Genomic DNA, 230,686 nt, shown 5'->3' with positions numbered 1-230,686 from the left:
GCGACCTCGAAGAGTTCCGGGGCGGTCGCGGCCAGACGGGCGGCGAAGGCGACGTCCTCGGCCCGTTCCTCAGGCGTGCGGGCGGCCATCCAGTGGAAGATGGACGTGCCCCGCACGGTCAGGGCCCGCGGGGTCAGCGCGAGCGACTCCAGCGGCGTGCTGCCGGAACCGAGCTGTCCGTAGGTGATCAGCGTGCCGCCGTCGGTGAGCAGCCCGGCCAGTTCACCGGTCAGGGATCCGCCCACCGCGTCCAGTACGACCTGGGCACCCCGGCCGCCGGTCGCGTCCTGGACCTGAGTGCGCCAGTCCGCGTCGGCCGTCGAGATGGTCGGCAGTCCGGGGAAGCGCTGCCGCAAGGTCTGCGCCCCCGTGGCGCTGCGTACCAGGTTGACCAGCGGAATGCCGTGCTTGAGTGCTGCGGCGCTGACCAGCTTTCCCACCGACGAACCGGCGGCCGTCTGCACCACCGGACCGGCCTGGCCGTGCTGGGCGTCCTCGACCGCGCGCAGCAAGGAGAGCAGGGTCAGCGGGTTGACCAGCATCAAAGCCGCGGTCTCGTCGCTGAGATCCTCGGGCACCGGCACCACAAGATCGGTCGGCGCCGTGACGAGTTCGCTCCACGCGCCCGGCACCGGGAAGAACGCCACCCGCTGGCCGGGCCGCAGATCCTGCACACCCTCGCCGACGGTCTCGATGACGCCCATTCCCTCCACGCCGGGAATCCGTGGCGTGGCGAACCGCTGCCGCGACCCACCCGGAAGGCCCTCCACTCCCGCCAGGTCGCCGGGGTGGACCGGCCGGGACAGCACCCGCACCCGCACCTGCCCGGCCGCGGGCGCAGCCGGGGTCGGCTGCTCGCTCAGGCGTAGTACCTGCCCGGCTTCTCCGTGCTGGTCGTAGGCGATGGCGCGCATGATGCTCTCCTTCCACGAACTATTGATGATGGGCATCATTGCAACTCCTGTTATGATGAGAGGCATCATTAAAGATGTCAAATCGAGAGCGACGCGAGAGGACGGCCATGCCGCGGATCACCAAGCAGGACAAGGCCCGCAACCGGCAGAACATCCTCGAAGCGGCGAGCCGCATGTTTCGCTCGCAGGGCATCGACGCGGTCGGCATCGCCGAGTTGATGAAGGAAGCCGGACTCACCCACGGCGGCTTCTACAACCACTTCGCCTCCAAGAACGACCTGGTCGTGGAGGTGTGCGGCGCCTCCTACGCCGCCTCGCTCGGGGTCCTGGCCCAGACGATCGAGGACGGTCCGGGCCAGGCCGGCTCTCCGCTCGAGCGGGTCGTGGCCGGGTATCTGTCCACCGCGCACCGTGACGCCCCGGACGGCGGCTGTCCCTCCGCCTCCCTGGTCACCGACGCCGGACGGCACAGCGAAGCCGTGCAGAGCGCGTACGCCGAAGGCGTCGAGGGTTACCTCACCGGCTTCGCCGCCGAGTTCCTGCGCGAAGCCGAGGAGAAGGGCCACGAGCTCGACCCGGCCGAGGCCCGCCACAGGGCCATCCGCCTGCTCAGCGAAATGGTCGGCGCGCTGATGCTCGCCCGCGCCGTATGCCACGTCGAGCCCGAGCTCTCCGACGAGATCCTGCAGACCGGCCGCAGCCACGCCCTCGACTGATGCGACTCAGGGCCGCTGCGGGACGTGGAGCTGAGGCGTTCGCGATAGACGGCCCGGCCCCGACAGGCGCAGGAATGGACACGCTCCCTACAAGGCTGATCGGCCTGACCTGGTTGAGGGCTCTACTCCTCCGCGCCGTCTTCGTCGAGCTCGATCGCGTCCGGGTCACGCAGCGGACGTAGGCCCTCGCACGGCACGGAGGCGTTGAAGCGGGCGTTGTCAACTTGATGGGGTGATCCCGGGCCGGGGCAAGTCGAGGCCGGGTGGGGGTGGTGGTGCTGCGGTCAGGCTGCTGTGGGCAGGCCGGTGACGTCGTTCCAGGTGGTGAAGCGGCGGGTCATCTCAGCCCGGTAGTCAGGGGCGGTGAGGCGGTGACGGCGGGGGCGGAAGTGCGGTGAGATCGCGCTGAAGGCCGACAGGAAGCGCTGGGCTCCGCCCGCGGAGCGGAAGCCCTTCATGGCGCGTTCGCGTTGCCGCGTCGGTTGGTGGGAGTTCTCCGCCCGGTTGTTGAGGTACTTCGACTTCCGGTGCTCGACCGACTTCATGAGTTCGCGGTGGGCCGTGCCGTAACTACGGAGCTTGTCGGTGACCAGCACCCGCGGCACCCGGCACTGCTTCTTCATCCGTTTGGCCAGGAACCGTTTGGCCGCCTTCGCGTCCCGCTTGCTCTGGACGAGGATGTCCAGGACATTGCCGTCCTGGTCGACCGCTCGCCACAGGTACCGGCGCTCACCGTTGACCTTGATGAAGGCCTCGTCCAGGTGCCACTTGTCCCCAGCCCGCCGCCGGCGGCGCCGCAGCTCACGGGCATAAGCCGGACCGAACTTCGCACACCACTGCCGGACCGTCTCGTACGAGACGACCACGCCGCGCGCAAGCGTCAGCTCCTCGACCTCGCGGAAACTCAGCGTGAAACGGTGGTAGAGCCACACGCAGTGGGCGATGACCTCCGCCGGGAACCGGTAGCCCTTGTACAACGGCGCCACGATGTCCCCTCCCATGCCCAACCACTCGAAGCTCGTCCCAGGGCCCATGCATGCCAGCCAAGTTGACAATGCCGCAGGTCCGTCTCGTGGCAGCGACTCCAACAGGGCGATGGCCTGGTGCACCGGGCTGACGACGACCCAGGGACGGGCTGGCGGCCGCCGCGTCTCCGCCGCGTTCCCATGGCGGCGGCCCGTCGCGGTCAGCTGAGGGGGGAGGAGGCCGGCAGGTCCTGGTCGGCGGCCCAGGAGGCGAGGATGCGCAGTCGTTCGTGGGTGGGGGAGCCGGGTTCGGCGGTCCAGACGGTGAGGTTCTGGTCGGGGTCGGTGTTGGCGGTGAGGGTGTCCCAGTCCAGGACGAGTTCGCCGACGACCGGGTGGTTGAGGGTCTTGGTGCCGACGGTGCGGGCGGCGACGTGGTGATCGCCCCACCAGCGGGCGAACTGCTTGTCCCGCATGGAAAGTTCACCGACCAGCTCGATCAGGCGGGGGTCCTCGGGATACTTGGCGGCCTCCATGCGCAGCTGAGCGACGGAGATCTGCGCGGAGGTCTCCCAGTCGGCGTACAGGGTGCGCATGGCCGGATCGGTGAACTGGATCCGCGGATAATTACGGTGCTTTTCCGGGATTCGGGAGAAGTCGGTGACCAGGGCGGCGGCCAGCGCGTTCCAGGCCAGGATGTCCCCGCGCCGGCCCTGCACGATGGCCGGCGTGGCGGTGAGGTCGTCCAGGACCCGCTGCAGCTGCGGCTGGACCTTCTGCCGGCCGCGGCGCCGGGTGCGGGTGGTGGTCTTGCCGGCGAGCTGGAAGAGGTAGCCGCGTTCGTCGTCGTCCAGATGGAGTACCCGGGCCAGGACGTCCAGCACGGGCGCCGATGCCTGCATGCGGCCCTGTTCGAGACGGGTGTAGTAATCGGTGCTGATGCTGGCGAGCTGGGCGACTTCTTCACGGCGCAGCCCGTCCACCCGGCGGGGCCTGTCGCTTTCGGGCAGTCCGACCGCGCGCGGGCTCAGCTCGGAGCGGCGCTTCTTGAGGAATTCTCCCAGCTCATTGAGGGGGACGTTGGCGGTCATGCTTCCCAGCATGACACCGATTCCACTCGCGAAAGGGGGGAGAATTTACTCCCAGGATGTTCCCCTCCCAGCACGGCCCCGGCGTAGTTGATCTTTGATGGGTTTTGGGTCGTTTGCCCAGGGGGAGGGGTGTGAGTTGCCAGACGAGCGCGGCCTCTGATGATCTTTCAGGTTCCTACGCCAGAAGATCGTCTCAGGAGCCGCGCTCGTGTCCGCATCCTCCCTGATCAGCCCTGTCCTTGGCCAGCTCACCGATCTCGCGCTGTGGGAGGCCGAGCTCGCCGCCGACCCTGTGGCAGTGGAATCCGCGCTGGTCAGCAGGTTGCGGCAGGTCCCTGACCGGCGTGCGGAGCGTGGGCGGCGGCATCCCCTGGTGGTGATCCTGGTGCTGGCCGCGTGCGCGACGCTGGTGGTCGGTGGTGACTCCATGACCGCGATCTGGCAGTGGTCCGCCCGCGCCCCGCAGGTCAAACTGGCCCGCCTCGGCGCCCGGTACGACCCGCTGGCCGGCCAGTACCTTGTGCCCAGCGAGCGCACCTTCCGCCGCGTGCTCGCCGACCTGGATGCCGACGTGCTGGACGCGGCGACCTGCGCATACGTCACCGACGTCGCGACCGGAAAGGCACCGACGCCCGAGGTCCCGGACACCCCGGGGCCCATCGAGCGCGAACAGCGCCGCGCCGCCCAGCGGGCCGTGGAACACCCGGCGCCGGCCGGGCTGCTGCCCGCTGCGGCTCTCGACGGCAAGGCCCTGACCGGCGCCCGCACCGAATCGGGGCGGGTCTTCCTGGTCGGGGCGGTCGACCACGCCAGCGGCGCGGTCCTCGGCCAGAGGCAGGTTCCGGACAAGCGCGGCGAGGGCGAGGCGGCCCGCATGCTGCTGGCCCAACTCGCCTTGTCCGGCCGGGTGTTCACCCTGGACGCCCTGCACACCACGAAGAAGACCGCCCACCTGATCACGGACCGGCTCGACGCCCACTACGTCCTGATCCTGAAGGGGAACCAGCCGCTGGCCCGCGCCGCCGCCCAGGCGCTGCTGGCCGGTACCGACGCCGAGTGGACCGAGACCACCGAGGCCGAGGACGACCGTGGGCACGGGCGCACCGAGCGTCGCACGATCCGCACCGCCCAAGCCGACGACGCCCTCTTCCCCGGCGCGGGACAGGTCTTCCGCCTGCGCCGTGACACCGGCGGCCTCGACGGAACCTGGACCGGGAAGGAGATCGTCTTCGGCGTCACCAGCCTGCCCGCCCACCTCGCAGGCCCCGCTCACCTCAACCACTACGAGAGGGTCCACTGGTCCATAGAAAACAAGATCCACTGGGTGCGGGACGTCACCTTCCATGAGGACAACTCCCAGGTCAGGACCGGCACCGCACCCCGAGCACTGGCCAGCTTCCGCAACCTGGGCATCAGCACGCTCCGCCTGGCCGGACGAGCCAACATCGCCCACGCCCGCCGCGATCTCCTCAACCACAACGACGCCTTCGCCGTCTACGGCATCTGATCAACTACCACGAAGCCGGACACAACCGAACAACGCCGGGGCCGTGCCCCTCCCAGGATGAATTTCTCCGCTTTTGGCGCCTGCCCTCGCGTGTGAGGCTCGATGTCGAGCAGCCGATTGCGATCACCGGCTGCGGCTCACCGACCCTCGCACCGAAGGAAGCACCCCCATGCGCGGAGCAGTCATCTACGCCCCCGGCGACGTGCGCTTCGAGACCCTCGACGACCCGAAGATCCTCCGACCGACCGACGCGATCATCCGCACGGTCGCCACCTGTGTGTGCGGCTCGGACCTGTGGCCCTACCGGGGCGCGGAACCCATCGCGACCCGCACCCGATGGGGCACGAGTACGTCGGCATCGTCGAGGAGGTGGGCAGCGAGGTCGCCAACGTCAGGCCGGGCCAGTTCGTGGTCGGTTCCTTCGCCACCTCGGACAACACCTGCGCCAACTGCCGCAACGGCTGGCAGTCCAACTGCCTGCACCGCGAGTTCATGAGCACCTGTCAGGCCGACTACGTGCGCATCCCCAACGCCCACGGCACCCTGGTCGCCACCGACGAGCACCCGGACGCCGAGATGGTGCCCGGCCTGCTGGCCGTCTCCGACGTGATGGGCACCGGCTGGTACGCCGCCCTCGCCGCCGAGGTCAAGCCTGGCTCCACCGCCGTGATCGTCGGAGACGGAGCGGTCGGCCTGTGCGGTGTCATCGCCGCGAAGGAACTCGGCGCGGAGCGGATCATCGCCGTGAGCCGCCACGAATCACGGCAGAAGCTCGCCCTCGAATTCGGCGCCACCGACATCGTCAGCGAACGCGGCGATGAAGGCATCGCCCGCGTCAAGGACCTCACCGGCGGCATCGGCGCGGACTCCGTGCTGGAGTGCGTGGGCACCGCCGAGTCGATGCGGCAGGCCCTGCACTCCGCCCGGCCCGGCGGCAACGTCGGCTTCGTCGGCGTCCCTCACGACGTGGCCGTCGACGGCCAAGAGCTGTTCTTCTCCCACGTCGGCCTGCGCGGCGGCCCCGCCCCCGTGCGCCGCTACCTGCCCGATCTGATCGACCGGGTCCTCTCCGGCCGCATCAACCCGGGCAAGGTCTTCGACCTCACCCTGCCCCTGGAGCAGGGCGCCGAGGGCTACAAGGCGATGGACGAGCGCCGCGCCATCAAGGCACTCCTCAAGCCTTGACCCCCAGCCCGGTGACCGGCTGTCCCTGTCGAGCACCACAGAAGTGAGACAAGAAATGCCTGCAGTGGACAACTACATCTTCGGCCTGGACGAGAACGTCACCCGGAAGCCGGTGTCGTACGAGAACAGGTACGGGATCTCCATCTCCGCAGACCTCTACCAGCCGAAGGACTTCGACGCCTCCCAGGAACACCCCGCGATCATCGTCGGCGCGCCGTACGGCGGCGTGAAGGAGCAGGGGCCGGGCATCTACGCCCAGAACCTGGCCCTGCGTGGCTTCGTGGCGCTCGCCTTCGACCCCTCCTACAACGGCTACAGCGGCGGCGACCCGCGACACGTCTCCTCCGCCGACGTCTTCACCGAGGACTTCGGCGCGGCCGTCGACTACCTGGGCACACGTGACTTCGTGAACCGGGACCGCATCGGAGTCGTCGGTATGTGCGGCAGCGGCGGCTTCGCACTCAGCGCGGCCCAGGTCGACCGGCGCATCAAGGCGATCGCCACGGTCGTCATGTACGACATCGCCCGGATCTCCGCCGAGGGCTGGCAGGGCTCCCTCACCTCGGAGGAGCGAGGCGCCATGCTCGACGCGATCGCCGAGCAGCGGTACGCGGACTTCGAGGCCCACACCCCCGCCCTGACCCCGCGCGGCGCGCCCATCGGGTTCGACGAGAACACCAACCCGATCGGCCGTGAGTTCGGCGAGTTCTACTCCACTCCTCGTGGCTACCACCCGAACTCCATCACCCAGTTCACGCTGACGAGCGGCATGTCGCTGATGAACTTCCCGCTGCTGTCGAAGATCGAGTGGATCTCGCCGCGGCCCATCCTGTTCGTCGTCGGCGAGAACGCCCACTCGCGGTACTTCAGCGAGGACGCCTACGAACTCGCGTCCGAGCCGAAGGAGTTCCACGTCGTCCCGAACGCCGGCCACGTCGATCTTTACGACAAGACGGACCTGATCCCGTTCGACAAGCTGGAGGAGTTCTTCAGCAAGAACCTGGCCTGATCGCACGCCGCGCACCGCGTACGGCCGCACCGGACGGCGCCTGGCGCACATCGTCACCGGCCCTCAGCCCCCTCCCGCCGTGCACCCACACCGTCGGGCCGCATCACCGGCAGCGCGGATGCGGGCGGGAGCCACCGCCTCACACAAGGAACGACAAATCCCATGACGACCTTCGCGCTCATCGGCGCCGGCCCCGGTCTCGGGCTGGCCACCGCCCGCCGCTTCGGCGTCGCCGGCCACGCCGTCGCCCTCATCGCCCGCAACGCCGAGCGCCTGGAGGAGATGACCGCCGAGCTGGCCCGTGACGGCATCCAGGCTCGCGGCTTCACCGCCGATGTCCTCGACATCGAGTCCCTGACCACGGCCCTGCACGCGGCTGCGGCCGATCTGGGCCCCATCGAGATCCTCCAGTACAGCCCGGTGCCGCGCGCCGACTTCATGAAGCCGGTCCTCGACAGCAGCGCCGACGACCTCGACGCCCCGCTCGCCTTCTCCGTCAAGGGCTCCGTCACCGCCGTGAACGCGGTCCTGCCCGGCATGCGTGCCCTCGGCCGCGGCACCGTGCTGTTCGTCAACGGCTCCAGCGCCGCACGCCCCAACCCGAACGTCGCCGGTACCTCGATCGCGTTCGCCGCCGAAAGCGCCTACGCCAGCATGCTGCATGACACGCTCGCCGGGGAGAACATCCACGCCGCGCAGCTGATCATCCCCGGAGCCATCCGGCCCGACGCCGAGCACAGCAGCCCCGATGTGCTGGCACAGCGGCTGTACGACATCCACCAGCAGCGGGACGGATTCCGCCACTACGCCGAGCCCCTGCCCGACTAGCCACTGGACGACGCCCATGAACTCGGCCGCCCTCCGTGTCCTCGCCCGTGCCGTCACGGCCACCGCTCTCGTGCTGACCGCGGCGGCCTGCACCAACACCTCCCCAGCCTCCCCGTCTGCGACCACCACCACCTGGCAGCAGACGCCGACATCCGAGGCACACACGGCATCATCCGACAGGAACACCGCCATGGACATCCGGGTCACCCTCGACGGCCGCCCCGTCGACGCCACCTTGAACGACAGTCCTGCCGCCCGTGACTTCGCCGAGCTGCTCCCGCTCACTCTGGACTTGGAGGACTTCCACCAGACGGAGCGGATCGCCGACCTGCCGCGCAGGCTGACCACCTCCGGCGCTCCCGAGCCCGGCGCGCCCAAGGCCGGCGACCTGACCTACTACGCGCCCTGGGGCAACCTGGCCCTCTTCTACCGCGACGGGGACTCCGCCTCCGACGACCTGCTGATCCTCGGCAGTATCGACGCCGATGCCGACAGGCTTGCCGGGGCCGACCGCATCACCATCGAAGCCGCGCCCTGACCCACCCCACCGCTCGCCCCGCACGAGACGCCACGCAAGAAGGGGGGAGAAGACCCTCCCCTTTTCGCCCGGTTCGATCCATGGAACCGTCGAAGACGTGGCCGCGCCGTCCGCTGTCCGCCGCGACACCTTCAACCGCCACCACGCCCCCCGATTACCACGCAAGGAGAGACCACACGTATGCCTTCCGCATCCGGGACCACCTCCGGCAAGCTTCCCTTCGTCGTCTGGGTGCTCGCCGCCGGCACGTTCCTGATGGGGACCACCGAGTTCGTCGTCGCCGGCCTGCTGCCGGAGCTGGCCGATGACCTCGGAGTCAGCGTCTCCCACGCCGGCCTGCTGATCACCGCCTTCGCCATCGGAATGATCGTCGGCGCGCCTTCCATGGCCATGGCTACCCTGCGCCTTCCGCAGCGCCAGACGCTGGTCCTGGCCCTGTCCGTGTTCTGCCTCGGACATCTGGTCGCCGCGCTCAACACGTCCTTCTCGGTCGTTCTCATCGCCCGCGTCGTCACGGCTCTGGCCACCGGAGCGTTCTGGTCCGTCGGTTTCGTCGTCGCCACCACCGCCGCGGGCCCGCGCAACGCCACCCGCGCCACGGGCGTCATGATCGGGGGCCTGACCCTGGCCAACGTCGTCGGCGTGCCGATCGGCTCCTTCGCCGGCCAGTTCACCGGCTGGCGCGGCCCCTTCTGGGCCCTGGCCGTCCTCTCCGGGCTCGCCGCCGTGTTCATCGGCCGCTTCATCCCGTCCCAGGAACAGCACGCCGAGGTGTCCATCCGGTCCGAGGTCCGGGCTCTGCGCCAGGGCCGGCTGTGGCTGGCGCTCGGCGCCGCCATGCTGATCATGGGCGGTGTCCTGGCGACGTACACATACATCACGCCGCTCCTGACCGATCGTGCAGGCATCCCCGCAGGGGCCGTACCGCTCGTTCTCATCGCCTTCGGCGTAGGCGCCCTGGGCGGCACCACCACCGGAGGCCGCCTGGGCGACCGACGTCCGATGGTCACCACCATCGCGGCCGCCACGGCCACCGCCCTGGTCCTGCCGCTGATGATCCCGCTGTCCGGGAACCCGGTGACAGCCACCCTCCTCGTCTTCCTCATGGGCCTGACCGGCTTCACGGTCAACCCGGTCGTCACGGCCCTCGCCATGCGCTTCGCGGGCGATGCCCCCACCCTCACCTCGGCGCTGACCACCTCCGCTTTCAACACGGGCATCGCCGCGGGCTCGGCGATCGCCGGTACGGCCCTGGACTCCTCCCTCGGCCTGACCGGACCGCCCCTGGTCGGTACCGTCATCGCCGCCCTCACGCTGCTGCCTCTGATCGCCCTCGCCGTCCACGGCACTTCCCACAAGGGCCGGATCGTGGCCCGGAGCAGCGCTCCCACGCACACGCGACACGACGAACCCGCGGAGGTGTCGTCGCAGCACTGACTCAAGCCCGGGTCCGCGCACTGCCGACACGAACCCGACGACGCACAGCAGGCGAGAGGAATCTGCACATGACTGTGAACAACGCGGACTTCACCGGCAAGGCGGCCTTCGTGACCGGAGCCGGCTCCGGCATCGGCCGCGCCACCGCCGTCGCCTTCGCCCGCGCGAGCGCCCGCGTCGCCCTCGCCGACCTGTCCGAGGACGGCCTGCGGGAGACCGCACGGCTCGTCGAGGAGGCGGGCGGGCAGGCTCTGGCCCTTGCCTGTGACGTCACCAGTGAAGACGACGTGCGGTCCGCGCTGGACGACACCATTCAGGCTTTCGGACGACTCGACGCGGCCTTCAACAACGCCGGCGTCGAGCAGCCGGTCAAGCCGGCCGCGGACATTCCGAAGGACGAGTGGGACCGCGTCATCGGCGTCAGCCTGACCGGGATGTTCCTGAGCATGAAGCACCAGATCCCCCTGATGCTCCGGCAGGGGGGCGGCGCGATCGTCAACGCCTCCTCCGGCGCCGGTGTCAAGGGCTTCAAGGGGCAGGCGGCCTACGCCGCGGCCAAGCACGACGTCATCGGTCTGACCCGCTCCACTGCCCTCGACTACGCGTCATCCAACATCCGCGTCAACGCCGTCTGCCCCGGCATCATCGACACTGAGATGATCCGGCGCTTCGCCGAATGCACACCCGGAGGACGCGACGCGCTGATCGCGGACGAACCGATCGGACGCCTCGGCACACCGGACGAGATCGCCAGCGCCGTCCTCTGGCTCTGCTCTGACGCCGCCTCCTTCACTACAGGCCACGCCCTGGTCGTCGACGGCGGCCAGACCGTCTGACGGCGGTTCATGGCAAGGCGTCGTGCCGACGCAGCCCATCCGTGCAGCCCCGACGCCACTCGCGGCGCCACCACACCCCCCTGCACTCGAACGGAGACCACGACGTGAACCCCACGTACGACTTCACCGGCCAGGTCGCCCTCGTCACCGGAGCCGGCGCCGGCATGGGCCTGGCGACCGCCCGCGCGTTCGCCGAGTCCGGAGCCGCCGTCGCCCTGACCGACATCGACGAAGCCGCCCTGAACCCAGCCGTCAAGGAACTCACCGACTCCGGCCACCGAGCACTCGCCCTCACCTGCGACGTCAGCGACGAGGACCAAGTGGCGGCCGCGGTCGACCGGACCGTCGAGACCTTCGGGCGCTTGGACATGGCCTACAACAACGCCGGCATCCAGATCCCGCCCAGCGACGCCGCCGACGAACCCGCCGAGCGGTTTGACCGCGTCAACGCCATCAACCTCCGCGGCGTGTGGGCCTGCATGAAGCACGAGCTGCGGCACATGCGCGCCCAGGGCAGCGGCGCCATCGTCAACTGCTCCTCACTCGGCGGCCTGGTCGGCCTCCCCGGCCGCGCCTCCTACCACGCCTCCAAGCACGGCGTGATCGGCCTGACCACCAGCGCCGCCCTCGAATACGCCCCGCGCGGCATCCGCATCAACGCCGTCTGCCCCGGCACCATCGACACCCCTATGGTCAGCGACATGATCGCCAAAGGGGAACTGGACCGCGCCGAGGCCGAGGCGAACCAGCCCATCAACCGGCTCGGCGCCGCCGAGGAGATCGCCCAGGCCGTCTTGTGGCTGTGCAGCCCCGGCGCCGGCTTCGTCGTCGGCGTCGCCCTCCCCGTGGACGGCGGCTACGTCGCCCGCTAGGGACGGCCCACGCTCGAAGGAGAGCTCAGAGACACCATGGAATTCATCAAGCAGCAGCCCAGCAGCAAGGCCCCGGCGGACTGGTTCACCGGCGACGTCTGGTGGGACGTCATCGTGGCCGGCCAGGCCCCGTCCAGGATGCGCGCCAACCTGGTGCGCTTCTCACCGGGCGCCCGTACCAACTGGCACTCCCACGCCCTGGGCCAGACCCTGCACATCGTTTCCGGCATCGCCCTGATCGGCACCCGGGACGGCACCGTCTTCGAGGCCCACCCCGGCGAGACGGTCGCCTGCCCGCCGCACGAGGAACACTGGCACGGCGCCGCCCCCGACCGGTTCATGGAGCACATCGCCCTGTGGGAGGGCACGGGCGACGGCGCCCCCGAGACCGCCTGGGCCGAGCCGGTCACCGACCAGCAGTACGACGGCCCCCGCATCCGCAACCAGTAGCCCCGGCCCGTCGATCACGCAACCCGGGCTCACACAGGACGTCAGGGCATCCCGCAGAAGGGCCGTGGTCAGAGACCTGCTCGAAGCGGACGATCAGTCCGCCACGCACAACGACGCGATGAGCGACGCGGACGCCACCCCACACTCGGGGAGGCGACGCGGCTCTGTCCTGCCTCGCCCCGCGCGCAAGTGCCCCCGACGACGTCGGCCCGTCGCTCCTGACGGAGCGTAAAGGGGGAGGAAAGTCTCCCTGCCACGAGTGTTGCCGGTGGTGCAAGACTCCCCAGGTGACCAGTCGCCGCTGCCAAAGTGCGCGGTTGCCCATATCCCTGCGGTGACGACGATCCACTCTCCCGTCCCGCTGTTGTGTACGGCCGATCCGTCCGCGATACGAAGGCGTACGTATGTCCACTGAACTCCCCGAGTCTGACGTTCCACCCCCCACCGGGGCCGGCGAGTCCTCCCCGGCGCCCACTCGGCGCACGTTCATCGCCACCAGCACCGCGGTCGGTGGTGCCGTCGTCGCGGGCGGCGTGATCGGAGGGACCTCCCTCCTCGACCCGGAGGAGGCGACGGCCGCCGAGCGGCCGCCCTCCAGCCGCGTCTCCCTGACGGTCAACGGCACCCACCGGACCGTGACGATCGACAACCGCACCTCGCTGCTGGACCTGCTCCGCGAGCACCTCGGCCTCACCGGCTCGAAGAAGGGCTGCAACGCCGGGGCCGCTCGGTGACCTTCCGGCTGGGAGATTCGCTCTATCCGCCGACTCCGCCCCATGGCGGCTCCCAGACCATGGCCAGCGTCGGCTCCGCCGTCCTCGACGGATGCAACAAGGTCCGGAAGCAGGCGATCAAGCTGGCCGTCGAGGACCGCGAGTCACCGCTGTACGGAGTGGACGAGGACGACGTGGTCGTACGCGGCGGTCGACTGCACATGAAGGGCAACCCGGCTCGCGGGGAGAGCTACCAGCGGTTGCTGGCCCGCAACAAGCGCTCCCACCTGGAAGTACGTGGCTCCTACGCCGGGCCGTCCCGTCCCGAGCGGCACTCGATGTCCGCCTACAACGCCACCTTCGCCGAGGTCGCCGTCGACGCCACGTTGGGTCTGGTGCGGGTGCGGCGGATGCTCGGTGTGTACGACGCGGGCCGCATCATCAGCCCAAAGCTCGCCGACAGCCAGGCCATCGGCGGCATCGTGGGCGGCATCGGCCAGGCCCTGCTGGAACACACGATCACCGACCACCGCGACGGGCGGATCGTCAACGCCAACCTCGCCGACTACCTCGTTCCGGTGAACGCCGACGTCCCCGACGTCAAGGCGATCTATCTGGACGGCGAGGATCACGAGGCCGATCCGCTCGGCGTCAAGGGCCTCGGCGAGGTCGTCCTCGTCGGCGTGGCGCCCGCCATCGCGAACGCGGTCTTCAACGCCACCGGCCGCCGCATCCGCGAACTGCCCATCACCGCCGAGGCGTTGCTCTAGCCCGGGCTTTTCTTTCGGTGAAGGGCCACCGACCGGTCCGGCAATCTGTCCCCCCGTCGGGTTGCCGGACCCCGAGGGCCGCCGCCGACGCCTACGCTCCCCGCTGGCGTGGCGGCGGCCCGCCAGATCCCCCGCACGGCGAACCACGGAGAGGCGACCCATGCTGAACATCGCGGACACACTGCGCCGCTGGTGCCGTGGGGCACGTCCCTTCGCCCTGGCCACCGTCGTCGACGTCCGCGGCAGCGCACCGCTGCCGGCCGGTACCTCGGTCGCGGTGGACGCAGACGGCAAGGGGGAGCCGCTGGAGGACCCGGCGTGCACTCCGGGCGCGATCTCTCCGGCCGTCACGCAGGCGAATGTGAAGTCCACGATCTGCCGCAAGGGCGGCTACACCTCCGGTATACGGCCGTCCACGACGGTCACCGGCAAGGAGAAGACGCTGAACGCGGCCTCGTACGGCTACAAGGGCCCCATGGGCGATGCCGAGTACGACCACCTCATCAGCCTCCAGCTCGGCGGCGACCCCAACGATCCCCGCAACCTATGGGTCGAGCCGCCGGACCCCGGCCACAAGAGGGGCGGCGGGGTCAACAACCGCAAGGACCCGGAGGAGACGAAACTCCACACCGCGGTCTGCGCCGGGAAGGTCTCCCTGACGGCCGCGCAGAAGGCCATCGTCACCGACTGGACCACGGCCCTCAGCACCCTCGGTCTCGGCTGAGGGGAATTCCGCCAGCCGCCACGTACGGCATCGGCACATCACCGCGCTGTGCGAGCACCCGCCTGCCCTGCGGTGACCAGGGCGCGCCACCGCTGGCGGTGACCGGTTCGCCGTTTGTCCACCGCGCGGCCGACGCCGACTCGAGGGGAAAGCGTGCATCAAAGGGCCCGCCGACGCACTGCTGATGATGGGTGAGAAGGCGTACCTCGTGGATTCGTAGCTGCGCCCTGACGGCCCGCGCCGGTGATCAGCGCGTGAAAGCCCCGGCTGGACGGGGGAGACCAGCCGGGGCCGTGGGTGGTGCCTGCGGAGGGCGGTCGCCTCTCGGCGGAAGGCTCCATGGGGCTTCAGCCGGACGATCGTCCCCATGGGCTGTAGGTGAGGCCCGGGGACACTGTCCCCTCCGCAGCCACACTTTGATGAACGGTCAACTTCCTGGAGTTGTTCCCTCGACTGCCTGGCGCCCCTGTGAGGTGGCACACCCGCCGGTCATGCTGGTCCGTGCATCGTCGTTCACCGTCGACCTCGGCGAAGGCGGCTACTTGATCGGCTTCACCGACGACTACGAATACCCCAAAGAGATGCCCTTCGGCTGGCGCTGCGGCCCGGCCACCGACGCCAGCGCCGTCGTCCTCACCGTCACCGTCACCAACACCGGCCCCCTCCAGCTGACCGTCCAGGTCCACGATGCCCCGCCGGCACCCGAGGCCGGCGGTGAGTGGGAGCCCGCCGAGGAGATCAGCCTGCAGGCCGACCTCCCCGCCCTCTACGTCGCCACCCTCGAGCAGGGCGACATCCTGGACGCGTGGCCGGACGACGAACCTCCCCTGGAGTTCCCGTTCTCATCCGACGGGTCGGACTGGGTGCGGATGCGCCTGTACTGCCACGCCGACGACCCCGAACCCGGCATCGGCGACCACGGGGAACGCCACCTGGTCCAACTCTGGCCAGCACCCCACACGCCCCCCGTCCACCCCGACATCACCGAGGCCGACCGCCAGGCGCGCGCCGACTACGCCGCGGACATGGCCACGCCTGTGGAGGACTACACCACCACCTACACGCACACGCACGACGGCGAACAAGACTGACACCCGCTGGGCCGGTCGGCCGCGAGAAGCGCTGGACCGAGGTAGGGTGCCGTCGCTCTTGCAGGGATGGCCCGGGGCGTGGTCGTGACCCTTGGATCCTGGCACCTCTCCAGCACGACGTGTCGGCGTACTTGGGAAAGTGCTCAGCAAGTACATAAGCGAACGTGCTCAGGCTCGTGGGCTGAACTGGTCCAGTGCGACCCTGTTCGCATGAGCCTCGACGACAACGACTACTGGCAGCGCTGGATAGCGAGGTTGCTGGCCGTCCTTGCCGCTGATCCTTCTGATCAGCTGGCCTGGGCCCGCGAGCACCAAGTGAGGACTGCCGCCGTCGCCGACGACGTCGAATTCATCCTGCATCTGGCCGAAGGAATGGCGGAGCGGGGAACTCTCGAACCGGCAGCCCTCCAGGACCTCAAGACCATCGACCGGTTCTTCGGCGATAGCAACGTCCACGGTCACGCCGGCCGGTGGGCCGATGTACTGACTGCCGACGTGACCTGGAGTGAGGTACGAACTCTGACCCGGCGGATCCTCGTCGCCCGGCTGGGCGAATGGCGTCTGCCACTGCCACGACGCGTGCCGCCTCAACACATCTATGACTGAGCATGTTCGCCTTGATCCGCACGTGATTGCCACGTTCACGGCGCCGGCAAGGTTTTCGTAGCTGGAGATCATCTCGGTGCGGCGGTTGGCCGGTTTGCGGAGCGGAGGCGTAGGTGGGCGATCAAGATGCGACGGCATCGAATCCGGGCCCGGACGGTGACGGGCTGGCCGGGGCAGGCGGCGAGTCGCTCGGCGAGGGCGGTCTGCTGGGCAGGGTCGATGTCCACCGGCGGCCTCGCTGGCTGTGTACGCGAGCGCACCCCGGTCCTTGCCAGGGGAGCCTGATCGTGCCCTTGGCAAGAGGTCGTATGAAACGGTGATCGGAATGCTGCGGTCGGGTTCGGGAGTCCAGCCAAGGTAGGTCCACGAGCTGCAACCGGGCGATCTTACAGTCTCGCATATGTCCCTTATTATGGCCTTTTGTGTCGTGTCTCGGCGGATGGGATGGAGTTGGGGCCGTGGCGTTCGCGGAGTCGGCCGGCGGTGGTGAGTCGATGCCCTCTCCCGAGCCGGCCCCGGAGTCCGAGCGACGGTCCTGGGCACCGCTGCTGGCGGTGTGTGCCGGGTATTTCATGGTGATCCTGGATGTGACGGCCATCAACGTCGCCGTGCCGGTGATCGGCCGCGAACTGTCGGCCTCGCTCACCGGCATCCAGTGGATCACCGATGGGTACACCCTGGTCTTCGCCGGGTTCCTGCTGACCGGTGGCGCGCTCGGTGACCGGCTGGGCAACCGTCGGGTCTTCTGCACGGGCGTGGCGGTGTTCACTCTGTCCTCGGCCGCGTGCGCGCTCGCGCCGAGCGCCCCGTCCCTGGTTGCGGCCCGGTTGGTGGAGGGGCTCGGTGCGGCTCTGATCGTGCCCGGTTCCCTAGCCCTGCTCCAGCAGGCCTACTCGGCGCCGGCCGCACGCTCGCGGGCCTTCGGACTGTGGGGTTCGATGGCGGGCATCGCGGCCGCTGCTGGTCCGCTGCTGGGTGGGCTGCTCGTCTCCACGATGGGTTGGCGCTGGGTGTTCCTCATCAACCTGCCCGTCGGTGTGGCCTGCCTGGTGCTGACGCTGCGGCATGTGGCGCTCTCGCCCCGGCGAGCCGCCCGGGCCCTGGACTGGCCGGCGCAGTGCGCGGTGGTGGCGGCGGTGGCGCTGCTGACCGCGGCGCTCAACGAGGCCGGGCGGCGAGGCTGGTCCGATCCGGCTGTTCTCGCTGGGGTGGGCCTGGCGGTGCTGGCCGCCGCGGCGTTCGCGGTGCGCGAGCGGCTGGCCCGCTCTCCTGTCCTTCCGCCGAGCCTGCTGTGCTCTCGTACGATGAGCGGTGGAGCCGTCATCGGCCTGCTGTTCAACTTCGGCTTCTACGGCATGGTGTTCACCGCCAGTCTGGAATTCCAGCACCAGCGCGGCTTCAGCGCCCTCGGCACCGGGCTGGCGCTGTTCCCGGCGGTGGCGATGACCATGTTCGCGTCCGTCCTGTCCGGGCGGCTGACCCGCCGCACCGGCGATCGTCCACTGGTGATCTCCGGCATGCTCCTGGCCGCCCTGGGGGTGGCCGGCTGGTCCGCGGCGGGAGCCGACCCCGCCTACCCGCTGCTGGTGGCCCCGATGATGGCCGCGGGATTCGGTACCTCCTTCGCCCTCACCGGTTCAACCGCCACCGTGATGGGTGCCGCCCCTTCGGCGTACTCAGGCGCCGCCTCCGCCCTGTTCAACACCACCCGCCAGATCGGCAGCGCCACCGGCGTCGCGCTCGGCGGCAGCCTGCTCGCCACAGCCACCGACTACAACACCGGGCTGCGCACCAGCATGGCCATCGGCGCGCTCGCCTACCTGGCCGCCGCAGGCCTCGCGTGGCTGTGCGTGCCGGCGATACCGAAAATGACCTAGGACGTCTTGGGGCCGTCGGGCAGGCCAGGGCAGTCTGCGACTCGCCAGCCAGAAGGCTGGATGCGGAATCCGGGATCGAGCACTTCGGCCGCGTCGTGGTACGACGTCATCGTCTTGGTCAGCTTGTCGGGGAGATCGTCGCCGATCTTCGCCGTCAGCGCCTCCATCGCTGAACCCTTGCCCTTGGTTATCGTTCCGTCCTTCTTGACGACGTTGAGCGCCTTCTCCGCGGCGTCGCCGATGTCCCGGTAGCGCGTCACGATGCCCTGGATGAGGTCGGGGTCGCCCGGCGCCGGGTTCGAGTCCATCCCGAGAAGCTGGAAGTCCTCGGGGCTCGAGTGCCGACGTGCCATTGCGATTCCCCCGGTCCGATGCGTTGACGTGCGATCGCGAGGTACACGGGGCCGGGCTCGCGGAAGGTTCAACAAATTCCGCGTCAGGTTCGAACCCGGACCGGTCCGCACGCCGTTCTGGACGGCGCCGGGCGGCTTCGCCGACGCCACCGCCGCGGCCGCCGGCACCACCGCCCAGGAAGCGCTGGACGTGGTCGTGCCGCAGAGCATGGGCATCAGCTCGGGCCGGGTCACCGAGGCACACGAGGTCGCCGACCTCACCCTTCCTGGCCTCCCCCCTCGCCGCCAACATCACGGGAACGGAGACCCTCATCGACGGCGGCCGGACCAAGACACTCTGACGCCCGCCCGCCACCCGAAGGCCGGGCGTCACAGGACTGTGCCCGAAAAGGCAACTCGGGTGGTCAGAGGGCTCTTTCCGCCCGCCGGGCACGCTCGCTTCACGCCGCACGACAGTCGCATGGTCGGTCACGGATAAAAAATGTTTACTATTCAACTTCCAACATCAAGTGGAGACACACATGTCGGTCAACGACCCGATCACCCCTGAGCCGCTTCTTCAGCTCGGCCTGGGCTTCATGGCTTCCAAGACGCTTCTGAGCGCGGTGGAGTTGGGAATCTTCACCGCACTGGCCAACGGCGGCCGCGACCGCGAGTCCCTCGCCGCCGAGGCGGGCCTGCACCCCAGGTCCTCCGCGGACTTCCTCGACGCCCTGGTGTCACTCGACGTGCTGACCCGCGACGAGGACGGCACCTACCGCAACACCCCCGCCGCGGACGTGTTCCTGGACCGGGCCAAGCCCTCGTACGTGGGCGGCATCCTCGAGATGGCCAACGCCCGTCTCTTCGGCTTCTGGAACAACCTCACCAACGCACTGCAGACCGGCACCCTGCAGAACGAGGTCGCACACAGCGGCGCCCCGTTCTTCGCCACGCTCAGCCAGGACCCGGCCGCCTGGCGCAACTTCCTCAACGGCATGACCGGCGTCAGCACCCCCCTCGCCGCCGCTCTCGCCGCCGACTTCGACTGGACCGGCCGCCGCCACGTCATCGACCTCGGCGGAGCCCTCGGCGCCGTGCCGGCCGCCGTCCTGCGCTCCAACCCGGACATCACCGGCGCCGTCTTCGAGCTCCCCCCCGTGGGCCCGGTGTTCGAGGAGTTCGTCGCCGCCCACGGCCTGACCGACCGCCTCACCTTCCACGGCGGAGACTTCTTCTCCGACCCCCTGCCCGAAGCCGACGTCTACGTCATGGGACAGATCCTCCACGACTGGAACCTGGAACAGCGCCAGTTCCTGCTCAAGAAGGCCTACGACGCCCTGCCCCAGGGCGGCACCCTCATCGTCTACGACGCCATGATCGACGACGAGCGCCGCCACAACACCTACGGCCTGATGCTCTCGCTCAACATGCTCATCGACACCGAGGGCGGATCCGAGTACACGGTCGCCGACGCCACCCAGTGGCTCCAGGCCGCCGGCTTCGCCAAAGCGGACGCCCGTCATCTCATCGGCGGCTACACCGCCGTCTACGCCACCAAGTGAACGTGCATCACACCACCCAGCATTGACGAGTAGCACCCGAACGGCCCCGACACGGACCACCGTTCGACATACCGCCACAGAGGCCGCCCGGAACACGACACGGACGGCCTCTGCCACACGCACCACGACCGCTCACGCTCCACTCAGGAGATGCGCTCGCGCACCCGCTTGCCCTCCAGCAGTAAAACCGTGCCGGCCCCGCGGTGGGTTGGCGGGCGGCGGAGGCTCCCCGGAGCTGCAGGCGTGGGGTCAGAAGGTGATGAGAGCCCCTCAGGACACGGCGATCGGCCATGGCCCGGCAGGCGTCCGGGGTCTGCTCCAGGGAGGACTCCTTCCTGGTCGAAAGTGCGGCCGGGCTGGATACGGCCCTCCAGCACGTCGAGCAGGGCCGTGTCGATGTACTGGCAGCGGAGTCCACGCCTCCGGTCAGCGTGATGTTCCGCGTGATCGTGTCCACCCAGATCGGGCCGTCGGTGTGGGAAGGGACGCCGACACGGCTGCTCACCCCGCCGTCGCGAACCGCGCTGAAGGAGGTGGCCAGGGTCGGCATCGAGCCGACGCATTCGAGGACCGCGTCCGCCGGTCAGCCTCCACACCTGCTCGGCGCCCAGGCGCTTGGCCGCCAAGACCGTGCACAGCCCGACCACGCCGTCACCAATGACGGCGCCTGAACGAGACGTCCTCCGGCGGCGTTGCCTGGGGCCAGCCGGTGATGCAACTGCTCATGCCGGGACTGCCTTTCGGCGGCGTCGGCGAAAGCGGCATGGGCCGATACCACGGCCAGTACTCCCTGGAGGCGTTCAGCCACCTCAAGGCCGTCGCGGACGTGCCGCTCAACTAGGCCCGCGCCTTCGTGAAGCAGGATGTCCGATGGGCGATCGGCCGGCGAAAGTGCCTCGCCGGTGCGAACGAGGATCGCTGAGATCGCTGTTCCCGCCACCGCCGGAAGCGCGTTCCAGGTGAAGCCGTGTATCGGTCCTTCGCGGGGGCGCGACGAGGGAGCCGGTCGCGGCGCGGCCTGCAGACACCGATCCGTACCGACTCCGGCGGCGGCATCCATGACTTCGTCACCTGGCTTACTGCTGATCGTGCGCAAGGAGCGAACGCCCGTACTTCGGCGGGCAGTTGCGCTTGACCGGCGTCGACGCCGACGCCGACGGCATGCGGCTCTCACCGCGTTCGCCCCCGCGTTCGCCGCCAACACCACCCACACCCCGATCGCAGTCCTGGAACCGCGTCACCGTCAGCGGGCCCGCGCCTGCCCGAGGACCGCATCCGCGCCTCCGCCGGGACAGCGTGGACCCCTTGCGTCGCAGACCTTCATCCCGTTTTCGTCCGTATTGCAGAAAGAAACCGATGACTATCAACATTTCAGAAGTTTCGTCCGTTCCGTCGCTTTTCTCCCCCGTCGCCCTCGGGAAGATCGAGCTCGCCAACCGCATCGTCATGGCACCGCTGACCCGGGTCCGGGCCGGTTCCTCCGGCATCCCCGGGGACCTCATGGTCGAGTACTACCGGCAGCGGGCGAGCGTCGGAATGATCATCACCGAGGGCACCTACCCCGACAACGCGTCGCAGGGGTATGTCGGTGAGCCGGGCATCGCCACCGACGAGCAGGCGGCCGGCTGGCAGCGGGTGTTCGAGGCGGTGCACGCCGAGGGCGGCCGCATCGTCCTGCAGATCATGCACGCCGGCCGCGGCACCCACCCCGACATCAACGGCGGCCGCCGCATCCTCGCCCCCAGCGCGATCGCCATCGACGGCAAGACGTTCACCGAGAAGGGCGAGCAGCCCTACCCCGTACCGGAAGCGATGACCACCGCAGAGATCCGGGCAGCCCTGGAGGACTTCGTCACCGCGGCCCGCCGGGCCGTCGAGGCGGGAGCGGACGGCGTGGAAATCCACGGCGCCAACGGCTACCTGCTCCAGGAGTTCCTCTCCCCGGCGGCCAACCAGCGCACCGATGGATACGGCGGCTCGCCGCAGAACCGCGCCCGCTTCGTCGTCGAGGTCGTCACGGCGGTCGCCCAGGCCGTCGGTGCCGAGCGGGTCGGGCTGCGGATCTCGCCGGAGGTCGACCTCGGGGACGTCTTCGAGACCGACCGGGACGACGTCCTGGCCACCTACGGCACCCTTATGGACCAACTGCGCCCGCTGAGCCTGGCCTACCTCTCCGTACTGCACGCCGAGCCGGGCGGCGACCTTGTACAGGAGCTGCGGCGGCGCTTCGACGGCAAGCTGATCGTCAACAGCGGCCCCTTCGGGGGCAGACCACCCGCGAGCAGGCGCTCCAGCAGATCGAGGCCGACCACGCCGATGCCGTGGTCGTGGGCCGGGCCCTCATCGCCAACCCCGACCTGGTCGAGCGCTGGCAGGGTGGCCACCCGGAGAACGAGCCGCGGCCGGAACTGTTCTACGGGCCGGGCGCCGAGGGCTACACCGACTACCCCTTCCTCGAAGCGGCTTGAGGCCCACGGTCACGCCTGTCCATGCGGCAGCCCCACTCACACATGGACAGGCGCCCGACCGGCGACACTGTGCCCGCCCCTTTGAGCCCGCGGTCACACCGGCGATCACAGGCTCGAGGACCGTCGGGTCCGTCAGGGCGTTGACGGTCCGCAAGTTCCTGGTCAGCAGCCTGCGTTCGGTGACCTCGTCGAGCACATCGCTCTCGTGCGTGGCCACCGCGGCGGCCTTCGGCCACAGCTGACGGCGCTGTCACGTTGGCTGACCGGGTGGGATGATCTTCGGGTTGATCTGCTGTAGGGGGGTTGTCGGTGGGGAGTGCGTCGCCGTCGTACAGGGGGACCGGTACCCGGTCGAGGTGATCTCGCACTGTGTGTGGCTGTACTTCCGCTTCCCGCTCAGCTTCCGCGAGGTCGAGGAGCTGCTGCTTCAGCGCGGCGTGATCGTCTCCTACGAGACAGTGCGCCGCTGGTGCGCCACGTTCGGCCAGGCCTACGCGAACGGACTGCGCCGCCGCCGTCCCCGGCCCGGGGATAAATGGCATCTGGACGAGGTGTTCGTCAGGATCAACGGGGAGCTGAAGTACCTGTGGCGGACCGTCGACCAGGACGGAATGGTGCTGGACATCCTCGTGCAGAATCGGCGGGACAAGGCCGCGGCCCGGCGCTTCTTCCGCCGTCTGATGAAGAGGACGCGTGCGGTGCCGCGGGGGGTCGTCACGGACAAGCTGCGTTCCTACGGCGCGGCCCACCGTGAGGTCATGTCCTCCGTCGAGCACCGCTCCCACAAGGGACTGAACAACCGGGCCGAGAACAGCCACCAGCCCACCAGGCAGCGTGAACGCGCGATGAAGGACTTCCGCAGTGTGGGCGCGGCCCAGCGGTTCCTGTCCGCGTTCAGCGGCATCTCACCCCACTTCCGACCCCACCGCCACCTGATGACAGCCTTCGACCACCGAGCCGAGATGACCATCCGCTTCGCCATCTGGGACCAGATCACCGGCACTGCCAGCCTGCCCGCCACGGCCTGAACACAGGCCCGGACCGCAGACCCACCACACCCCGACGCACCATCAGACAGTCACGCACCCAACAACGTGACAACGCCCTCCGTTAGGTCCATACGACAACTTCGGCCTTCAAGACCACAACCGGGTCTTGAAGGCCGACGTCACGCAAGGCCCCGAATTGACCAACAGCATCGGAGCGGGGTCTATCATGATTTAGGTGTTTTTAGGCCCTTTGGCCTAGTGGTTTTTGGTTGGTCCGACTGGCTTATACCCGTCCGGCGGTAAGGCGGCCGTCGAAGAGCTGGTCGAACTCGTTCAATGCTGCCTTCCACTTGTTGTTCCAGCGTTTGCGTCCCCGGCCGGAGGGGTCGAGGGCGAGGGTGGCCAGGTAGATCCTCTTGAGTGCTGCCTGTTCGTTGGGGAAGTGTCCGCAGGCGGTGGCCGCGCGGCGGTAGCGGGCGTTGAGGGACTCGATGCTGTTGGTCGTGTAGACGACCTCGCGGATGGAGTCGGGGAAGGCCAGGAAGGGTACGAACTCGCTCCAGGCGCGCTGCCAGACGGTGGCGATCGAGCCGTATTTGTGGCCCCACTTGGCGTCGAACTCGTCGAGCCGCTCGCGGGCCTGGGCCTCGTTGACGGCGGTGTAGACGGGCTTGAGGTCGGCGGCGACCTCGGGCCAGTCCCGCCGGGAGGCGTAGCGCAGGCTCTGCCGGATCAGGTGAACGACGCAGCGCTGCACAACGGTTTGGGGCCACACGTTCGCGACCGCGTCCGGCAGAGCGGACAGCCCGTCACAGACGAGCATGAGGACGTCTCTGACCCCGCGATTACGCAGGTCGGTGAGGACTTGCTGCCAGAACTTGGCGCCCTCGCCACCGTCGCCGGCCCACAGGCCGAGGATATCGCGGTAGCCGTCGGCGGTGACCGCGATGGCCACGTAGATCGGCCTGTTGGCGACCTGCCCGTCCCTGATCTTGACGTGGATGGCGTCGACGAAGACGACCGGGTAGACCGCGTCGAGCGGGCGGGTGCGCCACTCGTTCATCGAGTCCAGGGCCTTGTCGGTGATCGTGGAGATCGTCTCCTTGGACGTCTTCATCCCGTACACCTCCTCAAGGTGCGCGACGATCTCCCCGGAGGTCATGCCGCGGGCGGTCAGCGAGAGCACCATCTCGTCCAGAGCACCGGTGCGACGGGCACCCTTGGGCAGGATGCGGGGCCGGAAAGTGCCCAGCCGGTCACGGGGGATCTGCAGCGTGATCGGCCCGACCTCACTCATCACCTTCTTCGTGCGATACCCGTTACGGCCGTTGCCGCCCGAACGCGAGCCCCGCCCGCCGCCGCGCTCGGCCTCGGCGGCCAGATGCTCATCCAGCTCGGCCTCCAGGGCGGCCTGCATCAGGTGCTGCGTGATCGCGGGCAGCAGACCGTCCTCACCGACCAGCCTCAGCCCACCACCGCGGACCCTGTCCTGGGCCAGCAGCGTCAGCGCGTCCAGCAGGTCCAGGCCCAGCCCGTCCACGGACTCCTGCGTTCTCCTCATGCCCGCACCGTCCGCGGCCGCCCCGTCAGTGGCAAGCGACACGCCGCCCACCGTCTCGAGAGAGTGAGTCTTCTGGATCGTCATCAGGTGTCCCTTCCGGTGAAGTTCCCACCTAATTCATGACACTCCCTCGGAGCGAAGGGGAGGGGAGCGGGGCCGACCGCCTGCGTCAGGTGTTGGCGCAGGTGTTGCCGAACGCAGGATTGAGCACGCCGATGATGTCGATCGTGTTCCCGCACAGGTTGACGGGGGCGTGGATCGGGATCTGGACGGCGTTGCCCGAGAGGATGCCCGGGGAGCCGATCGCGCCGCGCGGGACGCCGACGGCGGTGTGGACCGAGGAGGTGTTGTTGCCTGGGTTGGGGTCGGGGTCGTTGCCGAAGACGGTGGCGGTGTTGGTCAACGTGGTGCCGCCGGAGCCGGCGGTGCCGGTGACGGTGATGGTGTGGCTGGCGCCGACGGCCAGCCTTCCGCCGGTGCAGGAGAGTTTGTCACCGCTGATGGTGCAGCCCGGGGTGGGGCTGCTGGGGTTGAGCAGGCCCGCAGGGAGGACGTCGTTGACGGTCCAGCCCGAGGAGTCGGAGGGGCCGTGGTTGGTCACCGTGATCTGGTAAGTGACCCGGTCGCCGGCCGTGACCGAGGCGGGCCCGGTCTTAGTCACCGACAGGTCCGCGCGTGCCACGAAGCACGAGGTCGCGTCGACGTTGCCGCCGGGCCGCGTGCTCTGCCTGGACAGGAGATGGAAGACGGGACTGGCGCTGTCCGGGTGCGCGACGTGAACGCGGGCCAGAAATCCACTGTTGTTGAAGAAGCCCAGGTCACCGTTGCCGTAGGTGAAGGCACCGCCGTAGCCGGGCTTGACGGCCGGCAGGGGCGAGGCGAACTTGACGACGGCTCCCGTCCCAAGGTTGATACGCTGGATGCCTCCGTCGTTCGTGGCCGCCCAGAAGGACCCCGCCGAGTACGTAATGTCGGCTCCCTGCAGGCGGGACTTCAGGTGGACAACGCCGGTCACCCTCCGCGTGCGCACGTTGATCTTGTACAGGACGGAAGGGTCAGGGCCGGAAACGTAATAGTTTCCCGCGTCGTCGAATCCTCCGATGAAGTATCCCGCGCCCGGGAGGCCGGCGACCGCCCCGACATCAGTGGTATGGCCCGCCTTGTCAATCCGCAGGAGGTGAGCGTCGCGGACGCGCAGGGCGAAAACGTAGTGGGTGGCGGGATCCACGCCCATCGCGTTGTAGGCCGGCACGGCCGGGCCGAGGGGGGAGAAGGAGACGGTGCCCGGTCCGGCGACACCGAGCTGGAGTTGGTTTGTAGCGGTGCTCGTGGCCACGTAGAAGATCTGGCCATTGCACGAGAAGCTGTCCGGAGCGGCTGCCACTGCGCTTTGGGGGGCGCCGAACATCCCGAGCGCGGCGGCTGCCGCGCCACCGACCATGAGCATGGTTGCGGGTGAACGACGCGAGAGATGATGCTTCGTGGTCGGGGTGACGGCGAGTACTGCGGCACCGGCCCAACGTCCGGGTACGGACATATCAGCTCCTTAAACCAAGGGACAGGGCGGAACATTCCGCTCCCCATACGGGCCGGTTAACGATGCAGAGGGTCAGCGGTTACAGCTGCGACATGACTTGTCAACGACCAGGCGCCGTTGCGCTGCCAGCGGCGGAACAGGTCGTACTCCCGGCTCCACGGCCCGTACTGCTCGGGCATGTCCCGCCACGGGATGCCGGTGCGGACCCGGAAACGTATGCCGTCGATCAGCTGCCGCCGGGGTCCATGTTGGTGGCCGGCCGGGCTTCTTGCCCTTCGGCAGCAGCGGCTCCAGCACGGCCCATTGCTCGTCTGTCACATCTCCACGCGCCACGACGTGGAAGTCCTGGCACTGTGCCATCAGCTCACGGTGCTGGAGCGGCAACCGGGCGGGAACAGGCCGCGGTTGGAGCCAAGCGATCGGGCGTTGCTGGCGGCGTTGCTGCACCAGCTCCCGCGGAATGTACTGAGCCGGGTGCGGCTGCTGGTGCGCCCGGACACCGTGCTCCGCTGGCACCGCGACCTCACGGCGCGCCGCCACGTCCCGGCCCAAGCGCCCAGGCCGGCCGCGCACCGTACACTCCATCAGAGTCCTGGTACTACGCCTGGCACGCGCGAACAGCTCCTGGGGGTACCGGCGCATCCGCGGCGAGCTCGCGGCGCTCGGCATCAAGGTCGCCGCCTCCACCGTCTGGGAGATCTTGAAGGGGGCCGGGGTCGACCCGGCACCCGAGCGCTCCTCCAGCACCTGGGCCGACTCCCTGCGCTCCCAGGCCGACGCGCTCCTCGCCTGCGACTTCTTCGAGATCCGCACCCTGACCGGAGCACGGCTGTACGTGTTCGCCGTCATCGAGCACGCCGGCCACCGGGTCCGCGTCCTGGGCGCAGCTGCTTACCCGGCCGCGGCCTGGGTGATCCAGGCCGCAAAGAATCTCGTCATGGACCTGGAGGATGCGGGCTGCCGAGCGCGCTTCATGATGCGGGACAGGGACGGCAAGTTCCCTGAGCTGTTCGACGCCGTCTTGAAGGACGCGGGGATCGAGGTCGTGCTCAGCGGCATCCGGATGCCGCTGAGCACGACCTCGATCCCCGCATCTGCGAGGACGGTGTCGAACCTCCCACTCAGTCTTTAGGAACGGTTGCCCAACTCTGGTAGCGAGAAGCCCCCGGCTTCAGCCGGGGGAGGAGTCACCTCACCCACCGAACCTGCGCGGCAGCACGCGGTCAACCGCTTACGACTACCTGCTGGCATACCTGAGGTGGGCGACGGACTCCACCCGGCTGCTGCGCCACCAGATCAGCGAGGCCGACATCCGCTCCCTCATCCTCACCGACCGGTACCGGGCACTCCTCGATGGAGCCGGTCACCTTGCCGGCCCACACCAGCAAGCCTTCGTCAACGGCCTCGTAGACCTTGAGGTCGAAGAGCGGCTGGAGGCGTTCTCCGAAGCCATCGACACATTCGTGGTCCAGTCCAAGCGGTGGGGTGGCGTGGAGACCCTGATCGTCGCGGACAGCAGCTTCTACATTCAGCACCCCCAGATGCTGGCCGAAGCGGACCTGCCCGCCGCCGACGCGATACCCGACGTCGGCGTTCATCTCCTGGTGCCGATCGTGGTGATCGACGAGTTGGACCGCCTCAAGGAAGCCGGCGGGCGGCGGCCTCGGGAGGCCCTCACCGAGGTGGCGAATTCGAGGGGCTGGTGTCGTGCGCGGATCAGGCAGCCGGGGTCCGTGCGGCCGGGCGCGGAAGCGCCCGACCGGCCGAACGGGACTCGGCGTGCGGACTGTCTGCGGAGAAATGACCGCGGCGGGACGGATACTTCCCCGGAGATCGACCGACCAAGCTTCAGGAGCAGCTATGAGCCTCAAGCGTCTGGGAGCTGGCCGGGGCCGGATGCCACTCGTCGTCCTCGCGGCCTGCGCCCTCGCACTGGGGGGAGTGATCCCGGAATCCCCCAGCGCGGCGGCGGACGGAAAGCCCCGCTGCATCTCCACGCCGCGCGCGTACCGAGCCGCATGGGATGCGCGGCAGGTCAGGTGCGTCTCGCCGTCGCTGTTCGGGACCACGCACGCCCGCGGCAGCGCTTCGCCGTACCCCCGTGGCTTCTGGTACGCGTGGGCGGGCTCCAGCACCAATCTCGAGCGCTTCCTGGAGTTGCGCAGGATGTACGGCGACACCCCGCCGAAGGTCGGCATCGGCGTCCTGTCGTACGTCGGCTATCCGGGCCTCAATACCTGGGACACGCCCACGGACCTCGCTGTCTACACCCTCCCGCCCGGTGTACGGGCTCAGGTGCCGGCTTTCGAGACATGGTTCCGGCTGCTCGACGAGGAGTTCGGCAACACGGGGGCGTATCCGCTCGCGGCCCAGACCCGGCTTGCCTACGTGTACTCCCGGCTCGGCCCGCGCCAGGACGTCGTCGACGCGTTCCAGGCGGTGACCGGCTGCCGCAGGACCGCCTTGCTCAACGGAGAGGACGTGTCGGCGAAGATCGGCTGCAACGCGGCGTTTCTCGGGGCACTGGCGGCCGCCGGCCCCTCTCCCTACGCCACGGGCGAGTCGAAGTCGTGCTTTCGGAACTTCGCGGCGCGGTACAAGGGTCCCAAGACCGCCGCCGCACTGCGCGGCGTGCTGTACCAGTGTCAGGACGTGGGGTTCCTCAATACCGGTGTCGGACTCGGCTACAACACGTACGCGAATCCCTTCGTCTGCAAGCCGGCCCGCGAGCAGTCGGTGCTCCAGAAGTACACTGGCAGGGAGTTCATCCTTCCCAACACGGCGTTCGACAGGCTCCCGAGCCATGTCGACATCGAACTGGAACTGGGCAAGCCCTCCCAGCGACGCTTCCTGAACAGGGGCTACTGCTGAACAAGGTCACAGACCGTCCAGCGCGCCCCGTAGATCCCCCGGTTCGACTTCCGGTCCTCGTTGTCCAGGAGGAAGAACCGCTCCAGTTCGGGTCTCGTCGGCTTTTCAGCGAACTTCCCGTACGTCTCGGCCTGCTCACCAATTACTGACCTTTTCGAGTTACTCACGGCACGGGCGGTTGCTGTAGGCCTTATCCGCGGCGAGGCTGTCGGGCCTCGTGCGGGGCCTGCCCGGGCCAATGCGCGGAACACAGATCTTTTCCAATACAGTTGTGAACTGGGTGCAGTCTGCGCGCTGTCCGCCGGTGACCAACACGGACAGCGGGCGGCAGCATCCGTCGGCGCTCAGGTGGAGTTTGCTGGTGAACCCGCCCCGCGAGCGGCCCAGGCCCTCACTTCCTGCACCACCTCCACCAAGCGGGCGACGAGGCTGTGCCACGGCGTCTCGCCCTGATGTTCTGTTCCTTCGGCCCCCTTTGACGCAGGCGCCGGTGGCGGATCGGTGCAGGCGCCAGCCGCGTGCTGATGGGCCCGCACGATGGTGGAGTTGACCGAGATGTCCCAGTCGATGTCTTCCACTGCGTCTGCTGCAGCCTGAACCTGCTGCAGCAGCAGCTCCCAGGTGCCGTCTGCCGACCACAGCCGCTGGCGTTCATGCACCGTCTTCCGCGGCCCGAACCTCTCGGGGGTAGCAGACCAGCTGCCGACCGCCGCTTACCGCTACACCGACCTGCGGCTGACGGCTGCATGGGTCCGCAGACTCAACGACGCGACCGCTGGCCTAGCCCCACCCTGCCCATGCCCGCTTGTGCGAGCCCAGGAGCGGGCCCGGCATGCCGGAGGTGAGGCGTTGCCTGGCCCTTACTCAATCACCATGTCGTCGAACTCGATTTGGACGGTCTCGATCGCCGGCCCGGAGCCGTCAGCCGCAAGGTCAGGCGCCGACCGCGACGACACCCACGCATTGAGCAGCTGGATGCGCTTCACGACGTTGTTGCTGGAGTCCAAGAAGACGACGCTGATGTTCTGGAGTGCGCCCGCGTGGTTATGGGTAGCCTGAGTCTCCTTGACCCAGTTGGTGAGCGCCTCGCTCCTGTCCATGCCGCGCGTGATCGTGATCTGACCGCTCTGCGCGGCCCCTGGCTGCTTGCGGATAGTCGGCTCTCCGTCGGACGAGACCTGCTTGACCTCGACGACGTCTTGCCCGTAAGCGAGCCCAGAGACCGAGTGGAGTGTCTCCACCAGGATGCCTCCCAGGTCGACGGCGAACTTGTGTACGTACATGCCTACGTCCCGCTTGACTACTTTAAGTAAATGATCAACCACTTATTGTGACGAAGGCAAGGGGGGGCTGCTCGAGTCCCGACCGAGCAGCCGCATGATCGGCCGGACAAGTCCTAGGCGTCCCTTTGCCTCAAGGGTTGTGGAGAGGTTCCTGACCGGAAAACTCAACGGTCAGATGGGGATGGCGAGATAGCCCCTCGATGGTGACGGTCGGGGGCTGGTGTGGGGCGGTGGGGTCGTGGGATGTCAGGCGGCTGCCGGGGTGAGGGTGACGTCGTGGCCGAGGGCCTTGAGCTGGCGGACGAGGTCGCGGCTCTTGCGGGCCGGGTCGAGGTTGCGGGTGTGGAAGTCGGGGCCGAGGTCTCGGTAGCGGGCGGTCGGGTCGTTCATGAGGTGCCAGACGGCGACCAGGATGGAGCGGGCGACGGCGACCAGGGCTTTCATGTGGCCGCGGCGTTTGACGATGCGGCGGTAGCGGGCGCCGAGGAAGGTGTCGGTGCGGGCGGCGGAGATTGCTGCTTCGCCGAGGGCGCCGCGGAGCCAGGGGTTGCCTTTGCCGGTGGGGCCGGAGGTGTTCTTGTTTCCGGACTGGAGGGTGCGTGGGGAGAGTTTCGCCCAGGACACGAGATGGCCGGCGGTGGGGAAGACCGTCATGTCCAGGCCGGTCTCGGCGAGGATGACCTGCGCGGTGCTGGGGCCGACGCCGGGGATCTCGTCGAGGCGTTCGGTGTCGGTGATCGGTATGAGGGTGCCCTGTCCGGGGCCTTCGTCGTCCTCGGTGGTGGACAGCTCGGCCAGACGCAGGGTGATCCGGGCGGTGAGCTTGTCGATCTGCACGGTGAGGTAGTCGACGGTGTCCAGCAGCATCCGGCACATGAAGGCGTGGTGTTCTTCGAACCGGCCGGTCAGGGCCTCGGCCAGGGTGCTGTGGCTGGCCTTGATGGTGCCGTGGGCCAGGTCCGCCAACGCCTTGGGGCTGCGTTCGCCCGCGATCAGTGCCTCCAGCATGGCCCGGCCGGAGACGCCGAAGATGTCGGCGATCACGGTGGACAGCTTGATCTGGGCGTCCTCGAGGAGTTTCTCGGTGCGCTGCTTGTGGCGGGTGCGCTCGTGGGTCATGACGGCCCGGGCCCGGGTCAGATCGCGCAGTTCACGGACCGGCTTCGGGGGTACGAACGAGGGCCGGAGCATGCCGCGTTCGGTGAGCTTGGCCAGCCAGACCGCGTCCAGGCGGTCGGTTTTGGGCCGGCCCGGGACGTTCTTGACGTCACGGGCGTTGACCAGCCAGCACTCCAGACCACGCGATTCCAGCAGAAAGAAGTACGGCTTCCAGTAGGTCGACGTCGCCTCCATCACCACCCGGGTGACGCCCTGGCAGACCAGGTGGTCGGCCAGGTCCAGGATCGCGCCGCTGGTCGCGACGGTGTTGAAGACCCGCTGCACGCGCTTGCCGGGCTTGTCCTCGTGCGGCACCCGCACACAGACCATGCCCGACGCCTTGGCGATATCGATCGCCGCGACACGGGCCACGAGCTCCTCGGCCTGCTCGATCTCCTCGACGCCACCGTCGTCGGTGTCCGCCATGCACAACTCCCTGGTATCGATCCGTACGGGCCGACGCCTGCCCAGGGGGCCGCGGGGGAGCGAAAATCTGACCGGCGTGCTCGATGGCAACAGTGCGTGGCCCCTCTGCGGCCCCGGCACCAGACTGACCTACGGGCTCAACGTCCCAACGAGCTACCGGCGTCGGCGGGCAGGCGCCGCAGCCATGTTTTCACGCCGGCAAGGCGCACCCGAAGGGAACAGGGGGACTGACCTGCACCTCTTGCCCGCTACCACCCTGCTACCATGAGGGCATGACTTCCGCGAAGAAGCAGACGCAGGTCCGGCTGGAAGAGGACGTGCTCGCGGCCGGCAAGGCCGCCGCGGCCGCCCGTCGGCTGGACTTCAACAAGTACGTGGAGCGGCTCATCATCGAGGACACGACCGGTGCCCGCGCCGCCGGCATGACCGCCGCCCAGCGGCTCATCGACGAGCACGGCACCTTCCTCGACGACCTGGAGCGGCAACTCGACGCCCCATACGCCGAGCCCCAGCCGGGCGCCGCCGCGTGATCCTGCACGTCGACGAATCCTGGATCCTCGAAGTGGCAGAACGGGCGGGCCATCGCGACCCGGCCGCCGACGATTACGGTGTCCCCATCGCAGCAGTCGCCCGCCACCGCGGTGAACTCCTCGACACACCCGTCTACGACGGCGCCTACGCCCGTGCCGCCGCCCTGGTGCACACTCTGGGCCGATGCCGCTGGCTGGAGCGCTCCAACTTGACCGTGGCCTGTGCGGTCGCCGTCATGTATCTCGAGGCCAGCAACATCCCCGTCAACCCCACTCGAGAACAGCTCACCGCGCTCGCCCATGAGCTGAACAACCCGCGCTGCACCGCCGCCCGGATCGCCTCTTTCCTGCGCACCTGGAAACCCTGATCCCGGTCCGGGCGGAGTGGACCGAGCGGTGTTGACCCCAAGTCCGTCCGGTGGAGACGTTGCTGATCATCACGGCCGCCGTCCTGTGGGGCTGCGGCACGGGCGTGCTTATATCCCGTCCCGCGTACCGGTTCTCCGTGCCGCCCGAGGAACCGTGGCGGTCGGCGTGCCCGGTCGGCAATCCCCTCAGCACCGGGACCGGCAGCGGATGGCTGGGGTGTGCCCGCTGCTCTGCCGGGGATGTCTACGGGCCGAGCACCCTGTCCGTCGCCTCCGCCACGGCCGTGATCTGCGCCCTGCTGGCGGCCGCTACCGGGGCCCGCCACGAGCTGGTGGTCTGGCTGCTGCTCGCCCGGGCCGCCGTGCTGCTCGCCAACATCGACTACCGGGCGTACCGGCTGCCGGACGTGCTCACCTTGCCGCTCGCCGCGGCCGCGCTCGTCTGGCTCGGGTAGCCGCCCCGGTGACAACGCCCCCGACCCCGGCATTGCAGCGACACTGTTGGTGAATTCGGCCCGCCGAGTTCTACTCGGCGGGCCGAAGGGCTGCCAGGTGTGACGTGCGCGTGCGGGCGCGTGGGGTGTCGGTCCACCAAGCGTTGAGGCGGTGGAAGTTCATCGCGGTGGCGGTGAGCTGGTGCTGTAGCCGGGCCTTGGCCAGGCCCTGATATCGGCATCGGCGCAGGCCGAAGGCTCGCACTCCTTGAGACATAGTGCCTTCCACGCCGGCCCGGTGTGCGTACTGCTCTCTCCACTCCGGGGTGTCTTCCTGTGCCCGTGCCCGTTGGATCACCTCCTGCTCCGCCTGCGGGCGGAGAGTGATCCGGCGGCCCATGTCCGACTTGCCGTGACAGTGTCTTGCAGCTGCCGGGGTCGGGGCGCCTCGTACGCTAGCCGCGCCTGATCGCTGCGGTCAGCGGCGGCTCACCTGGGAGGCGAGGTTCCCTCGCGCAGTTCCTGGCCGAGGACGTTGGCTGACTCTGTGAGGCACAGCGTCAGGTCGGCCAGTTGCACGGTCAGTTCCTGATTGAGGTACTCGAGGGCTGCCGGATCACTGCGGAGGCCGGCCAGTTCGACGGCAGCCTTGATGGCCTTCTGGACGTCGCGAGATGCCCTCCACTGGGCTATGGGACCGCCGGTGAAGTCGGCGTAGTCCCGGATCATCGCGCAGGCCAGGATGCACAGGGGCTGCACCCTTGGGTTCTTGCGCCGTGGGCTGCTGGGGCACATCGTGGGTCATCAGCATCCGCTTGCCGCCCACGGACACGACCTTGATGGTCACAGCGGCCTCTTCGACTACGAGTTCCATACCTGAAGAACGCGCACGGCGCGGCGGCGACGCGGCACCCTTGCCGGGTTCCCGCGTTTGGCCCATCCAGGTGAGCAGGAGCAGTGTCAGGCACCCGGAAGGCCTGTGAGGTCTGTGAGCCTCACAGCCCCTTTCCCCAGGTAGACGGGGTGAGCTATGAGGCTGTGAGGTGGAGCTCGCGCCCGTTCTTCCGCACGCCCTTGTCCTGTGACAGGTGATCTTGACCGTTTGCCGATCCTGACTGGGGATACCTCACGTGTCGTACGAGCCGTCTCACGGCGCGCTGAAGCCGAGGCGGTTCGGGTAGAACTCGGCCCAGTCGTCCTGTTCCCGCAAGCGCCTGCGTGGGACCGCGGTGCCGCGGTCCCGGGTACTCAGGGGAGGAACGTCACTGCCGGGAAGGCTGGGGACGGCCCGTCGAGCAGGTGCCCCCGACGGTGGCTCAGGTGCTCGTCGAAGAAGGCGAGCGGGTACGCCTGCTGGATCTTCACCGCCTGGTCAGGATCGAGGGTGCCGATCACGTCCTGGAGCTGCTGCCCGCTCCATCCGTACAGCTTTGCCGCCTGTGGGAACAGCGCCTCGTTGTCCCCGTACGAGACATGGGCGGCGCCCTGGGCCTGGATGTTCAGCCGCCAGCCCCGCAGGTGCGACCAGTATGCGGCGGCCTCGGGATCCGTGGCCCGGGTGAACACGGCGGACATCATCATGAACGGCCGGTCCAGGTAGCCGGCCAGCGGTGGGTTCATCTGCATCGGGCCGTCGAGGCTCAGCCCGGCCCGGATGCGCTCGTCCGCGAGCGTGGCGCAGGCGGTGGCCGTCCCGCCCTTCGACCAGCCGAACGCGCCCATGCGTCGCGTATCGAGGGAGCCGAGCAGCCCAGCTGGCAGCTTCCTGTGGTCGACGTCCGGATTGCGCCCGGCGGCGAGCTGCTCGACGCAGTCGAGGACGAATCGCAGGTCAGCGGCGAAGTCCCCGGGCAGCGTCGGCGCCTGCCTGTCGTGGAGCGGGACGGCGACCCGACCGTCGGGGAACTCGGTGTACGTGTCGTACTGGTGAGCCACGGTCACAGCTGCGTATCCATGGCTGGCGAGCTCCTGGACCATGACGGTGTGGTCTCCCTGGTGGCTGTGCGCGCCGTGCGAGAACACGACGACAGGCAGCCGCCGGCCCGACCACCGCACCGGAGCGCCCACGTGGCCGGCAGTGAGCGGCCCCAGGGGGGCCAGATCGCTGAATCCCGCGTCGTCGAGGAACGCCTGAAGTGCCTTGGCCGGCATCCAGGGCGCCACCGGGTACCGCTCGACGTCCCGGGCGGGATACCAGACGGTGGCCATCAGCTCGCGGAAGTGCCCGGGGCCCGCGATGTCGTCCGGACGCGACCGGTCGACGAGGTGCAGCTGGACCGTGCCCACCGGGTGCGGCCCGGTCGGCACGGGCAGCATGAGCCGCGTCGCGGCGGGGGCGGCCGCGGCCGGGTCCGCCCACGCGGGGCTGGCGACGGCGGCAAGCGGCAACGCGGCCCCGGCGGCCAGCGCGGCTCCCAGCATGCGGCGGCGCGTCATGCCCTTCCGGCTGATGAACGGCGTGGTGGTCATGGGCCCTCCCGTGGCGACGGATCGTCAACCGTGCCGCGACGGCCAGTCCGTGGGCACAGAGGAACGCTGTCACGTGCCCCTCCCGCGCAGCATCGGCCCACCGACTGATCACGGGCGCGGGCATCGGCCCACGGGTTTACACCCTGGGGCCGATGCGGTCGGCGGTGTCATCCGGTTGCGAGGCCATCCCGATCACCTCGGGCTCGCGGCCCAGAAGGATCGGCCGATCCCGCTCCAGCCACGACTCGTAGCCCACGTGGACGCTCACCGTCGCTAAGGAGTCGCCGGCGGCCAGACCCCGGGAGATCTCCTCCCGCTCCGCCAGCGACAGCACTCCGGCCGATCGGGTCCTGACCGCCGGGACGAAACCGCCGTTCGCTGCGACCACTCCGTGGATTGACCCGGGCACCTTGCCCAGCGCTCGCCCGATCTCGCTCAGCGACTGCCCGTCACGCCATCGCCGCCACACTTCACGCTTCTGCTCGTCCGACAACCCCGGACGCCCGATCCTCGCCACCCAGCAACACCTCCAGTAACCGTTCTTCCTGGGATGTTGCACCGACCCATTGACCTCACCACCGCCTTCTTCGCGAAGGAGAGCGACCGGTGAGCGAGATATGCCGGTTCATCCACGCGGAGAAGGCGAACTACACGGTCGTGCTGCTGTGCAAGGTGATGAAGACGGCCCGCTCTACGTACTACGCGTGGGTGGCCGGCGCCGAAGCCCGCGAGGCGAGGCGGGGGGCGGATGGGGCCCTGGCGCACGCGATCACGGTGATCCACATCGCATCCCGGCGGAACTACGGCGTCCCGCGCGTTACCGCCGAACTGCGCCGGCGAGGCCGACCGGTCAACCGCAAGCGGGTGGCACGGGTCATGCGGGAACACGGCATCGCCGGGAACAGCCGGCGCACCGGCCGCCGCAGCCTGACCAAGGCCGACACCAAAGCCGCCCCGTCGCCGGACCTGATCGGCCGGGACTTCACCGCCACCCGCCCCGGAACGAAGATCGTCGGGGACATCACCTACATCCCCACGGCCGAGGGCTGGCTCTACCTCGCCTCGTGGCTGGACCTGGCCACGCGCGAGGTCATCGGGTACTCGATGGCCGACCACCATCGCGCTGAACTCGTCGTCGACGCCCTCGACATGGCTGCCGCACTGGGCCGCCTGGAACCCGGCTGCGTGATCCACAGCGACCGCGGATCGGAATACACCTCCGGACAACTCCGCGACAGAATCAGCAAGTTGGGATACCGGCAGAGCATGGGCCGGACCGGGAGCTGCTTCGACAACGCCGCCGCGGAGAGCTTCTGGGCCGTACTCAACGAGGAGATCGACACCCGCTTCTGGCCCGACCGGGCCACCGCCCGCGCCGACATCTTCGAATTCGTCGAGACCTTCTACAACAGACGCCGTCTGCGCAAGCACATCCACTGGGGCTACCTCACGCCCCACGAAACACGCCTGCGCTACCGGCAAGACCAAGCCCTCGCGGCGTAACGACAACGTGCCCAAGATCACGGGGAAACTTCAGTTCGTCGCCAATCATCGTGCGCCAGACGTGATCAGCAAGGCGGCGCTTCAGTAGTTGTTGTCTTTCCGATCTTGAGAGATGCGCGTCGAACGGGAGTCCCGATTGGGTGATCGTGGGGCGCTGGGCGCATACGGACAGGGCCTCCTGAACAGCTCGTTGGTGTCGAATCACCGAGCAGCAGGAGGCCCTGATGCAGCAGTCTTGCGTGCCGACGGCCGGGCAGTCCAGCTCGGTCACCTGGGAGTGTGACTGCCTGGCTCACCGGTTCGGAAACGCCGCCGACAACGGATTGCGGCAGCCGCGCTACCCGACGGACATGACGGACGCGGAGTGGGCGGCCATCCGGCCGTTGCTGCCGGTGCCGGGCTGGATGCGCGGTCGGGGCGGCCGGCCGGAGGCGTACTGCCACCGGGCTGCACTCGATGCAATCCGCTACCTCGTGGACAACGGCATCAAGTGGCGGGCGATGCCGACCGACTTCCCGCCGTGGGACCGGGTATACGCCTTCTTCCGCCGCTGGCGCGACCACGGCCTGGTCAAGGAGTTCCACGACCGGCTACGTGCGCAGGTCCGCGAGAAGGCGGGCCGCGACACGGAGCCGACGGCCGGAGTGATCGACTCGCAGTCGGTGAAGGCGGACGCGGTCGTCGGCTCCGACAGCCGCGGCTTCGACGGCGGCAAGCTGATCAACGGCCGTAAGCGGCATGTCGTGGTCGACGCCCTCGGCCTGCTGCTCGCGGTGATGGTCACCGCCGCGGATGTCGGCGACCGCGCCGCCGCCCAGGTCCTGCTGCACCAAGTCGCTGACGCGCATCACCGGCTGGCCCTGGTCTGGGCGGATGGCGGCTACACCGGCAGTCTCGTCGAGCACTGCCTGGCCGCGCTTGCGCTGGTCCTGGCGATCGTCAAGCGCAGCGACGACATGCGTGGCTTCGTGGTGCTGCCCAAGCGGTCCTACCTTGTTCGTGGGTTGGACGGGCCGTCGTAAGGTCCAGAGACCCAGAGACACCGGGTATGGCTTCCAAGCGGTTGCCCTCGATGGTTCCATCCACCTGGCCGCCCGGTGTCTCACGACGACTCGGCCGCTGATTAGGAGCTGCGAACGCCTTCGAGCGGATCGCTGAGTAGGACCACGCCGGCGAGGTCGTCCGGGAGAACAGAGCGTCATCGAACGACCGGAGGAACAGGTGGCCCAGATCTGGGCGGGTACGGACATCGGCAAGACCCATCACCACTGCGTGGTCCTCAACGCGGAGGGCGTACGGTTGCTGTCGCGACGGGTCTTGAACGACGAGCCGGAGCTGCTGGCCCTGCTCGCCGATGTGCTGGCCCTCGACGAGGACGTGGTCTGGGCGGTCGACGTTGCCGACGGCATGGCCGCACTGTGGATCAGCCTCTTGCTCAACCACGGCCAGCACCTCGTCTACATACCCGGCCTGGCGGTTAACCGGGCTTCGGCCGGATACCGGGGCATGGGCAAGACCGACGCGAAGGACGCCACCGTCATCGCCGACCAGGCCCGGATGCGCCGAGACCTGACCGTCCTGAAGCCGGACGACGAGCACGCCATCGAACTGCGGATCCTCACCAGCCGTCGGGCCGACCTGAACGCCGACCGCACCCGCCGGATCAACCGCCTGCGCGGCCAACTCACCAGCATCTTCCCGGCCTTGGAGCGAGTCCTCGACCTGGGCAACGCCGGGCCGCTGATTCTGCTGACCGGCTATCAGACGCCGGCCGCTCTGCGTCGAACTGGCCGCAGGCGCCTGGAGACCTGGCTGCGGAACCGTAACACCCGCAGTCCCGAAGCCCTGGCCGAGGTCGCCCTGGAAGCGGCTGAGCGCCAGCACACCGCCGTCCCCGGGGAGAAGATCACGGCGCAGGTGATCCATACCCTGGCCAAGGAGGTGATGAGCCTCAACGAGCAGATCACCGAGATCGACAAGCTCATTGCGGCCCGGTTTCGCGACCACGAACTCGCCGAAGTAATCTCCAGCATGCCCGGCATCGGCCCACTGCTGGGCGCGGAGTTCCTCGCCGCCACCGCCGGCGACATGAGCCGCTACGGCACCGCTGACCGCCTGGCCAGCCTTGCCGGAGTCGCTCCGGTCCCCCGGGACTCGGGCAACATCAGTGGCAACCTGCACAGGCCCAGGCGCTATCACCGCGGGCTGCAACGCGTCTTCTACACCTCCGCGCTGATCAGCATCCGCAGCTGCGACCAGTCGCGTCGTTTCTACGAACGCAAGCGCGCCGAAGGCAAGCGGCACATCCAGGCCGTCCTCGCCCTGGCCCGACGACGCGTGAACGTCCTGTGGGCTCTCATCCGTGACGGACAGTGCTACCAAAGCAACCTCCCCGTCACTGCTGCGGCTTGACAACATCATTAGGAGGTGGATCGTCGAGCGCCTTTTCGCCCACCTGATGCGCACCCGCCGCCTGGTGCGCGACTTCGAGCGCCGCACCGTCAGTGCTGAGGCGATGGTCTACTGGTCGATGACCCTGCTCATGACCCGTCGCCTGGCCCGGTCACATTCTGCGCGAGCGTGAAGCGGCCCGGCTGCTGCTCGGCCAGCCAGCCGCGCGCGACCAGGCGTTTCGCCTTCGACCGCAGCGCCTCCACCTTCGCCGGCACCGCGTCCAGGCCGAACAAGACGGCCATCTCCTGGCAGGTCAGCGGCCCTTGATGGAGGCGATGCCGGTCCGCAAGGGCCTGCAGGATGCGCTGGTAGTCGATCGATAGCACAGACCAGGCCAGTCCCTCGCGCCACATGGGCACCTGCGACTTCGGCTTCGCGGCCCTCGATGCCGATGATGCCTCCTCGGCCGGTCCCTCGGCCGGCATCGCCCGCTCGGTCCGGGCGTGATCTCCGGTCTCGTCCACCGGTGCCAGCACCTCGCCGACCCGCGAGCGGGCGATGACCCACTCCTTCCATTCCCGCTCGGCCACGGCCAGCTCGGCCTGGACGCGGTCGGCTTCCTCCCGCAGCTCGTCCACACGACGGCGAGCACCCAGCTCACGCTGTTCCAACAGCCCAACCACCGACGGCATCCACGACCTCCCGGGCAGCGACAGCACGACAGGCCACTACTCCCACGGGATCGTCGACCCTATGCCCGACCAGCGAAAACGCAGTCTTCAACTCCGGAAAGACAACGGCTTCTCAGGCAGCGTTTTGCTTCCCGGGGTGTCTTTCCTTCTGCGAGTTTGGCCTGGTAGTAGGTGTGGCCCCGGGTGCCCGGCATGCGGATCTGTGTGATGGCGACGGTGTGAAGTGCCGCGTTGAGCTGGCGGTCGCCGCGCCTGGACAGGCGGTGGCGTGCGCGGTCCGCGCTGGCGATCTCGATGGGAGCGTGCCGGCGTACTGGGCGAAAGCGCCGGCGGTCGGGAAGCGGGTGGGGTTCCCGGTCCGGCCCAGGAGTCGGGCAGCGGTCACGACTCCGATGCTCCCTGCCCATGCCTTCACCGTACGACTGATCGAACGCTCACCAGAGCCACTCGGCAAGGGCTGGCACGCCGCAGACGGCCTTCCGGGCAGCGAGCCGCGTCCGTCCATCGTACGGGTGCAGACGGCAACCAGAGGGTGAGCGAAGAATCAGGCGTCCGAAGTTCAGGCCAAGATGATCGGGTTGCTGAGCGCTGCCATGTGGTCATTCGCGTCGCGAACCTCGGTGCGAATGAATGCCGACTCCCCGGCGCTGATGTGCCACTCCACGGTGCCCGACCCTGTGTCGGGCAACGATTCGCCGTACACCTTTCCCTTCTCGGTGTGGAGGCTGACAGTGCCGCCGGGCACGGCGCGTACGTCAACTCGCGCGACGGCTGGCTCATCGCCGATCTTCAACCGCTCACCGATCCCAGCACTACGATCACCGGCAGAGACTGTGAACGACAGCTCGATGGCGTCCGAGCCGGCGATCCAGCTGTGACCAGCGCGGATACCGGCAAGGATCGCGTTGACACTCAGCTCGTCCGCCAGCACGACGGTGTGCGGGCTGCCGATCTGGTTCTCCAGGTGGGTATCGCTGTTTCCTATCGCAGGCCGCCACCGTCCGGCGCAGATCTCCGCGGCCAGACTGCGTCCCCACTCGGCCAAGGCCGCCTCATTGTCCGCCTGCCATGGCACATCCGAACTCCACTGCCCATTCCACACCTCAACCACGTCGAAGCCCTGATACGGGTACATGAACGTGCCCGAGGCGTACGGCGCGTGCGGATGAGCCGCCGCACAGAGCCCACCGGACCGGTGAACCTCATCCAGATGCCGGTCGACCACGTTGTCCCGCACGCCATAGCGCCAGTCAACTATCTGACCTGGGCGGACCCCCAGCGCGAGCCAGTGTCCGGTCCGCGTGGCGACCTCTTGGCCCAAGATCACCAGCAGATCGTCGCCGATGTGCTGGCTCCAGGCGTCATGCGTCTCGGGAGTGTTGTGCTCGGTGGTCGCAAGGAAATCAAGTCCCGCCGCACGGGCGCCGGCCACAAGCTGTGCCGGCGTCAGCTCGCCGCTGTCCGAGGACACCGAATGCACATGGCAGTCACCTCGGTACCAGCCACGCCCGCGATCGGCCACCCGCGTCGGCGGGAACTGAGACACCTGAAAACCTCTTCCCGCTTTGTCACCCGTATCCATTCCAGCAGCCTAGTTCTGCCAGCGGGCACCCCGGCGGTGCGTCCACCACCAGACGCCACGTGGCGTTCGCCGGCCTGACGCCGGACTGCTCCAGCGCGTCAGCCAGCTTGACGAATCCCTTGCTGCGCCAGACCACTTCGAGGAACTTGCCCAGCGCTGCCTTGTCCTCCCACAGCTCTTGCGCGGTACTGATGATCAGCGACTTTAGGTGTTCCGACTGGCTCGCTGCCACGGCTTTCCCCTCCTGGTCATCGGAACGATCAGCCAACCAACCAGCGTTGATCGCCCGCAAGACCGCCTCGGTTTCACGCGTGAAGGTGAACCGGGCGGTCCGCCACCATCGCGCACACAAGGTGAAGGCCGCCTCCGGCAGTTGGCAGCGCGATGCCCGGCACCGAAACGGTGCCGGGCATCGCGCTGCCGGGAGGGGCGGCAGTGGTGCGGTCCCGGTCCACGAGATGCCGAAGAAGACCACAGTCAGGAAGACCGCGAAGAAGGCGCCCGCCAAGAAGACTGTGAAGAAGTCTGCGACGGCGAAGAAGCCGGTCCGGCGGCAACAGGGCGCGTAGGTGTTGCGGGTCAGGACGTTGGTGACGGCGCATAGTGGTGGGCAAGATTGGTGGCGAGGTCGCGGAGGTGAGCCCTGGCTTCGGTGGGGCCGTGCACAGTGATGGCGCTCCCGAACGGCAGTAGTGCTCGCACGTCCTCCAGATGCAGGAAGCGGATCGTTACCTTGTGGCCGGTGGGGGATTCTTCATGGTCGTCCGGGACGAGTCGTTGGCCAAAGATCCGTTGCGCTCGCTCGATCTGGGTCTGGTCGATGGTGGCGCTGACCTCTATCGCGTGGTTGTGCTCCCACTGATCAATGAGCGCTGCAGCGACGGTGGCCAGGGTCTGGTTCTCGCGGATCCGTCGTGGCTGGTCGACTTCTTTCCACCCCTCTCTGTCAAAGTAGATCGAGTCAGGCATACTGGATGATTCATTGAGTCGAGGGCGGAGAAGGAGTAGTGCCCGGGTGGCCAGCACGAATGACCACGGGACCCCTGATCCGCAGGTAGAAGCCCGTTCGGCCGGTCCGCGCCGGTATACCGCGGAGTACAAGGCGAGGATCCTCGCGGAGTACGAGACGTTGGACAAGAAGGGCAAGGGTGCTCTGCTGCGGCGGGAGGGCCTGTATTCGTCGCTGATCACGACGTGGCGGCAACAGCGGGACAAGGGTGCCCTGGACGCGCTCGCCGCGTCGGCCGGACGGCCGAAGGCGGACCCCAGGGACAAGGAGATCGAGAAGCTCAAGGCGGAGAAAGCCCGCCTGGAAGCCGACCTCGCGAAGGCCCGCACCGCCATCGAGGTCCAGGGAAACTCTCCGCGCTGCTCGACCAGTTCGCCACGGACAGCGCCCCGACCCGGAACGGCGAGAAGAACCAGTGACCGAAGCCCAGCTCGCGGCCGTGGCGTTCAACACCGCCCGCAATCAGGCCCTTGAAGAGCTCAGCGGGCTGGTCGGACGCGTCCAGGCATGCGCCGCTCTCGGCGTGAGCCGTGCCACCTACTACCGCCAACACCGCCGAAGCCCCGCCCCGGCCAAGCCGCGGCCAGAACGGCGCCGACACGCCCGCGCTCTCACACCCGAGGAGGAGATACGGGTCCTCGACGTGCTCCATTCCCTGGAGTTCGCCGACATGGCGCCCGCCGAGATCTACGCGGTGCTCCTGGACCGGGGTGTCTACCTGTGCTCGGAGTCGACGATGTACCGGCTCCTGCGACGGCATGGCGAGGTCCGTGAACGCCGCCGCCAGGCCGTCCACCCGCCCCGGACCGTTCCCGAGCTGGTCGCCGAGGGCCCGAACCGGGTATGGAGCTGGGACATCACGAAGCTGAAGGGGCCGGTCAAGGGCGTCTACTACTGCCTCTACACGATCATCGACATCTTCAGCCGCTACACGGTCGGCTGGATGATCGCCGCCCACGAGAACAAGGACCTCGCCGAGCGGTTCCTGTCCGAGTCGATCGCCAAGTACGGTATCGAACCAGGGCAGTTGACGATCCACTCGGACCGCGGGTCCCCGATGGTCGCGCAGAACGTCGCCCAGATGATGGCCCATCTCGGCGTCACCAAGTCGCATTCGCGGCCGAAGACGTCGAACGACAACCCGTACAGCGAGAGCCAGTACAAGACCCTGAAATACCGGCACGACTTTCCCGAGCGTTTCGGATCCCTCGAGGACGCCCGGGCGTGGTGCACCCAGTTCTTCACCTGGTACAACGAAGAGCATCGGCACTCCGGGATCGGCCTGCACACGCCCTACGACGTGCACTTCGGTCTCGCCGAGCAGCTCCGCGAGATGCGTGCCGACGTCCTCCAGACGGTCTACGCGAAGCACCCCGAACGCTTCGTCCGCAAACCACCCGAGCCTCCCAAGCTCCCCGCAGCGGCCTGGATCAACCAGCCGGCACCAGACGGCCCACTGATCCCAGCACAGCGTTAGAACGATCTACCTGCCTTGATCGCTTTGACAGGTTCCGTCTCGAAGAAACGGGTCTGGGCGCCTGCGGGGTGTCGGGGTCGACGCCTGGGAAAATCCTCCGCGGGGCATCTTGAGCCAGCAACTCGCACCGGCCCGGCCAGCGGCGCCGGTGATGGTGAAAGGCATCAGGTCGGTACGTCGGTGCTGCCGGGTGGCGCCGTGCCAGCAGATGCCGAGTAGCGGGGCGCTGAAGTCGATGACGGCCCAGCGTAGAAGCGGCCCTTCGCTCCGGATCCGGCGCAGAGCTCCCGGCCGGGACCGCGCAGGCGCGAGCGAGACGTTCGGTACTCGGGAGTGGCGAAGGCCACGGAAGATGATCTCGGACCTGGAGCGGTTGTCGAAGAACCTCCCGGTGTAACACGGCCCCGGCGTTGTTCGGTTGTGTCCGGCTTCGTGGTAGTTGATCAGATGCCGTAGACGGCGAAGGCGTCGTTGTGGTTGAGGAGATCGCGGCGGGCGTGGGCGATGTTGGCTCGTCCGGCCAGGCGGAGCGTGCTGATGCCCAGGTTGCGGAAGCTGGCCAGTGCTCGGGGTGCGGTGCCGGTCCTGACCTGGGAGTTGTCCTCATGGAAGGTGACGTCCCGCACCCAGTGGATCTTGTTTTCTATGGACCAGTGGACCCTCTCGTAGTGGTTGAGGTGAGCGGGGCCTGCGAGGTGGGCGGGCAGGCTGGTGACGCCGAAGACGATCTCCTTCCCGGTCCAGGTTCCGTCGAGGCCGCCGGTGTCACGGCGCAGGCGGAAGACCTGTCCCGCGCCGGGGAAGAGGGCGTCGTCGGCTTGGGCGGTGCGGATCGTGCGACGCTCGGTGCGCCCGTGCCCACGGTCGTCCTCGGCCTCGGTGGTCTCGGTCCACTCGGCGTCGGTACCGGCCAGCAGCGCCTGGGCGGCGGCGCGGGCCAGCGGCTGGTTCCCCTTCAGGATCAGGACGTAGTGGGCGTCGAGCCGGTCCGTGATCAGGTGGGCGGTCTTCTTCGTGGTGTGCAGGGCGTCCAGGGTGAACACCCGGCCGGACAAGGCGAGTTGGGCCAGCAGCATGCGGGCCGCCTCGCCCTCGCCGCGCTTGTCCGGAACCTGCCTCTGGCCGAGGACCGCGCCGCTGGCGTGGTCGACCGCCCCGACCAGGAAGACCCGCCCCGATTCGGTGCGGGCGCCGGTCAGGGCCTTGCCGTCGAGAGCCGCAGCGGGCAGCAGCCCGGCCGGCGCCGGGTGTTCCACGGCCCGCTGGGCGGCGCGGCGCTGTTCGCGCTCGATGGGCCCCGGGGTGTCCGGGACCTCGGGCGTCGGTGCCTTTCCGGTCGCGACGTCGGTGACGTATGCGCAGGTCGCCGCGTCCAGCACGTCGGCATCCAGGTCGGCGAGCACGCGGCGGAAGGTGCGCTCGCTGGGCACAAGGTACTGGCCGGCCAGCGGGTCGTACCGGGCGCCGAGGCGGGCCAGTTTGACCTGCGGGGCGCGGGCGGACCACTGCCAGATCGCGGTCATGGAGTCACCACCGACCACCAGCGTCGCGCACGCGGCCAGCACCAGGATCACCACCAGGGGATGCCGCCGCCCACGCTCCGCACGCCGGTCAGGGACCTGCCGCAACCTGCTGACCAGCGCGGATTCCACTGCCACAGGGTCGGCGGCGAGCTCGGCCTCCCACAGCGCGAGATCGGTGAGCTGGCCAAGGACAGGGCTGATCAGGGAGGATGCGGACACGAGCGCGGCTCCTGAGACGATCTTCTGGCGTAGGAACCTGAAAGATCATCAGAGGCCGCGCTCGTCTGGCAACTCACACCCCTCCCCCTGGGCAAACGACCCAAAACCCATCAAAGATCAACTACGCCGGGGCCGTGCCCGGTGTAAGGGGCGTGGAATGGTCGGAAGGTTGTCCTGGGAACTGGAGAGAGCCTCCTCGGCCCCGGGTATTGCGGCCCGGGAAGCGTGGCCTGCCTATAACCGGCAGAACCGGGAAATGGCGGGTTGTCGAGAGGCAGTCGGAGGGGGTCGTAGTAGTGACGATCGGCGGGACAACACAACCCGCTGGGAGCGAAGGACCCCACTTCGTCGACGCGATTCGCGAACAGGGAGGGGCCCGGATGAGTGCCGTTTCGGCTAGTTCCATCCGCCGGGAGGAAGGCGTCGCAGGACCAGGCCGCCGTCCTCTGGACAAGGTCCGATCCCTGCAACGGACGCTTTACCGCTGTGCCAAGCAAGAACCCGAACGCCGGTTTCACGCCCTGTATGGCCATGTCCACCGCATGGACGTTCTTCGGCGGGCGTGGGCCGGTGTGTGCGCAAACCGGGGTGCCCCCGGCGTGGACGGCATGACCGTCGACGCTGTGGAATCCTCGGGGGTGGATGCATTCCTCCAGGACCTTTCGCAGAGGCTGCGGACGCATACGTATCGTCCGGCACTGTTGCGGCGGGTTCAGATTCCCAAACCGGGGCGGCCGGGGGAGTTCCGGCCGCTTTCGATCCCCACGGTGGCGGACCGAGTGGTGATGACGGCTGCGAAACTGGTCCTTGAACCAGTATTCGAGGCACAGTTCACCGAGGCGAGCTATGGATTCCGGCCGAAGCGGTCCGCGTGCGAAGCAGTGCGTGTCGCCGCGAACCAGCGGCGGGAGTGGGTGTTCGAGGCCGATATCCGCGACTGCTTCGGCACGATCGGCCATGAGGCGCTGATGGCCCAGGTGGCACGGCGTGTGGTGGACCGGCCGATGCTGAAGCTGATCGGGGCATGGCTACGGATGGGAGTCCTGGAGGGCGGGGTGACCTCGCCTACCGGGGCGGGAACCCCTCAGGGCTCACCGATTTCCCCATTGCTGGCAAATATCGCGCTGCACGTTCTCGACGAGGCGTGGCAGAACGAAGGTCGCCGGCTGGGGGCGCTGGTGAGGTACTGCGATGATTTCGTAGTCCTGTCGCCAACAGAGCAACGGGCTGAACAGGTCCGTGAATTGGCGGCGCGAGTTCTGGAACGGCTCGGGATGCGATTGCACCCCGAGAAGACCGGCATCGTCTGCCTCACCCGAGGCGGGCAGGGCTTCGACTTTCTCGGCTTCCACCACCGGAAGATGGAGTCGTGGAAATGGCGGGGCAGTTACTACTTGCACCGCTGGCCTTCGGCCAGGGCGATGCGGGTGCTGCGGGATAAAGTCCGTGCGGTGACCGCTCGTTCGAGGACTGAGCGGCCGGTATCCGCCGTGGTAGCTGATCTCAACCCGGTCCTGCGGGGTTGGGCTGCGTATTTCCGTAACGGGAACTCCGGACGGAAGTTCAACGTGGTTGACGGCTATGTCCACGAGCGGCTGTCGATCTTCGCCAGCGCGAAACACGGACTTGCGGGCAGGAACTGGACCACCCGTTTTACTTATGGGTGGATCACTCGGCTCGGTGTCTACCGTCTTACCGGAAACGTGCACAGGGCGACGGCGCATGCCAGCCGGTGAACGATGTCGGAAAGCCGTGTGCGGGAGAACTGCATGCACGGTTTGAAGCGGCGGGGATTGGAAACGGAGCATCAGCCACCGCGCCAGTCACCGACCCTACTGAGCTGCTGTTGGACTGCACCGCTGGCCCATGGCTTTGGCAGCGGTTCGTGGCCCACTTGGCAATCAGGGCTGGACCCACCGGTGTTGACGGCAAGGTGATGTGAGGGAGTTTTGGCCCCACCGTCCTTGTTGCGGTCGGAGCATCGATGTGATCTCCGGTGGGAGGAGGCGTCGATGCGGCCGAAGTCCAAGGTCGATCTCTTGAGCGCGAGACCCCTCAGCCGCGACCAGGCGCGGCCTCATTCCGCACAGCAGGCCCCAGAGGTGCCCGTGCCAGGTGAACCGTCTCGTCCGCAGGGCCCGCTCGAACGCCGCGTCGTGGGCTGGCTCGTACTCGATGCATGCCGGCTCGGTGTTGCGCGTCAGCGGTGGTCGACGTAGGCGACGAGTCCGCCGACGGTCAGACCCACTGCGCATCCGTGGCGGAAGTATTGGTGGCGCATGCGCGGGGTGTACTGCGCGTCGGTCATCGCGTACGGTGCGCGGACCCCCAGTTCCACGCCGCACAGGCACACGACGTATCCGTGACGCAGGGCGGCGGCCTCCCACTCGGGGTCGTGCGGGACCCAGGTCCGGGAGTAGATCTCACCGTCGGGCGTCCGCAGTTCCAGCCTGGAGTAGGTGTCTCCGAAGTGCTGCCACGGTCCTGGCTGGTCATCGGGTATCTCGTGCAGTTCCCATCCGGGGATCGAGCGCAGGTCGGTGTAGCCGGGCGGCCTGCGTTTCATGCCGAAGTAGACCTCGTCGGGGTCGCGTCGCGGTGGTTCACGCATGCGCAGCTCGTCGAATATGGTGGGCCGCTTCTTGTCGAGGCAGACGCCGTCATCGTCGGATCGCGGCGGGTCGGGCAGGCGCAGGTCGGAGAATTCAGGCGGTAGGCGCTGCATGCCGAACAGGACGGCGCCTTCGATCTGCGGTTCCTTGGGTACCTCGTCGAGCGAGGCGGCCTGCGGCACCATGTACTGGATGCCATAGCCGCCCACGCTCGCGGCACGCCTGAACTCGAAGAGGGCAGCGGGCATGTGACGTGTCTGCGCGTGATCGAGGGTGACTGTGCCTTCCGCGGTCTCCAGACCCATCAGGACGCCCCCGAGCAGCAGCGCGGGGTCGTCGCAGAACAGGATCTGCCCGAGGTCGTCGACCTCTTCGTACTGACCGTACTGACGCCTGCTCATCTCCTTCACCTCTCCGGTTGGTTACCGTTCCGCGTCCGCGAAGCAGACGACTGGATGTTGAACCATCCTATTGAAGGATCGTTGAACAATCCATACATTGGAACGCGTGCACCACCAGGCCGGCGGTTTCATCGAGAACAGGGGTGAGGGTGAGCGCGGAGGAAGCAAGCCAAGGGCGGACAGGCGTGGGTCGGCGGGTGCTGGTGGGCGCCGCAAGCACCGGCGCAGCGTTGGCGCTGTGGGCGATCGTGCGTCTGATCGGGTGCACAGCCTTCGTCGCGCACGCCCCGTGGATCGACGCGCTGTGCGCGCTGGCGATCCTCCTCGGCTGCGTGTTCCTGTGCACGTGCTGGTACTTGGACCTCCGGTGGCTGCTGTGTGCGGTGTGCCTCTTCGGGGCGCTGTTCCTGCAGAACCTGGAGCTGGATCAGCAGGCACTGCACCAGCACGGGCGTACCGAACACGTCAGGGTCCGACAGATTCAGTGGTCCGCGGGCGACGGCACGGGTGCGAGCGTCCACCGCTACACAGTCACCGTCATCGACGGCCCACCGCTGGCTCCGATCGAGGAGAACGGGCTCATGGGCTGGAAGTGGGTGGTAGGCGGCACTTACACGGTGACCGTCGATCCGCAGGGCCGTGCCCCGCTCAGGCGAGGGGACAAGCCCGGGCCTCCGGTAATCCAGCAGTTCCTGCAGATCCCACTCGTCCTCGACCTGGCCTTCGCCCTGTGGCGGCCCGCAGGCCGACTCCTGCGCCGACAAGGTGTCCCGTCAGCCGGCCCCGCCCAGCCATAGGGGCTGTGATCGAGCGGCGCCCGGGCGCCGACGATCGCACCTGCTCTGGTCCCGGGAGTGTGGATGGTCGGCGACGGCCGCCATCGGACCGAACCACAAGATCAGCAACTGGCGGCTTTTGAGCTTACCTCGGCGATCCCCCAGTGGGCCCTTGAACGCAATCACGGGATCCGGTCGGGGCGAGGCTGGGACGGCAATGCCCTGACGGTGGCTCCGGGTTGGGACAGCGCACCACGCAGTTGCCGGTTCTCCACGGTCAACTGGTTGACAGCGCGTACGAGGTGGTCGACGTCGGTGCGCAGCTGGACCAGCTCCGTGGCGTCCTGCTGGCGGAGTTCCTTCAGTTTGACGATCTGCTTGCGCAGGCGGATCTCGGAGTCCGGGATCTGTCCGCGGGCCCTGACCTGCGCGTAGAAGTCGTTCTTGAGGTCGGGGTGGCGCTGGGTCAGTGCGTTGCGGGGTACGCCGGCTTCCAGGGCCAGGGCGACGACCGTCAGAGCGCCGTTGGAGTGCTGCGGCGTTCCTTGCAGGATGCGGTCCATGGCCGTGCGGATACGGTCGCGTTCGTCGGGTGCGGGGCTCATGCGGTTCCGTCCTGGAGGGTGACGCGGGTGCGATGGTGGGCGTCGGCCAGGTTGCGCAGGCGCTCGGCGTTGCCGCGCGGCCGCTCGCCGAGCGGGCCGGGCACGTGGGCTGCCCGCTGATCGAGCACGGTGGCGCGGCGTAGGAGGCTGGGGGCGTGCTGATCGGTGCGGGCGATGTTCGCGCAGGTGGGGACGCACTGGTCGAGACTGGGGGTGGCCTTGATGTCGCGGTGGCACAGGGCTTTGTCGCGCTTGTAGACGCACATCAACAGCGTGTTGGGGTTGTCGTAGGCGGCCAGTTGAGGGTTGGCGAGGATCTGGCGGGCCTGCCGGGCGGTGATGACGTTGCCGGTGTACTGGGCCGCGGTGGCGGCGGCCTTGATGGCCCGGCGGGCAGCGGGCCCGGAGATCCCGACGCCGTCCTCGAGAGCGGCGTTCAGGTCGGCGACGGTGTCGATGGTGGCGCGAGCGGTCTCGACGTCGAGGAGATCGTGGATGCCGTCCCGGCTGCGCGCGGCGTAGCCGGCTGCTACGGAAGTCCGCAGATGGCCGTACTGAATCGCGAGAGCGACCAGCCCGCCAGGCCGACGGGCGATGTGCCAAGCCAGATTGTGGACGGGGTTTGGGACTGACCGTTGACCGTTCCTGGTGCTGTTGAACGGGGCCTGGCGTCTTCTAGCAGATTTGGCTCCCACCGCAGATGCCCCGTGGGGTCCTAGGTTGCGCTTCTCACCCCGGAGACCTCAGCGGAGTGCAATAGTTTGGCGCCATGATCATGACCATGGTTGAGATGGATGATGGTGCACAGCTCCGGACCTGGACTACGGGCTCGGTGATCCTGCGTCGAGCTCCTGTGGTCCTGGTGCACGGCGGTCCAGGGGTCCGCGACTACCTCGCCCCGGTCGCCGACATCATCGACGACTTGTGTCTGGTCCATCGCTACGACCAGCGTGGCACCGGCGGATCACATTGGGAGGGAGAGCACACCATCGCCCGCCACGTTCACGATCTGACGTTGTTGCTCGATGCGTGGGGACACGAACAGGTTGTCCTGATGGGGCATTCATTCGGGACCGATCTGGCAAGCCACTTCCTGCTCGCCCATCCCGAGCGCGTGGCCGGGTTGATCCAGCTTGCCGGGCCTTTCCTGGAGCCGTGGCGGGAAGCCGACCGTGCAGCCCAGCGAGCACGGCGCTCTGACGAGCAACAGGCCAGGCTCGATGAACTCGATGCGATCGAGTTCCGCACTCACGCCGAGGAGATCGAATTCCTCGCGCTGTCATGGTTCACCGACCATGCCGATCGGGAATGCGCATGGGACTGGGCACTGGCATCAGCCCATACGCAGAGGCCCATCAACTACGTGATGAACAGCCAGCTCAACGTCGCGAAGAAGACCAATCCATTGGAATCGCATGTGGACGAACTTCGAGCGCACCTGCCACCCGGAGCGGTGATCATTGGCGGAGCCGGTGATTCTCGCCCAGCGGCTGCCCTGCGGCGTCTCGGAGCACAGATCAACTGCGAGGTCATCATCATCCCGGACGCTGGGCATGATCCTTGGCTGGAAGCACCAGAGCTGTTCGGCGCAACGCTCCGTGCCGCTGTGAAGCGTCAGCCCCAAACGGCCCGCTGACCGGCGGAGCCTTGGGATTCGGAAGGTCTTGTCCGTCAACCCCGACGACGGTGGTTGTTGATGTGGGCGACCTTCGTCCGAGCCTCCCACGCCTCCTCAAGCTGAGCGGCGCGGAGGGCGAGGAACTGGATCTGTGCGACGGCGAGCTTGAGCTGATCGTTCAGCTCCTGGTTCCTGCGGCGGAGCTTGGCGTTCCGGGCAGCGAGCCGACCCAGCTCGCGGCGGGTGCCGCTGGATGGCTCGGCCGGTTCAGATCGATGGTGACCGATCTCTGCGACGAGGGCGCGCGCGACGACGACGCCCGGTCGGCGGGCGATGATCTTGTGGCTTCTTGTTCAACGATGTGGGGCCCTGCTGCTGATGCTCGTGACGTTCGATGTCTCCTCCAGCGCCTCTTGGAGTCGTTCGTTGCGCAGGGCAAGGTTCTGGATCTGGGCAGCAGCGAGGGCGAGTTGAGTGGTCAGCTCACGGTTGTGCCGGCGGAGCTTCGCGTTGCGGGCGACGAGTCTGTCGTGCGCGGTCGGACCGCTGCGAGGGGTGGTGGGGGCGGCTCGGTGATCAGCGATCTCTCGTGCGATGTCGGGGTAGCGGCGGCGGAAGGTGGTGTTGGTCAGGTCGAGGCGGCGGGCCAGCATGAGGACGCTGGGCTGCTTGTTGGTCTCGCGGCAGGTGTCCAGCACCTCCAGGAGGTGCTTGCGGACCAGAGCCTCGGGCAGGTCGGGGACGTTGCGGGTCATGCCGGAACGGTTCCGGACCGACAGGCCCTCGCCCCGTCCCTCGCCGCCCCACAGGATAAAACGTGTACCGCTGTACCCCGTGAAAGTTGAACCCGGTGATGAATCCCAACGACGGCTTCCGTGAACTCGACCGCGAGGAGTGCCTGCGTCTGCTGGAGCGGGCACCGATCGGCCGCGTCGTCCACACGCGCCACGCCCTGCCCGCCGTCCTGCCGGTCAACTTCTCCTTGGACACCGATTCGGCGGTGCTGATGCGCACTTCGGCCGACTCGGAGCTGGCCGCCGCGATCGACGGCGTGGTGATCGCCTTCGAAGCGGACGAGGTGGATGCGACGGCGCACTCCGGCTGGAGTGTCCTGGTCACCGGCCGCGCGACGGTGGTGAGCGATCCCGCCGAGCACGGCCGCCTTGCCCGGACCGGCCTGCGCTCATGGGTGGCCTCACCCAAGGAGGTCTTCATCCGCATCGAGACCGAGCTGGTGACTGGCCGTCAACTCGTGGGAGGCCACACGATCTATGGGGTGGACCTGTCCTCCTCCTGACCAGACCTGCGCTACGCCAGCGGCCCCGTGTTCCGCCTCCCCGCCCATCGGGGAGGCGGAACACGGGGCCGTTCGGGACCTCCCTAACGGGACCAATGGCCCCGGTGGGGGACGGGTGGCCACTGACCACGATTGCGGCTGCCGAGCAGGATCGTGCACGGATCAAGTCATCCGCAGCCCGTCCCCAGCGACCCGCGCAAGGAACACAGCCATGTCCAACACCCAAAGAAGCGACGAAGGGCCGTCCCCCAGGGCGGCCCTCGGCCTTCACTCGGCGACCGCGCTCGTGATCGGCAGCATCATCGGCACCGGAGTCTTCGCACTCCCCTCGGCCCTGGCACCGTACGGGCCGATCTCGCTCGTGGCGTTCGGCGTCGTCACGCTCGGCGCGCTCGCGCTGGCGGTCACCTTCGGGGCGCTGTCGAAGCGCGTCCCGGCGAGCGGCGGGCCGTACGTCTACGCCCGTGAGGCCTTCGGCGAGTTCGCCGGCTTCCTCAACGCCTGGTCGTACTGGATCACCGCGTGGGCCGGGAATGCCGCCATCGTGGTCGCCTGGGTCGGTTACGTCGAGGTGTTCGTGAACACCGGCCACCGCACGGCGATGTCGGTGCTCATCGCGCTGGTCGGGCTGTGGATCCCGGCCGCGATCAACCTCACCGGCGTACGGAACATCGGCGCCTTCCAAGTGGTCACCACCGTACTGAAGTTCATCCCGCTGGTCTTCATGGCCACCATCGGCCTGCTGTTCATCGACCCGCACAACTTCGGTTCCTTCAACGCCAGTGGCCAGTCGGCGATGGGCGCGATCTCGGCCGCAGCGGCCATCGCCCTCTTCAGCTACCTGGGCCTGGAGGCCGCCTCCGTGGTCGCCGGCAGGGTCCGCGAGCCCGGCCGCAACGTGCCCCGCGCCACCGTGTACGGCACGCTCGCCTGCGCGGTCATCTACATCCTGGGCACCCTCGCCGTCTTCGGCACCGTCTCGCACGGCGAACTCGGCGCTTCCACCGCGCCGTTCACCGAAGCCGCCAACTACATCTTCGGCGGCACCTGGGCCGGCGACACGGTCGCGGTGGCCGCCATCATTTCCGGCATCGGCGCCCTCAACGGCTGGACCATGCTGTGCGCCGAGATGCCGTACGCCGCCGCCCGCGACGGACTCTTCCCCGGGGCCTTCGCGAAGCTGCGCGGCGAGAACGGCGTCCCGGTCTTCGGCATCGTCGCCCCCACCGTCCTCGCCTCGCTGATCACCGTGTTCAGCTACACGCGCTTCGACGACGTCTTCACCAAGATCGTGCTGCTGAGCGTGCTGACCGCCGTGATCCCGTACCTCTTCTCCGCCGCTGCCCAGCTGTACTGGCTGCTGGTCCGCGGCCGCGAGAACCTCAGCCCCCGGCGGCTTGCCCGTGACGTCACCTTTTCCGCGCTGGCGATGGCCTTCTCGTACTGGTCGATCCAGGGCAGCGGCTACCAGACCGTCTACTACGGGCTGTTCGTCCTGCTGCTCGGACTGCCGGTGTACGTGTGGCTGAAGCGGGGCCAAGGGGTGTACGGCGAGGAGTCGACGGCCCGCGAGTCTGTCTCCGAGGGCAGGGCTCCCGAGACCGCCGTCCCGCCGGCCAAGCGGATCTCCCGTGCAGTGCCCACGAGCCGCACCGGTGTCCTCCGGAGGAACCGCCTCCGCAACCGCGATTAACCGCGCCCCGAGCCACCCCCCGCACCCGTACGACCACAGGAGCAGCCCCGCCATGAACGCCACCACCACCTTCCACGTCGACTCCGAAGTCGGCCGCCTCCGCCAGGTGATCCTGCACCGCCCCGGCCTGGAACTCTCACGGCTGACCCCGCGCAACGTCGACGCCCTGCTCTTCGACGACATCCTCTGGGCCAAGCGGGCCCGCGAGGAGCACGACGCCTTCGCCCAGGTCCTGCGCGACCACGGAGCCCGTGTGCACTACTTCGCCGACCTGCTGGCCCAGACCCTCGACGTCCCGGAGGCGCGCGATTGGCTCCTGGACCGGGTCGTCACCCGCGCGAGTGTCGGCCCCGCCCTGCTGGACGCGGTGCGCGAGCGGTGCGCCGAGTTGGACGGCGAGACCCTCGCCGGCTATCTGATCGGCGGCATGCTCAAGAGCGATCTGCCGCTCGCCGCCCCGCACAGCCTGGTCTGGAACGCGCTCGACGCCGACGCCTTCGCGCTCGCCCCGCTGCCCAACCACCTCTTCCCGCGCGACAACTCCTGCTGGATGTACGACCGGTTGTCGGTCAACCCGATGGCCAAGCACGCCCGGCGGCGCGAGAGTCTGCACGCCGAGGCCATCTACCGGTTCCATCCGATGTTCGCCTCCGCCGCGCCCGAGCCAATCCTCGACGGCCCCGTGGGGACGCTCGAAGGCGGCGACGTGCACGTCCTCGGTAACGGCGCCGTCATGGTCGGCATGGGGGAGCGGACCACCGCCCAGGCCGTGGAGAACCTGGCCGCCCGGCTCTTCGCCGCCGGCACGGCCACCCGGCTGATCGCCGTCCAACTCACCGCCACCCGCGCGTACATGCACCTCGACACCGTGCTGACCATGCTCGACCGCGACGCCTTCGCCATCTACCCGGGCCTCGCCGACGCCCTGCGCTCGTGGACCCTGCGGCCCAGTGACGCCCACGCGACCGGCTTCGACGTCACCCCCAACTCCGACCTGGCGACCGCGCTCGCCGAGGCCCTCGACCTCGACAAGGTGCGGATGCTGTCCGCGCCGCAGGACATGGCGGGCGCCGAGCGCGAACAGTGGGACGACGGCAGCAACTTCCTCGCCCTCGCGCCCGGAGTCGTCGTCGGCTACGAGCGCAACGTCACCACCAACACCTACCTCCGCAAGCAGGGCATCGAGATCGTCACCATCGCCGGCGCCGAACTCGGCCGCGGTCGGGGCGGCCCGCGCTGCATGAGCTGCCCGATCGAACGCGACCCGGCCAACTGAGGACTGTCGTCGCCGACACGACCGTACGCCTCCACGACACCCCAGCCCCCGCCCTTACCCACCGCATCAGCGAGGAACCCATGACCACAGACCTGCGAGGCCGCTCCTACCTGAGCGAACTCGACTTCACCGCCGCCGAGATCCACCACCTTCTTCGACCTGGCCTCCGACCTGAAGGCGGCCAAGCGCTCCGGCACCGAACAGCCCCCGGCCGACCGGCGGGCATCTCGCGTTGATCTTCGAGAAGACCTCCACCCGCACCCGCTGCGCCTTCGAGGTCGCCGCCGACCAGGGCGCCGCCACCACCTACCTCGGCCCCGGCGACACCCTACGGTCTGGACGGCCTCGAAGTCACCGAAGAGGTCTTCTCCTCACCCGCCTCCGTCGTCTTCGACCAGGCCGAGAACCGCCTGCACACCATCAAGCCCGTACTCTTCGCCACTCTGGAGGACTGAGCCATGCGCATCGTCATCGCCCTCGGCGGCAACGCCCTGCTGCACCGCGGTGAACGCCCCGACGCGGCCGTCCAGGAGGCGAACATCGACCGGGTGACCACCGCGATAGCCGCCCTCGCCCACGAGCACGAGATCGTCATCACCCACGGCAACGGCCCCCAGATCGGGCTGCTCGCCGTCGAGAGCGCCACCGACCCCGCCCTGAGCACCCCCTACCCGCTGGACCTGCTCGGCGCCCAGACCCAGGGCATGATCGGCTCCCTGCTGGCCCGCACCCTGCACGACGCCCTGCCCGCACGGCGGATCGCCGCGCTGGTCACGCACACCCTTGTCCGCGCCGACGACCCGGCCTTCGACCACCCCACCAAGTTCGTCGGCCAGGTGTACCCCTACGGGATCGCGGCCACGCTCGCCCGCAAACGCGGCTGGCACATCGCCGCCGACACCACGGGCTGGCGCCGGGTCGTCCCCTCCCCGGCACCCGAACGTGTCCTGGAGACCGACACCGTCCACGAACTCCTGAACAGCGGCACGCTCGTCATCTGCGCCGGCGGCGGAGGGGTCCCGGTCACCGCCGATCCCGACACCGGCGCGCTCACCGGGGCCGAGGCCGTGATCGACAAGGACCTCACCGCGGCGTTGCTCGCCGAGGACCTCAAGGCCGACTTCCTGCTCATCCTCACCGACGTGCCCTGCGTCTACGCCGGCTACGGAACCCCCGACCAGCGGCCCGTCCTCGGCGCCACCCCCGCCGAACTGCGCCGCGGCGGCTTCCCCGACGGCTCGATGGGTCCCAAGACCGAGGCCGCCGCCCGATTCGTCGAACGCACCGGGGGACTGGCCGCGATCGGATCCCTGGACGCGGCGTACGAGATCGTCCACGGCAGGTCGGGCACCCTCATTCGGCCGGACCTGACCGTCGCCTGAGCGCCGGTGACCAGGGGGCCGAACGGCCCTCGCCGAAGGCCGGACGGCCGAGGCACGGGCCCTGCCCGGCCCTCGTGGCGGCCATGGCGTCGCACGAGCATCGAAAGGGAGACATTCCAGTGCGGAGCAAGGGAGAGAACCGGCGATGACAGCGACAGTGACAGCCGGGACGCGCGCCCCCGAGGCCTGGCGCGGCTTCGCCGGGACACGATGGCGCGAGCACGTCGACGTACGCGACTTCATCCAGGCCAACTACACACCGTACGAGGGTGACGAGGCCTTCCTGACCGGCCCGACGGATCGCACCCGCACCGTGTGGGAGAAGGTCAGCGCCCTCTTCCCCGAGGAACGGCGCCGGGGGATCCTCGACGTCGACCCGGCGACCCCCTCGACGATCACCTCGCACGCGCCCGGGTACATCGACCGCGAGCGGGAGTTGATCGTCGGCCTGCAGACCGACGCCCCGCTGAAGCGCGCGATCATGCCGAACGGCGGCCTGCGGATGGTTGAGAACAGCCTGAAGGCGTACGGCTACGAGCCCGACCCCTTCGTCACGCGCGTCTTCGGCACCTACCGCAAGACCCACAACGACGGTGTCTTCGACGCCTACACCCCCGAGATGCGTGCCGCGCGCAAGGCCGGGATCATCACCGGACTGCCCGACGCTTATGGCCGCGGCCGGATCATCGGCGACTACCGGCGCGTGGCGCTGTACGGCACCGTCCGACTGATCGAGGCCAAGCGCGCGGAGCGCGCAATGCTGGACGCCGAGCCGTCCACGTCCGACGTCATCCGCGACCGAGAGGAACTCGCCGAGCAGACAAGGGCGTTGGACGAACTGACGCGAATGGCGGCCACCTACGGCTGCGACGTCTCCCGCCCCGCCACCACCGCCCACGAGGCCGTGCAGTGGCTCTACCACGGCTATCTCGCCGCCGTGAAGGAACAGAACGGCGCCGCGATGTCGCTCGGCCGCACCTCCACCTTTCTGGACGTGTACCTGCAACGGGACCTGGCAGAGGGGATCCTCGACGAGGTCGGCGCCCAGGAGCTGATCGACGATTTCGTGATCAAGCTGCGGATCGTACGGTTCCTGCGCACCCCCGAGTACGACGCGCTGTTCTCCGGCGACCCGACCTGGGTGACGGAGTCCCTCGGTGGCATCGGTACGGACGGGCGTCCGCTGGTCACCCGGACTTCCTTCCGCTTCCTGCAGACTCTCTACAACCTCGGCCCGGCCCCTGAACCCAACCTGACCGTGCTCTGGTCGCCCCGACTTCCCGCGGGCTTCAAGGAGTTCTGCGCCCAGGTCTCCATCGACACCAGCGCCGTCCAGTACGAGTCCGACGAGCTGACGCGCCCGCGCACCGGGGACGACACCGCGATCGCGTGCTGTGTGTCGGCGATGGCGGTCGGCCGGCAAATGCAGTTCTTCGGGGCACGGGTCAACCTCGCCAAGGCCCTGCTGTACGCGCTCAACGGCGGCCGGGACGAGCTGACCGGCGAGCAGATCGCACCCGAGACGCCCGCGCTGACCGGGGAGTACCTGGACTACGAGGAGTTGTCGACCGCGTACGACCGCATGCTGGACTGGCTGGCGGGGACGTACGTCAACACGCTCAACGTCATCCACTACATGCACGACAAGTACGCCTACGAGCGCGTCGAGATGGCGCTGCACGACCACCCGGTCCACCGCTTCATGGCCTGTGGCATCGCGGGTCTGTCGGTCGCCGCCGACAGCATGTCCGCCGTCAAGCACGCGCGGGTGAAGGTGATCCGGGACGACACCGGGCTGGCCGTCGACTTCGAGACCGAGGGCGACTGGCCGGCGTACGGGAACAACGACGACCGCGCCGACGCCCTCGCGGTCGGCCTGGTCGAGTCCTTCATGGCCAAGGTGCGCAGGCACCCGACCTACCGGGACGCCGAGCACACCCAGTCCGTACTGACGATCACCTCGAACGTCGTCTACGGCCGACACACCGGCAACACCCCCGACGGCCGGCGCGCCGGACAGCCCTTCGCACCCGGGGCCAACCCCATGAACGGACGTGACCGGCACGGTGTGGTCGCCTCCGCGCTGTCGGTCGCCAAGCTGCCCTACGAGCAGGCCCGTGACGGCATCTCGCTGACGACGACGATCACCCCGGAGGGCCTGGGACACGCGCCAGGCGAGCGGGCCGGGAACCTGGTCGGCATCCTCGACGCGTACACGGCCTCCGGCGGCTTCCACATGAACGTCAACGTCCTGGACCGGGCCACGCTGGAGGACGCGATGGAACACCCGGAAAAATACCCGGAGTTGACCATCCGCGTCTCCGGCTACGCCGTCAACTTCGTCCGTCTGACCCGTGAGCAGCAGCTCGACGTGATCAGCCGTACCTTCCACGGATCGCTGTGAGGACCATGGCGACCGGCCGGATCCACTCCTGGGACCTGTCCACCGGCGTGGACGGTCCCGGGACCCGGTTCGTCCTTTTCGTCAGCGGCTGCCCACTGCGGTGCCTGTACTGCGCCAACCCCGACACCTGGCACATGCGGGACGGCCGCGACGTCACGGTCGACGAGGTGATGGCGGAGATCGAGAAGTACCGGGGCTTCGTCACCACGGCCGGGGGAGGAGTGACGATCACGGGAGGCGAGCCATTGCTTCAGCCCGCCTTCACCGCCGAACTCGTCCGTCGCTGCAAGGAGGCGGGGCTGCACACCGCACTCGACACCTCCGGCTTCCTCGGCGAGCGCGCCACCGACGGACTCCTCGCCGACACCGACCTGGTACTTCTGGACATCAAGTCCTTCGACATTCGCACGTACCGGAAACTGACCGGCGGGGAACTGGCCCCCACGCTCAACTTCGCCACCCGCCTGGACAGCCTCGGCACCGCGGTGTGGATCCGCTACGTCCTAGTCCCCGGCTGGACCGACGATCCGGAGGCCGTGAGCGGGCTCGCCCGCTTCGTCGCCGGTCTCGGCAATGTCGACCGCGTGGACGTCCTCCCGTTCCACAAGCTGGGCGCCTCGAAGTACGAGGCTCTTGGGGTCCCCTTCCCACTGCGGGACAACCCGGTTCCCGAACCGGCGCTGACGGAGCGCGTCCGTGAGCAGTTCAGGGAGCACGGGCTCACGGCTTACTGAGGCCTGAAAACTGGGGCCGTCGATGACGGGAGGGCACGGTGGCGGGGCGGGCGCCATTGAAGCCCGGGGGCTCTGGACGCCCGCGCGTAGGGCCCCGGGACCCTGTGGGCTTTTGCGGTCCCATGACGTGTGGCGGGCTTCAGCACATCACATGGGATCCGAAACCGCTGCGGCCGATCGATCTTCCAAGGCCCGGCTTCCCACATCGAAGGAGACCGTCGCCATGACCATGATGGACCGGGGCCCAGAGCCCCAGGTCTGAAGCGGGAGCGCGAACCAGACTGGCACTTATCATGTTCCTGAGCGAGCGTGGCATCGGTCACCGGAAGCAAGTTCCTCGTCGAAGCGACTGTGCCCGTGGACTGGTTGTCTGCGGGTTCTTCCGCGACAGCGACCGCACGTGGTCAGGTGCCGTCACGATCGCTCGTTCGGAATGACGATCTCAGCCCAGATCGACTTCCCTGTGGCCAGGTGGCGCGTGCCCCAACGTTCGGCGAACTGGGCGACGAGCAACAGGCCGCGCCCGCCTTCGTCGAAGATGCGGGCTCGCCGCATGTGCGGGGCGGTGCTGCTGGCATCAAAGACCTCGCAGATGAGCACGGTGTCGCGGATCAGGCGCAGCTGGATGGGAGGGTCGCCGTAGCGGATCGCGTTGGTGACGAGCTCGCTCACCACCAGCTCGGTGGTGAAGGAGACGTCGTCCAGTCCCCAGTCCGCCAAGCGACGGGAGACCTCGCCACGCGCACCCGCCACGGTGGCCGGGTCGGAAGGCAGATCCCAGGTGGCGACCCGGCCCGTGCCGAGGGCTTGGGTGCGCGCGATGAGCAGGGCGACGTCGTCCGAGGGCTGTACGGGAAGCAGGGTCCGGATCAGGTCGTCGCACATGGCCTCCAGCGAGGGAGCGGGCCGCTCCAGGCGTTGGAGCAGCAGCGCCATGCCCTTGTCGAGGTCGTGTTCGAGGGACTCGACCAGGCCGTCCGTGTACAGCGCGAGGAGGCTGCCTCGGGGCACTTCCCATTCGACCGCTTCGAAAGGCAGCCCGCCCACTCCCAGCGGAGGCCCGACGGGCAGGTCGACGAACTCCGCCGTGCCGTCGGGCGTCACCACGGCGGGCGGGGGATGGCCCGCCCCGGCGGCGGTGCAGCGGCGCGAGACCGGGTCGTAGACCAGGTACAGACAGGTGGCGATGAGATCGGTGACGATATCGAGCTCCGAATCCGCGGCAGTGCCCTCCTCCCTCCTGAGGTGGGTGACCAGGTCATCGAGGTGGACGAGGAGCTCCTCGGGAGGCAGGTCGACGTCCGCGAGAGTACGTACCGCGGTCCGTATCCGCCCCATGGTGGCTGAGGCGCGCAGACCGTGGCCCACCACGTCTCCGACGACCAGGGCGACCCGGGCGCCCGACAGGGGGATCACATCGAACCAGTCACCGCCCAGCCCGGCCTGGGCGCGAGCCGGCAGGTAGCGGTGGGCCACCTCCACGGCGTCCTGAGCGGAGAGCCGCTGCGGAAGCAGACTTCGCTGCAGGGCCAGGGCGGTGGTCCGCTCGCGGGTGAAGCGGCGGGCGTTGTCCACGGCCACGGCGGCGCGTGCGGCGATCTCCTCCGCGAGGAGCAGATCGTCCTCGTTGAAGGGGTCACGGCGCCGGTGGCGGACGAGCACGGCCACCCCGAGCGTGATGCCGCGGGCGCGCAACGGGATCACCATGAGCGAGTGCATTCCGAAGGCGTGGACCTTCACTGCGCGCGCGGGGTCGGCCGTCCGCCAGCTCTCGACGGCTTCGTCCAGGGTGCGGTGCAGCGAGGAATGCCCCGTGAGCAGGCAGCGGGCGGGCGGCGAGGAATCCGGGTAGTAGTCCACATCTCCCGGCCGGATCACCGACTCGGGTACACCGGGAAGGACTGACTGCTGGGCGACGCGGCGCAGGCCGATGGAGCCCTCGTCGGAAGGCCTGGGCTCGAAGCCGCGCAACAGGGAGTCCAGCAAGTCGATGGTTATGAAGTCGGCGAGTCGGCCAACCGCCACATCGACCATCTCCTGTGCCGTGCGCGTCACGTCGAGGGTGCTGCCCACCTGTGTGCTGACGTCGTTCAGCAGGGTGAGCCGCTCTCGAGCCCGGTGCAGCTCGGTGACGTCGAGCGCGATGAGCTGCACGTGGCGCACCTCCCCTGCCGGGTTCCTGACGGGGGACACGGTGACGGCCCAGAAGCTTCCGTGGGCACTGGGGCGCGGTCGGCCGTGCACATGAAAAAATTCTGGCTCTCCCGTCTCGAAAACCCTGCGCATCCCCTCTTCGACCGTGGTGCAGATATGGGGAGGCATGATGTCGGTGACGCGTCGGCCACGCATCTGCCGCTCCGAGAGGCCCAGCGCGCGGACCGCGCCGGCGCTCCCGCGCAGGGCCCGCAACTCGGTGTCGTAGATCATCACCGGCAGGTGGGACTGTGCGAAGGCTTCCTCTGCCGTCGCCTCGCCCTCATACGGATAGGGCTCCTGACGCGGACGCGTCTGCTGTGGCGGAGTGGCCACGATGAGCCACTGTGCCTTGCCCTCCCTGTCGAGTGACGCGTACGCCTGGAGCTCGGCTTCCATGTCGTGGCCGTCCCGGTGTCGCAGCGGGGTCGTTGCGTTCCGCCCCTCGAGAACCGCGGAGAAATCCACCGGTGCGTGGGCGTTCCGGCCGAGCAGACGCGCCGCTGGACGCCCGACAACGTCCTCGTACGGGTACCCGAGCAACCGCTGTGCGCCGGTACTCCACCCCGTCACGTTCCCCAGCGCGTCAACGACTGCCGTGGCCGAGGTCATCGGACTCGGAGGCGGACCGAGGCCGTTTCCTAGGGGGCCGGCATTCTCCATGTCCATTCATCGCCCATCCTGCCCCCAGGCTTGCGGGTCCTGGCGTGGCAGAGGCCGCAGGTCGGCGAAACGTCGCTTCCCGTCGCGACGGCTCCTTATCTTCACTTGTATCTCTCCTTGAGCGCGCACGCAGGTCGACGAACGACGCGGAGGGGGACTCCGCACCGATATCGCCGCGCACCTCGGCCATGTCGGCCAACGCGCGGGTGTGTGTGCTCAACCCCCGTCTCCAGCCGGTGCCCGTCGACCTGCCCGGAGAGCTCTACCTAGCGGGAGCGGGCGTCACCCGCGGTTACCTCGACCGCCCGGGGCTAACGGCGGAGCGGTTCGCGGCCTGCCCGTAGGGCGGGCCGGGCGAGCGCATGTACCGCACGGGGGACCGTGTGCGCTGGCGGGAGAACGGACCCCTGGAGTACCTCGGACGCCTCGACGACCAAGTGAAGATCCGGGGCTTCCGGGTGGAGCTGGGCGAGCTGGAGGCGGCTCTGCTCCGGCACGTGGACGTGGCGCAGGCGGCAGCCGCCGTACACAAGGACCGGACGGGCGACGCCCTCCTCGTGCTGCACGCCGTTCGACAGGGGGGAACAGCCATGCCGGGCCCGGAGTCAGCGGTCCCGTTGCGGAACCGCGAAGAAGATAACGGGGGCCCGGCCGGCCGCGGGAAGTGCGCGGTGATCCCGGGTCCCGTCTGTTCGTACGCCCGCGCCGGTCGCGGTGTTCGGGCTGCGGGATCCGCACGTGCTGCTGCCGGAGGCCATCTGGCCGCGGTGGGCGGATGCGGCCGAGGTGATAAAGGGCTGGCCTGGAGACGTCCCCCGGGATTTGGGGACTCCGCCAGGCCGCCGCGCATCTGGACCGGGCCGAGCGCAGCGTCCGACGCTGGATCCGCCGCTTCCGCGGGCAGTCGGAGGCCGATCGCCGGTACTTCACGGTCGTGCCGGTCGCGGCCGCTGATGATCCGGTGATGCCCGCACCGTCCCGGACTCCGCTGACGGACGCCGTCTCGGCCACCACGGCCGCCCATCGGGCGGCCGTGGTGAACTGGGGCCGCATGAACACGGTGTCGCGGTGGGAGTTCGCCGGCCGGTCGGCCCCGCTCCGCTGTTCCCCGATGGCACCGGCGGCCTGATCCACCTCACCAGTCACGGCCTGCCCCGCTCGGTCAACAACATCGCCTTGGAGGCGCTGATCGCTGCGTTTGCTGACGAGAGGAGCATCGCTTCCTCCCGCCTCTCCATCACCAAGACGTACGCGACAGCGCGGACCACGAAGGCGGCAGCGGGACCACGAAGACTGCGGCGGCCTGGCGGTCACCGTGGCCAGGCAGAGCCGAGCAGTCGCGGCCCAGGGCGTCAGGGTCGGGATGGGAGCCCACAACGCTCGCCACGGCGCTGTCACGTTGTTAAGTGCGTGGATTTCTGACGTCATGTCAGGGCGTGGCGGAGGTCGGGTCTCGGGTCGGTGCTCAGGCTTCGGCGGGCAGGCCCGCGATGCCGGTGACCTGGTCCCAGATCGCGAAGCGGATGGTCATTTCGGATCGGTAGTCGGAGGCTGTCATCAGATGGCGGCGGGGCCGGAAGTGCGGTGAGATGCCGCTGAACGCGGACAGAAACCGCAAGGACGATGCCGATCTGCGGCGGGGTGAGCGACGCCAGGTAGGCGATGTCGCCCTCGTGGCGGGCGCCCATCTCCAGGACCAGGTAGCGGGTGGTTTCGCTGGCGCGCGGGACGGTCAGCGGCAGGCCGATCTCGGTGTTGAACGATCCCGGGGTGGCGACGGTTCCCCCGTGTCGGCTGAGGACCTGCGCGAGGAGGTCCTTGGTGCTGGTCTTCCCGGCCGAGCCGGTCAGCGCGATGATCTGTGCCCCGGTGGGGGTCAGGACGTGCTGCGCAAGGCGGCCCAGGGGCCGCGGTGACGTCGGGGACGACGACGGCGGGAACGCCAACCGGGCGGGTGGCCAGCACGCAGGAGGCGTCGGCGGCGGTTGCCTGGTCGACGAAGTCGTGGCCGTCCAGGCGGGCGCCGGCCACCGCGACGAACATGCCGCCGGGGCCGACGTCGCGGGAGTCGCTGGCACTGCGGCCGGTCACCCGCATCTGGGGATCGGGAGCGTCGTGGACGGTGCCGCCCGTGGCGTCGGCGATCTCGGCGAGCGTCAGCGAAATCACGAGCTGGTCCTTCCGGCGGTGAGCGGAGCGAAGGTGATGGCGCGTCCGGTGTAGGAGGCGGACAGGCGGCTGAGCGGCACCCGGGCGTGACTCTGGCCCCAGGCGGACGGGTCACGGATGAGGAAGTCCGGGTCAGTGCCGTCCTCGTAGCCGCGGGCGATGACCAGGTGGCCGCCCTTGCGGCCGTCGTCGGGGAACTGCTCGGTCACCGAGATGACCACCGGGGCGTCGGCCAGGCGGTCGATCAGGTCCCTGGCCGCGACGGGTTCGGCGCGGCCAGGGACCCCGTAACTGGTAGCCAGGTCGGCGAGGCCGGCGTGGAGCCAGCCCCGGTCGGTCAGGGCCTCGTGCTTGACGCCGAGCTTCAGCAGCTCGGTGACCGACAGGGCCTCACGGCCGTAGGCGAGCATGACGAGGCCGGCAATCGAGTGCTGCTGGTGCCGGTGGAGATGCGTCGCCCGCCGCGTGCCTCTCTTCATCTTGCCGTGCGCCCGCACCCAATCGCCTTCGGAAATCGCCCCTTCGAACGCGTAGCCCGGAAAGTCCACACCGTCTCGGAGTTTGATTCACCCTGTTGCTCGGTGCGTGACTGCACACCGCGCACTTGCCCCTCCACCACTCCGTTGCTGATGCCGAGCGACCGAGTCGATTGAGGGCTCGCGGCAGCCGACTGAGGAGACCGGGCGGGAGTGAAGGCCTCGGATGGCCGACGGGCCTCTTCCGGGGACGGCCGTCCTCGACCGTCGGGAGAGATGGCCCCGTTGGGCTGAAGCCCGCCCGCGGCGTACGCGGGCGCAGTGCGGGACACGCCCGCGCGGCGGGCGACGGCGGCAACGCTGATCTTGGCTTTCTCACGGCGGAGCCGGGCGAGGGCGTCGTGGACGCGTTCGACGGCGGCCTCGGTGCTGCGGCGACCCTTCCTCTACGAGAACCCCGAGGCCAGAGCCGCCGTCACCACGGCGATGGCCGAGACCGGCGAACGGCGGACCGGGATCCTCGCCGACCAGGACAACGAACACGAGGCAACCTGCCGCGAACGCGCGCTGAACGCCGAGGACTCCCTCAAAACTGCCCATGCAGAGATCCTCGCCCCCAGCGGGCTCGCATCGGCGAACTCCTCGTCGAGAGCCGGGACTTGCAGGCCGAGTGGACCTAAGAGGCCATCCAGCGGATAACCACCGAGAACACCACCCTCAAACAGCGGGTCCGCCAGCTCACCGCCGACAACCGCACTTTCGACGAGCGGCTCAAGGCCGCCCGCTCCAACCTCCGCTTCCAAGACCGGCGCCTCGCCGACCTCGAAACCCGCCTCGCCGACCCTACTGGCCAGGGGTGAAGTAAGAACCGGACAGTCGCCGCGGGTCACACCGCGGCGACGACATCTCGGTCAGCGCCCCCTGCGACGAAAACAAGGTGAGCGGAGTCTGGTCAGCCCCGCAGAATGACTCATGCTCATCGACCACTGGCCTCTGCTCGGACTGCGACTGACCACGCCTCGCCTGGAACTCCGTCTGCCCTCAGGTGAGGAACTCTCCGAGCTGGCCGACCTTGCGGCGGAAGGCGTCCACGATCCAGACCGCATGCCCTTCTCCGTCCCCTGGACGGATCTGCCTCCCCGGGAACGAGCACGTTCGGTGGTTCAGTACTACTGGCTCCGGCTTGGCAACTGGACCCCGGACAACTGGGCCCTGAATCTCGCGGTCTTCGAGCACGGCCAGATCGTCGGTCAGCAGACGATCGCCGCCCGCAACTACGCGACCCTGCGTGAGGTCGACACCGGCTCCTGGATCGGCCTTCGACACCAAGGACGAGGAATCGGCACCGAAATGCGCGCAGCCGTCCTTCACCTGGCGTTCGCTGGGCTGAAAGCAGCCGAGGCAACCTCCGGCGCCTTCGCGGACAACCCGTCATCGTTCCGGGTGTCCAGCAAGCTTGGCTACGAGCCAGATGGCATCGAGCGCCTGACCGTGCGCGGCCAGGTCACCGTCATGCGCCGACTGCGGCTCTCCCGCGCGCGGTGGGAGGAGCACCAGCAAGCAAGCGTCTCAATCGACGGACTCAGCGCCTGTCTGCCTCTGCTCGGCCTGGCGGATAAGACCGACGACTGCCCGATGGGCTTCACTGACCGGCCCTCGTGAGCTAACCAACCACCTCGACGCCCCCGCCACCGACCCCGGCGGCCGGGGCGTCGAGCGACATCACCTAGACGAGCGACAGCAAACGAGCTGAGCCGCCGTCACGGACATTGATCCGGTGCCGACCTGGCTGTCCTGTCTCTGTGACGTGTAGGCAGTCCTGCTCTTCCGTAGGCATGTACGGCTGGGTTCGGCCATGTGTAAGCAAGCTCTGGAGAGTTCCGGTCTTGTGTGGGTACGGCGCTCACGGCGCCTCTAGGGTCAAGGCGGCTGATCGGCGCCGTACCGGGGGTCCGGATGGATGTGCGCGAGGTGTCGGCGGAGGACGTCGAGCTGGAGTACGTCAGGACGGCCGGTATCCGTCAGCGGGGGTCTGCACCCCCAGTTAGTCTCTGACGATGCAGAAGGGGTGCCCAGCCGGATCGGTGAGAACCCGCGCTTTGGCCCCGTGAGGCTGGTGATCCGGCTTGCTCGCGCCCAGCTCCAGCAGCCGGGCCTCGGCCTCTTCCAAGTCCTCATCCACCTTGAAGCAGATGTGAAGCTGCTGGGGAACGGTTTGGTCAGGCCAGCGCGGGGCCTGGTAGTCGTCAACCCGTTGGAAGCCGATGGAGAGTCCGTCCTCACGGTCGAGACCGGCGAAGTCGGCGTCCGACTTCGGGTGGGGTTCGAGGCCGGTGGCCTGCTGATAGAAGGCCGCCAGAGCCAGCGGATCAGGGCAGTCGAGTGTTATCGCGCTCAACTTCATCTGCAGGGGCATGACACCTCCGGGGCGACCAGTGGACTTCCGCAATGAAGATCCTAGAGGCGACTGCCTACGGTTGAGCGGGACACAGACCGCCAACCTGTCCCACTCAACCGTAGGCGCCGAAGGGCGCTGCCCAGCCAGGCGTTTGCCGGAGCCGGGGTCAAGGGCTGGCTGAGGCTGTGTGGGGTGGGGACGGTGCGGAGGAACTGCGCAGGTCCGCCGTGGTGGCGCCCACCACGGCGACGGCGCCGAGACACAGCAGGCCACCGCTGACGAGGGCTGCTGCTCCCGAGGTGGCGTCCGCGACGAGGCCGCCACGCATGTTGCCGATGTCGGGGCCGGCTTGCCCGACGATCTGCTCAGCAGCGCTGACCCGGCCGAGTAGTTCGTGTGGGGTGTGCATCTGGACGACAGTGCTCCGGGATACGACGGAGACGGTGTCGGCGGCGCCGGCTATGACGAGAAAGGCCAGACCGACCCACGGGTCGGGTGACATGCCGAAGAGCGTTAACGCCGCGGCCCAGGTTGCGGATCCGCCAAGCATGACCAGGCCGGGGCGCGGGAGCCGGGTGAAGGTCCCGGAGAAGAGGGACGCTGCCACACCGCCGACGGCTATGGCTGTGAGGAACAGTCCGAGAGTGCGCGGATTGCCGCCGAACCGCTCTGCGTTGATCAAGGGAAACAGGCTGATGGGCATCGACAGCACGGTCGTGGCCAGGTCAGTGAGCAGGGCCCCGCGAATGACGGGAGTGCGGCCCAAGAAGGCCAGACCGTCCAGCACTCCGCGCAGGCCAGGCCGTGCGGGCTCGTCTCCGGGGTTCATCCGCGGCAAGCCCAACGCGCCGTAGAACGCGGCGATGAAGGTGAGGGCGTCGACCAGGTAGCAGCCGCCGACGCCCAGCCCGCCCACGATCAGCCCGCCCAGCGCGGGCCCCACCAGCATGGCGCCCTGGAAGGCGATGCGTCTCAGCGCCACTCCCGCGGCCAGCTGGTGCTTGGGCAGAAGGTGCGGAATGAAGGTGCGTGAAGCCGGGCCGCCGCCGGCGACGAAGCAGGACTGAACGGCGACCAGCCCCAAAACACCGGCGACAGGAAGGTGCCCGAGGAAGCCCTGGAGTGCGAGGAGGAGCGAACACACGGCTTGCCCGCTGGTCGTGAGCAGATAGAACTTCCGGCGGTCCACGCGGTCGACGAGCGACCCGGCGAAGAGACCGAGCGCGACGAGTGGAATCGCCTGTGCCAGCCCGACGGCGCCCGTCCACGTGGTGCTTTTCGTCATCTGCCAGACCTGGAACATCACGGCGACGAGTGTCATCTGGCTGCCGAAACCGGACAGGGCTTGGCCGAGCCACAATCGCCGGAACTGCGGTGACGACCGGAGTGGGGTCACGTCGAGCAGCGTGTGCCTCAGCCCCATGCGGGGTCCTCCGCCAGCTTCTCGGTGACCCGGTCGTGAAAGCTCTTGCGCTCAAGGGCCTGCTCGATATCGGCGACAACCCGGGAGAGCGGGTAGGGAATCTCGGCCTCAAGCTCAGCGAGGGCGTCCTCGGTGGCACGCCATTCTGCCGCCAGGCGACCGACGACGCGGCGGCCTTTGTCGGTGAGCGTCACCCTCTTGCTGCGCGCGTCATCGCCCACGACCGTCTGGACCCAGCCGGCCATGCGCATCGCGGCAACTTTCTGGCTGAGCGCTGAGTGCGTGCGGTGGACCGACTCGGCCAGTTCGGTGATGGTCATGGGTCCGCAGGCGTGAAGCCGGAGCAGTTCCATGACGAAGCTTGTTTTGAGCCCGTCGATCTGTTGCTCGGAGTAGATCCGGGCGATGTCGGCGTCCATCGACGCCTGGAGCAGGCGCAGGGGCCGCCAGAGGCTCTGCTGGCTGGGGTCGAGCGCATGGGAGTCGGTCATCAGCGTATCGTAACAGCGCTTATATAAGTACTGTTGCTTTTGCATGCCGATGCCGGGCCAACCTCGATGAGCTTGCGGCGGACCTGACCCGCCGCGACCTGCTGCTCCAGGCAGCCGAACTGCACCGGCAGTACCGCAATCGCGCCGCCACCGACGGGCAGCTGCCGCTGGGCGGAGAACTCGTGTTATGGCCAGCTGAAGCGGCGCTTACCGCCTTGACCAGGTTGGTTGCGTGGTGGACATGTCCTCCACGCGGCAGGGGGAGGAGCGCGGACTTCCTCCCTCTGCCTTCGGGAGACGTGGAGGTTGACTTCGTCTGCTACGAACTGGTCGCGCTGTCCCACAGTTCGGTGCTGTGGGCATCGATGAGGGTGCTGATGTGAGTCAGGACTTCGCTGGCCGGCTGCGGGTCGAGTCGGCGTCCGTCACGCAGTCGCAGTGCGACGAGGTTGTCAGCGGCTTCCTTGGTGCCGATGACGGCTTGGTAGGGAACCAGGCGGGCCTCTCGGATGCGGGCGCCCAGACTGCCGCGTTCCGGGCCGACGATCTCGGCACGCAGTCCGAGGTCGGTGCATCGCTGGGCGACCGCTGCGGCGTTCGGCAGTTCGGTGTCGGAGATCGGGAGGATCGCCAGTTGAGTGGGGGCGAGCCAGGCGGGGAAGGCGCCACCATGTTGTTCGATGAGATGGGCGACGGCTCGCTCCACACTGCCGATGATGCTGCGGTGGACCATGACCGGGCGGTGCTTGGCGCCATCCGCGCCGATGTAGTGCAGGTCGAACTGCTCGGGCTGGTGGAAGTCGACCTGGACGGTGGAGAGGGTGGACTCCCGGCCGGCGCCGTCGGTGACCTGGACATCGATCTTGGGGCCGTAGAACGCGGCCTCTCCCTGGGCCGCCTCGTAAGGCAGGCCGGAGCGGTCGAGGACGTCGGTCAGCAGGGCGGTGGACCGTTGCCACTTCTCCGGTGCAGCGACGTACTTGCCTCCAGGGCCCGGGAGGGACAGCCGGTAGCGGGTCGCGTTGATGCCGAGCGCCTCATATGCGCGGCGGATCATCTCCAGCGCTGCCTGCGCCTCCTCGGCAACCTGGTCCAGAGTGCAGAAGATGTGCGCGTCGTTGAGTTGGATGGCCCGGACGCGGGTCAGCCCGCCGAGCACACCGGAGAGTTCGGACCGGTACATACCGCCGAGTTCGGCCATACGCAGGGGTAGTTCGCGGTAGCTGTGGGAGCGGGAACGGTAGATGACCGCATGGTGAGGACACAGGCTCGGCCGCAGAACGACTTGCTCGCTGCCGATGTCCATCGGGGGGAACATGTCATCGCTGTAGTGCGCCCAGTGCCCGGAGATCTCGTACAGCTCCCGCTTGCCGAGCACGGGCGAGTACACGTGCTGGTAGCCCGCTCGCCGCTCAGCGGAACGGATGTACTCCTCCAGGGTGTGCCTCACGGCCGCGCCTTCGGGCAGCCAGTAAGGCAGTCCGGCGCCGATCAGCGGGTCAGTGTCGAACAGGTTCAGTTCCCGGCCGAGTTTGCGGTGGTCGTGGACGGTGGTCATCGCGGTCTCCTTGCTGGTTGCGGAGCAAGTGACCGGGCCTACGACGAAGCCCCGGGGCACTTGCCCCGGGGCTTCGGATCAGGTCGTCTGTCAGCGCGCCGGGACACTCTCCGGCGTCGTCGTCATGGCAGCGCGCTTCATGCCGATCACCGTAGCAGGGGCCCCGGTCTCCTGACGGTCATTTTTCGGCTGTGGTGCGAGGAATGCGCCAAGGGACGTTGTTCTCTTGCTTCTCCGGCTCGAGCCCACCGGAGTGGGAGATCCCGCGCAACCTGCGGATCTCCCCGTACGCCATTTCCAGGCGGGAAGGTCGCTGTTCTCAGTCCGTAGCTGCTTGATCCGCGCGAGCGCGATGTCCAGCCGTCGCTGGATGGATGCAATCGAGGCGGGCTGCGAGCCGGTCCGCTGGCTGGAGGGCTGCCGGTTCTGTAACTGTCGGATGGCCGTGACGAGATCTCGCTGCGTGTAGAGCCAGGACCTTGAAACACCTGCTTCCTTCGCGATCGCCGCGAAGCTGGTGTGGCTGCCGGTGCGCTGTGCCGCTGAGATGGCTCTCTCGGCGTTGGTTCGGGCGCGGTGGCTGCGTTGTCGGGTGGCCTCGGCCAGAGCGGCGGTGTTGTCAGCTGGCGGCATCGACGTTCTCCACGTGGCCGCCGACGACGATCTGGTTCTCGGCGGTCTCTTCGAGAGCGCTGATGATTTTGTCGAGCTTGCCGAAGGTGCGGCGGTTCTTTTCCGCGACCCGGGCGAGCCCGGCCTGCTCGGCCTGGGTGATGAGTTCGCTGGTCTCCTGCCGCTGCTGGCGGTGCTGCTGGAGGAAGTCGCCAGTCGTGATGAAGAACCGGCAGTCCAGACAGGGGTTGGCGTACTCGCAGTCGGTCTGCACCGGGGCTCCGCAGCAGCCGTTGGGTAGCGTCACCTTCGCGCGGACCAGGCTCATCTTCGCCCAGGCCGCCCCGGCGAGCGGGTGGCCGGCGGCGATCTCGGCCTTCTGCCCCTCGTGGTTGACCTTGAGGGCGTTCTCCCAGTGCCGCCGCAGCGTCTTGTCGTGGAGCTTGGCTTAGACGGCCGTCATGGCCGGCGACATGTGATCGAGCAGGGTCTGGATCACGGGCTGGGGAACATCGGCGTTGATCAACCGGGTGGCCAGGGTGTGCCGGAACTGATGGAAGGTCACCTTCCCCGGGCGGCCGTGTTCGTCGGTGCGGCCGATGCGGGCCGCCCGGCGCTTCGTCAGGCTCCTGGACGAGGAGGGCCTCCTGCCCTCCGTCAGCCGGGTGCGGGCCGAACTGTTCGGGTCGCTTGGCGCGACCGGTCACGGACACGGCTCGGACAAGGCCGTCGTGCTCGGCTTCGAGGACGAGGACCCCGCCACCGTCGACGCCGACCGGGCCGACAGCCGGGTCGCGCAGGTGCGCGACAGCCGCACCCTGCTCCTGGCTGGCAAGCACCGGATCGGCTTCGACAGCGCTGCCGACCTGGTGCTGCACCGGCGTAGGTCCCTGCCCCCGCACGCCAACGGCATGGTGTTTTACGCTTTCACCGACGACGGCCCCGGGCGCTCGACGAACGGAGCTACTACTCGGTGGGGGCGGCTTCGTCGTCGACGAGGGCGCAAGCGGCGCCGACCGTGTCGTCGTGGACACTACACGGGTGCGTTTTCCCTTCGGCTCGGGAGCCGGACTGCTCGTGCACTGAGAACGGGAAGGCCTCGCCGTCAGTGACATCCTGCTCGCCAACGAGCTGGCCTGGCGCCCCGAGGCCGAGGTGCGGACGGGACTGCCGCACCTGTGGTCCGTCATGCAGGCGTCCGTGGAGCGCGGATGGCGGCGTGAAGGCGTGCTGCCGGGCGGCCTGCGGGTGCCGCGCCGGGCAATCGGCGCTGTTCCAGGACCTCAACTCGAAGCGGGGAGCGGGATGCCCTCCAGGTCATGGACTGGGTGGACCTGTTTGCCCTGGTCGTCAATGAGGAAAACGCCTCCGGCGGCAGCATCGTGACCGCCCGGACCAACGGGGCGGCTGGCATCGTGCCCGCCGTACCGCACTACTACGCGCGATTCGTACCCGACGCCGACGACGGCGGCGTCGTGCGCTTCCTGCTGACCGCCGCCGCGATCGGCATCCTCTTCAAACAGAACGCATCCATGTCCGGCGCCGGATCGATGGCCGCTGTGAAGCCCCGGCCCGGCCATGACGGTGATACGGACGGACAAGGAATGTGGACTTTGTGCCCGCAGTGCGGTCGCCGAACGCTGAGGTCCTGGGACCGCTCGATCTTCCTCACGGCCACGGCCACGGCCACGGCCACGGCCACGGCCGGGGCTGGCGCAGAGGCGGCCGACATACGCGCCACAGGGGGCAGGAGACGGCACCGGGCGGTCACGAGGTGTAGTCCACGGTCACCGGGGCCGTGTTATTGCCGGGGTCCGGGTCGGCGGCGGTACCGGGCGGGGCCGTGACACTGCCGCGGGCTCTTTCGACGCGCTTGTCGATATGCACCAGCAGGACGATGGCGTAGGGCGGTTCCCCCGGCCCGCAGGCGACGGGCCCACTCTTCGCTGGGCCGTTCCGGCAGTAGGAGTCGTCGTTTTCCAGCTCCGGTGACCTGGTGACAAGGCTGACACCGGCGGGGAGAGTCACCCACATCGTGTTGCCCGGGTAGCTCCTCGGATATGGCACCTCGGTCCGGACCTCCTGGCCCACCTTGCCCCTGATGGTAAAGCCGATCGCCTCCACGTCGTTGCCCCGCGTGGTCTCGAAGTCCAGTTCCCCGGAGGCTCCCCGGCTGATGCGCAGATCGGCCCCGGTGAACGCGCTGCCGTTCACCGGGCGAAGCCGCAGCCGTTCACCGGTGCCGCGCGCAGTCGGCCCGGGAAGCTGTGCAGGACCGTCGATATCAGTGGTGGGCCACACGCTGTAGTGAAGGCTGCCGCTCCTCGTGGCCCGGCCGGTCACGGCGATGATCGGGTGGTCTGTCTCGTACGCCGTTCCCGCGGGCAGCGGGCCGGGAAAGTCACACTGTGCCCTGGTGGCCACTGCCGCCTTGTTGTAGCGGCAGTTACGGTACCGGGGCAGCAGGGTGCTGCCGTCCGCGTCCATCACGACGGTGATGCCGCCGTCGACACCGGTGTCCCCCTGGTTGCCGAAGGCGGGGGTCAGCCGCACCTCGCCCCCAGGGCGCACCCCCGCCAGTTTCTTGTGCCGGGTGGTCAGATACGGCGAGCCGACCAGCACGCGAGTGGTGTGCAGAATGGTGGGCGCGTCGGCGCTGTGCACGGTCACCACGATGGTTCCGGCCGAGCCGAGGGCCGCACCGGGCTTCGGCTTCACCTGGAAGGGAAGGAAATCAGCCTCCTGCCCGTACTTGATGTCCGGCAGCGCGCAGGTCACGCGAAAGCCCAACCGGGCGCAGCCGTAAGCCTTGTTCTCCCCCCAGATGTCGGCCTTCCCCTTGAAGACGGACAGGTCGAAATCCGCCTCGACCCGATGGGCGAACCCCTGGCTCCCTCCGGGTGAGGCCGCGGCCGCCGCCAGACGGATCCGGTATGCGGCGGGCCAGGGGGCATGGTTGGGCGAGGTGTAGCGCGGCAGGTAGAACGTGTTCAGCACGGACCGGAACGTCAGCACGGCCTCGGGGGCCTGCGTTCGCTGGTGGGCCCTCAAAGTGAGGGCGCACGCCGCGGCCGCCGTCAGCACCAGGGCACACAGCACTGCCGCATACCGTCGCGTCCGCTCCGCCCACTGAATCCTCATAACCGGATAAGACCCACCGGACGCCGAATGGTTGCGTGCGGGCGGAGGCGCCCGTCGCACGGGCTGCGGCAGCTCGCCCAGGACAGCGTCGTGCCGGCGGCCGTCGGGGATGGCCGCGCGACGGGACCTGGTGCCGATACGCACCCGGCGACCACACACGGTCACCAGCAGGCTGGACTCCGCAGGAAACTCACGGCAGTTGACTATGCCACGGAGTGGCAGGCCAGGGCACTGTCTGACCTGCCGCTGCCTCACGAAGCCGTGCGACAACGACACCAAGTGGCGTGCGCTCCCTGCGACTTCGGCATCCCCTGGCGGACCGTGTTCGGGTTCTTCGCCCGCTGGGCGACGGCGGGCGTGCTCAAGCACATCCTCGGGCGCCGTCACGTTGGCTGACCGGGCGGGATGATCTTCGGGTCGATGATGGTGGAGGGGCGTCCGTGAGGAGTATGCGCCTGCGGATTGCCCTCCTGTCGCGGCCGCGTAGCTTGTCGAACCGTTGCCCCGCATCCACGCGGGAAGCGGGAGGGCAATGGGGGAGCTGTTGATGGCTGGGCGTCCGGAGAGTCCGCTCGAACCGAGTGCGGGCCGATACAGCGGTGTGCTGGCGAGTTACGCAAGCTGCGGGAGGAGGCGGGCAGTCCGACGTACCGTTCGATGGCGCAGCGGGCGTTGTCACGTTGTTGGGTGCGTGGCTGTCTGATGGTGCGTCGGGGTGTGGTGGGTCTGCGGTCCGGGCCTGTGTTCAGGCCGTGGCGGGCAGGCTGGCAGTGCCGGTGATCTGGTCCCAGATGGCGAAGCGGATGGTCATCTCGGCTTGGTGGTCGGAGGCTGTCATCAGGTGGCGGTGGGGTCGGAAGTGGGGTGAGATGCCGCTGAACGCGGACAGGAACCGCTGGGCTCCACCGGTACTGCGGAAGTCCTTCATCGCGCGTTCACGCTGCCTGGTGGGCTGGTGGCTGTTCTCGGCCCGGTTGTTCAGTCCCTTGTGCGAGCGGTGCTCGACGGAGGGCATGACCTCACGGTGGGCCGCGCCGTAGGAACGGAGCTTGTCCGTGACGACCACCCGCGGCACCGCACGCGTCCTCTTCATCAGACGGCGGAAGAAGCGCCGGGCCGCGGCCTTGTCCCGCCGGTTCTGCACGAGGATGTCGAGCACGTTGCCGTCCTGGTCGACGGCCCGCCACAGGTACTTCAGCTCCCCGTTGACCTTGATGAACACCTCGTCCAGATGCCATTTATCCCCGGGCCGGGGACGGCGGCGGCGCAGTCCGTTCGCGTAGGCCTGGCCGAACGTGGCGCACCAGCGGCGGATCGTTTCGTAGGAGACGATGACGCCTCGCTGGAGCATCAGCTCCTCGACCTCGCGGAAGCTGAGCGGGAAGCGGAAGTACAGCCACACACAGTGCGAGATCACCTCGACCGGGTACCGGTGCCCCCTGTACGACGGCGACGCACTCCCCACCGACAACCCCCCTACAGCAGATCAACCCGAAGATCATCCCACCCGGTCAGCCAACGTGACAGCGCCCTACGGAGCGTTCTACCGCTCCGAACTGCTGCCCCTCCTGCGGCGTATCAGTGCCTACCTGATGCGCTGGATCCGCAAGAAGTACAAGCGATTTCGGTCGTTCAAGGCAGCCCACAAGTGCTGGCAGCGCATCACCAGCCGGCATCCCAGGCTCTTCGCCCACTGGGCATGGACACCGTGTTTCTGGTGATCAGAGTGACAAGAGCGGAGTGACGGGAGACTGTCACGCTCCGTTCTGTGGGAGCCCGAGGGCGAGACTCCCTCGGGCCACCCGACCAATGATCCCGACACCACGTTCCATGACCTCGGCTCCGACTACCGCCAACGCCTGATTGACCCGAAACGCCGCACCCGCGACCTTGTACGCCAGCTCAACGCGCTTGGCCACGACGTCACCCTTGCCCCCGCAAGCTGACCGCCATCGGAAGCTCTGGCCAACGAACGCGCCAGCATGCCCGTGACCTGGTGGATTTTCCATTCAGCGTGCCGGCCGACTTCCGCGAGTGCTTCGCCCAGGACGACGCGCCGACCGTCTTCTCGATCCGGCGCTCGCGCGCCTGATGGAGGCCGGACTCGTGAGCGAGCGCACCACGCAGCCTGCCGACTCCGCCCACGTCTTGGCCGCGGTGCGCGACTTGAGACCCGGCTGGAACTAGTCACCGAGGCCGTCCGCGGCGTGCTGGAAGAAGTGGACCGCACTGCTTCGCATCTGGGCCGCTCCCATTACAACGGGACATGTGACATAGTACTGCTGTGTCCAATCCTCTTCGGATCGTCGTCGTGGGCGCCGGTATCGTCGGCGCGGCGATAGCCCGTGCCCTGGTCCGCGCCGGCTGTGACGTGACCGTCGTCGACCGCGGCCCTACGGCCGGAGGTACCTCCGCCAGCGGCGAGGGCAATCTGCTCGTCTCCGACAAGGAGCCCGGCCCTGAGCTGCGGCTGGCGCAGCGTTCGCTCGCTGCCTGGGCGCGGATCGAGGACGAGCTGCGCGACGAGCTCCCCGCCGGATTCCCCGGCCTCGAACTGGAACGCAAGGGCGGCCTGGTGGTCGCCACGACCGAGGCCGGCGCGGAGGCCCTGCTGACGTTCGCAGACACCCAGCGGGGTGCCGGAGTGCTGGCTGAGACGGTGGACGACGCCCGGGCTCATGAGCTTGAGCCCGACCTGACACCGCACAGCACCGCCACGGTGTACTACCCCGAGGACCTGCAGGTGCAACCGGTGGCCGCAACCGAGGCGCTGCTGGCCGCGGCCCGCCGCCACGGCGCGCGCGTACAACAGGGCGTCGAGGTGACTGGGCCGGTGCTGTCGTCGGGCCGGCTTGTCGGCGTACAGGTCGCCTCCGCGACCCTGCCCGCCGACGCCGTGGTGCTCGCCGCCGGACCCTGGTCCGGCCTGGTCGCCGAGCGGCTCGGCGTTCTTCTCCCGGTGCGTCCGCGTCGCGGCACGGTCCTGGTCACCTCCCGGATGCCGGCCCGTATACGGCACAAGGTGTACGACGCCGACTACGTGGGCGCGGTCGGCTCGGGCTCGGCCGACCTGCAGGTCTCCAGCGTGGTCGAGTCGACCGTCGGCGGGACCGTCCTGATCGGCTCCTCCCGGGAGCGCCGCGGCTTCGACGAGCGGATCGAGGCCCGGGTGCTCGCCGCGCTGGCCGCCAAGGCATTGCTGCTGTTCCCCTTCTTGGCCGACACGCAGGTGATGCGCGCGTACGGAGGGTTCCGACCGTTCGTCCCCGACCACCTGCCGGTGATCGGTGCCGACCCGCGGCTGCCCGGTCTGTGGCACGCAACCGGGCATGAGGGCGCCGGGATCGGCCTGAGCCTGGCCACCGCCGAACTGCTGCGCGACCAACTCCTCGCCGGTGCCGCAGATCCGCTGGCCGCCGAGTTCCGCCTGGACCGTCCCACCCTGCTGCCGCACCTCGAAGGGGCCGCCCGATGACGGGGATACATATCGAGGTCGACGGGGACCGGATCGCCGGCCTGGCCGGGCAGAGCATCGCCGGGCTGCTGCTGGCCGACGGGCGGGTGGCCTGGCGGCGTACCCGCACCGGCCGCCCCCGCGGTGTCTTTTGCGGGATCGGCGCCTGCTTCGACTGCCTGGTGACCGTCAACGGCCTGCGCGACGTGCGGGCCTGCCAGCGGCGGGCCGTGGACGGCGACAAGGTCGACCTGCAGGAGGACGATCGTGACTGAGGTGCTCGTCGTGGGCGGCGGACCGGCCGGGATGGCCGCGGCGCTGGCCGCCCGCCGCCACGGCGCCCGTGTCGTGCTGCTCGAAGCCGGTGACGACGTCGGCGGGCAGTACTGGCGGCATCTGCCAGGCGGGCGTGCCGACACGAGCGAGCGGCTGTGGCATCACGGCTGGGACCGCTTCGTCGCAATGCGCGACGAACTGCTGGGCGACGAAGGCTGCGAGGTCGTGACAGGCGCGCACGTCTGGTCGGTCGACCGGCGTGATGACGCCCCGCCGCTGGTGCACGTGTTCGTCGGCGAACCGGACGGGCAGGGGCGCGAGCCGCGTACCTTCGATCCGGCGGCCCTGGTGCTCGCGACCGGGGCGTACGAGCGCACCCTGCCGTTCCACGGCTGGGACCTGCCCGGCGTCTTCACCGCCGGGGCGGCGCAGGCGCTGGCCAAGGGCGAGCGGGTGGCCGTCGGCCGCCGCGTCCTAGTGGCCGGTGCCGGGCCGTTCCTGCTGCCCGTGGTCTCCAGCCTGCTGCGGATCGGCGCCGAGGTCGCGGGTGTGGTCGAGGCGGCCGGCCCGGCGCAGCTCGCCCGAGGCTGGGCAACCCGGCCGTGGCAGCTGCTCGCGGCTCGACGCAAGGCCGGCGAACTGGCCGGGTATGCCTGCCAATTGGCCGCCCGCCGCATTCCGTACCGGACCGGAGCAGCAGTCGTCGCGGCGCACGGCATCGATCGCGTGGAGGCGGTTACCGTGGCGCGCCTGACCCGGGACTGGACGCCGATCCCCGGCACCGAACGACGGATCGAGGTCGACGCCGTCTGCGTGAGCCATGGCTTCGTCCCGCGCACCGAGCTTGCCACAGCGGCCGGCTGCGCGGTGGGCGTGGACGGTGCGGTCACCGTCGACGAGCGGCAGCGTACGTCGGTGCCCGGGGTCCTGACCGCCGGCGAGCTGACCGGCATCGGCGGCGTCGACCTGGCCCTGGCAGAGGGCGAGATCGCCGGGACCGTCGCCGCCGGGGGTGCGCCCGCACCGGGCGCGGTCCACGAGCGGGCGGTCTTCCGGAAGTTCGCCGCGCGGCTCGCCGCCGCGCACGGCATCCGCCCCGGCTGGCGCTCCTGGGTGGACGACGACACCGTGGTGTGCCGCTGCGAGGACGTCACCGCGGGCGCCCTGCGTCAGGCCGCGGAGCTGACCGGATCCCGCGGGCTGCGCTCGCTCAAACTGACCACCCGGGCCGGCCTGGGCCTGTGCCAGGGCCGCACCTGCGGCCGCACGGTCGAGGACATGCTCACCGGTTCGAACGAGCCTGGCCTGCTCGACCCGGGCCGTACCGCCCACCGACCGGTCGCGATCCCCGTACGCCTGGGCGAACTTGCCGCTTCGACCAGTACCAGCAACCGAGAGGACGTCCCATGAGTTCCACACCGACTGACCTGCGCGGGGTGATCGTCGCCACCGCGCTGCCCTTCAAGGAGAACCCCTCGGCCCCCTCCGGGCTGGAGGTCGACTACGACCGTTACGCGGAGCACTGCGACTGGCTCATCAACGAGGGCTGCCACGGCGTCGGTCCCAATGGATCGCTCGGCGAGTACTCCGCACTGACCGACGCGGAGCGTCGCAAGGTCGTCCAGGTGGCCGTCGAGGCGGTCGGCGGGCGCGGCGTCGTGGTGGCCGGGGTGCACGGGCCCGGCTGGCACCAGGCCCGGCACTGGACCGAACTGGCCGCCGAGGACGGCGCCGACGGCGTGCTGGCGCTGCCGCCGACGATGTACCGGGCCAGCCGCGAGCAGGTCGTCGAGCACTACACGAAGATCGACGAGGTCGGGCTGCCGATCATGATCTACAACAACCCGGTCGACACCAGGGTCGACCTCGTCCCCGACCTGGTGGCCGAGATCGCCCAGCTGCCCAACGTGACCGCGATCAAGGAATTCAGTGGGGACGTGCGCCGGTTGTTCGAGATCGCCGAGCGGTGCGACATCGACGTCGTGGCCGGCGCCGACGATGTCCTGTTCGAGCTGATGGCCGATGGGGCGGTCGGCTGGTTCGCGGGCTTCCCCAACACCTTCCCGGCCGAGTCGGTGGCGATCTACGACCACATGCTGGCCGGGCGCTTCGAGGAGGCCCGGGAGCTCTACAAGCACCTCGTCGCGGTGTTCCGGTGGGACTCGCGCACCGAGTTCGTGCAGGCCATCAAGCTCGGCATGGAGATGGTCGGCCGGTACGGCGGCCCGTGCCGCCCGCCGCGCGGCCGGCTCTCCGCCGAGCACGACGCCCAGGTGCGCGCCGACATGCGACGGGCCATCGCCGCGCTTGAGGCACGCCGCGCGGTGGCGGTCTGAGATGCGCACGTCGCGGTTGTTCTCCGCTGTTGACTCGCACACCGAGGGCATGCCGACCCGGGTCGTGACCGGTGGCATCGGGGTGATCCCCGGCGCCACCATGAACGAGCGGCGGCTGTACTTCGTCGAGCACCTCGACCACGTACGGCGGCTGCTGGTGAACGAGCCGCGCGGCCATTCGGCGATGAGCGGCGCCATTCTGCAGCCGCCGACCCGCCCCGACGCGGATTTCGGCGTGCTGTACATCGAGGTGTCCGGGTGCCTGCCGATGTGCGGGCACGGCACGATCGGGGTGGCCACGGTGCTGGTCGAGACCGGGATGGTCGAGGTCGTCGAGCCGGTGACCAGCATCCGGCTGGACACCCCGGCCGGGCTGGTGGTGGCCAACGTCACGGTCAAGGACGGGCACGCCGAGAGCGTCACACTGGAGAACGTGCCCGCGTACTGCGACCGGCTCGACGAGACCATCGAGGTGCCCGGCCTCGGCGAGGTCAGGTACAGCCTGGCGTTCGGCGGGAACTTCTACGCCATGGTGGAACTCGACGACCTGCGGCTGCCGTTCGACCGCGAACGCAAGGCCGAGATTCTGAGCGCCGGACTGGCGATCATGGATGCGATCAACACGTCGGCGCCGCCCAAACACCCGCAGATCGACGGTGTCGACCATTGCCACCACGTGGAGTTCATCGCGCCCGGTTCGGACGCCGCGCACTCACGGCACGCCATGGCCATCCACCCGGGATGGTTCGACCGATCGCCCTGCGGAACCGGCACGTCGGCGCGGATGGCCGAGCTGCACGCACGCGGCGAGCTGGCGCTGCACCACGATTTTGTCAACGAGTCCTTCATCGGTAGCCGGTTCACCGGCCGGCTGGTGGGAGAGACCACGGTCGGCGGCCTGCCCGCGGTGCTGCCGACCATTACCGGCCGGGCCTGGGTGACCGGGATCGGCCAGTACATGCTGGACCCGACCGATCCCTACCCGGCCGGTTTCGAGTTCTGAGGGGGAACGATGGACGTCGCGGTCACGCGCTTCCAGCGTTCGGTGACATATCAATGAACACCACCGTCGACGGTGCCCCCCACCTGTGACGACCGGCGAATGCGATACTCGGCGCTGTTCGGCCGACGATGGTTGGCGGGGTGTGACATTTTAGTCGTGGGAGGACTGCGCGGATGAGTTCATCAATCATCGGCCCGGTGTCGGTGGCGGCGAGCCTGCGCGGCACAGTGGAGGACGCGGTGGCCGCGGCCATCGTCTCGGGCGAACTGGCCCCGGGCACCCTGGTCACCGCGCCGACGCTGGCCACACGTTTCGGGATCTCCGCCACCCCGGTCCGTGAGGCCCTGCTCAACCTGCAGGGACGCGGGTTCGTCGACGTGGTGCGCAACAAGGGTTTCCGGATCACCGAGGTCAGCGAGCAGGACCTCTGGGAGATCGTGCGGCTGCGCCAGCTGCTGGAGGCCCCGCCGATGCGGGAGATCGCGCGGGCGCTGCAACCGGAGGCCGCTGCCGACCTGCGGGGCAGGGCGCAGGCGATCGTCGACTCGGCTGCTGCGGCCGATCTGGCGGCCTATCTTGCCGCGGACATGGCCTTCCACCTGCGACTGCTGGAGCTGCACGGCAACCGCCGGCTGGTCGCGATGGTGAAGGACCTGCGGCAGCAGACCCGCATGGTGGGCCTGGCCGACATGATCGGTACAGCCGAGCTGGCCCGTTCGGCCGCCGAGCACCACAGCCTGGTGGACCTGCTGGAGGCGCGTGACGGGCGGGGTGCGGAAACGCTGCTCACTGCCCACATCGGACACGTGCTCGGGTGGTGGAACGGCCGCTCGGAGGACTGAGGCGCCGGTGTGACCAGCCTGCCCGGCCTAGCCGGGCAGGCCCTTCGGCATGCCCGTGAACAGGCATTGCGGCGCGGCAAATTCTCGCACGAAGCCCTTCTCCTGAGAGGTGTCACATACTACTGTCTCCTCAAGTGATCGGGATCGCAGTGATCTCGATCACTCCGTGGGGCCGGCTGTGGCTGCTCTGCCCGTCGCCCCATCGGACTCGCAGCGCATCTGCCACCGTTTCCGCACAAAGTCGTTGGTCTGCTGGCCTGTCACCCGTCCCGCTCATCCGGACGGCCGAGCTGCCCGCACCCGACCGGAAAGTAGGACCCCTTGAAGAGAACCTCATCTTCAGTGGCGCTCGCTGGGCTGGCGGCCGGCGTACTCGCCCTTTCGGCATGCACCGGTGGCGGCTCCTCGTCCCCAGCCACCGGCGGTGGGAGCGGTGGGGCTGCGGTCAAGGGCGGGACCGTGCAGGTCCTGCAGTCGGCCAACTTCTCCTATCTCGACCCGTCCCGCGGCTGGGACGGTGGCGTCAACGCGTTCTACCGCCTGATATACCGTCAGCTGATCACCAAGGCACCCAACGACGCCAAGGACCCCAACGCGATGGTCCCCGACCTCGCGCAGAGCCTCGGCAAGGTCTCCGCCGACGGTCTGATGTGGACCTACAAGCTCAAGGCCGGGATCAAGTTCGACACCGGCGCGCCGATCACGTCCAAGGACGTCAAGTTCGGCATCAGCCGCAGTTGGGACCCGGAGATCGGCATCGGCGCGCCGTACCTGAAGAATCTGATCGCTGCCCCGAAGGGCTACCAGGGGCCGTACCGCTCGGGCGATCTGCCGACGATCGAGACACCGGACGACCAGACGATCGTCTTCCACCTCAAAGCTCCGTTCCCCGAGTTCGACGCGGCGCTGTCCCAGCCGAGCGGCACCCCGTTCCCGGTCGGCACCGGCGGGGGCGACTCGTTCATCAAAGACGTCGTCGCCTCCGGTCCCTACGATGTGGAGAAATTCACCCCGGGCAGCTTGATCCAGCTCAAGCGCAACCCGCACTGGGACGCGGCGGGCGACACGGTCCGCAAGGCCTACCCCGATGCGTGGCGCTTCACCATCGGCGTCGAGGGCGCCACCATCGACGAGCGTCTCATCGCCGGCCAGGGGGCCGACATCAACGCGGTCGCCGGCAGTGTGCAGACGGCCACCATTGCCCGCCTACAGACGCCGCAGCTCAAGGCACGGACGATCAAGGCGCCGTCGACCTGTCTCACGTACATGGGTCTCAACACGACGAAGAAGCCGCTCAGTAACGTGAAGGTGCGCCAGGCCATCAACTACGCGGTGGACAAAGGCTCGGTGCTCAACGCCACCGGCGGCAAGCAGTTCGCGACGATCTCCAACAGCATCCTGCCTGCCACGGTCTCCGGGCACGTCGACTACGACCCCTATCCGAGTGCGGACAACGCCGGTGACGCGGCCAAGGCCAAGCAACTGCTCACTGAGGCGGGCTACCCGAACGGCTTCACGCTGACCTTGGACGTACGCGCGAACGAGACGGAGCAGCGCAAAGGCGAGGCGATTCAGCAGGCGCTCAAGCGGGCCGGCATCGAGGTCAAGCTGAACGTGATCGACGTGTCGACCTACTACGAGACGATCGGCACGCCGTCGCAGCAGCACGACGCGGCGATCACCGGCTGGTGCCCGGACTGGGCGTCGAGCGCGTCGACGTTCCTGCCGCCGCTGTTCGACGGCCGGCACATCACCGCCAAGGGCAACCAGAACCTCTCCCAGCTCAACGACGACGCCGTCAACGCCGAGATCGACCGGATCGGCGCGATGACCGACCTGGCCGCGGCGAACAAGGCCTGGGGCGAGCTGGACAAGAAGATCATGACGCTGGCTCCGGTCGTTCCGCTGAACGTCGAGAACCGCATCTACCTGCCGGGCACCAACGTGGCCGGGGTGATCGTGCCCAGCGGCGACCTCGACTACGGGATCATCGGTCTCAAGGACCCGGCGAAGGGCTGACATGACGATCGCGTCAACCGGTCCGCAGGTGCCGGAGGTGTCCGAACCGGGCACCGCCGGCACCACCCCCGGCCCTCGCTGGAGCGTGGCCCGCAGCCTGCTACGCGACCCGGTGGCCGTAGCCTGCCTCGGCTACATCGCACTGATCGTGCTCATGGCGGTGTTCGCACCTCTCATCGTCCGGGTCAGCGGCTGGGACCCGTACGAGTTCGACCAGAGCGCCATCGACCCCGACCTCGGCGGCATGCCCGCCGGGTCCTGGGGTGGCATCTCCGGGTCGCACTGGCTCGGTGTCGAGCCCGGCAGCGGCCGGGACGTCTTCGCCCGGATCGTGTACGGCGCCCGATCCTCGATGCTCATCGCCCTCAGCGCGACGCTGCTCACCACGGTGCTCGGCATGGTGTTCGGCCTGCTGGCCGGCTACTTCGGCGGCCGGATCGACATGCTGATCTCGCGGGTCATGGAGTTCCTGATGGCGTTCCCCGCGCTCATCTTCATGATTGCAGTGCTGTCCGCGCTGCCCGCGGACGACCGGCAGTACCTGCTGGTCGTGGTGATTTCGCTGTTCGGCTGGCCCTACCTGGCCCGGATCGTGCGAGGACAGACCATGTCGCTCAAGGAGCGCGAATTCGTCGAGGCGGCCCGCGCGTCCGGTGCCTCCCGCACCACCATCGTGTTCACCGAGATTCTGCCCAACCTGCGCTCGACCATCCTGGTCATGGTGACCATGGCGGTACCCGGTTACATCGGTACCGAGGCGGGGCTGTCCTTCCTCGGCGTCGGCCTGGTGCCGCCCACGCCGTCCTGGGGGCAGATGATCTCGAGTTCGGTGAGCTGGTATGCGGTGGTCCCCACGTACTTCCTGGTGCCGGGCGTCTTCCTGGCGCTGCTGGTGCTGTCCTTCATGGTCCTCGGCGACCACATCCGCACCGCCGCCGAGCCGGGAGGCCGCTCATGACCCGCTACGTCGTGCACCGCGTGCTGGGCATGCTGCTGGTGCTGTTCCTGGTCTGCGTGTTCACCTACATCATCTTCTTCGCCCTGTCGCCGGACCCGGCCGTGCAGATCTGTGGCAAGAACTGCACCCCGGAGCGCATCGACCAGATCCGCGCAAACCTCGGCCTGACCGACCCGTTCCTGACCCAGTTCCTGCACTTCCTGCAGGGGCTGTTCCTGGGCCGCGACTACGGCAGCGGCCCGTCCCCGGTGCACTGCCCGGCACCCTGCCTCGGCTACTCGTTCCAGACCTCGCAGTTCGTCACCGACATGATCGTGCAGCGGCTGCCGGTGACCGCGGTGGTCGCCGTCGGAGCGGCCGTGCTCTGGCTGTTCATGGGCGTGATCGGCGGTCTGCTCAGCGCCGTGCGCGAAGGCAAGGCCACCGACCGGTTCATCGCCGGGCTCACCCTGGGCGGCATGGCGATCCCAAACTACGTGCTCGCCCTCGCGCTGCAGTACGTGCTCGTGGTGTGGCTGCAGTGGCTGCCGTTCCCGCAGGCCGTGGCGTTTGCCGACGACCCGGGGCAGTGGTTCCTCAACTTCATCATGCCGTGGACGGTGCTGGCGATCGGCTACGCCTCGTCGTACACCCGGCTCACCCGGGCCAACGTCATCGACACCCTGGGCGAGAACTTCGTGCGGACCGCGAGAGCCAAGGGCCTGCGACCGGACCTGGTGTGGCGGCGGCACGCGCTGCGGCCGGCGCTGACCCCGATCGTCACGATCGCGGGCATGGACTTCGCCGGCCTGCTCGGCGGCGCGCTGATCACCGAGACGGTCTTCGGGATCAACGGCGTCGGCAAACTCGCGGCGGACTCCATCACCAAGAACGACCAGCCGGTGATCATGGCGGTGACGTTGCTCGCGGCGTTCTTCGTCGTGGTCGCCAACATGGCCGTCGACCTGGTGTACTCGGCGATCGACCCGCGGGTCAGAGTGGGAGTGGCGTCATGAGCGACCTGCTGCGCGTCCGCGACCTGACCGTCGCCTTCCATGGCGTGCCGGTGGTCGACGCCATCGACTTCGCCGTGCCGCCCGGCGGCACCCTCGGCATCGTCGGCGAGTCCGGCTCGGGCAAGTCGATGACCAGCCTCGCGATCATGGGGCTGCTCCCGAAGGGCGCCACCCGCGCCGGCAGTATCGAGTTCGACGGCGGCGAGCTCACCACGCTGAACGAACGCCGGATGCGAGCCGTTCGCGGCGACCGGATCGCGATGGTGTTCCAGGACCCGCTCTCCTCGCTGAACCCGTACTACACGGTGGGCACGCAGATCGCCGAGGCCTACCGGTCGCACCGCTCCGGCGTCAGCCGCCGAGCAGCCCGCAAGGCGGCGATCGAGGCGATGGAACGCGTGCACATCCGCGACGCGGCCCGCCGCGTCGACGAATACCCGCACCAGTTCTCCGGTGGCATGCGCCAGCGCGTGATGATCGCGATGGCGCTCAGCACCGAGCCCAGCCTGATCATCGCCGATGAGCCGACCACCGCGCTCGACGTCACCGTCCAGGCCCAGATCCTCGACCTGCTCGCCGAGGTACGCCGCGACACCGGTGCCGCGCTCATCCTCATCACCCACGACCTCGCCGTGGTCAGCGAGGTCACCGACACGCTGATCGTCATGCGGCACGGCAAGGTGGTCGAGTCCGGCACCGCCGAGCAGATCTTCTGCGACCCGCGGCACCCGTACACCCGGGCGCTGCTCGACGCGGTCCCGCGGATCGACGACGAGATCGGCGAACTGCAGACCCTGGGAGGCGACAGTTGAGCTCCGAACCATTGCTGCGGGCCCGGGACCTGGTCAAGGAATTCCCCATCGCGGGTACGGCCGGCCTGCTGCGCCCCGCGCGCAAGTTCACCGCCGTCGACACCGTCTCCTTCGAGCTGCACGCGGGCAGAACCCTCGCGCTGGTGGGGGAGTCCGGGTCGGGCAAGTCGACCACCGCGCGGCTCGCCGCCCGGCTGATCGACGTCACGTCGGGCAGCGTCCACCTCGACGGCCGCGACATCACCGCTCTGCACGGGCACGACCTGCTGGAGGTACGCCGCCAGGTACAGGTCGTGTTCCAGGATCCGTTCTCGTCGCTCAACCCCCGGCACACCGTCGAACGGATCGTCACCGCGCCCCTGCGCTACCAGAAACGGCCGATTCCCGGAGGCACCCGGACGGTCGCCCGCGAGCTCATGGAACGGGTAGGGCTCGACCCCGATCACGTCGGTCGCTACCCCGCGCAGTTCTCCGGCGGGCAGGCACAACGTATCGGCATCGCCCGCGCACTCGCCGTGAGCCCCCGCATACTGGTCTGCGACGAGGCGGTCTCGGCGCTCGACGTCTCAGTGCAGGCGCAGATCATCAACCTGCTGCGCGAACTGCAGCGCGAGGAGGGCTTCGGCTGCCTGTTCATCGCCCATGACCTCGCCGTGGTCCGGCAGATCGCCACCAGCGTCGCGGTGATGACGGCAGGCCGCGTGGTGGAGGCCGGCGACCGGGACGCGGTCTTCGACGACCCGCAGCACGAGTACACCCGCAAACTGCTGGCCGCCGTGCCGCGGATCCGCCCCGAGTGGGACGCGCGCCGACGCAACGCGACCGGAGCCACCTCATGAACCCGGTGGAATACCCCCTGCCCGGCGCCTGGGTCCGCGAGTTCACCGTCGCCGCGCCACTGGACTGGTCCGACCCCGGCGGCGAGAGCATCGAGCTGTTCGTCCGGGAGTTCACCGACCCCGAACGCCGCCACGACGACCTGCCGCTGCTGACCTATCTGCAGGGCGGCCCCGGCGGCGCCAACCCCCGGCCCGCCCCGGTGGGAGGCTGGCTGCCCGAGGCCCTGCCGCACTACCGGGTCGTTCTGGCCGACCAGCGCGGCACCGGGCGCAGCACCCCTGTCGACGGCACCGACATCGCAGGTTTCCCCGACGCCCGTGCGGCCGCGGACCACCTGCTGCACTTCCGGGCCGACTCGATCGTGCGCGACCTCGAACACGTCCGGACCCGGTGCTACGACGGCAAGCGGTGGGCCACCCTCGGGCAGAGCTTCGGCGGGTGGATCACCCTGACCTACCTGTCGCACGCCTCCGAGGCACTGACCGCCTGCTACGTCTGCGGCGGGATCCCCGGCACACCGCCCGATCCGGACGAGGTCTACCGGCGCACGTTCGACCGGGTGGCCGGCAAGACCGCCGACTTCTACCGGCGCTACCCGCAGGACGTCGCCGCGGTGGCGGCGATCGCCGACCGGCTCGCCGCCGGTGACGTGACGCTGCCCGACGGCTCGCCGCTGTCGGTGCGCCGGTTCCAGACCCTGGGCGGGGACCTCGGCTTCGGAGCCGGCCACCAGGGCCTGCACTGGCTGGTCTCCGAGGCGATCCGCCGCGACGGCCGGCTCGACGGCGAGTTCCTGGAGACAGTGCTGGTCAAGACGTCGAACGCGAGGAACCCGCTGTTCTGGACCCTCCAAGAGTCGATCTACGGCGACGGCGCGAACGGTCCCTTCCGCTGGTCGGCCCAGCGCGAACGGGACCGTCGGCCGGAGTTCGCCGAAGACCGCCGGCCACTGCTGTTCACCTCGGAGATGACGTTTCCGTGGATGTTCGAGGAGGTCCGGGCGCTGCGGCCGTTCGCTCCCGCGATGGCCGAGCTCGCCGAGCAGAAGGTCTGGAGCCCGCTCTACGACCCGGCCCGGCTCGCGGCCAACGACGTCCCGCTGGCCGCCGCCGTGTACGCCGACGACCTGTTCGTCGACGCCGGGCTACAGCGCGACACCCTGACCCGGGTCGGCAACGCGCAGACCTGGGTGACCAACGAGTACGAACACGACGGCATCACCGACGGCCGGGTGTTCCGTCGGCTGCGGGAGATGGTCCGCGACCGAGGAGGCGAAAAGCGTTGACCGAGATGACCACCCCGCCGTACGCGGGGACGAAGCTGCCGCGGCTGGCCGACGAAAGCCCCGGCTTCCTGGCCCGCATCGGGCAGGGCTGGGCCGAACGCGACGTCCCGGCGCCGGTGAGTCCGGCCGCGGCACGGGCGGCGGCCGAGCACCGGGCCCGGCTGAGCGCCTGCCTGCCGGACCGGACCCTGGTCCTGTCGGCGGGCCGCGCCCGGCACCGCAACGGCGACGCGGACTACCCGTTCCGGGTGGACAGCGACTTCCTCTGGGCCACCTCGTGCCAGATCGAGGGCGCGGTCCTGGTGATGAAGCCGCGGCCGGGCGGCCACGACGCGGTGCTGTACATGCCGGCTCCGGCCCGGCCCGGCGAACGTGACTTCCACGCCAGTGCGGCGCACGGGGAACTGTGGGTCGGCCCGTCGGCGGGGCTCGCGGCGTGGTCGGCCGCGCTGGATCTGCCGGTGCGGCCGATCGGCGACCTCGGTGAGCAGCACGTCGGCCAACCGGACGAACTGCGTACGGTGCTCTCCGACCTTCGCATGATCAAGGACGACTGGGAGATCGCACAGCTGCGCGAGGCCGTGGACCACACGGTCACCGGATTCGCCGCCGTCGCCGACGAGATCCCGCGCGCCGTCACCGAGGACCTGGGGGAGCGCTGGCTGCAGGGCACCTTCGACCGGCACGCCCGCACCTTCGGCAACGGGCCCGGCTACAACACCATCGTCGGCTCCGGTGAGCACGCGCCGATCCTGCACTGGGTCCGCTGCGACGGCCCGGTCCGGCCCGGCGAGACGCTGCTGCTGGACATGGGCGTCGAAGCGAACTCGCTGTACACCGCGGACGTGACCCGGACGATACCGGTGGGCGGCACCTTCACGCCCGCCCAGCGCCGGGTGCACGACCTGGTCGAGGCCGCGCACCGCGCCGGTATGGACCAGGTACGCCCCGGCGCCACCTACACCGACTTCCACTTCGCCGCCATGGAGGTTCTGGCCCGCGGGCTGTACGACTGGGGGCTGCTACCGGTCTCGGTCGACGAGGCGCTCGCACCCGAGGGCCAGCAGCACCGCCGCTACATCGTCTGCGGTATCGGCCACCACCTGGGCCTGGACGTGCATGACTGCGGCTCGTCGTCGTACGAGCAGTACCAAGATGCGCCGCTGCGGCCCGGCATGGTGCTGACGGTCGAGCCCGGACTGTACTTCCACGCCCACGACGAGACCCTGCCCCCGGAATTGCGCGGAATCGGCGTACGCCTGGAGGACGACCTCCTGGTCACCGGGACCGGGCACGAGGTGCTGTCGGGTGCGCTGCCGATCGACGCCACCGGACTCGAGAAGTGGGCGGCCCGATGACCGGCGCGCAGCCCTTCGCCCTGCGGGACGTGGACCTGCTCGACGGAGTGCACTCCCGGACCCGGGACCAGATGCTGCATCTCGCCAGGGTGTTCCCGGTGGACCGGGTGCTCGCGGTCTTCCGGGCCAACGCGGGGCTCGACACCCACGGGGCGCTGCCCCCGGGCACCTGGGAGGACTTCGGTCATCCCGACGAGCGAGCGTGGTCCGAGGCCGACTACCCCGGACCGGGCGTGGCACCCACGGCGAGCCTACTGCGCGGGCACTACGCGGGGCACTTCCTGTCGATGCTGTCGCTGGCGTACGCCTCGACCGGCGAGGAAGTCCTGCTGAGCAAGACGAACGAGATGGTCGCGGGCCTGGCCGAGGTGCGCGACGCGCTGGCGGCGACCGGGCGTTACAGCCATCCGGGATTTCTGGCGGCGTACGGCGAGTGGCAGTTCTCGCGGCTGGAGGACCTGGCGCCGTACGGGGAGATCTGGGCGCCGTACTATACGTGCCACAAGATCATGGCGGGGCTGCTGGACACGTACGAGCTGACGGGCTCCCAGCAGGCGCTGCAGATCGTCACCGGCATGGGCCACTGGGTGGCCGGCCGGGTTCTGCGGCTGGAACGTGCGCAGCTGCAGCGCATGTGGTCGCTCTACATCGCCGGCGAGTTCGGTGGCATGAACGAGACCATGGCGAAACTGCACCGGATCACCGGCGAGCCGTCGTTTCTGCGCACCGCCGGGGCATTCGAGGTCGACAGCATGCTCGACGCCGCGGTCGAGGGCCGTGACGTGCTCGACGGCATGCACGCCAACCAGCACCTCCCGATGCTCGTCGGGCACCTTGACCAGTACGACGCCACCGGCGACCGCCGCTACCTCAACGCGGTGGTCGCCCTCTGGGACCAGATCGTGCCCGGCCGGACCTTCGCGCACGGCGGCACCGGCGAGGGCGAACTGTGGGGACCCGCAGACACCGTGGCCGGGTTCGTCAAGCGGCGCAACGCCGAGACCTGCGCCACCTACAACCTGCTGAAGATCGCCCGTTCGCTGTTCGGGCACACTCTCGACGGCCGGTACGCCGACTACGCCGAGCGCGCCTCGCTCAACCACATCGTCGGCTCCCGCGCGGACGTCACCTCGGACACCAGCCCCGAGGTCCTGTACATGTACCCGGTGGACCCGGGCGCCATCCGCGAGTACGACAACGTCGGCACCTGCTGCGGCGGCACCGGCCTGGAGAGCCACGTCAAACACCAGGAATCGGTGTGGTTCCACGCACCCGGGCACCTCTACGTAACGCAATACGTACCCTCGCGGCTGCGCTACGCCGACGGGGAGGTGATCCTACGGACCCGGTACCCCCGCGACGGGAAGGTGGCGCTCGAGTTCGGACTCGCCTTCTCAGGCAAGCTGCACCTGCGCATCCCGCCCTGGGCCGCCGACATTCATGTCGACGGCGTGGAGACGCCGGTGCCGGACACCGGATTCGTGACACTGCAACGCGATTTCCGCCCCGGCGACATCGTCGAGCTCGACCTGCCGATGCCACTGCGGCTGGTGCCCACCCCCGACGACCCCACCCTGGTCAGCCTGGAACTCGGCCCCACGGTGATGCTCGCGCGCGACGACGCCACCACCACCCTGCCGATCGCGGCGGCCGCCCGTCGGCGTCTCGACGGCAGCATCGCCGGGCACACCACCGACGGCGACCTGGTCTCGGTGCTCGGCCGGACCTTCGAACCGGCCTGGTCCGGCGGCGACCACCGCTACCACATGTACCTGCGCCTGGCCGACCCGGAGATCGCCTTCCTGGGCAGCGCACCCGGGGTACCCGACCGCCATGACTCCGACGGCTGGTCGTTCCTCACCGGACTGTGGGCGGACGGCGGATACGGCGACGTCGCCGCGTTCTTCACCGCAGTCCACCGGGGGGTGGTGCGGGCGGCCCGGTCCGGGCTGCTGAGCCGGGACGAGGCGGTCGCGGTGCTCATGGCAGCCGCCGCGAGTACCCTCGACGGCCCGGCCGTGCCCCGCCGCGGTGTCGTCGGCCCGGACTCGGCGGACGTACCGCGCGTGACCCGGCTGACCTCTGCGGACGGGCAGCCGGTCGAGGACGTCGTCGAGTGGTCGCTCCCGGCGGACGTCGGCGTGGGAGATCCGCTGCCTGTGGTCCGGGTGGAGGTGACCGGCGACCGTGCCCCGTCCGGGTGGTACACCCGCGAGCCGGGCTTTACGGTGACCTCGGTCTCGCCCGCCACTCTGGAGGCCGCGGTGGGCAAGGACACGTGGCAGCCCGCAACCGGCGTGATCGCGCTGGACCGCGAGGGCCGGCACGTGCTCCGGGGCCGGGCCACCGACTCTTCCGGCCGGGTCGTCCACGCCACTCGCGAGGTCGCCGTGGACACGCGGCCCCCGTCGGTGCGTGCCAAGGTCCGTCCGCTCGGACCGAGCAACGTTGAGGTGACCCTCTACGCCGACGACGACGTGTCCGGCGTGGACCGTGTCCAATGGCGTACCCCGGAGACGTTCTGGGGCATCTATCAGGAGCCGTTCACCAGGGCGCTGCGCGACGAGCCACAGATCCTGGAGTTCACCGCCACCGACCGTGCCGGGAACACCACACCGATCCAGCGGGTGACGTTGCCGCCGCTGCCGTGAGAATCCCGAGTAATTTTCCCGAACCGAAACGTGCCGAAAGGGTTTTCGCAGGTCAGTGTCAACAGTAATAGATGTCCGTCTGCCAGTGTTGGCCTGCAAGTGCTCACCGGAGGCCAGCTTCGCGGAGACGGCAAGCGGCGTATCGCTCCGGCCGCGGGCACTGTCGTGCTGGATCTCACGGCGGGGCCGATGCTCGACCTGGTCGACATGCCGGCTCGGGAGTACGAGGCGATGGATCCCTCTGACACTCGCTTGGCTGGTCTTCGTTATGCCCTCCGCGTGCTCGCGCAGTCGTACGCCGAGCAGCCCGATTACCGGGCAGAGTGGCGACCCTAGAACCTGGTCCAAAGGGAAGCAATGGAGCGTCACAAGATCCCCGACAGAGCCGAATTGCGTGATCGTCCACACGAGTGCGGCCGCCGTGCTGTTCCAGGCCCAACTGTCCCTTGAGCGTGTCGTTCACAGACTCGATCAGCTGGCGTGCGGACTTGAGCAGTCTCTCGCCCTTGCGCTTCTTCTCCCGCTTGAACGACGGCCTCAGCAGCTCGATGCCCCGCATCGCGAGATCGTTCTCGAACTCCTTGGAGGCGAAGCCCTTGTCGGAGATCAGGAGGAGTCCGGGCCTGTCTGTGACCAGGCCGGCCTCGACGTCAAGCATGGACTGCAGTACTTCGCGCTCATCCATCTTCGGGTTCGCAAGGGCCACAGGATCGGCATGCCAACCGGCGTGCAAACCAGGTACAGGCGTAGGCCCCAGAAGAACCGGGAGTGGGACGCGCAATACCCATATCCGGCCCAGCCCACCATCTCTGAACGTTTCGCTGTCGGCCGGGACATCCCGCACGGCACTGGTGTCGAGTCGACGATCCAGTGGTTGTCGAACCAGAAGTCCGTGTCCACGGCGAGCATCCGTATCGCCTTCTTCACCAGTGGCAATGCCGCCTTGAGGCGCTTGTTGTACCCGGACTGCTGCGGCAGGTACGGGAACATCGCGGCCAAGTGCGTGTGCGCGTACCGCAACCAGCGCGTCTCGGAATGGAAGCCGAGCAGCGCCTGCGCGACCGCGAGGGTGACCAGCTCGGCATCGGTCAGCTGCGGCGGCCTACCCATCCAACGGCTGGCTTCCAGCTCATCATCGACCTTCACGTACAGCGCGGTCAGCAGAGTGTCCAGGTCATTCGTCACGCAACGATCTTGGACACCCTCTGTGTGTTCCCGAACGCACCGCCAACCTGATATGGCTGGGGCGGACTCAATGCCTGACCAGCCACAAGACCCGGTCCCACGACAGAAGGTGGTACACGACCAGCACACCGGCGAGCATCACGGCGAGAGTGCGGGATCCCGCCGCGTGCAACGCCGCCGCACCGCCGAAGAACACAGCCAGCTCCAGCAGGAACCGCAGCGGACCAGGTGTCGCAATCACGGTCTTCCCGGACCGGGATGCATCGTCTGGGGTGGCGAAGACTCCCCACAGCACGGCCACGATCAGGGGAACGGCAACCACGCAGACATACCGCAGGGAACCAGGCACGACAGCCCATGCCCAGAGCCCGAAGCACACCAGAGCCACCAGCTCCAACACGAACCTCACACCGAGAGACAACGGGTGAAAGCCATACCCGGACGACATACGCGCAGTTCCCTCCGTCGTAGTCCCTCCAGGATCACAGACCGCCGCACGGGAAGTTCAAGAACCACCAGATCAGACATCGGACTTATTCGTCTAGTCCGCGCCGGGAGGAGTGCGACGCGCTCCACTTCGTGAATGATCACGCCTCCACCCCACTCTGGGCTTGTTCGACGCGGTTTGCGAACACGCTGGGGCCTCGGGCGACACCCCGAAGATGTGCGTCCAGGAACCGATCGGTTGATGACCGGGGTCACTGCAGCAGGCCAGCAGGCGGTGACGACGGCTACTCGGCCGAGACGATGGGCGGACAACGCCACGACATGGGGGAGGAGCGCTGTGAGTTTCACTGCCGTACATGCGGAACGGGGTCGTCTGGACGCCTCGCTGCCGGACCTCGGCTGCGGCTGGGAGTGGGCCGCGATCCACCGCGTGCGGCCGCCGGCCCCGCTCGCGTGTCCAGAGTGCGGCCACGGGATGCACGCCAAGGTGTCGAGCCTGGGCCTGCGGTTCTTCGCCCATACGCCTGGGGCTCCGACGTGCGCGCTGGCGGAGGAGTCCATGGCCCACCACCTACTCAAGCTGGAGCTTGCCCAGGCGGCCCGCGCGGCCGGATGGATGGCCGAGCTAGAGGTGAGCGGGCCGGACGGCAGTTGGCGGGCGGACGTCCTCTCCTCCACAGCCAGCGGCCGCCGGATCGCCCTGGAGGCGCAGCTGGCCAGCATCACCGCCTCCGAAATCCGCGCCCGCACCGAGCTGATGAGCGCTCACGGAGTCCGTTCCTGTTGGTTCAGCGACCGCAGTCGCATCCCCTGGCTGGGCATTGTCCCCTCGGTACGGCTGGCCCGGCAGGGGAACGACCTGGTCGCCGTCGAGCCCATGGCCCGGTTCAGCGGTGCCTACTGGGACCCAGAGCCGTCCATACCGTTCGCCGAGTTCATGGACAGGCTCCTCACCTCGCGCTTCGTTGCACATGCCCCGCGGAGTCCGCAGCGGCACACAACGCGGCCCGTGAGGACGCTGTGGGCATCGCCCCGGTGTGTCCTGGCGGAGGCAAAAAAGCTGCGCGAGGAGGACGAGCAGCAGCGCGGGGCGAGGGAGGAGGAGGCTCGCGCCGAACGGCGCGGGTACGCGCGACAGGAGGCCAAGGTGGCCGAACTTATGGCACGCACTGACCCCGACCGGGCGGCCCTGGCCCGGCACTCGGCCCGGCTGCCCGGGATCGAGCGCGCCATCGCCCAGCTTGCCGACCTGTACCGCACCCGCGTGACCGTCGGCTGGAGTGTCGGAGACAGCCGGTACTCCTGCGGCGTCCCGCTCGTCAACGACAGCGGGGGCCTGCTGGCCGTTTTCGACCCGCTGCCGCAGTCCGGCCCCTGTCCCGCGTTCCTCTTGGACGTCGGCCTGTCGCTGTTCTTCCATACGGAGGAGCGACGCGAGCGCTTCGAGCAGTACCGGGCCGTCGGTGAGCGAATACGGGCCAGCTACTCCGCCGACTCCTCTGACCGCACCGATGAGGGCCCGCCTCTTCAAGCTCCACCTTGTTGAACGGGCTTGTCGGACTCGCGACCCCCTCCGCCAACGCTCAGCCCCCTGTCCGGCAACCGATCGGTTGCCGGACAGAACTCTGCCTCGGTGGCTACCGCGCGGTGCGCAGCAGGTCCCGTCGTACGGTGACTATGGCCCGCCACCGGGCGCGGGTGGCTCCTTCGCCGTCCAGCCAGCGCGGCGGGGTGTGGTCGGCGGGCAGCGGCAGGTCGGCCATGAAGTGCGCGATGTCGGTGTAGCAGGCGAATGTGCCGTCGCTCGTCTGCTCGCGGAGCCGGGCAATGGTGGCGTTCAGCGCCTCGTGGTCGTCGAGGACGGCCTGGTGGAAGGCGACGGCGACTTCGAGGGTGGGCGTCATGGAGGTGAGGCCCGCGACGTCGAGTTCGGTGCGCAGGGTGCGGGCGCGTCTTCGATGGCCGGGCTGCCGGCGTCGCGGATGAGGGAGGCGATGGCGGCGTTGATGGTCGTGGCGCGCAGGTCGAGGCCGGCGAGGAGCTGTTCGGCGAGGTCGAGTTCGTCGTCGGCCTGACGGGGGTCGACGAACGCGAGGGCGAGGGCGCGCAGGGCCTGGTTGTGGGCGGCTTCGCCGGCTTTGGCGTGCTGTTCGGCTTCGTGGCGCCCGGCCAGGTACGTCTCGGCTGCGCGTTGTGGTTCTCCCTGGATCCAGTACAGGTCGCCGAGGACGCGCTGGTGGCGGCCCTCCCAGCCGAGGGCCTGTGCGGCGGTGAGCGTGGTCGGGAAGTCGCCGGCCAGCCGGGCGGCCTGGGCCAGTCCGCGGCGGGCGGCCGGGGCCAGGCGGCCCCCGCCGTCGGCCACCTGCTGGTATCCGCGGCGTGAGTCCTCGGTGCGTCCGGTGTCGCGGAGCGCTTTGGCCCGGTAGTAGACCGGCATCTCCTGCAGCTCGGCGGGCAGCAGGCCGGAGTCGATGACGGCGGTGAGCCGCTCGACGGTGCGGGCTCGGTGCTCGCGTTGGCGGCGGGCCAGGGTGCTGAGGGTTTCGACCAGGGCGTCGGCTGGCGTCGACAGTACGGCGCTCTCGTGGCCGTGGGCGGGCGGCGCGAGTGGCTCCCACACGGAGTCGCCGACGTAGGCGAAGGCGGCCTCGGTGAGCCAGCCCAGTTGGTCGAGGGTGAAGTTGCGGGCCACGCGCAGGCCTTGCCGCAGTACGCCGATCAGCACGGTGCGTTCGCGGCGTGGCCCATGGGCCCACTCTTGTCCGAGGGCGGTCAGCGCGCGCAGGGCGGCCCGCTGCCAGTCGTGCTCGGACCACCGGTCGTCGGTGTGGTCCTCGGCGTTGCGGATCGCGGAGCGCACCACCTGGTGAAGGTGGTAGGGCCACAGTCCCGTGAGGTCTTCGCGGATGAGGGGGCGTTCGGTCAGCCGCAGGGCCGCGGCATCGTGGGTGAGGCCGGCGGCTTGGGTGGCCAGCGGTAGGTACCGAGAAGGCGTCGAGCAGGGACACCGAGCGCAGCACGTGGCGTTCGTCGCTGGTCAGGTCGCTGAGGGTGCGGGGATCAGGGCGGGGAAGTCGCCGAAGTCGTCCGGCTGCGGTACGCGTCCGTTGCGCCGTATCTCCAGGAACCGCATGACGGCCAGATCGAGGTAGAGGGGCAGGCCGTGGGAGCGTTCGGTGATGGCGTGGCGTAGCTGCGGACCGATCAGCGGCTGCCCGTTGTGGGCGAGGCGGTCGGAGAGGTGGTCGTCGCAGTCTTCGGGGGAGAAGTCGCCTTTACCGACCGCTCGATCGACCGCGATGTCCGCTACCTGCGCTGACGCGTCACGTACGTGTAAGCAATGGCAGAGTTGTGCACGACGGCCGCGATCGCGTAGCCGCAAGCGGCCCCACGTCAGCGCCCAGAACGGCACCTCGTCGTCGGCGTCCACAGTGAGCGCGGCGTGTGCACGATCGACGTCGGTGAGAGCGGCAGGACGTTGGCGGGTCCTGACCGCGTGATGGACGCGAAAACATGTTGGCTGGCTGCCGCCGAGGTGCGAAGATGCGCCTGTTTCTCATGCGGAGGGTCTTTGTTCGTTTTCGTCTGTGCGAGTTGCGATACCGAGTTGACCGTCCCGTTGTCCCAGGTCTCCCTTCCGCCCCACGCCCGTCAGAGTTACGGGAACGGGGTCCAGCTTCCGGTGCTAATGGAGCCGGGGACGTTCGCCGTGGACCCGGACCCCTGGGGAGGACCGTGGCGGATGTGGGACGAGATCGACCCGGGAGAGGCGGAGGCGCGCGGCATCTACGCGCCGGTCTACGCCCTGTCCGACAGTGCGCCCGGGGCGAGTGTCATCGCGCCTGGTGATATCCGCGGAACCCGGCTGATGCCCGAGAAGCGCGGTGGTGCCTGCTGTGGCCTCGACGGGGCTGACGGCCCCAACTTGGCCTGCGTGACGTGCGGCCTGCCTGTGGCGACCAGGATCGACGACTGCTCGCTCTGGCAGGCAGTGCGGCTCAGCTCAGACGCCGTGTACCGCTTCCTCCTTGACGGTGTCGACGCTGCGCCGCTCTCCTGGAAGGAGCTGACGGAGAAGGGGGAGAGCACGCCCCCGTTCGAGCCGATTGCCACGTGGGGAGGACGGCTCGGGTCGAGTCACTACTGGTCGTGGAGTCCTCAATGGGAGGCGGCAGCTGGCCAGGCGCTCGCCCACCTGCTGGTGGCTTCCGAAGGGCAGCCGGTGAAGGTCCCGGACGGCCTGACCACGGACGTGTTCCAACGCGCGCTCGACGCCATGCTGCCCGCGGGCCCGCCGAAACGTCGCGCCGTCCTGGCTGGACCGGGACGGCCCGCTCCCGACGCAGCCGTCGACATCCTCCTGGTACCGGTCCATCCGCAGACGGGTCAGACTTGGACCCCGGCCAGCCCGGCTGCATCGGCATACCCGGTGCCGCTGCCGCTCGGGGTGTGGCTGTGGTTGACCTCTCCCCAGCCGAACTTTCCGGTTCCCGCGTCGGGCGGCATACCCCAGGACGTCCTCCGCGATGACCCGCTCCCACCGCGCCCCAATTACCTGTTCCGGGCCGACCGGGGATCGTTCCAGCACACCCTGGTCCGGCTACCAGCCGTTCGCAGCCCGTGGCTGCGTGAGATTCTTGCGAATCTCACGCAGTACACGTCCACCGGCCTTTTCTAGCGCTCAGGAGAGGGCGGCGTCACGCCCCTACGAGTCACGACGGCGGCGCGGGCGGCCTGCTGGTGTTCCAGTAGCTGGATCTCAAGATCGGCAACACGCTTGTCGGCGAACCGCAGGTTGGAGCGGGCTCCTTCGAGTCGTTCCTGGAGTGAGCGGTGCTCTTGTGCCAGCTGGTCCAGGCGGCGCTTGAGGGAGGCGTTCTCGGCGCGGAGGGCCGGGGCGGAGTCTGCGGGGGCCGTCCGACGCCCGGCGCCGGACCTCGAGCACGCGTCCGACGCCCCGAGACGATTCAAGAGGAGATGTGACCGATGCCACACATGGACTGAATCGCGAGCTATTTTCATCAACTTGACATTCGATCAAGTCGGCCCGAGCTGCGGGCAGTTGCTACAAGCCCTCTGCCCCCCCCCGCAGCCCCCGGTAGTATCCATATTTGTCTCCTCCTTCGGAGTACTCATTCCGAACGTGAGCGTGCCCCTTGGGCTCGTCCACACCCGCCGGCCCGAGAGGGCCGGTTTTCTTGAGGATGAGGAAGAGGTGGTGCGATGAGTACCGACGTCGACAAACATCGCCGCAGGTGGACCGGCCCTGAAAGGTTGCAGGTGGTCCTGACGGCGGCGAGTCTGTTAGCCCTTCAGTTGTAGTTCAGGGCGAGTTCGCGAGCCCGGCGTCTGCGATGATGCCCGTTGGCGTCGGCCTGGTGATGTCGTCGCGAGCGTGACCACCACAGTCCGTGGGCGGCCTGACCGTGCTCGGGTGGGGGCGGCGGGTGGATGAGCGTAAGGAGCTTGCGGATCTCGGCGGCGGTGTAGGGGATGAGCTGTTCGGGGCTGATGATGTCCTCGTGCTCCCCCCTTTGGGCTCCTCATCAGGCTCGTCACCGCTGAGGGCTTCCCGGAGCGGTGCGGGGGCGTCGGCGTCGTCTGTGGCGGCCTGTACCGCCAGGAATGCGGCGGCCAGCATCGACAGGGTGATGTGCCGGTACCAGCCGTGCCAGTGGCGTACCTCGTAGTCGGCCAGCCCGCACTGATGCTTGCCGAGTTTGATCGCGTCTTCCACCCGCCAGCGCGCGCCGGCGACGTGGGCCAGGTGTTCCGGCGGGGTGCCGGACGGGCCCCAGGCCAGGTAGTAGTCGAGGTCGTCGGGCGTTTCGGGGCGGCGCCGGGCGATCATCCATCGGCTCGGCCAGGGCTGCCCCCGCACCGCGCTGCCCACGGGCTCCTCCGGGTCGGCGACCCGGCGGACCCACCACTGCCACCAGCGGGAGCCGGTCTGGTTCGGGCCGGCTTCGAACAGTTGCCACTCGCTGTCGTCCGCGGCGGCGGCCAGCTTGTCGATATGCCGCCATCCCGGTCGGGGCAGCACTGTTTGGGCGCTGGAGACGTTGACCACGTACGGCAGTTGGCGGCTCTCGGCGAAGGAGCGGAAGCCGCCGTCACGGCCGTAGACCTCGTCGGCGGCCAGCCAGGTGTTCTCCGGAAGCTCGGGGAGAATCCGGTCGATCATCTTCTCGGCGAGGCGGGGTTTGGTGGCGAAGCCGACGGTCTCGGGCACCTGCGCAGCCGCGCACCGCTCGCGATCGCCTGTCCAGACTTGCGGCAGGTAGATCTCCCGGTCGACCAGGGTTGCCCCGCGGGTGGTGGCCCAGGCGGCGAACACCCCGATCTGGCAAGGAAAGACGCCGCCGAGTGAGCCGGTGAACTGCCGGGCCACGCCGACGGAAGTCTTGCCCTTCTTGGCGAACCCGGTCTCATCGATGACCAGCACCCCGCCCGCGCTGTCGGCCAGCCCGTCCAGCGCATACCGGCGGACGCGGTCGCGCAGCTCATCGACGTCCCACTTCGCCCGGTCCAGTAAGTGCTGCTGCCCGTCGGGGCGCCGCCAGCCGGCGTACTCGGCCAGCTGCCAGCCATTCTTGCGGGAGACCGGGCCCAACAGCCCGCGCACACACGCCTTCGCCCGCCGCCGCAGATCCGCCCGGGGGAAGACGTCGCCGACCTGCCGCAGCAACTCCTCCAACTCAGCATCCCACTCGGCTACTTGTGCCACATCGCCGGACCAGTCGTCTATAACAGGGAGTTACCCTGTGAACCTGATCAGCGAACTACAACTGAAGGGTTAGTGTCTTGCGCCTGAAATTCCTAGGTAGTTCCGGCTGAGTTGCGGACGGTCAACACGCCTGGTGGTGAACGAAGTTGGGCCGCCAGGACGAGGTGGATCTACAGACGGATTACTGGCGCAGGACATTAGTACTCCAGCCGTAGTTCGGTATTTGGGCTGGTCGTGTGTCACGAACGCTGAAGGAGGCGTCGATGTAGGAGCTTCTGGAAGCGGTGCTGTGCAGGAGATGGAGGTAGGTCCTCCGGGGTCGCCCTGCAGGGGGAGGCTTCAAACCACCGCAGGCTGCGTCGGTTAAGTGCCGTTCGTGGTGAGCGCTGCGGGAAAAGGCGCGACCTGATCGCGTCAGGTGTGGGTCAGGAAGGCGAGCGGGAGCGAACCGCTGATGACGTGTCGTAACAAATTCCAGTGGCGTCGAAACCAGGGCGAGACCAGGGCTCTGGGACAAGTCCGGGGGGAGCCTGCTGACTGCCCGGATGGCGTCCGGCATGTAGGCGGCGCGAGCCTGACCTGGGCTCTTGCATGGAACGTGAGAACCTGTCGCCCCGATACTGCTGCCGGCCCGTGGGGCCGGCGCCGAGAGGGAGATCCCCAAGCGGCCAACACCGCAAGGGGCGGAGTACTGACGCGGGGCACGGGGGCAGACCGTCTCGTAGTAGTGACGAAGCCCGGTAATGCGGGTGGAGCGAAGGGGACGGATCATCCAGGTCTGCTTGGCGGTCAACCGGAGTTCCCGGGAGGAGCCGGATGAGTGGGCTGAAGTCGTTCGAGATTTCGAAGCATGTGGTCTGGGAGGCGTATCTCAGGGTCAAGGCGAACGGGGGAGCGGCCGGGGTTGATGGCGAGTCGATCGAGCGGTTTGAGGCTGACCTGCGGGGCAACCTCTACAAACTGTGGAATCGCCTGTCGTCGGGCAGCTACTTCCCGCCGCCGGTGCGGATGGTGGAGATCCCCAAGTCTGGGGGATCGGGCAAGGTCAGGGTTCTCGGGGTGCCGACGGTCGCGGACAGAATCGCGCAGACTGCGGCGGCCATGGTCCTGGAGCCGGAGGTGGAACCGATGTTCCACCCCGATTCTTATGGATACCGGCCGCGCAGAAGCGCGCTGGACGCGGTCGCGGCCTGTCGGGAGCGGTGCTGGAGGACGAACTGGACGGTCGATATCGACATCCAGGGGTTCTTCGACAACCTCGACCACGACCTGGTCCTCAAGGCGGTGGCCCACCACACCGACCAGCGGTGGATTCTGCTGTATGTGGAGCGCTGGCTGAAGGCTCCGCTGCGGCACAAGAGTGGCGAACTGGTCGCGCGGGATCGTGGGAGTCCCCAGGGCTCGGCGATCTCGCCCCTGTTGGCGAACCTGTTCATGCACTACGCGTTCGACACCTGGATGGATCGGGTCTTCCCGGGTGTCCGGTTCGAGCGCTACTGCGACGACATGGTGGTTCACTGCCGCACCGAGGCCGAGGCGCACCAGGTGCGTCAGGCGATCGGCCAGCGGCTGGCCGAGTGCGGGGGCTTGCGGCTGCATCCCGACAAGACCCGCATCGTGTACTGCAAGGATGGCAAGAGGCGTGGTTCGTACGAGCACGTCTCGTTCACCTTCCTCGGGTACACGTTCCGCTCGCGGAAAGTCCGGTCGAGGACGGGGAGTTACTTCTTCGGCTTCAACCCGGCGATCAGCGACGAGGCGGCCAAGCGCATCCGGGCACAGATCCGCCGATGGCGGCTGCACTTGCGCAGTGGGTCGTCCCTGGCAGACCTTGCACGGGAGATCAATCCCGTCGTGCGGGGATGGATCAGCTACTACGGGCGGTTCTATCCGTCCGCGTTGGTCCCGAGCCTGAAGGGCATCGATCAGTATCTGATGCGATGGGCCGTGCAGAAGTACAAGCGGCTCCGGCGTCGCCGGAGCCGGGCATGGCAGGGCTTGGAGAAGACCGCCAAGCTCTACCCGGGGCTCTTCGCCCACTGGAAACTCCTCCGGCCTCGAACGACCGGGTGATGGGAGCCGTGTGAATCGAGAGGTTCACGCACGGTTCTGAGAGAGCCGGGAGGTGAGATCCCTCCCGGCTACTCGCTAGCGGCCTGGTGGCGTGGAGTGTAGCGGGGCGTCAGGTGGACGGGACGGACTTCCCCACCGCGTCCCGGCGAATAGGTAGCCGCGCCGTTCGTAGTGGCTCTGGCGGGCGCGTGCCTGGTGGCGTCGTCTCCACCGTGACCAGGTCAGCGTGTGGTTGTGGCGTGCGGGGCGGTGCGGGGGTTCAGCTGCCAGGAGACGGCGGATCTCGGCCGGTGTGAGGTCCACGAGATCGGGCGTGTCGTCGCCGGGGCCCCCCTTTCGCGTTCCTGGGCGGCGATGGCGGCGAGGAACGCGTGGGCGAGCATGGCGAGGGTGATGTGCCGGTACCAGCCGGTGTAACGGCGGACCTCGTACTCGTCGAGGCCGCACTCGTTCTTCGCGGACTGGAAGCATTCTTCGATCTTCCAGCGGCATCCGGCGATCCGGGCCAGGTCGGCGAGGGTGGCGTCCAGCGGAGCGCTGGCCAGGAAGTAGGCGATGTCCTGGGGGTCGGTGATGCTGCGGCGGGCCAGCATCCACCGCCTGCGGGTGGGCTTGTCACCGTCGCGTTCCTCGACGACGGGCAGGAGGGCGCCGGCCCAGTCGTAGCAGCGTTCGCCTTTGGCTCCGGGGCCGGCGGACAAGCGCTGCCACGCCTCCGGCGGGGCCTCACGGCGAATACGGTCCTCAATGCGCGGGCCGTGGACCTGCTGGGACTTGGGGACGGCCACGACGTAGTGGAGCTTCAGGCCGTCTTCGAGGAAGCGGCGGAAGTGGCTGTCCTGGCCGTAGGCGGCGTCCGCGGTGACCCAGCGGAAGCGCAGCGGGGAGGCATGGGCCCGGCGGATCATGTCGCGGGCGAGGGCGTTCTTGGTGGCGAAGGTACGGTCGTCGGGGATGTGGGCGGCCCGGCAGCGGTCGCGGTCGTCGGTCCAGGACCTGGGCAGATAGAGGTCACGGTCGACGAGGGCGTGTCCCCGGCTGGTGGCATAGGCGGCGAACACGCCGATTTGGCAATTTTCGGTGCGTCCGGCGGTGCCGGAGTATTGGCGCTGTACTCCGGCGGAGGTGGTCCCCTTCTTGATGAAGCCGGTGTCGTCGACGATCAACACGCCGTCGTCATAGGCGAGTTGGTCGGCCACGTACTGCTGCAGGTCGTCGCGGACACTGTCGGCGTCCCAGCGGCTGCGGGAGAGCAGGTACTGCAGTCCGTCCGGGGTGGCGTGGCCGGCCCACTCGGCGAGCTGCCACCCGTTCTTGCGGCCGACCGGGGCGAGCAGGCCGCGTACGTAGTCCCGCATCCGCCTGCGGGGCTCGATCCGGGTGAAGCGGCTCCCGGTCCGCAGGAAGAGTTCTTCGAGTTCCTGATCCCACACATTCACCGGCGCATCGTTGAGCATGTCGAGGGACTGCTCGCACCAGCTCACGGGCATGCGGCAGAGCACTCGTTCGTGGGGCACGGTGGGGAAGTCCGTCCCGCCCATCTGACGCCCCGCTACACTCCACGCCACCAGGCCGCTGACCAGCCCAAATACCGAACTACGGCTGGAGGTGTGCCACGAACACTGAGAGTGAGGTTGATGTAGGCAGAGACCCTGCTTGATGTGGTGCTGTGCGGAAGATGAAGGTCTTGTGGCCCTTCGGCGTCGCCCTGCGGTGGGAGGCGTCAAACCGCCCCGAGCTGCGTTGGCTGAAGACCGTCGTGGTGAGCGTCCGGGGAAAAGGCGCTGGTCAGGCGTCAGGTGGGGACCGGGAAGGCGAACGCGAGTGAACCGCTGATGACGTGTCGTAAGTAGTAGGTGACATCGAAACCGGGGTGACTTCAGGATCCCGGGACAAGCCTGGCGGGTGACCGCTTATTGGCCAGGCGGTGTCCGGCATGAAGGCGGCGCGAGCCCGGTCTGCGGCTTCCGTGCGGAACGTGGGAAGGCGTGTCGCGATACTGCCCTGGCTCAGCGGCCGGGGCGACAGGAAGAGCCCGGTCCGGAAGTCCTCCGACCGGGTGCTGAGTACCGTCGCGCGGCGCGCCGGCGGACCGGCTCGTAGTAGTGGGCAAGCCCCGGTAATCGGGGTGGAGCGAAGGGGCCGGGTTGTTCGTGACTGGTTTGTTCGGTCAACCGGAAGTTTTCCGGGAGGAGCGGGATGGACGAGTTGAAAGCGTCGGCCAAGCCGTTCGACATCTCCAAGCAGGAGGTGTGGGACGCCTGGGTGAAGGTGAGAGGGAACAAGGGCTCGTCCGGGGTGGACGGAGTGTCGGTCGAGGCGTTCGAGAAGGACCTGAAGAACAACTTGTACAAGGTCTGGAACCGGATGTCCTCGGGCACGTACTTCCCACCGGACGTCAAAGCGGTGCCGATCCCCAAGAGCGGGGGTGGCATCAGGGTGTTAGGGGTGCCGACCGTCGCCGACAGGGTCGCGCAGACGGTGGTGGCCGGACATCTGTCGGAGCGGGTGGAGCAGATCTTCCACGCGGACTCCTTCGGGTATCGGCCGGGCAAGTCGGCACTGGACGCCGTTGCGTCCTGCCGGGAGCGGTGCTGGCGGTTCGACTGGGTGGTCGAGCTCGACATCCGGAAGTTCTTCGACACCGTCCCGTGGGACAAAGTGGTGGCCGCGGTCGAGGCGCACACCGACGCCGGTTGGGTGGTGCTGTATGTCAAGCGGTGGCTGGCCGCGGGGCTGCGCCTGCCTGACGGGTCCACGACTGAGCGGGTAGAGGGCACGCCGCAGGGTTCTGCGGTGTCGCCCGTCTTGGCGAACCTGTTTCTGCACTATGCGTTCGATGCGTGGATGGTCCGAGAGTACCCGGGCTGCCCGTTCGAGCGTTACGCCGATGATGCGGTGGTGCACTGCCGCACCCTGGCGGAAGCGGAACGTGTCCTGGCCGCGCTGCGGTCCAGGATGGCCGAGGTCGGTCTGGAGCTGCATCCGGACAAGACCAGGATCGTGTACTGCAAGGACGACAACCGTCGGGGCCGGTTTCCGGTCACCGAGTTCACGTTCCTGGGGTTCACGTTCCGGCCGCGAGGAGCCAAGGACAGACACGGGGTGATGTTCACCGCGTTCCTGCCCGCGATCAGTAACCAAGCCCTGAAGAGGCTGAGCAGGACGGTGCGGTCCTGGAGGCTGCACCGGCGCACGGCGCAGGAGTCATCCGATCTGACCCGGACGGTCAATCCGGTGGTTCGGGGATGGATGAACTACTACGGGCGCTTCTACCGCTCAGCGCTGTATCCGCTGTTCGACCGCATCAACACCTACTTGCTGCGGTGGATTCAGAAGAAGTACCGGGTCGGGATGAAACAAGCCCTGCAACGGCTGGCCCAAGGCCACACGTTGCGCCCGAAGTACTTCGCTCACTGGACCTGGGCGGCCCCGGCAGGGGCGAGGCCCAGAACGACAAGAGCCGTATGACGGGAGACTGTCACGTACGGTTCCGTGGGAGCCCGGGGGTGAGATTCCCCCGGGCGACCCGACTACTAATCGGCGGGCCCTCTCACGGACCTGGCAGCGCAGCAGTTCATGGATGACCTGGTCGGTCCCGTCGTCCCGCCACGCGACGAAGTAGTAGTACGTCGCGCTCTTCGGCGGCAGGTCGTTGGGGAGGTAGGCCCACTGGCAGCCGGTCCGGCCCTGATAGAGGATCGCGTTCACGATCTCCCGCATCGCATAGGCGCCCTGGCGGCCGCTGACCGATCGGTGCCGGTCCTTCCACGCCGTGATCACCGGCTCGATCAACGACCACTGGCCATCCGATAAGTCGCTCGGGTACGGCTTGCGTTCACTCACCCCGCCACCCCAACAGACCACCGCCCGTGGACCAGCGGATTCCGCTCGCACCCACACCATCAGGCGACGGCAGAACCTCTCAAAGACTCACGAACCGCCCTCTTAGAGGGCGGCAAAAGCCCAGATGCAGCCGACTGATCCAAGGTGCTCAGTCAACAACGTCTTACAGCACCAAGAGGAGCGATGGTGCGGCCTGGTGCCGACGCCGGGTGCCTTGGACTCGCGAGGAGTTGTCACCCGGCCAATACACTTGCCGCATCAAGTAAGCTTATGTTTAAATACCCTCGGATCCGGCAATTGGCGGCCTGAGCACGCCAATTCTTCCTGTAACTTCTCCGCTGGGCCGAAAACTATTGGCCTCAAATCCATGACTTGCTGACCATGTACCCCAGCATGCGACTGCGGCCGGAAGGCATGGGCGCCTTCACGCATTCGTTTTGCACCTCCTTGGAGTTCGACATGCCCGAAAAACTGACGCGTGGGTTCGCTGTTACGGACCGTGATTCTCGGTGTCCGTTTGACACGGCAGCTGTAGTTCGTGACTCGTGAGGTTCCTGTCATGCGATGGCCACTGCTGTGACGTTGTTCCAGCGGCGGTGGCAGGCCGTCGCGCGATGCTGGTGTCGGCGACGCCAGTTCGACCAGCGCAGGGCGTGTGCCGGATCGGTGTCCTGGCGGGGCCTTGGCAGGGCGAAGACCCGCAATAGCGCGAGGAGTTCGCGCGGGCTGACGGGCACCATGGCCAACTCGTCGTCGGAGTTGGCGGGGTGGGCGCGTTGCCGCTCGTGGAGGGCGCCGACGGCCAGAAGTGCGTAGGCGATCATTGACATGAGGCTCCAGCGGTGCCAGGACGTCCAGCAGGTGACCTGGCCGGTGTCGAGGTGGGCCAGGCCCTTGGCTCCCTGGAAGTCCTCCTCGACCCGCCACCTGCGGCAGACCGCGCTGACCAGCACCGATATCGGCTGCGGGTCGGGGTGCCAGGTCCGGTAGAAGGAAAGGGTGCCGGTGCGGCGGTGGCGTCGGACCAGGACCTGGCTGTGCCCGGCGGCCTGTCCGGGCGGCGCATCGTCGGGGTTCACGTCGATCATCGCCCAGTCGTAGAGCCGCTCGGCCTTGGTGCCATGGCCGGTCCTCAGCCGCATCCAGGCCCGCTTCGGCACCCGCTCCAGCAGCGCGGTGACCTTCTTCTTCCCGGCGCCCGGGGTGGTGACCCGGTGGCTGGTGGGTACCGCGATCGCGTAGCCGTAGCCCAGCGCACGGATCCGCGCACGCAACTCCCGTCCACCGTAGACCTCGTCGGCGGCCACCCACGCGGTGTGCACCCCCGAGGCGTGGGCGTCCTCCAGCATGTCGCCGGCCAGTTGCGGCTTGGTGGCGAACACCCTCTCGTCGGGCACCCCGACCAGCTCACGGCGCTCGTCGTCCGCCGCCCATGCCTCGCCCAGGTACAGCCGACGGTCGACCAGCGCGTGCCCCTCGGCACTCACGTAGGAGAGGTGTACCGCGACCTGGCACAGCCCGATCCCGCCCAGCGCCCCGGAGTACTGCCGGGCCGCGCCGACCGCGTCGAGGGACGACTTCTCATCGCCCGTCTCGTCCACCACCAACATCACCTCCCTCTCGCCGAGTTGCTCCACCGTCCAGGCCGCGACCGACCGGCGGACTGCCTCGGTGTCGAAGCGGGCCCTCGACAAGAAGTGCTGCAGGACATGCGGACCGCTGTGGCCGATCGCCTCGGCCAACGACCAGCAGTTCGCCGATTCCTTGACCATCAGCAGCCCAGAGACCATGTTCCGGCAGGTCAGCCGGGTCTCCCGGCGCGGGAAGCAGCTCGCGAACCGGCCCATCAACCCCTCGAACAACCCGTCCCACCCGGCGTGTACTACCGTGGCCTGCGCGGCCACCGCTTCTTGATTCTTCGTCACACAAGATCACGATGCCGGTGGCCGTACCCCTGCCGCAGGCACCCCACCCACCACGCTGGCCAGCGGCGATGCCTCACGCCTCACGAACTACAGCTGCCGTGTTTGACCCCTCCGGCCGACTCGCGGAGATGGCCCGGCGTGAGGGGCCCACCCGGCTCCAGATGGTCGAGCGGGAGTACGGCGAGGTGGAAGTGCTGATGTTCTCCCGTTACGCCGATGTCCGGGCGCTCTACAACGACCCGCGTCTCGACCACAGCTTCATTCCCGCGCCGGAGGGAGCCATGGACAGCGCGCTGCCCGGCTTCTTCCCCCGCTTCCGCGGCGCGGACCACGCCCGTCTGCGCCGTATGGTCGCCGGGTCCTTCACGCCCAAGCGGGTTGAGCAGTTGCGGCCCAGGATCGAGAACATCGTCTCGGAGCTGTTGGACGAGGTGGAGGAAGCCGGTCCGGGAGTCGATCTGTTTGAGGCATACGCCCTCCCGCTGCCCTCCATCGTGATCGGCGAGATACTCGGTATAGCCAGCTCCGAGCACCGGAGCTTCCACCGCATGTGCGCGGGTGTCGTCGACTTCTCGCTGCCGCCCGAGGAGGCCTTCAAGAACTTCATGCGGCTGAACGACTACGTTGGCGACCTGGTGGCCCAGAACCACGAGAATCCGACCGACGGCCTGATAGGCGCGCTGGTGGAACAACGCCACGGCGAGGTCGGCGACGAAGAGATCGTCGGTATGGTCAGCGCACTGGTCGTCGCGGGTCATGAGACCTCTGCGTCGACGATCGCACTGAGCGCCCTGGCGTTGATGCAGCAGCCCGAGCAGCTCGCCATCCTGCTCGACGACGCCCACTCCACGGCCAATGCCGCGGAGGAACTGCTCCGCTATATGAGCGTCTCGGGCGGCTTTCCCCGGATGTCGACCGAGGACGTCACCATCGGCGATCACACCGTGAAGGCCGGCGAGTGGGTCCTGGCCTCGCCGCTGAACGCCAACCGTGACCCGGAGGTCGTCTCCGGGGACCCGAACATCCTCGACCTGACCCGGGAACCGATCCAGATCATGACCTTCGGGTCCGGGATCCATCAGTGCCCGGGTCAGCACCTGGCCCGTGTGGAACTGCAGATGGCTTTGACCCCTCTCTTCCGCAGGTTCCCCGGGCTGCGGCTCGCGGTCCCCGCCGAAGAGCTCTCCTTCCACCGCTTCGGACCGAACGTCTACGCCTTGGACGCCCTGCCCGTCGCCTGGTGAGTCATTAGTAGGGCTTGGTCAGGTTCGTATCGGTGTGGGTATGTTGCGGTGGCAGGTGGGGCAGGCGCCGGTCCAGAGGGCGAGGAGTGTCTGTAGCTCGTGGACGATCTGGTAGAGGCTCAGTCCGGCGCCGTGTCTTTTGGGGCCCGGGCCCGTCGTTGCAGAGGGCGTGGGCGACGGAGACGAGGGTGACGTGGTGGTGCCAGCCGTTCCAGGTCCGGCCCTCGAAGTGGGCAAGTCCCAGGACCTGTTTCATCTCCCGGTAGTCGTGCTCGATGCGCCGGCGGAGTTTGGCGAGGCGGACCAGTGTGGTCAGAGGCATGCCGGAGGGCAGGTCGGACAGCCAGTACTGCACCGGTTCGCTCTCGCCGGCGGGCCATTCGGCCAGCAGCCAGCACACGGGCAGTTCCGGGCCGTCGGTGGCCTGGCGGACCTCGCGTCCGGCAGGCCGGACGCGAAGGGCCACGAAGCGGGAGTACATCCGCTTACGGCGAAAGCGGCCGGTGCCGGGCCGGGAGCCCTCCCGCCACTGCACCGGCCTGGCCGTCTTCCGGCCCGCCGCGATGACCAGCTCCTTCACTGACCGCGGCCTGTCGGGATACTTGGCCACCGGCGGGCGTCCGGTCCCCGCATACGGCTCGGCCACCGGCACCGCGCCGGCGGGCTGGGCCGACAGTTCAACATGTACCTTTCGAAGGATGATTCATGATTATTACGGTAGAAGAGGACAAGTGTGTCGCCGGTGGCCAGTGTGTCGTGGCGGCGCCTGAGGTCTTCGATCAGCGAGAGGACGACGGGGTCGTGATCCTGCTTCAGGGAAAGCCCCCTGTGGAGGAGTTCGAGCGGGTGCGCAGAGCCGCGACGATGTGTCCCGCCGCCGCCATCCGGCTGGCGGAGTCACTGCGCTCGTGACCGCTGACGTACTGGTGATCGGCGGGTCGGTCGGCGGGTTGACGACGGTGGAGGCGCTGCGTGGAAAAGGCTTCCGCGGCACCGTCCAGGTCGTGGGGGCGGAGGCCCACCTGCCCTACGACCGGCCGCCGCTCTCCAAGAAGATCCTCTCGGGGATCTGGGACGAGGAACAGGTGCGCCTGCGCGGCCAGCAGGAACTGGACGCGCTGGACGCCGAATTCCTGCTGGGTTGCCGAGCGGTGCGTCTGGACGTCGAGGCACACGGCGTCGTCCTCGAGGACGGCCAGAAACTCGGCTATGGCCGGCTCGTCCTGGCGACCGGTCTGACGCCGCGTACCTTGCCGGGCGCCGGCTCCCTGCGAGGGGCGTGGGTCCTGCGCACCTTGGAGGACTCCACCGGGCTGCGCGCGCAGTTGCTCACGGCCCGCGATGTGGTGATCATCGGTGCGGGAGTGCTGGGGTGCGAGGTCGCCGCGACAGCACGGGAGATGGGTCTGAACGTCACCTTGATCGACCCGAATCCGACTCCGATGTGGCGTCAGACGGGGGCGGCCATCGGCCAGGTGTTGTCCGGGCTCCACGCGGCGCGCGGTGTACGGCTGCTCATGGGGACCCGCACCACCTGTCTGCTCGATGACAACGGGCGGGTCACCGGCGTAGGGATCAAGGGCGGCGAGACCGTTCCCGCGGATGTGGTCGTGGTGACCATCGGCTCGATCCCCGCGACCGACTGGCTCGTCGGCAGCGGCCTCACCCTGAACGACGGCATTGTCTGCGACGAACGCGGCCGCGCTGCACCCGACGTCTACGCCGTCGGGGACGTGGCCCGCTGGTCAGACGAGCGGACCGGCGTCAGCACCCGTCTGGAGAACCGGACCAACGCCGTGCGGCAGGCCGTGTTCGTCGCGGGCGACATCACCGGCGCCCAGGACAGCTACCAGCCGGTTCCGTACTTCTGGACGGACCAGTACGACGTCAGGATCCAGGTCTTCGGCTCGCTCCCCGAAGACGCGCATGTCCGGCTGATCGACGGCACCACGGAATCCCGGAAATTCGTCATGGTCGCCGAGAAGGAGGGCCAGGCGGTCGGCGTGGTCGGCTGGAACAGCGCCAAGGCGGTCATGGCCGCCAAGAACGCCTACCTGAGCTGACAACACCGAACACCGTTCTGACCCAGAGTTTCTCGGGGGCCGGGCTGCCAGCAGGATGCTGTTGACAGCCCGGCCCCCGAGGCATGTCGGTGCCGGTCGACGGCTGCGTGCCGCCTTCTGTGCCGAGAACCTTCCTGGCGAGCCTCAAGCTCTCCGGACTGCCGGCGCTTTCGAGACCCCCGACACCGGGTCGGGGCCACGGATCACCGCCGTTTTGACGAGTGGTCCGCGGGCTTTGTGACAGCCGGGATTCTGTTGCTCACGGCAGATTCAGGTCGACGATCCGCTCAATCACCGAACGCTCGCACCGGTCTGCCTCTGCCAGTCGGCATCTCGGGCGCGAACATGCACGACGGTCAGCGCCTCGAACCGCTCGTGCGGGGGATCCGTGTGACCCGCTCGCGGCGGGGGTGCCTGATTAAACGACACGATGCCCGGGCAGCGGGTCGTCTGCGTGATCCAGGAAGAACTGCTGCTGGCCGCCCGGGTGAACAAGAAAGCCGTCTTCGCGTCGCGAGCCGGCCGCGCGGGTGTGCGTCGGTCGGACCGGCGCTCGCGGGCCCGCCACCCGGGGGAGTGGCGGGCCCGCCCGTCCCGCGGCGCGGAAGTGGTCAGGCCCCGATGAAACGACGCTTGTACGCGCCGTAGACGTGCGGCAGCAGGAGGCCGGGCTCCGCGTTGATCACCTCGGGAATGACGGGGATCGCGGAACCGACCATGGTCTCCGGGTGGAAGGTCCGGTCCTCCGCGGGATCCGGGCGCATCTCCATCACCAGATTGGGCTTGCCCCCGACCTTGACGTGCCAGCCCGAGGTGATCGGGATGCCCGGGATGTCGTCGGACACGGCCCAGCGAACCTGCACGGTGATCCGGATCTGGTCGGGGTCGACCGGAATACCCTCGTAGGTGAGCGTGACCGCCGCAACGGTGCCCTCAGCGATCAGTCCGGCGGCGATCTGGATGTCGCGATGCGCGGGCGTAAGCTCCGTCTTCATCTCGACCTTCTGCAGTTCCATGTCGAGGGAGTGGGCCACGTTGTGGGTCAACTGGACGAACAGGTGATCGAGCTGCTGCTTGAGGGGCGCGCCCTCGTGCCAGCCCTCGAGCTTCGCGCCGAAGTTGACCGCGGTGAAGACGATTTCCGGCCCGTCGTCGGCAACGGAGTAGGTTTCCCGGATATGGAGCGTCTCCACGTCCGCGCACAGGCCCGTGACGGTCGGGGCCAGCCGCGAGGCGATGAAGTTCGGGTTGAGGCCGGCGCCGGTGAAGGTCGAACCGCCTTCGCGGCACGCCTCCTCGAATTTCTCGGCATAACCGGGTATCGCGGAAGGCATCGAATGCTGGCCCGTAACCGAGATCACGTTCTTGCCCGACCGGAGAAGGTCGATGATGTCCTGGTCGTTGGCGTCCATCTCGTCCGGGCGCAGGCGGGTGCAGAAGAGGACGACGTTCGCGTCCATGCGGAGCAGTTCCTCGCGATCGGTGGTCGCGAGGACGCCTATCGGCTCGATTCCCGCGATGACGCCGGCGTCCACGCCCTCCTTTGCCGGGCTCCAGACCTTGCAACCGACCAGTTCGAGATCACGATGCCGCGCCACGGCGCGAATCAGGGCCTGCCCGTTGTCACCGGCACCCCACTGGATAACCTTGTAAGTCAATTTTTTCTCCCACGGTAGGCGGCGATTGACTATCCCCATTGAAGGGGGTGTCGCAACACTGGCGAACGTCAAAGCCTGATCAGCCTCGGGGTTCCGCGAAGGGATTTGTTCAGTCCTTGACCAGGCAAGTATATCGGATTGTATTCGGTGTCCGCGCCAGGCGCGACGGGCAGGACTGTTCCAAAGTCCGGGTGACACAGGGAAGTTGCAGGTCACGGCGGCCTGACGACTGCTGGTCGACCCGTATCGATGCCCTCGACACCGGTGCGGCCCAGGGCTCGCCGAGGTCGAAGAACGCCATGTGCGGATTTTTCGGGGCGCCGTCGACCCGGTTGTGTCGGGCGACTACGTGGTCTTGGGCCCGATCACGGCCGCCTCGCTGAGCGCGACACCATGGCCCAGGCCATGTCCCGGAAAGCGGGGCCGTCCAGACAGGACAGGCCTCCTTTGACCTGTTCCTCGGTCATGAGCCCGTGGGCCACCAGAGCGGGTGGGGCCTGCTCGAAACGGGCGCGCCAGTACTGGTCCTCGGCTCCCGCTCTCCTGCGGTCGCCACTGAGGTTCCCCCGTTGCTCGGGAGGGGCTGATCAGCTGGTCAGGGTGGGTTGACGGGGTTTCAGGTTCGCTCGTTCGGCCGTTGCCTGCTCGGCGTAGTGCTTCTCCTCGAACTCGATCGGGCTGAGGTAGCCGAGCCGCTTCTGGATGCGCCGGCTGTTATAGAAGCCGTCGATGTACTCGAAGAGCGCGGAGGTTCGCCTCGGCCCTCGTGGCGAAGACGCGGCCGCGGACGCACTCGGTCTTGGTGATCATCCACAGATTTTCCGCGAGGGCGTTATCGTAACTGTCGCCGACCGAGCCCATGGATGCCTCAATTCCCGCCCACAGCAGGCGGGTTGTGAGCTTGATGGACGTGTATTGGGCGAGTTCAATTGGTCGTCGCAACATCTCGTTCTTGGAGGTGTTGATGGGCAGGCCAGCGGGGTGGATGGAGGCGTTGACGGGCAGGGCGCCGATGAAGTCGCCTGGGAAACCGTCGCTTCGCCGCGATGTGGAACGGTTGTTCTGGCGGGAGATCGCCAAAGGGCTGACGAGCGAGGAAGCCGCGATCGCAGTCGGCGCGTCGCAGGCGGCTGGCAGCCGCTGGTTCCGCGAGCGTGGCGGCATGCCGACGTTCGTGAGCATCTACTATCAGTCCAGGAAGCCGGTGTTGCGACGACCGGTTGAGCCCGGGTTGACAGCCGTGGTCGGCGTGGTGGATGAGCTTGCCGGGCTCGACCTCGCGGGAGGCGAGCGCGTACTCCAGACTGGACAGGACCAGGTCGGCGTCCGCGCGGGCGGAGGTCTCCCAGGCCACCACCCTGCGGGAGAACGCGTCGCGGATCGCTGACAGCCACAACGGGCCCTCGCCGGTCGGGATCATCGTCAGGTCAGTGACCCACAGCCGGTTCGGCCCCTCGGCAGTGAAGTCCCGGTTGACTAGTAGACTGTCGCAGCTAATTCCTGGGATAGGGGTGGCGCAGTTTGATGCGTGCGTCGTGGGTGGTGAACTGCCAGTCCACCTGACGTTGGTCGGTGTTGGTGGCGTTCTGCCAGGCTGAGAGTTCGGTGTTGAGGGTGTCGAGGTCGCCGATCCGGCGGTCGAGACATTGCCTGGTCAGCGCGGAGAGTTCGATCTCGGCGATGTTGAGCCATGACCCGTGCTTGGGCGTGTGGTGGATCTCGAGGCGCTGAGCCAGGGCGAAGGCCTCTTCTGGTTCGAATGCCTCGTACAGTGAGGCGATGCCGTGGGTGTTGAGGTTGTCCATCACCAGCACAACCGTCTCGGCATCGGGGTAGTCCACGCTCAGCAGCTGCCTGACCTGGCCGGCCCAGTCGATCCGGGTCCTCTGGGACAGTGCCTGAACTCGACGCCACCCGCGCAGGGGTTCGACCCATACGAAGATCGAGCACGTGCCGCAGCGGATGTACTCGCTGTCCTGGCAGGCGTCGTGACCTGGGCGGGCCGGGAGCGGGTCGCGGACATGGCCGAGGAGCTGGTAGGGCTTCTCGTCCATGCACACGACCGGACATGCCGGGTCATAGGGCCGGGCATAGACGGCCAGTACGTCTTCCATCCGGGCCGCGAACTCCGCGTTCGCGCGTGGTGGGATGGTCCAGCACTTCTTCAGGTGAGGACGCAGTTCCGTTTTTTTAAGACCCGGCCGATGGTGGAGTGGTCCAGATCGGGGATGTCCTCGACCAGTGCGACGTGCTTCTCCAGCAGCCGCAGCGACCACCGGGTATAGCCCTGGGGTGGCTGTGAGCACGCCATCGCGATCAGCCGGGCTTCGACCTCACCGGTCACCGGTGAGGGCACCGGCGGGAGGTCGCGCTTCTTCCGCGCGATGGTGGCGTGAACATCGCCACCGGTTTCGGTGAAACGCTTGGCGACCAGCCGCAACGTCTCACCGGAGACGCCGAGCCGGGCCGCGATCACCTCCTGCGAGCCGATCCCGCCTGCAGAGGTGTCGAGTGCGAGCAGCACCCTCGCCCGCCTGATTACCGAGGCCGGATGAACCCCCGTCGTGGTCACCCGGACCAACTCCTCGCGGTCCTGCGCGGTCAGCACCACCGGCCTCTTCTTCTGCGAACCCATCGCACCAGTCCTGTCCGGCAGAGCGGGAGAGGAATCTGCCAGACGCAAGCCTCTCAATCAAACAGCCCATACCTAAGCAGCGACACGCTACTAGGTCCGGGGCGAGCGTGGCCTTGGGATCGCGGCGCGTGAAGCCCTTGAGGCGCGGGCTGAGACCCGCCAGATCGGCCTCGCGCATCAACCGCTCGACCCGCTTGCGGCCCACGTGGACGCCCTCGCGTTTCAGCATGGCGTGCACGCGTGGCGACCCGTAGATGCCGCCAGACTCGGTGTGGATCTCCTTGATCTGTTCAGTCAACTCAACGTCGCGCCGCCGCCGCTCGCAGGGCTCCGTCTCGGCGCGGCGCCAGCGGTAGTAGGTGGAGGAGGCGATGTGCAGTTCCCGAAGTACGCACTCGACTCCCAGGTGCGGATGCTCGTCGACGAGCGCGGTCACCTGGGCCGGGTCGGGTCGAGTTGCGCCGCGAAAAACGCCGAGGCGGTCCGCAGGACTTCGTTCGCGCGCTTGAGCTGGACGTTCTCCTTGCGCAAGGCCGCCAGCTCGGCGCGTTCGTCGGTGGTGAGGCGGTCGTCGCGCTCGCCTGCGTCCGCCTCGGCCTGCCGGATCCACCCGCGCAGGGCCTCAGGGTGCACGCCGAGGTCGACGGCCAGCTTCTTGATCTGCGGCTTCGGGTCCGTGGTGCGGTACATCCGCACCGCACGCTCACACAACTCCAACGAGTACTTCCTGGGTGCAGCCATGGTCGATGTTCCTCTCATGAGAACCATCTGACCCTCTGTCACCATCTTCCGCATCTCGGGGGAACCTCACACTCGGACGGAGACACACGTATGTCCGTAGCTCTGCGGCGGCCATAGTGGCGGTGATGCGGCCCGCCCGCATGCTGTCGGTGCCCTGGGGCGTTGCGAGCGGGGCATCGCAGTTGTGCGGAAGGGCCGCCCATCCGGGTCTGCCGAAGAGGACGGGGTCGAGAGTCCCGTGCACCTCGGCCCCGTTGCCCGGCCCCGACCTCCACCTTGCTTTCGGGCAGGGTGCCCGGTCCTTGAGGGCCGGGGTGAATACCCGCTCCCGCGTGGCGGGGCAGGGGACGCCTGATCGCCGCCAGGGTGATGAGGCGTCTCGGGAGAGACGGCGTCGGGGCCGGCCTCAAGCAGGTGTGACAGCCGGGCAGTTGAAAGACCGCCGGTCCGCGGCAACGTGAGTGACCAGCCGTCGGGCAGGTCTTCGGAAGAAGACGAAACGACACTCATCGCGCCGATACGATGACGGTATGTCACGCTTCCGTATGTATCCGACGAGTGAGCAGGCGAGCATCATGCTCGGACACTGCGCGCACGCCCGGTACGTGTGGAACCTCGCGGTTGAGCAGCACGTGCAATGGAAGCCGGGCCGGACGTCGGCGCCCGGTTTCGCCGAGCAGTGCCGCCAGCTCACCGAGGCCCGGCGTGACAACGCATGGCTTGGCGCGGGCAACGCCGATGTCCAGCAGCAGGCGCTGAAGGACTTCGCCAGGGCCAAGAACGCCCGGTTCATGTCCGGGTTCGGTGAGCCGACCTGGCGCAAGAAGCACGTGCACGAGGGCTTCCGCGTCATCGGGACCGACCGGGTGCCCGAGTTCGAGGCGGACGGCTCACCGAAGCTGAACGCCAGGACCGGCAAGCAGGTCATGAGCCGCTCGGTGGTGGTGGACAGGCTCAACCGCCGGTGGGCGCAGGTGAAGGTGCCGGGCTGCGGCTGGGTCCGCTTCCGCCTCACCCGTTCCGGGCTGCCCCGGGCGAAAACCTTCCGCGTCACTTTCAGGAACGGTCAGTGGCATATCGCGTTCGCCATCGTCCCCGAGCCGGTCCCGGCCCCGAAAACGGGCGAGGTCATCGGGATCGACCGGGGCGTGAAGATCACCGCCGCCCTGTCCGACGGCCGCAGGCTGAACTGCCCCCAGCTCACGGTCAGGGAACGCGCGCAGATCCGCAAGCACCAGCGCCGGGCAGCGCGCGCCCCGAAGGACAGCGCCGCCAAGACCGTCGAGTACGCCAGGGTCGCCAGACTGAAGGCACGTGAGGCCGACCGGCGCAAGGACTGGTGCTAGAAGACATCGACGATGCTCGCCCGGTCCTACGGCCTGGTGCGGTTCGAGAAGCTGAACATCAGGAACATGACCGCCTCGGCGAAAGGGACCATCGAGCGGCCCGGCACGCGCGTGCGGCAGAAGGCCGGGCTGAACCGGGCTGTCCTTGCTCAGGGTTGGGGCCTTCTGCGCCGGCGGACCGGCGAGAAGGTCCCCGGCCGCGTCGAGGACATCCCCGCCCCGTACACGAGTCTGCGTTGCTCCGCATGCGGATGGATCGAGAAGAACTCGCGCAAGAGCCAAGCCGAGTTCGTCTGCGTATCCTGCGGCTTCACCTGCAACGCCGACGAGAACGCAGCACACAACGTCGCGGCAGGGCAGGGCGGAATTCCCCGCCTCCGGCGATCAGCCGGTGCCGGAGGGACGACACCCCCCAGAGGGTCGAGCGTCCGTGAACCTCAGCCCGTACGGGCTGGAATCCCCCTCTTTTAAGAGCAAGGCCGCGTAGTTACTGACCTTTTCGGGTTGCCTTCGGGTGGTGACGTTGGGTGATCCCTGCGGTATGCCGGTGCTATGCGGTATGCGGATGGTGGGGGCCTGACTGCTGGGCGGCGGGCTGCGCGTGAAGGGATCCGGCTGGAAGCCGGGCAGAGGTTCGTACGAGGTGACAGGACCTCGGACATCGCCAAAGACCTGCGGGTGAGCGAGCGTTCGGTGGAGCAATGGCGCCGGGCCTGGCGCGAGGGCGGCATGGAGGGTCTGAAGTCGAAGGGACCCGCCAATCGGCCGAAGGTGTCGGATGAACGGTTCGCCCTGCTGGAAAAGGAGCTGGCCAAAGGTCCGGCCGCGCATGGCTGGGAAGACCAGCGGTGGACGCTGGATCGCGTCAGAATGCTGATCGGCCGCCAGTTCAAGGTCAGTTGCTCGATCGCGGGTGTGTGGCGGCTCCTGCACCGCCATGCTGGTCCTGGCAGAGCCCGACCCGTCGCGCGCTGGAACGTGACGAACACGCGGTCGAGCTCTGGAAGAAGGACGTGTGGCCGCGGGTGGAAGGACCGCGGCGGCGCTCGATACCTGGATCGTCTTCGAGGACGAGGCCGGGTTCGCGATGACGCCGCCACGCGCCCGCACGTGGGGCCGGCGCGGACAGACTCCCGTGGTGCGAGTGCGGGGACGGTCTCGGCGACGGATCTCGGTCGCCGCGATGTGCTGCTACCGGCCGGGCGAACGGTCCCGGCTGATCTACCGGCCCCGCTTCCACTCGCTCCTCAAAGGCGCACGCAAGAGCTTCGCCTGGCAGGACTACCGCGACCTCCTGGTTCGTGCCCACTTGCAACTCGGCGCCCCGATCATCGTTGTCTGGGACAATCTGAACACTCATCGCACCGCCGGACTGCGCGCGTACGCCGCCGGCCACGACTGGCTCACGGTCATCCAACTTCCTTCCTACAGTCCGGACTTGAATCCGGTGGAAGGCGTCTGGTCCCTGTTACGGCGAGGGCCGATGGCTAACACTGCATTCGCCGATCCCGACCACCTCACCCGCACCCTCCGCCGCGGCCTCGCCCACATCCAGCGCCATCCCGAACTCATCGACCTCATGTATTCAGCTATGAAAGTGATCTGACGTCCCGGCAGAAGAAGGGTGCCTCCCACCTGCGATGATCTGACTGCTGAGATCAAGAACGTCGCGGAGAAGAGGCACCCAACAGGTGCAGGTTACCGAATGGGATCACCGGCTTGCCGTGCGGGCCGACGGCAAGAACCTGATCGGCCACGCGGGCGTGGTGCTGCTGCGGAAGGTCGCCGACCGCGTCGGCCTGGCCGCCGCGCTGAGTGCGGCGTTGCCGAAGGGCACCGGGCCGGGCTGGCGGGACCGGGGCATGGCGCTGGTCCAGCTGGCCTGTGCGATCGTGCTCGGCGCGACGAACGTCCTGGAGGCCGAGCAACTCCAGTACCACTGGCGTGCGGTGTTCCCGCGCCCGGTTTCGGACAGCACCCTGCGCCGCGCCCTGGCCGCGATCGACGCCCCGGTCGCGGCCAGGGTGGAACGCGCCCGTGCCGCGATACGCCGCGTGGTGTGGACGCTGCTCGCCCTGCGGCCCGGCGGTTTCCCCTGGATCTCGGTGTGCGGCCGGGAGCTGACCGGCTGGTACGTCCTGGACCTGGATGCGACCATCGTGACCTGCACCAGCCGCAAGGAAGGCGCGGCGGGCACCTTCAAGGGGACCTTCGGTCACATGCCGCTGGGGGCGTGGGTGGCCAACACCCGTGAGTGCGTCGCCATGCTGCTGCGGCCCGGCAACGCGCCACCGAACGATGTCGCCGACCACAAGAGCGTCCTGGCCTCGGCGTTTCGGCAGCTCCCGCTCCCGCTGTGGTCGAAGCTGCTGGTGCGGATCGACGGCGCGGCCTTCAGCCACGAGGTCCTGGACCATCTCCAGAGTCTGACCACCAGCCGGCGCCGGGTGCGCTGGGTGACCGGCTGGGCCATCAACGCCACGGACGAGCGGGCCATCGCGCTGCTGCCCGAGAACGTGTGGACGGCCGCACTGCGGCAGGACGGCCAACTCCACGAGATCAAGGGACCCGATGGGGAATGGGTGTCCTACCAGGTCGCCGAGCTGACCGGGGTCCGTGACCTGACCGGCTGGCCGGCCGGGATGCGGCTGATCGTGCGCCGGGTCAAGCCCTCGCGGCGGGATACGAAGAAGCTGACCGCGTTCGAGAAGCGCACCGGCTGGCGCTACCAGATCGTCGCCACGAACATCCCCGCCCGCCAAGGGCTCTCCGGGGCCCCGGGCTCCGGGCAGGTGTGGTTCGTCGACGCCCTCTACCGTGATCACGCCGAGGTCGAGGACCGTGTCAAAGCGATCAAGCGGGTCGGCCTCGGGCTGCTGCCCTCGAAGTCCTGGCAGCTCAACATGGCCTGGGTGCTGGCCGCCACGCTCGCCGCCGACCTCGACGCCTGGACCCGGCTCCTCCTCCTGCACGACGAGCCCGCACTCGCCGCCGCCGAACCGGAGACGATCCGCAGGAAGCTGTACCACCTGCCCGCCCGGCTCACCTCCCACGCCCGCCGGCGCACCCTGCACCTCGACCGCACCTGGCCCTGGGGGGCAGCGTTCGCCACCGCCTGGCAGCGCGCTCACCAGCTTCCGGCCCTCACCTGACGGCCGGCCACCACCCGACAACAACGAGAGGACCGCACCACCCTCGGGCCCGTGGAACCCGACGCCCCGCAGCGTCACGCGACGGCCAGTCCCGACACGGCACGGGACATATCAGGCAGTCAGCCGCTCACACTGCCGCCGCCAGCCCTCGGAAGAATCGAGGTCGACGGCTGCCTCACCGAGACCGGACTGACCCCCACCCCAGACCACCCGAAGCTAATCCGACAAGGTCAGTGGGCGGTGGATGGGCTTGTCCACTTGATCTTCCCGGCATTGGTGCGGCTCCGGGAAGCAGAACGGGACCGCTGGTAGAAGCAGTAAACCGACCAAGGTCTTGCTGCCCTACGAGAGGTCCCATTGTCACGTCATTGGGCCACCGCAGTGTTCACCCGTGTCGTCACCGTCGCCGAAGGCGTCTTCGCACCGGGGCATCTGGGTGAGCTGACCCAGCATGTGCCTTTTGAGCTCGTCGATGACGTGCTGGTACGGACCCGTACCGTCGAGCAGCGGCTACGGCGGCTGCCCTCGCGGGTCGGGGTGTACTTCCTGCTCGCTCTGGTCCTGTTCCCCTCGCTGGGCTATGCCCGGGTCTGGGACAAACTCGTGGCTGGACTACGGCCGTTGAATGTGAAGCGGCCCTCGGAGAAGGCCCTGCGGGATCTGCGCCGCAGGCTGGGCCCGGCTCCGCTGAAGCTGCTGTTCGAGACACTGGCCGGACCGGTGGCCCGGCCGACCACGCCCGGGGTCTGCTACCGGCGTTGGCGGACCGTCGCGCTGGACGGCTGCAGCTCCATCAAGGCCCCCGACCAGCCACGCGTGGTCGGCTGGCTGGGCAAGATCCTGCGCCCGAACGGCTGGGACGGCTACCCCATGCTGCGACTGATGGCCTTGTGTGAAACCGGTACCCGCGCTCTGCTCGGCGCGGCGTTCGGCCCGACCAACTGCGGTGAGGCCGGCTACGCGGTGCGACTGCTGCCCCTGCTCAGCGAGGACATGCTCCTGCTGGCCGACCGCGGCTTCGATTCCAACGACTTCCTCACCCGGGTCGCCGACACCGGCGCCCAACTGCTGATCCGTCTCAACGGACGACGCACCCCAGCGGTCATGGCCACCCTGCCCGACGGCTCATTCCTCACCCGCATCAACAGCCACACCCTCCGCGTCGTCGAGGCCGACATCACCGTGACCTGCGACGACGAGCAGCGCATCACCAACCGCTACCTGCTGGCCACCACACTGCTGGACCACCGCACCGACCCAGCAGCCACCCTGGTCCGTCTCTACCACGAGCGCTGGGAAGTCGAGTCCGCCTTCTACGCCCTGCGCCACACCCTCCTCGACGGCCTCGTCCTACGCTCGTGCGACCCCTTGGGCATCGCCCAGGAACTCTGGGCCCAGCCCACCCTTTACCAAATCCTGCGACGCGCCATGACTGAAGCCGCCGAGACCACCACCGGCGTCAATCCCGACCGCGTGAGCTTCACCGTCGCCCTCGAGGCCGCCCGGGACCAGCTGATCACCGCCGAGAGCGTCCTGCCCGGCACCCCCGGCCCAGGCGTCAGCGCCCAAGCAGCCCTGGCCGCCCTACTGCCCAAGCGCCGCACCCGCATCAGCGCCCGCAAGGTGAAGTCCGCGCTCTCCCGCTACCCGGGCCACGCCGCCGACGCGCGCCCGCTGACCAGCCAGAACATGACCCACCTCACGATCGCGATCTACGCGGCGCATCCCAGCACGCCCACGACGGACACAAATACCCCTGCGACACCGCCTGTCTCCGGACGCCAGGGCCGACGCGACCGCACGCTGCAACTTCTTCGCACCGACGACCAGCGAGCATGGAGCCTCAAAGAGATCGCCGACGCCCTAGGCATGGAGCACTACCGAAGTCTCTGCGCACAGCTGGGCCACTGGGTCACGGAGGGAATCCTGAGCCGGACCGGACGCGGGCTCTACGCGCTCCAGCCGGAATGGCGCTCACCGCAACCACCCGCCCCACCACGGCCCCGGCGTAGTTGATCTTTGATGGGTTTTGGGTCGTTTGCCCAGGGGGAGGGGTGCGAGTTGCCAGACGAGCGCGGCCTCTGATGATCTTTCAGGTTCCTACGCCAGAAGATCGTCTCAGGAGCCGCGCTCGTGTCCGCATCCTCCCTGATCAGCCCTGTCCTTGGCCAGCTCACCGATCTCGCGCTGTGGGAGGCCGAGCTCGCCGCCGACCCTGTGGCAGTGGAATCCGCGCTGGTCAGCAGGTTGCGGCAGGTCCCTGACCGGCGTGCGGAGCGTGGGCGGCGGCATCCCCTGGTGGTGATCCTGGTGCTGGCCGCGTGCGCGACGCTGGTGGTCGGTGGTGACTCCATGACCGCGATCTGGCAGTGGTCCGCCCGCGCCCCGCAGGTCAAACTGGCCCGCCTCGGCGCCCGGTACGACCCGCTGGCCGGCCAGTACCTTGTGCCCAGCGAGCGCACCTTCCGCCGCGTGCTCGCCGACCTGGATGCCGACGTGCTGGACGCGGCGACCTGCGCATACGTCACCGACGTCGCGACCGGAAAGGCACCGACGCCCGAGGTCCCGGACACCCCGGGGCCCATCGAGCGCGAACAGCGCCGCGCCGCCCAGCGGGCCGTGGAACACCCGGCGCCGGCCGGGCTGCTGCCCGCTGCGGCTCTCGACGGCAAGGCCCTGACCGGCGCCCGCACCGAATCGGGGCGGGTCTTCCTGGTCGGGGCGGTCGACCACGCCAGCGGCGCGGTCCTCGGCCAGAGGCAGGTTCCGGACAAGCGCGGCGAGGGCGAGGCGGCCCGCATGCTGCTGGCCCAACTCGCCTTGTCCGGCCGGGTGTTCACCCTGGACGCCCTGCACACCACGAAGAAGACCGCCCACCTGATCACGGACCGGCTCGACGCCCACTACGTCCTGATCCTGAAGGGGAACCAGCCGCTGGCCCGCGCCGCCGCCCAGGCGCTGCTGGCCGGTACCGACGCCGAGTGGACCGAGACCACCGAGGCCGAGGACGACCGTGGGCACGGGCGCACCGAGCGTCGCACGATCCGCACCGCCCAAGCCGACGACGCCCTCTTCCCCGGCGCGGGACAGGTCTTCCGCCTGCGCCGTGACACCGGCGGCCTCGACGGAACCTGGACCGGGAAGGAGATCGTCTTCGGCGTCACCAGCCTGCCCGCCCACCTCGCAGGCCCCGCTCACCTCAACCACTACGAGAGGGTCCACTGGTCCATAGAAAACAAGATCCACTGGGTGCGGGACGTCACCTTCCATGAGGACAACTCCCAGGTCAGGACCGGCACCGCACCCCGAGCACTGGCCAGCTTCCGCAACCTGGGCATCAGCACGCTCCGCCTGGCCGGACGAGCCAACATCGCCCACGCCCGCCGCGATCTCCTCAACCACAACGACGCCTTCGCCGTCTACGGCATCTGATCAACTACCACGAAGCCGGACACAACCGAACAACGCCGGGGCCGTGCCCGCCCCACCAGCAAAGATGACGGGTTTGCCTCACCTATCCACCACCTAACTACGCGGCCTTGCTTTTAAGAGGGGGAGGATGTCAACGAGCAACCACGCGGATCACGCAGCGCTCCCCTGCGGTCCCGGACGTGACCTGTCCGGTCGAGGCTCGACCCGGCGTTCGCGCGCATTCAGGAATTCGTACCCCGTTCCCCTTCTTGCTGCTGTCGGAGTCGGCGACCGGGTCCTGTCCGTATTGGGCTGGGTCCTGGCCGTGACCTTCGGTATCTATGTGGTCGGCGGCATCAGCGGCGCGCACCTCAATCCGGCGGTGACCCTCGCCTTCGCGGTACGGCGCCGATTTCCCTGGATCAAAGTCGCTCCGTACATGGCCGCGCAAGTGATCGGCGCATTCGCCGGGGCTGCGCTGGTGTACGCGGTCTATCACGATGCGATCAGCGCGCTGGACCAGGCATTGAAAGGGCCGAAAACGAATGGGCACACCCTCGCCACACTCTCCATTTTCAGCACGTTTCCTGCGCCGTACTTCCAGGGCGGTATCTGGGGTCCATTCCCGATCAGGTCGTCGGCGCGGCCTTCATGCTCATGTTCGTGATGGTGGTCATCGACCTGCGCAACCGGCGGTGAGGGTCTTCCTCGGGCCTGTGGTGATGCTTGGGGGTCGCCGCCATCGGCTTGTCGTACGGCGCCAACGCGGACTACGCCATCAACCCCGCGCGTGACTTGGGCCCCGCATCTTCGCCTGGGCCATGGGCTGGGGCGAACTCGCGTCGTTCCGTCTCCCTGAGTCAGCAGCACACTCTCGCCGGGCCGGCACGGGGCAGGAGTCCTCGCAGAGACAACGCAGTCGCAAACGGCACGGTTCATGGAAGGGCGACGCCCGTCGCCGGGCGCACATACGGACGCATGTGCTTGACCGGGCAATTAATGTGTACTGTGGAGCGATGCGAGTTCTTACGACGTGGTGCGCGGTAGCTGAAACCCCGGTCTGAGCATGCGAACGGCCGTGCGGGACGATCATGATTGTGACGTCAAGAGGGGCCCGCACGGCCTTGAGCCATCGTATCTGCACCGGGATCCCGCGCCGTCGCCTGGGCAAGCTGGTCGCGGAGTTGGCCGGGCCGTGGGTGGCCGGGCAGGAGTCCCAGCTGCGTGAACGCCGGGGCCATGACCGGCAGCGCGCCGCCGGAGCGGGTCCCGACCACCAACTCGTCTTCACCGACCGGGTCGTCGCCACCCTGGTCATCCTGCGCTTCCAGCTTCCGCATGCCGTCCTCGCCCTGTTCTACGAGGTGGACCGCTCCACGATCACCCGCGCGGTCCACGAGATCCGCCCCCTGCTCGCCGCCCGCGGCTTCGCCGTCCCTGGAAGTCCCGACCTGCGCCTTCGCACCCTGGCCGATGTCTTCGCCTACGCCGCCTCCCACGGAGTGGAACTGCGGATCGACGCCACCGAGGTCCGGGTCCGACGTCCACGGGCGAACAAGCCCGGACGCCGGGCATTCATCTCCGGGAAGATGCGGCAGAACACCAAGAAGGCCACCGTCGTCACCGACGAGAAGGGCCGGACCCTGTGGGCGGGTGCCTTCCGGCCCGGCCGCCAGCACGACCAGACCGCGCTGAAGACCGAGGGCATCTGCGACCTGTTCGAGAGGTTCCCCCAGGTCAAGGCCAAGGTCGACGCCGGCTACCGGGGACTGGCCAAGCAGTTCCCCGCCCAGGTCCAAGCGCCGCCGCTGAAGCCGAAGAAGGATGCCCCGCCCGAGGACCTGGCGGCCTGGGAGGAAGCGCGCAAGCAGCAGTCCTCCGAGCGGATCTGCGTCGAGCACGCCAACGCCGAGCACAAGCAGTGGCGGCCCCTGCAACGCTGGATCGGACGCCGCGAGTACTTCGACCAGACCTACCAGGCCATCGCCGGCCTGGTCTCCGACCGCGCGGCCATGCGGTAATCAACCACCAGCCAACCCGCCAGGCCAACACGGCCCGACCTCAATCGCGCACCCCGTCGTTATGTTCAGCAACCCCATGAAGGGGCATCTGCTACCGATGCTTCCGTTGGCGCGGGCACTGCGCAGGCAGGGACACGTCGTCGCCTTCGTCACATCCGCTGACATGGCAGATTCGACCGAGCCCGACGGTTTCGGCCTGATCCCCGCGGGTCCGACGACGGACGAAGCGATCGCGGAGGAGGCCAGGCGTTCTGCCACCGGTGCGCCGGCCCATCAGTCGGCGGAACGCGTCGGGCAGTTCTTTGCCGGAGTCCGTGTCGACCTCTCCCTGGATGCGGCGCTGGAGGGAGCCCGCGAGTGGGAACCCGACCTGATCGTGTCGGAGCATTGCGACTTCGTGGGGCCGCTCGTCGCCGCCGTGCTCAAGCTGCCGTACGCAGTGATGGCCATCGATCCGGGGCTGGAACCCGAGGTTCTGGACGCTCTGGCCGCCACGGCGCGTTCCCGTTATTTTGAGCGCGGTCTGGAGGCACCGTTTCAGGCGCCGTCCGGGCGGTGGTTGGTGGACCTGTGCCCGCCCAGTCTGCAGCGCGGCGGTGCGCTGCCGGTTCTCGAACGCATGGCGCTGCGGCCGGAACCGCATCAGGCTCCGGAGGGGACGCCGCGTGCGGCGAGGCTCGCGGGTACCGGGCGGCCCCGCGTGCTGGTCAGCTTCAGTACTGCTCCGGGCGCGTCACCTCTGCTCGGCCCGGTGCTCCGCTCCCTCGCCACTCTGGATGTCGATCTGGTGGCGACGTCGGGAGGTCTTCCTGCCGACATCGGGCTGGATGCGGAGCGGGTGGAGATGGTCACCTTCCTGCCGGCCGCGGAGTTGCTCGACGGCGTGTCGGTCGTCGTGCACCACGGCGGTTCAGGCACGACGTTCGGCACGGCAGCCCGCGGTGTCCCGGCCGTCGTGGTGCCGGGCACGCCCGGCCAGCAGCGCCAGGCCAACCGTCTGCAGGCCGCGGGAGCCGGACTGGGGCTGCCGATCGGCGAGCAGGCCCCGGAGTCGGTGACCGCCGCCGTCGGCCGGCTGCTGGCCGAGCCTGCCTTCACCACCGCGGCGCACCACCTGCGCGACGAGATAGCGGCGATGCCGTCCCCGGCGGAGGTGGCATCGCGGCTCGTCGCCGCGGTCGGCGCGTAGTCCGGGGCCGCCCGGACCACGGTGACCGCTCCGCGCCCTCAGGCTCCCTCGGCGGTCGTGTCCACCTCGACACGGCTGATCGGCTGCCGCTCACGGATCGGGCACCGGCCGGCACCCATGGGTTCGAGCAAGGCCCGTCCCCGGACCGGATCCCCGGGTATGGCCCCTGTTTCCCCGCCGCAGGCGGGCCCGGCCCCCGACGTGAGATTCGCCCCGGTCGAGACCGAGGCGCGCTCCAACCAGAACCCGACAGGCGCGCGCACTCCGCCGTGGGAGGGCCTAGCGGTGGTTTGTTGACGGCGGGTTCGTGCGGGAGTAGGCCGTGAGGTGAAGGCGTCAACTACGGCCTGGGGAGCCCGAGATGACGAAACGGCTGCCGTGTCCGCCCGCACCGGGCCCGCTGGAAGCCTATGCCGCCCGCTTCGATGACCTCTTTTCCACGTTGGCGCAGCGGCTGGGGTTTCGCGAGTACCTGGCCGGGCTGTTGCTGCCGCGGGACCGCAACAAGACGCTGACCTGCCTGGCCGGCACGGAGCCCGTGGTGGGTGCCCAGCATGCGGCGGTGCAGCGCCTGCAGTTCTTTCTGTCCGAGTCGACCTGGGACGGCGAGCAGGTCAATGTCCGCCGCCTGGAGTTGTTGCTGGCCGACCCGGCTACTGCGCCGCATCACGGCGGGGTGCTGGTCATCGACGATTCCGGGGACCGCAAGGACGGCAGCGCGACCGCACACGTGGGCAAGCAGTATCTCGGCTCGGTCGGGAAGATCGACCGTGGTGTGGTCACCGTGACCACCTGCTGGGCGGACGAGCGCGTCTACTACCCGGTGCACGCCTGTCCCTAGTCGATTGGTACAACCACCGTCGACTCCACGGTGAGATCGGCCACGTCCCACCCGCCGAATACGAAACCACCCACTACCAAAACCCGCAAAAACAGCAGGTCTATCGAACCCGGAACGGTTCACACGCTGACCGGCCGGACAACCCCCGGGCCCGGTCGGCGCACCCGGTCTGCTCAGCGCACGCGTCCGAGGTGGATCACGCTGACGCGGACCTGCTGGTCGCTGATCTCGTACATCACGCGGTAAATCCCGACGTGGATGCGCAGCACGTCGGCGCTGCCGAACGCGCCGTCGGGCCGAGGGGCGTCGGCGAGGCGGTCGACGGCGGTGAACACCTGACGCACCCCGGCTGGGTCGACTTTGGCGAGCCGCTCCGCCTGGGCGAGGGCCTCGGGCTCCCAGATGACCTCGTAGCTCACGCCTTAGGGCTCGCAGAGAATCAACATGTTGCCTCCCGTGATTCGGTTCGTTGGCGTGGTATGCGCATCCCCGATGAGATTCGTGTTCAACTCGCGGTGAAGTTTGAGGTGTTGTTCCCTCACCTGGACGAGCGGCAGCAGCGTCTGCTGATGGGAGCCGAGGCCCGTCTCCTGGGCCACGGTGGGATCCGGGCCGTTGCTCGGGCAGCCGACGCCAGCGAGACGACGGTCCGGAAGGGGGTGGATGAGCTGGAGGCGGGAGTAGAGCCGCTGGGGCGGGTCCGCCGGCCCGGTGGCGGCCGGAAGAAGGCCGCTGACCTTGATGCGGGGCTGCGGCCCGCGCTGCTGGCCCTGGTCGAGCCGGACATGCGCGGGGACCCGATGTCGCCGCTGCGGTGGACGACCAAGTCGACCCGGAACCTGGCCGCCGAGCTGACCCGCCAGGGGCACAGGGTCAGCGCCGACACGGTCGGTGACCTGCTGCGGGAGGAGGGCTTCAGCCTGCAGGCCAACTCCAAGACCCTGGAGGGCAAGCAGCACCCGGACCGGGATGCCCAGTTCCACTACATCAACGAGCAGGCCAAGGACCACATCGGCGCCGGGGACCCGGTGGTCAGCGTGGACAGCAAGAAGAAGGAGATGGTCGGCGAGTACAAGAACGCGGGGCGTGAGTGGCAGCCCACGGGCGATCCAGTGAAGGTCAAGACGCATGACTTCCTGGACCGGGAGGGGCCCGGCAAGGCGATCCCGTACGGGATTTACGACATCGCCGGGAACTCCGGCTGGGTCAGTGTCGGCACCGACCACGACACCGCCGCTTTCGCGGTCGCCTCGATCCGCCGCTGGTGGCGCGGGGCCGGACAGGGCGACTACCCTCACGCCCGGCGTCTGCTCATCACCGCCGACGCCGGAGGCTCCAACGGCTACCGCACCCGGGCGTGGAAGACCGAACTTGCCGCCCTGGCCGCCGAGACTGGCCTTGAAATCACCGTCTGTCACCTACCTCCGGGCACGTCGAAGTGGAATCGGATTGAGCACCGGCTGTTCTCCCACATCTCCATGAACTGGCGCGGCAGGCCCCTGACCAGCCATGAAGTCATTCTGCAGTCCATTGCGGCGACCACCACCCGCACCGGACTGACGGTCCGCGCCGAACTCGACACCGGCGCCTACCCCACCGGAGTGAAAGTCGACGACGCCCAGGTCGACGCGCTGGCGATGACCCGCCACCGCTTCCACGGCGACTGGAACTACACGCTCGACGCCCAGCAGCGCGGCCCCACAACCACCGGCACTCCACACGGAGCGGAACCGCGGCAATGGGGTGCCCGCCAGCACGCCCGGCTCACCGACCCGGAACTCACCGGCCTCACCCGCGCACAACTGGACGCCCTGATCAGCAGGTTGGCGCCAATCCAGGCCGCCCAGCGGGAACACCAGCGCCGTCACCGACGCGGCCACGAACGACAGCGGCCCCCGGGGCGGGCCCCAGGCAGGCGTTCACTGACCCCGACCGGATCCTGGCCACCGTCCTCTATCAGCGCGGCTGCTTCACCCACGCCCTCCTCGGCGCACTCTTCGAGACCAGCTCGCAAACCATCACCCGCACAATCCAGGAGACCCAACCCCTCCTGGACCAGCACGAATACACCGTCCCCCGCTCCACAGCACGATTCACCACCCCCGCAGACGTGGCCGCCTACCTCGACGCCTACGGCACCGAATCCCCGGACAACATCAAACACGCATGTTGATTCTCTGCGAGCCCTTACGACGTGGTGCGCGGTAGCTGAAACCCCGGTCTGAGCATGCGAACGGCCGTGCGGGACGATCATGATTGTGACGTCAAGAGGGGCCCGCACGGCCTTGAGCCATCGTATCTGCACCGGGATCCCGCGCCGTCGCCTGGGCAAGCTGGTCGCGGAGTTGGCCGGGCCGTGGGTGGCCGGGCAGGAGTCCCAGCTGCGTGAACGCCGGGGCCATGACCGGCAGCGCGCCGCCGGAGCGGGTCCCGACCACCAACTCGTCTTCACCGACCGGGTCGTCGCCACCCTGGTCATCCTGCGCTTCCAGCTTCCGCATGCCGTCCTCGCCCTGTTCTACGAGGTGGACCGCTCCACGATCACCCGCGCGGTCCACGAGATCCGCCCCCTGCTCGCCGCCCGCGGCTTCGCCGTCCCTGGAAGTCCCGACCTGCGCCTTCGCACCCTGGCCGATGTCTTCGCCTACGCCGCCTCCCACGGAGTGGAACTGCGGATCGACGCCACCGAGGTCCGGGTCCGACGTCCACGGGCGAACAAGCCCGGACGCCGGGCATTCATCTCCGGGAAGATGCGGCAGAACACCAAGAAGGCCACCGTCGTCACCGACGAGAAGGGCCGGACCCTGTGGGCGGGTGCCTTCCGGCCCGGCCGCCAGCACGACCAGACCGCGCTGAAGACCGAGGGCATCTGCGACCTGTTCGAGAGGTTCCCCCAGGTCAAGGCCAAGGTCGACGCCGGCTACCGGGGACTGGCCAAGCAGTTCCCCGCCCAGGTCCAAGCGCCGCCGCTGAAGCCGAAGAAGGATGCCCCGCCCGAGGACCTGGCGGCCTGGGAGGAAGCGCGCAAGCAGCAGTCCTCCGAGCGGATCTGCGTCGAGCACGCCAACGCCGAGCACAAGCAGTGGCGGCCCCTGCAACGCTGGATCGGACGCCGCGAGTACTTCGACCAGACCTACCAGGCCATCGCCGGCCTGGTCTCCGACCGCGCGGCCATGCGGTAATCAACCACCAGCCAACCCGCCAGGCCAACACGGCCCGACCTCAATCGCGCACCCCGTCGTTAGCTCCGCCGAACACGCGGCGGTAAGCCTCGTCATGCGGGATGCCGGCGCTCTCGCCCCGGGCCTGGCGTTCACGGTAGGCGGTCAGGGCCCGCATCTCCTGCAGTTCGAGGGCGTCAGCGGGGCTGACCAGTATCGCGATGGTCTGCCCGTGGTCGGTGATGGCGACCGGTTCACGGGTGGCGCTGACCTCGCGCGCGATGGCGCCCAGGCGGGCGCGGGCTTCCACGATCGAGTAAGTCGTCTCCGTCATGCACACCACCTTACAGAAGTGTGCACATCCCGGTATTGACTTCGCGCGAGAGATGACCGGGGGCACGCGAAGACGCCCACCTCATCCCGTCGTGACGATTCGTCGTTGGCCAATTCATCCGACCGATAGTTGGGCTCGAGAGGTGCAAGGACCTGGTCTCACGTGACGAGGGCAACTGGTAAGAGATGGAGATCCCCCACGCTCCGGGCCGGGCGGGCCAGCAGGTGCTCTGGGCAGGAACGGCGATGTGGGTGTACGGGCTGCACGTGCTGTACACCGACGAGTTCAACCGGCGGATGAAGCAGTGCTGTACCTCTCACGCACCGGGCAACACCTACGCGCCCGATGCGGTGCCGCCGCAGTGGGTGCGCTTCGCCGCCCTTGCGGCATGACGAGCACATCCTGCGCCAACGTCCCCCTGGCGTGGAGGTGAAGCAGGAGTTCTCCGTCGTCGCGCTGGGACCCAAGATCACAGCGTGTGCCACTGGCGGGCGGGTGCAAAAACGGAAGCGCGGCCTCGGTTCCAGAGGGGTGGCTGTGCCAGGAGTGTGAGTGCGTTGTGGCAAAGGGAGTCCCTGTTCGATGAGCAGGGGCTTCTTCGTGTGCGGGGCATGATCGCCTTGGGGTAGGGGCAGGCAGCGGACGGCTTGTTGTGGATCGAGGAGGGTGCGATGCCGTCGGTGCTGGGGTTGATGGAACAGCGTGAGGCGCGGGCGAGGCAGGATCTGGAGTCCTGGACGGAGGTCCTGGAGCAGGCTCAGGCAGAGGTGGATGCCGCGCGGGAGCGAGTCGAGCGGGCCCGGGTGGGGCGTGAGGAACTCGTGTCGGTGCTGGCTGAGGAGAGCCCGGTGAATACGCCGGTTTCCGTGCCGTCTGGTGGTGAGATGGCTGCCGCCGTGGGATCGAGCGGCTTGGGCGCGGGGCATGGTGAGCGGCCGCCGGTGTGGCGGTCGGGCATGGGCGAGGAGGTGCTCAGCGGTCTCTATCGGGAGGTGTTCGCCGCGGTGGTGGCCGCTCCGGGGCCGGTGAACGGAGTGGAGCTGACGCGGGCGGTGGGCCGGGAAGCGGAGATCAAGAACGAGGTGGAGAAAATCCGGCACCGTGCCTGTGCGCTGGAGAAGCGGGGCTGGCTGGTGCGGGCGAAGGACGGACGGTTCATGCCTGAGCCCGGGGCAGTCGGCCGGGGCGCTTCTCCGGCCAACGCGGAGCGTCTGCGGCCAGGCGCCGGGACAGTCTGATCACGGCGGCCCACCACACCATCTGGGCGTGGTGGTCGGGGCGGCGTTCGTGGTCGCGGTTGAGGCGGCGTGAGCGGGCCAGCCAGCTCAGCGTTCGTTCCATGACCCATCTGCGGGCCAGTACGACAAATCCGGGTTGTCCGTCGGAGCGGCGCACGACCTCGGTCCGGACTCCGTGGCGGGCGAACGCCTTCGCCAGCGCCGGACCCCGGTAGGCGCTGTCGACCCACACCAGTTTCAGCAGCCGGCCCGGCTGCTGCATGAACGTCTCCAGCAGTGCGGGGGCGGCCTTGGAGTCGTGCACATCGGCCGTGGTCACGGTGACCTCCAGGAGCAGGCCCTCGGTGTCGGTCAGGATGTGGCGCTTGCGGCCGTCGCGTGACTTGCCGCCGTCGTATCCGCGACTGTCCTCGCCGACGGTCTCGGAGGCGTCCACCGACTGACTGTCGATGACTCCCGCACTGGGCTCGGCGTTGCGGCCGGCGCGCTCCCTCGCCGAACGTCGCAGGCGTTCGTACAGTTCACGCGCAAAGTCGTAGGCCCGCCAGCGGCGGAAGAAGTCGTAGACCGCCCGCCAGTACGGGAAATCGACCGGCAGAGCCGTCCACTTCACGCCGTTGTCGACCAGTAGCGCACCGCGTCGAGCATTCAATGCCACGAAGTTAAGGCCCTGTTGGCGGTGTCAAGGCTTCAGGGAGAGTGATCTTGTAGGTGCTTGGCGCGGTGCGGATGAGTCGGTCGTTGCGGGCCCAGTAGCAGAGTTGCGCGGTGAGGCTGCTGAGGGGGCGCCCCGAGCTGGGGAGCCCGAGATGCCGTGCGATGTTCCGGGTGTGCATGGCCTGGTTGGAGTTCGCGGCCAAGAGCTGGCAGACCTGGCCCCAGCGGCAGGAGAGGGCCCGGCTCGGGTCCTGAGTGCTGGGCAGGGCTGGTGGGTGCACGGTGATCTCGATGGCGGTGATCGGTGTGCTGGCGCGTGGACGGCCGTCGCGGTTCCAGATGTTGTAGCGGGAGGTTCCGCACTTGACGATGCGGGCGGACAGGCGCATCCGGCGCCCGGGGAGCAGCGCGTGCAGAACGCGGGTGCCGATGTGTCCCACCAGGTCGGAGGGGCTGCTCGGCCCTGAGGTCGCGGTCGTTGCGACCAGGCTGACCACTGTGTCGCGGGCGGCTTCCAGAGCGACGGTGAAGCCGGCTCGGTCGGGATCGCAGCCGGGCAGTGTCTCCACCGCGGTCACCATGACCGAGCGCAGGGCCTGGTAGAGGGTGAGTAGTCCTCACATCTCCTTGTTGAGGCCCACCGGGTCCTTCGAACGTAGGACCCGGCCTCTGAGCAGGGTGTGACGGAGCGCCAGGTAGGTGATCTCGATCTCCCAGCGCTCGTGGTAGAGACGCACCAGGTGGTCGGCGGGATCGGTGCGGTGGTCGTTGAGGGTGGTCAGCAGGCGGTAGGTCCCGCCGAAGTCGCCGCCGTCGGCGGTGCGGGAGTGGATCTCGGCCTCGATCACCCGCAGCGGGAGGCCGCCGATCCGGGTCAGGTAGGAGCCGTCGGGCAGCAGCGCCAGCACCGGCGGTCGTCGGGTGCTGGTAGCACGTATCAGGAACTGAGTCCCCTGAGCTGCGATGTCTGCGAGCAGGTCGTTGCTGTCGAAGGCGCGGTCCGCCAGGAGGAGCATGTCCGGGGTCAGGTGGCCGGTCAGGTCGTGGGCGTAGTCGGTCTCGCCCTTGGAGGCGGGGCCGAAGACCGCTGCGATCAGGCCGCGGGTGCCTGTTTCGCACAGGGTCATGAGCATCGGCCGGGGGTGGCCAGTCGGGCCGTAGCGGCGTTCGGTGCGGCCGAGCCATGACCGGTTGCGCTCGTGGTCGGGAACGGACAGGCTCCCGCAGCCGTCGAAGGCCACCGTGCGCCAGCGGCGGTAGCGCACTCCCGGTGTGGACGGCTGGGCAAGCGGGCCGGCCAGCACGTCGAACAGCCGCTTGAGCGGGGCCACCCCGACCCGCCGACGCAGGTCGCGAAGTGCCTTCTCTGACGGCTGCGGCACCCGGGCGGCGAGTCCGGCTGCGAGTTTGCCCCACACCAGTCCGGTGCCCAGATGCTCGAACAGCCCGAGCGCGAGCACGAAGTACACCCCGACGCGGGAGGGGAGGCTCCGAAGTCGTCGCTCGCGCGCCCCGGTCTCGTCCAGTACCGCATCGACCAACTCGGGTGGGATGACCTGCGTTAACTCACCAATATGACCAGGCGCGAACACGTCATCGGTTCCGCCCATGACAGACTTGGCCACTGGGCCTCTGCTTTCTCAGGAAGATCTTGGTCGATCCCCTGGATAGCAGAGGTCCCTTCTGTCTCTCGCCACGCTTGACACCGCCAACAGGGCCTTAACTTCGTGGCATTGGTCGAGCATTGTCCGGTGGCAGTACGCCTCCGGACGCCCGCCCCGCTTCAGGAGCCAGGCCGGCACCGGCATCGCCGAGCGGACCTCGGCCCACTCCGCATCCGTCATGTCACTCGGATAGCACCGCGCCCGCCGTCCCGGAGCGACCGAACCGAACCGGTGCACGTAGCAGTCACACCCAGGGGTGACCGCGGTGGACGCAGGCACAGAGATACTGCTCAACTGATCAGGCAACGGGCTTCCTTGGTCGTGCTGGTGTCGTAACCGCGTCACTACCAAGGGGCCCGTTCTCTCATGCCCACGACCGCACCCGAACCTCCGTCCAGACGATCACCCACTGCCGCCCGAACAAGATCCGGTTTGCCACAACGCACTGAGAGCAGACGGGCTCGGCGCTTGAGTACCCACCGGCGACTATCTCCCCTCACTGTGGCATCGCTCAGTGATGGCACGCTACCCTTCCTGACGCCCCCTGTGAGACGACGAGAGTGCTATGGCCAGTTCTTCTTCACGCCGGCGCGGTCCGCATCCGCCTGGCAAGTCGTGGCGCCCGCACTATGCGGCGCACCAGGCTGGTTCCCGCATCGGATCACCGGAGAGCAGGGGCCAGGCATGACGGCGGACAGCGTGGTGGCGAGCGACGACGACGTGCAGGCGGTGCGCCGCTGGGTGCGGCTCTCGTGCACCGAGCCAGGCACCCACCTGCCCGCCCTGACCGAGATCGCGGGAGACCTCCGGCTGTGTAGCGGGGGGATCGTCGAGAGAGCCCAAATAGGACTCCGTTAGCCTCAATACCGGTAACTTAGAGGCAATCCGGTTGTTGTTGTTGTTGGCGTGGCAAGAGCGGGTCGGCTGAAGTCATCTGGTGAGCGGTTGTCGGACCGGGTCGCGGTCGGGGTGCTGACACAGGCGTTTCCTCAGTCGCTTGTGGACGAGGTGTTGGCGGAGACGGGTCGGGTGCAGCAGCGGAACCGGCTGTTGCCGGCCCGGCTGGTGTCTACTTCGTGTTGGCGATGTGCCTGTTCTCCGGGCAGAGCTATGAGGAGGTCGCCGGACTGCTGACGGCCGGTTTGCAGGGTGCTCGGCGTTGGCGTACGTCGTGGGTGGTGCCGAGTACGGCGGCGATCTGGAAAGCCAGGTCCCGGCTGGGGGTGGCGCCGTTGCGGCAGTTGTTCGCGCAGGTGTGCCGTCCGGTTGCCACACCGGACACTCAGGGCGCCTTCTACCGCGACTGGCGGCTGACCGCGATCGACGGCACCACATTCGACTTGCCCGACACGAAGTCGAACGTGGAGGCGTTCGGCCGTCCGCCCCGCTCCGGGCGCGGTGAACAGGACGTCGGCTACCCGCAGTTGCGTATGGTCGGCCTGGTGGAGTGCGGTACCCACGCCGTCTTCGATGTTGCGACCGGAGCTCTGCGCACCGGAGAGCAGGCTCTGGCCCGGGCGGTCCTGGTGTCCCTGCGGCCGGGAATGCTGCTGCTGGCCGACCGTGGCTTCTACGGCGTGGACCTGTGGCGCACCGCCGCGGCCACGGGGGCGGACCTGCTGTGGCGAGTCCGCAAAGACCTCGTGCTGCCGGTGGTCGAGCAGTTGTCGGACGGCTCGTATCTCACCGAGATCTTCGATCGCAGCGACATCCACCACACCCGTCGTGGGAGGCCAGTACGCGCGGTGGAATACACCATCGTCGGCCATGAGGGCGTCTACCGGCTCATCACCACGATCCTCGACCCGGACGAGGCCCCGGCCGCGGAACTGGCCGCCCTCTACGCCCAGCGATGGGAGTTCGAGTCCACCCTCGACGAAATCAAGACCCACCTCGGCGGGCCACACCTGGTACTGCGTTCGCAGCACCCTGACGGAGCCGAGCAGGAACTCTACGGCTTCCTGCTCGTCCACCACGCCATCCGGCACCTGATGCACCAGGCCGCACGACAAGCCGACCGGGACCCCGACCGGATCTCCTTCACCCGCTCACTGCGCGTCGTGCGCCGCCAGGTCACCGACCAGGCGGCATTTTCCCCCCGGCCGACTCGCCCGCGCGGTCAAAGCCACCCACGCTGAACTCCTCGAACGCCTCCTGCCACGGCGACGCCGCCGGGCCAACCCCCGCGTCATCAAACGCAAAGTCGCCAGCTGGCCCCTCAAACGCGCTGCCCACCGCGTTGCAGACCGCTCATGTGCTGCGGCCGTCACCATCGTTGGCGCCACCAAACCCAAACGGGTCAAGCGGATACCAAAGCCCTAAGTTACCCGGTATTGAGGTTAAGTGCGTTGTGGCAAACCGGATCTCGTTCGAAGCCTGCGGCGCGGGTGATCGTTCGGACAGAGTTGCCGGTGTGGTCGCGGGCATGAAGAAACGGGCCCCTTGGTAGTGACGTGGTTGTTGAGGCCGGTCACGAGCAAGGAGACCCGTTGTCCGACCAGTTGACCATCTCTGCTGTACCCGCGTCCACCGCGGTCACCCCGGAGTGCGACTGCTACGCGCACAGGTTCGGTTCGATCGCTCCGGGACGGCGGGCAGGCTGCTATCCCAGTGACATGACGGACGCGGAGTGGGCCGAGGTCCGCGCGGCGATGCCGGTACCGGCCTGGCTCCTCAAGCAGGGCGGGCGTCCGGAGGCGTATTGCCACCGCGAGATGCTCGACGCTGTGCGCTACCTGGTCGACAACGGCGTGAAGTGGATGGCCCTGCCGGTCGACTTCCCGTACTGGCGGGCGGTTTACGACTTCTTCCGCCGCTGGCGGGCCTGCGACTACGTGCGTGAGCTGCACGAACGCCTGCGCTGCGTGGCGAGGGAACGCGCAGGCCGCAACACCGAGCCCAGCGCGGGAATCATCGACAGTCAGTCGGTGGACGCCTCCGAGACCGTCGGCGAGGACAGCCGCGGATACGACGGCGGGAAGTCACGTGACGGGCGCAAGCGTCACATCCTGACCGATACCGAGGGCCTGCTCCTGGAGGTCACCGTGACCACGGCCGACGTGCACGACTCCAAGGCCGCCCCCGCGCTGCTGGAGACGTTCATGGACCAGCCGGGCCGGCTGCTGAAGTTGGTGTGGGTCGACAGCGCCTACCAGGGTCCGGCACTGGCGAAGGCGTTTGCCCGCCACGGAGTGCGGATCGAGGTCGTGCGCCGCTCCGACGGCAGGCGCGGATTTGTCGTACTGGCCCGCAGGTGGGTGGTGGAGCGCACGCTGAGCTGGCTCTCCCGCTCACGCCGCCTCAACCGCGACCACGAACGCCGCCCCGACCACCACACCCAGATGGTGTGGTGGGCCGCTGTGATCAGGCTGTCGAGGCGCCTGGCCGGGGACGCTCCGCGCTGGCCGGAGAGGCGCCCCGGCCGACTGCTGCGGGCGCGGGCATGAACCGTCCGTCCCCCGCCCGCACCAGCCAGCCCCGCTTCTCCAGCACATAGGCACGGTGACGGATCTTCTCCACCTCGTTCTTGATCTCCGCCTCCCGGCCCACCGCCCGCGTCAGCTCCACTCCGTTCACCGGCCCCGACGCAGCCACCACCGCGGCGAACACCTCCCGGTACAAGCCCCTGAGCGCTTCCTCGCCCATGCCCGACCGCCACACCGGCGGCCGCTCGCCCTGCCCCGCGCCGGGGCCGCTCGATCCCACACCGGCAGCCGTCTCACCGCCAGACGACACGGAAACCGGCGTATCAACGTCGCTCTCCTCGGCCAGCACCGACACGAGCTCCTCACGCCCCACCCGGGCCCGCTCGACCCGCTCCCGCGCGGCATCCACCTCCGCCTGAGCCTGCTCCAGAACCTCCGTCCAAGACTCCAGATCCCGCCTCGCCCGCGCCTCACGCTGTTCCATCAACCCCAGCACCGACGGCATCGCACCCTCCTCGATCCACAACAAGCCGTCCGCTGCCTGCCCCTATCCCTCCGCAATCATGCTCCGCACACGGAATAGTCCCTGCTCATCGAACAGGGACTCCCTTTGCCACAACGCACTAAGTGACGGTGTTACGTGTCGAGAGGTGCACGAGGATCGGGCAGCGTGACCTTGGCGGCCCTCGCCACCTCCTCAGCCGCAGGCTCATGCTTTCTCTGCCGACGGCGAGTCAGGCCGCTCGCTGCTCGGCGTTCTCCCGCACGGTCCCGACTTTGGCTACCGTCGGGTGGATCCCGACGAAGCCGAGCAACGCGCCGAAGGCCGTCACAGCAGCGGCGACTGCGAAGCTGAAGGCGTAGCCGCGCGCGGTAGCGGTCGTGGGGTCGACTCCCGCGTGCTGCAGCACGGTGGCGTGGCTGGTGCCCAGTGAGACCAGGGCGGCCAGACCGATGGCGCTGCCGATCTGCATGGACGCATTGTTCATGCTGGTGGCGATGCCCGCGTCCTCACCCGTGGCGCCGTCCACTCCGGCGACGGTGGATCCGACGAGGACCAGGCCGCCTCCCAGCGGTACGAGGATCAGCCCAGGCAGCACATCGGCCACATAGGTGCCATGTGCGCTCAGTCCGGCAAGGAAAACGTAGCCGATCGTGGAGATCGCAAGGCCTCCTCCGTTCAGCGTCCGCAGCCCGAACCGGGGGAGGAGGCGCGGTGCCACCACGGTGGCACTGAACAGAATGACAAACCCGAACGGTACGAAGGCGAACCCGGTCGCCAGCGTGGAGAAATGCAATATGTGCTGAATATACAAGCTCAGGGAGAAGAAGAAGGTGGCGAACCCGATGTAGTAGCAGACGCGGACCATGTTGGCGATGCTCCGGTTGCGTGAGCGTAGGAATGCGAGGGGTACCAGGGGCTGTGCGGCGCGGGCTTCGGCGAACACGAAGCCGATCAAGAGGACGACGCCGATCCCCACGCAGCCCAGGACGGAGAACGAGAGCCACGCGTGGTTGCCCTTCTCCAGCAGGCCGAACACGAGCAGGAGCAGGCCGAGGGTGACCAGGATGGCTCCCAGGACGTCAGGCCGGCCGCGCTTGGCGGCCCGGCTCTCGGAGACGAGCTTGGGGGTGGCGAGAAACGCGAAGGCGGCGATGGGCAGGTTGATGAAAAATATCCAGCGCCAGGAGGCGAGGTCGGTCAGGATGCCTGAGAGTACGACGCCCAGGGCCACGCCGACTCCGGCCAGGCCGCTCCAGATGGCCATCGCCCGCGCCCTTTCCTGTGGCCGGGTGAACAGCAGTGTTACCAGCGACAGGGCCGCCGGGCTGACGAGTGCGGCGCCGATGCCCTGTACGAAGCGGCTGGCGACGAGTACACCGGCTTGCTGGGCTATTCCGGCGGTCGCCGACGAGAGCGCGAAGACCGCCAGACCGATCAGGAACAGGCGTCTGCGGCCCAGCAGATCACCCAGGCGCCCGCCGAGCATCAGCAGTCCGCCGTAGGTGACGGTGTAACCGTTGACGACCCATGCCAGGCCGGTGGTCGTAAAGCCAAGATCCCGCTGTATGGGGGGAAGAGCGACATTGACCACGGTCACGTCGAGCAGCAGCATCACCTGTACCAGGCAGATGATCCCGAGCGCCCGCCACCTGCGCGGATCGGGTTCGGGCGTCGGACTGATCGAAGCCATTATTGATCGCCTTCTGTTCGGTTGGGCCGCCGCCGTGCACCTCAGACGCCTTCCCGCGGGGCGAGGCACTCGGGGCCGGGTCGATCCACGGGCATTTCCTGATGTCTTCAACTCACAGGGGCCGCGTGTGCCTGGCCGCAGATGTGGACAGTAATGGCGCGCATTCGGCCCTCTGGCGGTCGGCTCGTCCGCGGACGGTTCGCAGTCAGGTGACCGGTGAGCCCTCCAACTGCGCATCAAGGTGCAGGGCTGAACCGCCCCGGCTCGAATGGAGACTCGATTTCATGAAATGATCGAGTCATGGCACGACCTTCCCGTTACCCCCTTGAGCTCCGCCGCCGTGCGGTGCGCATGGTCGCCGAGGTGCGCGATGACCACCCGAACGAGACGGCCGCTCTGCAGGCGGTGGCCGAGAAGCTCGGCATCGGGTCCCGCGAGGCGCTGCGGAACTGGGTGAAGCGGCGCTGTCACGTTGGCTGACCGGGTGGGATGATCTTCGGGTTGATCTGCTGTAGGGGGGTTGTCGGTGGGGAGTGCGTCGCCGTCGTACAGGGGGACCGGTACCCGGTCGAGGTGATCTCGCACTGTGTGTGGCTGTACTTCCGCTTCCCGCTCAGCTTCCGCGAGGTCGAGGAGCTGCTGCTCCAGCGAGGCGTCATCGTCTCCTACGAAACGATCCGCCGCTGGTGCGCCACGTTCGGCCAGGCCTACGCGAACGGACTGCGCCGCCGCCGTCCCCGGCCCGGGGATAAATGGCATCTGGACGAGGTGTTCATCAAGGTCAACGGGGAGCTGAAGTACCTGTGGCGGGCCGTCGACCAGGACGGCAACGTGCTCGACATCCTCGTGCAGAACCGGCGGGACAAGGCCGCGGCCCGGCGCTTCTTCCGCCGTCTGATGAAGAGGACGCGTGCGGTGCCGCGGGGGGTCGTCACGGACAAGCTGCGTTCCTACGGCGCGGCCCACCGTGAGGTCATGTCCTCCGTCGAGCACCGCTCGCACAAGGGACTGAACAACCGGGCCGAGAACAGCCACCAGCCCACCAGGCAGCGTGAACGCGCGATGAAGGGCTTCCGCAGTACCGGTGGAGCCCAGCGGTTCCTGTCCGCGTTCAGCGGCATCTCACCCCACTTCCGACCCCACCGCCACCTGATGACAGCCTTCGACCACCGCGCCGAGATGACCATCCGCTTCGCCATCTGGGACCAGATCACCGGCACTGCCAGCCTGCCCGCCACGGCCTGAACACAGGCCCGGACCGCAGACCCACCACACCCCGACGCACCATCAGACAGTCACGCACCCAACAACGTGACAACGCCTCGGGAAATGATCTGAACGAGTATTTTGGCCCCACCCTCTACCCTCGCAGCGGATCACGGATCCGATCCACGAGGGCGATGCCACGGGGCGCCCAAGCACTATCCGCGCTGGGCGACCGCGGCCCGGCATGTATGTGCCGGCCGTCGGGTTCGGGAGGTCTCCGCTCGGACCCGGATGGTTCGACGGCGGGTCAGGAAGGCACTGGTCGCGCGTCCGAGTCCGTGTCGCTGTCTGCAGCTACCGGATTGTCGGGAGTCAGGGAGTGGATGCGTGGTATCGGCGAGGGCAGCAGCCAGAGCAGCGACAGCGCTCCGCCGACGGCCCCGATGAGGAGGGTCACCCGGAGGCCGATGAGGGTGGCGAGGAGGCCGCCGAGGACGGCGCCCACAGGGCGTAAGCCGTAATTGATCGTGCTGTACGCGCCGGCCACTCGACTGCGCATGCCATCGGGGATCACGTCCGCCTGAAGGGAGTTGAGGTTGACGTCGAACAGCATGACGCCGACGCCGGAGAGGAACTCGGCCAGGGCCAAGGCTCCGGCGCGAGCCCAGAGGGGGCCGCCCGCAGCAGCGGCGATGGCGATCGGTGCCGGGAACAACACAGCGCCCACGACGATGCTGAGGCCCACGCCGAGCCTTCGCGAGACCTTCGGGGCGATCACCGCGCCAAGGAGCGAGCCGGTGGCGCCGATCCCGAACGCCATGCCGATGACTCCCGCGGTCAGTCCGAGGTTCCGGCTGGCGAACAGCACGATCAGTCCGCTGCCCGCGACAAAGGTGAAGAAGTTGACGGTCGCCGCGCACCCGAGGCTCGCCCGCAGCACCGGGTGACGGATGACGAACACCAGTCCCTCCTTGGCACGCCGCAGCAGCCGGGGCGTCGCTTGGTCAGGGGCGGCTGGCGGTTTATCGATCGAAACCCGACCGACCAGAATCGCGGACGCCAGGAACGTCAGGGCGTCGACGACGACGGCGACGGGAGCGGTCAACGCCTGGACCAGAACACCACCGATCGCCGGGCCGGCGACGAATGACGCGGAACGGCTGGCACTGAGCTTGCTGTTCGCGTCGACGTAGGACGACCGGGGCACCAGGTGGGCGAAGAACGGCGGATAGGCGGTGTTGAACAGCACCCCTGCGGCGCCGGTCAGTAACGCCACGGCATACAACTGACCAAGTGTCACCGCCCCCAGCAGATAGGCAGCGGGGAGGGAGAGCAGTACTGCGGCGCGCACCAGGTCGGCGAGAACCATCAGGCGCCGCTTGTGGATGCGGTGGTCGACCCAGGCACCGAGGACGATCGCGAGCAGATTCGGGGTCCAGATGAGCGCGGTCAGCCACGCTACCTGATTGGCCGAAGCGTGCAGCGCCCCCACCGCGATCAGTGGCAGGGCCAGTTCGGTGATCCGGTCGCCGAACTGCGAGATCGACTGGCCGGCCCAGAATCGACGAAACCGCTGGTCACGCCACAGTGATACGGGTATGGCCTGGTCTGCAGCGCTCATGACGTCGCGCCGGTCTGATCCCCGGCGCCCTCGGGCAAGGCGTAACGCAGCAGCCGGACGCCGCGGCCTTCGGCCGGACGCGCGGCCTCGTCACGCGTCACGTAGGGCGCGAGGATGCGTTCGATCGCGTCCTCGATGGCGGCGAGTTCGTCGGCGGAGACGACGACGCGGGTGTTGGACAGACCCGCAAGCCGCTGCCACGCCGGTTCGAGCTTGGGCTCGACCTCGGCAGCCCACCGGTTCGGCAGGTCTGCGGAGCGCAGGAACATCTCCCGGGACAGGACCCGCGCGGCCGACCTGCCCTCCTCGTCGTCCGGGTCCTCCGGCACCTCGAACCGGAAGCCGCGCGCCACCGCCTCCCACCGCCGCTGGCGGCGGTCCGGGCCGGGCTCGGCGTCGCGGACCAGGCCGAAGCCCGCCAAATGCCGCAGATGCCAGCTGGTCACTGACGGGGTTGCTCCCACGTCGGGCGAGAGTTGCGTCGCCGTCGCCGGCCCGTGCCGCTGCAGGCGTTCGAGGATCGCCAGCCGCACCGGGTGCGCCAGCGCCCGCATCGCCTGCGGATCAGTGATCTCGATATCGCCCAGCCGATTACCAGAGTCCATGACGTGAGAGTTTCCTCTCACATATTGTGAGAGTCAAGTCTCATATCTCCAGTGCCGGCAGTCGCCTGATGCGCGCCCCGGCGGAGCAGGTGTGATCAAGTGCTGGCGGCGGCCTGCTGGCGAGCCTTGGCGTGGGCGAGCCGGTAAGAGTCGGTGCCGGTCTCGATGATGTTGCCGCCGAAGGTGAGCCGGTCCACGATGGCCGCGCAGAGCCGAGGATCGGTGAACGTCTTGGTCCACGCAGAGAAGGACTCGTTGGAGGCGATGGCCATACTGTTCTTTTCCTCGCGCTCGGTCAGAACCTGGAACAGCAGCTCGGCGCCGCGCCGGTCCAGCTCCATATGTTGGGTCGGGGACGAGACGCCGTGCACCGTTTCCGGTGTCGGTTTTCCCGTCCCCGCCCGCCGAATCGGACGTGCCCGTTGGCCGAGCATCCGGCTCTCCACGTGATCCGCTGGATCAGGCGAGGTATTCGCTGACCTGGCCGACGAAGGACACATCGTCATGGTTCGTCCGCCGGAAACGTGCTCCGTCGGGATCAACCTCGTCGATGTTGTAAGGCGTGCTGATCTGCGCTCCACGAAACGTGTATCGCGGGACCCGCATCTTCGCCGGGTTGTAGAGGACGACTCCACCCTCTGCGATGCGGTCTGCCCCGTAATAGCGGCGCCGCAACTGTTTCCAGGTCAGGTGAGGGTGCTTGTAGCGAATCCAGAGAAGCAGTCTCCACCACGCGTACCAACCGAGGTAGGAGAATGTTCTCTTCGATGCGCCGTAGCGGAAATAGGCAGCCCAGCCCCGAAGGACCGGATTGACCGACCGCAGCACCTCCTCCAACGAGAGCGACGTCGTACTTCGCCCCGTCAGTTTCTTGACCTTGTGCATCACCGACGCCAAAGCCTGCTTGGACGGAATGGTGAGCACGACGCGACGGCCATCGCACCAGGGCCTCCGCTGGATGTGGAATCCCAGGATGACGAAGCCGTCGTTGATATGGGTGATGTGGGTCTTCTCGTCCGAGAGGGTCATCTTCAGTCTGCGGGCCAGCAGTTCACCGATCTCCGTCTTGAGTGTTTCGGCTTCGGACTTGGTGCCGTGCACCAGCACGACGAAGTCGTCGGCGTATCGCACCAGACGATAGTTCGGCAGCCCCTTGCGGCGTCGAGAAGATGCGCCCGAGCGCCTCCAGGGCGAAGGAGTCCGTGCACGGATCGCCCTCGGCGGCGCTGGGCAGCGCGGTGATCGGGGTAACGATGCGATCGGCGACGTCTATGAGCAGCTCGCGCAGCCGCGGCTCGGCGCCCGCGAGCATGCCGGCCGTGTCGGTGTCACCGGCCTGAACCGACTGGACGAAGTGGAAGGCAGTCATCACCGCGTTCGGGGACATCGGGGCGAGCGGCGCAGCGGCGGGGGTCTGGGACATGGACAGCTCCTCACAGAGGTGATCACCGTGCCGGTCACGGCGTCTTTGATCACCTTCTGACAGGTCGCCTGTGGATAAAGTCCGGAGTCGGACGGGGGAGAAACCTCCCTCCACCCGCACTGTGACTTTGATGGTTAGTCGGCGGATTTGATTTCTGATTGGCGGGCGATCGGTCTGGTGACTGTGGGTGCGGTCAATCGAAGATGTGTTCTTGCTGCGCACGCCGAGCTCGCCCCTGCCACCACCAGTCAGCGGAAGGCTGAAGGACAGGAAAACGTTCGCGGCCCTGGGCGGACGCTTCTAGCCTGCGTCAGGTGATGACAGCTGACGACGTGTTGTTCGTCCTGACCCTGCTACGACAAGCGAAGGCGGACGTCTGGATCGGTGGAGGATGGGGGATCGACGCTCTGGTCGGCGAGCAGACGCGAGACCATCGGGACCTGGACTTGATGCACCGGCAGGACCAGGAAGACGCCGTGTTGGCTACCCTCCATGAGGTGGGTTTCGTTGAGACCCTGAACTGGAGGCCCATCCGATTCGTCGTGACGGCACCGGACGGACGAGAGATTGACCTCCACCCGCTGGTCTTTGCCGACGACGGCTCAGCAGTGCAGGCGTCACCCGAACCCGAGCGTCCGTTCACCTACCCGTCCTCATGCTTCGTGACGGGCACCATTCATGGGACGTCAGCCCCGTGCTTGTCTGCCGAACAGCAGGTCTACTTCCACCAGGGCTACGAGCCCTCGGAACGCGATCGTCACGACATGGCACAACTCCGCGGCGTCTTCGGCATCGCAACGCACTTTTGATCCACGGCGGCGGGCGGAGACCCTATTCACGTTGCGTGACTGACCGGGGTCTCCGAGCCGCCAACTATCAATCAAAGAACTCGCCAACCAGAGATCAAAGACGCTACGCGACCAGCAGGTCCGGCTGCGGCACCCGTCAACAGTCACGGGTGCGTTTCTTCTGGAGGGACCTCGTCGGTGACCAGTACGGACGTGGTCGTTCCGGGAAGAACGACACGATCTACCGTGACGCGGTTTCCGGAGGACCAACGCGTTGACCAGGTGTTTCTCGTCCCTCAAGAAGAAACGCACCCAACAGTCACACGCACGCACTCCTGTGACAGCGGAGTTGGACCGATTGCCACCGAAGTTGGACCAGTGGCCTTTTGTGACAGTGAAGTTGGATCGCCGCAGGTCGAGAGGGCCAGCCAGCATCACCTCGACCAGGTCGGCGCTGCACCGGTCAACGCCGGGCTGGCGTAACAGAACCGGCAGCACTGGCGCGGCCCACACCATTCCACAGCGTCCAGCTGCCCGAACGGCCCTACTGGGCGCACGAGCTCGCCCTGGGCAACCCGTCCACCCACACCCGGGAGTCCGGCGCCGTTCCTCTGCTTCCGCGAGTTACCGACGTTTTCCCGACGGGCCTTTACTGGCCATGAGTACAAGATCGCTGCTGGACCGGCCTTCGCGGCCGGGCGCCGGCGTCGTGGCGCCGGGCCGCGAAGAGGGGTCAGGGGTTGTGCGAGCGGGTCATCGGGAGCTGCAGGAGCTGGGCGACGGCCTTGCTCGGCTCTCCGACCGGGGCGAACTCCACGGGCTGCTGGAGCTGGTAGACGGCGCCCTGCGGGGGGAAGACGGTGAGGCTGTCGTTCAGGGTGGTCATGGTCTTGGTGTTGGACAGGACCAGCGGGTCACTGCCGCCGCCCGGGGGCTTCTCGATGGTGAGGGTGAAGTCGTGGAACAGGGTGTTCTTGAACTTCGGGGGCATGTTGCCGAGGACTTCGAGCAGGCTGAGCGGGGTGGTGTCGATGTCGGCCTGCGAGAGGGTCACGCGCCCGAGGGTCGGGTGGTCGGCGCTGTACTCCTCGCCGATGATCTTCAACTTCACGCCGCCGAGGCCGCCGGCGATGTTGGCCTCGACCCGGACCCTGATGCCGCCCCTGAAGTCCAGGGTGACCAGGCCGAGCGCATCGAACTTCATCGGCACGTCGACCGCATAGCTGGAGCAGGGAATCTCCAGGCCGATCGGGGGGAGCAGACCGCCGAGGGGCACCATCAGAACGCCTCCACATCGCAGGGCAGCCCGCGCGAAGCGACGCGGACATGCAGTCTGTAGCTGACGTGCTGCACGCTACTGATCACCGGGCGGCTGAACGGGCTGCCCGGGCCGTATGGCCCCGTAATGATGAATCGGCGCTGGTCGGAGCGTGTCCGGTTGCCGTCGCTCGGGGGGTGACCGCGTCGGGCGGCCACGGGCCGGTCTCCTCTGGCGGTCCGGCCGGATCCGGTGCCAATGAGCCGCCTCAGGGTTCGAGCAGACACTGCACCAGGCGCTCGACAACCCCGACGGCGACGCCCTCTACCGCCGCCAGGACGCCCAGGCCACAGCCGAAGAGGAACGGCGGCGGGCTGCCGAACGGGAGGCGAGCCGCCCGGTGTGCACGCGGTGCGGGGCGAAGTTCACGGACGACCGCTGGGAGGAGACCACGGGGCGCAGCAGCCGGTGGGAGGCCGGAGACCTGACGGTGTGCGGGAGCTGCCGTGCCGACGACGTCACCCGTGACAAGGCCGCCGCCGAAGCAGCCCTCGTGGCCACTGCAGCTGCGGCTGCCGTAGAGGCGGAGTCGGACCGGGACGACGACCAGGAGCCCGGCAGGCTCCGCAGTCTGTTCCGCCGGCGGACCTGACGGGCCCGGGCCGGGCCGCTGTAGCGCGCCTCAGGCGGCGTAGTCGAGGAAGTCTCGTACGGTGCTGATGTGCCGGTGGCTGCCGAGTCCTTGGCGGAGTTCGGTGAGGGTGCTGGTGGTGCGGGCGGAGTCGACTCCGCCCATGGCGGTGATCACCTGGTGGCCGGTGTCGACGGCGGTCCTCCCCTCGAGCCCAAGTCGCCAACGCCGAGCTCCCGGCCGTCACCGACCAGAACTACCGCTGGGTCTGAACTGGGCGGTCCTCACGGCGGCGGTCGCCCAACTTCCTCCGGATACTGCCCGATTGCGGGGATCAACGATGTACTCGCCTCCCTCTGACCCGGATGTCGAACAGCGCATGCGCGCCCACCACGCGCTTGCCGCGAAGGCCCTGGAGGTCCAGACCGAGCCGGGCGGGGAGTTCTGGGGTTGGGCCGGGCGCACCCTGGGTGCCCGGGCCCGCACCGCCGCCGGCGCCCTCGCGTGGCTGCGGCTGGTGTCCGCCCCGGAGGCCAAGGCGTCGGGGAAGCTGTAGGACGGCGCTCTGGACGCACAGCACGCCTTCGGCGACCTCGACGGGCACCGGCCCGCGCTCCTGGGCGTGCACGACGCCTTCGACGACACCACCGCCTACCGGGCGGAGCTGTCGGCCCGCGTCGACCAGCCGGTCCTGTCCGACGACCCGATCCTCCAGTACGACCTCCAGCTGCCCGGCTCCTGGTGGGCTGACCTGACGGAGGCGCTGGAGAAGGTGTCGGCAACTGTCACCGACCGTGTCGCCATACGCCAGCAGTACATGGACCGGGCCATCCCCGAGTTCGTCTGGATCCCGGCCCCGGCCGTGCCGTGCTGGACCACCGCCCACGGCGACCTGCACTGGGCGAACGTCACCGCGCCGCTGAGGCTTCTGGACTGGGAGGGATGGGGGCGAGCTCCGGAGGGGTTCGACGCTGCCACGCTCTACGCCTACTCACTAATCCAGCCCAACACCGCCGCCCGCGTCCGCGACGTTTTTCCCGTGCTGGGCAGCCCGGCCGGCCTCGCCGCCGAAGCGACCGTGTGCGCCCAGCTGCTCCAGACCGTGGCCCGCGGCGACAACCTGGTCCTCGAAGACCAGCTCCGGAACTGGGCTGAGGAACTCCGCCGCCGCTGACCGAGCTCCCCGGCCTCGCGTTGACAGTCGCTGCGTGTCCTGCCGTGGCCGCTCCCGGATGCGGAGGGAGCTGCGGCCGCCGAGGCTGGAAGCATGAGTGCCACCGCTACCTGGTCGGGCACGATCGCCTTCGGGATGGTCGCGATTCCCGTCTCGCTGTACGCCGCCACCGAAAAACACACCGTGCGGCTCCATGAGATCCACACCGCTGACGGCAGCCGTGTCGAGCACCGCCGCTTCTGCACGGCGGAGGGCCGCGAGATTCCTTATGACGAGGTCGGGCGCGGTGTCGCCCTGCCGGGTGGCCGCATGTTTCCGCTCTCGGAGGATGACCTGGCCCGCCTGCCGCTGCCGACCATGCACACGATCAGGGTGCTGGGATTCATCGATCCGCAGGGTGTGGTCCCGATCAGCTACGACCGGGCGTACTACATCGCTCCCGCGGCACCGGACGCGGATCGCCCGTACGCGCTGCTGGTGGAGGTCCTCTCCCGGACCAAGCTGGTGGCCATGGCCAAGGTCGCGATCCGCAGCCGCGAGCGCAGGGCGGTGGTCCGGCCGTACCGGGGGCTTCTGCTGTTGCAGACCCTGCACTGGCGCGATGAGATCCGCGATCCCGGGGACCTGGCCCACCTGGTCCCCGCCGTCCCGCTCAGCGACCGCGAGCGCCGGCTGGCTGAGGTAGTGGTGCAGGAGATGACCGGTGTGGACGACAGCGAAGATCACGACGCGTACGCCCACGCCCTGGACCAGCTCGTTGCCGCCGTCGCCTCGGGAGGCGAGCCAGTCGAGCCGTCTCAGCCTGAGCCTGCTGTCGATCTCATGACCGCGCTGCAGCAGAGCGTTGAGGAGGCACGGTCCGCCCGGCATTCCGAGAATCAGCCCTCGGAGGCTGACCGGGAGTAGATCAGCCTGCCCATCCGATGTCACGGACCTCGATCGCTCCGGCGTGCGGCATGAACTGGATCCAGCTTCTCTGCACCAAGTCAAGTCAGGCGAATCCTGAAGGCGGAGGCCGAGCAGACGTGGTGGCTCCGTTCACTTGTAGGGACAGCGTTTGTCCGTGAGTTTGAACAGCAGGCGGCGGTCTAACAGCGTTGGGATGTTCGCGAGTTTTGGGTTCTGGCACAGATCTTGGGGAGCGGTCACGGAGGGTGGCCGCAGTGTTCGATTGCGAAACACCGAGCGGGTGTGAGAACCCATCTTTGAACCTCGATTGATCTCCTCGCGCCCGCCCGGCTTCATCGCGGTGAGTGCGGACACTGCCGAGCACGAGCTCAGTCGGACAGCGCGACCGGGGACCACATGCCGAACCACTGCTCGGCGCCGTAAGCCTCAAACCGCTCTACCTCGATGAACCCCAGCTTCGCCGCGAGGCGCATCGAGCGGACGTTGGCGGTCTGGGTGGCGAGCACCACTGGTTCGCCGGGAAGCGCGCCGGCGAACCAGTCGAGTGCCGCTGCGCACGCCTCGGCGGCGTACCCGCGTCCCCATGTCTGCGGCAGGAACAAGTAGCCGAGCTCAGCTTTCCCAGCAGCCTGACGAAGGTGCCCCGTTTCTTTGTAGATCGTGATCTGGCCGATCATCGCTCCGTCGAGATCGACTATGAAACGGCCGGGGCGCCGGCTGGGCGCCCCCGGCATCGCGCGCTCGAGCTCATCGCGCGGCCGGGGGCCACCGAGGTAGGTGCCCACCTCTGGCGAGGCCAGCAGCTCGATGACCGTCGCACGGTCCTGGGCCTCGGGCTCACGGAGCACGAGCCTCTCGGTCCTGATCGGGGCAGGTGGCCAGGCGACGGGTCCAAGATCAGACATGCTGGCCAGCTAATCAGCAGGCTCGGTAGCGATCAAGACTCGCGGACCGATCAACCCACCTGCCCGGGCCCGTCCTTCTTCTCTCACATCCCCTCCGACGAGTCACAAGCCCGCACTGCTTCGCCCTGCGGGTTTAAGGATGGGTTCTGAGACCGCCTACGCCGTGCCGACAAACAGCGGGTAGTGACGCTCCGTCAGGTATCCGTAGATCTCCGTCGTATGTGGCTGTGGCCGGTGACAGTGCTGGTCATGCAGGCCGACGTATCGTTCTGGGACTCGCTGGTGTTCGACGGGATCGACGATCTGACCGTCGAGGCGGTGACGGCCGTTTTTGGCACGGTCGACGTGGTGGCAAGAGGCCGGGCGGCCGGGGCCCTCTGTCCGGACTGCAGTGGCTTCTCGGGCCGGGTACACGGCACTGTCACGTTGGCTGACTGGGTGGGATGATCTCTGTGTTGATCATGCTGGGAGGGGATCGCTGGTGTTGCCTGTGCCGTCGGCGTACATGGGTCACCGGTACCCGGTCGAGGTGATCTCCCACTGCGTGTGGCTGTATTTCCGCTTCCCTCTGTCCTACCGCGAGGTCGAGGAGCTGATGCTCCAGCGCGGCGTGATCGTCTCCCACGAAACGATCCGCCGCTGGTGCGCCAAGTTCGGCCAGGCCTACGCGAACGGACTGCGCCGCCGCCGTACCCGGCCCGGCGACAAGTGGCATCTGGACGAGGTGTTCATCAAGATCAACGGGGTACGAAAGTACCTGTGGCGGGCCGTCGACCAGGACGGCAACGTGCTCGACATCCTCGTACAGAATCGGCGGGACAAGGCGGCGGCCAGACGGTTCTTCCGCGGCCTGATGAAGAAGACCCGGGCGGTGCCGAGGGTGATCGTCACCGACAAGCTGCGTTCCTACGGCGCGGCTCACCGCGAGGTCATGCACTCGGTGGAGCACCGCTCCCATAAGGGACTGAACAACCGGGCCGAGAACTCCCACCAGCCGACGAGGCAGCGTGAACGCGCGATGAAGGGCTTCCGCTCCGTCGGCGCGGCCCAGCGGTTCCTGTCCGCGTTCAGCGGCATCTCACCCTACTTCCGACCCCACCGCCACCTGATGACCGCATCCCAACACCGAGCCGAGATGACCATCCGCTTCGCCATCTGGGACCAGATCACCGGCGCTGCCAGTCGGCCCACCAAGGCCTGACCACAGGCCGGCACCCGGGCCCCACCACGCCCCGACACGCCATCAGGCACCCACACACCCAACAACGTGACAACGCCGCCGGTCGGCTTTTGGCCATGTGCGGTGGCAGGTTCTGGTCAAAGACTTGTCCAAATGCCGGACACCTCCCGCCACCGGTGATCGGGTCGTCCCCGACAGCTGTATCCCGTGCCCGTTTTGGGAGGACCTGGTGTCAGCACCAACCCGTAAGAGACGATGGCTCACGATCTGCGCCATCACCGCATCCGCCGCACTCGTCGCGATACCCGCCGGCGCCGCGTCCGGCCCGGACGGCACGCCCTTCGGTGCCCGCACACTCGCCCAACTCGCCGCCGAACGTGCCCAGTCGGTGGGCGGCATCACTCCAAAGGCCAAGGCGGAGGACGACGGCGGCGGTGACGACGGCAACGAGGCCGACGAGATAGCCGAGGGTGCGGACCAGTACGCCGAAGCCCGCACCTCGCCCGGCATCGTCGCGCCGGGCGCGTACGGCACCGCCTGGCAGAGTCTGACCGACCTGCTCAGCACCGGCGGCAGTTGGCGGAACGTCACGGACCTGCCGTACAACTCCGACGATGCGCGTTACCGCGACTACGACTCCAACTCCAGCGGCGGCTCGGGCAACGTCACCGGCCGGATGGCGGCGATGGCCGCCGACGACGACGGATACGTGTACGCGGGCAGTGCGGGCGGCGGGGTGTGGCGCTCGCACACCGGAGGCGGCCGCTGGCAGCCCATCAGCGACAAGCTGTCCTCGCAGTCCACCGGCGCGCTCGCACTCGACGACGGCGGGCGGCTGTGGCTGGGCACCGGTGAGGCGACGACCAACGCGGACGCCTACCTTGGCAGCGGTGTCTACGTGGTGTCCGACCCGCACCATGGCACGTTTTCCGCGCGCAGCCGGGTAGGCGGTGACGAGCTGGAGTCCACCACCATCCACGAGCTGCGCTTCGGTGGCGGCAAGGTGTGGGCGGCGACGAGCGAGGGCGTATGGAGCCACTCCACCAAGAAGCTCAGCGGCGCCTGGAAGCTGGAGTTCGCGCCCAACCCCGACTACCTGCCCGGCGGTTCACTGGCGAGCGACGCCTCGGCTGCGTACAAGAACATCGCCAACGACATCGCGATCGATCCGAAGGACCCCTCCAAGGTGGTTCTCGCGGTCGGCTGGCGCAGCGGTGACGACTACAACGGCTTCTACACCAAGGTGAACGGCACCTGGACGCGGATCACCAGCGGCCTGGGCGACCTGCCGGCCGACGCGGACAACGTCGGCAACGTCACCTTCGCCCGGTCCGCCGACGGCTCCCGCTACTACGCCATCGACCAGTCCCCGGAGCAGCTGAACACCAACCCGGACAGCGGTCTGGAGGGAATTTACGTCTCCAAGTCCGGTTCCCCGACCGGTCCTTGGACACAGATCGCCGACTACAAGGGACTGGCCGCCGACGGCTCGGCGCTGACCTCCAGCGGTTACATGCCCGGCGTGCAGGCTTGGTACAACCAGTTCCTGACCGTCGACCCGGCGAACGCGGAACACGTCTACGCCGGCCTCGAAGAGGTCTACGAGACCAAGGACGGCGGTAGTAACTGGTCGACCGTCGGCCCGTACTGGAACTTCGGGTTCTCCTGCTGGAGCATCGACCCGGCCAAGCAGACGGGCGACTGCAACCAGACCACCCACTCAGACCAGCACGGCGTCGCGATCGGCAGCTACCACGGCAAGAGCTTCGTGTACGTGGGCAACGACGGTGGTGTCTACAAGCGCCCGGTCAGCGGCTCGCAGGACTCCTCCGGGCACGCCACCGACTGGACCTCACTCAATGACGGCACGATCGACACCCTGCAGTACTACTCGGTGGGCGTCGGCAGGGACCTGACCCACGGCGGCGTCTCCGTCACCGGGGGCCTGCAGGACAACGGCCAGTCCGTCCTGCGCAGCAACGACACGGTGATGGGCTCCAACTTCGGCGGCGACGGCGGCGACACCCTCACCGACCCAGCCAACGGCTGCAACATTGCCGAGGAGTACGTCTACCTCGCCGTCCAGATCACCCAGAACTGCGCCGTCAACGACGGCTCCTGGACCACTGACTCCAGCAAGGTCACCTCGTACAACGTCGCCCCGGCCGACAACGCCACCAGCGAGGCCCGCTTCATCGCCCCGCTCGCCGCCGACGCGAAGAACAGCTCAACCTGGATCGCCGGCGGCCGGCACGTCTGGGTCCAGACCCACGGCTACGCCATCCGCAGCGGCTCCGAGTGGACCAGCGTCTACGACCTCGGCGCCGGCCGTACCGCGACCGCAGTCGCGGCCTCGGGCGGCAAGGTGTACGCGGCCTGGTGCGGACCCTGCAATAACCAGGGCTTCGCCCGCGGCATCTCCGTCGGCAGCGCGGACGGCACCGGCTGGCACGACATCACCCTCCCGGCCACCGGCGCGGACGGCACCGTGCCCAACCGCTACCTCAGCGGCTTCGCCATCGACCCCAAGAACGCCGACCACGTCTTCCTCGCGGTCAACGGCTTCTCCCGGCACTGGACCGAGGGTCCGGGTGCGGGCGTCGGTCACGTCTTCGAGTCCAAGGACGGCGGCACCACCTGGAAGGACGTCTCGAAGAACCTCCCCGACGTACCGACCAACTCCGCGGTCGTCACGCCGAACGGCGGCCTCGCCGTCGCCACCGACCTCGGCGTCGTCTACCGGGCGCCGGGCCGTACGACGTGGCAGCGCGTCGGCAACCTCCCGGCTGTCGCCGTGCTCCAGCTGAAGCTGAGCCCCGACGGCAAGACGCTGTACGCGGCCACCCATGGCCGCGGCATCTACAGCATCAAGGTGCGTGACTGCGGCTGACGCGTATGCATGGCCGACAGTGATGGGAGGGGTGATCCCGGCTTTCGGGGGTCACCCCTCCGTCGTGTACGGCACCACAGTCACGTGGAGCGTGAAGGCGACGCGTGGCGCGCCCGCCACGTCCGGTGCCTTCGCCAGCGCGGTGACGTCGGACGTACCGCCCCGGGTGCCTGCGCACCGTAGCGAGGCGTGGGCGGTGCCGCCCGTGTCCAGCTGCCATCCGGACGCGAGGACGAAGACGGGTGCGGAACTCTGTACGGCCGTCCACCGCTTGTCGTCGGTGCGCGGCCGCAGGACGAGGGACACCACCGTCCCTGGCCGCACGCACAACCACTGTGTGACCGCGTCACCGGGGCTGACGGTGACCTTCGCGCGCCCGGCGGCACAGCCGGCCGCCGAAGGGGAGGGCGTGGTGGCCGACGCTGACGGGCTCGGTCCGCTCGGGCTGGCGGGTCTGATCGAGGAGGGCACCGTGGACCGGGGCGCTGAGGGAGGCGTCGGAGTATTGGTCGACGGCCCTGCCGGACGGCTCCCGGACGGCACTCCCGCAGATCGGCCGCCCGCCGAAGAGCTGCAGGCCGCCAGGACGAACACCCCGGCGACCATCCACGCCTTGGCCCACCATCGCATGCCAGAACCTCCCGGCCCTCTCGTACGGATACCAGCATGCCCCGTCGGCGCCGATCGGATCGCCCTCCATCGCCGCCCAGGCCCGCACCGTACGAGTCAACCCGGCCTACAAGAAGAAGATCGCCGGCAAGACGGTGATCGTCTTCGACGACTTCACCACCGAAGGCAAGTACGTCGAATGGGCCCGCACCCTCCTCAGCGAGGCCGGAGCAGCGAGGGTCATCGCCCTGACCATCGGAAAGTACCCCTCGCGCCACACCGTCTACCGGCTACGCCCCGGCGTCACGATCGACCCCTTCACCACCAACAACATCACCCTGGCGGACTTCCAGACGACCTCGGGCCCTGGAGGAGCGGGGGAGGGGCCGTCTATGTCCCTGACGGCGGCCATGGAGCATTTCGCCGCCGCCGAGGAAGCCGCCGCCGAGCCCCCGGCCCCCGAGCCGACCACGGCCCGCATGGCCCATCCGGCACCGCGCCCGGTTCCCGCCGGCACCCGCTCACCCATGACCTCCTACAAGAACGCCCGGCAGCAGCACCTCGGCCAGATGCTCACCCACCTCCAGCAGCACGCGTACCCCCTCGTCTGGCGAGGCGAGTACCTCCTTCCGGCCGGGAAGACGACCACCGTCCTGTGGTGGATCGCCCTGCCCGGACAAGTCGAGCAGTGGTACGACACCAGCGAGACCGAGCGCCTGGTCAGCGGCATCTGTCTGGCGACAGGGATCATCTGGGAGCCGGTCGCGGCGCCCGGCGGGGCCACTCAGCTCGCCGAAGCCCTGGCCCGCGTGGAACAGCGGCGGCACGCCTGAGGAACCGGCCCGAGGGCCCCTTCCCGCCCGTACGGGGGCCGCGTACGCCATGATGGAAGTGGCCCGAGACACCGCTTCATCCTTCGAACATCCCGGGGCCACGAGTAGAAGGACACCCGATGGACCTCAATGTCACCGCTGACCAGCACGATCTGCTGACCCTGTGCGCGCTGCGCACCGGCGACGCCACCCTGGACTGGAGCCTGCTCGCCCGCAGCGCCCAGAGCCGCGAGGGCCTGGCCGCGCTCATGGACGGACAGCTTCACGAGGACTCGCGTGCCGCGACGAAGAACCGCCCCTTGCTGCAGCAGGCCCTGGCCGCCGGGCTGGACGATGCCCGTGCCCGCGTCGACGACGAGCTCGCCGCGGCCAGCAAGGCCGACGCGCGCCTGGTCACGGTCTTGGACAAGGACTACCCGGCGAACCTGCGGCTGATCGGCAACCTGCCGCCGTTCCTCTTCTACCGCGGCGAGCTCGATCAGCGCGACGCCCGCTCCATCGCCGTCGTCGGCACCCGTCAGGCCTCCGAGGACGGGCTGCGCCGGGCGGCCCGGATGGCCCGCGAGCTCGTCGAACACGACGTCGTGATTGCCAGCGGCCTCGCGAGGGGCGTCGACGCCGCCGCCCACCAGGCCACGCTCAGCGCAGGCGGCCGGACCTTCGCCGTCATGGGCACCGGCATCGCCGCCCCGATCTACCCGGCCGAGAACCGACCGCTCGCGAAGGCGATCCTCGCCTCCGGCGGAGCGCTGCTGAGCCAGTTTTGGCCCACGAGCCCCCCGGCGAAGTACACCTTCCCGCGCCGCAACGTCGTCACGTCCGGCACCACCCTGGGCAGCGTCGTCATCGAGGCCTCCAGCACGTCGGGCGCCAAGATGCAGGCCCGCCTGGCCGCCGAGCACGGCAAGCTCGTCTTCCTGATCCGCTCCCTCGCCGACACCCAGCCCTGGGCCCAGAAGATGCTGGACGAGGACCGGGCGATCCTGGTCACCGCCTCCAGCGACATCACGGACCGCCTCGGCCAGGCTGCGGACATCCAGGCAGCCGGCCAGCAGCGCCAGCAGCTCGCCCTGGCCGGCCTGTGACGGCAGGTCTCCCGGATCCCGCAGGCTTCCCCGACTGCCCGGTGTGCGCCTACCGCATCACCGGCACCGCCCGCCTGTGCTCCGACTGCGCCGGCCGCACCCTCCAGCCCGTCGCCGAGCCCCACTGCCCGGTCTGCTCCCAGGCCGTCGCGCCCGGCAAGCAGTGCGGCAACCGGGTATGCGCGCTACCGGAAGCCGAGCGGGGGTTCTCCCGCGTCGACGCGGTGGCCATGTACTCCGGAGCCCTGCGCGACAAGATCCACAAGCTGAAGTACGAGGGGAGGGCCGGCTGGGCGATGATCTTCGGCCGGCTCCTCGTCGGCTGGATGGAAAGCCACCCCGATCAGATGCGGGGCGTCGACCACGTTGTCGGCAACCCCACCCACACCGGCCGCCAGCCGATCCAGCACATCGAGGCGATCATGGATGCCGCCTACACGGAGGACGTGACCCGAGCCTTCCCGCTCAGCCCGCCGGGCGCGCACCGGCTGGTGAAGCAGGCTGAGACGGCCCGGTCCGCGAACCGCACTCTGGACGAGAAGCGTGCGGCCGCGACCGCGCATGCCGCCGCCCTGACCTGGACCGGAGACACCGTCGACATCAAGGGAGCCACCATCCTGCTCGTCGACGACGTGTTCACCAGCGGATCGCAGCTCCAGCACGTCGCGCTCCGGCTCCGGGCGACGGGCGCCGCCGACGTCCGGGGACTCGTTCTCGCAAGAGTCCCCTGGAGCGGATGACCCTATTGTCGCAAGCGGGCCCGTCGGCTCACTCCCCGCCGTCACGTCGAAATGGTGGGGTGCACCCGTCGACGACAGTGCCCGGCCTTCGATGCTCCGGCAGGCCGTTTCGGACCCAGGAGGCATGATGATCCCCATGGCGGACCAAGACCCCCTGTGCTGCCCCTGACATCGGGTGCCGTACGTCGCCGCCTGGCCGCCGCGGTGTGGTGGTCGGCGCTCGCCTGGCCCGTGCTCGCGCTCGCCCTGACGCCGGTCCTTCTGTGGTGGCTCGACATGGGCCTCGACGAGCTGACCACCCCGGAGGGGGCAGCCGGGGTGATGCCGACTGCCGTCGCCGTGGCCTACATCGCCTGGCAGGCCGCGCAGGCCGTCCGCTCGGAGCAGCGGACGATCGCTGACAAAGCCCGCGAACTCGACTTCGCGGCCGCCCTGCCGGACAACCAGGTCCAGCTGTCCCGCGCGGCACACGACTTCGGCACTGCCCTCCTGTCGGCCTGCAGCCCCTTCAACACCCGTCTCCTGCCCCGGGAAGCAGCGGCGAGGGCTGCCCGCCACATCTCCCGTGAAGAGGCCGAGGGTCTGAAGACCGAGACGGCGCAGTTCGTCCAAGGACTCGCCCGAATGGCGCCGTAGCCGACCGGAAGGCCGGTCGCCCGGCCCCACCGCCGTCATGAGACGCACAGGCGCGCTGACGCTGTGAAAGGGAGCGGGACCGGGCCCTGCCGGGACGGCCGCGTCCGCCGACTACGGTGATCACCATGACACTGGGGGAGATGCTGCAACGCCACGCTGGGCAGGCAGTGGTGGCGACGGCGATCATCAGCGAGGCCGTCATGACGCAGCTGCGCGGACCGGCGGCCGGTATCGCCGTCGGCGTCGCGGCGGCGGCCGGCGGACTATGGGCGGTGCAGGGCCGCGCGGCAGAAGTCGGCGATCGCGATGGGGCCGTCTGCCCAGGCGTTGACCTGGCAGGTCCACGCGGGCCGCAAGCCCCGCCCGTCCGACAGCGACACCTATCGCCACCTCGCCACCAGGATGTGGCAGACCACCGGGCACGCACGCCGCATCACCGCCGTGCGGACTGGAGAAGGTCACCCTGGCACCTCCAGCGAGACCGGCAGCTGGGCCGACGCCCGCTCCACCGGCCACGGCCAACCCCGCTCGGTCAACCACATCGCCATGTAGGCGCTGATCGCTGCGTTCGCTGACGAGAAGTGCATCGTGGAGGACTCCTCCACCCGCCTCGCCATCATCAAGGCGTACGCGACAGCGCGGACCGCGAAAGCGGCACCGGGACCACGAAGACTGCGGCGGCCTGGCGGCCACCGGGGCCTTATCGTCCTGTCGGGACGGAGAGCGAGGCCGGATACGCTGGCGGGGTGATCGAGAATCTTCCTCCCTGTCCGAAGGGCGTTGTCACGTTGTTGGGTGCGTGACTGTCTGATGGTGCGTCGGGGTGTGGTGGGTCTGCGGTCCGGGCCTGTGGTCAGGTCGTGGCGGGCCGGTTGGCAGTGCCGGTGATCTGGTCCCAGATGGCGAAGCGGATGGTCATCTCGGCTCGGTGGTCGAAGGCTGTCATCAGGTGGCGGTGGGGTCGGAAGTGGGGTGAGATGCCGCTGAACGCGGACAGGAACCGCTGGGCTCCACCGGTACTGCGGAAGCCCTTCATCGCGCGTTCACGCTGCCTGGTGGGCTGGTGGCTGTTCTCGGCCGGGTTGTTCAGTCCCTTGTGCGAGCGGTGCTCGACGGAGGGCATGACCTCACGGTGGGCCGCGCCGTAGGAACGCAGCTTGTCCGTGACGACCCCCCGCGGCACCGCACGCGTCCTCTTCATCAGACGGCGGAAGAAGCGCCGGGCCGCGGCCTTGTCCCGCCGGTTCTGCACGAGGATGTCGAGCACGTTGCCGTCCTGGTCGACGGCCCGCCACAGGTACTTCAGCTCCCCGTTGATCCTGACGAACACCTCGTCCAGATGCCATTTATCCCCGGGCCGGGGCCGGCGGCGGCGCAGTCCGTTCGCGTAGGCCTGGCCGAACGTGGCGCACCAGCGGCGCACTGTCTCGTAGGAGACGATGACGCCTCGCTGGAGCATCAGCTCCTCGACCTCGCGGAAGTTGAACGGGAAGCGGAAGTACAGCCACACGCAGTGGGAGATCACCTCGACCGGGTACCGGTGCCCCCTGTACGACGGCGACGCACTGCCCACCGACAACCCCCCTACAGCAGATCAACCCGAAGATCATCCCACCCGGTCAGCCAACGTGACAGCGCCGTTGAGGGCTTTCTCGAATCGCTTGCCCGTGAACCGATCGATGGTCGGGTTCTGCGGGTCGTCCCTATCGAGAGTGAAGGTGACGCGGCCGCCACCTGCGTGGACCGTGCCGGTGGCTTCCTGCTTGGGGGAGTGGCGGGGGATGCCGAAGGCCATCAGGAGCAGGATGGTGGTGAGCATGGCTATGGCCAGCCAGACGAGGGCGCGGGAGGCGCGCAGGCCGTAGCCGGACAGCAGCCAGTAGCCGTGGAGCAGACCTCGTTCGGCTCGAGGGGTGGAGGTTTTGTCGTGCCGGCGCATTTCCATCTCGCCGTAGTAGGAGGCCAACCGGAATACGCCGGAAACGTGCCGTAGGCCGCTGTGACCAACCCCGACGACGAGCGGCGGGGTCGCGTTCGGCGATGTGCCAGGCGACCGCGTCGACGCCGGGCCGGGCGTACCGCCCCAGGGACCGCACGGAGTGTGCGACATCCCGGACTCCTACCCTCTGTCCACCAGGGAAAAGGCAACCAACGGGTAGCTTTCGAATAGTCAGATACGTCGTTTCCCCGTTCTCATCGCTTCGTTGGGCTGTCCGAGTGCCCACTCACCGACTCGGCCTTGGGCGGTTTACACCAGGCGTTGCCGTGGCGGTGGCAAGGACGCCCTGGGCGTCCGGTCCTTCCCATTCGAGGTGCTGGGTGAGGGTGCAGCCAGGCGGACCGGGGAGGCACGTCGGTACGCCCGACGGGGCGGTCTCCGGTACTTCGATGATCACAGCAACCCAACGTCCGCTCGTGGGAGGCTGGTTGAGAGTCCAAGTGACTTTCCACCGGTTGTCCTTGAGGATCTCCGCTTCAGGCGAGACGAGCCACTTCGCCCCCGGTTCGGTACTGGTGCTCGCAGAGGATGAAGCTTCAGGCGGTTGGACGATGATGTGAATTTCGGCAAGAGCCGTCAGGGCCGTTACCGTGCCGGAGAAGACGTACGTTTTGGTCGACGATGTTGAGGAAGTCTCGGTCCACGAGGCAATGCTGACCTTGGGCTCCTGGGGCGACTGCGACGCAGATGGCGCTGCCGAAGACTGCTCAGGGTGCGTTGTCGACACCGCTGGGGGAGTCGACGCGGACGAGCCGGAGTGCCCGTCGTCTTTGTTGTCGTTCCAGACGGCAGGGATGAGCGCGACGACAATGGCGCACACGCCCGCTACCACGGCACTCGCAAGCGTGAAGACACCACCCACGATGGCCACCTTGACCGTTTGACTCGTCCCCTGGAACAAGGTCTGCACCCGGCGCCGCACCGGCGGCCGCGGCGCCTGCGGGTGGGGCGGCCGAGCAGGCGGAGGGGCGGGGCTGTTGCTCGGAGAGGGTGGCACAGTGGACAACGAACCTCCCAGCTGCGATGCGGCGAATGAGGAGCCAAGCGTAGAGCCGTGACAGCCGTCCAGGGCAGTTGAGACCTGGTCCGTCATGCCGAACATTCCGCGGCCGTAGGAGGTTCGGCCAGCCGCCGTCTCGTGGGGCCCCGCGGATCTCACGGAGAGTACAAGGGGGCCAACCGGAATATGGCTGGCACAGGCAACCGCAGTAAATGCGGGCACCTGATCTTCGTTCAGGGCCGCGTTTCCGCAGGTCGCCGCAGCCACTGTCGCGGTAAATACGCCGTTTACCGCGATAGGCTGATACGGCGTCACAGCCCGCTGAACTGGGGTTTCTTGCCTCAGCGGCACGTTTCCGCCGTACTCCGGCTGGCCCCCCACCATGGACCTGGCTGCCGGGAAGAGGCGGCCTGCCGGGTGAGCGGTCACCAGGCTGTGACGGTTGCGGCCCGGTCGTAGCCGCACGTTCGAGTCGTGCGTATATATGTGCGGCGGCGGCCGCGTCCGGGACGATGGTAGTGCCGTCGATCACCGCGGCGACGACCTCGGTGATCGGCATCTCAACCCCATGGACCCGTGACAGGTCCAGGATGGCCCGGCACGACTTCACACCCTCAGTCGTCTGCCCGGTCTCCGTCGTGGCTTCCTCCACGCTCATTCCCTGCCCGAGATGCTCGCCGAAGGTCCGGTTCCGGGATAGCGGCGAGAAACAGGTGGCGATGAGGTCGCCGGCCCCGGCGAGGCCGGAGAACGTCAGCGGGTCGGCGGCCATCGCCTGGCCGAGCCGCGCGGTCTCTGCGAGGCCGCGGGTGACGAGGGAGGTCGTCTGCGGGATGGACTGACGATGAGCTGACGGAGGTGGCCGTGCCCCAGATCTGGGCCGGGATGGACATCGGCAAGGAGCATCACCACTGTGTGGTGATCAACGAGCGGGGCGAACGTCTGCTGTCCCGCCGAGTCCTGAATGACGAGGCGGCCCTGCTGGAGCTGATCGGCGACGTCCTGGACATCGACCAGGAAGTGCTGTGGGCGGTGGACGTCAACCACGGTGGTGCTGCGTTGCTGATCGGTCTGCTGCTCAACCACGGTCAGCCCATTGCCTACCTCACCGGCCTGGCCGTGCACCGTGCCTCCGGCACCTACCGCGGCGAGGGCAAGACGGACGCCAAGGACGCCTTCGTCATCGCCGACCAAGCTCGCATGCGCCGTGACCTGGGCCTGCTGCGGCCCGGCGACGAGATAGCTGTCGACCTGCGCATTCTCACCACCCGCCGCACCGATCTGGCGAGCGACCGCACCCGCCAGATCAACCGGCTCCGCGCCCAACTGCTTGAGTTCTTCCCGGCATTGGAACGCGCGCTGGACCTGACCAACAAGGGCCCCGTCATTTTCTTGACGGGATATCAGACACCGGGCGCCATTCGCCGTGCCGGCGCGAAGCGCATCGAGACCTGGCTGCGCAACCGGAAGGTCCGCGGCGCCGCGACCCTGGCGAAGGCCGTCCTGGACGCGGCGCAGGCTCAGCACACCGCCCTGCCCGGCGAGACACTGGCCGCCGACATGGCGGTCCGCCTGGCGAAGGGGGTGATGGCGCTCGACGAGGAGATCGCCGAGCTCGATGCGCTCATCGAGGCCCGGTTTCGTGAGCACCCGCACGCCGAAGTGATCTGCAGCCTGCCCGGGATGGGCACCCAGCTCGGCGCCGAGTTCATCGCGGCCACCGGCGGCGACATGGCCGCCTTCGTGAGCGCCGACCGTCTTGCCGGCTACGGAGGCGTGGCCCCCGCTGCCCGCGACTCCGGCCGCATCAGCGGCAACCACCACCGCCCGCGGCGCTACCACCGCGGCCTGCTGCGGGTGTTCTACCTGTCGGCGATGGCGAGCCTCAAATCCTGCCCGGCGTCGCGGATCTACTACGACCGCAAACGCACCGAGGGCAAGGGGCACAAGCAAGCCCTGATCACGCTCGCGCGGCGGAGGGTGAACGTCCTGTGGGCGATGATCCGTGACGGAGTGTGCTATCAGTCCGTACCGAGTGTCGCACCTGCGGTTTGACAACGGCATTGGGATGTTCTCTACGCCCCGTGATCCGAGTGGAAGACCGTGCCTGTCGACGCATCATCGCTGATCCCGCCTGCCCTTGACCAGCTCCGCGAGTATCCCGAGGCCGTATCCGACGAGGTCCCGCGCTTGCTGGAGCGGCTGGCCGAGGTGCCCGACCCGCGAGACCCGTGCGGTGTACGGCACGCTCTGGTTACTGTGCTCGCGCTGACCGCGTGCGCGGTTCTGGCGGGGGCGACTTCTGTGCTGGCAGTCAGCGAGTGGATCGCCGACGCCCCGCCGCACATCCTGGAACGCCTCGGCATACGCCTCGACCCACTGTTCCCGAAGCGGTTGCTGCCTGCGGAAACGACGGTCCGGCGGCTGCTGGCCCGCATCGACGGCGACGCGCTGGACCGGGCGGTCGGACGCTGGCTCGCCGACCGCCGCCCGAAGGCGACCGGGCTGCGCGGCCTCGCAGTGGACGGCAAAAGCCTGCGCGGCGCGGCCAGAACCAAGGGCCGCAAGATCCACCTGCTCGCCGCGCTGGAGCACGCCACTGGCCTGGTCCTGGCTCAGCTGGACGTCGGCGAGAAGACGAACGAGATCACCTGCTTCAAGCCGCTACTGGACACCGTCGCCGACCTGGCAGGAACCGTCGTCACCAGCGACGCGATGCACACCCAGCGCGAGCACGCCGACTACCTCCTCGGCCGGGGCGCCCACTACATCGTGATCGTCAAGGGCAACCAGAAGAAGCTGCGCCGGCAGCTCAAGTCCCTTCCCTGGAAGGACATCCCGCTTCAGGGACGCACCCGGGGCATCGGCCACGGCCGCTCGGAGATCCGCCGGATCAAGGTCGCCACCGTGAACAGCCTCCTCTTCCCCGGAGCCCGTCAGGCCGTCCAGATCAAGCGCCGGCGCACTGACCGCAAGACCGGCAGGACCACCGTCAAGACGGTCTACGCCGTCACCAGCCTGACCGCCGAGCAGGCCACCGCGGCCCAGCTCGCCCAACTCGTCCGCGACCACTGGAAGATCGAGGCCCTGCACCATGTCCGCGACACCACCTTCGCCGAGGACGCCTCCCAGCTGCGGACCGGCAACGCGCCCCGCGCGATGGCCACCTGGCGCAACCTCGCCATCGGAGCCCTCCGCACGGCCGGAGTGAAGAACATTGCGGCCGGCCTCCGCCGCAACGCCCGCAACCCTCGCCGCCCCCTCGCACTCCTCGGCCTCGGATGATCACGAACCAGACGTCATGCGACTACACCGAAGCCCTGATGTAGGGCGGCCTGCCTCTGGCGTCCGTTGGAGGCAAGCCGGCCGAGGGCTCCGCCCGCACCGATACAGAAACGGACATCACCGAAGACATGCGAACCCATTGGTTACGCCGCAGGTAGGAGCCCGATTGCACCGGCCGCCTGGCGCCAAAGGCGCTGAACATCAGCCCGCCTTATGCGGGGAGCCGATCGCTTGACCTGTCGTGCGCGAACTGACCGTAGGCTCTCGCTCGGCCTAAGGGAGCGGACAACGCCTCGGCCGTCACCCGATGGGCGTACGCCTTGGCATACTGGCGCTTCTATACGTTACGGGAGGCATAAAGTGGGGCTGGTCGACTCTTTCGCAGCAGCGGTGCTGGTGGAACGGCACTTGTTCACGTTGATCGACACCGATCCCGACAACGCGGAGCGGTTCTCGCGATTCCCTGAAGACGGAACATTTCTGGCGCACGAGGCCTCAGTCGTGATCGCATCCGATCTCGAAGACCAGCGGGCCCGAGTAACGGTGGAGCTATGGGATTCCGAACCCGATACCCCCGACACGGACGCGTTCAGGAGCATGGGAGAATCAGTTTCTGTAACCTTTGAATCCGAGCGGATTAAGCTGCTCAGCCTGATGGGTGATTCATCGGGAGAGTACGAACTCGACGCCACAGGGCCTGGCCCTTACTGCGTGCGCGTATGGGTGAGTTCGCCGGAGGAAGATCCGGATGAGACTCTGGAAGCGTACTGATTTTTTGAGCGCTTTCTGATCCAATTGTGGCACTGAGGCGTTGGGCGGGGCGGCCACACGGCCGCCCCGCCTTGATGAGCTACTTCACCTCAACGTAGAATGCGTCACCGTCCAAGATTCGCTCATCGCTGTACCACGAGGAGAGCTGCGACCCCGCCTTCTGATTGTCTTTCTTGTCCAGCGCGCGCGGAAAAGTCCCCCACCGAGGCTCCTTCCGCCGTACTGCTGAATGGGTATTCGTCACAGTCCTTACCGAACAGCGAGTAACCAGGCCACGTGCTCTTACATGCGTCGCGCGCGGCATTCCGATTGGCGGCACGCAAAGCGGAGTCATAGAAGACCCACGGCCCCGGCGTAGTTGATCTTTGATGGGTTTTGGGTCGTTTGCCCAGGGGGAGGGGTGCGAGTTGCCAGACGAGCGCGGCCTCTGATGATCTTTCAGGTTCCTACGCCAGAAGATCGTCTCAGGAGCCGCGCTCGTGTCCGCATCCTCCCTGATCAGCCCTGTCCTTGGCCAGCTCACCGATCTCGCGCTGTGGGAGGCCGAGCTCGCCGCCGACCCTGTGGCAGTGGAATCCGCGCTGGTCAGCAGGTTGCGGCAGGTCCCTGACCGGCGTGCGGAGCGTGGGCGGCGGCATCCCCTGGTGGTGATCCTGGTGCTGGCCGCGTGCGCGACGCTGGTGGTCGGTGGTGACTCCATGACCGCGATCTGGCAGTGGTCCGCCCGCGCCCCGCAGGTCAAACTGGCCCGCCTCGGCGCCCGGTACGACCCGCTGGCCGGCCAGTACCTTGTGCCCAGCGAGCGCACCTTCCGCCGCGTGCTCGCCGACCTGGATGCCGACGTGCTGGACGCGGCGACCTGCGCATACGTCACCGACGTCGCGACCGGAAAGGCACCGACGCCCGAGGTCCCGGACACCCCGGGGCCCATCGAGCGCGAACAGCGCCGCGCCGCCCAGCGGGCCGTGGAACACCCGGCGCCGGCCGGGCTGCTGCCCGCTGCGGCTCTCGACGGCAAGGCCCTGACCGGCGCCCGCACCGAATCGGGGCGGGTCTTCCTGGTCGGGGCGGTCGACCACGCCAGCGGCGCGGTCCTCGGCCAGAGGCAGGTTCCGGACAAGCGCGGCGAGGGCGAGGCGGCCCGCATGCTGCTGGCCCAACTCGCCTTGTCCGGCCGGGTGTTCACCCTGGACGCCCTGCACACCACGAAGAAGACCGCCCACCTGATCACGGACCGGCTCGACGCCCACTACGTCCTGATCCTGAAGGGGAACCAGCCGCTGGCCCGCGCCGCCGCCCAGGCGCTGCTGGCCGGTACCGACGCCGAGTGGACCGAGACCACCGAGGCCGAGGACGACCGTGGGCACGGGCGCACCGAGCGTCGCACGATCCGCACCGCCCAAGCCGACGACGCCCTCTTCCCCGGCGCGGGACAGGTCTTCCGCCTGCGCCGTGACACCGGCGGCCTCGACGGAACCTGGACCGGGAAGGAGATCGTCTTCGGCGTCACCAGCCTGCCCGCCCACCTCGCAGGCCCCGCTCACCTCAACCACTACGAGAGGGTCCACTGGTCCATAGAAAACAAGATCCACTGGGTGCGGGACGTCACCTTCCATGAGGACAACTCCCAGGTCAGGACCGGCACCGCACCCCGAGCACTGGCCAGCTTCCGCAACCTGGGCATCAGCACGCTCCGCCTGGCCGGACGAGCCAACATCGCCCACGCCCGCCGCGATCTCCTCAACCACAACGACGCCTTCGCCGTCTACGGCATCTGATCAACTACCACGAAGCCGGACACAACCGAACAACGCCGGGGCCGTGATAGAAGACCCGGTGAAGCGGCGTCGACGAGGGGGCGCCGGGGATCTTCTTGCCCAACTTGGTAGGGATGGTTATGTCTGGATTATTTTGGGCATCATAAATATGTTGCGCGGTTTCCGTAACTAGGGGGTCGCTACGGTCGTATGTGATAATGGCGCGGGAATTGGTGAAAATGCTGCCCTTGGAGTAAGTTGAGCCCGGAGCAGATCGCCCGCCGACTCCCGGTCGATTTCCCCGATGATGAGTCGATGCGCATCTCCCACGAGGCGATCTATCAGGCTCTCTACGTCCAGGGGCGCGGAGGGCTGAAACGCGAACTGACGGCCTGCCTGCGCACCGGCCGTGCCCTGCGCGTTCCTCGGGCCCGGGCCCGAGGCCGGGGCAAGAACTTCGTCACCGACGAGGTCAGGATCTCCCAGCGTCCTGCCGAGGCCGAGGACCGTGCAGTGCCCGGACATTGGGAAGGCGACCGTGCGACACGAAGTTGCACGAATTTGAGTGGACTGACCGATTGGAGAGGCAGTTGATGAAGCTGTAGGTGCAGTCACGGGTCCGTGTCCGTATGACCCGTCCCCACCCTTGACGTGCGATGCCGGTAACGGCGTGGTGCGAAGCTCAGGGGAAAGCCCAAGGACTTCCGTTCCATCCGGGAGTTACCGGCAAGGGGAAGACCGGACGGGTGAAGTACATGAACTCCCGATGATGCCTCGTGATCCCAAGCCCTGCCGATGGAATGTGTGAGTGGGGTGTATGGCTAGCCGTTGAGAAGCGGCAGGCGCTGGCCGGTAGAGGTCACTCCGGCCAGGTAGACACCGTCGCCTCGGGGTAAAGGGAGCACCCACCCCGGTCGTATCTCATTCGTGTGGAACGTGGAAACCCCGTTGGGGTCCGGGCCTTTTTTTGGCTTGGTCAGCCGACCGTAAGGAAGGCTCAACTCCCCAGCGGGAACAGGACGGCCCAAGAAGCCAATGCCGGAAGCCGAAAGGAATCGGGAACCCGGGGCGGACGATCGGACTCTCCGCCGGTCGCCCCGCACAACCGTCCGGATACGGGTGAACTGCCCGGACCCGAAAGGGTGCTGACGTGGGCCGGGTGAGCCTGTGGAGAATCACTGAACGACGACGACGGAACCGAGGGGCAAGTTGGACACAATGCAGATAGCGGACGAACCGGCCTCGGCCCTTCCGACTGCTTCTGTGCCGGTGAACGGACCCGAGGGCGAAGACTTGGACTGGGCGTCGATTGACTGGCGGCGGGTCGAGGAGGACGTACGGCGTCTGCGGCAGAGAATCTTCACGGCATCGCAGGCAGGGGACCTGAAGAAGGTCCGCAATTTGCAGAAGCTGATGCTCCGGTCCCGCTCGAACACGCTCCTGAGCGTGCGACGGGTCACGGAGATCAATGCTGGACGCGCGACGGCGGGAGTCGACGGAAAAGTCGTGTTGCTTTCCCAGTCCAAGGCCGCATTGGTCAAATGGGTCCAGCATCGCGCCCGACCGTGGATTCCCAAGCCCGTCAAGCGGGTGTTTATCCCCAAACCGGGGACCATGAAGAAGCGCGGACTCGGAATTCCCGTGATTGTTGACCGGTGTCTGCAAACTGTGGCATTGGGAGCATTGGAGCCCGAGTGGGAAGCGCGGTTCGAGCCGAAGTCGTACGGCTTTCGGCCCGGCCGCGGCTGTCACGACGCGATCGGGGCCATCTACTCCACGCTCAACGGGAAGAACCCGCAGCGTGCGTGGGTACTCGACGCAGACCTGACGGCGGCGTTCGACCGCATCGACCATGATCGGCTCATGGCCGCTCTCGGCACCTTCCCCGCCCGGGGACTGGTCCGTCAGTGGCTGAAGGCCGGGGTTGTGAATCGCGGTCGGTTCGCCCCGACCGAGGAGGGAACTCCGCAGGGTGGGGTGATCAGCCCGTTGCTCTTCAACGTGGCCCTGCACGGGATGGAGGAAGCCGCAGGGGTCCGCTATTACACCACCGGCAGAGATGTCGGGAGTGCACAGAGCGGCAGCCCCGTGCTGGTGCGGTACGCAGATGATTTTGTCGCGATGTGCACCAGTCGTGAACAGGCCGAACAGGTCAAGGAACGGCTGGCTGCATGGCTGACGCCCAGGGGACTCGCCTTCCACGAGGACAAGACACGAATCGTCCACGCGGAGAGCGGGTTCGACTTCCTGGGGTTCAACGTCCGCCGCTATCACGGCAAACTGCTGATCAAGCCGAGCAGAGCGGCTCAGAGACGGATCCGGGAACGGCTCAGCACCGAAATGGTGGCCCTGCGAGGGGCCAACGCCGGTGCGGTACTCAAGAAGATCAACCCGATCGTGCGGGGTTGGTCAGCCTATTACCGGACGGTGGTGTCCAGCGAGATCTTCACGGCGCTGGACAATCACATGTGGAAGCTCGCCTACAAGTGGGCCAAACACAGCCATCCGAACAAGCCGAAGCACTGGATATCCGACAAGTACTTCGGCCGGTTCAACAAGTCCAGGAACGACCGGTGGGTGTTCGGTGACCGCGACAGCGGCGCCTACCTGCTCAAGTTCTCCTGGACGAAGATAGTCCGGCACCAGTTAGTCAAGGGGAAGGCGTCCCCGGACGACCCTGCTCTGGAATCCTATTGGGCTCAGCGTCGCCGCAAAGGAACCCCTTTACCAGTCGATGCTATGACCGTGCGTCTACTACAGGCACAGCACGGCCGTTGCTCGATCTGCGGAGGGCTCCTGCTGCACGCCGACCACCCGCCGCAAAGCCCAGGAGAATGGGAAGCGTGGCGGGTTGTCATCCGGAAGGCGATCTCCAAGCAATACATCGCCTTCCGGAACTGGAGCACGCCGGACGGTCAACGACTCCGTCTCCTCCACACCCATTGTCAACGGCGGAATGGAGCCGCTGCGATGACGAGACCAGCACTTTTGCCTGCCAGCGAGCCTCCGGGACTTGCTTGAGCCGTGTGCGGTGAATAGCTGCTTGCACGGTTCTGAGGGGGCGGGGACGCAGTAATGCGTCCCCGCTACCCGACTCATCATCGGCCTGAACAGATCAGCGATCGGCACGCTGGTCGAACGCACCACCCGCTTCACCATGCTGCTGCACCTGCCGCCCATGCCCGGCCACGACGGCCCGCGGATGAAGAACGGCCCCGCCCTTTCCGGCCACGGCGCCCAGGCCGTCCGCGACGCGATCGCCGAGACCATCACCACCCTGCCTGAACAACTCCGCAGGTCACTGACCTGGGACCAGGGCGCGGAGATGGCCCAGCATGCCCAACTCCGCCTCGACACCGGCTTGGAGGTCTACTTCGCCGATCCCCACAGCCCCTGGCAGCGCGGCACGAACGAGAACACAAACGGCCTGCTGCGGCAGTACTTCCCCAAGGGCACCGACCTCGCCAGGCACAGCCGTGGCGACCTCAACGCCGTCGCTCTCGCGCTCAACAGCCGCCCCCGCAAGACCCTCGCCTGGAAGACGCCCGGCGAGGCATTGAGCGAGCAGCTACGCTTGTTGACAGACAGTGTTGCAACGACTCCTTGAACCTGAGTAGAGAACATCCCAATGCCGTTGTCAAACCGCAGGTGCGACACTCGGTACGGACTGATAGCACACTCCGTCACGGATCATCGCCCACAGGACGTTCACCCTCCGCCGCGCGAGCGTGATCAGGGCTTGCTTGTGCCCCTTGCCCTCGGTGCGTTTGCGGTCGTAGTAGATCCGCGACGCCGGGCAGGATTTGAGGCTCGCCATCGCCGACAGGTAGAACACCCGCAGCAGGCCGCGGTGGTAGCGCCGCGGGCGGTGGTGGTTGCCGCTGATGCGGCCGGAGTCGCGGGCAGCGGGGGCCACGCCTCCGTAGCCGGCAAGACGGTCGGCGCTCACGAAGGCGGCCATGTCGCCGCCAGGGTCGCGGCGCCGCGGACCTTCCGGTTGCGCAGCCAGGTCTCGATGCGCTTCGCGCCGGCACGGCGAATGGCGCCCGGTGTCTGATATCCGGTCAAGAAAATGACGGGGCCCTTGTTGGTCAGGTCCAGCGCGCGTTCCAATGCCGGGAAGAACTCAAGCAGTTGGGCGCGGAGCCGGTTGATCTGGCGGGTGCGGTCGCTCGCCAGATCGGTGCGGCGGGTGGTGAGAATGCGCAGGTCGACAGCTATCTCGTCGCCGGGCCGCAGCAGGCCCAGGTCACGGCGCATGCGAGCTTGGTCGGCGATGACGAAGGTGTCCTTGGCGTCCGTCTTGCCCTCGCCGCGGTAGGTGCCGGAGGCACGGTGCACGGCCAGGCCGGTGAGGTAGGCAATGGGCTGACCGTGGTTGAGCAGCAGACCGATCAGCAACGCAGCACCACCGTGGTTGACGTCCACCGCCCACAGCACTTCCTGGTTGATGTCCAGGACGTCGCCGATCAGCTCCAGCAGGGCCGCCTCGTCATTCAGGACTCGGCGGGACAGCAGACGTTCGCCCCGCTCGTTGATCACCACACAGTGGTGATGCTCCTTGCCGATGTCCATCCCGGCCCAGATCTGGGGCACGGCCACCTCCGTCAGCTCATCGTCAGTCCATCCCGCAGACGACCTCGCCGACGTAGTCCTACAGAGCGATCAAGTCGCGTATCCCCATTGGCGGTCGAGTCGTCGCGAGGCTCCGGGCGGCCATGTTCTCTGAGCCATCCCATCGGCTCCTCCATGACAGCCATACCCGGAGCCCCCGGGGCCCACCGATCTTACGAATGACCAGCGGAAACCCACGCTTGAAAGGTAGGACTCCATGATCTTGGAAGCCCGTGCCTGCCACGTTCTGAGGCGCCACCGAACTGACAGACCGCCACGAACCGGGCTCTGCACGACAACGCCGAAGCCCTGCCTGCATGACAAGGTGAAGTCGCCTCGAATGAGGTCTTCTCGGCAACGTAGCGGTTGCGGTGTGTGACGGGGTGCGGGTGCCCGCGGCCTAGGTCTGCGGTGCCAGGGTGCGTAGGACGTCGAACTCGTTGCCCTCGGGGTCTGCCATGACTACCCAGTTTCGGTCTGGGCCCTGGCCCACGTCCGTCTTGGTGGCGCCGAGGCCGAGCAATCTGGTCACCTCGTCCTCGGTGCTGCCGTCGATCGGGCTGACGTCGAGGTGAAGCCGGTTCTTCACAGTCTTGTCCTCGGGCACCTGGATGAACACCAAGGTGGGCGGCATCTGGCGGGCCCGAACATCCTCGATGGTCGGCATCCAGGAGCCGATCTCGACCTTGCCCTCGCTCCGGTCGATCACCTTGAAGTCCAGGACCTCGCACCAGAAGGCCGCGAGCCTCTCCGGATCGTGGCAGTCAACGACCAACTCGGTGAACCTACTTGTCATGACTCTCCCAGATAGTGCGGACGGGACTCAGAGTATTGGCCCGTGCCGCCCGTCCGACAGATCCGCGATCTTCCTGGCTGGCCAGGCCATCAGCCGGGCTTGATCCGGCATCAGGTACGCGAGAAGCCCCTGGTAGGAACAGGTCTGCGAAGATCACGTTCCGGAACCCAGAGGCTTCACGCGTTGACCAGTATCACCTACACCGCAACACTCGACGTCGGCAGGGAGACCGCCGAGACTCTCGCCCAACTCTTGCGCGAGCACCGCGAACGGCTCGGCACCCGCAGGGGGACCCGCGCTCTGGGCGTCTTCAAGCAGGGTGTCCTGGTGCTGCGGTGGTTCGTCGACGGGACCCGGCTGGCCCAACTCGCCCGGGACAACGGGGTCTCGGTGCCCACCGCGTACCGCTACTTACACGAAGGGCTGACCGTGCTCGCCGACCACGCCCCGGATCTGTCCACCGCGCTGGAACGGGCGGCGGCCGCCGGCTACACCCATCTCAACCTGGACGGCACCGTCATCCCTACTGACCGCGTCGCCGCCCCCGGCCCCAAAGGCGCCGACCTCTGGTGGTCCGGGAAGCACAAGCACCACGGCGGCAACGTCCAGGTCATCTCAGCCCCCGACGGCTGGCCGATCTGGGTCTCCCCGGTCCGCCCCGTCCGCGAGCATGACACCACCTGCGCCCGCACCCACGGCCTGGTCGACGCCCTCAACCGGCTCGCATCCACTCTGGACATTCCCACCCTGACCGACCTCGGCTACGAGAACGCCGGCGACGGCTTCCGTCACCCGGTCAAGAAGCCCAAGGGCAGCGAACTCGACGACGAGCAGCAGGCGTTCAACTCGGTCATCCGAGGCGTCCATGCGGTCGCCGCGCGGGCCAACGCCCTGCTCAAGGTCACCTTCAAGGCCCTGCGCCGGGTCAGCCTCGACCCCAGCGGCATCACCCGGATCGCCCGAGCCGCCCTCGTCCTGCTCCAGCTGGAACACGGCCGCACCGCCTGACCGAAGATCACGAACCGTTACCGAGAAAGATTCAATGAGTTGCGATGTCTGAAGCCCTGTGCAGGTCAGGGGCTTGTCGCTTACTGAAGGTGTTGTCCTGATCGGGGCGTTGCAGGTCGCGGCGGTACCGGAGGGGGTCGTTGTAATTGACCGTCATAGCGTGCGCTGGTGATCGTACGATCACCGCATGACTGCGGACACGAGAATCAAGCAGGCTGAAGTCCTTTACGAGCGAGCCGTCTTCGGCGGTGACAGCGGCGCGTTGGTCACTGCTGACGTGGGGCTCGATGCGGTCGAGGCAGACCTCGCCCTGGCCCGTGGCCGCCTGATCCATGCTCGTTTCCTGGACGAGCGGGTCGAAGACGCACGCGAGCTGGAGCTCTTTGAGCGCGCAGCAGAGCTGTACAGGCGGATCGGCGATGTCCGGGGAGAGGGCGAGGCGCTGTTCTGGGCCGGCACCTTTCACCAGGTGGTCCGCGACGACACGCAGACAGCCTTGCCTGCCTTCACATGCGCCCTCGATCTCGCCACCCGGGCCGATGACCAGCTGACCATGTCCTACGCCCTTCGACACCTTGGCTTCGCTGAGCACATGGCCGGACGGCTGGACGCGGCACGAGCGCACTTCGAAGAGTCCACCCGCTTGCGTCGCACGCTCGGGTTCTTGCCGGGGGTAGCGGCAAACCTGATCGCACTCGCGCAGCTGGCCGTCGAACAGAATCAGCGGGACGATGCTGCGGCGCTGCTCAAGGAAGCCATGGGGCTGGCCGAGAGTACCGATTCCGACGGCGTCCTGCGCTGGGTGGCGGACGCCCGCGAGAGGCTCAACTTGCAGTAACAGCGTGTGGCGCTTGGACTCTTCCCGACAATCCGTTGAGCAGGGAGCGGACGAGAGCCGCCGGTCATCAAGGCGGCGGCTGGGCCGGGGGCCGACATCGACCGTACGGTGGCGGGCATGGGCAGGGCCGGCGTTGTCACGTTGTTGGGTGTGTGGGTGTGTGAAGGCGTGTCGGGGCGTGGTGGGGTCCGCGGTCAGGGCTTGTGTTCAGGCCGTGGTGGGCCGGCTGGCAGCGCCGGTGACGTGGTCCCAGATGGCGAGGCGGATGGTCATCTCGGCTCGGTGTTGGGATGCGGTCATCAGGTGGCGGTGGGGTCGGAAGTGGGGTGAGATGCCGCTGAATGCGGACAGGAACTGCTGGGCCGCGCCGACGGAGCGGAAGCCTTTCATCGCGCGTTCACGCTGCCTGGTGGGCTGGTGGCTGTTCTCGGCCCGGTTGTTCAGTCCCTTGTGGGAACGGTGCTCGACGGAGGGCATGACCTCACGGTGAGCGGCGCCGTAGGAACGCAGCTTGTCCGTGATGATCACCCTCGGCACCGCCCGGGTCTTCTTCATCAGGCGGCGGAAGAAGCGTCGGGCCGCGGCTTTGTTGCGGCGGTTCTGGACGAGGATGTCGAGGACGTTGCCGTCCTGGCCGACGGCCCGCCACAGGTACTTCAGCTCCCCGTTGATCCTGACGAACACCTCGTCCAGGTGCCACTTGTCTCCAGGTCGGGGCCGGCGTCGGCGCAGTCCGCTCGCGTAGGCCTGGCCGAACTTGGCGCACCAGCGGCGCACTGTCTCGTAGGACACGATGACGCCGCGCTGGAACAGCAGCTCCTCGACCTCGCGGAAGCTGAGCGGAAACCGGAAGTACAGCCACACGCAGTGGGATATGACCTCGACCGGGTACCGGTGCCCCCTGTACGACGGCGACGCGCTCCCCACGGACAACCCCTCCCAGCGTGATCAACCAGAAGATCATCCCACCCGGTCAGCCAACGTGACAGCGCCCCTACACCGCCTCCGGCCAGCGCAAGACCGAGAAACAGAACACCGGAACGCCAATCACCACGACCTCCTGCGACGACACCGCCCGCCTGCACGCCCTCACCGCCACGACAACCACCGGCACCTGCACCGGGCTCACGACCCAGTACCAGTACGACGACACCGGCAACACGGAAAAGCGCGTCAAGAAGGCCGGCTCCACCACCACCCAGACCCTCGCCTGGAACGCGGAGGGCAACCTCACCCGCGTCACTGACGACACCGCGGCAACGGCCACCAACTACCTGTACGACGCCGACGGCGAGCTCCTCATCCGCCGCAACAACGCCACCGACGGCGAAACCGTCCTCTACCTCGGCGCGACTGAGGTCCATCTCAAGACCGGTAAGAAGTGGGCCAACCGCTACTACACCGCGGCCGGCGCCACCATTGCCCTGCGCACCAACGAGTCCGGCACCTCGAAACTGAGCTTCCTTGCCGACGACCAGCACGGCACGAGCTCCATCGCCGTCACTGCCGATTCCACCCAAACCCTGAGCAAGCGCTACACCACACCGTTCGGCACGAGCAGAGGCCAGACAACCGGCGTCTGGCCGGACGACAAGGCCTTCCTCGGCATGTCAGCAGACTCCGGCACGGGCCTGACCCACATCGGCGCCCGCGAATACGACCCGTCCACCGGCCAGTTCATCAGCGTCGACCCCCTGCTCACCCTCGACCAGCATCAGTCGCTCAGCGGCTACGTCTACGCCAACAACAACCCCACGACATTCAGCGATCCGTCAGGTCTGGGCGTCGATGACGGAACCGGCCACAGCGAACCGCACCACGGCCGCGGTAGCGGCAACCAGAGCCCGACCCCGGGCATCCCCGCCGGGGGGACCGGTCCTGGCGGTTGCTACCACCAGTGCGGGGCGAGCAGCAACGGGGCGAGCAGCGAAAGCGACAGTGGAGTCATCGGCGCCAACCGCGACAGCGTGCGCTACGCACAAGAACAGATCTACGCCGCTGTCAGTGACCTTGCCGCCACCCCAGAGCAGCGGGAGGCCTGGCTCGGCGCTTACCGCTCCGAGATGCAAAAGCAGTACGAGAGCGGCTGGATGGTCGACGCGAACACAGCCATCGCGGAGGCAACGAACGTCTGCTTTGTGTACAAGGAAATCGGCTGCTCTCAGGAGATGAAGGACTACTTCGAAGACGTCGAGAACACGCGCGTGCAAGGCGTCGGAAGCTACGAAAGCGCCTTCGTAGATGCCGCAGTCCAACTGAAGGTTGGGAAAACAGACTTGGGCCGCGCCCTGAGCGCACGCTCCTGCAAGTGCTTCCTGGCCGGAACCGACGTCCTTATGGCCGACGGCGCCACCAAGGACATCGAGGATATCCAGCTCGGCGACAAGGTTCTATCCACCGACCCCGAAACCGGCAAGAGCGGTTCACGTGAGGTCACCCGTCTCATCGTCACTGATGACGACAAGCACTTCAACGAACTCTCCCTCGCTACGGAAGACGGCGTCGAAAAACTGACGGCGACCCACGAACACCCCTTCTGGTCACCGTCCGAGAAGCGCTGGATAGAAGCGCGTCACCTCGCACCCGGTACAACTTTGCTCACCGGCGACGGCGATCCTGCCATCGTGACGGCGAACAGGTCGTTCACCAAGCGTGCTCGCACCTTCAACCTCACTGTCGAGGGCCTGCACACGTACTATGTGCTGGCGGGCGAGACCCCGGTCCTCGTACACAACAGCAACTGCAATCTCAACACGCTCACACGTGCGCAATCCGACGATATTGCGAAATATCTTGGATATACGAAGACCAAGAAGTTGTCTGCAGGAAAGACCCCAATTTGGGAGAATAAGAAAGCCGGAGGTGGTCAGCCTAAGTCCATCACCTTCGACCGGACCGGACACAATAAGGAAGCCGTATTCAAGGGCTCAAATGACCGGAATCCGTTCCAGTCGACCAAGGACTCGGCCCGAGACGGAACCTACGGACTGGATATCGGGCCGAATGGAGAGCTGCGGGGACTCGAATGGCTGAAGAAATGAGCAAGGAGCTGATCGTCAGCCCTCGCAGTGAGCGCGTGCGAGAGGAGTTGGCAGACGCAGGTGCCTGGAGTTCGTATGCGGCGGAACTGCGCCAGGTGCTCGGAGCGGTGATCGAGAAGAGTGGCGTTGACTTCCTAGAGGTCGGCGAGCTACTGGTGAGTGAACCCCTCCCTGACAGGCACCTAGGCCTTTACAACGGTGCGGAGGTCCAGTTCCCGCAGGCGATTGACCTTGTCGAGGGAATGGCAGCCGGGCGCGGGCCGTATTGTCAGCTTTCCATCCCGGGGCGGCTCCAGATCGAGTCGGGATGGGACGGGGCTGTACACCTCTACACGACACGAGCGGTAGCCGCCGATCTGGCGGGGCTCCATGGCGAGGGCGTGATTCTCCAGTGGCGCGACGCAGCTCCTGAGTCCACAGAGATCTCGAAGCCCGTCGATGCTGTCGCGGACGAGAGTTTCTGGGCGACGGTGGCGGAGGGCTCCGAGCGCTTCACCTTGTTGTGCGAGCGCTGGGCGTACGGCGCTTACGGGTGCAGATGGTTCCGCGTGACTCGGCAGAACGCAGCCGAACTAGCCCGACTCATGCGGCCACGCTCACTGGTCTGCGTGGCTACCGAGCCGGAGTTGCAACCCAGGCCTGAACTACTGGAGGACGACTTCACCGCCTTCGTAGGCCCGCTGCTGCCCGGCGAGTTGGCCTACCGGGCCTACCCCGGTGGCGCCGATACGCTCTCCGAGGTCACGGGTGAGGGTTACTCACTCATGCTGGCGGACAGAGTGATGGGCGATTGGTGCGCCGTGGTACCGGACTCGGACGGGGTGAACAGGGCACAGTGGGAGAGCCCAGGGGAACCGTAGTCCGATAGCTGATGCCCTGAACTGAAGCTCCGCCAGAAAAGAGGGCGGATTCCAAGGTCGTTGCAACACGTGGTCGGTTGATCAGGCTGCGAGCAGTTTATGCAGGCGCTCGGCTGGGGTTTTCCAGCCGAGCGTTTTGCGTGGTTGGCGGTTGAGCTCGGCGGCGACGGCGTCGAGGTGCTCGCGGGTGCGGCCATCGTCGGCCGCCTCACCTTCGGCGGCGGTGATTACGTGCAGGCGGCGGTATAGCGAGCACTCGCCCGGCAAGACGGGACATCCTGGGGAGCCGCAACCGCAGCCGCAGCCGAGGATCGTGCCGGCTACGAGCGCACGCCGCAGCCTAGATGAATCCGAGATCTCAACGATCTATCAAGGTCGCTGAGGCCGTGTTCGCGCGTTGCCCAGCCATCGCGGGTGGCTGACGAATCCCCCAATCCGGCGCTGTCACGTTGAGGGGCCTCGCGTTTTCCGGACAGGCTTCTGACCGTTTATTTCACGCGGCGATTCGCAACTTCTCGTGCTCGGCGTGGACTTCGCGCGGAGGGCGGTAACCCACCGCTGAGTGGAGGCATTTGCGATTGTACCAGAATTCGATGTAGCGAGTGATGTCCTGCCGGGCCGCCTCGCGGGTCAGGTAAGTCACCCTTGATACACGCTCGTTCTTCAGGGCGCCGAAGAATGATTCGGCCATGGCGTTGTCGAAACAGATCCCGGTGCGGCCGGCAGATCTGCGGATCCCGAAGCGGTCCAGCGTCCTCCCGAACTCGGCTGACATGTAGTTACTTCCGCGATCCGAGTGAAATATCGCGTCGGCCGAGAGGTTCCTATTCCGTGCCGCGTTACGGATCGCCCTGGATATCAGTGGGGTTTGGTAGTGGTCGTCCATCGCGTAACCGATGACTTCCTTCGTGCAGCAGTCGATGACCGTCGCGAGATACAGCCAGCCTTCCCCGGTCGCGATATAGGTAATGTCGCCGACGAGCTTTTTGCCGGGCGCATCCGCGGCGAAGTCGCGGCCGACGAGGTCCGGCACTTGGCCGGCCGCAGCCTGAGTGAGGTTGAACCTCTTCGGCCGTGGCAGGCAGGGCACCAGGCCCAGCTCGCGCATGAGGCGGCGGACCAGCTCCACGCCCGCGGCGACGCCCCAGCGGTGCAGCTGGGCCTGAATGCGGCGGTGCCCGTAGGTGCTGTCGGACATATCGAAGGCTTTCTCGATGAGCAATTTCAGTTCTTCGCGCCGCTGAGCTGTCGCGGATTCCGGGCGGGATCTCCAGTCGTAGTAGCCGGATCTGGAGACGCCGAGTCGGCCGCACATGAACTCGACGCTGTATGCGTACTTCTCGGTGTCGAGCCGCATCTCGTCGATGAACTCGTACTTGCTTGCTACCGGGGATCCTTCGCGAAGTACGCTGCGGCGGAGTCAACCGGTTGATGCAACAGCTGCCGCGAGCCTATCAGCGGGAGTTTCGAACCCGAGGGTCTGCCGGGGGCGGGTGTTCAGCTTGCGACGGCATCCAACTCGGCCTGGGAGTATCCGGACAGGTCGGTTCCCTTGGGAAAGTACTGGCGGAGGAGTCCATTGGTGTTCTCATTCGATCCCCGCTGCCAGGGGCTTTTCGGATCGGCGAAGTAGACCTTGACGTCGGTGGCCATCGTGAACCGCTTGTGGTCGGCCAGCTCAGTACCCCGGTCCCAGGTCAGTGAAGTCATCAACCCATCGGGCAGATAACGGACTTGATGACTCAGTGCGGAGATCACACTGGTGGTGTCCTTGCCTGCGACCCGGACGAGCATGACGTAGCGGGAGTGCCGTTCGACCAGTGTCGCGATATGACTGTTCTTCGCACCGGTGATCAGTCGGGTAGCGGGGACGCATTACTGCGTCCCCGCCCCCTCAGAACCGTGCAAGCAGCTATTCACCGCACACGGCTCAAGCAAGTCCCGGAGGCTCGCTGGCAGGCAAAAGTGCTGGTCTCGTCATCGCAGCGGCTCCATTCCGCCGTTGACAATGGGTGTGGAGGAGACGGAGTCGTTGACCGTCCGGCGTGCTCCAGTTCCGGAAGGCGATGTATTGCTTGGAGATCGCCTTCCGGATGACAACCCGCCACGCTTCCCATTCTCCTGGGCTTTGCGGCGGGTGGTCGGCGTGCAGCAGGAGCCCTCCGCAGATCGAGCAACGGCCGTGCTGTGCCTGTAGTAGACGCACGGTCATAGCATCGACTGGTAAAGGGGTTCCTTTGCGGCGACGCTGAGCCCAATAGGATTCCAGAGCAGGGTCGTCCGGGGACGCCTTCCCCTTGACTAACTGGTGCCGGACTATCTTCGTCCAGGAGAACTTGAGCAGGTAGGCGCCGCTGTCGCGGTCACCGAACACCCACCGGTCGTTCCTGGACTTGTTGAACCGGCCGAAGTACTTGTCGGATATCCAGTGCTTCGGCTTGTTCGGATGGCTGTGTTTGGCCCACTTGTAGGCGAGCTTCCACATGTGATTGTCCAGCGCCGTGAAGATCTCGCTGGACACCACCGTCCGGTAATAGGCTGACCAACCCCGCACGATCGGGTTGATCTTCTTGAGTACCGCACCGGCGTTGGCCCCTCGCAGGGCCACCATTTCGGTGCTGAGCCGTTCCCGGATCCGTCTCTGAGCCGCTCTGCTCGGCTTGATCAGCAGTTTGCCGTGATAGCGGCGGACGTTGAACCCCAGGAAGTCGAACCCGCTCTCCGCGTGGACGATTCGTGTCTTGTCCTCGTGGAAGGCGAGTCCCCTGGGCGTCAGCCATGCAGCCAGCCGTTCCTTGACCTGTTCGGCCTGTTCACGACTGGTGCACATCGCGACAAAATCATCTGCGTACCGCACCAGCACGGGGCTGCCGCTCTGTGCACTCCCGACATCTCTGCCGGTGGTGTAATAGCGGACCCCTGCGGCTTCCTCCATCCCGTGCAGGGCCACGTTGAAGAGCAACGGGCTGATCACCCCACCCTGCGGAGTTCCCTCCTCGGTCGGGGCGAACCGACCGCGATTCACAACCCCGGCCTTCAGCCACTGACGGACCAGTCCCCGGGCGGGGAAGGTGCCGAGAGCGGCCATGAGCCGATCATGGTCGATGCGGTCGAACGCCGCCGTCAGGTCTGCGTCGAGTACCCACGCACGCTGCGGGTTCTTCCCGTTGAGCGTGGAGTAGATGGCCCCGATCGCGTCGTGACAGCCGCGGCCGGGCCGAAAGCCGTACGACTTCGGCTCGAACCGCGCTTCCCACTCGGGCTCCAATGCTCCCAATGCCACAGTTTGCAGACACCGGTCAACAATCACGGGAATTCCGAGTCCGCGCTTCTTCATGGTCCCCGGTTTGGGGATAAACACCCGCTTGACGGGCTTGGGAATCCACGGTCGGGCGCGATGCTGGACCCATTTGACCAATGCGGCCTTGGACTGGGAAAGCAACACGACTTTTCCGTCGACTCCCGCCGTCGCGCGTCCAGCATTGATCTCCGTGACCCGTCGCACGCTCAGGAGCGTGTTCGAGCGGGACCGGAGCATCAGCTTCTGCAAATTGCGGACCTTCTTCAGGTCCCCTGCCTGCGATGCCGTGAAGATTCTCTGCCGCAGACGCCGTACGTCCTCCTCGACCCGCCGCCAGTCAATCGACGCCCAGTCCAAGTCTTCGCCCTCGGGTCCGTTCACCGGCACAGAAGCAGTCGGAAGGGCCGAGGCCGGTTCGTCCGCTATCTGCATTGTGTCCAACTTGCCCCTCGGTTCCGTCGTCGTCGTTCAGTGATTCTCCACAGGCTCACCCGGCCCACGTCAGCACCCTTTCGGGTCCGGGCAGTTCACCCGTATCCGGACGGTTGTGCGGGGCGACCGGCGGAGAGTCCGATCGTCCGCCCCGGGTTCCCGATTCCTTTCGGCTTCCGGCATTGGCTTCTTGGGCCGTCCTGTTCCCGCTGGGGAGTTGAGCCTTCCTTACGGTCGGCTGACCAAGCCAAAAAAAAAGGCCCGGACCCCAACGGGGTTTCCACGTTCCACACGAATGAGATACGACCGGGGTGGGTGCTCCCTTTACCCCGAGGCGACGGTGTCTACCTGGCCGGAGTGACCTCTACCGGCCAGCGCCTGCCGCTTCTCAACGGCTAGCCATACACCCCACTCACACATTCCATCGGCAGGGCTTGGGATCACGAGGCATCATCGGGAGTTCATGTACTTCACCCGTCCGGTCTTCCCCTTGCCGGTAACTCCCGGATGGAACGGAAGTCCTTGGGCTTTCCCCTGAGCTTCGCACCACGCCGTTACCGGCATCGCACGTCAAGGGTGGGGACGGGTCATACGGACACGGACCCGTGACTGCACCTACAGCTTCATCAACTGCCTCTCCAATCGGTCAGTCCACTCAAATTCGTGCAACTTCGTGTCGCACGGTCGCCTTCCCAGTGGCCGGGAACAGCCCGGTCCTCGGCCTCGGCCGGACGCTCGCGGATGGAGACCGCGTCACGGATGCAGCCGCGCTGCTGACCTGCGGTGGAGGCGTTCTTCGAGCGGCGCATCGTGCGTCGGCGGCGCAGATGGGAGACGAGCTCCTTCTTCAGTACGCCTCGAGCCTGGATGAACAGGCTCTTGTAGATCGTCTCGTGAGACACATACATACCGTCCTTGGGCGCGAACGTGCGGGCGAGCCGGCCTGCGATCTGACGCGGCGACCAGTCCTCCTTCAGTTTGCCCGCGACCGTGTCCCGCAGGGCCGGACTCTGTTGCAGCAGACAGGACTTCGGGCGACGGGCATTGCCCCAGGCCCCCTCGTCCGCGCGAGCAGCCCGGTACTTCTCACGCCCGCCGTGACGCCCCACCTCGCGGCTGATCGTGGACGGCGCCCGCCCCACCCGGCCCGCGATCGCCCGGAAGGAGTCGCCGGCGGCCAGACCCCGGGAGATCTCCTCCCGCTCCGCCAGCGACAGCACTCCGGCCGATCGGGTCCTGACCGCCGGGACGAAACCGCCGTTCGCCGCGACCACTCCGTGGATTGACCCGGGCACCTTGCCCAGCGCACGCCCGATCTCGCTCAGCGACTGCCCGTCACGCCATCGCCGCCACACTTCACGCTTCTGCTCGTCCGACAACCCCGGACGCCCGATCCTCGCCACCCAGCAACACCTCCAGTAGCCGTTCTACCTGGGATGTTGCACCGACCCATTGACCTCACCCTCGGCGGTGGGGCCGAACACCGCGCCGACCAGGTCCCGGGTGCCGGTCTCGACACACCCGGCCAGCCCGCCCAGGGATCGGCAAGGGGCGGGACTCGGTCCCGCCCCCTTGCCTGTCGAGCCGCGGGTGGCGGCCGCCGTCAGCGCAGCGTGTACGCCGTGGGAATGGTCTGCCTGACGGTGTTGCCCTGGCTGTCGGTCGCGCTGATCCTCAGTCCGACGCCCTGGGCGGCCTGGTCCCGCCGGGGGTTTTTGATCGTCGTGGTGAACGTGTTCTTTCCCGTTGCCTTCGTGGTCGCCGGGTGCCAGGTGCTGCCACCGTCGAAAGTGGTCTCCGCCTTCAGGGAGGTCACCTTGGGCAGGTCGGTGAGTCGTTGCTGGTAGTAGCCGACGATGGTGACCTCGTGGTTCTCTCCGGCTTTGGCGGTGTTGTCCAGGGCCAGGTCGAAGTCGTAGCGCAGGAAGATCAGCGGCTCCGGGCGGCAGGCCGCCTGGTTGCTGCCTACCGACTCACCGATGCACGGGCTCTGCGTCGGGGCGTCGTCCTTGGTCGCCTTGGCGGAGGTGTACTGCCACACCGTCTTGACGTCGTTGGTCTGCGTTTCGAAGGTGTACCGGGCGGACTTGGCCGGAAGGTCGTACGAGACGAGGTCACCGCCCTTGCAGCCGGAGAGCGCCACCATCGCCGCGGCTGCGAGCAGCAGGAGGGCCCCTCTGCGGCGCCGCGTCGACGGCACTGGGGTGTTCATCGTGTCGGTCTCCTTGGCGGTGTCGGGTGCCATCACAGGGTCGTCCAGTCCACGTCGGGGAGGTGCTCCGTGCGACGCTCGATCGCGTCACCGGACGCGTTCAGCAGGTTGAAGTCGCAGGTGAAGTCGAGGTTCGGCACGCTGGCCGAGGGAGTCGTCCCACAGGAGGGGAGGTCGCTGAAGTCGTGCTGAAGGAGCTCGTCGTTGTCGATGCCGATCAGGGCCTGGCGGCCGCCGCCGCTGTCCGTGAGGAAGAGGGTGGGGTAGAAGGTGTCGCCCTGCCGGCAGCCCGAGCACGGTCCGGTCGAGACCGAGAAGCCGGACTTGGTCCGCACCTCTTGCGCGGCCCCCGGTACGGACGGCCCCGCGTTCCAGTGGATCTCGTTGGTGCCGGTGAGGACGATGTCGTTCATCTCCTGGCGGTTGTGCGTCAGGAAGTGATCCGCTCCGGTCTCGGCCCAGGAGGCGATGAACCGGCTGATGGCGTTCTTCTCCCGCTTGACGAAAACGGACATGGTCTGCTGTGTGGGCGGTTGCGGCAGGGACACCAGCGACGAGGCGATGACGCCCTGGATGGACTGCTTCCAGCTGAGCTGGTGCACCAGTCCGGGCCGTGCCGCGTGGAAGGAAAGGTCGACCCGATCGAGGTCGTCCTTCCCGAGCCGGTAGGCGTTCTGCAGGAGCTGTCCGTTCTCGTGGTAGGTGGCGGTGTACGCCCTCGGCACGGCGTTGCCGCCGAGGCGGATCCGGACGTGGTGCCCGTCGGCCTTGATCCGCTTGATCAGGGCTTCGGCTTGGGCGTAGGGCACGCTCACGATGGGCAGCGTGGCGTACGACTGGATCGCCGGGCAGCTCTGCGGCCCGTCCAGGCACTGGTCGAACCCCGAGGGCTTGCCCAGCGAGGTGAGGTCCGGTGCCGCGACCAGCACGCCGACGGCACCGGCGGCGGAAGCGGCAGCCACCCGTTCGTCCCGCAGCGTGGCGTAGTCACAGGTGCCCTGACAGATGTCGGTCGGCGTCAGCAGGACGAGCTTGCCCCGGACGTCAGCGTCCGCGAGTTCGGCGGCGGACCCGGAGCCGGCGTACACCACCGGCAGTTTTCCCTTGACGGGCAGTCGGGGAACCGGGATCGGGGCTTCGCGGGTGCTCGGGTCCCCATTGTCGCGCAGCCACCCCTGCGACTCGGACAGCGCTGCGTCCGGGGTCACGTAACGGGCGGACAGGCTGGAGGAGGCACCGCCGCCGGTGGCGCGCATGGTGATGACGGGAGTCGTTCCCGCGTTGTAGAAGTCGTGGGTGAGGGTGCCCTGGCTCACCTTGCCGGTGGGCAGCGCCCACCAGTTCGGTTCGGCGGCCTTGTAGTCGAACGAGAGCGTTGTGCCCATCGTCCATGCGCCGGTCTTCGAGACCCGGTTGACGACGTCGGTCGCGTTGTAGGTCTCGGTGGTCTCCGGGTACTGCACGGTCAGCGGCTGGGCCTTGCGCAGGTCCAGCGTGACGGTGCTCGCCTTGGTGAGGCTCACCTCCGGTGCCATGGGTGTGGCCTGCTGCAGGTCGCCGTCCGCGTTCCGCCAGGTGACCGGTATCTGCACCGCGTAGGTGCCGCGGAAGAGCTGCTTGGTCACGGTGTCCGCGCCGAGTGCGAAGGTCTGGCCGGAGTGCAGGTAGACCTGGTCGTCGACCGGGGTGAAGGTGGCGCCGCCGTAGTTGACGTCTGTGGCGCCCGCCGGGGGAACGACTTTCAGGGTGAGCGGGAACTTCTGGGCCTCGAGGAAGGTGTGGATCCTGGAGTTGACCTGTATCGCGCCGGAGTCGTCACGGGCGCTCAGCAGCCCGTTGTAGCTCCCGTAGTGCCCGGCCGTGCCCAGTACCCTGCCGTCGAGCGTCACCGACACCTCGGCGGACCCATGGGCGGGAACGACCACCGTGTCTGTGCTGAGTGTGAACAGTCCTGCCGGGGCCGGGCTGCCGTCGCCGAAGGAGACCGGCAGCGTCAGATGCAACGTGGTCGCGTTGTCGGTGCTGTTGGTGTACGTGATCTTCTTCGTCAGCGCCGAGTGCGGGTAGGTCAGGCGGTCGAAGTTCAGGTTCCCCCGCGGGATGATCTGCGGGTTGGTGGCGGTCGCGAGGTCCACGATGCCGACGCCCTGGGCGTACCGGTCATGTCCCAGGTCGTCGGCGGTGTCCATCAGCAGTGCCTTGATCTGCTGACCGGTCATCTCCGGATGCTGCTGGGCGATGATGGCCGCGGCGCCGGCCACATGGGGCGTGGCCATCGAGGTCCCGTCGGCGGTGGTGTAGTACTGGTCCACCGGCGTACCCATGGCCGTGCCCGCGGCGCGTGCCGCGGTGATGGCGACGCCCGGGGCCGCGATGTCGGGCTTGGCGGCGCCGTCCCCGATACGCGGTCCGCGGTTGGAGAACGTCGCCATCGCGTCGTTCTTGTCGACGGCCGCCACGGTCAGTGCATCGTCGGCGGAGCCCGGGGAGACGACCTTCTTCGCGACGAAACCGGAGTTGCCGGCCGCGACCACGAACAGGGTTCCGGTGGACCGGCTGAGTTCGTTGAGCGCCTGGCTCAGGGGGTCGGTGCCGTCGGTGGGTTCACCGCCCAGGCTCATGTTGACGATCTTGGCCCCCGAGTGGGCGGCCCAGTCCATGCCCGCGATGATCGCGTCGTCGGGACACTGTCCCTGGTCGTCGCAGACTTTGCCCACGAGCAGCTTGGCGCCGGGTGCGACGCCCTTGCGCAGGCCGTTGGACGCGGCGCCGCTGCCCAGGACTGTGGAGGCGACATGGGTGCCGTGTCCGTGGCCGTCCTTGGCACCGCTGGGGCTGCCGGTGAAGTCGACCTGCCCGGCGATGCTTGCGGACACGTCCGGGTGGGTGGCGTCGATACCGGTGTCCAGCACCGCCACCTTCACGCCGGTGCCGTCGTAACCGCGTTTCCAGGCGACAGGTGCGCCGATCTGGGGCACCGACTGCTCGAGGTCGATGTGGGACATGCCGTCGAGCCAGACCTTCTTGACCCTGGCCAGGGAACCGGCGGACCGGGCGGTGGCCGGTGTGGAAGCCGTCTTGCCCCGTACTCCCTGCCACCACTGTCCGTTGTCGGCGATCTTCAGCGAGCGGCCGTTGATGCTCGGCAGTTCCCTGCCGCCCGAGGCCCCGGCGACCTTCCGCGTCGTGTCGGTCGCAGCGGTGCCGGTGTAGGTGACGAGCACCGGCACCGTGTCGCTCTTGCCCGCCGCGGCGAGCGTCACCAACTCCTCGAGGTCGAAGAGCGACCAGTCGAGCAGTCCCTGGCCGACCAGGGCGAGCGCGTCGTCCGGTACGGCGTACACCTTGCCCTGGCGGGTGAGGGTGTGGAACACGACCGGCAGTCCGTCGGGTCGTGGCGTGCTGTGGGTGTCGCGGACCACCGGCTTGCCGTCGGCGTCGACACCGACGTCCACCGCGTCGCCGGTGACCAGCGTGACCGGGACGGATCCGCCGGCCGCGGAGACGATCCGCGCCAGGTCGTCATTGGCAGCAGCAGTCTGTGGGCTCTTCGTCTTCACGACACCCGATGGCGCCGTCTGCGGGGCCGGGTCGGCGGCGTTGGCCGTCGGCGTCGCAAGCATGCCAAAGACGGTCAGGCCGACGGTCACCGCGCCCCAGCGTCTGTTGACGCGCCTTCTTGCGCTTGACCTCATCTATGAGTCTCCCTTGAGAGGAACGACATGGAACGTGGGCACAGGTTCGGGCCGCAGGTCTGCGGCGCGTCAGCGTTGGAGCTCCGGGTGCATACGAGGACGCCGAGCCCCTGCAGCGGACCGGGGCACTCGGCGCCTCGCGCCATGGGCTTTCACGTCAGAGCGGTTCGTACTCGGCGTCGTCGTCGGCACCGGCCCTGCCGCTGCGGCCGGTGGTGACGCCCTCCCTGTCGGACGGCTCCTTGGCCGGCACCGGTTCGTCTTGAGGACGGAGTCCCGGTTCGGGCTGGTCGTCATCCGGCGTGGGCGTCGGTGGTTCAGCGGAAGGCATGGCAACGAGTGTGCGATCAGGCCGGCTGCCGGCACGATCAGTCAGATGCGGGATTTAAAGCCGCCGTTCAGTTCCCGTTTTTTCGTCGTCCGTCTCAAGGCGAGGGGAATTCACTCGTCGTTCAGGGGCCGTGCGGTCAGGTCGCCGACGAGGCACGACTCGACGACCTTGACCGCGAGTGCCGTGCGCGAGGCCACATCCAGTTTGCGCATCGCCGACTTCACCTGGCTGGCGATCGTCTGCGCCGACACCATCAGAACGTCGGCGATCTGCCGGTTGGTCAGTCCCTCGACCACCAGCCGGGCCACCTCCAGCTCACGCGGCGAGAGCCGGTTGCCGTACCCGGGACGCCCCCGGCCGCGCGCCACGGCGAGGACGTTCCCTCCCCGCCCGGTAAGGAACCGCACGATCCGGTCGGCATCGTTGCGGGCGCCGAGTTCCGTCAGTGCCTGCGCCACCTCTGCCAATACGGATAGCGCGGCCTCATCCCGGCCGACCGCAAGCAGGCAGCGGGCGGAGCGCTCCCTCGCGAGCAGCGCGTGGTACGGGCGCGGCAGTGCCTCCCACGCGGAGGCCGCGCGGTCGAACAGCGTGGCGGCGTCCGCCGGGCGGCCCTCGGCCTCAGCCAGGATCGCGCGGCACAGCGTCAACGACGCCTGAGGCGCCGGCGCGTCCCTATCGCCCAAAGCCCCCGCGAAAGCTTTCACCACCATGGAGGCACAGCCGAGCCGACCGGCCGCGGCCAGGGCTGCCATGCGCACCGGGGCGAACTCGACGGTACGGGACCACAGACCGCCTCCCACGGCGATCTCGGCGAGTTCGTCGGTCAGACGGAGCGCCTCCTCCACGTCGCCGTCGTGCAGGCACAGTTGGGCCAGCGCGGCCGCGGCCTCGATGCGCTGCTGATCGTCGCGTCCGGCGAAACGCAGCTGCTCCTTCGCCGCTTGCCGGTCTCCGGCGGCGGCCTGGAGCAAGCCCGCGACAAGCGCCGCCTCGCACCGGTCCTTGAGCCGTACGCCGCTGGTGTCGTCGATCAGGCGTGCCGTCTGCTCGGCGAGTCCCGACCAGGCGCCGGTGAACCAGTCCAGGTGGGCCCGGGAGGAGGCGATGCTGCTGAGATGGGACAAGAGCAGGTGGCGCTCGGCGAGGGTCCTGGCCTTGGCGAGTCGGGCACCGGCCTCCTCGTACCGTCCCCACCGCGCCGCCTCCTCACCGACATTGGCGTGGCCGATCGTGACGATCGACGCCGCCCGCGGATCCGGTACGTCGTCCGGGATCTCCCGGGCCGCGGCCCATCCCGCCTCCTCGCCCAGCGACAGAAGCGCGAACGCGCGATCGGCCGACAAGTGGAGACGGTCGAGGGAAGCGATCGACTGCGCCAGCGGCGGCGCCTCCTGCAGCCACCGCAGGTGCTCCGAGACCGGCCGCGGGTTCCTCCCCAGGGGCAGAGCCAGCAGGATGCGGGCACGCGCCATCTCCGCGGATCCCGGCGGCAGATGAGGCACCGCGAGGAGGATCTCGCCGCGGCCCGCGTCTATCTCACCTCCCGCCATGAGGGCCCGGCCAACCTGGTAGCGGACGAACGCCTGCTCCACCGGCGTGAGGACCTGGCCTGTGAGAGCCGAACGCAGCGATTCGACGATCGGCGAATGTGGGTCGGATCCGGACAGCGCCTGGAACTGGATTTTCGTCACCAGACGTACCAACGCTGCGGCGGGGAGCGGAACGGTGGCGACCAGGCTGTATATCAGCAACGCCGACGTGGCCACGTCGCCCGACTGGATGCACAGGTCGGCCGCTTCCTCCGTGTACCGGCACGCGGCCTCCACGTCCCTGGCCAGCCGGAAATGCCGCGCCAACTGCGCCACCGGAGGCACCGGCCACTGCTCCATGGCCCGGCCCGCCCGCAAATGCATGGCGCGTCGGTCGCCGGCCGGGATGGCGTCATACACCGCATAAGAAGCCAGCGGATGCCGGAACGACCACTGCCCGGATCCGTCCTCGCGCAACAGCCCACTGCCGAGCGCCTCGGCAGCCTGCGTCGCGAACCGCTCCTCCGGCAAACCCGCGACCGCAAGCAGCGTCGTGTACTCGGCCGGCCCGGAAAGCACCGCCGCCGCATAGAGGACGGTGCGGGTGTCGTCGCGAAGCCGCTGGACGCGTTCGAGCATGGCGTCGCGGATCGTGGGCGGAACCTCGATGCGCTTCAGCCGACGTCGCGCCCAGCCGCCGTCCCGGAGGACCAGATCGGCGCGGTCGTGCATCAGCCGTACCGATTCCTCCACCGCCAGTGGTACGCCCTCGGTGCGTGCGTGCAGAAAGGCCGCGAACTCGTTCGATACGTATTCCCCGGCCAGCATCGACGAGACGAACGAGGCGGTCTCACCCACATCCAGCGACCCCGGCGTCAGCCTGACCAGATGCGCGTCGGAAGGCAGCCGCGAGGACAGCCGCAGCAGCAACGAAGCGGACGGCACTTCGTCCCGCCGAAAGGTCAGGACCACACTTACCGGCTGCGGCCGGCGGGAGACAAGGAACAGCAGGAACTCAAGTGTTGCCTCGTCGGCCCAGTGGACGTCCTCCAGCGCGAGGACCGCGACGTCGAGTCGGCCAAGGACCTCGACGAATGCCCGGAACAGCCGGTGCCGGGCGGCGGTGGCGTCCTCCAGCGCCTCCGGAGCCGGAGGCAGGTCGGCGGCCCACTCCGGGAACAACGGCCGCAACGCCCCGCCCAGCCCGCTCAGCCCCAACCCGGCAACGTTGTCGACGCCGTCGCGCACCGCGTCCACCACCGCCCCGAGGGTGTACGGAACCCGCAACTCCAGGCAGGCACCGATCAAGGCATGTCGCCCCCGCTCCGCCTGGGACGCCAGGAACTCACGCAGCAGACGGGTCTTGCCGATGCCCGCCTCACCCTCGATCAAGACGACCACGGGGGCCCGTTGGAGCGCCGATCCAAGTGTGTCCAGTTCACGATCCCGGCCGACGAACCGCGGCGCGGACAGCGCCGGAAGCCGACCACCGCCCTTACCCGTCCCCCCAACCACTGCCATGTCCCCTCAGCCGACCCCCACTACACCAGCGCCGACTCTATCCCTGATCCACAGAGGTGGCGCCGTGGCTTTCACCAGCGAGACTCCGGCACACCGTTCGAGTTGCTCCACTGTGTCCTGTCCCGCCAGGAGAGTTCCGGGCGCGACGGTGCGTGTCCGCGCCTGGCTGGCAACGAGTACGAGACCACCGCACCCCCCAAGCAATGCGCAGAGAACAGTCTCGAATGGTCAACGCTGGTGTCCGGCAGGGAAATTGGGTGGGTGCAGATCTTCTGCGGGTGCTGTCGATCAGGCCGTGGGTATGACCTGGTCGCGGTAGCGTGTCTGGTGGTTGCGGATGAACTCCTGCTGCTGGTGCCAGGCCCAGTAGGCGTCGAAGTCTCCGTTGGCGCGGACGGCACGCAGCTTGAGTACGGCTTCAGCACCGGACAGGCCCCAGCGGGCGCCGGAGATATCCAGGCGGTCTTTGACCAGGTGCCGGCATGCTCCCTCGATGATTCCGGTGGCGATCGGCCAGCCGCGTTCAAGGGCGGTGTCGTAGCGCAGGTATTCGGCTTTGCCGGTCAGGTAGTTCACGGCCTCGTCGATGCCTTTGCGCTGGGTGCCACGCAGTCCGGCGGTGCGGGCGGCTGCCTCGAGTGCGGTGGCGGTCTGCTGCACGCCGCCGCCCAGCAGGACGCGGGCGTGACGGGCGATCCAGCTCTCGGCGGACGCATCGCCGCTGTCGTGCAGGCACCAGGCCGCTCGCCACAGGTATTCGAGCACGTGGATGAGGTCGACGATGATGTGGACGTCCACGCCGCGCTGCTGTGCTTCGGCCTTGATGAGGTCGATCTGATGGCGGGCACCGTCGACCAGGACGACCCAGGGACGGCGGTGGCCGGGGTCGCGGTGCTCTGCCTGGTCGAATACGGCGGCCACCACCTGCGCGGTGGTGTCGTTCACCGAGCCGCACAACCACTTCGACCGGGCCTTCGGCCCCTGGCGGCGCTCGGGCGCCGTGCCGTGGACGGCGTCGTCTTGCTGGTCGGGGTCGGCGATGATGTCGTCGACTGTGCGCGGCGCGGGTTCGGCGTCGTAGACGGCTCCCAGGGTGGCCATCCGTTTCCTGCCGTGTTTCTCGCCGGACGCCAGCCGGGTCTTCATCACGTTGCCCCCCTTGGTGGCCGCGGCCATGGCGGTGTCCTCGCGCAGCGCCTCGGGCCTTATCACCACGCCCTTGCCGTCGACCGACAAGATCAGTGGCGTGGTGTCGGTGCAGGGAGCGGGCACGAGGGCGTCGTAGAACGCGTCGATGTCCGCTGCGGCGCTGACAGCGAGTTCCTGGACCTGCCGGTGCCCGATGCCGGAGCCGGTGACGGCGTTGATCCGCTCGCAGACGTCGGCGAAGCTGCCGCGGGCGGACTCGATCGCGGCGAGCCTGGCCAGCCCGTGCGAGTGCATTGCGTCCGGCAGGTTCAGCACCGCATCGGCCGGGTGCAGGTCCGCTACGCCGGTGCCGCGGTAGGCGATCCGGACCACGGTGACCTTGCCGAACACCGTGGCCAGAATCCGGTGTCGGTCCCGCTCGATCCGGGAGCGTCCGACACCGGCGGCGTCCACGACCTCCTGCCGACGCACCTCGTCCCTGGCCCGCAGGGCCAGGTGGTCCTGGAACAACTGCCGGGCGACCTCGCGCATCCGCGCTCCCAGCATGTCCTCCAACTGCGTGTGCGTCATCACCGTCGCCTCCGGGGCTGCCAGCTCCGCGCACGCCGCGGCGAACAGACCCGCCGAGGTGGCGAAGGCGTCCTCACACTCCGCAAGCGCACCCTGGGCCGGCCCCACCACGCTCACCACCCCTGCTTCCTGCCGTCGACCTTGAACAGCCCGGACGAAGGCTCGGCCAGGATCCCGCGCTCCACAAGCCTCTTCAGCTTCGAGCGCATCCCCTCGATATGCCGCGGCTCGGTCCCCAGACCCAGGTGCTGGCAGACCTCTTTGCAGCGCATCGCCGCCCCCGAGGTTGCGAACAAGCCGATGATCTCCTGGTACTCCGGCGACATCACCGTCACGTCCAGCTCTGCCTCGGCCTTCACCAGCGCCACGGCGACTCCGCCGGCACCCCCACCCGTGGCATCCGTGCCCGGCACCGGCGAAGACGGTGCGGCCAGCACCTCCTCCACCGTCTCCCGCGCAATCTGCAACCGCGCCAGCCGTTCCTCTGCCCGCGACAACTCCTCGGACAGACCAGCGATCTGCTCACGCAGCCGCTCGGCCTGGCCCAGCACCTCAGCCAGCGCTGTCACGTTGTTGGGTGCGTGGGTGTCTGATGGTGCGTCGGGGTGTGGTGGGTCTGCGGTCCGGGCCTGTGTTCAGGCCGTGGCGGGCAGGCTGGCAGTGCCGGTGATCTGGTCCCAGATGGCGAAGCGGATGGTCATCTCGGCTCGGTGTTGGGATGCGGTCATCAGGTGGCGGTGGGGTCGGAAGTAGGGTGAGATGCCGCTGAACGCGGACAGGAACCGCTGGGCCGCGCCGACGGAGCGGAAGCCCTTCATCGCGCGTTCACGCTGCCTCGTCGGCTGGTGGGAGTTCTCGGCCCGGTTGTTCAGTCCCTTATGGGAGCGGTGCTCCACCGAGTGCATGACCTCGCGGTGGGCCGCGCCGTAGGAACGCAGCTTGTCGGTGACGATCACCCTCGGCACCGCCCGGGTCTTCTTCATCAGACGACGGAAGAACCGTCTGGCCGCGGCCTTGTCCCGGCGGTTCTGTACGAGGATGTCGAGCACGTTGCCGTCCTGGTCGACGGCCCGCCACAGGTACTTCTGCACCCCGTTGATTTTGATGAACACCTCGTCCAGATGCCACTTGTCGCCGGGCCGGGGACGGCGGCGGCGCAGTTCGTCCGCGTATGCCTGCCCGAACTTCCCACACCACCGCCGGACGGTCTCGTAGGAGACGATCACGCCGCGCTGGAGCATCAGCTCCTCGACCTCGCGGTAGGACAGAGGGAAGCGGAAATACAGCCACACGCAGTGGGAGATCACCTCGACCGGGTACCGGTGACCCATGTACGCCGACGGCACAGGCAACACCAGCGATCCCCTCCCAGCATGATCAACACAGAGATCATCCCACCCAGTCAGCCAACGTGACAGTGCCCGATCATCACCTGGGCACCCGGTGCTGACGCTGCGGACTCGGCTGATGTTGCGATCCCTGGCCGGCCCGGTGGCCTCCCGCCACATGTCGATGCGGGCGTAGGCGGCCACCTTCACGCCGAGGTTGCGATCCCCGGCCGGCCCCGAGGCCGACCGCCTCGACTCGCACGTGCCGTGCACGGTGAAGCTGCTGACATTGCGATCCCCGGCCGGCCCGGCGGCCGACCGCCACGCGGATGTAGAGCGCGCCGAGGTCCCGGGAGAACCAGTTGCGATCCTCGCTCGGCCCGGAGACCGGGGGGATGCGGGGACCGGGCCCACCCCGGTCCCTCCACCGGGGTGGGCCGAGCGGGACCGCCCGTCACCCCCACTTCGGCCGACCCAGGGCGGGGGCCTCGCCAGCCACCGGGGTGGCGGGCCCCGGAACCGTCCGGCGGAGCGCGTCTAGGACTTCGGCATCAGCGGCGGGATGCTGGTCGGTGCCGCGCCGGGCAGGCCCGGGATGCCGGCGCCGGGCGAGGGCGGGGTGACCGGGTGGCCGAAGCGGTCGCAGGTCTGCGGTGCGGTGGGCTCCAGCACCTGGGACTCGGCGACCCGCTTGGTCGGGAACGACACCGACTGGCCGATGAGTCCGCCGCTGTCGATCTCCGACGGCAGCTCCCTGTCGGTGAGTGCGGCGCCGGTGTAGACCGCCCGCAGGTAGCCGACGCACGCACTCGGCTCGACCGATCCGGTCTTCTTCGGGGCGTGCAGGTGCTTGACGGCGCGGCCGTCCAGGCCGATGTGCCCGCGCCACTGCGGTGCGAGGCTGAACGCGTAGTGGCCGGGGTCCGACGCGCCCGCGCCGATGGAACGGTAGGTGATCCGCCAGTACTGCACCTGGACGGTCACCGAGTCGCAGAGCGGGCCGTTGAAGCCGGTGAGGGCCTTGTTGAACGGGACGTCGCCCCACGTCCCGGTCGGCGAACCGAGTTGCAGGTTCTCCACCCAGGCGGCGGCCCGCAGATCGCTCCAGCCCCGGTCACGGTGGCAGCCCGCGGCGTCCGTCGGATACGGCGGCGGGGGCGTGCTCCGGGCCGAGGACGACGTGCCCACCGCCGGCGAACCCGTGGCGGAGACAGTGGACTCGGCCGGGGCCGGGCTCGCCGCCGAGTCGCCGTCGTCCGGGCCGCCGCCCGAGCAGCCGGCCAGCAGCAGTCCCGCGGCGGCCAGTGCGGCCACCCGGGACCGGACGCCGCCATAAGGTCGGTTCACACATTCCCCCTAGCCCCGTACCGAACACCCCGGCCCTGGACCGGCCACTTTAGCGGCGCCTGACGCTCCGTTCAGGGGATTCGCCGGGAAGACACCGGCACGCCGGCGCGCAGTGGAGCGGTGGGGGGGTTTCGAGCGGTGGGTGACGTCGGCGAGCCGTGGCTGTCCCGCCGGGGGACCGCCAGGACGCGCATGGCGTCGAGCAGCAGATCGCCGGGCAGGCCCGGGCGTCGGGTCGGGCGAGGAGTCGCGCGGCGCGCCCGGACGCACTCGCCCGTCGAGGACGCCCGCCTCGTCGGCGGCCGGGAAGATGTCAGCCGGCGGCACGGCTCCGGCACTGGCCGCAGGCGCGTTGCGCGACACCCGGGGTGACAGCCGGCGTGTGACCGGCCGGCCGGACCCCTCCCCTGCTGCCGGTGATCGCTGGCGGTTCAGTGCCCGGGCCAGTTCGGTGGGCGTTTCTCCTGGAAGGCGCGGACGCCCTCGCGGCTGTCCTCGCTGTCCAGGGCTGCCATCAGCGCCGGCAGCCGGGTCGCCCGCGCCTCCTGACTGGTCAGATGCGCGGTGCGCTGCACCATCTGCTTGATGGCGCGCAGCGAGGTGGGAGCGCATGCGAGAACGTCGGCGACCCAGCGGTTGACCGCCTCGTCCAACTGCTCGGCCGGCACCACCTCGTTGACCAGTCCCATCCCGGCGAGCTCAGCCGCGCTCGCCCGCCGCCCGGTGAGCAGCAGGCTCATCGCCCGGGTATGGGACATACGGCGGACAAGCTGGGTGACTCCTCCGTCGAGCGGGACGCGTCCGACACGGGGCTCGGTGAGCCCGAACTGGGCGTGGTCGGCTGCGACCACGATGTCGCATCCCAGGACCATCTCCATGCCGCCGCCGAGGGCGTACCCGTTCACCCGGGCGATCACCGGGACGTCGAGGGTGGTGCGCAGGGACAGGCCGCCGAAACCGTTGGGGTCGAGAGCGGCCCAGTACTCCAAGCCGGTCCTGCCGACCTCTTCGGCGGACATGTCGGCGCCGGTGCAGAAGGCCCGGTCGCCCCCGCCGGTCAGGACGACGACACGGACCCCGGGGTCCGACTCGATGCGTTCCCAGGTCTCGTTGAGTTGCTGAAGCGTCCTGGCGCCGACGGCGTTGAGCACCTGGGGCCGGTCGATGGTCACACGGGCGACGTGCTGGTCGATCTCCAGGCGCACCTCGTCCGTGGAGGGCGCCGCGGTCACCGCAGGACACCGCCCTCCACCAGCGCAGCGATCCGGGCGTCGTCGAAGCCGTGTTCCCTGAGGACTTCGGAACTGTGCTCACCGAGCTGCGGCGGGCAGCGGCGGACGGTCATGCGGGCGCCGGAGAGCAGGATGGGCGCGGCGACCGCCCTGACCGTGCCGGCCACCGGGTGGTTCATCTCCACGACCATGCCGTTGACCGCGGTCTGCTCGTCGGCGAGGGCCTCTTCCAGGGTACGCACCGGGGCGCAGAGGATGTCCTGCTCCTCCAGTCGTTGGATCCAGTGGTCCGTGACGTTGGTGGCGTATCGCTGCCGGAAGATCGCCTGGAGCTGCGGGCGTCGTTGGAACTGCGCCTCCATGGTGGAGTACTCCTCGCGCAGCGAGAGGTCCTCGTCCATCTCCAGGGCTGTGCAGACCGCGCGCAGCGGGTTCTCCTTGAACGCCCCGACCATGCAGACCGCGCCGTCCGTGGTCGGGAAGACACCGCTGAGCGGCATGGCGGCCCAGTTGACCTCGTAGCCGCGGTTCAGCTGCGCGCAGGCCTCCTGCATCTGCATGTGCAGCATCGAGTCGTACATGGCGACTTCGACCTTCTGGCCCTCCCCGGTCCTGGTCCGGGTGAACAGCGCGAGCAGAATGCCCTGCAGCAGATGCATCCCGGTGGTGTAGTCGCCCAACGGTGTGGGGTAGACGGACAGCGGTAGGTCCGGTGACTCGCGGCGCCACATCACCCCGGAGTAGGCCTGGCTTATCACGTCCTGGCCGCCCTTGTGGCTGTACGGTCCGGCGATGCCGAAACCGGTGCCGGAGGCCCAGATGAGACGAGGGTTGATCGCCCGCAGCTCTTCGTAGCCGAAACCGAGCCGTTCCATCACACCGCCGCGGAAGTTGCTCACCACCACGTCGGCCGTGCGGACCAGGCGCAGAATCACTTCCTTGCCCTCGGGTGCGCGGACGTCGACGCAGACGCTGCGCTTGTTCCGGTTGATGGCGAGGAAGATCGGTCCGTCCAGCCCGTCCCGGTCCGGGAAGGACGTCCGGGAGAGGTCGCCGGTTCCGGGGCGCTCGATCTTGATCACGTCAGCGCCGTAGTCACCCAGCATCTGGGTACAGCTGGGACCCATGAAGACCTGGGTGAAGTCGAGGACGGTCACACCGTCCAGGGGCAGGCCGTCGGTGCTCATCAAAGGACCGTCCTTTCCGCAGTCCTCAGGAACAGGGGTGTGACCTCTCGGTCTCGGCGGACACTCATGCGTGGGCCTCCACTGGGTTGCCCGGATCGGCCGGGGGGGTCGGTAACGGTGTGCGGGGAGGGGGCAACGCCCGGGCCGGGTCCTGCCCGGGCAGCCGGAGTCGGATCTGCTCGAGGGCGGGTTCCCGGACGGTGACACCGCTGTCGGCGGCCGGCGCCGCCGCGGCGGGAACTCGCACGGGGTCCCGGGAGCCGGGACCCGAGGGGCCTGCCGCGAGGAACGGGCGGAGGAGAGGCAGTGAACCTGGCAGGTCCGTCGAGGATCTGGTCTCGTAAAAAGGGGGGATCAGCCCATGGCTTGCGTTCCTCGGCACCGGGTTCACCTTCCCACGCCGGGCCGGTACGGGACAGTCGGGAGACATCGCCATGGAGTCGCCCGGGACCATTCATGGCGAACCTGTCCGGACGAATGTGCATTCAGTCGGAGATGATGCCTTCCGCTTCAACGCCGCACGAGAAGGGAAATTCCTCGGCATCACGCCCCGGTGGAGTGCGCACCCAGAGATTTCCCATACGCCGGACAGGTCGGGGCCGGCAGATCATATACGGTATCGCCTTCCCCGCCCGGGCCGCGATTTTCCGGACGGCGCCATTCGTTCTCCCGGACAGCCGGAAACCGATGGTCCCGTCGGATGGTGCCGAACAGCCGGCCCACCGGAATATCGAGGGCATGCGCCCGCCGGACCTGCCCGGTGAACACCGCATCGGCCGCCCCTCTCCCGGTCCCGCCGGCGACGACCGGGCTTCTCCCCCAGGTCACGCCGCCCAGCCCCTGCGGGGCGCAACCGTGCGAACACGACACGCACCGCCCCGTCCACCGCGAGGGACGCACGGGACGCCGCCGCACCCGCGACCGCACCAGCTCGGGCCTTGCCCATGAGCGCCTCCGCGAATCTCAAGTCGCTTCAGCGTAATGAAGATCTCCGCCCCGTCAAGGCTTCACTTCGGCGAAACCGTGCAGCCCACCGCGCGTGGACGGGCCGGAAGGCGCGCGGGTTTCGACAACCCGCGCCGAGGTCGGGGGCGTCGGCATCACCGGACCGCACGCCTTTTCGGCGTGCACCGGACCTCACTCGCCCGGTTCCCCATGACGGGAAGGGTGGGGATATTTAACAGAATTGCCGCCTTACCCCTTTTCGAAACACGGCAGATCTAAACATCCCCGCGCCAGAAAATTGTGTGACCCGCATCACTGTTGACCTTTAAATCAGTCTGGGATCTACTTTTGCGCGACGAACCATTAATTCGTTATTAGCCGTCGATATTCCTCGTCCTGTTGCTTCGACAGATACCCCTGACGTCACGTCGCAGGTGGTGCGCCGATGAAAATTCCTGACCTACGACGAAAGCCCGCCGCCGGACGGGCGCCTCGGAATCCTGCCCGGCACGGCGAGGCCTGACGGAGCCACCGGGCATCCAGCCGTCGCCCTCGCGATGCTCCCGGTCGCCGGTGCCGCCGACCGGACACCTGCCGTCCCTGCACCGTGTCCCACGCGCCTCCGGCCGTGGCGCCCGGATTCCTGACCTTGCGTGCGCGTTCCGTCACGCCTTCCGGGGCGCACGCCCGTTTCGCCGTCTTCCTTTCTCATGAAGGAAACCTTGTGCCTCGCATTGCCACCCCCCGAATTCTCCCGTCCGCCCCGTCCGCCTCATCGGCGTCAGGCCCCGCCGGCGTTCCCTCGTCCGATCCCGCCCCCCTGTCATTGGCGCAGGAGCGGTTGTGGGTCCTGGCGCGGATGGGTGGGGAGGCCAGCGCCGCGTACCACGGGCTCATGAACTTCGACCTCAGGGGGCCGCTGGACGCGAACCTGCTCGTCCAGGCGCTGCACCTGCTCGCCGCCCGGCACGAAGCGCTCCGCACCCGGCTGGTGCCCGCCGAGGGCTCGGCACTCCAGGTCGTCGATCCCCCGGAGACGGGCTTCCCCGTCACCGTCGAGGATCTGAGAGGGCTGCCGGACGCGGGCGAGCGCCTCGCAGAGGCGCAGCGGGCGGTGGGTGGCACTCCCTTCCGTCTCGGGGAGGAGGCCATGACGCGCGGCCGCCTGCTCGTGCTCGGCGAGGACCACCACGTCCTGCTGCTCACGGCCCACCACCTCATTTTCGACGGCTGGTCCCAGTCCCTGCTGCTGCGGGAGCTGAGCGCGGTGTACGCCGCGCTGCACGGCGGACAGGACGTGTCACTGCCGGAACTGCGGTGGCAGTACAGCGACTACACCCGCTGGCAGTGGGACTGGATGGCGGGAGAGGAGCCCGCCGCGTACGCCGAGTACTGGACCGGTGCGCTGGCCGGGGTCCCGGCCGTGCTCTCCCTGCCCACCGACCGGCCCCGTCCGCCCGAGCAGGATTTCCGGGGCGGCCGGGTGGCCGTGGTCGTCGACGAGGACCTCACCCAGGCGCTGCGAGCCCTGGCGGAGCACCACGGGGTCTCCTTGTACACGACGGTCCTGACCGGCTGGTCGGTGCTGCTGTCCCTGCTCTCCGGGCAGGAGGACATCGTGATCGGCGCCCCGACGGCCAACCGCCGGCAGGGGGACGTCGGTGGCCTCATCGGTTTCTTCGCCAACACCCTCGCCGTGCGCGCGGACCTGTCTGGCTCACCGACCGTCGGGGAGGCGCTGAAGCGGGTGAACCGGCGGCTGCGTGACGGCCTCGCGCATGTGGACCTGCCTTTCGAACGGGTCGTGGAGCTGGTCAACCCGCCACGGAGTCCGGCCTGCACGGCCCTGTTCCAGACGATGGTCGCATGGGTCCCCTCCATGCGGCAGGAGCTCGAACTCCCCGGCGTGACCGTCGAGGTGCGCGAGGACGACGCACACGTCGCCGCGAAGTTCGACCTGGTGGCGGTCCTTGCCGACGAGGGCCGGCGCCTGGTCGGCGGAATCGAGTACGCCGCCGCCCTCTTCGACCGGACGACCGTCGAGCGGTTCGCACGCCAACTGCTGCGGGTGTTCCGGCTGATGACCGAGCGGCCCGGGGCGGACATCGGCGACCTCACCCTGCTGGACGAGGACGAGCAGCGGGAGCTCCTGTCGGCCTTCAGCTGGGGAGGCGACCCGGTGACACCGGCGCCGGCCGCCCTGCTGGAGCGTTTCGCGGAACAGGTGCGGACCCGGCCCGGACAGCCGGCGGTGGTCGCCGGGGACGCGGAAGTGGACTACGCGGCGCTGGACCTCCGGGCCAACCGGGTGGCGAACGCGCTGATCGCCCGCGGTGTCCGCCCCGGCCAGGTGGTGGGCCTGCACGCCGGGCGCACGCTCGAGTTGGTCGTCGGGGTCCTCGGCATCCTCAAGGCCGGGGCCGCCTACCTCCCGCTCGATCCCGGGCAGCCCGCCGAACGGCTCGCGGCCATGGTGGCCGATGCCGAGCCGGCGCTGGTGCTGACCGACCACGGGGCCCCGGCGGCCGGCGGCGGACTCTGGCAGGACCTGGCCGCTGTCGAGGCGGAGGGCACGCGGGAGGACGCGCCGCAGATCGACCCGGACCCTGCCCGGTTGGCCTACGTCATCTACACCTCCGGGTCGACCGGCCGCCCCAAGGGGGTGGCGGTGACCCACGGCAGCGTCGTCAATCTCCTCGACCACTGGCGCGAGCTCATGGGCGACGCCGCGGGCGAGGCCGCGTCGGCCTGGTCGAGCATCGGCTTCGACGCTTCGGTGCACGAACTCCTCGTGCCGCTGACGACGGGAGCGGTGCTCCACCTCGTCCCCGACGAGCTTCGCGGCGACCCCGGGGCCCTCATGGGCTGGCTGCGGGAGCGGCGGGTGACCCAGGCCTTCCTGCCCCCGTCCTACATCATGTGGATCGACGAGGACCCGTCCCGGCGGCTGGCCGGGCTGAGCCTGCGCCAGCTCCTCACCGGCGTGGAGTCTCTGCCGGAGGCCGCGCTGCACCGCATGCGCGAGGAACTGCCGGGCCTTCGTGTCTGCTACGGCTACGGACCGACCGAAGCCACGCTCTACACCACCGCGTACACCGATCCGCAGGCCCGCTCGCGGTCGTGCCCCATCGGGCGGCCGTTGCGCGGCACGCGCCTGTACCTGCTGGACGACCGCATGCGCCCGGTGCCCGTGGGAGTTCCCGGCGAGGTGTACGCGGGAGGCGCGAGCCTGGCGCGCGGGTACCTGCACCGGCCCGACCTCACCGACGAGCGTTTCGTGCCGGACCCGTTCGTGCCAGGGGAACGCCTCTACCGCACCGGCGATCTGGCGCGCTGGCTGCCGGACGGCAACGCCCAGTACGTCGGCCGCCGCGACGACCAGCTCAAGCTGCGGGGCTTCCGCATCGAGCCCGGCGAGGTGGAGGCCGCTCTGCTGGCGGTGCCCGGGGTGCGGGAGGCGGTCGTCCTGGCCGACCGCCGGACGCCGGGCGACCCGCACCTGGTGGCCGGCGTGGGGCGCGACCCCGGGCCCGCCCGGACACCCCACGAATGGCGTCTCGCGCTGGGGGACCGGCTGCCGGACTACATGATCCCCGCGGTCGTCGCCGAGTTCCCGCGGCTGCCGCTGAACCGCAACGGCAAGGTGGACCGGGAGGCGGTGCTGAGCGCGGCCGCCGGGACCCGTGCCGGGCGGGTCAACACGGCCGCACCCCGTGACCACGTCGAGATGGCCCTGTACCGGATCTGGCGGCGCGTGCTGCTGCACCCGGACGTCGGGGTCGCGGACAACTTCTTCGAGCTCGGCGGCACCTCGATCTCGGCGATCAAGATGGCACACGCCGTGCAGGAGGAGCTCGGCGTGGCGTTGCCGGTCCGGGACGTCATGCTGCGTCCCACGATCGAGGCGCTCGCGGAGCTCGTTCGCGGCGCCCTCTCCGGGACTTCCGGGCCCGCCGGCCACAGCAGCCTGGTCGAGTTCCGCGCTGGGGACGGCCGGCAGCGCGTGGTGTGCGTCCATCCCGCCGGCGGCACCGCCTTCTGCTATCTGCCGTTGTCCACCGCGCTCGCGGAGGACGTCGGCGTGCTGGGCCTGCAGGCCCCGGGGATCAATCCCGGTGAGCCGACCCTGCCGACCGTGGAGGCCATGGCCCAGGAGTACCTGCGGCTCGTCGATCCCCGCCCGGACGAGGCGCTGGTGCTGTGCGGGCTGTCCTACGGGGGGCTGATCGCCCACGAGATGGGCCGCCAGCTGGCGGCGGCCGGGCACGAAAGGGTGAGCGTGGTCCTGCTCGACACCCGCGGCGCGCAGGACGCGGAACGGCACGCCGCGGTCACGCCGACGGACATGGAGGAGTTCCGGGAGAAGCTGGTCCGCTTCAACGGCATGTACCCGGGCATCGACGACGCTCAGGTCGCCCGGTACCTCGCGGTGTACAACCACCACCAGGCGACCGGCCTCGACTACGTGGTGCCCGACTCGCGGGCCCGCGTGGTGCTCATGCAGGCCATGGCCGTGGAGGACGACGAGGACGGTGAGGCGGCCGCCCGGCTGCGCGCGTTCTGGAAGCGCCGCGCCGGCGGCGGCTTCGCGGTCGAACCGGTGGCCTGCGGCCACTGGGACATGCTGGAGAGCGACGAACTGCCGCGAGTCGCCGCCGTTCTCACAGCCGAACTGAACCGGTTCGGCCTCGATGCGGGAGGCGGCACCGGCCCGGCCGAGGCCCGGCCTTCGATCCTCCCCGGCACGCGGGAGCAGTGATGGCGATCTCCGACGGGACCCTGGAGGCACGCGGTGCCGGGAACCCGGGCTCACCGGACGGCCTGGCGCTGCGGATACACCGTCAGGCCCGCAACACTCCGCGGGCCGTCGCACTCACCGACGGCGACGTGCGGCTGGACTACGCGACGCTCGACTCCTCGGCCGCCGCCGTGGCCCGGGCGCTGCGCCGCAGCGGCGTCGCCCCGGGGCAGGCGGTGGCGGTGGCGCTGCCCCGGTCGTGGCGGCTGGTCTGCGTCATGCTGGGCATCCTCCGGCTGGGTGCCCAGGTGGTCCCCCTGGACCTCCAGAGCCCCGCGGAGCGCCGGCGCCACATCCTGGAGGACTGCGCGGCGGTGGCGCTGGTGCACGGCGCCGACGGAGCGGCCGCGGAACTCCCGCGGGGTGTGAGGGCGCTGGCCGTGGACGGCCTGCTCCCGCGGGTCCCAAAAGCCGGCGCGGCAACGCAGCCTCCGCGCGCCGCGAGCGAGGTGTCCTTCGTGTTCTACACCTCCGGAACGAGCGGACGCCCCAAGGGCGTTGAGGTGCGCGATGCCGGAGTGCTGCGGCTGGCGCAGCCCGGCTGGATCCGCGTCGAGCCCGGCATGCGGTATGCCTGCCTGTCCAATCCGGCCTTCGACGCGCTGAGTTTCGAGGTCTGGGTACCGCTGCTGACCGGCGGCTGCTGCGTGATCCTGCGCGACGTGGACGTGCAGACACCCGAACTGCTCACCGCGGCGCTGCGACGGGAACGGATCGACACGCTCTTCGTCACGGTCGCGCTGTTCAACGCCGTGACCACCGCCGTACGGGACTGCTTCGCCACGGTCGGCCAGGTCCTGACGGGCGGGGAGCAGCTCAACGCCCCGGTGATCCGCCGCTGGTACCGGCACAACACCCGCAGCCGCACCCGGCTGTTCAACGCCTACGGCCCGACGGAGACCACCACCTTCGCCTTCTGCCACCCGATCCCGCGGGAATTCGACGGCGACGTGGTTCCGATCGGCCGGCCTCTCCCGCGCACGGGCGCGGTCCTGGCCGTGCCGGGCCGCGAGCGCGTCGCCGCGCCCGGAGAAGTAGCCGAGCTGCTGCTGAGCGGAGACGGGCTGGCCGCCGGGTACCGCAACCTTCCCGAGGAGACCGAGCAGCGTTTCGTGCGCTTGCCCTGGCTCGACGGCGGGCGGGAGACGTACTACCGCACCGGTGACCTGGTCCGGAGCGACAGCACAGGCCAGGTGGAGTACGTCGGGCGGACGGACCGCCAGGTCAAGGTCCGCGGCTTCCGGATCGAGCCCGGCGAGGTGGAGCGGCACGTCCTCGCGCACCCGGCGGTCCTGCAGTCGTACGTCTGTACGCGCCGCGTCGGCGAGGAGGGGCCGAACGAGCTGCTGGCCTTCGTCGTACGTCGCCAGGACCTGGACTACGAGGAGTTCACCGGCCACCTGGCGGACCGCCTGCCCGCCTACATGCGCCCGCACCACATCCATCTCGTGGGGGAACTGCCGCTCACCGCCAACGGCAAGGTCGACCGGGCATCGCTCCTTGAGCGGGCTGGCCGGCCCTGGCGCCCGGCCACCCCCGCGGCGCGGTCCGTGACCCGACGGCAGCGCGAGGTGCTGGAGCTGGCCGAGCAGGTCCTGCAGACAACCGGGCTCCGGCCGGCCGACCGATGGATCGCCTGCGGCGGGGATTCGCTGAAGGCCCTGCGTCTCCGCTTCGAGATCCGGCGGCGGTGGGGCTGCGAGGTGCCGCAGGCGACCGTCCTCTACGGGGATCTGGCGGCGATCGCCCGGGCAGTCGACGCGGCCGGCCCGGACGCGGGGAGCGTGTACCCGGTGCCGGCGGTCGCCAGTGCCCGCTTCGGGCCCGCCACCAGTGAGCAGCAGCGGCTGTGGCTCGTGCAGCACCGCGCGCCTGGTTCACGGGCGTACTCCGTGAACCAGGCCTTCCGGATCGACGGGCCGGTCGACACCGCCGCCCTCCGGCGGGCGTTGCGGGTTGTGGTGCGGCGCCACGCGGCACTTCGGACGGGTTTCGAGACGGGGCCGGAGGGCCTTCGCCAGGTCGTGGGCGAACCGTACGACCCCTGGCACGACCCCGGTGTCACGCCGGTGCGGGACGAAGCGGGAGCACGGGCCTTCGCCGACGGCTTCTTCGCCGAGCCGTTCGACCTGACGGTGCCGCGCATGCTCCGGGCCTGCTGGCTGTCCGGCGAGGACGGCGGAACGCTTCTGCTGCACCTGCACCACATCGCCGTCGACGGCTGGTCGATGAACCTCCTGCTGCGGGACCTGTCCGCCGCCTACGCCGACGCCTCCCAGGCCGACCGGCGCGAGGCCGCGCCGACCCCGGTGGACGTCGCCGCCTGGCAGGCCGACTGGTTCGCCACCCCGGCGTACCGTGCCCGGCGCGACCAGCTCCTGGCGTATTACCGCGGCCTGGAGGAGCCCCGGGAACCGCTCCCCGTCGGAGACGAGGGTCCGGCACCGCGGCCGCGGCTGCTCCGCACCTCCCTGGACGTCGTGCGCCGGGCCCAGTTGGACCGGCTCTGTGCCGAGCTCGGGCTGACCCGCTTCCAGGTACTGCTGGGAACCTTCGCCTGGAGCCTGTACGGCGTGACCGGCCTGGTCCGTCCACGCATCGCCGCCCCGGTGGCCAACCGTCCGGTACGCGAGTTCGAGAACAGCGTGGGCATGATGGCGAACACGGTGCTGCTGCCCGTGGCCGTCGCGCCCGATGAGGAACTGCGCTCGCAACTGGGCGCCATGGGGACCGCTGTGGGGGAGGTACTGGAACGGCAGGACGTGGCACTCACGGACGTGCTGACCGGCTGGGAGGCGGCGGGCGAAACCCCCTTCGACGTCCTGTTCGTCCTGGAGAACACCGATGTCGACCTGCTCCGGCTCCCGGGCTGCCCGCACAGGCCCCTGTGGTGGGCCGCGTCGGAGGCCAAGTGCCCGCTGACGGTCTCCGTGGTCGACACCGCCGACGGCCTCGACGTGTTGTGGGAGTACACGCAGGACGCTCTCACCGTCGAGGCCGTCGAGGCCATGGCCGAGCTGCTGCGGCGGGGCGTGGACGCGCTCGTGTCCACAGGGCGGTCGACCGCACGGCAGCTGGTCGCGCCATACCGGACATCGCTGCCGGAGCCCGGGCGCGGGAGCGCCCCGGAACCCGGCTTCACCACGATCGCCGAGGGCTTCGCGCGACAGGTCGCCCGCACACCGGACACCCCCGCTCTGGTGACGGCCGACGGAAGCACCGTGAGCTACGCGGTGCTCGACGCCCACGCCGCAGCGCTCGCCGCCGATCTGGCTGCCCGGTACGCGATCCCGTCGGACGGCGAACCCTGCCAGGTGGCCCTGTACCTGGACCCGTCCGTCGAGCACGTGACGGCCCTGCTGGCGCTGGCGCGGCTGAACGTCACCGCCGTCCCGCTCGACCCCTCCTATCCGCCCGGCGTACTGGCCGGCGTGCTGGAGCGGGTCGGCCCGCTGTGCGTGCTGGTCATGCCCGGCGGCTCGCCGGCGCCGGGCCCGCTGCTCCCCGACGACGTCGTACCTCACGCGGTCGTCCTGACGGACGCCGTGCCGCGGCCCGCGCGGGCCGCGGCCGCGTCGCACGACGGACGGGTGCACGAGGGCACCCGTCCGCTCTACACGCTGTTCACCTCCGGCTCCACCGGTGTGCCCAAGGGCGTCCAGATCTTCGACCGCACGCTGTGCGACCTGCTGCGGTGGCAGGCCGGCCCGGGCGGACTGACCGCCCCGGCGGTCACCCAGCAGTTCTCGATGCTGTCGTTCGACGTGTCGTTCCAGGAGATCTTCGGAACGCTCTGCGGCGGCGGCACCCTTCACCTCGTGCGCCCCGAGTGGCGCCAGGACGCCCCCGCGCTCCTGGAACGGCTGGAGTCGGCGGGGACCGAGCGGATCTTCATGCCCTACGTCGCGCTGCAACTGCTGGCCGAGTACGGGGTCCGCCTGGGCGTGTTCCCCTCCCGGCTGCGCGAGGTGATCACCGCGGGCGAGCAGTTGGTGTGCACCGGCGCGATCCGCCGCTGGTTCGCCGGGCTGCCCGGCGCGCGTCTGTTCAACCACTACGGGCCGACCGAGACGCACGTGGTGAGCGCCCTGTGCCTGGACGGCGATCCGCACCGGTGGCCCGAGCGTCCCCCCATCGGCCGTCCGGTGGCCGGCGCCCTCCTGCGCGTGGTGGACGCCCTGGGCGACCCCGTGCCGCCCGGGTGCACCGGCGAGTTGCTGATCGGCGGCACGATGACCACGCGCTGCTACCTCGACGACCCCGTGCTCAACGACGAACGCTTCATCGAGGTGCCCGGCGAGGGCCTCTTCTACCGCAGCGGGGACCGGGCCCGGTTCGACCGCCGGGGCCTGCTGCACTACGCGGGCCGGGACGACCAGCAGATCAAATTGAGCGGACACCGGCTGGAGCTCGGGTCGATCGAGACGGCGCTGCTGCGCCATCCGGCGGTGGTGAACGCCGTGGTGGTCCATGACGGCGACCGGTTGACGGCCTGCCTGGAGTGCCGCGAGGAGACCCCCTCCGCCGACGATCTGACGGCGCACCTGTCCGCGGTGCTGCCCGCCTACGTCCGCGTGGACCGATTCCGGAGGATGAACGCGCTGCCGCGCACCCCCAGCGGCAAACTGGACCGCAGGGCTGCGTCGCGGGCACCGGGTGAGGAGATACGCCGTTCGGCCGTCGCTCGCACGGGGCTGACGCAGGAGGAGGAGCAGCTCGTCGCGGCGTTCGAGACGGTCACCGGAACGAGGATCGGACCGGACCAGACCTTCTTCGAGGCGGGTGCCTCCAGCCTCGCCCTGATGCGGTTCCACCTGCGCTGCACCACGGAACTCGGCCTGCGCTTCAGCGTCACCGACCTGTTCGAACACGTCACGATCCCCGCTCTCGCCCGCCACCTCGCCGCGGACGGCTCTCCCGGTACCGGGACACGGCACACGCCGGCCGCCGTATCGGGCGGCGCGCCGGACGCCGACGACCCCATCGCCGTCATCGGCATGTCGGTGCGCCTGCCCGGCGCCTGTGACCTGGCCGCTTTCTGGGACCTGGTGCTCTCGGGCGGCACCGGCATCCGCCGGTTCGACGCGCCGGAGGGGATCGTCGGGGCGCACAGCACGCTCGACGGCCCGCTCGAGTTCGACCCGGGCCACTTCGGCATCAGTCCCCATGAAGCCCGCTTGATGGACCCGCAGCAGCGTCACCTGCTGATGGCCTGTGTGCAGGCTCTGGCGCACGCCGGCCTGGCGGATCCGCCGGCCAGCCGCGTGGGACTGGTGGCGAGTGCCGGGGAGAACACCTACTTCCAGGCCATGCTGCGTGAGGCCGATCCCCGTTCGCTGCCCGACGGCTTCCAGCTCGCCCTGCACCACGAGAAGGACTTCCTCGCCACGAAGGCCGCCTACCACCTGGGCCTGACCGGTCCGGCCTTCAGCGTGCAGGCAGCGTGCTCCGGTTCCCTGGTCGCCGTCCATCTCGCGGCGGGCATGCTGCGGCAGGGCGACGCCGAGGTGATGCTCGCCGCAGGAGTGCTCGTCGACCCCGGACTGTCCGCCGGCTACCGGTACCGCCCGCAGCACATCTTCTCCGTGGACGGCGCGTGCCGGTCCTTCAGCGACGACGCGACCGGAACGATCGGCGCGAGCGGCGTGGGGGTCGTGGTCCTCAAACCGCTGCGGCGGGCACGGCGCGACGGCGACACGGTCTACGCGGTGATCACCGGCTCCGCCGTCAACAACGACGGTTCGGCCAAGATGAGTTACAGCGCGCCGTCCCTGGCCGGCCAGCGCGAGGTGATCCGGACCGCCCTCGCCCGTGCCGGACGTACCGGCGCGGACCTCGGCTACGTGGAAGCGCACGGCACCGGCACCCGGCTGGGCGACCCGATCGAGGTCGGCGCGCTCCGCGAGGCATTCGGCGTGGCCGAGTCCGGTCGCTGCGCGCTGACCTCCGTCAAGAGCCAGCTCGGCCACATGGGCGCGGCCGCCGGCGTGGTGGGGCTCATCCGTGCCGTCCTGTCCGTGCACCACGGGACCGTGCCGCCCAACATCGGCTTCCGCTCCCTCAATCCCGAGATCGGCCCCGACCCCACGCCCTTCTACGTCCCCACCCGGGCCACGCCCTGGCCGGACGGACGGGAGCGGGTGGCCGCGGTCAGCAGCTTCGGCATCGGCGGCACCAACGCCCACGTGATAGTGGAACGCGCTGCCGCCGCCGACACCGCCGGGGCCGGCGGGGTACCGCGATGCCTGGTGCTGTCCGCCACCAGTACGGACGCGCTGCGCGCCGACGCCGCCCGGATCGCCGACTACCTCCGGTCCCGGCCCGGACGCTACGAAGCCGTACTCCGTCACCTGCAGGCCGGTCGTCCGGCCCGCGGCCTGCGGATCGCGGCGTCATGTCCGGACGCCGGCTCCGCGACGCGCTGGCTGCGCGCGGTGGCCTCGGGAGACATCCCGCACGGCACTGCCGACCCGGACGCCCCACCGGTTCCCGCAACGGGGCGCACGACGCCGCGACTCGCCGAGGACTGGACCGCGGGGCGGCCCGTCGACTGGCCCGCGGGCCCCGCGCCGGCGCCTTGGGACTTCCCGCCCCCGTCCTTCGCGCTGGCGGAGTACGACTTCGAACGGGCGGCCGGGGCCGCCACGGCGGGGCCCTCGCGGCTCCCGGCGGGCGAATGGCTGCACCAGCCGCACTGGGTTCCGCTGCGTCGCGCGGTCACCGCCCACGCCGCCGGGCGGGACCGCCGTGCCGCCGTCGTGGTGGTCGTGAGCGCGGCCCCCTTGCCGCCGGCGGCGTACACCCCCTTCGAAGCCGTGGCCTCCCGGGTGGTGCGGGTGCACACGGCCGATGCCTTCGCCCGCAGGGGACACGACGTCTTCGAGGCCGATCCGGCCGATCCGGCGTCACTGCGCCAGTTGCTCGACGCGTTGGCGCCGGAGGGCACCGACAGAGGCATGGACGGCGTCGAGTGGGTGCACGCGCTGCCGCTGTCCGTGGCGGGTCCGGTCGGCCCCGGTGCGCTGGAACGCGCCCGCCACGCCTGTCTGGACACCACCGCGGCCCTGGTCCAGGCACTGTCCGGCCGGACCGGCTCCCCCCGGGTCTGGTGGCTGTCCTACGGTGCCCGGCCCGTGGTGGGGCCGGTCGGCAGGCCGGAGCTGGGGCTCCTGGCCGGACCGGTCGAGGTCGCCCCGCAGGAGGGCGTCCTGGACGGCCACTGGCTGGACCTCCCCGACGCCGAACTCAGCAGCTGGGCGGGACACGTGGCCTCGGTCGTGGGCGACGCGGACCGGTACCGCCCGGCCGGTTCCGGCGGCCCGGCCCCGCACCGGCAGCTCGCGCTCCGGCAGGGCTACTGGTGGCGGCCGGGCAGCACGCCGGTGACCGCGCGGGCGGCCGAACCCGTGGCCCTGCCCGGGGGCGAGGGGGTTCACCTGGTGCTGGGCGGCACGGGCGGCATCGGCCGCGCCATCGCCGCCTGGCTGCTGGAGCACACCGGCGGCCGTGTCCTGCTGCTGTCGCGGAAGCCCGCCCTGCCGGTGGAACTGACCCGCTGGGCCGACCGCGTCGACCTGGTCGCGGCGGACCTGGCGACAACGCCGGCGCACCAGGTGCTGGCGGTGGTCGCCGGACACACCGCACGGCTGGACAGTGTGAGCCACGCGGCCGGGGTGGGATTCGGCGGCCTTCTGGTACGGCGCCGGGCCGCCGCGATGCGTGAGGCCGCCGCGGCCCGGGAGAACGGCGCGCTCGTCGTCGAGCAGGTGATCCAGCGGTACCGTCCGGCGTTCGCGGTGTACTGCTCGTCCATGTCCGCGCTGCTCGGCGGCGTCGGGCAGTGCGACTACGCGGCCGGCGCGGGCCTTCTCGACGGCTTCGCGCAGTACCGCGGTGACGGGGCGGAGACCACGGCGCGGATCGGCATCAACTGGGACGCGTGGCGCGAGACCGGGATGGCGACCCGCGTGCCGGCCGCGGACAGCAGGCACCAGGCGCACCTGGAGGTCGGTCTGACGGTGCGGGAGGGCACGGAGGTCTTCGCCCGTGCCGTCTCCCTCCAACTCCCGCAGGTGTTCGTCTCCACCACCGGCATCGAGGCGTCCCGCGCCTTCTACGCCCCCGCCGTCCGGGACCGGGCGCAGCCGGACCCCCGGCTGGAGCGACCCGGCGCGGCGCACGACGCCGGCGGCACGGCGGGCACCGGGGACGCCGACGGCACCGGGGACGCCGACGGCACCGAGGACCGGGCCCGGCTCGTCGGCCGGTGGCTCCGTGAGTCGCTCGGCGTCGAGCACCTGGACCCCGACGACGTGCTGTACGACCTCGGCGTCGACTCACTGATGCTGCTGGACCTGATCACGAAGGTCGACGAGACCTTCGGGGTCGAGCTCGACCTGGCCTCATTCAGTCACCGGGTCAGCCTCACCGAGATCCTGAAACACCTCCAAGGAGCCCTCGCCCTGGCTGAACCCACCCCCGGGGCCGCACGTCACGCCGCCGTCCGCAGCGCGCCCGGGGCGGCACTCGACGTCTGGCAGGAGGGAACCGGCCCCGCCGTCCTGTGCCTGGTGCATCCCGTGGGCGGAGACGTGCAGGTCTACCGGACGCTGGTGGCGTCGCTCGGGCCCGCGCCGACCGTCTGCCTGATCGCCGATCCGGCGCTGCGCGATCCCACCGCCCCGCAGTGGTCGCTGGCCGAACGCGCACGGCACTACGACGCCGTGCTGCGGTCCCGGTTCGGCGGCCCGGACAGCCACCTGCGACTGGCCGGGTGGTCCTTCGGCGCCAGGGTGGCCATGGAGATGGCCGGTCTCGCCGAAGCCGCCGGGCAACCGGTCGACGCGCTCTACCTCCTCGATCCGCCGCCACCGGAAGCGGGCGCGCTGATCTCCGCGTACGACGAGGCCCACCTCGAAGCCGTATTCGCCGCCGAACTCGGCAGCGGGGGCCAGGCGGCGTCCCGCGCCCACGGGCGGGCCTACGCCGAACGGCTGGCCCACTGCTGCCGGGCCAACCTGCGCAGCCTGGCCGGGCACCGGGTGCGGCCGCTCACCTCCACCCCCACCCTCGTCTGGTGGGCCGAGCAGACCTCCCCCGGTCTGCCCGCTCCCGTCGATCCGCAGGAGACGGCCCGGCAGTGGGACGCCTGCCTGCCGCCCGCCTCCTCGCGGCGGTGGCTGCCCACCGGCCACTACGGCATCGTCGCGCCACCCCACGTGCACACGGTGGCCGAGGCCATGAGAACAGCGCTGCCGGATCCGGTCGCCGGCTCCCGGCACGGCGACCACTGAGGACCGGGGCACACACGCCACGTCCGGCCCTCACCGGCAGATGGACACCTTACGGAGGAACGCATGGAGCAGTACGAGCTCGAAGCACTCGAAGCGGTGACGACGCGACCCGCACACCCGTACAGAACCCTCACGGTTCAGCGGATCACCCCCGTCATCGGCGCGGAGGTCTCGGGCGTCGACCTGTCGAAGGAACTGTCGACCGAGCAGTGGGAAGAGGTGAGGATCGCGTTCCGCGATCACCACGTCCTGGTCTTCCGCGACCAGGTGCTCACTTCCGACGATCACAAGCGCTTTGCCGGCGGCTTCGGCGAGTTGCGTCCGGTGGACCCGCCGCCGCCCGAGGGCGACCCCCACATCCTGGAGATCCGCACGAACGCGGCGGCGGCGAACGTGGCCGGGAACGGCTGGCACACCGACGGCAGTGCCGACGCCGAGCCGTCGCTGGGGTCGATGCTCTACATCACGGAGGTTCCGGAGCCGGGCCGCGGCGGCGACACCATGTTCGCCAACATGCACCTCGCGTACGAGATGCTGTCCCCGGCCATGCGGTCGCTGCTGGACCCGCTGACCGCGATCCATGACGGTGCACAGGCGTTCCAGGGCTATACCCCGCCCGAGGGCTACGTCGTGCCCAGGAGCGAACACCCGCTCATCGCGCGGCACCCCGAGACCGACCGCAAACTGCTGTACGCCAACAGGGCCTACACCTCCCGCATCCCGCAGCTGTCACCCCAGGAGAGCCGGGCGCTGCTCGACATGCTCTTCGACGTGACCGCCGGTCGGCCGGTCCTCCACTGCCGTGTCCACTGGACCCCCGGCACCCTGGTGTTCTGGGACAACCGTTGCGTTCAGCACCACGCGATCTACGACTACTACCCGTACACGCGGTACGGGCAGCGGATCGCCATCAACGGGGGTGCCGTGAAGGGCTGACGGCCTGACAGGCGGGATGCGCCGACCGCCGCGCGGAACTCCGTTCGCCGTGCCACACCCGGTGCGAGCCGCCACGGCGGAACGCCGCTGACGTGGGGTCGCCGGTACCCGTCCGGGCGTCGGCCGTGCCCCAGCGGTCCGGCGCGAGGCCGGCCCGCGCAGGCCCGCCGTCCCGCAGGTGCGCGCGTGCACGAGAAGAACTCGTCTGACCCCACAGGGAAAAGGATTTCGAGAGCATGGAACTCCACCAGTTCGCCGCCCTGTCGGCGAACCTGACCGGTTTCGACTGCAGGGAGTTGCAGGAGACCGGCATGATGCACACGTACCGGCAGGTCGTCGTGGACCAGGCAGGGGCCGAGCGGCTCGACCGGCTCGCCGGCTCGGTGGCGGGGTCCCCCGACGGCCCGCCACGCCTCGAGGACGATTCCGCCCGGGAGCTAGCGCGGGCGATCGCCCACCTCTGGTACGTCGGAACGTGGCCCGGCCTGCCGCACCCGCTGTCCCCGGACAACGGAGCGTCGGCACCGGAGGCCGGGCCGTACGTGGTCTCGTCCCGGGCCTATGAACAGGGTCTCGTATGGCGTGCGTTCGGCGGGAACGCGCCCGGCACGGCGGCGCAGGGGCACGGGAGCTGGGCCGACGCCCCGTCCGAGGTAGCGCCCGTGGGAGCACGTGACACCGAGTCGGTGGTCGCGCGATGAGCGGTCCGGAGGGGCTGCGGTGGGACGCGGTCGTGGTCGGTGGGGGTTTCGCGGGTTCCCTGGTGGCCAAGCGCCTGGGCGACCAGGGCTGGCGGGTCCTGGTGCTGGAGGCCGGACACGGCGCGCCCAGTCCGGAAGGGGGGCACTCGGACGCGGTCGAGGCGTACCGCACGGCGCTGCTCAAGGTGCCCAACTCGCCCTACCGGACGAGCACCGTGGCACCGTCGCCGGCCATGTCCGACGTCGGCGAGTACTTCGTGCAGAACGGTCCGCTCCCGTACGGCAGCGGATACCTGCGGGCCAACGGCGGCACCGGCCTGGCCTGGACCGGACTCGCGCTCCGGATGCACCCCGAGGACTTCCGCGCCGGGGACTTCGGGCAGGGGCGGGACTGGCCTCTCGGCTATGACGACCTGGAACCGTACTACCGCGCGGCCGAGCGGGAGATCGGGGTGGCCGGCGACGCCGAGGAGCAGCGTGCGGAAGTCGGCCTGCCGTTCCCGGACGGCTACCGGTTCCCCATGCGGGCCATCCCGCAGAGCTACCTGGACCAGGTGATGACGAAGTCCCTGGACGGCGGGACCGTGCGGGATCCCGGGGTGGACGATCCGGTCCGTCTGCGCGTCGTCACGACGCCGCACGCCCGCAACGGACTGCCCCATCCCTCCTACGACGACGGCGCCGGCTACCGGCCCGCCCCGGGGCCGGGGCAGCCGGATCGGGGAACGCTGTGCCAGGGCTACGCCAGTTGCGTACCGATCTGCCCGTCCCAGGCGAAGTACACCCCCCTCAAGACCCAGGCCCGCTGGGGCTCGTCCGTCACCCTTGTCACCCAGGCGGTCGTCACGCGGGTCCGGATCGGCGCCGACGGGCGGGCGGCCGGTGTCGAGTACCGGTCCTACCGTGACGACACCGCCGAAGTGGTGACCCACAGCGTCGACGCGGACCTCGTCGTCCTGGCCGCGCACGCGATCGAGAACGCCAAGCTCCTCCTCGTCTCCGAGGCGGCCAACAGCAGCGACCAGGTCGGCCGCAACCTGATGGACCACCCGGTCCTGCTGACGTGGGGCCTGATGCCCCAGCAGGTCGGTGCTTATCGTGGTCCCGGCTCGACCTCCGGGCTGGAGGGTTTCCGCTTCGGCGCCGCGCGTACCCGGCGCGCTCCGTTCCGCGTGGAGATCGGCAACTGGGGCTGGACCTGGGCCCTGGGGCCGCCCGACCGTCGGGTCGCCGAATTCCTGGGCACCGGAGGGTCCGACGGCCGCGGCATTCTCGGTACGGAACTGCGGCGGGCGCTCGGCGATCGGATCGGACGCGAATTCGCTTTCCAGTTCGAGATGGAACAGGAGGCCGACCCGGCGAACCGCGTGACCGTCGATCCTCGTCGCCGCGACGCGCTGGGCACCCCGCGGCCGGTCATCCACTACGACTTGTCCGACTACGTCAAACGCGGCATCGCCGCCGCGAAGGCCGTTTCCGACCAGCTCTTCGAGCTGCTGGGCGCAGAGGACCATACGCGTTTCGAACAGGGGCCGGACTGGCCCGGCTACTTCGAGTTCGAAGGCCGCCCCTACGCCTACAGGGCGGCCGGACACGGAGCCGGAACCCACATCATGGGCGACTCACCTCTCACGTCTGTCGTCGACGAATGGCAACGCTGCTGGGACCATCCCAACCTGTACGCCGTCGGGTGCGGCAGCATGCCCACGGTGGCCACGTCCAACCCCTCACTGACCATGGCGGCGCTCGCCCTGCGCAGCAGTGAGGAGATGCATCGCGACCTGCTCGGCCGGCGCCGTATCGCATCCGCCGAACATCCCGCACCACCCGCCTCGTAACGCTACGTTCCGGTGCGGCAGTACGTGCCGGTTCCCGGCCTCGCGCCGACCGAGGCCGGGGCCGGCGCGGGGCGCCCGGGCCGATCGGCGCCCTCGTGGACGACGACCCCAGGGCACGAGGCACGTCGCGAATCCGTGGGTCCCTTCCGCAGCTTGTTCCCCTGGATGTGCTGCGGAGGTGTTGTGATGAGCCGACCGGTTCGCCGCGGCTGACGCTGGAGGTGGCGCCCCGCCACGCCGGCCCTCCCGCTGCTGCGCCACGTTCCGGGCCGAGGCGAGGAAACACGCGAACCGGCTGATCGAGGAACCCATGCGGCGCCGGGAGGCACCGGCCGACGGCACAGGGGGCGGGTCACCGGGCTCCTGGACCGCCACGGGTCCGCAACCCTTGGTCGGAGCCGGGACACGGGTGGGAGACACCGGGAGCAGGGCCGCATGTCGGCTGACCGCTCGACCGCGCGACGCGCAGGGCGCCCGACCGGCGTCGTGCCCGGCCGGGCGCCCTTCTCCCGCGTCGAGAAGAAACCCAGCTTCTTCGGCGAGTAGGACTGCGGGTGCCGATTATTACGTCCGAGCTGGTCAGGCCGCGTGTGCGTACTCGTGGAAGAGGCCGCCGAGTCGGTCGCGTCGACGGATGTCGAGGTGGTCGAGTCGGTCCGGTTCGGTGATCGGTTCCCGGAGCGGCCGAAGGGGAGCTGCGCTGTGCAGGGCGCGGTGAGGCCGATGCTGGTTGTAGATCGACTCGAACTCGCCGAGCGCGTGGAGCAGGTGGGCCTGGTTCAAGATCAAGGTGCGGTCGAGGAGCTCGTGCCGGCAGGTCTGCACCCAGCGCTCCATGATCGAGTTCATGCGGGGAACGCGGATGCCGGTGGTGACGATCTCGATGCCCTCGGCCTCAAAGACGGCATCGAACGCGCCAGTGAACTTGCTGTCGCGGTCCCTGATCAGGTATCGGACGGTGGCGCCGGCATCCTGGAGGTCCATGACCACGTTCCTTGCGGTCTGGGTGACCCAGTCCGCAGTGGGGTGGGCGGTCGCGCCGAGGATGCGGATGCGGCGGTTTGCGTGCTCGATGACGGCGAAGACGTACAGCGTCGCACCGTTGAGGGTGGTGGCGGTGAAGAAGTCGCAGGCCAGGATCGCGTGGGCCTGGCCGCGCAGGAATGCGGCCCAGGTCTGACGTTTGCGTTCGGGCGCTGGCTCGATGCCGTGCGCCCGCAGGATCTCCCAGACCGTGGATGGTGCGACCTTGATGCCGAGCACGGCGAGTTCGCCGTGGATGCGCCGATACCCCCAGGAGCTGTTCTCGCGGGCCAAGCGCAGGACAAGGGCCTGGATGGAGCGACGGGCTGGCGGCCTGCCGGACTGCTTGCGACGAGAGGCTTCGGCGTGACGACGGCGCATGAGGTCACGGTGCCACCGCAGGACTGTGTCCGGGGAGACGATCAGGTGCAGTTGCCGCAGTTTGGGTCTGGGGAGCTGGTGGAGAAGCGCGGCCAGGAAGGCGCGGTCCGCCGGGGTGACGCGCGGCCTGTTGATCTGCCTCTGTAGGACAGCCAACTGGTGGCGCAGCGTCAATATCTCGATGTCCCTGTCCACAGCGCGCATCGGCAGCAGCCGTATGAAGGCGAACACGCTTGACACGGTGAGGTAGGGCAGTCGCAACAGCACGATCCACCAGCCTGACACGACCCATCCGACGATGACTGACCGTTCGTGAGGATCTGCAGGTCACAGATCATGGATGGGGTTTTCGGCACCCGCAGGCGCTGGCCGGTACGTGTCCTGGGACAACCACGACCAGTGCGTGCGTCGCCTGCCGCGGTCGCTGGAGGTCATCGAGAGCGAGCAGTTGGCCGACCGCGTCATGGTGGTACGGCGTGACCTGCAGGTGCTCTACGACAACGAGCCGTCCGGACCTTCCCCGGCGGGCGCGCACCGGGCGCTGCACGCGGCCCGGACGCGGCCGCGGACGGCGCCGGAGACCTGGCGCTTCCGCGGCCGGCCCCGTTCACGGCTGCGCCGGCACCGTGGGTGCTGGGTGCTCTCTTTCAGACCAGAACACTCGTGTCTGACCGGTCCGGCGCCGGTCCGCCGCGTACCCGGTAGAGGCCGGGGCTCACCTCGTCGGACTGCTCGAAGACAGCCGATACCAACTCGGCAGGCCACCGAGTTTCCCGGTTCCAGATTGCCCCTGGTGGAAGGAGCATGTTCCGAGCGCCCGTGAGGTTCGCGCCGGTCAGGTTCGCGTGCATCAGGTTCGCGTGCGTCAGGTTCGCGTGCGTCAGGTTCGCGCGGATCAGGTTCGCGCGGATCAGGTCCGCTCCGGTCAGGTTTGCGCGGATCAGGGCCGCGTCGGTCAGGTCCGCACGGGCCAGCTTCGCGCCGGTCAGGTCCGCTCCGGTCAGGTCCGCGCCGTTCAGGTTCTTTGGGGTACGGGATCCCCTGGGGGAGCGGTGCTTGAGTGTAGCGGCTTCGGGAGCTGGCCCCTCGGGCCTTGTCTCTGCCCGACGCGCAATGGCTGCAGCGGTCTCGGTGATGGCGGTTGCGGGGGCGTCCGGGCAGGCGAGGTAGAGCAGCCCGCGCAGAGCGGCTGCATGGCGTGCGCGTTCGGCGTCCGTCACCACGTCTCCAGGGTAGGTCGATGGCTCACAGCGGGGGCCGCTGCTGCTTGACGCAGATGGGGCAGCGGTAGTCGCGTACCCCATGCAGCGCAAGGAGGAGGTCGATGGCTTCGTTCTCTGCTCGGCGCACGGTGGCGGCGGCGCCGGGCTGTTGGGGTGCTGCCGCTCCCATGATGCCCTCGATCAGGTAGGTGAAATGCTTCTCCGCGTGCTTCCAGTTCGGTTCCGCGTGCCCCGAACGGAGATCGTTGAGATGGCGGGCGCCGAAGGCCAGCACGGCTGCTTTGACGGCTTCGGTGCCCTCTTTGAACACGTCGTGCAGCGAGATCATGAGCCGCCCTCGGAGGACGAGGGCGGCCCGGGCTGTTCGGCCAGGCGGCGCAGTTCGTTGATGACGTCGCTCAACTCTCGTGCGTGGTGGGCCTGGATCTGCTCGGTGATCAGGTAGCCGGCGGCCGCTCCGATGATGGCGGGGATCGCGGCCCACCCGGTGAGGGAGAGCGGCCACGCGCACCACTGGGGGCGGACGGCGCCAGGCGAGGTGATCCCGGTCATGACGTCGTAGGCGTTTACCCAGCCGATCAGACAGCCGTTGAGCAGATATAGAGCCCCGCACATCCCCAGCACGACGGCGCCCCGGCTGAGCAGCCAGTAGCCGAACCGGGGCAGGGCGTGCCGGTCGGCCCACCGTGCCCGCAGCCGCTGCCGCCGACCGGGTGGCGGGGGCCCGCCGGGCGGCGGTGAGGGTGGGATGGACACCCTGATCACGGTAGAGGCCGGGCCGCTCGCGTGGGAGGTGAACGGCCTCCTCCGCGGGAGGAGTTGGGGGTCGGGGAACAGTCGTGTCGGTCCCGTTGTCCTATCCCGACGGTGTAGTGGGCGCCTAGAGAAGAGCAGTACCGTGCCCCGCCAGCCGAAGAAGACCGCGGGCGCGAGGCCCTGACCGCTCGGTTGCGGCTGGTGACACGGTTCTTAGCGGCCCGTCGGCCGTGGGTTCAGCGTGACTGAGGTGCTTTCACTGGGAACCCACGGCGTCTTCGGCAGGCAGGCATGAAAGTGCGGTGGGTCCGTTGCCGCTGAATCGGCAGGTCCTTCACCGCTGGGCTCACTCGGCGCGCTGTCCGACACGGAGGACGCTCAGGTAACGGCGTGATGCTCGGTCGCCCATCCGCGTGCGGATGCGCTCGGCGATTGCGTCGAGCAGGGGCTCACGGACGTCGCGGTCGAGCCTCCGGTACAGCGACAACGAGCGAAGGTGATCGGCAAAGCCGTCCCCGTCGAACCACTGAACGGTCGGGTACCAGCGCACGATCGTTGGGCCGAACAATCCGCCGGGATCGTCGACCAGGCCCCAGCCCTCGTCGGTGGTGCGCACGTCGTCCTCCAGGGGAGGATGACCCCAGCCGGGGTTCCCGGGGCAGAACCGCTCGTGGAGGTCAGCGGTCTCGGCGTACACCTCCGGCTCTCCCACTCGGCGGACAACGACGTTGCCGAGCAGTGCCATCCAGCCTGCGGGATGGAGCACGTCGTGCGCTCGCTGCCAGCCGATCGACGGGTCGACCCAGTGCCACGACGACGCAGCCACAAGGACATCGAAGCGTCGACCGCGGTCGTCCCACTCCTCAAACATCGACGTCTCGACTTCGACGTTGCCGAAGGTGGCGATCCGCTGGCGAGCGAGTGCGGCCATTGCTTCGCCCGGCTCGATGGCGGTCACTGAGCATCCGAGCGTTGCCAGCGAGCGCGTCGCCTGGCCGGTACCGCAGCCCACCTCCAGCACCGACGACCTTTCGTCCATGCCGGTGACGGTGACAAGGTCCGCGAACAGTTCGTCGGGGTATCCCGGCCGGACCCGGTCGTAGAGTTCCGGCACCTCGTTGAACACCCGACCGAGGTCATGTCGATTCGGGCGCGTCTTCGGATCATCTGTCACGAGCGCACAAGCTATGAGGCTCGTCCACGGGGACGCCACTGGTTTAAAGGCAGTTCCTCGACAGCAGCCGTGCCGGTCTTTTCTGTCTGCTCCGCCAGCATCGTTCGGTCGGAGATCCCCTTACGGGCAGCCGTCAAGAGCGCCCGCTCTCCCTTCCGACCGCATCTCGGCGGACTCCCGTCTGGTCGTCGAGCAGGTTTTGGGCGATGGTCGCGTAGCGGCTCGCGGCGGTGTGGGACAGGTTGAAGACCAGGGCGAGGTGCAACGGGTCGGCGCCGACGGTCAGTGCTTCGTGCAGTACCCGGTCGCCGCGGATGCGTTCGAGGTAGACGCCCTGGTGCAGCAGGTGCCGCTTGAGGTATTCGGCACTGACTGGCCCGGTTCCCAGGGCCGTCTTCGCGTTGATCAATACGTGCCGGTTGGGAGTCTCGGCCAGGTGACGCGACGCTGGGCGAGCCAGGCCAGCAGGGTCTGATGAGACAGTTCGCCAAGCCGCTGGGCGTGTCCGGCGATGGTGATCCGGCGGTTGGGAAGGTCGAGGTCGTCCAAGGTGAGACGTCGGATGGCCGCAGCGCGGGCGGCGTGGACGGCGGCCAGGGCGACGATCAGCCGTTGCGCCGGGGTGGCGGCGATCCGCTCGACGGCGAGGACCTCGGCGTCGGTCATCGGCAGCAGGTTGCGCGGGATGTCCTCGGCCTTCAGGCGGGTGGTGGGGTTGGCGAAGATCAGGCCGCGCTTCTTGGCGAAGCGAAACAGCGAGCGTAGTGCGGCGATCGCGTTGCGACGCTGCCATCCACGCAGGGGTGAAGTTTCCCCGTGATCTTGGGCATGTTGTCGTTACGCCGCGAGGGCTTGGTCTTGCCGGTAGCGCAGGCGTGTTTCGTGGGGCGTGAGGTAGCCCCAGTGGATGTGCTTGCGCAGACGGCGTCTGTTGTAGAAGGTCTCGACGAATTCGAAGATGTCGGCGCGGGCGGTGGCCCGGTCGGGCCAGAAGCGGGTGCTCGATCGCGTCCCGCTTGTACTCGTCCGAGCAGCGATTCGTGTACTTGCTTCCCACCTGGCACTGCTTCCTCTGGGCTCTCACGTCCCAGTCTCCAGGTGTCCACGATCAAGGGGAAGCTTCAGGTTCGACCTGCGGCGGAGTCCTGGACACTATGATCCGCCGCTACATCATCTGGCGAAACCGCCACGCCGACGACGGCGCCTGCGCGCCGTCGTGGACAGGGCCAACGTCGCCTGAAACCGCATGAAGGCAGAGGAGATGACCATACAGACCGACCGTGTCGACCACGAGCTGATCCGGGCAGCGGCGCACGTCGCGGCCACACGCTGCCGGGGCGACAACCACACCATGGCGGCTGCGGCCCGCGCCCGAGACGGCCGGATCGTCACCGCGGTGAACGCCTATCACTTCACCGGAGGCCCCTGCGCGGAGCTGGTCCTGATCGGCGCTGCTGCCGCTCAGGGTGCCTATGACCTGGACGCCATCGTCGCCGTGGGTGACCGGGACCGAGGCGTCGTGCCCCCATGTGGCCGCTGCCGCCAGGTCCTACTCGACTACTTCCCAGCCCTGAAGGTCATCGTCGGGACAAGCGACAGCCTCCGGATGGTGCCCGTCACCGACCTGCTTCCCGAAAGCTACATCTGGGCGGACCACCAGCTCGACGCTGAGGAGAACGCACCATTCAGCACGAGCTGACGCCCCAGGCGGTTACAGGGCAAACATTGCCTGGCGATCCCCTACAAGCGGCGACTCCACTATCTGGAACTGGTCCTGGGAGCGCCGGAGGGACAAACGATGTCGCCCGACCGGTTCGAGGTCATCGTCGGGGCCACGGAGTCGTGCCAGGGCCTCGTCTCGGTCGTCGGGCAGTTGGCCACCGCCCGGAGTCGGGCTCGGCGAACTACGCGGGAGAGTCCCTCAGAAACGTGCCGCCGGTACCACGGCGTTCAGCCTGCGGTGAGGCCGGAGAATGCTTCGGTCGTGAGTTCCTGGAGCTCGGCGAGCGGAACGTCGCGGAGATGCTGCGTGAGCCCCCACCGATGACCGAAGGGGTCGAGCAGCTGACCTTCTCGCTCGCCCCAGAAGGTGTCGCTCAACGGGCGAATCACGGTGGCCCCGGCACCGACGGCCCGCTGCCAGGTGTCATCGACATCGTCGACATGCAGGTAGACGGCACCGTAGGTGCCGCCGAAGTGTTGCGGCCCGAAGGACTCCATCTCAGGGAACTCGTCGGCCAGCATCAGCGTGAGCGTCCCGATGCGGACCTGGACGTGGATCAGCCGGCCGCCGGGTACCACCAGCCTGGTGAGCTCTGTGGCTCCGAAGGCCTGTTGATACCAGGCGGATGCCTCGTCCGTGCCGCGAGCGGTCAGGTGCAGGGTGTGGGAGTTGAACGACATCGGTGGTTCCTTTCTGAGGATCTGGGTCCGGCCGGTTCGAGCCCGGCATCACAGCGTGCCGACGGCCCGACCGATCGACGGTCTTGCAGTGTGAGTTGTCAGGCTCGAGGTCGACGCGCACCTCAACTGCTCCATGACCGCAGCTTGTCCGGGTTGCGAATCGCCCAGATACGTCGGATGTGGGACTCGTCGATGTCGAACGCGTACACGGTCAGCACCTGACTGCCGTTCACCGCAACGAGGCCTGGTTGGCCATTGACGGTCCGCTCAAGCAGGTCGAGCCGACTGGCGAGACCCGCCAGGTGTACCAGGAACTCCGCAACCCGAAGGTGGCCTTGGACCGGCGTCGGCGAGGCCATCGTGCGACCGCCACCGTCCGCGATGGCGACGACCGACGGGTCGAGGAGTCGTACCAGGGCATCCACGTCCTTGGCCTGCCATGCCTGCCGGAACTCACCGACGATGGCAGAACGCCGCCGAGCCCGTGCACCGCGGGTTCGGGCAGCAGCCACTCGTCGACGACCCGACGAGGCGAGCTCGCGGCAGGCCCCCGGCGTGCGGCCGACGATCTCTGCGACCTCGGTGAACGGCACCCGGAACACATCGTGCAGCATGAAGGCGACGCGCTCGGCCGGCGTCATCGAGTCGAGCACGACCAGGAACGCCATCTCGACGGACTCGTCCAACGTGATGTGGTCGGCGGGATCTCTCGCCGTCGATCCGTGGGAGAGTGCGCTCCACTCGGCCCGCGCCGGCAGTGGCTCTGGAATCCACTCACCAACGTACCGCTCTCGGCGCATACGCGCCGAACGGAGCTGGTCCATGCAGATCCGGCTGACGACGGTGGTCAACCAGGCTGCGGGATTCGCGACAGCGGCCCGGCGCTCGACAGGTTGCGCGAACCAACGGGCGTACGCCTCCTGGACGGCATCTTCCGCCTCGGTCAGCGAGCCGAGCAGCCGGTAGGCGAGATTGGCGAGGTTGCGCCGCTCTGACATGAGCGGCTCGTCCTCAGGACGCGCCGGAGCGTCTTCGTTTCCGCCTGTGATGTCCATTCGGTCAGTGCCTTTCACTCGCCACGTACGAATCCTCCCGCGCGATACGACGGATCAGGACCCGCCGATGTCAGCGGGGGACAACGGCGGCCCGTCTCCTGACGATCGAGGCCCCTACCGCGTCGGTGTGGGTGTTGGCACAGCGGCCGACCACAACGGTGACCGCGTGCCCGTGGTACGCCCCAAAAATCGCGACAGGAGAACGCATCGTGACCAAGATCGGCATCATCATCGGCAGCACGCGTCCGGGACGGCTCGGCCCGCAGGTCGCCAGGTGGGTCCACGAAGTCTCGGCGCAGAGGTCCGACGCCGAGTTCGAGCTCGTCGATCTCGCCGAGTTCCGACTTCCGCTCTTCGACCAGGCGGTGTCACCCGCCATGGGCGGAACCGGAGGCCCCGAGGCGCAGGCGTGGGTGCGCACGATCGAGACGCTCGACGGATTCGTGTTCGTCACGCCGGAGTACAACCACCAGCTCCCCGGCGCACTCAAGAACGCCATCGACTTCGTCTACGCCGGCTGGGCGAACAAGGCCGCCGGGATCGTCTCCTACGGCGGCGCCGGCGGCGCCGGGTCCGCGGCCCAGTTGCGGCAGATGTGCGGTCTGCTCGGGCTCGCCGACGTGCCGACCCAGGTCTCCCTTCACCTGGCCACGGACTTCGAGAACTTCACGGTGTTCGCTCCGAGTGCGCCCAGGGCACGCTCGCTGGAGGAATTGCTCGACCGTGTCGTCGCCTGGACCGCGGCATTCGAGCCCATGCGAAGTGCCCGCGCGGCGTCCATCGCCTGAGCTGCCTCCAACTGTCAGCGATCACGCAATTCGGCTCTGGCGCTGATCTTGTGACGGAGTCGGTGTCAGTGGTGGCTGTGATCATGGCTCGCGTGCTCTTCGCGGAGTTTTGAGGTGTTGTTCCCTCATCTGGCTGGTGTCGTGGTGGAGTTGGTCGAGCGGGCTGTGGCCGGGGTGGTCACGATGCATGCGCGGGCTCGCTCGGCGGGTGCGGAGTGTCCGCATTGCGGTAGTGCGTCGGGTCGGGTGCACGGACGGTACCTGCGACGGCTCGCGGATGCCGCGTTCGGTGGCGCCGGAGTCGTGATCGAGCTGCTGGTGCGGCGGTTCAAGTGCCCGAACCCGGCGTGCCGGGCGGTGACGTTCGCCGAGCAGATCGCGGGACTGACGAGCCCGCATGCCCGCTACACGCCGCTGGTTCGTGAGCAGTTGACCTCGATCGCTCTCGCGCTGGCCGGCCGCGCGGGTGCCCGTCTGGCCGGGGTGCTGGGCCTGCGCGTCGCCAAGGACACCCTGTTACGTCTGGTCCGCGCCACGCCAGAAGAACCCGTCGAAGAGATCCGCGTGCTCGGGGTCGACGATTTCGCCCTACGGAAGGGCGACTCGTACGCCACGATCCTGGTGG

Annotated in this window: 199 protein-coding genes and 35 pseudogenes (2 of these 234 running past the window's edge); 129 read left to right on the top strand and 105 right to left on the bottom strand. The window is 68.5% G+C overall.

Annotated features, from left to right (window positions below; all coding sequences use genetic code 11):
* Positions 1-914, bottom strand: the 5' portion of a protein-coding gene (locus tag OG819_RS49205; protein ID WP_266638195.1) for a zinc-binding dehydrogenase. 97 nt of this gene lie to the left of the window's left edge; 914 of the gene's 1,011 nt are visible here — the first part of the coding sequence; its start codon is at positions 912-914; its stop codon lies beyond the left edge, outside the window.
* Positions 915-1,021: 107 nt separating this feature from the next.
* Here OG819_RS49205 and OG819_RS49200 point away from each other — a divergent pair, with 107 nt between their 5' ends.
* Positions 1,022-1,630 carry a TetR/AcrR family transcriptional regulator gene (locus tag OG819_RS49200; protein WP_266638194.1) on the top strand — a complete coding sequence of 203 codons (609 nt, stop codon included), beginning with the start codon at positions 1,022-1,024 and terminating at the stop codon, positions 1,628-1,630.
* A gap of 284 nt (positions 1,631-1,914) precedes the next feature.
* Here the strand turns inward: OG819_RS49200 and OG819_RS49195 are convergent, their stop codons facing one another.
* Entirely contained in the window at positions 1,915-2,631 is a 717-nt protein-coding gene (locus OG819_RS49195) for an IS6 family transposase (RefSeq protein WP_266656200.1), read from the bottom strand.
* Positions 2,632-2,816: 185 nt separating this feature from the next.
* Positions 2,817-3,698 (bottom strand): helix-turn-helix transcriptional regulator, encoded by an 882-nt coding sequence (locus OG819_RS49190; RefSeq protein WP_266656198.1) that lies wholly within the window; start codon positions 3,696-3,698, stop codon positions 2,817-2,819.
* 196 nt (positions 3,699-3,894) lie between these two features.
* Between OG819_RS49190 and OG819_RS49185 the strand changes: the two genes are divergently transcribed.
* The 15 genes and pseudogenes from OG819_RS49185 (at position 3,895) to OG819_RS49115 (ending at position 18,129) form a co-directional block, all read left to right on the top strand.
* Positions 3,895-5,193, top strand: a complete 1,299-nt coding sequence (locus OG819_RS49185) for an ISAs1 family transposase (RefSeq protein WP_266650140.1) — start codon at positions 3,895-3,897, stop codon at positions 5,191-5,193.
* Between the two features lie 169 nt (positions 5,194-5,362).
* Positions 5,363-6,378: pseudogene (locus OG819_RS49180) on the top strand (zinc-dependent alcohol dehydrogenase family protein).
* 55 nt (positions 6,379-6,433) lie between these two features.
* Positions 6,434-7,387 carry an alpha/beta hydrolase gene (locus tag OG819_RS49175; RefSeq protein WP_266656196.1) on the top strand — a complete coding sequence of 318 codons (954 nt, stop codon included), beginning with the start codon at positions 6,434-6,436 and terminating at the stop codon, positions 7,385-7,387.
* 162 nt (positions 7,388-7,549) lie between these two features.
* Entirely contained in the window at positions 7,550-8,215 is a 666-nt protein-coding gene (locus OG819_RS49170; protein WP_266656194.1) for an SDR family NAD(P)-dependent oxidoreductase, read from the top strand.
* Between the two features lie 16 nt (positions 8,216-8,231).
* Positions 8,232-8,753, top strand: a complete 522-nt coding sequence (locus tag OG819_RS49165; RefSeq protein ID WP_266638184.1) for a cyclophilin-like fold protein — start codon at positions 8,232-8,234, stop codon at positions 8,751-8,753.
* Between the two features lie 180 nt (positions 8,754-8,933).
* Positions 8,934-10,190 (top strand): MFS transporter, encoded by a 1,257-nt coding sequence (locus tag OG819_RS49160; RefSeq protein WP_266656192.1) that lies wholly within the window; start codon positions 8,934-8,936, stop codon positions 10,188-10,190.
* A 68-nt stretch (positions 10,191-10,258) separates the two neighbouring features.
* Positions 10,259-11,026 carry an SDR family oxidoreductase gene (locus OG819_RS49155; protein ID WP_266656190.1) on the top strand — a complete coding sequence of 256 codons (768 nt, stop codon included), beginning with the start codon at positions 10,259-10,261 and terminating at the stop codon, positions 11,024-11,026.
* A 104-nt stretch (positions 11,027-11,130) separates the two neighbouring features.
* Positions 11,131-11,898: a glucose 1-dehydrogenase gene (locus OG819_RS49150; protein WP_266656188.1), complete on the top strand. Its 768-nt coding sequence runs from the start codon at positions 11,131-11,133 to the stop codon at positions 11,896-11,898.
* Positions 11,899-11,934: 36 nt separating this feature from the next.
* Positions 11,935-12,348 carry a cupin domain-containing protein gene (locus OG819_RS49145; RefSeq protein WP_266656186.1) on the top strand — a complete coding sequence of 138 codons (414 nt, stop codon included), beginning with the start codon at positions 11,935-11,937 and terminating at the stop codon, positions 12,346-12,348.
* A 404-nt stretch (positions 12,349-12,752) separates the two neighbouring features.
* Positions 12,753-13,073 (top strand): annotated as a pseudogene (locus tag OG819_RS49140) (twin-arginine translocation signal domain-containing protein); the annotation flags it as partial.
* A pseudogene (locus OG819_RS49135) lies at positions 13,073-13,831 on the top strand (xanthine dehydrogenase family protein molybdopterin-binding subunit); the annotation flags it as partial. The pseudogenes OG819_RS49140 and OG819_RS49135, both read left to right, overlap by 1 nt.
* Before the next feature lie 160 nt (positions 13,832-13,991).
* Positions 13,992-14,555 (top strand): XdhC family protein, encoded by a 564-nt coding sequence (locus OG819_RS49130; RefSeq protein ID WP_266656184.1) that lies wholly within the window; start codon positions 13,992-13,994, stop codon positions 14,553-14,555.
* Positions 14,556-15,046: 491 nt separating this feature from the next.
* Positions 15,047-15,646: a hypothetical protein gene (locus tag OG819_RS49125; RefSeq protein ID WP_266656182.1), complete on the top strand. Its 600-nt coding sequence runs from the start codon at positions 15,047-15,049 to the stop codon at positions 15,644-15,646.
* A 210-nt stretch (positions 15,647-15,856) separates the two neighbouring features.
* Entirely contained in the window at positions 15,857-16,252 is a 396-nt protein-coding gene (locus OG819_RS49120) for a hypothetical protein (protein ID WP_266656180.1), read from the top strand.
* Between the two features lie 494 nt (positions 16,253-16,746).
* The gene (locus tag OG819_RS49115; protein ID WP_323138226.1) at positions 16,747-18,129 is read left to right on the top strand and encodes an MFS transporter; all 1,383 of its coding nucleotides are present in this window, start codon (positions 16,747-16,749) and stop codon (positions 18,127-18,129) included.
* Here the strand turns inward: OG819_RS49115 and OG819_RS49110 are convergent.
* Positions 18,126-18,482: a hypothetical protein gene (locus OG819_RS49110; protein ID WP_266638170.1), complete on the bottom strand. Its 357-nt coding sequence runs from the start codon at positions 18,480-18,482 to the stop codon at positions 18,126-18,128. The genes OG819_RS49115 and OG819_RS49110 overlap by 4 nt on opposite strands.
* 521 nt (positions 18,483-19,003) lie before the next feature.
* Between OG819_RS49110 and OG819_RS49105 the strand changes: the two genes are divergently transcribed.
* The 6 genes and pseudogenes from OG819_RS49105 (at position 19,004) to OG819_RS49080 (ending at position 23,522) form a co-directional block, all read left to right on the top strand.
* Positions 19,004-20,026: a methyltransferase gene (locus OG819_RS49105; RefSeq protein ID WP_266638166.1), complete on the top strand. Its 1,023-nt coding sequence runs from the start codon at positions 19,004-19,006 to the stop codon at positions 20,024-20,026.
* 290 nt (positions 20,027-20,316) lie between these two features.
* Positions 20,317-20,697 carry a hypothetical protein gene (locus tag OG819_RS49100; protein ID WP_266638164.1) on the top strand — a complete coding sequence of 127 codons (381 nt, stop codon included), beginning with the start codon at positions 20,317-20,319 and terminating at the stop codon, positions 20,695-20,697.
* Complete coding sequence (locus OG819_RS49095; RefSeq protein WP_266656535.1) at positions 20,694-20,867, top strand: aldehyde dehydrogenase family protein; 174 nt, start codon at positions 20,694-20,696, stop codon at positions 20,865-20,867. Before OG819_RS49100 ends, OG819_RS49095 begins: the two co-directional genes overlap by 4 nt.
* 162 nt (positions 20,868-21,029) lie before the next feature.
* Positions 21,030-21,285 (top strand): annotated as a pseudogene (locus OG819_RS49090) (hypothetical protein); the annotation flags it as partial.
* Positions 21,286-21,382: 97 nt separating this feature from the next.
* Positions 21,383-22,494, top strand: a pseudogene (locus OG819_RS49085) (alkene reductase).
* Between the two features lie 272 nt (positions 22,495-22,766).
* A complete protein-coding gene (locus OG819_RS49080) occupies positions 22,767-23,522 on the top strand; it encodes an IS6 family transposase (protein WP_266656178.1) in 756 nt (251 codons plus the stop codon).
* A gap of 244 nt (positions 23,523-23,766) precedes the next feature.
* Here OG819_RS49080 and OG819_RS49075 read toward each other — a convergent pair whose 3' ends face one another.
* The 3 genes from OG819_RS49075 to OG819_RS49060 form a co-directional block, all read right to left on the bottom strand.
* Positions 23,767-25,128: an IS256 family transposase gene (locus OG819_RS49075; RefSeq protein ID WP_266647762.1), complete on the bottom strand. Its 1,362-nt coding sequence runs from the start codon at positions 25,126-25,128 to the stop codon at positions 23,767-23,769.
* An 85-nt stretch (positions 25,129-25,213) separates the two neighbouring features.
* Positions 25,214-26,581: a chaplin family protein gene (locus OG819_RS49065; RefSeq protein WP_323138065.1), complete on the bottom strand. Its 1,368-nt coding sequence runs from the start codon at positions 26,579-26,581 to the stop codon at positions 25,214-25,216.
* A gap of 56 nt (positions 26,582-26,637) precedes the next feature.
* Entirely contained in the window at positions 26,638-26,799 is a 162-nt protein-coding gene (locus tag OG819_RS49060; RefSeq protein ID WP_266638746.1) for a transposase, read from the bottom strand.
* A gap of 85 nt (positions 26,800-26,884) precedes the next feature.
* On the opposite strand from OG819_RS49060, the pseudogene OG819_RS49055 reads away from it, so the two are divergent.
* Positions 26,885-27,650, top strand: a pseudogene (locus OG819_RS49055) (integrase); the annotation flags it as partial.
* A gap of 154 nt (positions 27,651-27,804) precedes the next feature.
* Here OG819_RS49055 and OG819_RS49050 read toward each other — a convergent pair.
* On the bottom strand, positions 27,805-28,179 hold the full coding sequence (locus OG819_RS49050) for a hypothetical protein (protein ID WP_266638160.1): 375 nt from the start codon (positions 28,177-28,179) through the stop codon (positions 27,805-27,807).
* Positions 28,180-28,441: 262 nt separating this feature from the next.
* On the opposite strand from OG819_RS49050, the gene OG819_RS49045 reads away from it, so the two are divergent.
* Positions 28,442-29,452 (top strand): hypothetical protein, encoded by a 1,011-nt coding sequence (locus OG819_RS49045; protein WP_266638158.1) that lies wholly within the window; start codon positions 28,442-28,444, stop codon positions 29,450-29,452.
* Here OG819_RS49045 and OG819_RS49040 read toward each other — a convergent pair.
* From OG819_RS49040 to OG819_RS49025, 4 genes and pseudogenes are all read right to left on the bottom strand, one after another.
* Positions 29,443-29,619 (bottom strand): hypothetical protein, encoded by a 177-nt coding sequence (locus tag OG819_RS49040; protein WP_266656563.1) that lies wholly within the window; start codon positions 29,617-29,619, stop codon positions 29,443-29,445. The two genes, OG819_RS49045 and OG819_RS49040, sit on opposite strands and share 10 nt — an antisense overlap.
* A gap of 7 nt (positions 29,620-29,626) precedes the next feature.
* Positions 29,627-30,009, bottom strand: a pseudogene (locus OG819_RS49035) (hypothetical protein); the annotation flags it as partial.
* A 303-nt stretch (positions 30,010-30,312) separates the two neighbouring features.
* Positions 30,313-30,735 carry a phage tail protein gene (locus OG819_RS49030; protein ID WP_266638154.1) on the bottom strand — a complete coding sequence of 141 codons (423 nt, stop codon included), beginning with the start codon at positions 30,733-30,735 and terminating at the stop codon, positions 30,313-30,315.
* A 246-nt stretch (positions 30,736-30,981) separates the two neighbouring features.
* Positions 30,982-32,319, bottom strand: a complete 1,338-nt coding sequence (locus OG819_RS49025) for an IS110 family transposase (protein ID WP_266647905.1) — start codon at positions 32,317-32,319, stop codon at positions 30,982-30,984.
* 272 nt (positions 32,320-32,591) lie between these two features.
* Here OG819_RS49025 and OG819_RS49020 point away from each other — a divergent pair, with 272 nt between their 5' ends.
* Genes OG819_RS49020 through OG819_RS49010 form a run of 3 tightly spaced genes read left to right on the top strand, consistent with a single transcriptional unit; the run spans position 32,592 to position 33,672 of the window.
* Positions 32,592-32,849, top strand: a complete 258-nt coding sequence (locus tag OG819_RS49020; protein WP_266638152.1) for a hypothetical protein — start codon at positions 32,592-32,594, stop codon at positions 32,847-32,849.
* Entirely contained in the window at positions 32,846-33,217 is a 372-nt protein-coding gene (locus OG819_RS49015) for a fic family toxin-antitoxin system, toxin component (protein ID WP_266638150.1), read from the top strand. Before OG819_RS49020 ends, OG819_RS49015 begins: the two co-directional genes overlap by 4 nt.
* A 50-nt stretch (positions 33,218-33,267) precedes the next feature.
* Positions 33,268-33,672: a hypothetical protein gene (locus OG819_RS49010; protein WP_266656176.1), complete on the top strand. Its 405-nt coding sequence runs from the start codon at positions 33,268-33,270 to the stop codon at positions 33,670-33,672.
* Between the two features lie 70 nt (positions 33,673-33,742).
* Here the strand turns inward: OG819_RS49010 and OG819_RS49005 are convergent.
* The 4 genes and pseudogenes from OG819_RS49005 to OG819_RS48990 all read right to left on the bottom strand — a co-directional run.
* Positions 33,743-34,063, bottom strand: a pseudogene (locus tag OG819_RS49005) (transposase); the annotation flags it as partial.
* A gap of 77 nt (positions 34,064-34,140) precedes the next feature.
* Positions 34,141-34,410, bottom strand: a complete 270-nt coding sequence (locus OG819_RS49000; protein ID WP_266638147.1) for a hypothetical protein — start codon at positions 34,408-34,410, stop codon at positions 34,141-34,143.
* Between the two features lie 489 nt (positions 34,411-34,899).
* On the bottom strand, positions 34,900-36,120 hold the full coding sequence (locus OG819_RS48995) for an acetylhydrolase (protein WP_266656174.1): 1,221 nt from the start codon (positions 36,118-36,120) through the stop codon (positions 34,900-34,902).
* 136 nt (positions 36,121-36,256) lie between these two features.
* Positions 36,257-36,637: a hypothetical protein gene (locus tag OG819_RS48990; RefSeq protein WP_266656172.1), complete on the bottom strand. Its 381-nt coding sequence runs from the start codon at positions 36,635-36,637 to the stop codon at positions 36,257-36,259.
* 89 nt (positions 36,638-36,726) lie between these two features.
* On the opposite strand from OG819_RS48990, the gene OG819_RS48985 reads away from it, so the two are divergent.
* From OG819_RS48985 to OG819_RS48975, 3 genes are all read left to right on the top strand, one after another.
* Positions 36,727-37,623: an IS3 family transposase gene (locus OG819_RS48985; protein WP_266656170.1), complete on the top strand. Its 897-nt coding sequence runs from the start codon at positions 36,727-36,729 to the stop codon at positions 37,621-37,623.
* Between the two features lie 224 nt (positions 37,624-37,847).
* Positions 37,848-38,645, top strand: coding sequence for an IS5 family transposase (locus tag OG819_RS48980; protein ID WP_266656168.1), 798 nt, complete (start codon positions 37,848-37,850; stop codon positions 38,643-38,645).
* Between the two features lie 199 nt (positions 38,646-38,844).
* Entirely contained in the window at positions 38,845-40,035 is a 1,191-nt protein-coding gene (locus OG819_RS48975) for an IS110 family transposase (RefSeq protein ID WP_266653268.1), read from the top strand.
* Positions 40,036-40,163: 128 nt separating this feature from the next.
* Here OG819_RS48975 and OG819_RS48970 read toward each other — a convergent pair whose 3' ends face one another.
* From OG819_RS48970 to OG819_RS48960, 4 genes and pseudogenes are all read right to left on the bottom strand, one after another.
* Positions 40,164-40,709 carry a hypothetical protein gene (locus OG819_RS48970; protein WP_266656533.1) on the bottom strand — a complete coding sequence of 182 codons (546 nt, stop codon included), beginning with the start codon at positions 40,707-40,709 and terminating at the stop codon, positions 40,164-40,166.
* Positions 40,710-40,768: 59 nt separating this feature from the next.
* Positions 40,769-41,214, bottom strand: a pseudogene (locus OG819_RS59325) (transposase).
* A 54-nt stretch (positions 41,215-41,268) separates the two neighbouring features.
* The gene (locus OG819_RS48965) at positions 41,269-42,255 is read right to left on the bottom strand and encodes a CehA/McbA family metallohydrolase (RefSeq protein ID WP_266656166.1); all 987 of its coding nucleotides are present in this window, start codon (positions 42,253-42,255) and stop codon (positions 41,269-41,271) included.
* A gap of 22 nt (positions 42,256-42,277) precedes the next feature.
* The gene (locus OG819_RS48960) at positions 42,278-42,523 is read right to left on the bottom strand and encodes a hypothetical protein (protein ID WP_266638137.1); all 246 of its coding nucleotides are present in this window, start codon (positions 42,521-42,523) and stop codon (positions 42,278-42,280) included.
* A 46-nt stretch (positions 42,524-42,569) separates the two neighbouring features.
* On the opposite strand from OG819_RS48960, the gene OG819_RS48955 reads away from it, so the two are divergent.
* Positions 42,570-42,860 carry a hypothetical protein gene (locus tag OG819_RS48955; RefSeq protein ID WP_266638135.1) on the top strand — a complete coding sequence of 97 codons (291 nt, stop codon included), beginning with the start codon at positions 42,570-42,572 and terminating at the stop codon, positions 42,858-42,860.
* A 10-nt stretch (positions 42,861-42,870) separates the two neighbouring features.
* On the opposite strand, the gene OG819_RS48950 is transcribed toward OG819_RS48955, so the two are convergent.
* Complete coding sequence (locus tag OG819_RS48950; RefSeq protein WP_266656164.1) at positions 42,871-43,260, bottom strand: hypothetical protein; 390 nt, start codon at positions 43,258-43,260, stop codon at positions 42,871-42,873.
* Between the two features lie 46 nt (positions 43,261-43,306).
* Here OG819_RS48950 and OG819_RS48945 point away from each other — a divergent pair.
* A pseudogene (locus OG819_RS48945) lies at positions 43,307-44,777 on the top strand (IS3 family transposase).
* A 443-nt stretch (positions 44,778-45,220) separates the two neighbouring features.
* Here the strand turns inward: OG819_RS48945 and OG819_RS48940 are convergent.
* Entirely contained in the window at positions 45,221-46,519 is a 1,299-nt protein-coding gene (locus OG819_RS48940) for an ISAs1 family transposase (RefSeq protein WP_266650140.1), read from the bottom strand.
* A gap of 380 nt (positions 46,520-46,899) precedes the next feature.
* Here OG819_RS48940 and ltrA (OG819_RS48935) point away from each other — a divergent pair, with 380 nt between their 5' ends.
* Entirely contained in the window at positions 46,900-48,255 is a 1,356-nt protein-coding gene (gene ltrA, locus OG819_RS48935; RefSeq protein WP_323139453.1) for a group II intron reverse transcriptase/maturase, read from the top strand.
* 464 nt (positions 48,256-48,719) lie between these two features.
* Here ltrA (OG819_RS48935) and OG819_RS48930 read toward each other — a convergent pair whose 3' ends face one another.
* Complete coding sequence (locus tag OG819_RS48930; RefSeq protein ID WP_266638103.1) at positions 48,720-49,532, bottom strand: hypothetical protein; 813 nt, start codon at positions 49,530-49,532, stop codon at positions 48,720-48,722.
* 185 nt (positions 49,533-49,717) lie between these two features.
* Between OG819_RS48930 and OG819_RS48925 the strand changes: the two genes are divergently transcribed.
* Positions 49,718-50,329 carry a hypothetical protein gene (locus tag OG819_RS48925; protein WP_266656162.1) on the top strand — a complete coding sequence of 204 codons (612 nt, stop codon included), beginning with the start codon at positions 49,718-49,720 and terminating at the stop codon, positions 50,327-50,329.
* A gap of 161 nt (positions 50,330-50,490) precedes the next feature.
* Here the strand turns inward: OG819_RS48925 and OG819_RS48920 are convergent, their stop codons facing one another.
* On the bottom strand, positions 50,491-50,913 hold the full coding sequence (locus OG819_RS48920) for a hypothetical protein (RefSeq protein ID WP_266656160.1): 423 nt from the start codon (positions 50,911-50,913) through the stop codon (positions 50,491-50,493).
* Positions 50,910-51,608 (bottom strand): hypothetical protein, encoded by a 699-nt coding sequence (locus OG819_RS48915; RefSeq protein ID WP_266638097.1) that lies wholly within the window; start codon positions 51,606-51,608, stop codon positions 50,910-50,912. The genes OG819_RS48920 and OG819_RS48915 overlap by 4 nt, the downstream gene beginning before the upstream one ends.
* Before the next feature lie 74 nt (positions 51,609-51,682).
* On the opposite strand from OG819_RS48915, the gene OG819_RS48910 reads away from it, so the two are divergent.
* Positions 51,683-52,549, top strand: a complete 867-nt coding sequence (locus tag OG819_RS48910; protein WP_266656158.1) for an alpha/beta fold hydrolase — start codon at positions 51,683-51,685, stop codon at positions 52,547-52,549.
* Between the two features lie 335 nt (positions 52,550-52,884).
* Here OG819_RS48910 and OG819_RS48905 read toward each other — a convergent pair whose 3' ends face one another.
* On the bottom strand, positions 52,885-53,286 hold the full coding sequence (locus OG819_RS48905) for a hypothetical protein (protein WP_266656156.1): 402 nt from the start codon (positions 53,284-53,286) through the stop codon (positions 52,885-52,887).
* Between the two features lie 98 nt (positions 53,287-53,384).
* Here OG819_RS48905 and OG819_RS48900 point away from each other — a divergent pair, with 98 nt between their 5' ends.
* From OG819_RS48900 to pflA, 8 genes and pseudogenes are all read left to right on the top strand, one after another.
* Positions 53,385-53,828 carry a pyridoxamine 5'-phosphate oxidase family protein gene (locus OG819_RS48900; RefSeq protein ID WP_266656154.1) on the top strand — a complete coding sequence of 148 codons (444 nt, stop codon included), beginning with the start codon at positions 53,385-53,387 and terminating at the stop codon, positions 53,826-53,828.
* 211 nt (positions 53,829-54,039) lie between these two features.
* The gene (locus OG819_RS48895; RefSeq protein WP_266656152.1) at positions 54,040-55,521 is read left to right on the top strand and encodes an amino acid permease; all 1,482 of its coding nucleotides are present in this window, start codon (positions 54,040-54,042) and stop codon (positions 55,519-55,521) included.
* 52 nt (positions 55,522-55,573) lie between these two features.
* The gene (locus OG819_RS48890; RefSeq protein WP_266656150.1) at positions 55,574-56,797 is read left to right on the top strand and encodes an arginine deiminase; all 1,224 of its coding nucleotides are present in this window, start codon (positions 55,574-55,576) and stop codon (positions 56,795-56,797) included.
* 80 nt (positions 56,798-56,877) lie between these two features.
* Positions 56,878-57,116, top strand: a pseudogene (locus OG819_RS48885) (ornithine carbamoyltransferase subunit F); the annotation flags it as partial.
* Between the two features lie 16 nt (positions 57,117-57,132).
* The gene (locus OG819_RS48880) at positions 57,133-57,252 is read left to right on the top strand and encodes a hypothetical protein (RefSeq protein WP_266656529.1); all 120 of its coding nucleotides are present in this window, start codon (positions 57,133-57,135) and stop codon (positions 57,250-57,252) included.
* A 3-nt stretch (positions 57,253-57,255) separates the two neighbouring features.
* The gene (locus OG819_RS48875; RefSeq protein WP_266652325.1) at positions 57,256-58,179 is read left to right on the top strand and encodes a carbamate kinase; all 924 of its coding nucleotides are present in this window, start codon (positions 57,256-57,258) and stop codon (positions 58,177-58,179) included.
* Positions 58,180-58,324: 145 nt separating this feature from the next.
* Entirely contained in the window at positions 58,325-60,583 is a 2,259-nt protein-coding gene (gene pflB / locus OG819_RS48870; RefSeq protein WP_266656148.1) for a formate C-acetyltransferase, read from the top strand.
* A 5-nt stretch (positions 60,584-60,588) separates the two neighbouring features.
* On the top strand, positions 60,589-61,317 hold the full coding sequence (gene pflA / locus OG819_RS48865; protein WP_266656146.1) for a pyruvate formate-lyase-activating protein: 729 nt from the start codon (positions 60,589-60,591) through the stop codon (positions 61,315-61,317).
* A 414-nt stretch (positions 61,318-61,731) separates the two neighbouring features.
* On the opposite strand, the gene OG819_RS48860 is transcribed toward pflA, so the two are convergent.
* On the bottom strand, positions 61,732-64,122 hold the full coding sequence (locus tag OG819_RS48860) for a SpoIIE family protein phosphatase (protein WP_266656527.1): 2,391 nt from the start codon (positions 64,120-64,122) through the stop codon (positions 61,732-61,734).
* A gap of 239 nt (positions 64,123-64,361) precedes the next feature.
* Between OG819_RS48860 and OG819_RS58875 the strand changes: the two genes are divergently transcribed.
* Both OG819_RS58875 and OG819_RS48850 read left to right on the top strand, forming a co-directional pair.
* On the top strand, positions 64,362-64,517 hold the full coding sequence (locus OG819_RS58875) for a hypothetical protein (protein ID WP_323138063.1): 156 nt from the start codon (positions 64,362-64,364) through the stop codon (positions 64,515-64,517).
* A gap of 620 nt (positions 64,518-65,137) precedes the next feature.
* Entirely contained in the window at positions 65,138-65,302 is a 165-nt protein-coding gene (locus OG819_RS48850) for a hypothetical protein (protein ID WP_266638079.1), read from the top strand.
* Positions 65,303-65,638: 336 nt separating this feature from the next.
* Here OG819_RS48850 and OG819_RS48845 read toward each other — a convergent pair.
* From OG819_RS48845 to OG819_RS48835, 4 genes and pseudogenes are all read right to left on the bottom strand, one after another.
* Positions 65,639-65,788, bottom strand: a pseudogene (locus OG819_RS48845) (IS6 family transposase); the annotation flags it as partial.
* A 52-nt stretch (positions 65,789-65,840) separates the two neighbouring features.
* Positions 65,841-66,119: pseudogene (locus tag OG819_RS59320) on the bottom strand (Mur ligase family protein); the annotation flags it as partial.
* Positions 66,070-66,216: pseudogene (locus OG819_RS59315) on the bottom strand (Mur ligase domain-containing protein); the annotation flags it as partial. The pseudogenes OG819_RS59315 and OG819_RS59320, both read right to left, overlap by 50 nt.
* Before the next feature lie 122 nt (positions 66,217-66,338).
* The gene (locus tag OG819_RS48835) at positions 66,339-66,821 is read right to left on the bottom strand and encodes a hypothetical protein (RefSeq protein ID WP_266656144.1); all 483 of its coding nucleotides are present in this window, start codon (positions 66,819-66,821) and stop codon (positions 66,339-66,341) included.
* 318 nt (positions 66,822-67,139) lie between these two features.
* On the opposite strand from OG819_RS48835, the gene OG819_RS48830 reads away from it, so the two are divergent.
* Positions 67,140-67,517 carry a hypothetical protein gene (locus tag OG819_RS48830; RefSeq protein WP_266638071.1) on the top strand — a complete coding sequence of 126 codons (378 nt, stop codon included), beginning with the start codon at positions 67,140-67,142 and terminating at the stop codon, positions 67,515-67,517.
* 273 nt (positions 67,518-67,790) lie between these two features.
* On the top strand, positions 67,791-68,480 hold the full coding sequence (locus OG819_RS48825) for a GNAT family N-acetyltransferase (RefSeq protein WP_266656142.1): 690 nt from the start codon (positions 67,791-67,793) through the stop codon (positions 68,478-68,480).
* Between the two features lie 382 nt (positions 68,481-68,862).
* Here OG819_RS48825 and OG819_RS48820 read toward each other — a convergent pair whose 3' ends face one another.
* The 7 genes from OG819_RS48820 to OG819_RS48790 form a co-directional block, all read right to left on the bottom strand.
* Positions 68,863-69,234, bottom strand: a complete 372-nt coding sequence (locus OG819_RS48820) for a VOC family protein (protein WP_266656140.1) — start codon at positions 69,232-69,234, stop codon at positions 68,863-68,865.
* Positions 69,235-69,382: 148 nt separating this feature from the next.
* A complete protein-coding gene (locus tag OG819_RS48815) occupies positions 69,383-70,639 on the bottom strand; it encodes an MFS transporter (RefSeq protein WP_266638066.1) in 1,257 nt (418 codons plus the stop codon).
* Positions 70,630-71,130 (bottom strand): MarR family winged helix-turn-helix transcriptional regulator, encoded by a 501-nt coding sequence (locus OG819_RS48810; protein ID WP_266638064.1) that lies wholly within the window; start codon positions 71,128-71,130, stop codon positions 70,630-70,632. Before OG819_RS48810 ends, OG819_RS48815 begins: the two co-directional genes overlap by 10 nt.
* 319 nt (positions 71,131-71,449) lie before the next feature.
* Positions 71,450-72,688 carry a threonine--tRNA ligase gene (gene thrS / locus OG819_RS48805; protein WP_266656138.1) on the bottom strand — a complete coding sequence of 413 codons (1,239 nt, stop codon included), beginning with the start codon at positions 72,686-72,688 and terminating at the stop codon, positions 71,450-71,452.
* A gap of 90 nt (positions 72,689-72,778) precedes the next feature.
* Positions 72,779-73,321: a DUF6262 family protein gene (locus OG819_RS48800; RefSeq protein ID WP_266638054.1), complete on the bottom strand. Its 543-nt coding sequence runs from the start codon at positions 73,319-73,321 to the stop codon at positions 72,779-72,781.
* Positions 73,308-73,574 (bottom strand): hypothetical protein, encoded by a 267-nt coding sequence (locus tag OG819_RS48795; RefSeq protein WP_266656136.1) that lies wholly within the window; start codon positions 73,572-73,574, stop codon positions 73,308-73,310. The genes OG819_RS48800 and OG819_RS48795 overlap by 14 nt, the downstream gene beginning before the upstream one ends.
* A gap of 174 nt (positions 73,575-73,748) precedes the next feature.
* A complete protein-coding gene (locus tag OG819_RS48790) occupies positions 73,749-73,865 on the bottom strand; it encodes a tyrosine-type recombinase/integrase (protein ID WP_323139452.1) in 117 nt (38 codons plus the stop codon).
* A 34-nt stretch (positions 73,866-73,899) separates the two neighbouring features.
* On the opposite strand from OG819_RS48790, the gene OG819_RS48785 reads away from it, so the two are divergent.
* Together OG819_RS48785 and OG819_RS59310 are read left to right on the top strand one after the other, a co-directional pair.
* On the top strand, positions 73,900-74,412 hold the full coding sequence (locus OG819_RS48785) for a serine dehydratase beta chain (protein WP_266656134.1): 513 nt from the start codon (positions 73,900-73,902) through the stop codon (positions 74,410-74,412).
* A 198-nt stretch (positions 74,413-74,610) separates the two neighbouring features.
* A pseudogene (locus OG819_RS59310) lies at positions 74,611-75,147 on the top strand (L-serine ammonia-lyase, iron-sulfur-dependent, subunit alpha); the annotation flags it as partial.
* On the opposite strand, the gene OG819_RS48780 reads toward OG819_RS59310, so the two are convergent.
* Positions 75,068-76,441 (bottom strand): hypothetical protein, encoded by a 1,374-nt coding sequence (locus OG819_RS48780; protein WP_266656132.1) that lies wholly within the window; start codon positions 76,439-76,441, stop codon positions 75,068-75,070. The pseudogene OG819_RS59310 and the gene OG819_RS48780 sit on opposite strands and share 80 nt — an antisense overlap.
* A gap of 745 nt (positions 76,442-77,186) precedes the next feature.
* On the bottom strand, positions 77,187-77,912 hold the full coding sequence (locus OG819_RS48775; protein WP_266656130.1) for an IS6 family transposase: 726 nt from the start codon (positions 77,910-77,912) through the stop codon (positions 77,187-77,189).
* Positions 77,913-77,961: 49 nt separating this feature from the next.
* On the opposite strand from OG819_RS48775, the gene OG819_RS48770 reads away from it, so the two are divergent.
* The 16 genes from OG819_RS48770 to OG819_RS48695 all read left to right on the top strand — a co-directional run bounded on the left by OG819_RS48770 (position 77,962) and on the right by OG819_RS48695 (position 95,606).
* Positions 77,962-78,162, top strand: a complete 201-nt coding sequence (locus OG819_RS48770) for a hypothetical protein (protein WP_266638046.1) — start codon at positions 77,962-77,964, stop codon at positions 78,160-78,162.
* A 563-nt stretch (positions 78,163-78,725) separates the two neighbouring features.
* Positions 78,726-79,916, top strand: coding sequence for an FAD-dependent oxidoreductase (locus OG819_RS48765; protein ID WP_266656128.1), 1,191 nt, complete (start codon positions 78,726-78,728; stop codon positions 79,914-79,916).
* Positions 79,913-80,170 carry a 2Fe-2S iron-sulfur cluster-binding protein gene (locus OG819_RS48760; protein ID WP_266420186.1) on the top strand — a complete coding sequence of 86 codons (258 nt, stop codon included), beginning with the start codon at positions 79,913-79,915 and terminating at the stop codon, positions 80,168-80,170. Before OG819_RS48765 ends, OG819_RS48760 begins: the two co-directional genes overlap by 4 nt.
* Entirely contained in the window at positions 80,163-81,581 is a 1,419-nt protein-coding gene (locus tag OG819_RS48755) for an FAD/NAD(P)-binding oxidoreductase (RefSeq protein WP_266656126.1), read from the top strand. The genes OG819_RS48760 and OG819_RS48755 overlap by 8 nt, the downstream gene beginning before the upstream one ends.
* Entirely contained in the window at positions 81,578-82,507 is a 930-nt protein-coding gene (locus OG819_RS48750; protein ID WP_266656124.1) for a dihydrodipicolinate synthase family protein, read from the top strand. Before OG819_RS48755 ends, OG819_RS48750 begins: the two co-directional genes overlap by 4 nt.
* A 1-nt stretch (position 82,508) precedes the next feature.
* On the top strand, positions 82,509-83,510 hold the full coding sequence (locus tag OG819_RS48745; RefSeq protein WP_266638036.1) for a proline racemase family protein: 1,002 nt from the start codon (positions 82,509-82,511) through the stop codon (positions 83,508-83,510).
* 173 nt (positions 83,511-83,683) lie between these two features.
* Positions 83,684-84,352, top strand: a complete 669-nt coding sequence (locus OG819_RS48740; protein WP_266638034.1) for a GntR family transcriptional regulator — start codon at positions 83,684-83,686, stop codon at positions 84,350-84,352.
* Positions 84,353-84,811: 459 nt separating this feature from the next.
* Positions 84,812-86,371: an ABC transporter substrate-binding protein gene (locus OG819_RS48735; protein ID WP_266656122.1), complete on the top strand. Its 1,560-nt coding sequence runs from the start codon at positions 84,812-84,814 to the stop codon at positions 86,369-86,371.
* A 1-nt stretch (position 86,372) separates the two neighbouring features.
* Positions 86,373-87,329 (top strand): ABC transporter permease, encoded by a 957-nt coding sequence (locus OG819_RS48730; RefSeq protein WP_266656120.1) that lies wholly within the window; start codon positions 86,373-86,375, stop codon positions 87,327-87,329.
* A complete protein-coding gene (locus OG819_RS48725; protein ID WP_266656118.1) occupies positions 87,326-88,324 on the top strand; it encodes an ABC transporter permease in 999 nt (332 codons plus the stop codon). Before OG819_RS48730 ends, OG819_RS48725 begins: the two co-directional genes overlap by 4 nt.
* Positions 88,321-89,136: an ABC transporter ATP-binding protein gene (locus tag OG819_RS48720; protein WP_266656116.1), complete on the top strand. Its 816-nt coding sequence runs from the start codon at positions 88,321-88,323 to the stop codon at positions 89,134-89,136. Before OG819_RS48725 ends, OG819_RS48720 begins: the two co-directional genes overlap by 4 nt.
* Positions 89,133-89,975, top strand: coding sequence for an ATP-binding cassette domain-containing protein (locus OG819_RS48715; RefSeq protein WP_323139451.1), 843 nt, complete (start codon positions 89,133-89,135; stop codon positions 89,973-89,975). The genes OG819_RS48720 and OG819_RS48715 overlap by 4 nt, the downstream gene beginning before the upstream one ends.
* Positions 89,972-91,261, top strand: coding sequence for an alpha/beta fold hydrolase (locus OG819_RS48710; RefSeq protein WP_266656114.1), 1,290 nt, complete (start codon positions 89,972-89,974; stop codon positions 91,259-91,261). The genes OG819_RS48715 and OG819_RS48710 overlap by 4 nt, the downstream gene beginning before the upstream one ends.
* A gap of 5 nt (positions 91,262-91,266) precedes the next feature.
* A complete protein-coding gene (locus OG819_RS48705; RefSeq protein ID WP_266638739.1) occupies positions 91,267-92,619 on the top strand; it encodes an aminopeptidase P family protein in 1,353 nt (450 codons plus the stop codon).
* Entirely contained in the window at positions 92,616-95,270 is a 2,655-nt protein-coding gene (locus OG819_RS48700) for a beta-L-arabinofuranosidase domain-containing protein (RefSeq protein ID WP_266656112.1), read from the top strand. The genes OG819_RS48705 and OG819_RS48700 overlap by 4 nt, the downstream gene beginning before the upstream one ends.
* A gap of 189 nt (positions 95,271-95,459) precedes the next feature.
* On the top strand, positions 95,460-95,606 hold the full coding sequence (locus tag OG819_RS48695) for a DUF6221 family protein (protein ID WP_323139460.1): 147 nt from the start codon (positions 95,460-95,462) through the stop codon (positions 95,604-95,606).
* Positions 95,607-95,679: 73 nt separating this feature from the next.
* Here OG819_RS48695 and OG819_RS48690 read toward each other — a convergent pair.
* Both OG819_RS48690 and OG819_RS48685 read right to left on the bottom strand, forming a co-directional pair.
* Positions 95,680-96,455: pseudogene (locus OG819_RS48690) on the bottom strand (IS982 family transposase); the annotation flags it as partial.
* A gap of 67 nt (positions 96,456-96,522) precedes the next feature.
* The gene (locus OG819_RS48685) at positions 96,523-96,903 is read right to left on the bottom strand and encodes a YrdB family protein (RefSeq protein ID WP_266638020.1); all 381 of its coding nucleotides are present in this window, start codon (positions 96,901-96,903) and stop codon (positions 96,523-96,525) included.
* Between the two features lie 336 nt (positions 96,904-97,239).
* Between OG819_RS48685 and OG819_RS48680 the strand changes: the two genes are divergently transcribed.
* On the top strand, positions 97,240-98,448 hold the full coding sequence (locus OG819_RS48680) for a competence protein CoiA family protein (protein WP_266656110.1): 1,209 nt from the start codon (positions 97,240-97,242) through the stop codon (positions 98,446-98,448).
* A 91-nt stretch (positions 98,449-98,539) separates the two neighbouring features.
* On the opposite strand, the gene OG819_RS48675 is transcribed toward OG819_RS48680, so the two are convergent.
* The 3 genes from OG819_RS48675 to OG819_RS48665 form a co-directional block, all read right to left on the bottom strand.
* The gene (locus tag OG819_RS48675; protein ID WP_266638016.1) at positions 98,540-98,806 is read right to left on the bottom strand and encodes a hypothetical protein; all 267 of its coding nucleotides are present in this window, start codon (positions 98,804-98,806) and stop codon (positions 98,540-98,542) included.
* Complete coding sequence (locus OG819_RS48670) at positions 98,803-99,765, bottom strand: hypothetical protein (RefSeq protein ID WP_266638014.1); 963 nt, start codon at positions 99,763-99,765, stop codon at positions 98,803-98,805. The genes OG819_RS48675 and OG819_RS48670 overlap by 4 nt, the downstream gene beginning before the upstream one ends.
* A 174-nt stretch (positions 99,766-99,939) precedes the next feature.
* On the bottom strand, positions 99,940-100,332 hold the full coding sequence (locus OG819_RS48665; RefSeq protein ID WP_266638012.1) for a hypothetical protein: 393 nt from the start codon (positions 100,330-100,332) through the stop codon (positions 99,940-99,942).
* Positions 100,333-100,473: 141 nt separating this feature from the next.
* Here OG819_RS48665 and OG819_RS48660 point away from each other — a divergent pair, with 141 nt between their 5' ends.
* Positions 100,474-101,580, top strand: a complete 1,107-nt coding sequence (locus tag OG819_RS48660) for a hypothetical protein (protein WP_266638737.1) — start codon at positions 100,474-100,476, stop codon at positions 101,578-101,580.
* Here OG819_RS48660 and OG819_RS48655 read toward each other — a convergent pair.
* Both OG819_RS48655 and OG819_RS48650 read right to left on the bottom strand, forming a co-directional pair.
* The gene (locus OG819_RS48655; protein WP_266638010.1) at positions 101,577-101,873 is read right to left on the bottom strand and encodes a hypothetical protein; all 297 of its coding nucleotides are present in this window, start codon (positions 101,871-101,873) and stop codon (positions 101,577-101,579) included. The genes OG819_RS48660 and OG819_RS48655 overlap by 4 nt on opposite strands.
* Before the next feature lie 352 nt (positions 101,874-102,225).
* Positions 102,226-103,629, bottom strand: a complete 1,404-nt coding sequence (locus OG819_RS48650; RefSeq protein WP_266656108.1) for an IS701 family transposase — start codon at positions 103,627-103,629, stop codon at positions 102,226-102,228.
* Between the two features lie 816 nt (positions 103,630-104,445).
* Between OG819_RS48650 and ltrA (OG819_RS48645) the strand changes: the two genes are divergently transcribed.
* Complete coding sequence (gene ltrA, locus OG819_RS48645) at positions 104,446-105,702, top strand: group II intron reverse transcriptase/maturase (RefSeq protein WP_266649880.1); 1,257 nt, start codon at positions 104,446-104,448, stop codon at positions 105,700-105,702.
* Positions 105,703-105,923: 221 nt separating this feature from the next.
* Here the strand turns inward: ltrA (OG819_RS48645) and OG819_RS48640 are convergent, their stop codons facing one another.
* The gene (locus OG819_RS48640) at positions 105,924-107,159 is read right to left on the bottom strand and encodes an IS701 family transposase (protein ID WP_266638736.1); all 1,236 of its coding nucleotides are present in this window, start codon (positions 107,157-107,159) and stop codon (positions 105,924-105,926) included.
* 742 nt (positions 107,160-107,901) lie between these two features.
* Between OG819_RS48640 and ltrA (OG819_RS48635) the strand changes: the two genes are divergently transcribed.
* A complete protein-coding gene (gene ltrA, locus OG819_RS48635; protein ID WP_266647954.1) occupies positions 107,902-109,173 on the top strand; it encodes a group II intron reverse transcriptase/maturase in 1,272 nt (423 codons plus the stop codon).
* A gap of 69 nt (positions 109,174-109,242) precedes the next feature.
* Here the strand turns inward: ltrA (OG819_RS48635) and OG819_RS48630 are convergent.
* Positions 109,243-109,548: pseudogene (locus OG819_RS48630) on the bottom strand (transposase); the annotation flags it as partial.
* A 557-nt stretch (positions 109,549-110,105) separates the two neighbouring features.
* Positions 110,106-111,473: an IS701 family transposase gene (locus OG819_RS48625; protein ID WP_266647750.1), complete on the bottom strand. Its 1,368-nt coding sequence runs from the start codon at positions 111,471-111,473 to the stop codon at positions 110,106-110,108.
* A 98-nt stretch (positions 111,474-111,571) separates the two neighbouring features.
* On the opposite strand from OG819_RS48625, the gene OG819_RS48620 reads away from it, so the two are divergent.
* Entirely contained in the window at positions 111,572-112,717 is a 1,146-nt protein-coding gene (locus tag OG819_RS48620; protein ID WP_266656106.1) for a cytochrome P450, read from the top strand.
* Between the two features lie 119 nt (positions 112,718-112,836).
* Here the strand turns inward: OG819_RS48620 and OG819_RS48615 are convergent.
* Positions 112,837-113,390: pseudogene (locus OG819_RS48615) on the bottom strand (transposase); the annotation flags it as partial.
* Between the two features lie 32 nt (positions 113,391-113,422).
* On the opposite strand from OG819_RS48615, the gene OG819_RS48610 reads away from it, so the two are divergent.
* The 3 genes and pseudogenes from OG819_RS48610 to OG819_RS48600 all read left to right on the top strand — a co-directional run.
* Positions 113,423-113,629, top strand: coding sequence for a ferredoxin (locus tag OG819_RS48610; protein WP_266638005.1), 207 nt, complete (start codon positions 113,423-113,425; stop codon positions 113,627-113,629).
* A complete protein-coding gene (locus OG819_RS48605) occupies positions 113,626-114,780 on the top strand; it encodes an FAD-dependent oxidoreductase (RefSeq protein ID WP_266656093.1) in 1,155 nt (384 codons plus the stop codon). The genes OG819_RS48610 and OG819_RS48605 overlap by 4 nt, the downstream gene beginning before the upstream one ends.
* A gap of 303 nt (positions 114,781-115,083) precedes the next feature.
* A pseudogene (locus tag OG819_RS48600) lies at positions 115,084-115,191 on the top strand (IS5/IS1182 family transposase); the annotation flags it as partial.
* A 200-nt stretch (positions 115,192-115,391) separates the two neighbouring features.
* On the opposite strand, the gene OG819_RS48595 reads toward OG819_RS48600, so the two are convergent.
* Both OG819_RS48595 and OG819_RS59305 read right to left on the bottom strand, forming a co-directional pair.
* Positions 115,392-116,477 carry a hypothetical protein gene (locus OG819_RS48595; protein ID WP_266656087.1) on the bottom strand — a complete coding sequence of 362 codons (1,086 nt, stop codon included), beginning with the start codon at positions 116,475-116,477 and terminating at the stop codon, positions 115,392-115,394.
* Positions 116,478-117,025: 548 nt separating this feature from the next.
* A pseudogene (locus OG819_RS59305) lies at positions 117,026-117,175 on the bottom strand (IS3 family transposase); the annotation flags it as partial.
* A 248-nt stretch (positions 117,176-117,423) separates the two neighbouring features.
* Here OG819_RS59305 and OG819_RS48590 point away from each other — a divergent pair.
* A pseudogene (locus tag OG819_RS48590) lies at positions 117,424-117,618 on the top strand (IS30 family transposase); the annotation flags it as partial.
* Between the two features lie 114 nt (positions 117,619-117,732).
* Here OG819_RS48590 and OG819_RS59300 read toward each other — a convergent pair.
* The 5 genes and pseudogenes from OG819_RS59300 to OG819_RS48575 form a co-directional block, all read right to left on the bottom strand.
* A pseudogene (locus OG819_RS59300) lies at positions 117,733-117,858 on the bottom strand (IS3 family transposase); the annotation flags it as partial.
* A gap of 73 nt (positions 117,859-117,931) precedes the next feature.
* On the bottom strand, positions 117,932-118,714 hold the full coding sequence (locus tag OG819_RS48585) for an IS630 family transposase (RefSeq protein ID WP_266656085.1): 783 nt from the start codon (positions 118,712-118,714) through the stop codon (positions 117,932-117,934).
* Complete coding sequence (locus OG819_RS48580) at positions 118,603-119,073, bottom strand: helix-turn-helix domain-containing protein (protein ID WP_266624875.1); 471 nt, start codon at positions 119,071-119,073, stop codon at positions 118,603-118,605. Before OG819_RS48580 ends, OG819_RS48585 begins: the two co-directional genes overlap by 112 nt.
* 154 nt (positions 119,074-119,227) lie before the next feature.
* Positions 119,228-119,509: pseudogene (locus tag OG819_RS59295) on the bottom strand (IS3 family transposase); the annotation flags it as partial.
* A complete protein-coding gene (locus OG819_RS48575) occupies positions 119,506-119,814 on the bottom strand; it encodes a transposase (protein WP_266638000.1) in 309 nt (102 codons plus the stop codon). The pseudogene OG819_RS59295 and the gene OG819_RS48575, both read right to left, overlap by 4 nt.
* 530 nt (positions 119,815-120,344) lie before the next feature.
* On the opposite strand from OG819_RS48575, the gene OG819_RS48570 reads away from it, so the two are divergent.
* The 11 genes and pseudogenes from OG819_RS48570 to OG819_RS48520 all read left to right on the top strand — a co-directional run bounded on the left by OG819_RS48570 (position 120,345) and on the right by OG819_RS48520 (position 131,774).
* A complete protein-coding gene (locus OG819_RS48570; protein WP_266656083.1) occupies positions 120,345-121,160 on the top strand; it encodes a transposase in 816 nt (271 codons plus the stop codon).
* A 12-nt stretch (positions 121,161-121,172) separates the two neighbouring features.
* The gene (locus OG819_RS48565) at positions 121,173-121,631 is read left to right on the top strand and encodes a transposase (RefSeq protein ID WP_323139450.1); all 459 of its coding nucleotides are present in this window, start codon (positions 121,173-121,175) and stop codon (positions 121,629-121,631) included.
* An 81-nt stretch (positions 121,632-121,712) separates the two neighbouring features.
* Positions 121,713-122,251, top strand: a pseudogene (locus OG819_RS48560) (winged helix-turn-helix domain-containing protein).
* Entirely contained in the window at positions 122,248-122,766 is a 519-nt protein-coding gene (locus OG819_RS48555; RefSeq protein ID WP_266656519.1) for a transposase, read from the top strand. The pseudogene OG819_RS48560 and the gene OG819_RS48555 overlap by 4 nt, the downstream one beginning before the upstream one ends.
* A gap of 85 nt (positions 122,767-122,851) precedes the next feature.
* On the top strand, positions 122,852-124,312 hold the full coding sequence (locus tag OG819_RS48550; RefSeq protein ID WP_266648810.1) for an IS1380 family transposase: 1,461 nt from the start codon (positions 122,852-122,854) through the stop codon (positions 124,310-124,312).
* Positions 124,313-124,693: 381 nt separating this feature from the next.
* On the top strand, positions 124,694-126,328 hold the full coding sequence (locus tag OG819_RS48545; RefSeq protein ID WP_266656081.1) for an IS4 family transposase: 1,635 nt from the start codon (positions 124,694-124,696) through the stop codon (positions 126,326-126,328).
* Positions 126,329-126,445: 117 nt separating this feature from the next.
* Positions 126,446-127,744, top strand: a complete 1,299-nt coding sequence (locus OG819_RS48540) for an ISAs1 family transposase (protein WP_266650140.1) — start codon at positions 126,446-126,448, stop codon at positions 127,742-127,744.
* A 256-nt stretch (positions 127,745-128,000) separates the two neighbouring features.
* A pseudogene (locus OG819_RS58870) lies at positions 128,001-128,565 on the top strand (MIP/aquaporin family protein); the annotation flags it as partial.
* Between the two features lie 249 nt (positions 128,566-128,814).
* Positions 128,815-129,744: a transposase gene (locus tag OG819_RS48530; RefSeq protein WP_266647792.1), complete on the top strand. Its 930-nt coding sequence runs from the start codon at positions 128,815-128,817 to the stop codon at positions 129,742-129,744.
* Between the two features lie 61 nt (positions 129,745-129,805).
* A complete protein-coding gene (locus OG819_RS48525; RefSeq protein ID WP_266656079.1) occupies positions 129,806-130,933 on the top strand; it encodes a glycosyltransferase in 1,128 nt (375 codons plus the stop codon).
* 361 nt (positions 130,934-131,294) lie between these two features.
* Positions 131,295-131,774: a transposase gene (locus OG819_RS48520; protein WP_266637992.1), complete on the top strand. Its 480-nt coding sequence runs from the start codon at positions 131,295-131,297 to the stop codon at positions 131,772-131,774.
* Between the two features lie 173 nt (positions 131,775-131,947).
* Here the strand turns inward: OG819_RS48520 and OG819_RS48515 are convergent, their stop codons facing one another.
* On the bottom strand, positions 131,948-132,193 hold the full coding sequence (locus OG819_RS48515) for a type II toxin-antitoxin system RelE/ParE family toxin (RefSeq protein WP_266656077.1): 246 nt from the start codon (positions 132,191-132,193) through the stop codon (positions 131,948-131,950).
* 60 nt (positions 132,194-132,253) lie between these two features.
* Between OG819_RS48515 and OG819_RS48510 the strand changes: the two are divergent.
* A pseudogene (locus tag OG819_RS48510) lies at positions 132,254-133,947 on the top strand (ISAzo13 family transposase).
* Between the two features lie 79 nt (positions 133,948-134,026).
* Entirely contained in the window at positions 134,027-134,956 is a 930-nt protein-coding gene (locus tag OG819_RS48505; RefSeq protein WP_266647792.1) for a transposase, read from the top strand.
* A gap of 40 nt (positions 134,957-134,996) precedes the next feature.
* Here the strand turns inward: OG819_RS48505 and OG819_RS48500 are convergent, their stop codons facing one another.
* The gene (locus tag OG819_RS48500; protein ID WP_266656064.1) at positions 134,997-135,269 is read right to left on the bottom strand and encodes a type II toxin-antitoxin system Phd/YefM family antitoxin; all 273 of its coding nucleotides are present in this window, start codon (positions 135,267-135,269) and stop codon (positions 134,997-134,999) included.
* Between the two features lie 185 nt (positions 135,270-135,454).
* Between OG819_RS48500 and OG819_RS48495 the strand changes: the two genes are divergently transcribed.
* Both OG819_RS48495 and OG819_RS48490 read left to right on the top strand, forming a co-directional pair.
* A complete protein-coding gene (locus tag OG819_RS48495) occupies positions 135,455-135,661 on the top strand; it encodes a hypothetical protein (protein ID WP_266656062.1) in 207 nt (68 codons plus the stop codon).
* 279 nt (positions 135,662-135,940) lie between these two features.
* Complete coding sequence (locus OG819_RS48490; protein WP_266656060.1) at positions 135,941-136,507, top strand: hypothetical protein; 567 nt, start codon at positions 135,941-135,943, stop codon at positions 136,505-136,507.
* On the opposite strand, the gene OG819_RS48485 is transcribed toward OG819_RS48490, so the two are convergent.
* The 3 genes from OG819_RS48485 to OG819_RS48475 are packed head-to-tail and all read right to left on the bottom strand — an operon-like array spanning position 136,425 to position 138,705.
* Positions 136,425-137,159, bottom strand: coding sequence for an IS5 family transposase (locus tag OG819_RS48485; protein ID WP_266656058.1), 735 nt, complete (start codon positions 137,157-137,159; stop codon positions 136,425-136,427). The two genes, OG819_RS48490 and OG819_RS48485, sit on opposite strands and share 83 nt — an antisense overlap.
* A 10-nt stretch (positions 137,160-137,169) precedes the next feature.
* A complete protein-coding gene (locus OG819_RS48480) occupies positions 137,170-137,733 on the bottom strand; it encodes a hypothetical protein (RefSeq protein ID WP_266637983.1) in 564 nt (187 codons plus the stop codon).
* A gap of 48 nt (positions 137,734-137,781) precedes the next feature.
* Positions 137,782-138,705 (bottom strand): transposase domain-containing protein, encoded by a 924-nt coding sequence (locus OG819_RS48475; RefSeq protein ID WP_266656056.1) that lies wholly within the window; start codon positions 138,703-138,705, stop codon positions 137,782-137,784.
* Between the two features lie 807 nt (positions 138,706-139,512).
* On the opposite strand from OG819_RS48475, the gene OG819_RS48470 reads away from it, so the two are divergent.
* The 3 genes and pseudogenes from OG819_RS48470 (at position 139,513) to OG819_RS48460 (ending at position 142,274) form a co-directional block, all read left to right on the top strand.
* Entirely contained in the window at positions 139,513-139,686 is a 174-nt protein-coding gene (locus tag OG819_RS48470; protein WP_266637981.1) for a hypothetical protein, read from the top strand.
* A 48-nt stretch (positions 139,687-139,734) separates the two neighbouring features.
* Positions 139,735-140,966: pseudogene (locus tag OG819_RS48465) on the top strand (IS4 family transposase).
* A 351-nt stretch (positions 140,967-141,317) separates the two neighbouring features.
* A complete protein-coding gene (locus OG819_RS48460) occupies positions 141,318-142,274 on the top strand; it encodes an IS5 family transposase (protein ID WP_266647766.1) in 957 nt (318 codons plus the stop codon).
* Here the strand turns inward: OG819_RS48460 and OG819_RS48455 are convergent.
* Both OG819_RS48455 and OG819_RS48450 read right to left on the bottom strand, forming a co-directional pair.
* The gene (locus OG819_RS48455) at positions 142,192-142,758 is read right to left on the bottom strand and encodes a hypothetical protein (RefSeq protein ID WP_266647764.1); all 567 of its coding nucleotides are present in this window, start codon (positions 142,756-142,758) and stop codon (positions 142,192-142,194) included. The genes OG819_RS48460 and OG819_RS48455 overlap by 83 nt on opposite strands.
* A gap of 229 nt (positions 142,759-142,987) precedes the next feature.
* Positions 142,988-144,448, bottom strand: coding sequence for an MFS transporter (locus tag OG819_RS48450; RefSeq protein ID WP_266637978.1), 1,461 nt, complete (start codon positions 144,446-144,448; stop codon positions 142,988-142,990).
* A 300-nt stretch (positions 144,449-144,748) separates the two neighbouring features.
* Here OG819_RS48450 and OG819_RS48445 point away from each other — a divergent pair, with 300 nt between their 5' ends.
* Together OG819_RS48445 and OG819_RS48440 are read left to right on the top strand one after the other, a co-directional pair.
* Positions 144,749-144,928, top strand: a complete 180-nt coding sequence (locus OG819_RS48445; protein ID WP_266421392.1) for a hypothetical protein — start codon at positions 144,749-144,751, stop codon at positions 144,926-144,928.
* A 9-nt stretch (positions 144,929-144,937) separates the two neighbouring features.
* Complete coding sequence (locus OG819_RS48440) at positions 144,938-145,693, top strand: IS6 family transposase (RefSeq protein ID WP_266656054.1); 756 nt, start codon at positions 144,938-144,940, stop codon at positions 145,691-145,693.
* 268 nt (positions 145,694-145,961) lie between these two features.
* Here the strand turns inward: OG819_RS48440 and OG819_RS48435 are convergent, their stop codons facing one another.
* The 5 genes and pseudogenes from OG819_RS48435 to OG819_RS48415 all read right to left on the bottom strand — a co-directional run bounded on the left by OG819_RS48435 (position 145,962) and on the right by OG819_RS48415 (position 149,303).
* The gene (locus OG819_RS48435) at positions 145,962-147,275 is read right to left on the bottom strand and encodes an MFS transporter (RefSeq protein WP_266656052.1); all 1,314 of its coding nucleotides are present in this window, start codon (positions 147,273-147,275) and stop codon (positions 145,962-145,964) included.
* A complete protein-coding gene (locus OG819_RS48430) occupies positions 147,272-147,880 on the bottom strand; it encodes a helix-turn-helix transcriptional regulator (RefSeq protein WP_266637974.1) in 609 nt (202 codons plus the stop codon). The genes OG819_RS48435 and OG819_RS48430 overlap by 4 nt, the downstream gene beginning before the upstream one ends.
* Positions 147,881-147,975: 95 nt before the next feature.
* Positions 147,976-148,224 (bottom strand): annotated as a pseudogene (locus OG819_RS48425) (ATP-binding protein); the annotation flags it as partial.
* 115 nt (positions 148,225-148,339) lie between these two features.
* Positions 148,340-149,011 carry a group II intron maturase-specific domain-containing protein gene (locus tag OG819_RS48420; protein ID WP_266637972.1) on the bottom strand — a complete coding sequence of 224 codons (672 nt, stop codon included), beginning with the start codon at positions 149,009-149,011 and terminating at the stop codon, positions 148,340-148,342.
* Positions 148,932-149,303 (bottom strand): hypothetical protein, encoded by a 372-nt coding sequence (locus OG819_RS48415; protein ID WP_266637970.1) that lies wholly within the window; start codon positions 149,301-149,303, stop codon positions 148,932-148,934. Before OG819_RS48415 ends, OG819_RS48420 begins: the two co-directional genes overlap by 80 nt.
* A 317-nt stretch (positions 149,304-149,620) precedes the next feature.
* Between OG819_RS48415 and OG819_RS48410 the strand changes: the two genes are divergently transcribed.
* Positions 149,621-150,112, top strand: a complete 492-nt coding sequence (locus OG819_RS48410) for a nucleotidyltransferase domain-containing protein (RefSeq protein WP_266638733.1) — start codon at positions 149,621-149,623, stop codon at positions 150,110-150,112.
* Between the two features lie 712 nt (positions 150,113-150,824).
* On the opposite strand, the gene OG819_RS48405 is transcribed toward OG819_RS48410, so the two are convergent.
* Positions 150,825-151,370, bottom strand: a complete 546-nt coding sequence (locus OG819_RS48405; protein WP_266637968.1) for a hypothetical protein — start codon at positions 151,368-151,370, stop codon at positions 150,825-150,827.
* 379 nt (positions 151,371-151,749) lie between these two features.
* Here OG819_RS48405 and OG819_RS48400 point away from each other — a divergent pair, with 379 nt between their 5' ends.
* From OG819_RS48400 to OG819_RS48385, 4 genes are all read left to right on the top strand, one after another.
* A complete protein-coding gene (locus OG819_RS48400; RefSeq protein ID WP_266637966.1) occupies positions 151,750-152,001 on the top strand; it encodes a hypothetical protein in 252 nt (83 codons plus the stop codon).
* Between the two features lie 319 nt (positions 152,002-152,320).
* A complete protein-coding gene (locus tag OG819_RS48395; protein WP_266637962.1) occupies positions 152,321-152,536 on the top strand; it encodes a hypothetical protein in 216 nt (71 codons plus the stop codon).
* A gap of 66 nt (positions 152,537-152,602) precedes the next feature.
* A complete protein-coding gene (locus OG819_RS48390) occupies positions 152,603-153,154 on the top strand; it encodes a hypothetical protein (RefSeq protein WP_266637960.1) in 552 nt (183 codons plus the stop codon).
* Positions 153,155-153,247: 93 nt separating this feature from the next.
* Positions 153,248-154,060, top strand: a complete 813-nt coding sequence (locus tag OG819_RS48385; protein WP_266637958.1) for a Ku protein — start codon at positions 153,248-153,250, stop codon at positions 154,058-154,060.
* Between the two features lie 371 nt (positions 154,061-154,431).
* Here OG819_RS48385 and OG819_RS48380 read toward each other — a convergent pair whose 3' ends face one another.
* Positions 154,432-154,968, bottom strand: a complete 537-nt coding sequence (locus tag OG819_RS48380; protein ID WP_266656050.1) for a GNAT family N-acetyltransferase — start codon at positions 154,966-154,968, stop codon at positions 154,432-154,434.
* Positions 154,969-155,217: 249 nt separating this feature from the next.
* Here OG819_RS48380 and OG819_RS48375 point away from each other — a divergent pair, with 249 nt between their 5' ends.
* The 3 genes from OG819_RS48375 (at position 155,218) to OG819_RS48365 (ending at position 159,038) form a co-directional block, all read left to right on the top strand.
* Positions 155,218-155,415 carry a hypothetical protein gene (locus OG819_RS48375; protein WP_266656048.1) on the top strand — a complete coding sequence of 66 codons (198 nt, stop codon included), beginning with the start codon at positions 155,218-155,220 and terminating at the stop codon, positions 155,413-155,415.
* 58 nt (positions 155,416-155,473) lie between these two features.
* Positions 155,474-156,169 (top strand): IS6 family transposase, encoded by a 696-nt coding sequence (locus OG819_RS48370; RefSeq protein ID WP_266656046.1) that lies wholly within the window; start codon positions 155,474-155,476, stop codon positions 156,167-156,169.
* 208 nt (positions 156,170-156,377) lie between these two features.
* Positions 156,378-159,038 (top strand): glycosyl hydrolase, encoded by a 2,661-nt coding sequence (locus tag OG819_RS48365; RefSeq protein ID WP_266637950.1) that lies wholly within the window; start codon positions 156,378-156,380, stop codon positions 159,036-159,038.
* Positions 159,039-159,089: 51 nt separating this feature from the next.
* On the opposite strand, the gene OG819_RS48360 is transcribed toward OG819_RS48365, so the two are convergent.
* Entirely contained in the window at positions 159,090-159,362 is a 273-nt protein-coding gene (locus OG819_RS48360; protein ID WP_266637948.1) for an acetyl-CoA synthetase, read from the bottom strand.
* Positions 159,363-159,384: 22 nt separating this feature from the next.
* On the bottom strand, positions 159,385-159,768 hold the full coding sequence (locus OG819_RS48355) for a hypothetical protein (RefSeq protein WP_266637946.1): 384 nt from the start codon (positions 159,766-159,768) through the stop codon (positions 159,385-159,387).
* A 34-nt stretch (positions 159,769-159,802) separates the two neighbouring features.
* On the opposite strand from OG819_RS48355, the gene OG819_RS48350 reads away from it, so the two are divergent.
* The 5 genes from OG819_RS48350 (at position 159,803) to OG819_RS48330 (ending at position 163,493) form a co-directional block, all read left to right on the top strand.
* Positions 159,803-160,480, top strand: coding sequence for a hypothetical protein (locus OG819_RS48350; protein WP_266656044.1), 678 nt, complete (start codon positions 159,803-159,805; stop codon positions 160,478-160,480).
* 119 nt (positions 160,481-160,599) lie between these two features.
* Positions 160,600-161,565: a DNA-processing protein DprA gene (locus OG819_RS48345; protein WP_266637942.1), complete on the top strand. Its 966-nt coding sequence runs from the start codon at positions 160,600-160,602 to the stop codon at positions 161,563-161,565.
* Positions 161,562-162,305 (top strand): ComF family protein, encoded by a 744-nt coding sequence (locus OG819_RS48340; protein ID WP_266656042.1) that lies wholly within the window; start codon positions 161,562-161,564, stop codon positions 162,303-162,305. The genes OG819_RS48345 and OG819_RS48340 overlap by 4 nt, the downstream gene beginning before the upstream one ends.
* Before the next feature lie 156 nt (positions 162,306-162,461).
* Entirely contained in the window at positions 162,462-162,941 is a 480-nt protein-coding gene (locus tag OG819_RS48335) for a hypothetical protein (RefSeq protein WP_266656040.1), read from the top strand.
* A gap of 306 nt (positions 162,942-163,247) precedes the next feature.
* Complete coding sequence (locus OG819_RS48330; RefSeq protein WP_266637936.1) at positions 163,248-163,493, top strand: hypothetical protein; 246 nt, start codon at positions 163,248-163,250, stop codon at positions 163,491-163,493.
* 301 nt (positions 163,494-163,794) lie between these two features.
* Here OG819_RS48330 and OG819_RS48325 read toward each other — a convergent pair whose 3' ends face one another.
* Both OG819_RS48325 and OG819_RS48320 read right to left on the bottom strand, forming a co-directional pair.
* Positions 163,795-164,520: an IS6 family transposase gene (locus OG819_RS48325; RefSeq protein ID WP_266656038.1), complete on the bottom strand. Its 726-nt coding sequence runs from the start codon at positions 164,518-164,520 to the stop codon at positions 163,795-163,797.
* A 27-nt stretch (positions 164,521-164,547) separates the two neighbouring features.
* Positions 164,548-164,907, bottom strand: a complete 360-nt coding sequence (locus OG819_RS48320; protein ID WP_323139449.1) for a hypothetical protein — start codon at positions 164,905-164,907, stop codon at positions 164,548-164,550.
* Between the two features lie 623 nt (positions 164,908-165,530).
* Here OG819_RS48320 and OG819_RS48315 point away from each other — a divergent pair.
* Positions 165,531-165,824, top strand: a complete 294-nt coding sequence (locus OG819_RS48315) for a hypothetical protein (RefSeq protein ID WP_266637932.1) — start codon at positions 165,531-165,533, stop codon at positions 165,822-165,824.
* 624 nt (positions 165,825-166,448) lie between these two features.
* On the opposite strand, the pseudogene OG819_RS48310 reads toward OG819_RS48315, so the two are convergent.
* Positions 166,449-166,760: pseudogene (locus tag OG819_RS48310) on the bottom strand (NAD(P)H-dependent glycerol-3-phosphate dehydrogenase); the annotation flags it as partial.
* Positions 166,761-166,798: 38 nt separating this feature from the next.
* Here OG819_RS48310 and OG819_RS48305 point away from each other — a divergent pair.
* The 3 genes from OG819_RS48305 (at position 166,799) to OG819_RS48295 (ending at position 169,996) form a co-directional block, all read left to right on the top strand.
* Positions 166,799-167,995: an IS110 family transposase gene (locus OG819_RS48305; RefSeq protein ID WP_266637924.1), complete on the top strand. Its 1,197-nt coding sequence runs from the start codon at positions 166,799-166,801 to the stop codon at positions 167,993-167,995.
* A gap of 48 nt (positions 167,996-168,043) precedes the next feature.
* On the top strand, positions 168,044-169,225 hold the full coding sequence (locus OG819_RS48300; protein ID WP_266637930.1) for an ISAs1 family transposase: 1,182 nt from the start codon (positions 168,044-168,046) through the stop codon (positions 169,223-169,225).
* A gap of 360 nt (positions 169,226-169,585) precedes the next feature.
* Positions 169,586-169,996 carry a hypothetical protein gene (locus OG819_RS48295; RefSeq protein WP_266656036.1) on the top strand — a complete coding sequence of 137 codons (411 nt, stop codon included), beginning with the start codon at positions 169,586-169,588 and terminating at the stop codon, positions 169,994-169,996.
* 122 nt (positions 169,997-170,118) lie between these two features.
* On the opposite strand, the gene OG819_RS59290 is transcribed toward OG819_RS48295, so the two are convergent.
* Positions 170,119-170,319: a NucA/NucB deoxyribonuclease domain-containing protein gene (locus tag OG819_RS59290; protein ID WP_353963271.1), complete on the bottom strand. Its 201-nt coding sequence runs from the start codon at positions 170,317-170,319 to the stop codon at positions 170,119-170,121.
* Positions 170,320-170,475: 156 nt separating this feature from the next.
* Here OG819_RS59290 and OG819_RS48290 point away from each other — a divergent pair, with 156 nt between their 5' ends.
* From OG819_RS48290 to OG819_RS48275, 4 genes and pseudogenes are all read left to right on the top strand, one after another.
* Positions 170,476-171,774, top strand: coding sequence for an ISAs1 family transposase (locus OG819_RS48290; RefSeq protein WP_266650140.1), 1,299 nt, complete (start codon positions 170,476-170,478; stop codon positions 171,772-171,774).
* Positions 171,775-172,014: 240 nt separating this feature from the next.
* Positions 172,015-172,290, top strand: a pseudogene (locus OG819_RS48285) (transposase); the annotation flags it as partial.
* 681 nt (positions 172,291-172,971) lie between these two features.
* The gene (gene ltrA, locus OG819_RS48280; protein WP_266647716.1) at positions 172,972-174,774 is read left to right on the top strand and encodes a group II intron reverse transcriptase/maturase; all 1,803 of its coding nucleotides are present in this window, start codon (positions 172,972-172,974) and stop codon (positions 174,772-174,774) included.
* A gap of 73 nt (positions 174,775-174,847) precedes the next feature.
* Positions 174,848-175,360, top strand: a pseudogene (locus OG819_RS48275) (IS30 family transposase); the annotation flags it as partial.
* A gap of 30 nt (positions 175,361-175,390) precedes the next feature.
* On the opposite strand, the pseudogene OG819_RS48270 reads toward OG819_RS48275, so the two are convergent.
* Together OG819_RS48270 and OG819_RS48265 are read right to left on the bottom strand one after the other, a co-directional pair.
* Positions 175,391-176,355 (bottom strand): annotated as a pseudogene (locus OG819_RS48270) (transposase).
* 412 nt (positions 176,356-176,767) lie between these two features.
* The gene (locus tag OG819_RS48265; protein WP_266656034.1) at positions 176,768-177,163 is read right to left on the bottom strand and encodes a VOC family protein; all 396 of its coding nucleotides are present in this window, start codon (positions 177,161-177,163) and stop codon (positions 176,768-176,770) included.
* 192 nt (positions 177,164-177,355) lie between these two features.
* Here OG819_RS48265 and OG819_RS48260 point away from each other — a divergent pair, with 192 nt between their 5' ends.
* Both OG819_RS48260 and OG819_RS48255 read left to right on the top strand, forming a co-directional pair.
* Positions 177,356-178,171, top strand: coding sequence for a transposase family protein (locus OG819_RS48260; RefSeq protein ID WP_266656517.1), 816 nt, complete (start codon positions 177,356-177,358; stop codon positions 178,169-178,171).
* A gap of 187 nt (positions 178,172-178,358) precedes the next feature.
* On the top strand, positions 178,359-179,009 hold the full coding sequence (locus OG819_RS48255) for a tetratricopeptide repeat protein (protein ID WP_266656032.1): 651 nt from the start codon (positions 178,359-178,361) through the stop codon (positions 179,007-179,009).
* A 207-nt stretch (positions 179,010-179,216) separates the two neighbouring features.
* On the opposite strand, the gene OG819_RS48250 is transcribed toward OG819_RS48255, so the two are convergent.
* Together OG819_RS48250 and OG819_RS58865 are read right to left on the bottom strand one after the other, a co-directional pair.
* Entirely contained in the window at positions 179,217-179,942 is a 726-nt protein-coding gene (locus OG819_RS48250) for an IS6 family transposase (RefSeq protein WP_266637918.1), read from the bottom strand.
* A gap of 61 nt (positions 179,943-180,003) precedes the next feature.
* Positions 180,004-180,276: a hypothetical protein gene (locus OG819_RS58865; RefSeq protein WP_323138060.1), complete on the bottom strand. Its 273-nt coding sequence runs from the start codon at positions 180,274-180,276 to the stop codon at positions 180,004-180,006.
* 7 nt (positions 180,277-180,283) lie between these two features.
* Here OG819_RS58865 and OG819_RS48245 point away from each other — a divergent pair, with 7 nt between their 5' ends.
* The 3 genes from OG819_RS48245 (at position 180,284) to OG819_RS48230 (ending at position 183,159) form a co-directional block, all read left to right on the top strand.
* The gene (locus OG819_RS48245; protein ID WP_323138224.1) at positions 180,284-182,050 is read left to right on the top strand and encodes a toxin C-terminal domain-containing protein; all 1,767 of its coding nucleotides are present in this window, start codon (positions 180,284-180,286) and stop codon (positions 182,048-182,050) included.
* Positions 182,047-182,910 carry a hypothetical protein gene (locus OG819_RS48235; RefSeq protein ID WP_266637916.1) on the top strand — a complete coding sequence of 288 codons (864 nt, stop codon included), beginning with the start codon at positions 182,047-182,049 and terminating at the stop codon, positions 182,908-182,910. Before OG819_RS48245 ends, OG819_RS48235 begins: the two co-directional genes overlap by 4 nt.
* A 99-nt stretch (positions 182,911-183,009) precedes the next feature.
* Positions 183,010-183,159, top strand: coding sequence for a hypothetical protein (locus OG819_RS48230; protein ID WP_266638792.1), 150 nt, complete (start codon positions 183,010-183,012; stop codon positions 183,157-183,159).
* A 244-nt stretch (positions 183,160-183,403) separates the two neighbouring features.
* Here OG819_RS48230 and OG819_RS48225 read toward each other — a convergent pair.
* The 14 genes and pseudogenes from OG819_RS48225 to OG819_RS48160 all read right to left on the bottom strand — a co-directional run.
* Positions 183,404-184,300, bottom strand: a pseudogene (locus tag OG819_RS48225) (IS3 family transposase); the annotation flags it as partial.
* Positions 184,301-184,330: 30 nt separating this feature from the next.
* Positions 184,331-184,767: pseudogene (locus tag OG819_RS48220) on the bottom strand (IS30 family transposase); the annotation flags it as partial.
* A 73-nt stretch (positions 184,768-184,840) separates the two neighbouring features.
* Positions 184,841-186,643: a group II intron reverse transcriptase/maturase gene (gene ltrA, locus OG819_RS48215; RefSeq protein ID WP_266647716.1), complete on the bottom strand. Its 1,803-nt coding sequence runs from the start codon at positions 186,641-186,643 to the stop codon at positions 184,841-184,843.
* Between the two features lie 626 nt (positions 186,644-187,269).
* Positions 187,270-188,046, bottom strand: a complete 777-nt coding sequence (locus OG819_RS48210) for an IS30 family transposase (RefSeq protein ID WP_266656030.1) — start codon at positions 188,044-188,046, stop codon at positions 187,270-187,272.
* 200 nt (positions 188,047-188,246) lie between these two features.
* Positions 188,247-188,888 (bottom strand): hypothetical protein, encoded by a 642-nt coding sequence (locus OG819_RS48205; protein ID WP_266637912.1) that lies wholly within the window; start codon positions 188,886-188,888, stop codon positions 188,247-188,249.
* Positions 188,888-192,478 carry a S8 family serine peptidase gene (locus tag OG819_RS48200; RefSeq protein ID WP_266656028.1) on the bottom strand — a complete coding sequence of 1,197 codons (3,591 nt, stop codon included), beginning with the start codon at positions 192,476-192,478 and terminating at the stop codon, positions 188,888-188,890. Before OG819_RS48200 ends, OG819_RS48205 begins: the two co-directional genes overlap by 1 nt.
* A 229-nt stretch (positions 192,479-192,707) precedes the next feature.
* Positions 192,708-192,881 (bottom strand): hypothetical protein, encoded by a 174-nt coding sequence (locus tag OG819_RS48195; protein ID WP_266637908.1) that lies wholly within the window; start codon positions 192,879-192,881, stop codon positions 192,708-192,710.
* 110 nt (positions 192,882-192,991) lie between these two features.
* Positions 192,992-195,934, bottom strand: a complete 2,943-nt coding sequence (locus OG819_RS48190) for a LuxR family transcriptional regulator (protein ID WP_266656026.1) — start codon at positions 195,932-195,934, stop codon at positions 192,992-192,994.
* 288 nt (positions 195,935-196,222) lie between these two features.
* Entirely contained in the window at positions 196,223-197,770 is a 1,548-nt protein-coding gene (locus OG819_RS48185) for an ISKra4 family transposase (RefSeq protein ID WP_266637904.1), read from the bottom strand.
* Positions 197,767-198,204 carry a hypothetical protein gene (locus OG819_RS48180; protein ID WP_266656024.1) on the bottom strand — a complete coding sequence of 146 codons (438 nt, stop codon included), beginning with the start codon at positions 198,202-198,204 and terminating at the stop codon, positions 197,767-197,769. The genes OG819_RS48185 and OG819_RS48180 overlap by 4 nt, the downstream gene beginning before the upstream one ends.
* A gap of 84 nt (positions 198,205-198,288) precedes the next feature.
* Positions 198,289-198,984 carry an IS6 family transposase gene (locus OG819_RS48175; RefSeq protein ID WP_266637900.1) on the bottom strand — a complete coding sequence of 232 codons (696 nt, stop codon included), beginning with the start codon at positions 198,982-198,984 and terminating at the stop codon, positions 198,289-198,291.
* A 534-nt stretch (positions 198,985-199,518) separates the two neighbouring features.
* Entirely contained in the window at positions 199,519-200,328 is an 810-nt protein-coding gene (locus tag OG819_RS48170; RefSeq protein ID WP_266656022.1) for a hypothetical protein, read from the bottom strand.
* Positions 200,329-200,759: 431 nt separating this feature from the next.
* The gene (locus tag OG819_RS48165; protein ID WP_266421226.1) at positions 200,760-201,560 is read right to left on the bottom strand and encodes an enoyl-CoA hydratase-related protein; all 801 of its coding nucleotides are present in this window, start codon (positions 201,558-201,560) and stop codon (positions 200,760-200,762) included.
* On the bottom strand, positions 201,557-202,747 hold the full coding sequence (locus OG819_RS48160) for a CaiB/BaiF CoA-transferase family protein (protein WP_266656020.1): 1,191 nt from the start codon (positions 202,745-202,747) through the stop codon (positions 201,557-201,559). The genes OG819_RS48165 and OG819_RS48160 overlap by 4 nt, the downstream gene beginning before the upstream one ends.
* A 1,669-nt stretch (positions 202,748-204,416) precedes the next feature.
* On the opposite strand from OG819_RS48160, the gene OG819_RS48155 reads away from it, so the two are divergent.
* The 5 genes from OG819_RS48155 (at position 204,417) to OG819_RS48135 (ending at position 221,258) form a co-directional block, all read left to right on the top strand.
* Complete coding sequence (locus OG819_RS48155) at positions 204,417-208,451, top strand: amino acid adenylation domain-containing protein (protein ID WP_266656018.1); 4,035 nt, start codon at positions 204,417-204,419, stop codon at positions 208,449-208,451.
* Entirely contained in the window at positions 208,451-217,783 is a 9,333-nt protein-coding gene (locus OG819_RS48150; RefSeq protein ID WP_266656016.1) for a non-ribosomal peptide synthetase, read from the top strand. Before OG819_RS48155 ends, OG819_RS48150 begins: the two co-directional genes overlap by 1 nt.
* Positions 217,784-217,846: 63 nt before the next feature.
* Positions 217,847-218,719 carry a TauD/TfdA family dioxygenase gene (locus OG819_RS48145; protein ID WP_266656014.1) on the top strand — a complete coding sequence of 291 codons (873 nt, stop codon included), beginning with the start codon at positions 217,847-217,849 and terminating at the stop codon, positions 218,717-218,719.
* Between the two features lie 236 nt (positions 218,720-218,955).
* Positions 218,956-219,420 (top strand): hypothetical protein, encoded by a 465-nt coding sequence (locus OG819_RS48140; protein WP_266656012.1) that lies wholly within the window; start codon positions 218,956-218,958, stop codon positions 219,418-219,420.
* Positions 219,417-221,258, top strand: a complete 1,842-nt coding sequence (locus tag OG819_RS48135) for a GMC family oxidoreductase (protein ID WP_266656010.1) — start codon at positions 219,417-219,419, stop codon at positions 221,256-221,258. The genes OG819_RS48140 and OG819_RS48135 overlap by 4 nt, the downstream gene beginning before the upstream one ends.
* A gap of 579 nt (positions 221,259-221,837) precedes the next feature.
* Here the strand turns inward: OG819_RS48135 and OG819_RS48130 are convergent.
* A complete protein-coding gene (locus OG819_RS48130; RefSeq protein ID WP_266638730.1) occupies positions 221,838-222,929 on the bottom strand; it encodes an integrase core domain-containing protein in 1,092 nt (363 codons plus the stop codon).
* Between the two features lie 73 nt (positions 222,930-223,002).
* Between OG819_RS48130 and OG819_RS59285 the strand changes: the two are divergent.
* Positions 223,003-223,155 (top strand): annotated as a pseudogene (locus OG819_RS59285) (zeta toxin family protein); the annotation flags it as partial.
* Positions 223,156-223,309: 154 nt separating this feature from the next.
* Here the strand turns inward: OG819_RS59285 and OG819_RS48125 are convergent.
* The 6 genes from OG819_RS48125 to OG819_RS48100 form a co-directional block, all read right to left on the bottom strand.
* Entirely contained in the window at positions 223,310-223,885 is a 576-nt protein-coding gene (locus OG819_RS48125) for a pentapeptide repeat-containing protein (RefSeq protein ID WP_266637884.1), read from the bottom strand.
* 22 nt (positions 223,886-223,907) lie between these two features.
* A complete protein-coding gene (locus OG819_RS48120; RefSeq protein ID WP_266637882.1) occupies positions 223,908-224,213 on the bottom strand; it encodes a hypothetical protein in 306 nt (101 codons plus the stop codon).
* Positions 224,210-224,641, bottom strand: coding sequence for a DUF6313 family protein (locus OG819_RS48115; RefSeq protein WP_266637880.1), 432 nt, complete (start codon positions 224,639-224,641; stop codon positions 224,210-224,212). The genes OG819_RS48120 and OG819_RS48115 overlap by 4 nt, the downstream gene beginning before the upstream one ends.
* 346 nt (positions 224,642-224,987) lie before the next feature.
* Positions 224,988-225,767 carry a bifunctional 2-polyprenyl-6-hydroxyphenol methylase/3-demethylubiquinol 3-O-methyltransferase UbiG gene (locus OG819_RS48110; protein WP_266637878.1) on the bottom strand — a complete coding sequence of 260 codons (780 nt, stop codon included), beginning with the start codon at positions 225,765-225,767 and terminating at the stop codon, positions 224,988-224,990.
* Between the two features lie 181 nt (positions 225,768-225,948).
* Positions 225,949-226,224, bottom strand: coding sequence for a hypothetical protein (locus OG819_RS48105; RefSeq protein ID WP_266637876.1), 276 nt, complete (start codon positions 226,222-226,224; stop codon positions 225,949-225,951).
* Complete coding sequence (locus OG819_RS48100; RefSeq protein ID WP_266637874.1) at positions 226,221-226,481, bottom strand: hypothetical protein; 261 nt, start codon at positions 226,479-226,481, stop codon at positions 226,221-226,223. Before OG819_RS48100 ends, OG819_RS48105 begins: the two co-directional genes overlap by 4 nt.
* Before the next feature lie 595 nt (positions 226,482-227,076).
* Here OG819_RS48100 and OG819_RS48095 point away from each other — a divergent pair.
* A complete protein-coding gene (locus OG819_RS48095) occupies positions 227,077-227,514 on the top strand; it encodes a cytidine deaminase (protein ID WP_266637872.1) in 438 nt (145 codons plus the stop codon).
* Positions 227,515-227,765: 251 nt separating this feature from the next.
* Here OG819_RS48095 and OG819_RS48090 read toward each other — a convergent pair whose 3' ends face one another.
* Both OG819_RS48090 and sigJ read right to left on the bottom strand, forming a co-directional pair.
* Positions 227,766-228,218: a glyoxalase/bleomycin resistance/extradiol dioxygenase family protein gene (locus OG819_RS48090; RefSeq protein WP_266637870.1), complete on the bottom strand. Its 453-nt coding sequence runs from the start codon at positions 228,216-228,218 to the stop codon at positions 227,766-227,768.
* Positions 228,219-228,340: 122 nt separating this feature from the next.
* On the bottom strand, positions 228,341-229,216 hold the full coding sequence (gene sigJ, locus OG819_RS48085) for an RNA polymerase sigma factor SigJ (RefSeq protein ID WP_266637868.1): 876 nt from the start codon (positions 229,214-229,216) through the stop codon (positions 228,341-228,343).
* A gap of 266 nt (positions 229,217-229,482) precedes the next feature.
* Between sigJ and OG819_RS48080 the strand changes: the two genes are divergently transcribed.
* Together OG819_RS48080 and OG819_RS48075 are read left to right on the top strand one after the other, a co-directional pair.
* On the top strand, positions 229,483-230,061 hold the full coding sequence (locus OG819_RS48080; RefSeq protein ID WP_266637866.1) for an NADPH-dependent FMN reductase: 579 nt from the start codon (positions 229,483-229,485) through the stop codon (positions 230,059-230,061).
* A 114-nt stretch (positions 230,062-230,175) separates the two neighbouring features.
* Positions 230,176-230,686 carry the start of an ISL3 family transposase gene (locus OG819_RS48075; protein ID WP_266637864.1) on the top strand. Its footprint extends 1,091 nt past the window's final position, so 511 of the gene's 1,602 nt are visible here — the first part of the coding sequence; its start codon is at positions 230,176-230,178; the stop codon falls past the right edge of the window.

It is taken from the genome of Streptomyces sp. NBC_01549, from assembly GCF_026339955.1.
Classification (GTDB): domain Bacteria; phylum Actinomycetota; class Actinomycetes; order Streptomycetales; family Streptomycetaceae; genus Streptomyces.
The sequence above is the reverse complement of the archived record's forward strand: the minus strand, read 5'-3'. Positions and strand labels throughout refer to the sequence as shown.

What these genes read in the sequence shown, in the direction of transcription:
- OG819_RS49200 (WP_266638194.1), top strand. Translation starts at nt 1,022, where the DNA reads ATGCCGCGGATCACCAAGCAGGACAAGGCCCGCAACCGGCAGAACATC.
- OG819_RS49195 (WP_266656200.1), bottom strand. Translation starts at nt 2,631, where the DNA reads ATGGGAGGGGACATCGTGGCGCCGTTGTACAAGGGCTACCGGTTCCCG.
- OG819_RS49190 (WP_266656198.1), bottom strand. Translation starts at nt 3,698, where the DNA reads ATGCTGGGAAGCATGACCGCCAACGTCCCCCTCAATGAGCTGGGAGAA.
- OG819_RS49175 (WP_266656196.1), top strand. Translation starts at nt 6,434, where the DNA reads ATGCCTGCAGTGGACAACTACATCTTCGGCCTGGACGAGAACGTCACC.
- OG819_RS49170 (WP_266656194.1), top strand. Translation starts at nt 7,550, where the DNA reads ATGACGACCTTCGCGCTCATCGGCGCCGGCCCCGGTCTCGGGCTGGCC.
- OG819_RS49165 (WP_266638184.1), top strand. Translation starts at nt 8,232, where the DNA reads ATGAACTCGGCCGCCCTCCGTGTCCTCGCCCGTGCCGTCACGGCCACC.
- OG819_RS49160 (WP_266656192.1), top strand. Translation starts at nt 8,934, where the DNA reads ATGCCTTCCGCATCCGGGACCACCTCCGGCAAGCTTCCCTTCGTCGTC.
- OG819_RS49155 (WP_266656190.1), top strand. Translation starts at nt 10,259, where the DNA reads ATGACTGTGAACAACGCGGACTTCACCGGCAAGGCGGCCTTCGTGACC.
- OG819_RS49145 (WP_266656186.1), top strand. Translation starts at nt 11,935, where the DNA reads ATGGAATTCATCAAGCAGCAGCCCAGCAGCAAGGCCCCGGCGGACTGG.
- OG819_RS49130 (WP_266656184.1), top strand. Translation starts at nt 13,992, where the DNA reads ATGCTGAACATCGCGGACACACTGCGCCGCTGGTGCCGTGGGGCACGT.
- OG819_RS49125 (WP_266656182.1), top strand. Translation starts at nt 15,047, where the DNA reads ATGCTGGTCCGTGCATCGTCGTTCACCGTCGACCTCGGCGAAGGCGGC.
- OG819_RS49120 (WP_266656180.1), top strand. Translation starts at nt 15,857, where the DNA reads ATGAGCCTCGACGACAACGACTACTGGCAGCGCTGGATAGCGAGGTTG.
- OG819_RS49115 (WP_323138226.1), top strand. Translation starts at nt 16,747, where the DNA reads ATGCCCTCTCCCGAGCCGGCCCCGGAGTCCGAGCGACGGTCCTGGGCA.
- OG819_RS49110 (WP_266638170.1), bottom strand. Translation starts at nt 18,482, where the DNA reads ATGGCACGTCGGCACTCGAGCCCCGAGGACTTCCAGCTTCTCGGGATG.
- OG819_RS49105 (WP_266638166.1), top strand. Translation starts at nt 19,004, where the DNA reads ATGTCGGTCAACGACCCGATCACCCCTGAGCCGCTTCTTCAGCTCGGC.
- OG819_RS49100 (WP_266638164.1), top strand. Translation starts at nt 20,317, where the DNA reads ATGGCCCGGCAGGCGTCCGGGGTCTGCTCCAGGGAGGACTCCTTCCTG.
- OG819_RS49080 (WP_266656178.1), top strand. Translation starts at nt 22,767, where the DNA reads ATGATCTTCGGGTTGATCTGCTGTAGGGGGGTTGTCGGTGGGGAGTGC.
- OG819_RS49075 (WP_266647762.1), bottom strand. Translation starts at nt 25,128, where the DNA reads ATGACGATCCAGAAGACTCACTCTCTCGAGACGGTGGGCGGCGTGTCG.
- OG819_RS49065 (WP_323138065.1), bottom strand. Translation starts at nt 26,581, where the DNA reads ATGTCCGTACCCGGACGTTGGGCCGGTGCCGCAGTACTCGCCGTCACC.
- OG819_RS49050 (WP_266638160.1), bottom strand. Translation starts at nt 28,179, where the DNA reads ATGAACGCCGACGTCGGGTATCGCGTCGGCGGCGGGCAGGTCCGCTTC.
- OG819_RS49045 (WP_266638158.1), top strand. Translation starts at nt 28,442, where the DNA reads ATGAGCCTCAAGCGTCTGGGAGCTGGCCGGGGCCGGATGCCACTCGTC.
- OG819_RS49030 (WP_266638154.1), bottom strand. Translation starts at nt 30,735, where the DNA reads ATGTACGTACACAAGTTCGCCGTCGACCTGGGAGGCATCCTGGTGGAG.
- OG819_RS49025 (WP_266647905.1), bottom strand. Translation starts at nt 32,319, where the DNA reads ATGGCGGACACCGACGACGGTGGCGTCGAGGAGATCGAGCAGGCCGAG.
- OG819_RS49020 (WP_266638152.1), top strand. Translation starts at nt 32,592, where the DNA reads ATGACTTCCGCGAAGAAGCAGACGCAGGTCCGGCTGGAAGAGGACGTG.
- OG819_RS48995 (WP_266656174.1), bottom strand. Translation starts at nt 36,120, where the DNA reads ATGACCACCACGCCGTTCATCAGCCGGAAGGGCATGACGCGCCGCCGC.
- OG819_RS48980 (WP_266656168.1), top strand. Translation starts at nt 37,848, where the DNA reads ATGCAGCAGTCTTGCGTGCCGACGGCCGGGCAGTCCAGCTCGGTCACC.
- OG819_RS48970 (WP_266656533.1), bottom strand. Translation starts at nt 40,709, where the DNA reads ATGCCGTCGGTGGTTGGGCTGTTGGAACAGCGTGAGCTGGGTGCTCGC.
- OG819_RS48950 (WP_266656164.1), bottom strand. Translation starts at nt 43,260, where the DNA reads ATGCCTGACTCGATCTACTTTGACAGAGAGGGGTGGAAAGAAGTCGAC.
- ltrA (WP_323139453.1), top strand. Translation starts at nt 46,900, where the DNA reads ATGAGTGCCGTTTCGGCTAGTTCCATCCGCCGGGAGGAAGGCGTCGCA.
- OG819_RS48930 (WP_266638103.1), bottom strand. Translation starts at nt 49,532, where the DNA reads ATGAGCAGGCGTCAGTACGGTCAGTACGAAGAGGTCGACGACCTCGGG.
- OG819_RS48920 (WP_266656160.1), bottom strand. Translation starts at nt 50,913, where the DNA reads ATGAGCCCCGCACCCGACGAACGCGACCGTATCCGCACGGCCATGGAC.
- OG819_RS48910 (WP_266656158.1), top strand. Translation starts at nt 51,683, where the DNA reads ATGATCATGACCATGGTTGAGATGGATGATGGTGCACAGCTCCGGACC.
- OG819_RS48905 (WP_266656156.1), bottom strand. Translation starts at nt 53,286, where the DNA reads ATGACCCGCAACGTCCCCGACCTGCCCGAGGCTCTGGTCCGCAAGCAC.
- OG819_RS48900 (WP_266656154.1), top strand. Translation starts at nt 53,385, where the DNA reads ATGAATCCCAACGACGGCTTCCGTGAACTCGACCGCGAGGAGTGCCTG.
- OG819_RS48895 (WP_266656152.1), top strand. Translation starts at nt 54,040, where the DNA reads ATGTCCAACACCCAAAGAAGCGACGAAGGGCCGTCCCCCAGGGCGGCC.
- OG819_RS48890 (WP_266656150.1), top strand. Translation starts at nt 55,574, where the DNA reads ATGAACGCCACCACCACCTTCCACGTCGACTCCGAAGTCGGCCGCCTC.
- OG819_RS48875 (WP_266652325.1), top strand. Translation starts at nt 57,256, where the DNA reads ATGCGCATCGTCATCGCCCTCGGCGGCAACGCCCTGCTGCACCGCGGT.
- pflB (WP_266656148.1), top strand. Translation starts at nt 58,325, where the DNA reads ATGACAGCGACAGTGACAGCCGGGACGCGCGCCCCCGAGGCCTGGCGC.
- pflA (WP_266656146.1), top strand. Translation starts at nt 60,589, where the DNA reads ATGGCGACCGGCCGGATCCACTCCTGGGACCTGTCCACCGGCGTGGAC.
- OG819_RS48860 (WP_266656527.1), bottom strand. Translation starts at nt 64,122, where the DNA reads ATGACCTCGGCCACGGCAGTCGTTGACGCGCTGGGGAACGTGACGGGG.
- OG819_RS58875 (WP_323138063.1), top strand. Translation starts at nt 64,362, where the DNA reads ATGTCGGCCAACGCGCGGGTGTGTGTGCTCAACCCCCGTCTCCAGCCG.
- OG819_RS48850 (WP_266638079.1), top strand. Translation starts at nt 65,138, where the DNA reads ATGCCCGCACCGTCCCGGACTCCGCTGACGGACGCCGTCTCGGCCACC.
- OG819_RS48835 (WP_266656144.1), bottom strand. Translation starts at nt 66,821, where the DNA reads ATGAAGAGAGGCACGCGGCGGGCGACGCATCTCCACCGGCACCAGCAG.
- OG819_RS48825 (WP_266656142.1), top strand. Translation starts at nt 67,791, where the DNA reads ATGCTCATCGACCACTGGCCTCTGCTCGGACTGCGACTGACCACGCCT.
- OG819_RS48820 (WP_266656140.1), bottom strand. Translation starts at nt 69,234, where the DNA reads ATGCCCCTGCAGATGAAGTTGAGCGCGATAACACTCGACTGCCCTGAT.
- OG819_RS48815 (WP_266638066.1), bottom strand. Translation starts at nt 70,639, where the DNA reads ATGGGGCTGAGGCACACGCTGCTCGACGTGACCCCACTCCGGTCGTCA.
- OG819_RS48810 (WP_266638064.1), bottom strand. Translation starts at nt 71,130, where the DNA reads ATGACCGACTCCCATGCGCTCGACCCCAGCCAGCAGAGCCTCTGGCGG.
- thrS (WP_266656138.1), bottom strand. Translation starts at nt 72,688, where the DNA reads ATGACCACCGTCCACGACCACCGCAAACTCGGCCGGGAACTGAACCTG.
- OG819_RS48800 (WP_266638054.1), bottom strand. Translation starts at nt 73,321, where the DNA reads ATGCCGCCAGCTGACAACACCGCCGCTCTGGCCGAGGCCACCCGACAA.
- OG819_RS48785 (WP_266656134.1), top strand. Translation starts at nt 73,900, where the DNA reads ATGCGGGCCGCCCGGCGCTTCGTCAGGCTCCTGGACGAGGAGGGCCTC.
- OG819_RS48780 (WP_266656132.1), bottom strand. Translation starts at nt 76,441, where the DNA reads ATGAGGATTCAGTGGGCGGAGCGGACGCGACGGTATGCGGCAGTGCTG.
- OG819_RS48760 (WP_266420186.1), top strand. Translation starts at nt 79,913, where the DNA reads ATGACGGGGATACATATCGAGGTCGACGGGGACCGGATCGCCGGCCTG.
- OG819_RS48750 (WP_266656124.1), top strand. Translation starts at nt 81,578, where the DNA reads ATGAGTTCCACACCGACTGACCTGCGCGGGGTGATCGTCGCCACCGCG.
- OG819_RS48745 (WP_266638036.1), top strand. Translation starts at nt 82,509, where the DNA reads ATGCGCACGTCGCGGTTGTTCTCCGCTGTTGACTCGCACACCGAGGGC.
- OG819_RS48740 (WP_266638034.1), top strand. Translation starts at nt 83,684, where the DNA reads ATGAGTTCATCAATCATCGGCCCGGTGTCGGTGGCGGCGAGCCTGCGC.
- OG819_RS48730 (WP_266656120.1), top strand. Translation starts at nt 86,373, where the DNA reads ATGACGATCGCGTCAACCGGTCCGCAGGTGCCGGAGGTGTCCGAACCG.
- OG819_RS48725 (WP_266656118.1), top strand. Translation starts at nt 87,326, where the DNA reads ATGACCCGCTACGTCGTGCACCGCGTGCTGGGCATGCTGCTGGTGCTG.
- OG819_RS48720 (WP_266656116.1), top strand. Translation starts at nt 88,321, where the DNA reads ATGAGCGACCTGCTGCGCGTCCGCGACCTGACCGTCGCCTTCCATGGC.
- OG819_RS48710 (WP_266656114.1), top strand. Translation starts at nt 89,972, where the DNA reads ATGAACCCGGTGGAATACCCCCTGCCCGGCGCCTGGGTCCGCGAGTTC.
- OG819_RS48705 (WP_266638739.1), top strand. Translation starts at nt 91,267, where the DNA reads ATGACCACCCCGCCGTACGCGGGGACGAAGCTGCCGCGGCTGGCCGAC.
- OG819_RS48700 (WP_266656112.1), top strand. Translation starts at nt 92,616, where the DNA reads ATGACCGGCGCGCAGCCCTTCGCCCTGCGGGACGTGGACCTGCTCGAC.
- OG819_RS48695 (WP_323139460.1), top strand. Translation starts at nt 95,460, where the DNA reads ATGCTCGACCTGGTCGACATGCCGGCTCGGGAGTACGAGGCGATGGAT.
- OG819_RS48685 (WP_266638020.1), bottom strand. Translation starts at nt 96,903, where the DNA reads ATGTCGTCCGGGTATGGCTTTCACCCGTTGTCTCTCGGTGTGAGGTTC.
- OG819_RS48675 (WP_266638016.1), bottom strand. Translation starts at nt 98,806, where the DNA reads ATGACGCCCACCCTCGAAGTCGCCGTCGCCTTCCACCAGGCCGTCCTC.
- ltrA (WP_266649880.1), top strand. Translation starts at nt 104,446, where the DNA reads ATGAGTGGGCTGAAGTCGTTCGAGATTTCGAAGCATGTGGTCTGGGAG.
- OG819_RS48640 (WP_266638736.1), bottom strand. Translation starts at nt 107,159, where the DNA reads ATGCTCAACGATGCGCCGGTGAATGTGTGGGATCAGGAACTCGAAGAA.
- ltrA (WP_266647954.1), top strand. Translation starts at nt 107,902, where the DNA reads ATGGACGAGTTGAAAGCGTCGGCCAAGCCGTTCGACATCTCCAAGCAG.
- OG819_RS48610 (WP_266638005.1), top strand. Translation starts at nt 113,423, where the DNA reads ATGATTATTACGGTAGAAGAGGACAAGTGTGTCGCCGGTGGCCAGTGT.
- OG819_RS48595 (WP_266656087.1), bottom strand. Translation starts at nt 116,477, where the DNA reads ATGGGGATAGTCAATCGCCGCCTACCGTGGGAGAAAAAATTGACTTAC.
- OG819_RS48580 (WP_266624875.1), bottom strand. Translation starts at nt 119,073, where the DNA reads ATGGGTTCGCAGAAGAAGAGGCCGGTGGTGCTGACCGCGCAGGACCGC.
- OG819_RS48575 (WP_266638000.1), bottom strand. Translation starts at nt 119,814, where the DNA reads ATGGCTGCACCCAGGAAGTACTCGTTGGAGTTGTGTGAGCGTGCGGTG.
- OG819_RS48570 (WP_266656083.1), top strand. Translation starts at nt 120,345, where the DNA reads ATGTCACGCTTCCGTATGTATCCGACGAGTGAGCAGGCGAGCATCATG.
- OG819_RS48565 (WP_323139450.1), top strand. Translation starts at nt 121,173, where the DNA reads ATGCTCGCCCGGTCCTACGGCCTGGTGCGGTTCGAGAAGCTGAACATC.
- OG819_RS48555 (WP_266656519.1), top strand. Translation starts at nt 122,248, where the DNA reads ATGACGCCGCCACGCGCCCGCACGTGGGGCCGGCGCGGACAGACTCCC.
- OG819_RS48530 (WP_266647792.1), top strand. Translation starts at nt 128,815, where the DNA reads ATGATTGTGACGTCAAGAGGGGCCCGCACGGCCTTGAGCCATCGTATC.
- OG819_RS48525 (WP_266656079.1), top strand. Translation starts at nt 129,806, where the DNA reads ATGTTCAGCAACCCCATGAAGGGGCATCTGCTACCGATGCTTCCGTTG.
- OG819_RS48520 (WP_266637992.1), top strand. Translation starts at nt 131,295, where the DNA reads ATGACGAAACGGCTGCCGTGTCCGCCCGCACCGGGCCCGCTGGAAGCC.
- OG819_RS48505 (WP_266647792.1), top strand. Translation starts at nt 134,027, where the DNA reads ATGATTGTGACGTCAAGAGGGGCCCGCACGGCCTTGAGCCATCGTATC.
- OG819_RS48500 (WP_266656064.1), bottom strand. Translation starts at nt 135,269, where the DNA reads ATGACGGAGACGACTTACTCGATCGTGGAAGCCCGCGCCCGCCTGGGC.
- OG819_RS48495 (WP_266656062.1), top strand. Translation starts at nt 135,455, where the DNA reads ATGGAGATCCCCCACGCTCCGGGCCGGGCGGGCCAGCAGGTGCTCTGG.
- OG819_RS48490 (WP_266656060.1), top strand. Translation starts at nt 135,941, where the DNA reads ATGCCGTCGGTGCTGGGGTTGATGGAACAGCGTGAGGCGCGGGCGAGG.
- OG819_RS48470 (WP_266637981.1), top strand. Translation starts at nt 139,513, where the DNA reads ATGACGGCGGACAGCGTGGTGGCGAGCGACGACGACGTGCAGGCGGTG.
- OG819_RS48455 (WP_266647764.1), bottom strand. Translation starts at nt 142,758, where the DNA reads ATGCCGTCGGTGCTGGGGTTGATGGAACAGCGTGAGGCGCGGGCGAGG.
- OG819_RS48450 (WP_266637978.1), bottom strand. Translation starts at nt 144,448, where the DNA reads ATGGCTTCGATCAGTCCGACGCCCGAACCCGATCCGCGCAGGTGGCGG.
- OG819_RS48445 (WP_266421392.1), top strand. Translation starts at nt 144,749, where the DNA reads ATGGCACGACCTTCCCGTTACCCCCTTGAGCTCCGCCGCCGTGCGGTG.
- OG819_RS48440 (WP_266656054.1), top strand. Translation starts at nt 144,938, where the DNA reads ATGATCTTCGGGTTGATCTGCTGTAGGGGGGTTGTCGGTGGGGAGTGC.
- OG819_RS48435 (WP_266656052.1), bottom strand. Translation starts at nt 147,275, where the DNA reads ATGAGCGCTGCAGACCAGGCCATACCCGTATCACTGTGGCGTGACCAG.
- OG819_RS48430 (WP_266637974.1), bottom strand. Translation starts at nt 147,880, where the DNA reads ATGGACTCTGGTAATCGGCTGGGCGATATCGAGATCACTGATCCGCAG.
- OG819_RS48415 (WP_266637970.1), bottom strand. Translation starts at nt 149,303, where the DNA reads ATGTCCCAGACCCCCGCCGCTGCGCCGCTCGCCCCGATGTCCCCGAAC.
- OG819_RS48410 (WP_266638733.1), top strand. Translation starts at nt 149,621, where the DNA reads ATGACAGCTGACGACGTGTTGTTCGTCCTGACCCTGCTACGACAAGCG.
- OG819_RS48405 (WP_266637968.1), bottom strand. Translation starts at nt 151,370, where the DNA reads ATGGTGCCCCTCGGCGGTCTGCTCCCCCCGATCGGCCTGGAGATTCCC.
- OG819_RS48395 (WP_266637962.1), top strand. Translation starts at nt 152,321, where the DNA reads ATGTACTCGCCTCCCTCTGACCCGGATGTCGAACAGCGCATGCGCGCC.
- OG819_RS48385 (WP_266637958.1), top strand. Translation starts at nt 153,248, where the DNA reads ATGAGTGCCACCGCTACCTGGTCGGGCACGATCGCCTTCGGGATGGTC.
- OG819_RS48380 (WP_266656050.1), bottom strand. Translation starts at nt 154,968, where the DNA reads ATGTCTGATCTTGGACCCGTCGCCTGGCCACCTGCCCCGATCAGGACC.
- OG819_RS48375 (WP_266656048.1), top strand. Translation starts at nt 155,218, where the DNA reads ATGCAGGCCGACGTATCGTTCTGGGACTCGCTGGTGTTCGACGGGATC.
- OG819_RS48370 (WP_266656046.1), top strand. Translation starts at nt 155,474, where the DNA reads ATGGGTCACCGGTACCCGGTCGAGGTGATCTCCCACTGCGTGTGGCTG.
- OG819_RS48345 (WP_266637942.1), top strand. Translation starts at nt 160,600, where the DNA reads ATGGACCTCAATGTCACCGCTGACCAGCACGATCTGCTGACCCTGTGC.
- OG819_RS48330 (WP_266637936.1), top strand. Translation starts at nt 163,248, where the DNA reads ATGGGGCCGTCTGCCCAGGCGTTGACCTGGCAGGTCCACGCGGGCCGC.
- ltrA (WP_266647716.1), top strand. Translation starts at nt 172,972, where the DNA reads ATGCAGATAGCGGACGAACCGGCCTCGGCCCTTCCGACTGCTTCTGTG.
- OG819_RS48265 (WP_266656034.1), bottom strand. Translation starts at nt 177,163, where the DNA reads ATGACAAGTAGGTTCACCGAGTTGGTCGTTGACTGCCACGATCCGGAG.
- OG819_RS48255 (WP_266656032.1), top strand. Translation starts at nt 178,359, where the DNA reads ATGACTGCGGACACGAGAATCAAGCAGGCTGAAGTCCTTTACGAGCGA.
- OG819_RS48235 (WP_266637916.1), top strand. Translation starts at nt 182,047, where the DNA reads ATGAGCAAGGAGCTGATCGTCAGCCCTCGCAGTGAGCGCGTGCGAGAG.
- OG819_RS48230 (WP_266638792.1), top strand. Translation starts at nt 183,010, where the DNA reads ATGCAGGCGCTCGGCTGGGGTTTTCCAGCCGAGCGTTTTGCGTGGTTG.
- ltrA (WP_266647716.1), bottom strand. Translation starts at nt 186,643, where the DNA reads ATGCAGATAGCGGACGAACCGGCCTCGGCCCTTCCGACTGCTTCTGTG.
- OG819_RS48205 (WP_266637912.1), bottom strand. Translation starts at nt 188,888, where the DNA reads ATGGCACCCGACACCGCCAAGGAGACCGACACGATGAACACCCCAGTG.
- OG819_RS48200 (WP_266656028.1), bottom strand. Translation starts at nt 192,478, where the DNA reads ATGCTTGCGACGCCGACGGCCAACGCCGCCGACCCGGCCCCGCAGACG.
- OG819_RS48195 (WP_266637908.1), bottom strand. Translation starts at nt 192,881, where the DNA reads ATGCCTTCCGCTGAACCACCGACGCCCACGCCGGATGACGACCAGCCC.
- OG819_RS48190 (WP_266656026.1), bottom strand. Translation starts at nt 195,934, where the DNA reads ATGGCAGTGGTTGGGGGGACGGGTAAGGGCGGTGGTCGGCTTCCGGCG.
- OG819_RS48175 (WP_266637900.1), bottom strand. Translation starts at nt 198,984, where the DNA reads ATGGGTCACCGGTACCCGGTCGAGGTGATCTCCCACTGCGTGTGGCTG.
- OG819_RS48160 (WP_266656020.1), bottom strand. Translation starts at nt 202,747, where the DNA reads ATGAGCACCGACGGCCTGCCCCTGGACGGTGTGACCGTCCTCGACTTC.
- OG819_RS48150 (WP_266656016.1), top strand. Translation starts at nt 208,451, where the DNA reads ATGGCGATCTCCGACGGGACCCTGGAGGCACGCGGTGCCGGGAACCCG.
- OG819_RS48145 (WP_266656014.1), top strand. Translation starts at nt 217,847, where the DNA reads ATGGAGCAGTACGAGCTCGAAGCACTCGAAGCGGTGACGACGCGACCC.
- OG819_RS48140 (WP_266656012.1), top strand. Translation starts at nt 218,956, where the DNA reads ATGGAACTCCACCAGTTCGCCGCCCTGTCGGCGAACCTGACCGGTTTC.
- OG819_RS48135 (WP_266656010.1), top strand. Translation starts at nt 219,417, where the DNA reads ATGAGCGGTCCGGAGGGGCTGCGGTGGGACGCGGTCGTGGTCGGTGGG.
- OG819_RS48120 (WP_266637882.1), bottom strand. Translation starts at nt 224,213, where the DNA reads ATGATCTCGCTGCACGACGTGTTCAAAGAGGGCACCGAAGCCGTCAAA.
- OG819_RS48100 (WP_266637874.1), bottom strand. Translation starts at nt 226,481, where the DNA reads ATGACCGACGCCGAGGTCCTCGCCGTCGAGCGGATCGCCGCCACCCCG.
- OG819_RS48095 (WP_266637872.1), top strand. Translation starts at nt 227,077, where the DNA reads ATGACCATACAGACCGACCGTGTCGACCACGAGCTGATCCGGGCAGCG.
- OG819_RS48090 (WP_266637870.1), bottom strand. Translation starts at nt 228,218, where the DNA reads ATGTCGTTCAACTCCCACACCCTGCACCTGACCGCTCGCGGCACGGAC.
- sigJ (WP_266637868.1), bottom strand. Translation starts at nt 229,216, where the DNA reads ATGTCAGAGCGGCGCAACCTCGCCAATCTCGCCTACCGGCTGCTCGGC.